181 protein-coding genes, 8 pseudogenes and 1 riboswitch (1 of these 190 cut by a window edge) are annotated in these 230,686 nt (G+C 75.0%); of the genes and pseudogenes, 103 read left to right on the forward strand and 86 right to left on the reverse strand.

Translation table 11 applies throughout. The annotated features are described in order from the left end of the window. The 8 genes from cysD to GTY84_RS29995 all read right to left on the reverse strand — a co-directional run. Positions 1 to 796 (reverse strand): sulfate adenylyltransferase subunit CysD (cysD, locus tag GTY84_RS29960; protein ID WP_161229551.1); only part of this gene is annotated, 796 nt, incomplete at its 3' end. Further along, entirely contained in the window at positions 793 to 1,359 is a 567-nt protein-coding gene (gene cysC, locus GTY84_RS29965) for an adenylyl-sulfate kinase (RefSeq protein ID WP_161229552.1), read from the reverse strand. The genes cysC and cysD, both read right to left, overlap by 4 nt. A gap of 2 nt (positions 1,360 to 1,361) precedes the next feature. Next, positions 1,362 to 2,072: a phosphoadenylyl-sulfate reductase gene (locus GTY84_RS29970; RefSeq protein ID WP_161229553.1), complete on the reverse strand. Its 711-nt coding sequence runs from the start codon at positions 2,070 to 2,072 to the stop codon at positions 1,362 to 1,364. After that, positions 2,069 to 2,248 carry a hypothetical protein gene (locus GTY84_RS29975; protein WP_161229554.1) on the reverse strand — a complete coding sequence of 60 codons (180 nt, stop codon included), beginning with the start codon at positions 2,246 to 2,248 and terminating at the stop codon, positions 2,069 to 2,071. The genes GTY84_RS29970 and GTY84_RS29975 overlap by 4 nt, the downstream gene beginning before the upstream one ends. Continuing rightward, the gene (locus tag GTY84_RS29980) at positions 2,245 to 3,942 is read right to left on the reverse strand and encodes a nitrite/sulfite reductase (RefSeq protein WP_161229555.1); all 1,698 of its coding nucleotides are present in this window, start codon (positions 3,940 to 3,942) and stop codon (positions 2,245 to 2,247) included. The genes GTY84_RS29975 and GTY84_RS29980 overlap by 4 nt, the downstream gene beginning before the upstream one ends. Before the next feature lie 349 nt (positions 3,943 to 4,291). Continuing rightward, positions 4,292 to 4,864, reverse strand: coding sequence for a GNAT family N-acetyltransferase (locus tag GTY84_RS29985; RefSeq protein WP_161229556.1), 573 nt, complete (start codon positions 4,862 to 4,864; stop codon positions 4,292 to 4,294). A 72-nt stretch (positions 4,865 to 4,936) separates the two neighbouring features. After that, entirely contained in the window at positions 4,937 to 6,247 is a 1,311-nt protein-coding gene (locus tag GTY84_RS29990; RefSeq protein WP_161229557.1) for a hypothetical protein, read from the reverse strand. Between the two features lie 429 nt (positions 6,248 to 6,676). Further along, the gene (locus tag GTY84_RS29995; protein ID WP_161229558.1) at positions 6,677 to 8,146 is read right to left on the reverse strand and encodes a GAF domain-containing protein; all 1,470 of its coding nucleotides are present in this window, start codon (positions 8,144 to 8,146) and stop codon (positions 6,677 to 6,679) included. Positions 8,147 to 8,624: 478 nt separating this feature from the next. On the opposite strand from GTY84_RS29995, the gene GTY84_RS34340 reads away from it, so the two are divergent. The 3 genes from GTY84_RS34340 to GTY84_RS30010 all read left to right on the forward strand — a co-directional run bounded on the left by GTY84_RS34340 (position 8,625) and on the right by GTY84_RS30010 (position 11,439). Continuing rightward, positions 8,625 to 9,167: a hypothetical protein gene (locus GTY84_RS34340; protein WP_237532869.1), complete on the forward strand. Its 543-nt coding sequence runs from the start codon at positions 8,625 to 8,627 to the stop codon at positions 9,165 to 9,167. Positions 9,168 to 9,176: 9 nt separating this feature from the next. Continuing rightward, the gene (locus GTY84_RS30005) at positions 9,177 to 10,316 is read left to right on the forward strand and encodes a YihY/virulence factor BrkB family protein (protein WP_161229559.1); all 1,140 of its coding nucleotides are present in this window, start codon (positions 9,177 to 9,179) and stop codon (positions 10,314 to 10,316) included. 313 nt (positions 10,317 to 10,629) lie between these two features. Then, a complete protein-coding gene (locus GTY84_RS30010) occupies positions 10,630 to 11,439 on the forward strand; it encodes a hypothetical protein (RefSeq protein WP_161229560.1) in 810 nt (269 codons plus the stop codon). A 21-nt stretch (positions 11,440 to 11,460) separates the two neighbouring features. Here the strand turns inward: GTY84_RS30010 and GTY84_RS30015 are convergent, their stop codons facing one another. Then, a complete protein-coding gene (locus tag GTY84_RS30015; RefSeq protein WP_161229561.1) occupies positions 11,461 to 12,528 on the reverse strand; it encodes a DUF5954 family protein in 1,068 nt (355 codons plus the stop codon). A 120-nt stretch (positions 12,529 to 12,648) separates the two neighbouring features. On the opposite strand from GTY84_RS30015, the gene GTY84_RS30020 reads away from it, so the two are divergent. Next, positions 12,649 to 13,209 carry a hypothetical protein gene (locus tag GTY84_RS30020; protein ID WP_237532794.1) on the forward strand — a complete coding sequence of 187 codons (561 nt, stop codon included), beginning with the start codon at positions 12,649 to 12,651 and terminating at the stop codon, positions 13,207 to 13,209. A gap of 54 nt (positions 13,210 to 13,263) precedes the next feature. On the opposite strand, the gene GTY84_RS30025 is transcribed toward GTY84_RS30020, so the two are convergent. Continuing rightward, positions 13,264 to 15,594, reverse strand: coding sequence for a tetratricopeptide repeat protein (locus tag GTY84_RS30025; RefSeq protein WP_345943565.1), 2,331 nt, complete (start codon positions 15,592 to 15,594; stop codon positions 13,264 to 13,266). Positions 15,595 to 15,893: 299 nt separating this feature from the next. Here GTY84_RS30025 and GTY84_RS30030 point away from each other — a divergent pair, with 299 nt between their 5' ends. From GTY84_RS30030 to GTY84_RS30040, 3 genes are all read left to right on the forward strand, one after another. Then, positions 15,894 to 16,388 carry a hypothetical protein gene (locus tag GTY84_RS30030; RefSeq protein ID WP_161229563.1) on the forward strand — a complete coding sequence of 165 codons (495 nt, stop codon included), beginning with the start codon at positions 15,894 to 15,896 and terminating at the stop codon, positions 16,386 to 16,388. A gap of 71 nt (positions 16,389 to 16,459) precedes the next feature. Continuing rightward, positions 16,460 to 16,999, forward strand: a complete 540-nt coding sequence (locus GTY84_RS30035; protein ID WP_161229564.1) for a hypothetical protein — start codon at positions 16,460 to 16,462, stop codon at positions 16,997 to 16,999. Further along, positions 16,996 to 19,803 carry a ribosome-inactivating family protein gene (locus tag GTY84_RS30040; protein ID WP_161229565.1) on the forward strand — a complete coding sequence of 936 codons (2,808 nt, stop codon included), beginning with the start codon at positions 16,996 to 16,998 and terminating at the stop codon, positions 19,801 to 19,803. Before GTY84_RS30035 ends, GTY84_RS30040 begins: the two co-directional genes overlap by 4 nt. An 82-nt stretch (positions 19,804 to 19,885) precedes the next feature. Here the strand turns inward: GTY84_RS30040 and GTY84_RS30045 are convergent, their stop codons facing one another. The 5 genes from GTY84_RS30045 to GTY84_RS30065 form a co-directional block, all read right to left on the reverse strand. Continuing rightward, the gene (locus GTY84_RS30045; protein WP_345943566.1) at positions 19,886 to 20,125 is read right to left on the reverse strand and encodes a DUF397 domain-containing protein; all 240 of its coding nucleotides are present in this window, start codon (positions 20,123 to 20,125) and stop codon (positions 19,886 to 19,888) included. Between the two features lie 94 nt (positions 20,126 to 20,219). Next, positions 20,220 to 20,405, reverse strand: a complete 186-nt coding sequence (locus GTY84_RS30050) for a DUF397 domain-containing protein (protein WP_161229566.1) — start codon at positions 20,403 to 20,405, stop codon at positions 20,220 to 20,222. Positions 20,406 to 20,417: 12 nt separating this feature from the next. Further along, positions 20,418 to 21,272, reverse strand: a complete 855-nt coding sequence (locus tag GTY84_RS30055; RefSeq protein ID WP_345943567.1) for a helix-turn-helix transcriptional regulator — start codon at positions 21,270 to 21,272, stop codon at positions 20,418 to 20,420. A 7-nt stretch (positions 21,273 to 21,279) separates the two neighbouring features. After that, positions 21,280 to 21,804, reverse strand: a complete 525-nt coding sequence (locus tag GTY84_RS30060) for a DUF6879 family protein (RefSeq protein ID WP_161229567.1) — start codon at positions 21,802 to 21,804, stop codon at positions 21,280 to 21,282. Then, positions 21,764 to 22,183: a hypothetical protein gene (locus tag GTY84_RS30065; protein WP_161229568.1), complete on the reverse strand. Its 420-nt coding sequence runs from the start codon at positions 22,181 to 22,183 to the stop codon at positions 21,764 to 21,766. Before GTY84_RS30065 ends, GTY84_RS30060 begins: the two co-directional genes overlap by 41 nt. 266 nt (positions 22,184 to 22,449) lie before the next feature. Between GTY84_RS30065 and GTY84_RS30070 the strand changes: the two genes are divergently transcribed. The 4 genes from GTY84_RS30070 to GTY84_RS30085 all read left to right on the forward strand — a co-directional run bounded on the left by GTY84_RS30070 (position 22,450) and on the right by GTY84_RS30085 (position 24,943). Beyond that, positions 22,450 to 22,734 (forward strand): hypothetical protein, encoded by a 285-nt coding sequence (locus GTY84_RS30070; protein ID WP_161229569.1) that lies wholly within the window; start codon positions 22,450 to 22,452, stop codon positions 22,732 to 22,734. A 123-nt stretch (positions 22,735 to 22,857) separates the two neighbouring features. Beyond that, positions 22,858 to 23,772 carry a radical SAM/SPASM domain-containing protein gene (locus GTY84_RS30075; protein WP_161229570.1) on the forward strand — a complete coding sequence of 305 codons (915 nt, stop codon included), beginning with the start codon at positions 22,858 to 22,860 and terminating at the stop codon, positions 23,770 to 23,772. Positions 23,773 to 23,779: 7 nt separating this feature from the next. Beyond that, positions 23,780 to 24,583, forward strand: coding sequence for a hypothetical protein (locus GTY84_RS30080; protein WP_161229571.1), 804 nt, complete (start codon positions 23,780 to 23,782; stop codon positions 24,581 to 24,583). 111 nt (positions 24,584 to 24,694) lie between these two features. Then, entirely contained in the window at positions 24,695 to 24,943 is a 249-nt protein-coding gene (locus GTY84_RS30085) for a hypothetical protein (RefSeq protein ID WP_237532795.1), read from the forward strand. Between the two features lie 141 nt (positions 24,944 to 25,084). Here GTY84_RS30085 and GTY84_RS30090 read toward each other — a convergent pair whose 3' ends face one another. Further along, a complete protein-coding gene (locus GTY84_RS30090) occupies positions 25,085 to 25,324 on the reverse strand; it encodes a DUF397 domain-containing protein (RefSeq protein ID WP_161229572.1) in 240 nt (79 codons plus the stop codon). Further along, on the reverse strand, positions 25,321 to 26,139 hold the full coding sequence (locus GTY84_RS30095; RefSeq protein WP_161229797.1) for a helix-turn-helix transcriptional regulator: 819 nt from the start codon (positions 26,137 to 26,139) through the stop codon (positions 25,321 to 25,323). Before GTY84_RS30095 ends, GTY84_RS30090 begins: the two co-directional genes overlap by 4 nt. A 175-nt stretch (positions 26,140 to 26,314) precedes the next feature. On the opposite strand from GTY84_RS30095, the gene GTY84_RS30100 reads away from it, so the two are divergent. Continuing rightward, positions 26,315 to 26,779 carry an ATP-binding protein gene (locus GTY84_RS30100; protein WP_345943568.1) on the forward strand — a complete coding sequence of 155 codons (465 nt, stop codon included), beginning with the start codon at positions 26,315 to 26,317 and terminating at the stop codon, positions 26,777 to 26,779. Positions 26,780 to 26,918: 139 nt separating this feature from the next. Here GTY84_RS30100 and GTY84_RS30105 read toward each other — a convergent pair whose 3' ends face one another. Together GTY84_RS30105 and mmuM are read right to left on the reverse strand one after the other, a co-directional pair. Continuing rightward, the gene (locus GTY84_RS30105; protein ID WP_202552452.1) at positions 26,919 to 27,809 is read right to left on the reverse strand and encodes a glycoside hydrolase family 19 protein; all 891 of its coding nucleotides are present in this window, start codon (positions 27,807 to 27,809) and stop codon (positions 26,919 to 26,921) included. Positions 27,810 to 28,060: 251 nt separating this feature from the next. After that, positions 28,061 to 28,999, reverse strand: coding sequence for a homocysteine S-methyltransferase (mmuM, locus tag GTY84_RS30110; protein ID WP_161229575.1), 939 nt, complete (start codon positions 28,997 to 28,999; stop codon positions 28,061 to 28,063). A 97-nt stretch (positions 29,000 to 29,096) separates the two neighbouring features. Here mmuM and GTY84_RS30115 point away from each other — a divergent pair, with 97 nt between their 5' ends. Beyond that, the gene (locus GTY84_RS30115) at positions 29,097 to 29,690 is read left to right on the forward strand and encodes a hypothetical protein (protein ID WP_161229576.1); all 594 of its coding nucleotides are present in this window, start codon (positions 29,097 to 29,099) and stop codon (positions 29,688 to 29,690) included. A gap of 302 nt (positions 29,691 to 29,992) precedes the next feature. Further along, on the forward strand, positions 29,993 to 31,312 hold the full coding sequence (locus tag GTY84_RS30120; protein ID WP_161229577.1) for a radical SAM protein: 1,320 nt from the start codon (positions 29,993 to 29,995) through the stop codon (positions 31,310 to 31,312). On the opposite strand, the gene GTY84_RS35080 is transcribed toward GTY84_RS30120, so the two are convergent. The 4 genes from GTY84_RS35080 to GTY84_RS30140 form a co-directional block, all read right to left on the reverse strand. Beyond that, on the reverse strand, positions 31,272 to 32,282 hold the full coding sequence (locus tag GTY84_RS35080) for an FHA domain-containing protein (protein ID WP_345943569.1): 1,011 nt from the start codon (positions 32,280 to 32,282) through the stop codon (positions 31,272 to 31,274). The genes GTY84_RS30120 and GTY84_RS35080 overlap by 41 nt on opposite strands. Then, positions 32,279 to 34,351 carry an AAA family ATPase gene (locus tag GTY84_RS30130; protein WP_237532797.1) on the reverse strand — a complete coding sequence of 691 codons (2,073 nt, stop codon included), beginning with the start codon at positions 34,349 to 34,351 and terminating at the stop codon, positions 32,279 to 32,281. Before GTY84_RS30130 ends, GTY84_RS35080 begins: the two co-directional genes overlap by 4 nt. 35 nt (positions 34,352 to 34,386) lie before the next feature. Beyond that, a complete protein-coding gene (locus GTY84_RS30135; protein WP_161229578.1) occupies positions 34,387 to 36,075 on the reverse strand; it encodes a hypothetical protein in 1,689 nt (562 codons plus the stop codon). Between the two features lie 387 nt (positions 36,076 to 36,462). Next, positions 36,463 to 38,742, reverse strand: coding sequence for a protein kinase (locus tag GTY84_RS30140; protein ID WP_161229579.1), 2,280 nt, complete (start codon positions 38,740 to 38,742; stop codon positions 36,463 to 36,465). Positions 38,743 to 38,930: 188 nt separating this feature from the next. Here GTY84_RS30140 and GTY84_RS30145 point away from each other — a divergent pair, with 188 nt between their 5' ends. Next, positions 38,931 to 40,073 carry an Appr-1-p processing protein gene (locus GTY84_RS30145; protein WP_161229580.1) on the forward strand — a complete coding sequence of 381 codons (1,143 nt, stop codon included), beginning with the start codon at positions 38,931 to 38,933 and terminating at the stop codon, positions 40,071 to 40,073. Here the strand turns inward: GTY84_RS30145 and GTY84_RS34345 are convergent. Further along, positions 40,048 to 40,983: a 4Fe-4S cluster-binding domain-containing protein gene (locus GTY84_RS34345; RefSeq protein ID WP_237532799.1), complete on the reverse strand. Its 936-nt coding sequence runs from the start codon at positions 40,981 to 40,983 to the stop codon at positions 40,048 to 40,050. The genes GTY84_RS30145 and GTY84_RS34345 overlap by 26 nt on opposite strands. A gap of 242 nt (positions 40,984 to 41,225) precedes the next feature. Between GTY84_RS34345 and GTY84_RS30160 the strand changes: the two genes are divergently transcribed. The 3 genes from GTY84_RS30160 to GTY84_RS30170 are packed head-to-tail and all read left to right on the forward strand — an operon-like array spanning position 41,226 to position 44,285. Beyond that, positions 41,226 to 41,912: a hypothetical protein gene (locus tag GTY84_RS30160; RefSeq protein ID WP_161229581.1), complete on the forward strand. Its 687-nt coding sequence runs from the start codon at positions 41,226 to 41,228 to the stop codon at positions 41,910 to 41,912. A 35-nt stretch (positions 41,913 to 41,947) separates the two neighbouring features. After that, positions 41,948 to 42,706 carry a hypothetical protein gene (locus GTY84_RS30165; protein ID WP_161229582.1) on the forward strand — a complete coding sequence of 253 codons (759 nt, stop codon included), beginning with the start codon at positions 41,948 to 41,950 and terminating at the stop codon, positions 42,704 to 42,706. Further along, the gene (locus tag GTY84_RS30170; protein ID WP_161229583.1) at positions 42,684 to 44,285 is read left to right on the forward strand and encodes a hypothetical protein; all 1,602 of its coding nucleotides are present in this window, start codon (positions 42,684 to 42,686) and stop codon (positions 44,283 to 44,285) included. Before GTY84_RS30165 ends, GTY84_RS30170 begins: the two co-directional genes overlap by 23 nt. Positions 44,286 to 44,456: 171 nt before the next feature. Here the strand turns inward: GTY84_RS30170 and GTY84_RS30175 are convergent, their stop codons facing one another. From GTY84_RS30175 to GTY84_RS30190, 4 genes are all read right to left on the reverse strand, one after another. After that, positions 44,457 to 44,834: a nuclear transport factor 2 family protein gene (locus tag GTY84_RS30175; RefSeq protein ID WP_161229584.1), complete on the reverse strand. Its 378-nt coding sequence runs from the start codon at positions 44,832 to 44,834 to the stop codon at positions 44,457 to 44,459. Positions 44,835 to 44,927: 93 nt separating this feature from the next. Beyond that, positions 44,928 to 45,596 (reverse strand): RES family NAD+ phosphorylase, encoded by a 669-nt coding sequence (locus GTY84_RS30180; RefSeq protein WP_161229585.1) that lies wholly within the window; start codon positions 45,594 to 45,596, stop codon positions 44,928 to 44,930. Beyond that, on the reverse strand, positions 45,596 to 46,399 hold the full coding sequence (locus GTY84_RS30185; RefSeq protein ID WP_161229586.1) for a hypothetical protein: 804 nt from the start codon (positions 46,397 to 46,399) through the stop codon (positions 45,596 to 45,598). Before GTY84_RS30185 ends, GTY84_RS30180 begins: the two co-directional genes overlap by 1 nt. Further along, entirely contained in the window at positions 46,396 to 50,343 is a 3,948-nt protein-coding gene (locus GTY84_RS30190; protein WP_161229587.1) for a CHAT domain-containing protein, read from the reverse strand. The genes GTY84_RS30185 and GTY84_RS30190 overlap by 4 nt, the downstream gene beginning before the upstream one ends. A 1,319-nt stretch (positions 50,344 to 51,662) precedes the next feature. Here GTY84_RS30190 and GTY84_RS30195 point away from each other — a divergent pair. Beyond that, positions 51,663 to 52,508, forward strand: a complete 846-nt coding sequence (locus tag GTY84_RS30195) for an HAD family phosphatase (protein ID WP_345943570.1) — start codon at positions 51,663 to 51,665, stop codon at positions 52,506 to 52,508. Between the two features lie 25 nt (positions 52,509 to 52,533). Here the strand turns inward: GTY84_RS30195 and dhaL are convergent, their stop codons facing one another. From dhaL to GTY84_RS30210, 3 genes are all read right to left on the reverse strand, one after another. Further along, positions 52,534 to 53,229 (reverse strand): dihydroxyacetone kinase subunit DhaL, encoded by a 696-nt coding sequence (gene dhaL, locus GTY84_RS30200; protein ID WP_161229801.1) that lies wholly within the window; start codon positions 53,227 to 53,229, stop codon positions 52,534 to 52,536. A gap of 48 nt (positions 53,230 to 53,277) precedes the next feature. Next, positions 53,278 to 54,276, reverse strand: a complete 999-nt coding sequence (locus tag GTY84_RS30205) for a dihydroxyacetone kinase subunit DhaK (protein WP_161229588.1) — start codon at positions 54,274 to 54,276, stop codon at positions 53,278 to 53,280. 907 nt (positions 54,277 to 55,183) lie between these two features. Beyond that, complete coding sequence (locus GTY84_RS30210) at positions 55,184 to 55,855, reverse strand: formylglycine-generating enzyme family protein (protein WP_161229589.1); 672 nt, start codon at positions 55,853 to 55,855, stop codon at positions 55,184 to 55,186. Positions 55,856 to 56,449: 594 nt separating this feature from the next. On the opposite strand from GTY84_RS30210, the gene rsgA reads away from it, so the two are divergent. The 3 genes and pseudogenes from rsgA (at position 56,450) to GTY84_RS30225 (ending at position 58,863) form a co-directional block, all read left to right on the forward strand. Further along, positions 56,450 to 57,556 carry a ribosome small subunit-dependent GTPase A gene (rsgA, locus tag GTY84_RS30215; protein ID WP_161229590.1) on the forward strand — a complete coding sequence of 369 codons (1,107 nt, stop codon included), beginning with the start codon at positions 56,450 to 56,452 and terminating at the stop codon, positions 57,554 to 57,556. 175 nt (positions 57,557 to 57,731) lie between these two features. After that, positions 57,732 to 58,130: pseudogene (locus GTY84_RS30220) on the forward strand (Ada metal-binding domain-containing protein); the annotation flags it as partial. 127 nt (positions 58,131 to 58,257) lie between these two features. Beyond that, the gene (locus GTY84_RS30225) at positions 58,258 to 58,863 is read left to right on the forward strand and encodes a methylated-DNA--[protein]-cysteine S-methyltransferase (protein ID WP_161229591.1); all 606 of its coding nucleotides are present in this window, start codon (positions 58,258 to 58,260) and stop codon (positions 58,861 to 58,863) included. Positions 58,864 to 59,243: 380 nt separating this feature from the next. On the opposite strand, the gene GTY84_RS30230 is transcribed toward GTY84_RS30225, so the two are convergent. Beyond that, a complete protein-coding gene (locus tag GTY84_RS30230; RefSeq protein WP_161229592.1) occupies positions 59,244 to 59,726 on the reverse strand; it encodes a DUF456 domain-containing protein in 483 nt (160 codons plus the stop codon). A 637-nt stretch (positions 59,727 to 60,363) separates the two neighbouring features. On the opposite strand from GTY84_RS30230, the gene GTY84_RS30235 reads away from it, so the two are divergent. Both GTY84_RS30235 and GTY84_RS30240 read left to right on the forward strand, forming a co-directional pair. Further along, positions 60,364 to 61,176 carry an alpha/beta hydrolase gene (locus GTY84_RS30235; RefSeq protein ID WP_345943571.1) on the forward strand — a complete coding sequence of 271 codons (813 nt, stop codon included), beginning with the start codon at positions 60,364 to 60,366 and terminating at the stop codon, positions 61,174 to 61,176. A gap of 289 nt (positions 61,177 to 61,465) precedes the next feature. Further along, positions 61,466 to 61,879, forward strand: a complete 414-nt coding sequence (locus GTY84_RS30240; protein ID WP_161229594.1) for a hypothetical protein — start codon at positions 61,466 to 61,468, stop codon at positions 61,877 to 61,879. Between the two features lie 46 nt (positions 61,880 to 61,925). On the opposite strand, the gene GTY84_RS30245 is transcribed toward GTY84_RS30240, so the two are convergent. After that, entirely contained in the window at positions 61,926 to 64,775 is a 2,850-nt protein-coding gene (locus GTY84_RS30245) for an NACHT domain-containing protein (protein WP_237532801.1), read from the reverse strand. 2,523 nt (positions 64,776 to 67,298) lie between these two features. Between GTY84_RS30245 and GTY84_RS30250 the strand changes: the two genes are divergently transcribed. The 3 genes from GTY84_RS30250 (at position 67,299) to GTY84_RS30260 (ending at position 70,571) form a co-directional block, all read left to right on the forward strand. Further along, the gene (locus tag GTY84_RS30250; protein ID WP_345943572.1) at positions 67,299 to 68,252 is read left to right on the forward strand and encodes a protein phosphatase 2C domain-containing protein; all 954 of its coding nucleotides are present in this window, start codon (positions 67,299 to 67,301) and stop codon (positions 68,250 to 68,252) included. 28 nt (positions 68,253 to 68,280) lie between these two features. Next, positions 68,281 to 70,023, forward strand: a complete 1,743-nt coding sequence (locus GTY84_RS30255; protein WP_161229596.1) for a pyruvate dehydrogenase — start codon at positions 68,281 to 68,283, stop codon at positions 70,021 to 70,023. Positions 70,024 to 70,151: 128 nt separating this feature from the next. Beyond that, positions 70,152 to 70,571 (forward strand): ATP-binding protein, encoded by a 420-nt coding sequence (locus GTY84_RS30260; RefSeq protein WP_161229803.1) that lies wholly within the window; start codon positions 70,152 to 70,154, stop codon positions 70,569 to 70,571. Between the two features lie 262 nt (positions 70,572 to 70,833). Here GTY84_RS30260 and GTY84_RS30265 read toward each other — a convergent pair whose 3' ends face one another. Then, positions 70,834 to 71,895: a DUF2637 domain-containing protein gene (locus GTY84_RS30265; RefSeq protein ID WP_161229597.1), complete on the reverse strand. Its 1,062-nt coding sequence runs from the start codon at positions 71,893 to 71,895 to the stop codon at positions 70,834 to 70,836. 1,275 nt (positions 71,896 to 73,170) lie between these two features. Between GTY84_RS30265 and GTY84_RS30270 the strand changes: the two are divergent. Beyond that, positions 73,171 to 73,791 (forward strand): annotated as a pseudogene (locus tag GTY84_RS30270) (GntR family transcriptional regulator); the annotation flags it as partial. A 296-nt stretch (positions 73,792 to 74,087) separates the two neighbouring features. Here the strand turns inward: GTY84_RS30270 and secD are convergent. The 4 genes from secD to GTY84_RS30290 form a co-directional block, all read right to left on the reverse strand. Then, positions 74,088 to 76,619, reverse strand: coding sequence for a protein translocase subunit SecD (secD, locus tag GTY84_RS30275; protein WP_161229598.1), 2,532 nt, complete (start codon positions 76,617 to 76,619; stop codon positions 74,088 to 74,090). Positions 76,620 to 76,694: 75 nt separating this feature from the next. After that, entirely contained in the window at positions 76,695 to 77,102 is a 408-nt protein-coding gene (locus tag GTY84_RS30280) for a hypothetical protein (RefSeq protein ID WP_161229599.1), read from the reverse strand. Between the two features lie 85 nt (positions 77,103 to 77,187). After that, the gene (locus tag GTY84_RS30285; protein WP_202552130.1) at positions 77,188 to 77,958 is read right to left on the reverse strand and encodes a response regulator transcription factor; all 771 of its coding nucleotides are present in this window, start codon (positions 77,956 to 77,958) and stop codon (positions 77,188 to 77,190) included. Between the two features lie 2 nt (positions 77,959 to 77,960). Then, positions 77,961 to 78,923 carry a HAMP domain-containing sensor histidine kinase gene (locus GTY84_RS30290; protein ID WP_161229600.1) on the reverse strand — a complete coding sequence of 321 codons (963 nt, stop codon included), beginning with the start codon at positions 78,921 to 78,923 and terminating at the stop codon, positions 77,961 to 77,963. An 807-nt stretch (positions 78,924 to 79,730) separates the two neighbouring features. Here GTY84_RS30290 and GTY84_RS30295 point away from each other — a divergent pair. The 4 genes from GTY84_RS30295 to GTY84_RS30310 all read left to right on the forward strand — a co-directional run bounded on the left by GTY84_RS30295 (position 79,731) and on the right by GTY84_RS30310 (position 82,078). Then, positions 79,731 to 80,051 (forward strand): TraR/DksA C4-type zinc finger protein, encoded by a 321-nt coding sequence (locus tag GTY84_RS30295; protein WP_161229601.1) that lies wholly within the window; start codon positions 79,731 to 79,733, stop codon positions 80,049 to 80,051. A 45-nt stretch (positions 80,052 to 80,096) separates the two neighbouring features. Then, entirely contained in the window at positions 80,097 to 80,468 is a 372-nt protein-coding gene (locus tag GTY84_RS30300) for a TraR/DksA C4-type zinc finger protein (protein WP_161229602.1), read from the forward strand. Continuing rightward, a complete protein-coding gene (locus GTY84_RS30305; protein WP_161229603.1) occupies positions 80,465 to 81,298 on the forward strand; it encodes a rod shape-determining protein in 834 nt (277 codons plus the stop codon). The genes GTY84_RS30300 and GTY84_RS30305 overlap by 4 nt, the downstream gene beginning before the upstream one ends. Positions 81,299 to 81,442: 144 nt before the next feature. Further along, positions 81,443 to 82,078: a hypothetical protein gene (locus tag GTY84_RS30310; protein ID WP_161229604.1), complete on the forward strand. Its 636-nt coding sequence runs from the start codon at positions 81,443 to 81,445 to the stop codon at positions 82,076 to 82,078. Between the two features lie 239 nt (positions 82,079 to 82,317). Here the strand turns inward: GTY84_RS30310 and GTY84_RS30315 are convergent, their stop codons facing one another. Further along, positions 82,318 to 83,103, reverse strand: coding sequence for a hypothetical protein (locus tag GTY84_RS30315; RefSeq protein ID WP_161229605.1), 786 nt, complete (start codon positions 83,101 to 83,103; stop codon positions 82,318 to 82,320). 162 nt (positions 83,104 to 83,265) lie between these two features. Next, positions 83,266 to 84,957: a PucR family transcriptional regulator ligand-binding domain-containing protein gene (locus GTY84_RS30320; protein ID WP_161229606.1), complete on the reverse strand. Its 1,692-nt coding sequence runs from the start codon at positions 84,955 to 84,957 to the stop codon at positions 83,266 to 83,268. A 461-nt stretch (positions 84,958 to 85,418) separates the two neighbouring features. On the opposite strand from GTY84_RS30320, the gene GTY84_RS30325 reads away from it, so the two are divergent. The 4 genes from GTY84_RS30325 to GTY84_RS30340 all read left to right on the forward strand — a co-directional run bounded on the left by GTY84_RS30325 (position 85,419) and on the right by GTY84_RS30340 (position 91,004). Beyond that, a complete protein-coding gene (locus GTY84_RS30325; protein ID WP_161229607.1) occupies positions 85,419 to 86,309 on the forward strand; it encodes an FAD binding domain-containing protein in 891 nt (296 codons plus the stop codon). Continuing rightward, a complete protein-coding gene (locus tag GTY84_RS30330) occupies positions 86,309 to 87,085 on the forward strand; it encodes a (2Fe-2S)-binding protein (RefSeq protein WP_161229608.1) in 777 nt (258 codons plus the stop codon). Before GTY84_RS30325 ends, GTY84_RS30330 begins: the two co-directional genes overlap by 1 nt. Continuing rightward, a complete protein-coding gene (locus tag GTY84_RS30335; protein WP_161229609.1) occupies positions 87,082 to 89,547 on the forward strand; it encodes a molybdopterin cofactor-binding domain-containing protein in 2,466 nt (821 codons plus the stop codon). The genes GTY84_RS30330 and GTY84_RS30335 overlap by 4 nt, the downstream gene beginning before the upstream one ends. Before the next feature lie 167 nt (positions 89,548 to 89,714). Further along, complete coding sequence (locus GTY84_RS30340; RefSeq protein ID WP_161229610.1) at positions 89,715 to 91,004, forward strand: XdhC/CoxI family protein; 1,290 nt, start codon at positions 89,715 to 89,717, stop codon at positions 91,002 to 91,004. 554 nt (positions 91,005 to 91,558) lie between these two features. Here the strand turns inward: GTY84_RS30340 and GTY84_RS30350 are convergent. Continuing rightward, positions 91,559 to 92,077, reverse strand: a complete 519-nt coding sequence (locus GTY84_RS30350; RefSeq protein ID WP_161229612.1) for a hypothetical protein — start codon at positions 92,075 to 92,077, stop codon at positions 91,559 to 91,561. 625 nt (positions 92,078 to 92,702) lie between these two features. On the opposite strand from GTY84_RS30350, the gene GTY84_RS30355 reads away from it, so the two are divergent. The 9 genes from GTY84_RS30355 to GTY84_RS30390 all read left to right on the forward strand — a co-directional run bounded on the left by GTY84_RS30355 (position 92,703) and on the right by GTY84_RS30390 (position 101,329). Next, the gene (locus tag GTY84_RS30355; protein ID WP_161229613.1) at positions 92,703 to 92,906 is read left to right on the forward strand and encodes a hypothetical protein; all 204 of its coding nucleotides are present in this window, start codon (positions 92,703 to 92,705) and stop codon (positions 92,904 to 92,906) included. 297 nt (positions 92,907 to 93,203) lie between these two features. Then, positions 93,204 to 93,377, forward strand: a complete 174-nt coding sequence (locus GTY84_RS33230) for a hypothetical protein (RefSeq protein ID WP_202552153.1) — start codon at positions 93,204 to 93,206, stop codon at positions 93,375 to 93,377. A 56-nt stretch (positions 93,378 to 93,433) separates the two neighbouring features. Further along, on the forward strand, positions 93,434 to 93,637 hold the full coding sequence (locus tag GTY84_RS30360) for a hypothetical protein (protein WP_161229614.1): 204 nt from the start codon (positions 93,434 to 93,436) through the stop codon (positions 93,635 to 93,637). 63 nt (positions 93,638 to 93,700) lie between these two features. Continuing rightward, entirely contained in the window at positions 93,701 to 93,895 is a 195-nt protein-coding gene (locus tag GTY84_RS30365; protein WP_202552155.1) for a hypothetical protein, read from the forward strand. A gap of 571 nt (positions 93,896 to 94,466) precedes the next feature. Then, positions 94,467 to 96,425 carry an alpha/beta fold hydrolase gene (locus GTY84_RS30370; protein ID WP_237532803.1) on the forward strand — a complete coding sequence of 653 codons (1,959 nt, stop codon included), beginning with the start codon at positions 94,467 to 94,469 and terminating at the stop codon, positions 96,423 to 96,425. Then, the gene (locus GTY84_RS30375) at positions 96,422 to 97,030 is read left to right on the forward strand and encodes a hypothetical protein (protein WP_161229616.1); all 609 of its coding nucleotides are present in this window, start codon (positions 96,422 to 96,424) and stop codon (positions 97,028 to 97,030) included. The genes GTY84_RS30370 and GTY84_RS30375 overlap by 4 nt, the downstream gene beginning before the upstream one ends. Then, on the forward strand, positions 97,027 to 97,830 hold the full coding sequence (locus tag GTY84_RS30380) for a class I SAM-dependent methyltransferase (protein ID WP_161229617.1): 804 nt from the start codon (positions 97,027 to 97,029) through the stop codon (positions 97,828 to 97,830). Before GTY84_RS30375 ends, GTY84_RS30380 begins: the two co-directional genes overlap by 4 nt. After that, the gene (locus GTY84_RS30385; protein ID WP_161229618.1) at positions 97,827 to 99,863 is read left to right on the forward strand and encodes an ABC transporter ATP-binding protein; all 2,037 of its coding nucleotides are present in this window, start codon (positions 97,827 to 97,829) and stop codon (positions 99,861 to 99,863) included. Before GTY84_RS30380 ends, GTY84_RS30385 begins: the two co-directional genes overlap by 4 nt. Then, positions 99,860 to 101,329, forward strand: a complete 1,470-nt coding sequence (locus tag GTY84_RS30390; RefSeq protein ID WP_345943573.1) for an NAD(P)/FAD-dependent oxidoreductase — start codon at positions 99,860 to 99,862, stop codon at positions 101,327 to 101,329. Before GTY84_RS30385 ends, GTY84_RS30390 begins: the two co-directional genes overlap by 4 nt. Before the next feature lie 128 nt (positions 101,330 to 101,457). Here GTY84_RS30390 and GTY84_RS30395 read toward each other — a convergent pair whose 3' ends face one another. Next, positions 101,458 to 102,471 carry a LuxR family transcriptional regulator gene (locus tag GTY84_RS30395; protein ID WP_161229619.1) on the reverse strand — a complete coding sequence of 338 codons (1,014 nt, stop codon included), beginning with the start codon at positions 102,469 to 102,471 and terminating at the stop codon, positions 101,458 to 101,460. 252 nt (positions 102,472 to 102,723) lie between these two features. On the opposite strand from GTY84_RS30395, the gene GTY84_RS30400 reads away from it, so the two are divergent. After that, on the forward strand, positions 102,724 to 103,488 hold the full coding sequence (locus GTY84_RS30400) for a hypothetical protein (protein WP_237532804.1): 765 nt from the start codon (positions 102,724 to 102,726) through the stop codon (positions 103,486 to 103,488). On the opposite strand, the gene GTY84_RS30405 is transcribed toward GTY84_RS30400, so the two are convergent. Then, on the reverse strand, positions 103,479 to 104,264 hold the full coding sequence (locus GTY84_RS30405) for a polysaccharide deacetylase family protein (RefSeq protein WP_161229620.1): 786 nt from the start codon (positions 104,262 to 104,264) through the stop codon (positions 103,479 to 103,481). The two genes, GTY84_RS30400 and GTY84_RS30405, sit on opposite strands and share 10 nt — an antisense overlap. Positions 104,265 to 104,695: 431 nt before the next feature. On the opposite strand from GTY84_RS30405, the gene GTY84_RS30410 reads away from it, so the two are divergent. From GTY84_RS30410 to GTY84_RS30420, 3 genes are all read left to right on the forward strand, one after another. Further along, positions 104,696 to 104,926 (forward strand): hypothetical protein, encoded by a 231-nt coding sequence (locus tag GTY84_RS30410; protein ID WP_161229621.1) that lies wholly within the window; start codon positions 104,696 to 104,698, stop codon positions 104,924 to 104,926. Further along, positions 104,923 to 105,993 (forward strand): glycosyltransferase, encoded by a 1,071-nt coding sequence (locus GTY84_RS30415; RefSeq protein WP_161229622.1) that lies wholly within the window; start codon positions 104,923 to 104,925, stop codon positions 105,991 to 105,993. Before GTY84_RS30410 ends, GTY84_RS30415 begins: the two co-directional genes overlap by 4 nt. A gap of 460 nt (positions 105,994 to 106,453) precedes the next feature. Beyond that, entirely contained in the window at positions 106,454 to 107,668 is a 1,215-nt protein-coding gene (locus GTY84_RS30420; protein WP_161229623.1) for a glycosyltransferase, read from the forward strand. Between the two features lie 199 nt (positions 107,669 to 107,867). On the opposite strand, the gene GTY84_RS34355 is transcribed toward GTY84_RS30420, so the two are convergent. Next, on the reverse strand, positions 107,868 to 108,203 hold the full coding sequence (locus GTY84_RS34355; RefSeq protein ID WP_161229624.1) for a DUF3040 domain-containing protein: 336 nt from the start codon (positions 108,201 to 108,203) through the stop codon (positions 107,868 to 107,870). A gap of 742 nt (positions 108,204 to 108,945) precedes the next feature. Further along, positions 108,946 to 109,674, reverse strand: coding sequence for an MgtC/SapB family protein (locus tag GTY84_RS30430; RefSeq protein WP_161229625.1), 729 nt, complete (start codon positions 109,672 to 109,674; stop codon positions 108,946 to 108,948). A 792-nt stretch (positions 109,675 to 110,466) separates the two neighbouring features. Between GTY84_RS30430 and GTY84_RS30435 the strand changes: the two genes are divergently transcribed. Next, positions 110,467 to 111,573 carry a winged helix DNA-binding domain-containing protein gene (locus tag GTY84_RS30435; protein WP_161229626.1) on the forward strand — a complete coding sequence of 369 codons (1,107 nt, stop codon included), beginning with the start codon at positions 110,467 to 110,469 and terminating at the stop codon, positions 111,571 to 111,573. A 952-nt stretch (positions 111,574 to 112,525) separates the two neighbouring features. Here GTY84_RS30435 and GTY84_RS30445 read toward each other — a convergent pair. Next, positions 112,526 to 115,366, reverse strand: coding sequence for an AAA family ATPase (locus tag GTY84_RS30445; RefSeq protein WP_345943574.1), 2,841 nt, complete (start codon positions 115,364 to 115,366; stop codon positions 112,526 to 112,528). 1,005 nt (positions 115,367 to 116,371) lie between these two features. Beyond that, positions 116,372 to 117,211 carry a LuxR family transcriptional regulator gene (locus GTY84_RS30450; protein ID WP_161229628.1) on the reverse strand — a complete coding sequence of 280 codons (840 nt, stop codon included), beginning with the start codon at positions 117,209 to 117,211 and terminating at the stop codon, positions 116,372 to 116,374. A 120-nt stretch (positions 117,212 to 117,331) separates the two neighbouring features. Between GTY84_RS30450 and GTY84_RS30455 the strand changes: the two genes are divergently transcribed. Together GTY84_RS30455 and GTY84_RS30460 are read left to right on the forward strand one after the other, a co-directional pair. After that, on the forward strand, positions 117,332 to 119,005 hold the full coding sequence (locus GTY84_RS30455; protein ID WP_161229629.1) for an AMP-binding protein: 1,674 nt from the start codon (positions 117,332 to 117,334) through the stop codon (positions 119,003 to 119,005). Next, positions 119,002 to 120,612, forward strand: coding sequence for an AMP-binding protein (locus GTY84_RS30460; RefSeq protein WP_161229630.1), 1,611 nt, complete (start codon positions 119,002 to 119,004; stop codon positions 120,610 to 120,612). Before GTY84_RS30455 ends, GTY84_RS30460 begins: the two co-directional genes overlap by 4 nt. 207 nt (positions 120,613 to 120,819) lie before the next feature. Here the strand turns inward: GTY84_RS30460 and GTY84_RS30465 are convergent, their stop codons facing one another. Then, the gene (locus tag GTY84_RS30465; RefSeq protein ID WP_161229631.1) at positions 120,820 to 121,677 is read right to left on the reverse strand and encodes a TIM barrel protein; all 858 of its coding nucleotides are present in this window, start codon (positions 121,675 to 121,677) and stop codon (positions 120,820 to 120,822) included. Positions 121,678 to 121,813: 136 nt separating this feature from the next. On the opposite strand from GTY84_RS30465, the gene GTY84_RS30470 reads away from it, so the two are divergent. From GTY84_RS30470 to GTY84_RS30495, 6 genes are all read left to right on the forward strand, one after another. Continuing rightward, the gene (locus GTY84_RS30470) at positions 121,814 to 122,065 is read left to right on the forward strand and encodes a thiamine-binding protein (RefSeq protein WP_161229632.1); all 252 of its coding nucleotides are present in this window, start codon (positions 121,814 to 121,816) and stop codon (positions 122,063 to 122,065) included. Then, a complete protein-coding gene (locus GTY84_RS30475) occupies positions 122,062 to 122,430 on the forward strand; it encodes a helix-turn-helix domain-containing protein (protein WP_161229633.1) in 369 nt (122 codons plus the stop codon). The genes GTY84_RS30470 and GTY84_RS30475 overlap by 4 nt, the downstream gene beginning before the upstream one ends. Positions 122,431 to 123,047: 617 nt before the next feature. Then, entirely contained in the window at positions 123,048 to 123,563 is a 516-nt protein-coding gene (uraD, locus tag GTY84_RS30480; RefSeq protein WP_161229634.1) for a 2-oxo-4-hydroxy-4-carboxy-5-ureidoimidazoline decarboxylase, read from the forward strand. Continuing rightward, positions 123,560 to 123,979: a hydroxyisourate hydrolase gene (locus GTY84_RS30485; RefSeq protein ID WP_161229635.1), complete on the forward strand. Its 420-nt coding sequence runs from the start codon at positions 123,560 to 123,562 to the stop codon at positions 123,977 to 123,979. The genes uraD and GTY84_RS30485 overlap by 4 nt, the downstream gene beginning before the upstream one ends. Before the next feature lie 146 nt (positions 123,980 to 124,125). Then, the gene (pucL, locus tag GTY84_RS30490) at positions 124,126 to 125,073 is read left to right on the forward strand and encodes a factor-independent urate hydroxylase (RefSeq protein ID WP_161229636.1); all 948 of its coding nucleotides are present in this window, start codon (positions 124,126 to 124,128) and stop codon (positions 125,071 to 125,073) included. A gap of 258 nt (positions 125,074 to 125,331) precedes the next feature. After that, positions 125,332 to 126,759 carry an 8-oxoguanine deaminase gene (locus GTY84_RS30495; RefSeq protein WP_161229637.1) on the forward strand — a complete coding sequence of 476 codons (1,428 nt, stop codon included), beginning with the start codon at positions 125,332 to 125,334 and terminating at the stop codon, positions 126,757 to 126,759. Between the two features lie 402 nt (positions 126,760 to 127,161). On the opposite strand, the gene GTY84_RS30500 is transcribed toward GTY84_RS30495, so the two are convergent. From GTY84_RS30500 to GTY84_RS30520, 5 genes are all read right to left on the reverse strand, one after another. After that, positions 127,162 to 127,584 carry an acyl-CoA thioesterase gene (locus tag GTY84_RS30500; protein WP_161229638.1) on the reverse strand — a complete coding sequence of 141 codons (423 nt, stop codon included), beginning with the start codon at positions 127,582 to 127,584 and terminating at the stop codon, positions 127,162 to 127,164. A 56-nt stretch (positions 127,585 to 127,640) separates the two neighbouring features. Beyond that, positions 127,641 to 128,327, reverse strand: a complete 687-nt coding sequence (locus GTY84_RS30505) for a hypothetical protein (RefSeq protein WP_161229639.1) — start codon at positions 128,325 to 128,327, stop codon at positions 127,641 to 127,643. 27 nt (positions 128,328 to 128,354) lie between these two features. Beyond that, positions 128,355 to 128,954: a histidine phosphatase family protein gene (locus GTY84_RS30510; protein ID WP_161229640.1), complete on the reverse strand. Its 600-nt coding sequence runs from the start codon at positions 128,952 to 128,954 to the stop codon at positions 128,355 to 128,357. A gap of 253 nt (positions 128,955 to 129,207) precedes the next feature. Then, positions 129,208 to 129,777 (reverse strand): AAA family ATPase, encoded by a 570-nt coding sequence (locus GTY84_RS30515; RefSeq protein ID WP_161229641.1) that lies wholly within the window; start codon positions 129,775 to 129,777, stop codon positions 129,208 to 129,210. A gap of 207 nt (positions 129,778 to 129,984) precedes the next feature. Next, complete coding sequence (locus GTY84_RS30520; protein ID WP_161229642.1) at positions 129,985 to 130,632, reverse strand: PASTA domain-containing protein; 648 nt, start codon at positions 130,630 to 130,632, stop codon at positions 129,985 to 129,987. A gap of 1,250 nt (positions 130,633 to 131,882) precedes the next feature. On the opposite strand from GTY84_RS30520, the gene GTY84_RS30525 reads away from it, so the two are divergent. From GTY84_RS30525 to GTY84_RS34805, 6 genes are all read left to right on the forward strand, one after another. After that, the gene (locus GTY84_RS30525) at positions 131,883 to 132,200 is read left to right on the forward strand and encodes a hypothetical protein (RefSeq protein WP_237532805.1); all 318 of its coding nucleotides are present in this window, start codon (positions 131,883 to 131,885) and stop codon (positions 132,198 to 132,200) included. Beyond that, positions 132,197 to 132,562: a hypothetical protein gene (locus GTY84_RS30530; RefSeq protein ID WP_161229644.1), complete on the forward strand. Its 366-nt coding sequence runs from the start codon at positions 132,197 to 132,199 to the stop codon at positions 132,560 to 132,562. The genes GTY84_RS30525 and GTY84_RS30530 overlap by 4 nt, the downstream gene beginning before the upstream one ends. Positions 132,563 to 132,676: 114 nt before the next feature. Further along, a complete protein-coding gene (locus GTY84_RS30535) occupies positions 132,677 to 133,084 on the forward strand; it encodes a hypothetical protein (protein ID WP_161229645.1) in 408 nt (135 codons plus the stop codon). 499 nt (positions 133,085 to 133,583) lie between these two features. Then, positions 133,584 to 133,805, forward strand: coding sequence for a DUF6087 family protein (locus GTY84_RS30540; protein ID WP_345943575.1), 222 nt, complete (start codon positions 133,584 to 133,586; stop codon positions 133,803 to 133,805). 489 nt (positions 133,806 to 134,294) lie between these two features. Further along, positions 134,295 to 135,083, forward strand: a complete 789-nt coding sequence (locus GTY84_RS30545) for a sulfite exporter TauE/SafE family protein (protein WP_161229647.1) — start codon at positions 134,295 to 134,297, stop codon at positions 135,081 to 135,083. Between the two features lie 250 nt (positions 135,084 to 135,333). After that, positions 135,334 to 135,714 carry a jacalin-like lectin gene (locus GTY84_RS34805; protein WP_161229648.1) on the forward strand — a complete coding sequence of 127 codons (381 nt, stop codon included), beginning with the start codon at positions 135,334 to 135,336 and terminating at the stop codon, positions 135,712 to 135,714. A gap of 259 nt (positions 135,715 to 135,973) precedes the next feature. Here the strand turns inward: GTY84_RS34805 and GTY84_RS30555 are convergent, their stop codons facing one another. After that, positions 135,974 to 137,182 carry a pyridoxal phosphate-dependent aminotransferase gene (locus GTY84_RS30555; protein ID WP_161229649.1) on the reverse strand — a complete coding sequence of 403 codons (1,209 nt, stop codon included), beginning with the start codon at positions 137,180 to 137,182 and terminating at the stop codon, positions 135,974 to 135,976. Positions 137,183 to 137,251: 69 nt separating this feature from the next. On the opposite strand from GTY84_RS30555, the gene GTY84_RS30560 reads away from it, so the two are divergent. After that, positions 137,252 to 137,926, forward strand: coding sequence for a helix-turn-helix domain-containing protein (locus GTY84_RS30560; protein WP_161229650.1), 675 nt, complete (start codon positions 137,252 to 137,254; stop codon positions 137,924 to 137,926). Between the two features lie 212 nt (positions 137,927 to 138,138). Here the strand turns inward: GTY84_RS30560 and GTY84_RS30565 are convergent, their stop codons facing one another. From GTY84_RS30565 to GTY84_RS30575, 3 genes are all read right to left on the reverse strand, one after another. Beyond that, positions 138,139 to 138,939 carry a hypothetical protein gene (locus GTY84_RS30565; protein WP_161229651.1) on the reverse strand — a complete coding sequence of 267 codons (801 nt, stop codon included), beginning with the start codon at positions 138,937 to 138,939 and terminating at the stop codon, positions 138,139 to 138,141. Then, a complete protein-coding gene (locus tag GTY84_RS30570) occupies positions 138,939 to 140,210 on the reverse strand; it encodes a VWA domain-containing protein (RefSeq protein ID WP_161229652.1) in 1,272 nt (423 codons plus the stop codon). Before GTY84_RS30570 ends, GTY84_RS30565 begins: the two co-directional genes overlap by 1 nt. A 743-nt stretch (positions 140,211 to 140,953) precedes the next feature. Further along, positions 140,954 to 142,468, reverse strand: a complete 1,515-nt coding sequence (locus GTY84_RS30575; protein WP_161229653.1) for an IucA/IucC family siderophore biosynthesis protein — start codon at positions 142,466 to 142,468, stop codon at positions 140,954 to 140,956. A 284-nt stretch (positions 142,469 to 142,752) separates the two neighbouring features. On the opposite strand from GTY84_RS30575, the gene GTY84_RS30580 reads away from it, so the two are divergent. The 4 genes from GTY84_RS30580 to GTY84_RS30595 all read left to right on the forward strand — a co-directional run bounded on the left by GTY84_RS30580 (position 142,753) and on the right by GTY84_RS30595 (position 147,926). After that, a complete protein-coding gene (locus GTY84_RS30580; protein ID WP_161229654.1) occupies positions 142,753 to 144,324 on the forward strand; it encodes an IucA/IucC family protein in 1,572 nt (523 codons plus the stop codon). 442 nt (positions 144,325 to 144,766) lie between these two features. Further along, on the forward strand, positions 144,767 to 146,065 hold the full coding sequence (gene cbiE / locus GTY84_RS30585; protein WP_161229655.1) for a precorrin-6y C5,15-methyltransferase (decarboxylating) subunit CbiE: 1,299 nt from the start codon (positions 144,767 to 144,769) through the stop codon (positions 146,063 to 146,065). Then, positions 146,062 to 146,811, forward strand: coding sequence for a precorrin-4 C(11)-methyltransferase (gene cobM / locus GTY84_RS30590; RefSeq protein ID WP_161229656.1), 750 nt, complete (start codon positions 146,062 to 146,064; stop codon positions 146,809 to 146,811). Before cbiE ends, cobM begins: the two co-directional genes overlap by 4 nt. A 368-nt stretch (positions 146,812 to 147,179) precedes the next feature. Then, positions 147,180 to 147,926, forward strand: a complete 747-nt coding sequence (locus GTY84_RS30595) for a cobalt-precorrin-6A reductase (RefSeq protein ID WP_161229657.1) — start codon at positions 147,180 to 147,182, stop codon at positions 147,924 to 147,926. A gap of 290 nt (positions 147,927 to 148,216) precedes the next feature. Here the strand turns inward: GTY84_RS30595 and GTY84_RS30600 are convergent, their stop codons facing one another. From GTY84_RS30600 to GTY84_RS30610, 3 genes are all read right to left on the reverse strand, one after another. Next, the gene (locus GTY84_RS30600; RefSeq protein WP_161229658.1) at positions 148,217 to 149,713 is read right to left on the reverse strand and encodes a precorrin-2 C(20)-methyltransferase; all 1,497 of its coding nucleotides are present in this window, start codon (positions 149,711 to 149,713) and stop codon (positions 148,217 to 148,219) included. Further along, positions 149,710 to 150,342 (reverse strand): precorrin-8X methylmutase, encoded by a 633-nt coding sequence (locus GTY84_RS30605; RefSeq protein ID WP_161229659.1) that lies wholly within the window; start codon positions 150,340 to 150,342, stop codon positions 149,710 to 149,712. Before GTY84_RS30605 ends, GTY84_RS30600 begins: the two co-directional genes overlap by 4 nt. A 256-nt stretch (positions 150,343 to 150,598) precedes the next feature. Then, positions 150,599 to 152,050 (reverse strand): cobalamin biosynthesis protein CobG, encoded by a 1,452-nt coding sequence (locus GTY84_RS30610; protein ID WP_237532809.1) that lies wholly within the window; start codon positions 152,048 to 152,050, stop codon positions 150,599 to 150,601. Positions 152,051 to 152,179: 129 nt separating this feature from the next. Further along, a riboswitch (cobalamin riboswitch) is annotated at positions 152,180 to 152,254 on the forward strand. A gap of 52 nt (positions 152,255 to 152,306) precedes the next feature. Between GTY84_RS30610 and cobN the strand changes: the two genes are divergently transcribed. Then, positions 152,307 to 155,933, forward strand: coding sequence for a cobaltochelatase subunit CobN (gene cobN / locus GTY84_RS30615; RefSeq protein WP_161229661.1), 3,627 nt, complete (start codon positions 152,307 to 152,309; stop codon positions 155,931 to 155,933). Between the two features lie 623 nt (positions 155,934 to 156,556). Here the strand turns inward: cobN and GTY84_RS30620 are convergent. From GTY84_RS30620 to GTY84_RS30645, 6 genes are all read right to left on the reverse strand, one after another. Continuing rightward, the gene (locus tag GTY84_RS30620; RefSeq protein WP_161229662.1) at positions 156,557 to 157,399 is read right to left on the reverse strand and encodes an SMP-30/gluconolactonase/LRE family protein; all 843 of its coding nucleotides are present in this window, start codon (positions 157,397 to 157,399) and stop codon (positions 156,557 to 156,559) included. Further along, positions 157,396 to 158,892, reverse strand: coding sequence for a bifunctional 3-(3-hydroxy-phenyl)propionate/3-hydroxycinnamic acid hydroxylase (locus tag GTY84_RS30625; RefSeq protein ID WP_161229663.1), 1,497 nt, complete (start codon positions 158,890 to 158,892; stop codon positions 157,396 to 157,398). The genes GTY84_RS30620 and GTY84_RS30625 overlap by 4 nt, the downstream gene beginning before the upstream one ends. Before the next feature lie 168 nt (positions 158,893 to 159,060). Further along, on the reverse strand, positions 159,061 to 159,987 hold the full coding sequence (locus tag GTY84_RS30630) for a VOC family protein (RefSeq protein WP_161229664.1): 927 nt from the start codon (positions 159,985 to 159,987) through the stop codon (positions 159,061 to 159,063). Between the two features lie 16 nt (positions 159,988 to 160,003). Then, positions 160,004 to 160,837, reverse strand: a complete 834-nt coding sequence (locus GTY84_RS30635; protein WP_161229665.1) for a fumarylacetoacetate hydrolase family protein — start codon at positions 160,835 to 160,837, stop codon at positions 160,004 to 160,006. A gap of 359 nt (positions 160,838 to 161,196) precedes the next feature. Continuing rightward, positions 161,197 to 163,455, reverse strand: coding sequence for a SpoIIE family protein phosphatase (locus tag GTY84_RS30640; protein WP_161229666.1), 2,259 nt, complete (start codon positions 163,453 to 163,455; stop codon positions 161,197 to 161,199). Between the two features lie 866 nt (positions 163,456 to 164,321). Then, positions 164,322 to 165,014 carry a GntR family transcriptional regulator gene (locus tag GTY84_RS30645; protein WP_161229667.1) on the reverse strand — a complete coding sequence of 231 codons (693 nt, stop codon included), beginning with the start codon at positions 165,012 to 165,014 and terminating at the stop codon, positions 164,322 to 164,324. 435 nt (positions 165,015 to 165,449) lie between these two features. Between GTY84_RS30645 and GTY84_RS30650 the strand changes: the two genes are divergently transcribed. The 9 genes from GTY84_RS30650 (at position 165,450) to fabG (ending at position 177,711) form a co-directional block, all read left to right on the forward strand. Beyond that, positions 165,450 to 166,727 carry a substrate-binding domain-containing protein gene (locus tag GTY84_RS30650; RefSeq protein WP_161229668.1) on the forward strand — a complete coding sequence of 426 codons (1,278 nt, stop codon included), beginning with the start codon at positions 165,450 to 165,452 and terminating at the stop codon, positions 166,725 to 166,727. Continuing rightward, positions 166,637 to 168,193 carry a sugar ABC transporter ATP-binding protein gene (locus tag GTY84_RS30655; protein ID WP_202552221.1) on the forward strand — a complete coding sequence of 519 codons (1,557 nt, stop codon included), beginning with the start codon at positions 166,637 to 166,639 and terminating at the stop codon, positions 168,191 to 168,193. Before GTY84_RS30650 ends, GTY84_RS30655 begins: the two co-directional genes overlap by 91 nt. Before the next feature lie 117 nt (positions 168,194 to 168,310). Next, the gene (locus GTY84_RS30660; RefSeq protein ID WP_161229669.1) at positions 168,311 to 169,267 is read left to right on the forward strand and encodes an ABC transporter permease; all 957 of its coding nucleotides are present in this window, start codon (positions 168,311 to 168,313) and stop codon (positions 169,265 to 169,267) included. Between the two features lie 31 nt (positions 169,268 to 169,298). Next, the gene (locus GTY84_RS30665) at positions 169,299 to 170,261 is read left to right on the forward strand and encodes an amidohydrolase family protein (protein WP_161229670.1); all 963 of its coding nucleotides are present in this window, start codon (positions 169,299 to 169,301) and stop codon (positions 170,259 to 170,261) included. 63 nt (positions 170,262 to 170,324) lie between these two features. After that, complete coding sequence (locus tag GTY84_RS30670) at positions 170,325 to 171,788, forward strand: aldehyde dehydrogenase family protein (protein ID WP_161229671.1); 1,464 nt, start codon at positions 170,325 to 170,327, stop codon at positions 171,786 to 171,788. After that, complete coding sequence (locus GTY84_RS30675) at positions 171,785 to 172,537, forward strand: SDR family oxidoreductase (protein ID WP_161229672.1); 753 nt, start codon at positions 171,785 to 171,787, stop codon at positions 172,535 to 172,537. Before GTY84_RS30670 ends, GTY84_RS30675 begins: the two co-directional genes overlap by 4 nt. Positions 172,538 to 173,273: 736 nt before the next feature. After that, complete coding sequence (locus GTY84_RS30680; RefSeq protein WP_345943576.1) at positions 173,274 to 175,277, forward strand: acetoacetate--CoA ligase; 2,004 nt, start codon at positions 173,274 to 173,276, stop codon at positions 175,275 to 175,277. Between the two features lie 289 nt (positions 175,278 to 175,566). Then, on the forward strand, positions 175,567 to 176,754 hold the full coding sequence (locus GTY84_RS30685) for an acetyl-CoA C-acyltransferase (protein ID WP_161229673.1): 1,188 nt from the start codon (positions 175,567 to 175,569) through the stop codon (positions 176,752 to 176,754). 165 nt (positions 176,755 to 176,919) lie between these two features. Then, the gene (gene fabG / locus GTY84_RS30690) at positions 176,920 to 177,711 is read left to right on the forward strand and encodes a 3-oxoacyl-ACP reductase FabG (protein ID WP_161229674.1); all 792 of its coding nucleotides are present in this window, start codon (positions 176,920 to 176,922) and stop codon (positions 177,709 to 177,711) included. A gap of 124 nt (positions 177,712 to 177,835) precedes the next feature. Here the strand turns inward: fabG and GTY84_RS34370 are convergent, their stop codons facing one another. Continuing rightward, positions 177,836 to 178,309 carry a thioesterase family protein gene (locus GTY84_RS34370; protein ID WP_345943577.1) on the reverse strand — a complete coding sequence of 158 codons (474 nt, stop codon included), beginning with the start codon at positions 178,307 to 178,309 and terminating at the stop codon, positions 177,836 to 177,838. 44 nt (positions 178,310 to 178,353) lie between these two features. Next, the gene (hisD, locus tag GTY84_RS30700) at positions 178,354 to 179,673 is read right to left on the reverse strand and encodes a histidinol dehydrogenase (protein ID WP_161229675.1); all 1,320 of its coding nucleotides are present in this window, start codon (positions 179,671 to 179,673) and stop codon (positions 178,354 to 178,356) included. Between the two features lie 79 nt (positions 179,674 to 179,752). On the opposite strand from hisD, the gene GTY84_RS30705 reads away from it, so the two are divergent. Beyond that, positions 179,753 to 180,748: a LacI family DNA-binding transcriptional regulator gene (locus tag GTY84_RS30705; RefSeq protein WP_161229676.1), complete on the forward strand. Its 996-nt coding sequence runs from the start codon at positions 179,753 to 179,755 to the stop codon at positions 180,746 to 180,748. A gap of 727 nt (positions 180,749 to 181,475) precedes the next feature. Then, on the forward strand, positions 181,476 to 182,390 hold the full coding sequence (locus tag GTY84_RS30710; protein ID WP_161229812.1) for a HipA family kinase: 915 nt from the start codon (positions 181,476 to 181,478) through the stop codon (positions 182,388 to 182,390). Between the two features lie 113 nt (positions 182,391 to 182,503). Here GTY84_RS30710 and aceB read toward each other — a convergent pair whose 3' ends face one another. Beyond that, positions 182,504 to 184,126, reverse strand: coding sequence for a malate synthase A (gene aceB, locus GTY84_RS30715; protein WP_161229677.1), 1,623 nt, complete (start codon positions 184,124 to 184,126; stop codon positions 182,504 to 182,506). A 548-nt stretch (positions 184,127 to 184,674) separates the two neighbouring features. Further along, on the reverse strand, positions 184,675 to 185,274 hold the full coding sequence (locus tag GTY84_RS30720; RefSeq protein WP_161229678.1) for a nucleotidyltransferase family protein: 600 nt from the start codon (positions 185,272 to 185,274) through the stop codon (positions 184,675 to 184,677). 199 nt (positions 185,275 to 185,473) lie between these two features. Between GTY84_RS30720 and GTY84_RS30725 the strand changes: the two genes are divergently transcribed. Beyond that, entirely contained in the window at positions 185,474 to 185,788 is a 315-nt protein-coding gene (locus GTY84_RS30725) for a DUF5955 family protein (protein WP_161229679.1), read from the forward strand. A 287-nt stretch (positions 185,789 to 186,075) separates the two neighbouring features. Here GTY84_RS30725 and GTY84_RS30730 read toward each other — a convergent pair whose 3' ends face one another. Beyond that, positions 186,076 to 186,879, reverse strand: a complete 804-nt coding sequence (locus GTY84_RS30730) for an IclR family transcriptional regulator (protein WP_161229680.1) — start codon at positions 186,877 to 186,879, stop codon at positions 186,076 to 186,078. Positions 186,880 to 187,203: 324 nt separating this feature from the next. On the opposite strand from GTY84_RS30730, the gene allB reads away from it, so the two are divergent. The 4 genes from allB to GTY84_RS30750 all read left to right on the forward strand — a co-directional run bounded on the left by allB (position 187,204) and on the right by GTY84_RS30750 (position 193,034). Then, the gene (gene allB / locus GTY84_RS30735) at positions 187,204 to 188,613 is read left to right on the forward strand and encodes an allantoinase AllB (RefSeq protein ID WP_161229681.1); all 1,410 of its coding nucleotides are present in this window, start codon (positions 187,204 to 187,206) and stop codon (positions 188,611 to 188,613) included. Positions 188,614 to 188,618: 5 nt separating this feature from the next. Continuing rightward, complete coding sequence (gene alc, locus GTY84_RS30740; RefSeq protein WP_161229813.1) at positions 188,619 to 189,854, forward strand: allantoicase; 1,236 nt, start codon at positions 188,619 to 188,621, stop codon at positions 189,852 to 189,854. Between the two features lie 146 nt (positions 189,855 to 190,000). Beyond that, on the forward strand, positions 190,001 to 190,609 hold the full coding sequence (locus GTY84_RS30745) for a dihydrofolate reductase family protein (RefSeq protein ID WP_161229682.1): 609 nt from the start codon (positions 190,001 to 190,003) through the stop codon (positions 190,607 to 190,609). A gap of 2,005 nt (positions 190,610 to 192,614) precedes the next feature. Next, positions 192,615 to 193,034, forward strand: a complete 420-nt coding sequence (locus GTY84_RS30750) for a ribonuclease domain-containing protein (RefSeq protein WP_161229683.1) — start codon at positions 192,615 to 192,617, stop codon at positions 193,032 to 193,034. Positions 193,035 to 193,114: 80 nt separating this feature from the next. On the opposite strand, the gene GTY84_RS30755 is transcribed toward GTY84_RS30750, so the two are convergent. Beyond that, complete coding sequence (locus tag GTY84_RS30755; RefSeq protein ID WP_161229684.1) at positions 193,115 to 193,315, reverse strand: hypothetical protein; 201 nt, start codon at positions 193,313 to 193,315, stop codon at positions 193,115 to 193,117. A gap of 178 nt (positions 193,316 to 193,493) precedes the next feature. Between GTY84_RS30755 and GTY84_RS30760 the strand changes: the two genes are divergently transcribed. Both GTY84_RS30760 and GTY84_RS30765 read left to right on the forward strand, forming a co-directional pair. Beyond that, entirely contained in the window at positions 193,494 to 194,792 is a 1,299-nt protein-coding gene (locus GTY84_RS30760; RefSeq protein WP_345943578.1) for a histidine kinase, read from the forward strand. 779 nt (positions 194,793 to 195,571) lie between these two features. Then, positions 195,572 to 196,270, forward strand: a complete 699-nt coding sequence (locus GTY84_RS30765) for a response regulator transcription factor (protein ID WP_161229686.1) — start codon at positions 195,572 to 195,574, stop codon at positions 196,268 to 196,270. Between the two features lie 156 nt (positions 196,271 to 196,426). On the opposite strand, the gene GTY84_RS34380 is transcribed toward GTY84_RS30765, so the two are convergent. The 3 genes from GTY84_RS34380 to GTY84_RS30780 all read right to left on the reverse strand — a co-directional run bounded on the left by GTY84_RS34380 (position 196,427) and on the right by GTY84_RS30780 (position 199,164). Then, positions 196,427 to 196,900, reverse strand: coding sequence for a hypothetical protein (locus GTY84_RS34380; RefSeq protein ID WP_237532812.1), 474 nt, complete (start codon positions 196,898 to 196,900; stop codon positions 196,427 to 196,429). Continuing rightward, positions 196,887 to 197,462 (reverse strand): RNA polymerase sigma factor, encoded by a 576-nt coding sequence (locus GTY84_RS30775; RefSeq protein WP_161229687.1) that lies wholly within the window; start codon positions 197,460 to 197,462, stop codon positions 196,887 to 196,889. Before GTY84_RS30775 ends, GTY84_RS34380 begins: the two co-directional genes overlap by 14 nt. 676 nt (positions 197,463 to 198,138) lie before the next feature. Then, complete coding sequence (locus GTY84_RS30780; protein ID WP_161229688.1) at positions 198,139 to 199,164, reverse strand: Gfo/Idh/MocA family oxidoreductase; 1,026 nt, start codon at positions 199,162 to 199,164, stop codon at positions 198,139 to 198,141. A gap of 117 nt (positions 199,165 to 199,281) precedes the next feature. Here GTY84_RS30780 and GTY84_RS30785 point away from each other — a divergent pair, with 117 nt between their 5' ends. The 9 genes and pseudogenes from GTY84_RS30785 to GTY84_RS34385 form a co-directional block, all read left to right on the forward strand. Beyond that, positions 199,282 to 200,031 carry a GntR family transcriptional regulator gene (locus tag GTY84_RS30785; protein ID WP_161229815.1) on the forward strand — a complete coding sequence of 250 codons (750 nt, stop codon included), beginning with the start codon at positions 199,282 to 199,284 and terminating at the stop codon, positions 200,029 to 200,031. 316 nt (positions 200,032 to 200,347) lie between these two features. Then, complete coding sequence (locus GTY84_RS30790) at positions 200,348 to 201,352, forward strand: sugar ABC transporter substrate-binding protein (protein WP_161229689.1); 1,005 nt, start codon at positions 200,348 to 200,350, stop codon at positions 201,350 to 201,352. Further along, positions 201,349 to 202,395 (forward strand): ABC transporter permease, encoded by a 1,047-nt coding sequence (locus GTY84_RS30795; RefSeq protein WP_161229690.1) that lies wholly within the window; start codon positions 201,349 to 201,351, stop codon positions 202,393 to 202,395. Before GTY84_RS30790 ends, GTY84_RS30795 begins: the two co-directional genes overlap by 4 nt. Continuing rightward, positions 202,392 to 203,189: an ATP-binding cassette domain-containing protein gene (locus GTY84_RS30800; protein ID WP_161229691.1), complete on the forward strand. Its 798-nt coding sequence runs from the start codon at positions 202,392 to 202,394 to the stop codon at positions 203,187 to 203,189. Before GTY84_RS30795 ends, GTY84_RS30800 begins: the two co-directional genes overlap by 4 nt. 268 nt (positions 203,190 to 203,457) lie before the next feature. Further along, positions 203,458 to 204,606, forward strand: coding sequence for an ROK family glucokinase (locus tag GTY84_RS30805; RefSeq protein WP_161229692.1), 1,149 nt, complete (start codon positions 203,458 to 203,460; stop codon positions 204,604 to 204,606). Next, on the forward strand, positions 204,603 to 205,283 hold the full coding sequence (locus GTY84_RS30810; RefSeq protein WP_345943579.1) for a sugar kinase: 681 nt from the start codon (positions 204,603 to 204,605) through the stop codon (positions 205,281 to 205,283). Before GTY84_RS30805 ends, GTY84_RS30810 begins: the two co-directional genes overlap by 4 nt. Positions 205,284 to 205,807: 524 nt before the next feature. After that, positions 205,808 to 208,783 (forward strand): DEAD/DEAH box helicase, encoded by a 2,976-nt coding sequence (locus tag GTY84_RS30815; RefSeq protein ID WP_345943580.1) that lies wholly within the window; start codon positions 205,808 to 205,810, stop codon positions 208,781 to 208,783. A 2,042-nt stretch (positions 208,784 to 210,825) separates the two neighbouring features. Next, positions 210,826 to 212,460 carry an SWIM zinc finger family protein gene (locus GTY84_RS30820; protein WP_345943581.1) on the forward strand — a complete coding sequence of 545 codons (1,635 nt, stop codon included), beginning with the start codon at positions 210,826 to 210,828 and terminating at the stop codon, positions 212,458 to 212,460. A gap of 269 nt (positions 212,461 to 212,729) precedes the next feature. Beyond that, positions 212,730 to 212,873: pseudogene (locus tag GTY84_RS34385) on the forward strand (IS5/IS1182 family transposase); the annotation flags it as partial. 785 nt (positions 212,874 to 213,658) lie between these two features. Here the strand turns inward: GTY84_RS34385 and GTY84_RS35085 are convergent. Next, positions 213,659 to 213,802: pseudogene (locus GTY84_RS35085) on the reverse strand (transposase); the annotation flags it as partial. Further along, positions 213,802 to 213,974, reverse strand: a pseudogene (locus GTY84_RS34390) (transposase); the annotation flags it as partial. The pseudogenes GTY84_RS34390 and GTY84_RS35085, both read right to left, overlap by 1 nt. A gap of 92 nt (positions 213,975 to 214,066) precedes the next feature. Between GTY84_RS34390 and GTY84_RS30835 the strand changes: the two are divergent. Next, entirely contained in the window at positions 214,067 to 214,354 is a 288-nt protein-coding gene (locus GTY84_RS30835) for a hypothetical protein (protein ID WP_161229696.1), read from the forward strand. Positions 214,355 to 214,491: 137 nt separating this feature from the next. On the opposite strand, the gene GTY84_RS30840 is transcribed toward GTY84_RS30835, so the two are convergent. Beyond that, complete coding sequence (locus GTY84_RS30840) at positions 214,492 to 214,692, reverse strand: hypothetical protein (protein ID WP_161229697.1); 201 nt, start codon at positions 214,690 to 214,692, stop codon at positions 214,492 to 214,494. 110 nt (positions 214,693 to 214,802) lie between these two features. On the opposite strand from GTY84_RS30840, the pseudogene GTY84_RS30845 reads away from it, so the two are divergent. From GTY84_RS30845 to GTY84_RS30855, 3 genes and pseudogenes are all read left to right on the forward strand, one after another. Further along, positions 214,803 to 215,574, forward strand: a pseudogene (locus GTY84_RS30845) (transposase). A 370-nt stretch (positions 215,575 to 215,944) separates the two neighbouring features. Next, the gene (locus GTY84_RS30850; RefSeq protein WP_161229698.1) at positions 215,945 to 216,271 is read left to right on the forward strand and encodes a hypothetical protein; all 327 of its coding nucleotides are present in this window, start codon (positions 215,945 to 215,947) and stop codon (positions 216,269 to 216,271) included. Between the two features lie 19 nt (positions 216,272 to 216,290). Then, positions 216,291 to 217,151: pseudogene (locus GTY84_RS30855) on the forward strand (IS5 family transposase). Between the two features lie 136 nt (positions 217,152 to 217,287). On the opposite strand, the gene GTY84_RS30860 reads toward GTY84_RS30855, so the two are convergent. The 3 genes and pseudogenes from GTY84_RS30860 to GTY84_RS30870 all read right to left on the reverse strand — a co-directional run bounded on the left by GTY84_RS30860 (position 217,288) and on the right by GTY84_RS30870 (position 221,683). After that, positions 217,288 to 218,511: a serine hydrolase domain-containing protein gene (locus GTY84_RS30860; RefSeq protein WP_161229699.1), complete on the reverse strand. Its 1,224-nt coding sequence runs from the start codon at positions 218,509 to 218,511 to the stop codon at positions 217,288 to 217,290. A 497-nt stretch (positions 218,512 to 219,008) separates the two neighbouring features. Beyond that, positions 219,009 to 219,843, reverse strand: a pseudogene (locus tag GTY84_RS30865) (IS5 family transposase). A 193-nt stretch (positions 219,844 to 220,036) separates the two neighbouring features. Beyond that, positions 220,037 to 221,683, reverse strand: coding sequence for an NAD(P)/FAD-dependent oxidoreductase (locus GTY84_RS30870; protein WP_161229700.1), 1,647 nt, complete (start codon positions 221,681 to 221,683; stop codon positions 220,037 to 220,039). A 902-nt stretch (positions 221,684 to 222,585) separates the two neighbouring features. Here GTY84_RS30870 and GTY84_RS30875 point away from each other — a divergent pair. Continuing rightward, positions 222,586 to 223,155: a hypothetical protein gene (locus GTY84_RS30875; RefSeq protein WP_202552280.1), complete on the forward strand. Its 570-nt coding sequence runs from the start codon at positions 222,586 to 222,588 to the stop codon at positions 223,153 to 223,155. Between the two features lie 252 nt (positions 223,156 to 223,407). Here GTY84_RS30875 and GTY84_RS30880 read toward each other — a convergent pair whose 3' ends face one another. Further along, positions 223,408 to 223,797 carry a DUF302 domain-containing protein gene (locus GTY84_RS30880; RefSeq protein ID WP_161229701.1) on the reverse strand — a complete coding sequence of 130 codons (390 nt, stop codon included), beginning with the start codon at positions 223,795 to 223,797 and terminating at the stop codon, positions 223,408 to 223,410. A gap of 328 nt (positions 223,798 to 224,125) precedes the next feature. Continuing rightward, positions 224,126 to 224,707, reverse strand: a complete 582-nt coding sequence (locus GTY84_RS30885) for a TetR/AcrR family transcriptional regulator (protein ID WP_161229702.1) — start codon at positions 224,705 to 224,707, stop codon at positions 224,126 to 224,128. A 169-nt stretch (positions 224,708 to 224,876) separates the two neighbouring features. Here GTY84_RS30885 and GTY84_RS30890 point away from each other — a divergent pair, with 169 nt between their 5' ends. Further along, a complete protein-coding gene (locus tag GTY84_RS30890) occupies positions 224,877 to 227,429 on the forward strand; it encodes an MMPL family transporter (protein ID WP_237532817.1) in 2,553 nt (850 codons plus the stop codon). Between the two features lie 259 nt (positions 227,430 to 227,688). Here GTY84_RS30890 and GTY84_RS30895 read toward each other — a convergent pair whose 3' ends face one another. From GTY84_RS30895 to GTY84_RS30905, 3 genes are all read right to left on the reverse strand, one after another. Beyond that, complete coding sequence (locus GTY84_RS30895) at positions 227,689 to 228,606, reverse strand: siderophore-interacting protein (protein WP_161229704.1); 918 nt, start codon at positions 228,604 to 228,606, stop codon at positions 227,689 to 227,691. Positions 228,607 to 228,693: 87 nt separating this feature from the next. Next, the gene (locus GTY84_RS30900; protein ID WP_161229705.1) at positions 228,694 to 229,719 is read right to left on the reverse strand and encodes an ABC transporter substrate-binding protein; all 1,026 of its coding nucleotides are present in this window, start codon (positions 229,717 to 229,719) and stop codon (positions 228,694 to 228,696) included. Between the two features lie 78 nt (positions 229,720 to 229,797). Then, positions 229,798 to 230,686: the 3' portion of an ABC transporter ATP-binding protein gene (locus tag GTY84_RS30905; protein ID WP_161229706.1), read on the reverse strand. The gene runs 44 nt beyond the window's last position; 889 of the gene's 933 nt are visible here — the last part of the coding sequence; its start codon lies beyond the right edge, outside the window — the gene reads right to left on this strand; it ends in the stop codon at positions 229,798 to 229,800.

A 230,686-nucleotide genomic window follows, 5' to 3' on the forward strand; every position in this document is an offset into this window, starting at 1 on the left:
AGGACATGTCGCCGACGGTGCGGTAGCGGACGCGGCGCTTCTCGGTGTGCTCGCCGTCGCGGGGGCCGCCCCAGCCGCCGGCGGTGAGCCACATGCCGGAGCGGGTGAAGACCTCGCGTTCGTGGGCGTAGTAGATGGCGGGCAGTTCGATGTCCTCGCGGGCGATGTACTGCCAGACGTCNAGTTCGGTCCAGTTGGAGAGGGGGAAGACGCGGACGTGTTCGCCGGGGGCGTGGCGGCCGTTGTAGAGGTTCCAGAGTTCGGGGCGCTGGCGGCGGGGGTCCCACTGGGAGAACTCGTCGCGCAGGGAGAAGACGCGTTCCTTGGCGCGGGCCTTCTCCTCGTCGCGGCGTCCGCCGCCGAAGACGGCGTCGAAGCGTTCGGCCTGGATCCTCTCGGTGAGGGGGAGGGTCTGGAGGGGGTTGCGGGTGCCGTCGGGGCGTTCGCGCAGGACACCGCGGTCGATGTAGTCCTGGACGGAGGCGACGTGCAGGCGCAGTTGGTGGCGTTCGGCGGTGCGGTCGCGGTAGGCGAGGACCTCGGGGAAGTTGTGGCCGGTGTCGACGTGCAGCAGGGAGAAGGGGACCGGGGCGGGGGCGAACGCCTTCAGCGCGAGGTGCAGCATCAGGATGGAGTCCTTGCCGCCGGAGAACAGGATCACCGGCCGCTCGAACTCACCCGCCACCTCACGGAAGATGTGCACCGCCTCGGACTCCAGCGCGTCCAGGTGGGAGAGGCCGTACGGGCTGTCCGTACCGCCCTCGCCCCCCTTGACCGCGGCGACGGTCGTTGTCATGCCAGTCCCCTTTCGCTGAGCAGGGCGTGGACCGCCGCGGCGGACTCCTGGACGGTCTGGTGCTGCGACTCGATGCGCAGATCCGGCGAGACGGGCTCCTCGTAGGGGTCGTCGACCCCGGTGAGGCCGGTCAGTTCACCGGCGGCCTGCCTGGCGTAGAGGCCCTTCACATCGCGTACGGAGCACACGTCGAGCGGGGTGGCGACGTGCACCTGGAGGTACGCGGTGCCGTTGGCCTCGTGCCGCTTGCGGACGGCGTCCCGGCTGTCCGCGTAGGGCGCGATCACCGGCACCAGCGTCAGCACACCGTGGCTCGCGAGCAGTTCGGCGACGAAGCCGATGCGCTGCACGTTGGTGTGCCGGTCCTCGCGGCTGAACCCGAGCCCCGCGGAAAGGAATTCGCGGATCTCGTCGCCGTCGAGCACCTCGACGCGGTGGCCGTCCCCGCGGAGCCGGGCGGCCAGCTCGTGCGCGATGGTGGTCTTGCCGGCGCTCGGCAGACCCGTGAGCCAGACGGTGGCTCCGGTCGTCACGTTCTTCTCCTGGGTCTCGGTGGTCGTCATGGTCAGCCGTGCAGTCCGCACTCGGTCTTGGAGCGGCCCGACCAGCGGCCGGAACGGGCGTCCTCGCCCTCCAGTACCCGGCGGGTGCAGGGGGCGCAGCCGACGGAGGCGTAGCCGTCCATCAGCAGGGGGTTGGTGAGGACCCCGTGCTCGGCCACGTACGCCTCCACGTCCTGCTGGGACCAGCGGGCGATGGGCGCGATCTTCACCTTGCGGCGCTTCTCGTCCCAGCCGACCACCGGGGTGCCGGCCCGGGTGGGGGACTCGTCGCGGCGCAGGCCGGTGGCCCAGGCCCGGTACCCCTCCAGCCCCTCCTCCAGCGGCTTGACCTTGCGCAGTGCGCAGCACAGGTCGGGATCGCGGTCGTGCAGCTTCGGCCCGTACTCGGCGTCCTGCTCGGCGACGGTCTGCCGCGGGGTGAGGGTGATGACGTTGACGTCCATCACGGCCTCGACGGCGTCGCGGGTGCCGATGGTCTCGGGGAAGTGGTAGCCGGTGTCCAGGAACACGACGTCCACGCCGGGCAGGACCCGGGAGGCGAGGTGGGCGACGACGGCGTCCTCCATCGAGGAGGTGACGCAGAAGCGGCTGCCGAAGGTGTCGGCGGCCCACCTCAGGATGTCCAGCGCGTCGGCGTCCTCCAGTTCGCGGCCCGCCCGCTCGGCCAGTTCCCGCAGGCCCTCAACGCCGGTGCCGTCCTGAGTGACCGTCATATCTCCTCCTCTCCGGTGGAGTCGGACCGGAGTCCCTGGGCGAGCAGCCCGAGGAACTTCAGCTGGAACGCGCGGCCGCAGCCCGCGCACTCCCAGGCCCCGCGGCCCTCCTCACCGGGACGCAGGTCCTCCTCGCCGCAGTAGGGGCAGTAGAAGGGGGCGGCACGCTCGCTCACGACAGGGACTCCTCCGAGGCGCGGGCGGTCCAGGTGGCGAAGCGCTCGCCGTCCTCGCGCTCGGCGAGGTACCGCTTGAGGACGCGCTCGATGTAGTCGGGCAGGTCGTCGGAGGTGACCTTGAGGCCGCGCACCTTGCGGCCGAAGGACGGCTCCAGGCCGAGGGCGCCGCCCAGGTGCACCTGGTAGCCGCCGACCTGGTTGCCCTCGGCGTCGGTCATGAGCTGGCCCTTGAGGCCGATGTCGCCGGTCTGGATGCGTGCGCAGGCGTTCGGGCAGCCGTTGATGTTGATGGTGAGCGGCTCGTCGAACTCCGGGAGGCGGCGCTCCAGTTCGTCGATCAGGTCGCTGCCGCGCTGCTTGGTCTCGCCGATGGCGAGCTTGCAGAACTGGATGCCGGTGCAGGCCATCGTGCCGCGCCGGAAGGACGAGGGGGCGACCCGCAGGTCGAGCGACTCCAGGCCCTCGACCAGGGAGTCGACCCGGTCGCCCGGCACGTCCAGGATGATCATCTTCTGCTCGACGGTGGTCGAGACCCGGCCCGAGCCGTGCGCCTCGGCCAGCTCCGCGACCTTGGTCAGCAGGGAGCCGTCCATGCGGCCGACGCGCGGGGCGAAGCCGACGTAGAAGCGGCCGTCCTTCTGCCGGTGCACGCCGATGTGGTCGCGCCACTGCTGGGCGGGCATCTCGGGTGCCGGACCGTCGATCAGCTTGCGGCCGAGGTAGTCGTCCTCCAGGACCTGGCGGAACTTCTCCGCGCCCCAGTCCGAGACGAGGAACTTCAGCCGCGCGCGGTTGCGCAGCCGGCGGTAGCCGTGGTCGCGGAAGATCGAGGTGACGCCCTCCCAGACGTCCGGCACCTCGGGCTCGGGCACCCAAGCACCCAGCCGCACGCCGAACTTGGGGTTGGTCGACAGTCCGCCGCCGACCCACAGGTCGAAGCCCGGGCCGTGCTCGGGGTGGACCACGCCGACGAAGGCGATGTCGTTGATCTCGTGCGCCACGTCGAGCAGCGGCGAACCGGAGACGGCGGTCTTGTACTTGCGCGGCAGGTTGGAGAAGGCCGGGTTGCCGATGTAGCGGCGGGCGATCTCGTCGAGCGCGGCGGAACCGTCGATGATCTCGTCCTCGGCCACTCCCGCGACCGGCGAGCCGAGCATGCCGCGCGGGCAGTCGCCGCACGCCTCGGTGGTGGACAGGCCGACGGCCTCCAGCCGCTCCCAGACCGCCGGGACGTCCTCGATGCGGATCCAGTGGAACTGGATGTTCTGCCGGTCGGTGATGTCGGCGGTGCCGCGGGCGTAGGTCTCGGAGACCTCGCCGATGGCGCGGAGTTGTTCGGTGGTGAGTCGTCCGCCGGTGACGCGGACGCGCATCATGAAGAACTCGTCCTCCAGCTCCTCCGGCTCCAGCAGCCCGGTGCGTCCGCCGTCGATCCCGGGGCGGCGCTGGGTGTACAGGCCCCACCAGCGGAAACGCCCGCGCAGATCGTTCGGGTCGATCGAGTCGAAGCCCCGCTTGGAGTAGATCGTCTCAATGCGTGTCCGCACATTGAGACTGTCGTCGTCCTTCTTGAACTGCTCGACGCCGTTGAGCGGGGTGAAGTGCCCCGCGGCCCACTGGCCTTCACCGCGGTGACGGCTCACCTTGCGGCGGGGAGTCGTGGCAGCAGGCTTCGGCGGAGTGGCGGCCATGGGGTACACGTCCTTCGGGACAGGCGGGAATGCGGCTCTGACCTGCGCTCACGGCGCATGGGCATACGGGCGCGTCGTTGCGCGGGAAAGAGGCGAAATGCGAGGGGATCCGGTGGTGCTGGGCGCTTCGGGAGTGCTCTCAGCAGGCCGGACAGATGGCGCTGGACATACGGCCGAGGTCGACGTGCCGCCGACTCACCAAGGCAATTCCAGTTCCGAACATGGCGGAAGCGTCGCACGGCGATCTGGACCCAGTCCAGCTTAATCCGCGATGTGGACGTCCATGTCTCGCCCTGTAAGACAACAGTGCTGTGCGTCACACGTCCGAAAACGGACGTGTCGGTGCAGGTCAGGAGAGGAACGCCCCCGGCCATGGCCCCGGAGTGGCAACCTCCGTTTCCTCCTCGACCTTGGTGTCGAAGAGACGGAAGCCCCTGCGCTGGTAGTTGTCCATCGCGAACTCGCCGTCCTTGCTGCAGGTGTGCAGCCAGACCCGCTTGGTCCCGGCCACCCCGGGCCAGCGCTCCGCGAGGTCCCAGGCGCGGGCGGTTCCGTACGAGAGGAGGTGGCCCCCGATGCCCCGGCCGCGGAAGGCGTGGATCAGACCGAAGTACTCGATCTCCACGACGCCGTCGTCGCCCGCCACCAACTCCACGTAACCGGCCGGGGTTCCGCTCTCGTACGCCACCCAGGTCTCGACGCCGGGGCGCTCCAGGTGCTCGCGCCAGCGCGGGTGGCTCCACACCAGCCGGTCGGTCCACCGGATGTCGGCGCCGACGGAGGCGTACAGGAAGCGGCTGAACTCGGGGGAGGGCACCTCGGAGCGGACGACGCGGACGTCGCCCTCCGGGGCGGCGGCCGGCAGCAGGTCCGTCGGCGCGGTCTGCTCCAGGGACCAGGTGGTCACGGCGATGTTGGTCATGGCGGTCAGAAAACCATCCGCCCCGGAGGTCTGTCGAACGGCGCCGGACGATCCCGCTCCGGCGCCGCGGCGTCAGTCGTCGAGGGCCCGGTCCAGCTCGGCCAGGGGCAGGGCGAACAGCGTCCGGCCCGACTGGGACCAGACCTCGCCCGTCTGCGCCCAGTACGCCAGTGATCCGGCCTCACCGCTCCAGCACAGGTGCGACCGGTCCGATCCGCACCGCGCGGTCCGCGCCCCCTCGGTGTCCTGCCGCCAGAGCATCCCGCGCCCGCCGTGCTCCCCGGCCGCGCGGCCCAGGTACCAGTCGGAGCGCTCGGCGCCCTCCGGGCGGTGCGCCAGGATGCCCCCGACGTCGGCCGCGCCCGTCTCGTACGCCTCGGCGGCGTCGACGTGCCCGGCGTGGTCGGCGGCGGGGAGCCCGGCGCGGTCCGGGTCGGCGCTCAGCGGGTAGCGCCAGAGCCGGGTCGGGCGGTCGGCGCCCGCGGGCACCCGCTCGCTCGCGACCAGGGTGCCGGGGGCGGTGCCCCGGTCCACCGCGAGCGCGGCGGGGCGTGCGGCCCCGGCGGTGTCGGACAGCCGGTAGGTGGCGACGGCGGGCAGCACGTACCGCTGGCCGTGCGCGGCCCAGCCGCCGGGCACCCGGCCGACGGTGTCCGCGTCGGTGGTGGCGCGCTGGACCCGGTCCACGTCGTACACGTACAGCGCGTCGCGGTCACCGCTGCCGGTGGTGACGATCAGCTTGTCGCCGTACCAGACCATGCCGCTGACGGGGGAGGACAGTGCCCGGTAGTCCCGCCCGCCGTCGACCGGGACGGCGAGCAGCGCGGAGGTGTAGGTGAGCCGGGCCGGGTCGTCGGCGTCGATGAACGAGACGCGGGCGGCGCCTCCCCGGGAGCTGCCGTCGTCCTGGCTCCAGGCGGCCAGCAGGACCCGGTGGTCGCGCCAGCGGCCCTTCGCCCCGGCATCGCCGGAGGTGGTGACCGCGCCGGGCAGCCAGCCCCGGGTGCCGTCCTCGTCCCAGCAGTAGACCCGGGTGGCCGACGGGCTGACCGGCAGGTTGCCCCGGTCGGCGGCGGAGCAGTCGTCGGTCCCGAGCAGCACCCGGTCGGTGGAGCCGAGCAGGGTGTCGGCGTCCACCGGCCCGCCCATCGCGGACGAGAGCCGGTCGAGCCACTGCCCCGGCACGGGCTGCTCGGTGAGGCGGAGGTCGAGGGTGCGGTCGGCGGCGCTCAGCGGCCTGAGCCCGCCGGGTGCGTCGGCCACCTCCGCCTGCGAGGTGCTGATCAGCGTGGCGGCACCGGTCAGGGCGAGGGCCGCCCCGGTCAGGGCCGCGCGCAGGGCTCTGCCGCGCCGGCGTCGGCGGTGTCTGCCGCGCTGTCTCATCGCACCTCCAGTGGCACCCCGTCAACGGCGCCCGGCGGTGCTCGCGTTGGCCGGGGCGCCGCCCCGGGCGGTCCGCAGTGGATGGTACGGCAGAAGGGTGCGCGGGTGGACGCCGACGCCGCGATTACGGGAAACCCCCCTCGTTCAGAGGGCTGGCGGGGCGGACGGAAGGGACGCGGGGGACAGACCGGACGGGTGCGGCGCCTGGGGTGCGTGGGGCACAGGAGGCGAGGGAGGTGCGCCGGAGGCGAGGAGCGGGCCCGGGGAGGCGGAGGGGCGGGGGCTGCCGGGGGTGTCGGGGGTGTCGGCCGTGCTCGGTGGGAGCGGGTTGCCAGGGACGCCGGCCGCGCTCGGCGGGCTCGGGGCGTCCGGGGCCCGGGGGCGTCGCCCTCTCCGCCCCGGCCGCCGTTCCCGCCCCGGCCGGGGGCATCAGGGTGCCCGGAGGTCCGGGGTGCCGGCCGCTCCCGCGGGGTGTGCTGCGCCTGGTGGGGTGGCCACCGCCCCGTTCGTCGGGCCGTTCGTTCCCGCCGCTCCCGCCGCTCCCGCCGTTCCGCACGTGCCCGCCGGTTCCGTCGCCCACTCCGTGGTCCCCGCCGGTTCCGTCGCCCCCTCCGCGGTCCGGCGGGTGGCGCGGTGGGCGCGGACGGTGGGGGAGACGGCGTGGGGGAGGAGGTCGCCGGGGTCGTCGGGGAGCCGCACCTCGACCTCCGTGGCATCGCAGAAACGATACGGCCGATGTTCGAGGTACGTCCCCAGATAGCGCCGCACCCGGGACATCTCCGCCCGTACGGTGACCGTGCGGGCCGGGTCGTCGAAGAGGTCCCCGGCCAGCCCCGCCGCGCTCCGCCCGTCCCGGTGCACGGCCAGGAGGTACAGCAGCTCCGCGTGCCGGGGGCTGAGTTCCCTGGTCCAGGAGCCCGCCCCGCACTGCACGCGCAGCGACCGGCGGCGCGGGTGGGAGAGGTCCAGCACGATCCGGCCCGGGCCGTGCGGGCCGGGCTCCGAGGCGGTCCGCAACAGCCAGCCGTCGCCCAGCGGCTCCAGGGTGCACGCCCCCAGCGTCGGCAGCCACCGCGCGCCCGCGGCCGGGGACTTGGGCAGGGCCACGCGCTCCGTGTACGGCATCCCGGTGATCGCCGCGGTCCAGCCGTCCGCGTCGACGACCACGGCGCGGCCGTCGAGCCGTGCCAGCACCGGGGCGGCCGTGGCCCGCAGCCGTTCCAGGGACCGCAGGTGCCGCTCGCGCAGCCGGGCCTCGGCGAGCTTGGCCACCGCGTCGACCCACGCGAGGGTGGCGGGGTGCATCGTCTCCAGCGGTCCGCTGATGTCGACGACGCCGAGGAGCCGGCCGTTGCGCGGGTCCGTGACGGGTGCCCCGGCGCAGGTCCAGGTGGTGTGCGAGCGGACGAAGTGCTCGGCGGCGAAGACCTGGACGGGGCACCGGGTGACGGCCGGGGTGCCGACGCCGTTGGTGCCGACGACGTCCTCCCGCCAGTCGGCGCCCGGCTCGAAGCCGAGGCCGTCGGCCCTGCGCAGCACCTTGGCGCTGCCCTCGCGCCAGAGCACGCGGCCCTCGTCGTCGGCGACGACCATGATGTGGTGGGCGGTGTCGGCCACCGAGAGCAGGCCCTCGCGCAGGACGGGCAGCACATGGCGCAGAGGGGAGGTCTCCCGTCTGCGCTCCAGTTCCTCGCGGGAGAGCAGCCCGGACCGGACGTCGTGGTCGGGGTCGACCCCGCCGCGCAGCATCCGCTCCCAGGACCGCTCGATCACGGGGCGGGGCGGGGCCGGTCCGTCGCGGCCGGCGAGCCTGGCGGAGCGGATCTCGTTCAGCATCCGCGCCGTGCGCGCGGTGTCCCCGGCGGCGAACGTCGTTGCGCCCAGCGGCGAAAGTGCCACAGATCCTCCCGGATGTCCGTCCCCCTCATACTGCCCTCTCGCGGGGTGGGAGGGGGACCCGTCCGGACACACTCGGCGACAAGTTTGCAACCCCCTGCAACCCTGGCGGCTCTCCCGGCGACTGTCCGAAACTTGTCCCACGCCGCCCCGAGCGGCGGACACGGCCCGTGAGGGCCGGTGGCGGGGGTGGTGCCGTGTCGGCGCAGCACCACCCCCGCACAACGCGTCGACGCCGCCCGAGCGGGCGGCCCGTTCCGCGCGGTGCCTGCGCGCGGCGCGCGGGCGGGGCGGTCGCACGTTCTGGCCGAGTTCCGTCCCCCCCGCCCGTGGTCGCGCCCGCGGGGGTCACGGGCCCCGACGCCAACGGGGTGGCCCTCGGCGCCCGGCGGTCACGGCGCCATTCCCTCCCGTTGGCCCGGCCCAGGCCGCCCTGTGTGCGGGCGCCGAGGCCCCACCCGCCCCAGGCGCGCGCCACCCCGTGGCACCACTGGCCCTGCCAGGGCCACCGGGCCCCTACGGCCCCTACGGCCCCTACGGCCCCTACGGCCCCTACGGCCCCTACGGCCCCTACGGCCCCTACGGCCCCTACGGCCCCTACGGCCCCTACGGCCCCTACGGCCCCTACGGCCCCTACGGCCCCTACGGCCCCTACGGCCCCTACGGCCCCGGCGCCGAGGAGCGCCCCGGCCTTGGCCGTCACGGGCCGCGGCTCGCGGTCGGCCCGCTCGGCCCATTCCCGTACCTGTTCCCCTACCTGTTCCGACCCGCAGGCGCGCCCCCGGCCGGCGAGTTCGGCCCGTGCGTGTGGCAGTGGGCCGGGCGGCGGATGCCGTTCGGCGGCCTCCGCCGCCCGGCCCGGTCGGTGGAGTACAGGTCGCGGCCGGTGGGCGGAGGGGGCCGGTTCGTCACGGTACGGGTGCTGCCTGCCATGACGGCGAACCAACCGCGCGGCCCGGAGCGGGGGGTTCCGGGCGGGGCCGGGGAGGTCCGCCGGATGAGTGCGGGGTCCAGCGGCGGATAACGTTGGGGCGTGCAGCCAGCGAGTGACACCCCCGAACGGCCCTCCGGCCGGCTCCACCGTGCCCGGGCCATGTACCGGAACGTCTCCAAACGCAGGACCGCCTGGCTGCTGCTCAAGGACACGGTGAACTCCTGCATGGAGTACCGCATTCTGGGCCTCGCCGCCGAGGCGGCGTTCTTCACCCTGCTGTCGGTGCCGCCGCTGCTGCTCAGCCTCCTGGGGCTGCTCGGCTATGTCGACCTGTGGATCGGCGCCGACACCACGGCGAGCCTGCGCGACAACATCCTGGACGCCTCCCGCACGGTCCTGTCCGAGCGGGGCGTCGAGCAGATCACCAAGCCGATACTCGACGACGTGATGAAGGGCGGCCGTCCCGACGTCATCTCCATCGGCTTCCTGTTCGCCCTGTGGTCGGGCTCCCGCGCGGTGAACGTCTTCATCGACACCATCACCGTGATGTACGGCCTCGACGGGGTGCGGGGGATCGTCCGGACCAGGCTGCTGGCGTTCCTGCTGTTCCTGGTGGCGCTGCTGATCGGGTCCGTGGCGCTGCCGCTGATGGTGGCGGGCCCGGACGCGGTGGTCCGGGTCGTGCCGTGGTCGACGACGGTGGTGCAGGTGCTCTACTGGCCGGTCGTCATCGTGCTGTCGGTGGCTTTCCTGACCACGCTCTACCACGTCTCGGTGCCGGTGCGTTCGCCGTGGCTGGAGGACGTGCCGGGCGCGCTGGTCGCCCTGGCGATGTGGGTGCTCGGGAGCTTCCTGCTGCGCATCTACCTGACCAGTACGGTCGAGGGGCCGACCATCTACGGCTCCCTGGCGGCGCCCGTCGCCGTGCTGTTGTGGATCGGTGTGTCCGCCTTCGCGGTCCTGGTGGGCGCGGCCGTGAACGCCGCCATCGACCGGGTCTGGCCGGCCACGGCCACGGCCGCCGCCCGCGAGACGAACGAGCGGCTGCGGCAGGCGCAGGTCGCCGAGTACGTGGCCCGCGCCGCCGCGAGCGGGGAGTCGGACCCCGACATGCCGTCCGAGTTCCCCGAGCGCTGGTCCCGCTTCCTGCCCCCGGAGGACGTCACGGCCCGGCTGCGCGGCCACCCGAAGCAGCCGCCCCGGGACCCGGGCAAGCCGGGCGGCCCCGAGGCGTCGTAGCGACACGTCCCGGCGGGGCGGTCGAATGGGTTCCGGCGACCGCCCCGGGAGCGCGGGGGCCGCGCCGTGCCGAACGGCGGCGCGGCACGTCTGGGACCGTTCGCACCACTGGCGGCGCGGCACGGCCGTAACCGTTCGCGCCGCGCCCCGCCCACGAAGGGGCCGCCGCCGGGGACGCGCGAGGCCGCGTCGCGTCGAACACGAGGTGTACGCCAACGGCCTGCAGAAGCAGGTGTTCGACGTGGTCCGCTGACCGGGGGAAGCGTGTCCCGAACGGCACCCCGCCGCCGGGGTCGTGCGACAGGATGGCGGTATGACTCACGGTCGTACGGCCCGCCGCTCGCGGGCACTGCCGCTGCTTCTGCTCGCACCCCTGCTGATGGCCGCCTGCGGCACCGGGAAGGGGGACGTCCCGGTGGGGGCGGTCGTGAGCCCGGCCGCCGGTGACACATCCGCCGGTGACACGTCCGCCGGCGACACGTCCGCCGGTGGCGGGGCCTCCCGGACCGACGGGGACGGTGCCCCGGTCGCCGGGTCCGACGCGAACGGTGCCTCCGTCGCCCGGACCGACGGGAACGGCGCCCCGGCAGCCGGGGTGGCCGAGCGTGCCGAGGCGCTGGGGGTGGCGCCCGATCTGGTGTACACCACCGCGGTGCCCGGCTTCACCCTGGTCCGGCAGTCCGTCGGGGTGATCGGGGACGACGGGTTCTCGGCCACCTACGCCCATTCCCGGTCGGGCGCCACGATCCTGCTCACCGTCGAACGGCTCCCGTTCACCGACGCCGACTGCGCCGAGCGGTCCCCGGGTGACTTCTCCGGCGCCCCCGGTGCGGCTGCCTACTGCGAGCGCGAGGGCGCCGGCCTGTACTACCGCACCGCCGGCGAACGCCACGAGTACGTGCGCACCGAGGGCGACCACCGCATCCGCGTCACCGCCGAGCGGGACGCCGTCCGCCGGGAGGTCCTGCGGGCCGCCGCCCGCGGCGCGCACCGGCCGGACGCCGCCGAGGCGGCGGAGCTGCTGCCGCCGCCCCGGCCCGGGGCCACCGTGCCCGTGGAGCGGGGCGACCTGCCGCCCGTGGGCGACGGCGCCCCCGACAACCACGTGGACGCGGGCGGCTGACCGAGCCCCCGGGGGACTGCCTCAGCGTCCCTCGCCCGCGGCGCCGCTCCCGGCCCGCGGGTCCTGCTCGGCCTCATGGTGGACGACGCCGTCCTCGTCCATCGTCGGGTGCATCTTCATCGGCCCGTAGTCGTCGACGTCCGAGGGACGCGGCGGCTCCGGACCGTCCGGTCCGATCCGCATCAGCCGCTCCACCCGGCAGATGCGGAACACCCGGTCCTGCACCCGCGCCTCGTCGGCCCGGCCCCGCGCCCGGTACTCCTCGGCGGCCCGGCCGTACACCGCCTTCCTGGCCTCGCCGTACTCGTAGAGCATGGCCCAGATCTCGGCCATGCCTGCGTACAGGGCGCGCCGGGCGTCGTGCGGGGAGGTGTGCAGGCCCCCGGCGGGCCGCCAGACGCCGCCCGGCCCGCGCTCGACCGAGCCGAAGGTCGTCGGCAGCAGCACGACCTCCGGGTGGGTGACGGCGGCCCGCTCGGAGTCGGCGCACATGGCCGCCGGGAACCGGTTCCCCCTGTACGTGAACTCCCGCAGCCCCGCCTGGGTCGCGTAGGCCATGACGCCGGGCGCCCGGTCCGGGTCGAGGACGAAGCCCGGGTCGGGGGAGGGGCTGGACGGGGTGCGCGGTTCCCAGGACGGGTCCAGGGGCTCCGGGTCGGTGGGCCGGGGCGGCTCCAGCCCCCGTTCGCCGCTGCGCGCGAACTCGTCGCCGCGCACCACCCGGTAGCGGATGCCCAGGGCCTCCACCTCGTCGACCGGTTCGCGCTCCATCACCGAGACGACGGAGAGCAGTTCGCGCCGCACCGCCCGGTCGTCGGTGTCGTCCTTCGCCATGAACCACAGGTGGGAGTGGAGCCCGTCCCGGGCCATCTGCGGGGTCCCGTCGACCACCGGTTTGAGCAGCCGCCACTCGGGACCGGCCGCCGGGTCCTGCGCGGCGACCCCGAACACGGGCCCGCGCAGGGAGAATCCGGGGTAGCGCACGGATGCCTCCACGGCGTCGGCCTCGCGCACCCAGTCGGTCGGGTCGTCGCGGCGGACCAGCTCGGCGTGGAGCGTTCGAATACGTTGCTGCCAGTCATGGGACATGCACACATTGTGGCGCGCCGTCATATGCCCACGGGCGCAATCCGGCCCAACGGGCGCGAAGGCGACGCCACTTGCCGGATCGGGGCAGGACGGCGGCATGAACGCGGTACGGACAGCGGCATGAGCGGCGGGATGAGCGGCGGGATGAACGGCGGCATGAGCGGCGGTACGGGCCGAGGCGTCAACGGCCGTACGGACAGCGGCACGATCGGTGGCGCGGACCGGGGCTTCGCCCTGCCCCGGGGCGCGACCGGCTTCTCCGGGCCGAGGGAGGAGCCGATTCCGGTGACCGGCCCGCGGTCGTTCCGGGCCGCCCTGTACGCCGCCGCACGGGCCGCCGGCGGCCGGGTGGGCGCTTTCGAGCACCAGGAGTACCCCCGGACCTTCCACACCGCCTCGGTCGTGGGCCGCGACGGCGAGACCGTCGTCCTGTGCCACGCGCACCTCCCCTGGGTGGCGTTCGCCCGCGAGCGCCGGAACCGGTACGCGGAGGAGTTCCTCCCGCCCCCGCCGTGGGCCGCCGCCTTCACGGAGGCGGGCCTCACGGTGCTGGGCGGCGACCTGCTCGCCCTGCCGCTCGCCCGGGTGGACACCTCTGGATGGGGACGGTACGAGTGGCGCCGGGTCCGCCTCCACGGCGTCCACACACTGGGCGGCGTGCTGTTCAACGCCTGGGACTGACGCCCCCGGGGGACTCCCCGGCGCCGGGGGCCGGGCCCCGGGGGCCCGCCGGGCTCATTCCGCGGGGAGCGGCGCGTCGAGCAGCCGGAGTTCCGCCGCGGCGTCGGCCTGCCGGGGGCTGCGGTGCTCGGTGAGCCGACGCAGCGCGGCGCGCAGGGCCGCACGGGCCTCCGGGAGGCGGCCGAGGCGGCGGAGCACCGTTCCCAGTTCGAGGTGGACGGGTCCGCTCCAGGCCGGCATGTCGGCCGCCTCGAAGGCGGCGAGGGCCTCCCGCAGCGGCTCCTCGGCCTCGTGCCACCGGCCGAGCGCGGCCAGGTCGTTGCCGAGGTGCTGGAGGGTGGACGCGCGGTAGAGGGTGAGCACGTCGGGGGAGAGACCGGGAACGCCCTCGCGGCAGATCCCGGTGCTGCGGCGGTGGATGACCAGGGCCTCCTCGGCCCGGCCCCGGTGGCGCAGGGTCCCGCCGAGGGCGTTGAGGGCGGACAGCTCGGCGAGCCTGCCCTGCGGCGTGGTGTTGCCGCTGTGGCAGGCGATGGACCTCCGGAACCCCGCCACGGCCTCCTCCGTCCGGCCGAGGTGGCGCAGCGCGCTGGCCTCGTACCCCAGCGCCCAGCCCGTCTGGAGCGCGTCGCCGCACTCGCGGGCGGCCCGGTGGGCGGCGCGCGCTGCCTCCAGCGCGGCGCGGTGGTCGTGGACGCACAGGTTGTGGGCCCAGGCGAGGTAGTTGAGGTGGGTGGCCTCCTCCCGGCGGTCGCCCAGGGAACGGGCCGCGTCGGCGGCCCGCCGGAACACCTCCACCCACTGCTCCCAGTGCTGTGTGCGGTCGGAGAACCAGTGCATGGCCTCGGCCGTGTCGATCACCGTCCGGTGCCATCCGGCGTCCTGGGCGTGGCCGAGGCAGGCGAGCCACTGCGCCCGCTCCTCCTCCAGCCAGGCCCGCGCCTCGTCCAGGCCGACGGGGGCGGTGGCGGGGTCGGGGTCGGGGGCGCCGTCCGCGTTCCCGTGCCGCAGGGCGTCGAAGCGGAGCCCGGCCGCCGTCGCGCGGGCCAGCGTCCAGCGCGCGGCCCGGTCCCGGGCGGACCCGACGGTTTCGGGTCCGTCCTCCTCGGCCACCAACTCGGCGGCGAACAGCCCGAGGAGGTCGTGGAAGCGGTAGCGCTCGGCCGTGGCGTCGGCCTGGAGGAGCCCGCGGTCGGCCAGCTCCTCCAGCCGCAGCTCCGCCTCGCGCACCGTCGTCCCGGCCAGCAGGGCGGCGGTCCGGGGACCGAAGTCCGGCTTGGCGGCCAGCGCGGAGCGGCGCAGCAGGGTCCGGGAGGCGGGGTCGAGCTGCCGGTAGGACAGGGCGAAGGCGGCCCTCACCTGGAGGTCCCCCGCCCGGAGCAGGTCCAGTCGGCGTTCCTCGCGGGCCAGTTGGCCGGCGAGCCGGTCCAGGCGCTCCCGGGGCCGGCCGGCCAGCCGCTGCCCGGCGATCCGGATGGCCAGCGGAAGGTGTCCGCACAGGTCGGCCAGATCGCGCGCCGCCTGGGCCTCCCGGCCGACCCGCTCGGGGCCGATGATCCGGGTCAGCAGTTCCACGGACTCCTCGCGGCGCAGCAGGGGGAGGTCGATCCGGTGTGTCGCCTCCAGGCCGGTGAGGGCGCTCCGGCTGGTGACGAGGGTGAGCGTGGCGCCGGTCCCGGGCAGCAGGGGGCGCAGTTGTTCCTCGTCGGCGGCGTTGTCCAGCACCAGCAGCAGGCGGCGTTCCGCGAGGACGGAGCGGAGCATCCCGGAGCGCTCCTGCGTGCCGCGGGGGACGGCGTGGGCGTCGACGCCCAGCGCCCGCAGGAGGGTGGCCAGCGCCTCCCGTGGCCCGGTCGGGGCCGCGTCCATGCCCCGCAGGTCGAGGAAGAGCTGTCCGCCGGGGAAGAGCGGGGCGAGGGCGTGGGCGGCGTGGATGCCGAACGCCGTCTTGCCGAGGCCGGGCTGGCCGGATACGACGACCACGTGCGGGTGAGCGGTGTCCGTGTCCCGGGCCAGGCCGAGCACGGCGGCCAGGGCCCGTTCCCGGGCGGTGAAGTCGTGGGCGTCGCGCGGCAGCGGCAGCGGCAGCGCCACGGGCAGGGAGGCGGGGGGCCCGGGGACGGTGGCCGGACGGTCGCGGGCCCGGCCCCGGGCGGCGGCGGCCTCCAGTGCCCGGGCCTCCTCGGGGCCCAACGCAAGCCCCCGGGCGAGCAGTTCGACGGTGCGCCGGTGCGGTCCCCGGGTACGGCCCCGTTCCATGTCGGCCAGCGCGCGCACGCTCACCTCCGCGGTGTGGGCGAGCCGTTCCTGGCTGAACCCGGCGCGCAGCCGCAGCCCGCGCAGGAGTTCGCCGAACGTGTGTGACACGGGTGCTTCGCTGCTCACGGACCGGCCCCTTCTCTGCTGTGCCGCGGCCGGCACCACCGGCAGAAGTATCCCGGAAACCCGAACCTGCCGGTGATTCCGCCTGGTTCGGGCCGCGCCGCGTTGGTGGACTTGCCGGAGGACCGCCCGGACCGCGGGCCGGGAAGCGGACGGCCGCGCGCCGTCGGAAGCCTTCCCCGCCGGCCGTCCGCGGTCCGTTCGTTCACCGAGGACAGCGGAAGGCAGGTACGTCATGGACGGGGGGTCGCGTCATGCGCTTCTCCAGGCGTGAGGGGGGCCGTTGGAGGCGGGCCGCCTCCATGGCACTGGCGGTCGTCTGCTCGGCCGGGGCGGTGCTGGGGACCCAGTTCCTGGTGTCCGCCGCCCAGGGGCGGGAGACACCGCGGGTGGAGGAGGCCGGTCCGGCCGGTCTGGGGGAGTGGGAAGGGGCGTTCATGCTCTACGAGCCCGTCTGGACCACCGCGCACATCGTCCAGAAGGGCCTGAACATCCCGGAGGCGGACACCGGCCTGGTCGTCTCCTACGTCGGCCCGGCCGCACGCAACCCCGGAGAGCAGGGCGACTGGATCGGCATCTACGAACACGGGCGGCTCGACAAGGCCCACCGCAAGGACTGGGACTGGGTCTGCCCGAACGAGCACGCCCGCTGCATGTCGTTCGGCTCCGCCATCGTGCCCGCGGGCAACGACGGCCTGGAGTCGGGCAAGAAGTACACCGTCGCCTACTGGCTCGACAACGCGAGCGAGTCGAGCGGGACCCCGGCCGTCACCGTCGACTACGTCGTGCCCTGGTGACCCGCGCCCCGGGCGGCTTTGAGCGCCGTCCCCCAGCCCCGTCCGACCTTTCCGGAAGAGGAACCCCACCCATGAGCTTCCCCACGCGTCGCGAGAGACGACGACGCGGACTCCTGCCCACCGCGGCCACCGTCCTCTGCTCCGCGCTGGCCGTCACCGGCACCCAGCTCCTGCTGCCGCAGGCGGCGGAGGGCGCGGGCACCGCGTCGGTCCGGCGCGGCCTCGCGGCGGGTTCCCACCCGAGCGACGGCTTCGACATCATCGACGCGACCTGGACCACGGCGCACATCATCGAGAAGGGCATCCTGCACGCCAAGGACACCGGCCTGGTGGTGACCTACCTGGCACCCGCCGGCCGCAATCCGGGCCAGCGGGGAGACTGGGTCGGCATCTACGAGCAGGGGCAGCTCGACACCCAGCACCGCAGGGACTGGGACTGGGTCTGCCCGAACGAGCACGCGCGCTGCATGGCCTACGGCGCCGCCGCGATCCCCGCCGGGGACGACGGGCTCCAGTCCGGCAGGACCTACACCGTCGCCTACTGGGCCGACGGTGCCAACGAGTCGAGCGGGGCCCCGGCCGCGACCATCGACTACGTGGTGCCGTGGTGACCCCGCAGGCCCGGGCGCGCGGCCGGCGCCCGCGCGGCGCCGTACCCCGCCGCCTCCTCGCGCTCCTCCTCGCCCTCCTGGCCACCGTCACGGTCCTCGGCACGCCCGCCGGGGCGCAGGACGAGGAGGACGACGTGGCCGACGTCTACCTGCATCTCGTGCGGGAGATCGAGGAGGCGGCCCGGGGCGCGGAGCACCCGGCCCCGAACGGGCAGTGGGCGACGAACGCGACGACCTCCCGGTCGGCCCCGGCGCGGGCCATGCCCTACGACCTCGCGCGTCCGGCCCCGTTCACCCGTGACGGCTACGCCCTGGTCAGCCTCGACCGGCTGCGCAGCAGCGCCAACATGCCGTCGGTCAGCCTGGTCATCGACCTCGGCAGCATGTACGTGATGGGCTTCTACCAGTTCGGGCTCGGTACCTACCGGTTCTTCCACTTCGACGAGTTCGACCCGGCCGTCCTGCCCGCGGGGTTCTTCGGCGCGGTCCACAACCAGGTCCAGGCGCACAATCTGCACTACGAGAGCCGGTACGCCGCGATGGGCGGCCAGAACGTCTGGCAGCGGACCATCGCCGGGCACGATCTGCACACCGCCGTCCAGCAGCTCGCCTACGCCACGCCCACCGCCGCGAGCATGAACGCCCTGGGCACCCACCTCGTCAACCTGATCATGCCGTTGGCGGAGGGATCGCGGTTCAACAACATCAGGGGCGCGTTCCACACGGCGCTGGTGGAGGGCGTGGGCTGGTACGCGGCCGACTACGAGCCGTACATCACCAACTGGTCCCCCATGTCGAGGATCATCCGCGAAGGCTTCTCCTACACCGTGGACATCGACGGCCGGCCCCTCACCCAGTACCTCAGCGTGCTGAGGGCCAACATCAACATCCTCCACCGACCCGAGGGCAGCGGGCCCGCCCAGATGTGCTCGGGCAGCGGGGCCTCCGACTGCGTCACGTCCCTCGCCTCCGGGAACCGTCTCGGCCCCCGGTCCGGCCTGCCGGACTGGACCGGGGCCGGCTACCGGGGCGGCCGGGCGCTGCCCGGACACCAGGAGTACACCGCGGACCAGGCATGCCGGATCGGCCCGGAGGAACTCGCCGCGACGTACGGGGTGGAGCCCGACGACGGCGTGGACGACTCCGGCGGACTGCAACGCGCGATCGACGACATCCGCGGCCGGTGCGGCGGGGCCAACTTCGACCGGCTGTCGCTGATCACCCTGCCCGCCGGGCAGCTCGACGTCACCCGGCAGATCGCCGTGGACGCCGACTACCTGGTGATCCGCGGACAGGGCAGCGACCCGGCCCGCGGCCAGGTCACCCGCATCGTGTTCCGCCCCGGCGCCGACACCCGCTACGACACGCTGACCAGGGACGGAAGCCGCTGGGACCCGGACGCGATGACCTACGAGTCGGGCGCCGACACCGCCAAGGGCGGATGGATCTGGCCGGGCCGCGGGCTGTTCCGCGTCCAGACCCGCGAGGTCGCCCCGCGCTACGCCGACGAGTGGGCCGCCGCCCCGGCCAACCGCAAGGACCTCTACGAGGGTTCGGTCAACCAGCACTGGGCGTCGGGCGTGAAGGTGCGCGGAGCGGCCGGTGACCCGGCCCACGCCGCCAGGGAGGGCGGCCGGGTGATCCACCTGGACGCCAAGGCCGACATGGCACGGTTCCCGGTCGGCGGCCACCTCTGGGTGGGCGCCGCGAACAGCCGCGCCTTCTACGCGCTCCAGGAGGCCACGGACGAGACGCGCTACGAGAACCTGCACATGCGCCAGCAGGTCTTCCGCATCAGCGCGGTGGACGCCGGCAACCGCACGGTCACCATCGACAAGCCCTTGGAGTTCGACCTCCCCGTCGACTCCACCTCCGACGGCTCCGCGCCGATCGGCGGCAGTGTCTACACCAGCAAGGTGACCCCGCTGCGGATGGTGGTGGGCGTCGGCTTCGAGAACTTCGCCTTCACCCAGGAGATGCCGGGCCTGGACCGCGCGCAGGCGAAGAACAACTACGGGAACATGGCGCCCGAGTCCGCGATGAACGGCCTCGTCTTCAAGTGGGCCGCGGACTCCTGGGCCCGCGGTGTGCGCGCGGAGATGACGGGCTCGCACCCGATCGTCACCGAGGTCGCCAAGAACCTGCAGTTCGAGCAGAACCACCTGGACGGCGCCTGGAACAAGGGCAAGGGCGGCAACGGCTACTTCCGCGGCAGCCGCGTCTGGGACTCCCTGTACGCCTACAACACCACTCGCAACCTGCGCCACTTCACCCTCCAGTGGTCCTCCTCGGGCAACGTCGTGTACGCCAACGACTTCGACTCGGACCTGAACCTCCACGGCGGCTGGGAGCGTCGCAACCTGTTCGAGAAGAACACCGTGCGGGTGCCGTACGAGCACTACTCGGGGAACTGCACGGCCCGTTGCGGCGGTGAGGGCGGCGAGATCGAGGCCGGCACCTGGTACCCGATCTGGTGGGCTGCCGGGGAGAAGGCGTCGAAGTGGGCCGGTTCCTCCGGGCCGCAGAACGTCTTCCACGACAACGTCCTCACCAAGCAGCTCGTCCCCGGCGGGCCCTACGTGGAGTACCTGCCGTACAGCAGGTCGGGGAGCGGCACCCAGCCGGTCCACCAGTTCGGCTCCGCCGCGCAGGATCCGGGCCGCTTCCGGCACCTCACCCGGAACGGCGCCCCGCTCGACGACTGGAACGGCAACGAGACGGAGAACTACACCAGCGGTGACGCGGGAGTGGACACCTCCCACACCGCGCCGGGTGCCTCGGTGTTCCTGAGGAACCCCGGGTAGCGGGCACGGCCCGGGACCGCCTCGCGGCGGGATCGCGAAAGGGGGCTCTTCGGAGCCCCCTTGGTGCCGTTGTGCGGGTGGTTCAGTGGTGGGTGAGGAAGGCGGTCCAGGCGTGGGGGGCGAGGGTGATGTGGGGGGCGGCGTCGGGGTTCTTGGAGTCGCGGATGTGCACGGCGGAGGGGTGGGCGGCTACCTCTACGCACGCGCCGCCTTCGCTGCCGCCGTGGCTGGACTTGAACCACTGGAGGTTGGTGCCGCTCAAGCTTCCCAGGAGATGATCCAGCAGGTCCCTCGAATCCTCGGTGTTGAGGCCTGTGTCCACGGCAGCGCATACTTCTGGGCATCAGCAACCGGTAGCTGAGGTGGCTCGGCCCCTCCCGGCCTGGGGGCCGGATCCCACAAGTGATGATGTAGTGCTACTGAGACGCCTGCTTCGTCGCCTTGATGAATCGGCTCCAGGAGGCCGGATTGAGACTCAGGCGAGCCCCTTCCTGGCGTTTGGTGTCCCTCACCATCACCCTCTGTGAATCGTTGTCGGCCACCTCCACGCAACTGTCGGACTTGGTGTAGGTGCTGGTGCGCCAGTTGGGCTCGATTGTCAAGTTGATCGTCCCCTAGCCGGTCGCCATGCGGGCAAAGTGCTGGATTGCGGCCAGTATCAGGGCCCTGGCGGTCTGCCCGTACACCGCAGCCCGCCTGTGAGACTCGAACACCCTCATGTAGATGTCGATCTCCCGTGGCTGAGTCACGACCATTTCTGCGGAGAACGTCTCCAACATGACGCGCTTGTCGTCAAACATCACGAAGCCGTGCCCGATCCACGTGTTGAGCAGCGCAGAACGAGGGACGATGCCCAGGCTGAGCCGCGGGAGCGCCAGAACGGCCAATAGCCGGTCGAGCTGGGCTCTCATCACCCCGGAGCCACCGTGGTTCGAGTAGAGGGCCTGCTCGCCAAGGAGGACGTTGAAGATCCGATCGCCCTGATACAGGTACTGCTGTCGTTCGAGCCGCTTCGCCACGGCGGCTTCCATGTCCCCTGGGGTGTCGTACAGGCGTGACACCTCATCGAAGATGGCCTTGGCGTACTCGGCGGTCTGGAGCGTGCCCCAGACGACGTTCGGTTCCCAGATGCGGAAGACCTTGGTCTTCCTGTAGAGCGGTATGGACTGCTTCTGGCGTCCTTCAGCCCCGGTCTGGAGCAGTCGCCGCCACTCCAACCACAGCTCGTCAATGTGGCGGACCGTCGCGATGAGGTCGTGGACTTCGGCTTCGTGCCCAGTCTTCTGGCACCAGACACGGATGTCGGCCTCGGAAGCGTTCTGCTTGCCGTTCTCGATGCGAGAGACCTTGGATTCCTGCCAACCGGTCGCAGCGGCGAAGGCCCGGCCGCTACTGAATCCCGCGTCCTTGCGGAATCCACGCAGCCGGGCTCCCAACGCCTCTCGCGTCTCTTGTGCTTGGTTGCTCACGGAAGGATCAAGGCTTGTACTCGGAGTGGGGAACGGCGGAGGCCCAGAGCAGATCCCGCACACGGACGCCTTCGGCGACGACAGCAGGGGTGTCGATCAGCTCGTTCCCGATGAACCGTCCTGAGTCGTTGAAGTGCCCCACAGCGATGATCGAGTCATCGAACAGCCACCAGTCATTTCCGCCTACGGGGAAGGCCAACCCCTCGGGCAACCGGTGCCGTGGATACCACCTGACGGACTCGCCGGCCTCCTCGTTGACGTGAGCTGTGACGTACTCCCACTGGATGTACGGAGTGTGCGGTTCGGTGACGACTCGCACCCGACGCATGGACTTGCCCGCGCCGGTGACGCGCCTTACGAGCTGCGTCCACGGCTCCATGTACGAGTGGTCCAGGGGCTCGCCTCGAAGCCAGCTCGCGTAGGGGCCGTCCTCTACCGGGACTGAGTAGTCGTCCCTCAGCTCCAGATGGAAGGCGCCGTGCTCACAGCTGTCAAACAGCTGGTTGCGCTCGGCGCTGGAGATCAGCTCCACGCGGTTCCTCCAGTAGCGCGGTGATCGCGGCCCTGGGGACCTCGACCACGGTCTCGTAGTCCGGGATTTCCATCTGTGCCAGTGCCTCGGTGTCGGTCACCTCCTGGCCCTGCACAACGTACGTACCTCCAGGAGTGAGGACCATAAGGGGGTCCTCAAGGCGCTTGAACTCCCGGGAGGGAAGCCCGTCTTTCGTCAGGTGTTCGAACAGCTCGGTGGGCACCTCCACGGCCGTCTCGCCCTCGCGGATGGTGAGCTGCATCAGCAGGTCATTCGCGAAGATCTTCCAGCCCTGGACGAGGTACGTGTCCCGATCCGTGGCGTAGAGAGTCGGGCACTCTCCCCCTTGGGAGTTCTTACCAAGGAACCGTAGCTTCATGGCTGCTCTCCTGTCCGCTGCCTTGCGCTGGATTGCGCGGCCTTCCAAGCGTCGAGCAGAGGTTCTATGCCGTCAATCTTCCCACCGCAAACTGGTGCAATCTTCTTGGGACTTGGGCGCTGGCCCCTCTACGTTCACCTTCGGACCCAACCCGCTGAGGCGGCACCGAGGGGAGAATCGTGGTGGCCAGCATGACCGAGGCACGTGACGCGGCTGGGATCGACAGCTTGGCGCTCGACGTTGACACGTTCGGGGACACCATCACTGTGGTTCAGTTCATGGAGCTGAGCACGTCGACCCGATCAGACATCGACGCCAGGACCAACGAACTCGTCAGCCACCTGCGTGAGCTGCTGGCCGAGGACATGTGGGAGGGCGACGAGGAGACGAGCAAGCTGTTCGGCAAGGCGTACAGGCATCTGATGCTGTCCAAGCGGCCCACCCCGGAGACGTCCGCCTACGACGCCTTCACCTTCATGCGAAAGACGGCGACTCACGCTGATGCACTGCTGAGGGTCTATGCGGCGAAGAACGGGACTGGCCCACAGTGAGAGCCGTCCTTCGATACGTGCTCGCCCTGGAGGACAAGGTCCAGGACGGCCCGAGCGCCACCAGGGCGAGCCCTGCAACACACATCACCTCGAAATCGGAAGAGACGAACGAGAGGTAAGCGAATGACCGCCATTGCAGAGGTGCCAGTCACCAAGAGCACGGGCACGTGCGGCCTGATGTGGCTGGACCTCACCCGGATGTGTCAGCTCAAGTGCCGCCACTGCCACAACCATTCCGGGTCGGACGGGACGCACGGCACCATGACCGCCGAGGACTGGACGCGGGTCCTCAACGAGACCGCAGCGGCCGGCATTCCCCGGGTCCAGTTCACCGGGGGCGAGGTCACCATGCACCCCGACGCGCCGTCCCTGATCGAGCACGCGCTGAAGCTCGGCCTGGACGTCGAGGTGTACAGCAACATGGTTCACCTGAGCGAGGACTGGTGGAAGCTGCTTCGGCGGAAGGGTGTCAGCCTGGCCACGTCGTACTACGGCTCGGAGGACGCGCACAACGCAGTCACCGGGCGGAACAGTCACGCCCGCACCCGCGCGAACATCGTGAAGGCGGTGACGAACGAGATCCCGATCCGCGTCTCCGTGATCGCCTCCGGCCCCTCTGACACCGGCGACGAGACCCGGCGGGAGCTTCGGGCCCTGGGCGTCCGTACCATTCACGTCGACCACGTCAGGCCCTTCGGACGCGCGGCGAACGGACAGGAGCAGTGCACGGACGGTCTCTGCGGGCGGTGCGGGGACGGGCGGGCGTCCGTCGCTCCGGATGGCAAGGTGTCGCCGTGCGTGTTCTCGACCTGGATGGGCGTGGGGAACGTTCAGGATGCGCCGCTCGGCGCTATCCTCGGCGGCCCGGAGATGGCACAGGCCAACGCGACCATCCGACAGGGGCGGGATCTCAGCATCTCGTACAGTTGCGGCCCCGACAGTCCCTGCGGCCCGGACAACGACAGCGGTGGCGGTGGCGGCGACGAAAGCGAGTGCTCGCCGGGCTTCCCCGGTAGTTCGTGCTCCCCGAGGAACTGAAAGGCACATGGACACCAACCGCCCCGAATCCGCAATCCGACCTCTCATCCGGGAGCACACGGGCCCGGTGATCGCGATCCGTCGGACCGAACACGGCAACAGCTCAGATCTGACCGCCATCGTCGAGTGCGAGAACGGCCCTTTCTTCATCAAGGCTGTCCGCAATCGGCCCGGCGGTCGGCGGGACTCCCTCGTCAGGGAGCGGATGATCGATGCCGCCCTTGTCCACATCGCACCGCCCCTGTTGTGGGATGTGGACGCCGAAGACTGGTTGGTCCTGGGCTACGAAGTGGTCGACGGCCGGTCGGCCGACTTCGCGCCCGACTCGCCGGATCTCCCCCTGGTGGTCGACACCCTCGCGCGGATTGGTCGCGTGCCCCTTCCGGCGTTCGCCCGAGACTGGACGGAGAGCCGGTGGGACCGGTTCGCCGTGGACGGTTCGGAAGCCGAGCTGTTCCGGGGTGACTCGCTTCTCTACACGGACATCAACCCGCACAACCTGCTCGTACAGGGACGGCGCGCCTGGGCCGTGGATTGGGCGTGGCCGACCAAGGGGGCCGGGTTCATCGATCCTGCGCTTCTGGTTCTCCAGCTCATCGCGGCCGGTCACACCCCGGCGAGCGCAGAGAAGTGGGCGGCCCAGTTGCCCGCGTGGCACAGGGCGGTTTCGGGGGAAATCAACGCCTTCGCCGCCGCCAACCTGCGGATGTACGGCGCGTTTGCCGAGCGGAAGCCGGATGAGGACTGGCTGAAGTCCATGGTCGCCGCATGCGAGGCGTGGACCGGCTATCGGGGCATCACCGCCACGTGAATCAAGCTCGAACTGCCGAAGGGACGCCCGCCGTGTCCCAGAAGCCGGACGACCCCCCACACTGAACCTGGGTTCTAGCGGTTGTCGCAACACCCCAGCTCAAGGGGTGCGATGGACTTCGAGATCCGAGGGGACCGGACTCCGCAGGGTCCCGGGAAGCTGTCACGGGAGCGGGAGGCATACTCCTGGCTCGTGCAGCAGGGTTACAGCAACACCGCGGCGTGCCGGATCGTCGGCGTTGACCGCAGGACGGGCAACAAGTGCCGCAACGGCCGCAGTGCCGACCGGCGGCAGAAGGCGGCACCACCGATCCATGTGGTGGTGCCGCCTTCCGGGACGGTGTCCCGTCGAGCGGTGTAGCAGCGATCTCTGCATAGCCCCTTGAACCACCAGATCGTCTCGCAGGCCGTGGTCATCGCCACCGGAATCACTGAGGACGGCGGCGCCGACGACGCGAAAGGGGGCTCTTCGGAGCCCCCTTGGTGCCGTTGTGCGGGTGGTTCAGTGGTGGGTGAGGAAGGTGGTCCAGGCGTGGGGGGTGACGGTGATGTGGGGGGCGGTGTCGGGGTTCTTGGAGTCGCGGATGTGCACGGCGGAGGGGTGGGCGGCTACCTCTACGCACGCGCCGCCCTCATCGTTGCTGTACGTGGACTTGTGCCAGTTGTAGGCAACTTCCAGGCAGGCACCACCTTCGCCGTTGCTGTAGCTGGATTTGAACCACTGGAGGTTGGTGCCGGTCATGCCTCTCCCAGGAGATGGTCTAGCAGGTCCCTCGTATCCTCGGTGTTGAGGGCCTGTGTCCGCAGCATCGCATACTTCTGGGCGAGGATTCCCACCTCATCCGGACTGGCTACCAGGATGCTTCCGCGCTGTGTTTCGCTATAGGCGAGCCGCTGGTGCTCTGGGGTTTCCAGGAGGATGAAGGGGCCTTCCAGGCCAGCGTGTGAGGTGCGGCCCAACGGCATGATCTGCAACGAGATGCCGGGCAGTTCAGCGTACTTCCTCAGGTGTTGGAGTTGCTCCCTGTACACATCCCGCCCACCGAGGCGGTCACGGAGGGCCGCTTCCCAGATCACGAAGCTGGTTGTCGGTGGAACCTTGCGTTGCAGGATCTCCCGCCTCGCGATACGAGCGGCTACGAACGCCTCGATCTCGTCCTCGCTGTAGACCGGAATGCGGCTGCGATAGACCGCACGTGCGTGCGCCTCGGTCTGCAACAAGCCCGGCACCAGCAGGCTCTCGTACCAGGAGATGGTGATGGCCTCGCGCTCGCAGTCGAGGTACTCCTCCGCCCAGAGCGGGATGAGGTCGATCTCCGGCATCCTGCTGAGGGCAGTGGACAGCGCCCCCTTCGTGTCCAGCAGCTCGTCCAGCTGCTCCGCCAGGTCGGACTTGAGGGGGCGGCGGCCCTGTTCGATGGAGGCGATCTGCTGCTCGCCGACGACGAAGCGCTCCCCGAGCGCCTTCTGGGTGAGTCCGGCGTTCTGCCGGTACAGGGCGAGCAGCGCGCCCACCATCTTCATCGCGGAGGCGTTCCTCCGTGCCGCGGTTGCCATGAGATCGAACTCCCCGTCGACGTGCCTGCGTTCACTTTCCCGCAGCCGTACAGCGCCCCTGTACGGACGTGCGCTCTGTTCCATGATGGGCACAGAGCGTGACTCTGGTCTCGTGAACTGCGAAAATCAACCCCCGTCTCTCCGTGAACACTTCTACCTCCGCAGCCGGCGGTCCGTGCCCGCCGCCCGGAGGTTCGCCCGTGCGGCGCTGACGGACTGGGACGTGCGCGAACGTGTCGACGAGGCGCTGCTCTGCGTCAGCGAACTCGTCACCAACGCCCTGCTGCACGGAGTGCCGCCCGGCCGGGGCCTGCTGCTGCGGCTGCTGCTGGGCGACGGCGTGCTCCGCGTGGAGGTGCACGACAGCGGCGACGGCGTACCGGCGATGCCGGTGATCAACCTGCGGGAGCCGGTGGAGGGCGGCCGGGGCCTGTTCCTGGTGTCGCTGGTGTCGGACGCCTGGGGGGTGGCGGAGCGGCGCCCCGGAAAGATCGTGTGGTGCGAGTTCGCCCTGGTGGAGGCGCGGGCGGCCCCCGGCGCCGTGCCCACGCTCGCCGCTCCCGCGACCGTGCCCCCGCTCGCGGCCCCGTCCGCTGCGGACGGCGCCTGCGAGGTGGTGTGGACGGGGTCCGATCGTTGATCCCGTGACGGGTCGTGGAGGGCCGGCGGAGGTGGTGCGGGAGCCGACCGCGCTCCTGCTGCCGGGACCGGGACCGGGGGTCGGCCCGGCCCCGGCTCCAAGGAACCGGGGGCCGGCCGGGATTCGGTCCCGGCCCGCGTCAGCAGGTGAGCCCGGACCCCGGCGCCGTGCCGACGATCGCGGTGATCCGCTCGTACCGGGCGACCCTCGACGCCACCGACTCCGGGTTGCCGCCGTCGCACTCCAGCGCTCCGTTGAGGGAGCGGATGGTCTGGCCGAAGCCCGCGCCGCCGACCATCGCCTCGTGCGAGGTCATCGTGCCGGGGCCGTTCTGGGTGTTCCAGTACCAGAGGGCGGTCTGCCAGGCCACCGAGGGGTCGCGCTCCACCATCCACGGGTCGTTCAGCAGATCGAGGCCGAGCGCGTCACCGGCGGCCTTGTAGTTGAAGTTCCAGCTGAACATGATCGGGCCGCGGCCGTAGTACGCCTTCTGTCCCGCCGGGCAGCCGTAGGGCTGGCTGTAGTCGCACTTGCGCCAGTAGTTGTCCTCGTTGATCTCCTTGACGTACCGCAGTCCGACCGACTCGAAGTCCGCGTGCGTCAGGAAGGCGGCGGCCTCCCGCGCACGGGTCTGCGGCGTGCCCGTGTTGGCGAAGCGCGGGTAGGCGTGGAGCGCGTCGATCAGCCCCTGGTACGTGTAGAAGGGGTTCCGCTCCGGGAAGACGGCGTCGAACTGCGCCTCGCTGATGACGAAGTCCGACACCCCTCCGGCGCAGGCGCCCCGGTCGGCCCAGACGCCGGTGGCGCCCGGATTCTCGTTCTGCGTCCACCACTTGGCGCTCCAGTTGCGCCCGTGGTGGGAGACGGTGCCTCCGGACGGGTAGGCGGTGGTGGCGCTCCACGGCGCCGCGCAGGCGGGCGTGTCCCCGGCCGCCGCGGCGGGGGCGGCGGTGGAGACCCCGGCGGGGAGGAAGGCCGCCGTGGCGACGACGGCGCCCAGTACGGTCAGGAACCTCTTGATGCGTTTCAGCGCTGCTCACTCCTTCGGCGCGGCGCGCCGAGCACCTCGGCGGGCCCACATGACGTGCCGTCACTCAATCCCTATTGGTCTGGACCTGTCAAGGTCTGGTCCGGGTCGTGGGCGGGCTTCGGGTGTGGACGCCTTCCGTCCGCCTCCTTGTGCCACGGAGCGGCCCCGGCGACCTCGCTGCCCCCGCCTGCGGCGCGGCCTTCGCTCAGGGCTCCCGTCGCGGACCGGTCGGCATACGACGAGTCGTCACCTCAATGACCGGGCCCGGCCCGGTGGCCGTTCCCCTCCGCGATCCGGCGGACGGCGTCCGGGCCCACCCGGCAGCAGCCGCCCAGGAGCCGGGCGCCCGCCGCCCGCCAGGCGCGCACCCGCTCCGGGGTGAAGGAGGACCGCCCGGTCCAGGCGCCGGCAGCCGCGTCCCAGGTCTCCCCGCTGTTGGGGTAGGCGACGACGGGCTTGCCGGTGACCCGGGCGGCGGTGGCCACGGCGCCCTCCGCGTCCTCGGGTGCGCAGCAGTTGACGCCGACGGCGATGATCTCCTCGGCGTCGGCGGCCAGGGCGTACGCCTCGTCGAGCGGCTGCCCGGCGCGGGTGCGGTCACCCGCGACGGTGTACGAGAGCCAGGCGGGGACGCCGAGCCCGCGCACCGCGTGCAGCAGGGCGGCGGCCTCGTCGGTGTCGGGGACGGTCTCCAGGGCCAGCACGTCGGGGCCGGCGGCGGCCAGCGCCTCCAGCCGGGGGCGGTGGAAGCGTTCCAGCTCCGCCGGGGTGAGCCCGTAGCGGCCCCGGTACTCGGAGCCGTCGGCGAGCAGCGCGCCGTAGGGGCCGACGGACGCGGCGACCCACAGCGGGCGGTCGGCCCCGGCCCGCCGGGCCGCCTCGCGGGCGAGGTCCACGCCGAGCGCGAGCAGCCGGGCGGCCTCCTCCCGGCCCGCGCCCCGGCGGGCGAAGCCCTCGAAGGTGGCCTGGTAGGTGGCGGTGATCGCCACGTCGGCGCCCGCCCGGTAGTAGGCGAGGTGCGCGGCGACGACCGCCTCCGGGTCCTCGGCGAGCAGCCGCGCGGACCAGAGTCCGTCGCCCAGGTCGTGCCCGGCCGACTCCAGCTGGTTGGAGAGGCCGCCGTCGAGCACGAGCGGCCCGGCGGCCAGGGCCCCGGCGAAGGAGGGCCGGTGCGGGATGTCACGGGACATGCCCCCGACGCTAACCCGGACCGGGGTCCGGGGCCGGGCGGGACCGGTGGGTGCACGGCGGGGTACGGGACGCGGCGGGGCCCCTAGAGTCATGATCATGTCGAACGAGCAGTCGAACCCCCAGCCGCCGCCGGAAGGCCGGCCCCCGCCCTACGGGCCCCCGCCGAGATCCCCCGGACAGGCCCCCCACGGGGCCCCGGGACCGCACACCGCCCCCTACGGGACCCCCTACGGGGGTGTCCCGCCCACCGGTCACCAGCCGCCGTACGGCGGCATGTACCCGCCGGCGCCGTATCCCCCGTACGGGCCGTACACCATGCCCGGCACCGTGCGGGCCGCGCAGATCGTCATCTGGTCGATGGGCGGTCTGGTGCTGATGGCCATCCTGGCCGGGGGCTACGACGCGGGGCCCCGGGTGGCGGGCGCGCTGTTCGGCACCAACCTGATGGGCTGGGCGCTGTGCGTGCTCGCCTTCTTCTACCCGTCCCACGGCGACGGGGTGCGGATCACCTCCATGGTGCTGGCCGGTGTGCAGATCGTGATGTCGGTGGCCGGGCTGACCGGCCGTCTGGCGGGCGTCAACCTCGCGCTGCTCGGCTCCGTCGCCCTGCTCGTCCTGCTGAACCAGGGCACCGCCAAGCGCTGGTTCCTGCGCCCGCGCGGACCCCTCCCGCCGTACCGCCGCCCCTGAGTGGCGGGAGGGCCGGACGCCCCGCGTGGTCCGCGCGACGCGCGACCGGTGCGCGCCCGGCACGCGCGGGGCGGGGCGCGGGGTGACGGGAGAGGACGGGGAGGCCCGGGAGGGGTACGGGACGCTGCGGCGGGGCGGACGGGAGACCCCCGCCCCGTCCCCGCCCCGTCCCCGCCCCGTCCCCGGACGCGACCCGCCGGAGGCGACCCGCCGGGCGCGCCGGAGGGGCCCCGGCCGGACCGGTCCGGCGGCGGGGGCATACCGTGAGAAGCCGAGCGAGTCAGCCGTGAGGAGACAACGGGATGGGCAGCCGCACCGCGCTGGTCGAGGATCTGATGGAGCGCTTTCCGCACGTACCGCGGGAGGCGGTCATCAAGGAGGACCTGCTCCGCGGCGGGGTGGCCTTCGACCCGTCGGCCCTGAGCGACAACGAGGGCGGCGAGGTCAAGCCGAAGTCCTACTTCATCTTCTCCTTCGACCACGGCACCCTGCCGGAGCTGGGCGAGGCCGCGCTGCGCCGCCCGCCGGAGGAGATCATCCTCACCGGCGGCCCCTACGAGCTGCGCCGCACCGTGGTCTCCGTACGGGTGAACCCCGCCTCGCCCTACCGGGTCGCCGCCGACGAGCACGGCATGCTCGGCCTCTACCTCGACGGCAAGCGGATCTCCGACGTGGGCGTGCCGCCGATGCCCGAGTACTACCGGCACACCCTGTCCAACGGGAAGTCGGTGATGGAGGTCGCCCCCACCATCCAGTGGGGCTACCTGATCTACCTGACGGTCTTCCGCGTCTGCCAGTACTTCGGCGCCAAGGAGGAGTGCCAGTACTGCGACATCAATCACAACTGGCGCCAGCACAAGGCCGCGGGCCGCCCCTACACCGGCGTCAAGGACGTCGACGAGGTGCTGGAGGCCCTGGAGATCATCGACCGGTACGACACCCAGAAGGCGTCCACCGCCTACACCCTCACCGGCGGCGCCATCACCAAGACCGTCGGCGGACGCGACGAGGCCGACTTCTACGGCCGCTACGCCAAGGCCATCGAGGAGCACTTCCCCGGCCGCTGGATCGGCAAGGTCGTCGCCCAGGCGCTGCCCAAGGACGACGTGCAGCGCTTCAAGGACTACGGGGTGCAGATCTACCACCCCAACTTCGAGGTGTGGGACCGGCGCCTGTTCGAGCTGTACTGCCCCGGCAAGGAGCGCTACGTCGGCCGCGACGAGTGGCACCGGCGCATCCTCGACTCCGCCGAGATCTTCGGCGCCCGCAACGTGATCCCGAACTTCGTGGCCGGTGTGGAGATGGCCGAGCCGTTCGGCTTCACCAGCGTCGACGAGGCGATCGAGTCCACCACCGAGGGGCTGCGCTTCTTCATGTCGCACGGCATCACGCCCCGGTTCACCACCTGGTGCCCCGAGCCGACCACCCCGCTCGGCAAGGCCAACCCCCAGGGCGCGCCGCTGGAGTACCACATCCGGCTGCTCCAGGCGTACCGGCAGACCATGGACGACTTCGGGCTCGCCTCGCCCCCCGGCTACGGTGAGCCGGGCGCCGGGCGCGCGGTCTTCTCCGTCAGCTCCTTCATGGACAGCCTGCCTGCGGACGAGACCGCGGAGGTCTGACCGTCCGGCCGCCGCCCGGCCCCGGTCCGCCCGGGGCGCGGGCGGTGAGGCTCACCCAGGGGCCCAGCCAGACGGTGTCGCCGTCGTGGAGGGGCTCCGGACGGCCCGGCACCAGCACCCGGTCGTTGACGCGCACGCCGTTGGTGGCGCCCTGCGGGACCTCCGTGACCGTGGCGGAGCCGTCCTCGGCGTGGGCGACGCTGGCGTGCCGCCCGGACACGCTGGTCTCCCCGGCGAGCAGCGCGGCGGCCTCCGGCGCCCACTCCGCGTCCCGCCCGAGCCGCAGCTCCCCGCCGGGCACCACGTCCAGGTGGTGCCCGGCGCCCCGGAACACCAGGCGGAGGGCGGCGCCCGCGCCGGGCTCCGGGGCGGCGGTGACGGGGGAGAGGCACGCCGGGCAGGTGAGGACCGCCCGGGGGAGCGGGGCGCGGCACCGGGGGCAGCGCGTGAGCGGCGCGGGGTCCGGCCGGAGCGGCGGGCCCGGATGCGCGGGCGGCCGTGCGGCGGGGGCCGCGGGGCCGGGGCGCAGGGGGGTGGCCGAGGCGAAGCGGACGAGACCGTCGTCCTCGTCGTCCTCGTACTCCCCGTCGTACTCCTCCTCATGTTCCTCGTCGGGACCGTGTCCGTGGGCGTCCGGACCGCCGGCGCCCGGGCCATGGGTCTTCGGACCGCCGGCGTGCGGGGCCGCGCCGTGGACGTCCGGGCCCTGGACGTCCGGGCCCTGGGCGTGCGGGGCCGGACCCCGGGCGTCCGGGGGCCACGTGGGGGCGTTCCGGCCGTGGCCGTGGCCGTGCCCGGGTGCGGGGGAGTCGCCGTGGTCCGCGCGGCCGTCGGCCGGGTCGGGGCCGTCGGGGCCGTCGGGGCCCGCGTCCCGGTCCGGGTGACCGTCCGCGTCCCGGTCCGCGTCCCCGTCCGGGGGTCGGTGCGGGTCCGTGTCCGGGCCGGGGCGGGCGTCGTCGGAGCGGGTCACGGCGCTTCGCTCCCCGGGGCCGTGCCCGGCGCGAAGCCCACCTCGATCTCCACCCGGCCCGACGCGTCCTGGGTGACGTCGGAGACCACCGCCACCGCGCCCGGCGGCAGGTGCGGCGCCCCGAACAGCGCCCGCGCCAGCGGGTTGACGAGGTGCGTCTCCAGGACCATCCCGATGCCCCGGCCGCCCTTCCACGGGTCCTTCGTGCAGTGCCCGAGCAGCACCTCGCGGGCCTCCTCCGTCAGCTCCAGGGAGATCCCGTGCCCCTCGGCCAACTGCCGCTGGATGTTGCCCACCTGGAGGTCGAAGATCCGCTCGGCGATCTCGGTGGAGATGAAGCCGAAGACCACCACGTTCCCGCCGAGCCGGTTCATCAGCTCCGGACGCCCCACGACCCGCTCGAAGTGCTCCTTGATGTTCCGCAGGACCTTCTCCTGCAACTCCGGATACGGCGTGTCCGGGAACACCAGCGGCTGCCACTCCTGGGTCCGCGGATCGGTGCGCTGCACCCCGAGGTTGGAGGTGAAGATCAGCACGCACTCGCTGAAGTACGTGGTGACACCCTGGCCGTCGGTGAGCCGCCCGTCCTCCAGGACCTGGAGGAACTTGTCCAGCACGCCCTTGTCGGCCTTCTCGATCTCGTCGAAGAGGATCACCCGGAACGGGTTCTCCCGCACGGCCGTGGTGAGTTCGCCGCCCGCCTCGTACCCCACGTAGCCCGGCGGGGCCCCCACCAGCCGGTCGGCGGAGTGCGACGCCGAGAACTCGCTCATGTCGAAGCGCAGGTACGCCTGGTCGCTGTCGAACAGCACCGACGCCACGGCCTTCGCCAGCTCCGTCTTGCCGGTGCCCGTCGGCCCGGCGAAGAACAGCACGCCGCGCGGCCGGTGCCCCGGGCTGGTGGCCTGCGCGCCGGACAGGCCCAGCGCGGCCCGCTTCAGGATGTCCAGCGTCATCGCCACGGCCGCCTCCTGGCCGAGCACCCGGCGCGGGATGGAGAGCGGGTTGGCCGGGTCCTCCCCGTCGACGATCCGCTGCCGCACCTCGTCCCGGCTCCACGGGTTCTTCTCCACCCCGAGCCGGTAGACGCGGACGGCGTCCGGCATGGCCTCGAACGGGATGCGCCGGGCCAGTGCCAGCCGCAGGCTCTCCCGCATCGCCGTCAGGCTCATCCCCGTGGCGGTGCGGGCGAAGGCGGTGACGGCCTCCGCCGCCTCCCGCTCCGGCGTCCGCCGCGCGGAGGGCACCGCCCGCACGTAGCGGCGCCGCAGCACCCGTGCCATGCGGTGCCGCTCGTCGGCGTCCGGCTCGGGCACCGCGACGGTGCGGATGCGCTCACTGCCGGTCAACATCCAGGTGGGCAGGTCGCGTTCGCCGTCGGCGAGCCAGATCACCGGGTTGAACAGGGCGGGCTGTGCCTCCCCGCCGGGGACCGGCGGCGCCTGCACCGGCTTCGCCTCGGCGGCGAGCTGGAGGCAGGACAGGAAGAAGTCGCGCTCCTCGGGCGTCAGCCGGGCCACGTCCCCGACCAGCCGCGAGGCGTGGTCGACCACCAGGGCCACCCGCAGCGGCGGCAGCGTCCGGTCCGGGCGGACCGCGCCCCGCCGCTCCTCCCAGCCGGACGTGATGTCCCGCAGCTGCCGCACGGTGTGGGCGATCTGCGAGGCGTTGGTGCCCGGGAAGGTCATCGTCTCCAGCAGGGTCAGCACCGCTTCCCGCACCGACTCCTCGGCCTGCATCACCTGCACGCCCCGCACCTGGTCGCAGAGGAGCAGCGCCTGGTACCCGAGCGGCAGCAGCCGGTTCCACAGCACCTCCAGCAGCTCCAGCGGATGGTCGCGGTCGCGGATGCGGACCAGGTGCAGGTCCCGGAAGTTGCCGTGCAGGACGTACTGCGCGTGCACGCTCAGCGTGCCCGCCAGCTCCTCCATGAACAGGGGGAAGCGCGCCGCCGGTCCGGGGCCGTGCTCCCCGCCGTGCTCCTCCTCCCGCACCCGCTCCACGCCCGCTCCGTGCCCCGGGCGGCGGACCGTCTCCGAACCTGCCGTGCGCTGCTTGTCCAGCTCCATGTGTCCCTCCCCGCGCGGTGGTCCCCGCGGCGCTCTCAGCGGCGGTCGTCGCCCACGGTGCGGTGCCTGGGGGCGGGTGCGGGCTCGCGCCGGGGGGAACGCCGCTCCTCGTCGGCGCGCGCGCCGTCCGTACCGCGCTCCGCCGCCAGGTCCAGCCCGTCCAGCACCACCGCGCCGTCCTCGCCGGGCAGGCCCGGCCGGGCCCCCTCGGCCTGTTCGATCCGGAAGTCCATGCCGATCCCCAGCTCCGCGGCCAGGGCCGTGATCTCACCGAGCCGCTGCCGGGTCTCGGCGCACCGCAGGTCGTCCAGCTCCCGCTGCCCGGGGCCGCGTTCGCCCGGACCGCCCCGGTACATGGTGGCCACCCGCAGGGCCCCGCCGGTCACGCTCATCCGCAGCCAGTGCCCGGGGCCCCAGCCGTCCGGCGTCCAGTCCACCCGCAGCTCCTGGCCCTCCGGCCGGGTGGCGTCGGCCGGGCCGCCGTACCGCTCGGACAGCTCCGCGATCACCCGGGCGCACTGCGTCCGGAGGTACAGCGCCTCCAGCAGGGACAGCCGCTCGGAGACCCGCCGCTCGACCAGACGCCGCTCCCCGGCGTCCAGCCGCCCGCCCCGCTCCAGCACCCGGACCAGCGGCTCCACCGCGTCCGGCGCCCCGGGCAGCGGCTCCGTGCCCTCGGGCGCCCGCAGCGACAGGAACTCCAGCTGGGCCGCGGCCCACTCCTCGTCGGCGCGCCGCCCGCGCGCCGTCCGGTTGGCGTCCTGTACGAGCTTGCGCGCCTCGTTGAGGTGCCGCCGGCAGCGGTGGGGGTTGCTCCCGGCGTGCTGCGCGGCCCGGCTCACCGAGGCCGCCGCCAGCTCCGCGGTGGCGTGGGCCGCCCCCGGGTCCAGCGCGGCCAGGATGCCGGCACCCAGCCGCCGTACGGCCTCCGCGTCGGCGTCCGTCCCGGGCGCCGCCCTGGGCACCTCCTCCGGCCCGGCGCCGTCCCGCTCCGCCTCGGCGGTACGGGCCGCCAGGTGGCGGCGCAGCATGGTCTCCCGGTGGCCGTCCAGCAGGCGCCGCCACTCCGCGTCGTCGTCGCCCGACTCCTCCAGCACCGACGTCAGCCGCTCCACCTCCCAGGCGGTCTGCCGCTCCTCGGCCCGCGCGAGCGCCGCCTCCAGCCGGGCCAGCCGGGCCCGCGCCCCGGCCAGGTCCAGGCCGACCGGGTCCAGCGGAGGGGGCAGGTCGGGGCGCGGCGGGCCCCCGCCGCCGGGCAGGGTGCCGCCGGTCCGGGCGCACCGGGCGAGCAGCGCCCCGCGCCGGGCGTTGGCCCGCGCCACCGCGTAGGCCGCCGCCTGCCACTGCTCGGCCGCGGCGGCGGAGACCTCCTCCCGCCGCTCCAGGCAGCGCTGCTCCTCGGCGGCCCGGACCGCGGCCGTGGCCAGCACCCGGGTGGTGAGCATCGCGGCCCGGCCCACGAACAGGGCTCCGCTGAGGGCGCCGAGGGCGCCGAGCACGGCGTCGCCCGCCTGGTGCAGGGCGTGTCCCGCGGCGTCGGAGAGATGGGCGGACGCCTGGCCGGCGGCGTCGGACACGTGCGAGGACGCCTGGCCCAGGGCGTCGCCGAGCTGGACGCCCCCGGCGTGGGGCGCCTGGTACACGTCGGCCGCCGACAGCGGCGCCGGGTAGCCCACGGCGGGCATCACCAGATCGAAGGTCGGCAACGCCATTCCTGCGCTCATGTTCCGTACTCCTCGTGCTCTCCGCCTCCGCCGGGGTCCTCCCCTGCCGGGCGTTCTCCTGCCGGGCGTCCCTTGCGGGGCGTTCTTCCGCCGGGGCCCCTCGCGGGTGCCTCCGGCGCGGTGCCGTTGCCGGTGCTGCCGAGCGGGGCCTCCCGGGTACTTCCCGGGCGCCTCCCGGCCTCCCGGCGGGCGCCGGTGGGCCGGGCCGGTCCGTGGGCGCCGGTCCCGCGGTCCGGCGGGGTCTCCCGGCCGCCCCACCGTCGGTCCACCTGGTCCACTGGGTCCGGGCCGCCTCCGGGCCCCGTCCACCGGGCTGCCTCCGGGCCCCGTTCCGCCGGGCCGCCTCCGGGCCGCCTCCGCCTCGGCCGGGTCGCCGTTCACGGCCGTTCAGACCTGCCGGGGTGCGATCCGTCGTGCTCTCACCCCCGCCAGGCGGGCCGCCCTCGCCCGTCGCTCCCGGCGCCAGACGTAGCAGCGGCGCCCGCTCCAGCCGGTCACCGCCGCCATCCCGGCCAGCGGCCACACCCACGGGGCGTACGTCAGCGCCACGAACCCCAGCAGCACCAGCCCCACCAGCACGGCCGCGCCCAGCAGCAGGGTGAGCCGCCGCGACAGCGTCAGCCGGGCGGGCCGCTCGGAGGAGCGGATCAGCAGCCCGGCCAGCGACCGGCGCGGATGGTAGGCCGGGGGGCCGATGTACACGGCGGTCAGCAGCTCCGCCGCGAACACCGCCGCCGCGGCCGGGGTGATCTGCATCCAGGCGGCGACCACGGACTCCTGAGAGGCCCGGTCCAGCACATCGGCCAGGGCGATGACGAAGCACCAGGGCGCGATGACCACGGTGGCCCCGACCAGGGCCCAGGAGAGGGTGGGCGGCAGGTCCATCCGCCGCAGCACCGCGATCACTCCGTCCGTGTCCTCGTCCATCAACCGCTCGATCTCCTCCTCCGTCGCCCTGCGGTGCCGCGCGTCGGCCTCCGTGACCGCCTGTTCGACCAGCAGCGACGCCACCAGCAGGCGCAGCGGGTCGTCCCGCCCGGCCAGCAGCAGCCGCTCGAACCAGGGCACGGGGGCGGCCAGCGCGGCGGCCGTCCGCCCGGTCTCCGCGGCCAGCGCCCGCGCCGCCCGATCCGGTTCGCGGGCCAGCACCAGCAGCCGCGCCCGCACGGCCGTGGTCGTCCGCAGCGCCCTGCGCACCCGGTCGAGGCGGGCGATGCCCGGGGAGCGGCGCACCTCGTCGACCAGATGCGTCCAGCGCGAGCAGAGCGCCGTCCAGCGCTCGCGCACCTCGTCCAGGCCCTCGCCGCGCGGACGCCGGGCCAGCTCGGTCAGGATCGCGGGCGTCCGCCACAGGTGCTCCACGAGACGGGACGCCTCCACATCGCCGCGCCGCACCGCCGCGCCCAGCTCCCGGACGCCCTCCGGACTCAGCGGTATCCGCCACAGCGACGCGTCCCGGTAGGGGCCGAGCCAGGTGATCAGCCGGACCACGGCCGCCGGGTCCGGAACCTCCGCAAGGCCCGCGCGCAGCTCCGCGAGTTCCTCCAGCTCTCCGGCGCTGTGCCGGCCCGCCGCCCCGAACTGGCCCAGCCACTCGGACAGTCCGGCCCGGCCCCCGGCGTCCGCCAGCAGCCGGGCCGCCTTCACCGGGTAGTGGTCCAGGGCCTGGGCCAGGTGCTCCGGCTCGGTGAACCGCTCGTCGAGGAAGCTGAACGGGGTGATCCCCGCAGGCTCCTCCGGCGCCCGCCCGCCCATCAGCCGGCGGCCGACCTCCGGGGACCGCCCCTCCAGCCACGCGCCGACCTCCCCGGCCCCCCAGCGCTCCTCCGGGCGGCGGGTCAGCAGCCCCTCGCAGAGCCGCCGCAGCCGGCTGTCCCGGACACCGCTCACGTCCGGGTCGTGGGTGGCGATCTCCGCGAGCACGGCGGCGTCGCTGAAGAAGTCCACCGGGTGCTCGCCCAGGGCCAGTTCGGCCAGGATCATGCCCACCGACCACCAGTCGGCCTCCGGGGACACGGTCTGGAGCAGCGGACCGGCCTCGGGCGCAAGATAGCGGGGCTTGCCCCGCCAGGGCCGCACCGGGCCGTCGTCCTCGTCCGGACGGTACTGGGCGGCGCCGAAGTCGACCAGGACCAGCCGCAGTTCGTCCCCGCGCAGGCTCTCGACCATCACGTTGTCCGGGGTGATGTCCCGGTGCACCAGCTCGTGCCGGTGCAGCACCGACACCGCCTCGTGCAACTGCCGCGCCACCTCGCGCACCGCCGCCGCCGGCATCCGGCCCGGATTCGCGTCCAGATGGGCCCGCAGGTCCGTCTCGCCGTGGGAACGGAACACCTGATAGGGGTGACCGTCGGCGAGCCCCGACTCCAGCAGCCGCTCCAGGTGCCCGCTCCCGGTCCCGGCCACCTCCAGCACCGGCGCCACCGCAGGGTCCGGTGCGTGCAGCCGGTGGTAGTACTTCAGCACCAGCGGCACCTCCGACGCCCCCGGCTCCGCCCGCCGCACCCGCAGCACCGCGGCCCGGCCCGGCCGCTCGGCCGCCCGGACCACCCTCACCAGTACGAACCGGTCCGCCAGCGCGGGCGGCACGTCGTCGAGCACCGGGCGGGTCTCGACCGTCCGCGCGTCGGTGAAACCGCCGTCCGAGGGGGAGATGAAATCCGTCATCGTCCGGCCTTCCGTGGAGCGGACTTACGGGACGGGGGCGTCGAGGGGGAAAGAGGGAGCCCGACAATACCCAAGGCATTCCCGGGACATGGGGAGTTCCGGAGAACTCCGCAGGGAGCCGCCGACACCCCGCCGGAGCGATTCCCGGACGGCTCTCCCCGCAGGTGCCCCGCATTACCATGCTGCCCATGCGCTCCCTGCCCCCGCACACCGAACTCGTCGAGGAACTGCGCGGACTCCGGCGGCCGGGCCTGCCCCGGCTGCGCCACTGCACCCGGGACGCGCTGCGCCGGACCGCCGAGGCGGCCGGACTGTGCGCCGGGGAGGACGACGAACTGGAGGGCGTCGAAAGGCTGCTGGCCGCCGCAGTGCGCCGCCTCGCGGGCGGCGGACCGCTCCGCGACGAGCGGGACGGCGATCCGCTGGCCCGCGCCGCCGCCCACACCTTCGGCCTCTTCACGGACCGCCGGGGGGTGCCCGCCGCCGACCGGAGGAAGGCCGCCGCCGCCGTCTACGGGGTGAGCACCGAACGGTTCCGCCGCAGCCACGAGAGCGAGATCTTCGCCGAACTGGCCTCCGCCGCCCTCGCCGTGGCCCGGGAGGCGGCCGACCCGGACGGCACCGGTGAACCGGCGCCCGACGGACGGCGCCCGCCCGTGACGGACTCCGGCGCCCCGCCGCCCGATCCGCCCTCCGGGCCCCCGGTCCCCCCGCACGTGGCCGCCCGCATCAGCGTGCGCACCTGCCCCATCGAACTCGTCCGGGACGCCGACATCCTGGTCTCCCCGGAGAACGTCTACCTGGAGATGTCCAAGATCTTCCGGCCCACCGTCTCGGCCGCGCTGCGCCGCTCGGCGGCCGTGCGCAACGCCGCCGGGGAGATCGTCGACGACGTCCTGCCCCGCGAACTGCGCACCTGGCTGCGCGCCCACGGCCGCCCCGGGCTGCCGGTGCGCCCCGGGACGGTCGTCCCCACCTCCCCGGGCGCCCTCGGCGCGCACGGCGTGCGGCGCATCCACCACGCCGCCGTCTCCACCCCCGTGGGAGACGGCGACCGCTACCACGTCGCGCCCGCCGTACTGGCCGAGGCCGTCCAGGCGTCCTTCGCCCTGGCCCGGTCCGAACGGGCCGCGCTGTCCCTGCCCATGACCACCCTCTGCTTCCCCCTGCTGGGCGCCGGCCGGGGCGGGCTGCCCGTCGTGACCGCGGCCCGCTGGCTGCTGTGGGCCGTCCGGCGGGAGCTGCGCGAGGACACCACCTGGTCGGTGATCATCGTGACGACCCGGCCGCAGCACACCGACGCCGTCAGGGCCGCCAACTCGCATCCCTGAGTGACACCCCCGCCCCGCGCAACGCCCGCTCCGTGGCGACCAGTTCTCCCCGCAGCGGCACCCCGTACAGCCGCAGCGCGGTCCTCCCGCCGGGCCCCGGCACCGTCACCGGCTGCAACCGGCGGCCCGTCGCCGCCCGGCGCAGATGGGGGGCGTAGCGGACGGCGCCCAGCGGGGTCAGCGGCCGGAGCCGCTGGTTGGCGGAGCCCCGCCAGGCCAGCGGTGTCGGCTCCGCCACCCGGAACCGTCCGGTCACTAGGGCGTCGGCGTGCTCCAGGGCCGTCAATTGACGCTCCGTCAGTTCATGCGGTTCGTAACCCGTGTACACCAGCAGGTCCGCCCGGGAGCCGGAACCGCCCGGCCCGGAGACCGCCCGCGACGGTTCGTCCCCCGCCGGTGTCCCGCCTTTGTCCGGTGTCCCGGCCGCCTCCGGTGAGGGGGTTGGCGCGGACGCGGACGCGGATAACCGGGTCGGTGCCGTCGTGGGCCCCGGCCCCGGCACCCGGGCCGGGACCGGATCGCCCACGCGGCCCGGCTCCGTCGCCCGGCCCGCCGCCCACGCGCCCTCGCGGGGGGCGGCCCGGGGTTCGGCATCCCCCGCGCCGCCCGCCCCGTGTGCCCACGCGTCGCGCAGCCCGGCCGCCCCGGAGAGCAGGGCCGCGAGCGCCTCGGGCTGCTGGAGCGGCTCACCGCCGCTGACCGTCAGCCCCAGCGCGCCCGCCGCCAGCGCGGCGCTCCACAGCTCCAGCACATCGGCGACGGACCGGGCTCCGCCGCCCCGCCCGTCCCAGGTGTGACGGGACATGCACCCCGGGCAGGCCAGCGTGCAGCCCTGGAACCAGACACCGAGGCGCGGGCCCGGCCCGAGCGTCTCCAACGGGTAGTGCGTCCCGCTGATCCGGACCTCCATGACGGCTCCCCCCCGTTCGGTGCTGACGGGGAGTATGTCGGCCCGCGGATGCCGCCCGCAATCGCTTCGGACGCAATTCCCGGGCGGATACCGGGCGGAATCCGGTTGTCTTCCGGAGGCCCTTCGGAAGAAGGAAATCCCCTCCCGATTCACCCACTCCGCGGCCTTCCCTTTCCGCTACTCTCTCCGTCACCGCGCCGTGATACACGCGGAGCAGCGCGGTGGAATGGGGGTTGACTCCGATGATCACCTCAAGCCGTACGGGCGGTGCCGTCCGCCGATTACGGACCGGCTTCGTCTCCACGCAACTGGCCCGCGCCCACGGCAGACGGGACGCCGCCGGGCTCCTCGACGTACTGGGCGAGGCCCCGGACGCGGGGGACCCCTCCGGCACGGCCGGGCTGCCCCCGTACGTGCTGGGGGTACGGGCCCGCGCCGAGCACGACACCACGCGGCTGCGCGCCCGGATGCTGCACGGCAACCGCGCGCTGACCGTCCGCATCCACGCCGAATCCGTACGGGTCGTCACCCAGTACACCGTGCGCGGGGAGCCGGCCCCGGCCGCACTCGCCCGCTACGCCGGGACGGTCGCCGACTGGCGCAACGCGGCCGCCGTCTGCCGCTCCCGCGCCCAGGGCGTCATCGACGCCGCCAACCACCTGCTCACCTGCTACTGGGATGCCGTCTGGGCCGAGGCCCGGCGCTCCCACGAGCTGCCCGACCGGCGCCCCACGGGCTGGCTGCCGGGCCGCACCCGGCTCGACACCACCTGGCACCGCGTCGACGACGGCCTGCTCTCCGACCGCTGGTACGGGGGCCGCGGACCGGCCGGTGAACCGGACCCGGCGGCCGTCGCCCAGGCCCTCGCCATCCTCGACAGCCAGCACACCCGCGGCGGCGCGGGACGGACGACGGGCGGCCGGGGATGAACTCCCCCCATTCCGTGCACCCAAGGAAGGTCACTGTGCGCACCTCGGCAATTCCCGGCCCCCGCGGCCCACGCGCGGGGCGGCTGCTCGCCCTCATATCCACGGCCGCCGTGCTCGCCGGACTGGCCGCCTGCTCCGAACAGCCCAAGGCGTTCGACACCCCGTGCGGAGTCGTCATCGACGGCTCGGGATCGGGTGACGCGACGAAGGACGGCTTCAACGCCGAGGCCAAGCTCAAGAGCGAACTGCTGCCGTTCCTCAAGGAACAGGAGTGCTCCACCGTCGACTTCGCGCCCATCACCTACACGTCCCAGATCTCCTCCTGCAAGGTGGGCCGGATCGACCTGGACCCCGCGCACGACGCGACCACGGACCAGGAGGCCCAGCGGCGCAAGGCCCGGCTGCGGGCCTCCGAGGAGGCGATGAAGGAGCTGCGGTGCGCCCGCAAGGAACGCCCCGGCTCCGACGTGTGGGGCGCCCTGGACCGCATCGGCTCCGCCATGCCCTCCGGCGGCCCCGCCGCCAAGCTCCTGGTCATCAGCGACTTCGACCAGTCCGACCCCGAGTTCCGGCTCGGCCGGACGGACCTGACCGGCGAGGCCACGCGGAAGAAGGCCATCGACTCCCTGGTGGAGGGCCGCGGACTGCCCGCCGTCAAGGGCATGACCGTCTACACCGTCGGCTTCGGCATGAAGTACGGCGACCGGCCCAGCGCCTACCGGGACTTCAAGGCGTTCTGGACCGACGCGCTCGAAGGGAGGGCCAAGGCCGATGTCGACAACCGGTACGAATGAGCCCCGCCGCCAGCGGCGGAACCGGCTGAACCTGCCGTCCCCCCGGCGCGGCGACCGGGGCCAGGGGGCTCCGCGCCCCGCCGCCCCGCCCGCCGCCGCCCCGCCCGCACCGGCGACGGCGGACCGGAACCGGGGCCGACTGATCAGGACCGCGCGCCGGACGGGCAAGCGGGCCGCCAAACGGCGCGCCTTCGACCCCTGGACGCTCCAGAACGGGGACCGCCCGCCCTACCTCGCCCAGCTCGCCGCCGAACGCGACAGCGTCGTCGGGGGCATCAACGCCGGGGCCCTCCAGACCGAGGCCCGGGAGCGGCTCGCCGACGACCGGGCGGGGGTGGAGATCACCACGCACGAGGCCGAGACCGCCGTCCTGGACGAGCGGCTGCGGGAGACGGACGGGCAGATCCTCACCGCCCGGCGGCAACTGGACCTCCTCGCCCGCCGCACCAACCGCTGGAACCGCTTCCGGGACGTGATCCGCGTCCGGCTGGAGTCCCAGTGGGCGCGGCTGACCTTCCCCGCGGCCACGGGACCGGCCACGGGACCGGCCGGGGCGCGCGGCGACGCCGGACCCGGCGGCGGACCACCCGCCGTCCCCGCCCAGGTGCCGCGCACCGTCCCCGACGAGGAGGAGGCCGACGGCCTCCAGACGGTGCCCCGCACCGGCGAGGCCCCCCGCTCCGCCGACGGGACCGGCGCCGGGCCGGCCGCCCCCGGTACCGACCCGCACACCGCGGCCGGGCAGGACCCGCCCTCCGGCAGCGGTGCCTGGGAGGGACTGACCAAACGGCCGGGCATCCCCTCCTGGATGTCCTGGGCCATGCTGGCGGTGCTCATCCTGGTCGAGGCGCCCATCTACTGGGCCGCGTTCCAGCCCTTCCACGGGGTCGGCACCATGAGCGCCGACGCCCAGACCATCACCCTGGCCGGGGCCGCCGCCGTCGTCATGGTGTTCCTGCCCCACCTCGCCGGACGGCTGCTGCGCTGGCGGGCCGGGACCGGCGCCATCCGGCTCGCCTGGCTGCCCGCCCTCACCCTGCTCGGGGTCTGGGTGGCGCTGACGGTCCTGTTCGGCGTCCTGCGCACCAAGTTCGTCACCCAGGGCGAGGAGGTCTCCGAGGGCGGCGGCGACGGCTTCGCCGGAGCGGACTCCGGCCCGGCCACCACCCTCCTGGACCGGCTGGACCTGACGGCGCACACGGTCACCGCGATGTTCTGCGCCCTGCTGATCCTCTCCGGCGGGATCGGCTTCCTGCTCGGCCTGTTCCGGGAGCACCCCTACCTCGACTCCTACCGGACGGCCGTGGAGCGGCGGGAACGCCTCGTCCGGCGGCGGACCCTGAGCATCGCCGCGACCGAACGGGCACGTGCCGTGCGCAGCACCGCCGACGCGCGGCGCGAGGACCGCCGACACGCCACGGAGGAGCGCGTGCGCGCCGTCCAGGCCCTGTACGACGAGGCCGCGGCGGCCTATCTCAACAGTCTGGCCGAGGAGTCGAGGGACCCGGCCATGACCGAGGCGGCCATGAAGCTGACCGACCGGTGGCCGCTGCTCCCGGCCCGGGGGCGGAACGGATAGGCCCCGCCGCCCGGCACCGCGTCGGCGGTGCCGGGCCCGGGCGCCCCGCCGCGCGGACACGCGGCGGGACTCCGGACGGAGACCGCGCGCCGGGCCGCGTGCCGGGGGGACACGGGACGGCCGACGGCGTGGCCGCGGGCTCCGGGGCCGGAGGGGACGGGGTCCGGCGGCTCAGGTGCCCGACAGTCCGATCCCGTCCGCGAAGACGATGATCTGGTCGATGAGGTTCCGCCGCAGATGCACGACATCCGTTCCGGTCAGGCGCGGACCGCCGTCCGGGGTGGTGAACGCCCACTGGTAGCGCGCCCACTCGCCCGGAACGTCCACCGCCGAGCAGCGCACCATCGTCCCGGCGCCCGCCGGATGGTGCCGGAGGTCCACCACGAACCGTTCCACCGCCTCGATCCCCTCACTGCGGCCCAGTGGCCCCCAGAGGACCACGTCCGAGGTCAGCGCCTGCGCGAGCAGCGAGGGGACGTAGCCGTCGTCCGAGGCGTTGAACGCCGAGACGAACGTGTCGACGGCGGAGCGTGCGATCTCTTCCTGCATGCACCCAGTAGTACCAGCCGCCGCGCGGGCCGCGCCCGGTGGACCGCCCCGCCCCGGGCGCCGACGGACGCGGCACGGGGGGCGGGCGGCGGTTCAGTCCCCGGGCTCGGAGACCACCGCGTGCAGCGGCGCCAGCAGCCGGTTGACCTCCCGCAGACCGGCGGCCGAGTCCAGCCGGTGGCACTCCTGCGGCCGGGGGTCCAAAACCCCTCCGGCGCGGTCCCCGAACAACTGGAGCGCCCTGCGCGGCAGGCAGCGCTTCGACCCCCAGCACAGTCCCTGCGCCGACGGACTGTGTTCCCGTATCAGCCGGACCCAGTAGCGGGTCTGCGCGTAGTCCATGCTGGTGACCAGCCAGTCGTCCTGCCACACCGCGGCGAGCCCCTCGGCGGTGGTGAGGTCCACCAGCCGCACCTCCTCGACCGTGCGCACCGCCGAGAGGACGTAGCGGGACGCCTGCGCCCACGGGATCTGGCGCACGATCACCGGTCCGCCACCACCCGGCCGGGTGCCGTACTCGACCGACCGCAGCAGCACCTCGGCGAGGGCGGTCACCGGGTCCAGGGCCGCGTACAGGTACGGGTACGGGTCCTTCTCCGTGGAGTCGAAGCGGCTGCCCTTGAAGAACTCGTGCGCCGGGACGGGGTTGAACTCGCCCACGGCGTACTGGTCCACATGGCACCGCCAGAGCAGCGACCCGGAGGGCAGGCCGGTGAACAGCGGCTCCATGGGAGCGCCCTGGGGAGGAACGTAGCCGCCCATCAGCCCGCCTCCACCAGTTCCGCCGCGGCGCGCACCAGTTCGTCGTCCGGCAGCCTCCCGAGGAGGTCCGCCGGGACCCCGGCCAGCCAGGCGTTGCCGCCCAGCCACCAGTCGGCGGCGCCCCACGGGTCGCGGTCGGCGCGGAGCAGTTCGTTGATGCGCCGGACGACGGGGAGCGGCTCGGCGGTGCCGGGACGGAACTGGAAGCGGGGGTAACGGGGTCCGCCACCCGGGGCGTTGAGGCGCAGCACGCCGGGTGGCGGGGCGCCGGGCGCGGGGCCGTCGGCGGGGACGGCGGGGCCGGGAGGCGTGGCGCGGCCGGGGGAGGGCGCGTCGGTGGCGCCGTCGCCGGGCGCCGTCCCGTCGGCCGGTGTGCCGCCGTCGGGGGCGCGGCCGAGGAGGCGGTCGTGCTCCTCCCCGGACAGGGACGGCACGGCGAGCAGCCGTTCCCGGGCCCGCCGCCGCAACTCGCCCGGCTCCGGCGGGGGTTCGCGGAGTATGTCGATCAGCTCCGTGACCCCAGCCGTCCGGGCCATCTCCTCGGCCGACGGCAGCGTCGGCCCCCCGATCGCGTACCGCCGGGTGCCCAGGTGGGCGCAGACGGGGTGCCCGGGGGGCAGTACGGACAGCGCCCGGGTCAGCCGGCGCAGGGCTCGGGCGACGCCCTGGGCCCGGCCGGCGGCGGCCTCGCCGTGCAGCAGGCGCAGGACCGAGACGACCTCCTCCCGGGTGCCGTCGTCGAGTTCGCCGCGCAGCAACTCGGCGTTCTCCCTCAGGGAGGTGATCAGATCGGCGGGGTTCACGGGGTTGCCTCCAATGCGGTGGGAAGCGGTCCGGCGGGGGCCGGATTGCCCTGGTGGACGAAGGCGGCCCAGGCCTCGGGCCGGTCCCGGAAGTGCCGGGCGGGCGGGCGGCCGGACAGGGCCCGCAGCCCGGCCACCGGTCCCCGCCGCTCCGGGGGCGCGAGCATCCAGCGCTGCGCGGCCCGCAGCGCGTCCGGCGGGGCGAGCCCGGCGGCGAGCCGGTCGTGCAGCACCAGCATCAGGATCTCCGAGCCCCGGTCCGGTACCCGCCAGCGGGATCCGATGGCGTCCGCGGCCAGCCGGTGGACCAGGACCGAGGCGACGGTGAGCGCCTCGTCGTGGTCGCGGGTGGTGAGGTCGGTCTCGCACGCGCTGCACACCACCAGCGGCCCGGCGGCGCGGTCCGCCTCGGCCGCCGGACGGTCCAGCAGCGCGCTGAGCGTCAGATCGGCACCGTCCGCCCCGTCCGGCCCGGGGGCGGCCAGCCGCAGCGCGGAGGCGGCCGGGTCGGGCCCGGCCAGGCCGTGGCAGGCCAGGTGCACCAGGGAGGCCGCGGGTCCGCCCCCGCGGTCGAGCAGGGCCAGCACCGCCTCCGGGGTGGGCGGCGTCCCCTCGTCCTCGGTGAGCACCTCGGCGTGCGGGTAGTGCGTGTCCCGCAGGATCTCGACCTCCTCCTCCGCCCAGGTGAGGTCGTACCCGTGGAAGACGAGGACCGGCCGCCCGGCAGGGGGCATCCGCCGCCGCGCCGCGGCCCGGAGGAACTCCCGCCCCGACGCCGCGTGCGTGACGACGGCCACCTCGCAGAGCCGTACGGGCGCGGACCCGCCGGACGGCACCAGCGGCCCGACCTCGGCGGCCTGCCAGGGGACGACGCCCAGCTCGCCGCAGGGCACGAGGACGAGCCGTACGGGCGCGCAGCCGGACCCGCCGTGAGCGGGGGGAGCGAGGGCCTCGTGGCGGGCGGCGGGCCCGGTGCCGGGGTGCGGGGCGGGGCGGATGCCGGGGGAGGGCCGCGCACCAGGGGGGAGGGGCGCCCCGGCGGAACCGGCGTCCGGTTCCCCGTCGGCGGGACGGCCGGTCCCGCCGGCCGGACGGTCGGGACCACCGGGGCAGGCGCGGAGCCCGGACTCGCACAACGCCCTGCCCCACAAGCCCAGTTCGCCGAGCGCGGGGGCGAGGACCCCGCCCGCCCAGTCGCACAGCGCGTCGAGCGCTTCGGACCAGGCGCGCTCGGCGCCGTGCCGCTCCCGGTCGGACACCCCGGCGCCCGCGGCCTCCAGCCGCTGCCAGGCCGCGCCCGCCGCCAGGTACTCCGCGACCGGACCCCGGCCCGCCGCGGAGAGCGACGGCGAGACCAGGGCCCGCACTGGCCCCTCGGGGGTGACGAGCAGCAGCGCGCCGTCCCGGGTGCCGGACCCCGGCACCAGATGGATCAGCGCGTCCGCCCGGGACCGGACCAGCCCGGCGCGCAGCGCCGACACGGTGCGCTCCGCGGGTTCGTCGGCCGGGCGCTCCCGGCCGCGCAGCAGCGCCAGCGACCGCCGCCGTACGTCGCCCGGCAGGGCGGGACCGCCCCCGGAGGCGTCGGAGAGCAGCTCGGCCAGCGCGGAGGCGCGCGGCCCGCCCGCCCCGTCGGGGCCGTCGGGGGCCGTCCGCCCGGCGGGGGAGCGGTGCCCGGGGCCTGCGCGCCCGGCGGTGGAGCGGGTGGCGGCACGCCACCGCTCCGCCAGGTCGTGCGCGTCCAGCGCCTCCAGCCGCTCCGCCACCCCGACGGACACCGCCGCCGCCCGCAGCACCAGGGAGCGCCCGGCCTCCACACAGCCGACCGCCTCCCCGGCGTCACCGGCCTCCAGCGCCCACAGGGCGGCCGTACAGCCCAGGTCCGCCTCCTGCCGGGCCATCCGCAGCCCGTGCCGGACGCCCGACTGGAGCAGCACGTCGTCCGTCGTGGCGCGCAGCGCGTCCCGGGCGGCGGCCACCGCGTCCCGCAGGTCGGCCGCGCCCGCCGGGGTGCCCGGCGCGGTCGCGGCGCGCGCGGCCAGCCGCCGGGCCAGGGTGGCGTGCACGGACGCCTCACCGGGGGAGTCGGCGGGCAGCGCGGACCGCGCCCGCACCAGTTCCTCGACGGCCTGGTCCAGCGCCTCGGGGTCGCCGGTCAGCCCGTGCAGGGTGTCCAGCGCGTGGGCGATGCCGAGGCGCACCCGCGCCTCGAAGTCGAAGGTGGCGCCCGGCCGTTCGAGGGCGGTCCGGCTGCGCGCGATGCCGGCCGTGATGCGGTCCGGGTCCTGCTCCACCAGGGCGATCATCGACAGCAACGGCGCCCAGGACGCGTCCATCATGGTCTGCAGGGCGGGGATCTCCACGTCGGTGTCGAGGACCTGCTCGAAGTGGTGCATGGCGGTGCGCAGGTCCAGCAGCGCCTGGGTGTGCAGAGCCAGGGCCAGCGAGGCGGTGCCCAGCGCGTACGAGATCAGGACCCGCAGCCAGGGCCCGCCGTCGGGGACCGCGTCGTCCAGGTCGTGGAGGTCCAGCAGGACGGACTCGATGCCGTCCGGGTCCTGGTCGTCCATGGCCCGCTGGAGGGCGATCAGCAGCCGCACGACATGGGTGTTGACCTGGAGCGAGACCTTGTCCGGGGAGCCGTCGGAGAGGAGGGCCCGGTCGAGGTCGCCCAGGACGGACTCGGCGAGTTCCACGTCCTGGAGGCTGCCCCCGGTCATGGACGCGGCGATGAGGGTGCCCGCCACCACGGGCAGCAGCCACTCGGCCGACTGCCGCTGGTCGAACTCCCCGGCACCGAAGGCCTCGTGGAGGAGCGCCAGGGCGCTGTTCATGCCCGTCAGGTCGCCGGTGCGGGTGGCCTGGTTCAGATGGGTCAGGGCGGCGGTCATGCGGCCGGACAGCGGGGGCGGTTCCGGGGAGGCGAGGTCCGGGGCGGCCGGGTCGGGGCGGCCGGTCAGGGTGCTGATGAGGCGGGGGACCTCGCCGGGTTCGAGGGTGCCGGGGGTCATCGCCTCGGTGAAGGCGAGGAGTTCCCAGAGGGCGTCCAGACCGGCGCCGGTTGCGGCCCCGGTTCCGGCCCCGGTTCCGGTGGCCGTGGCGTTCGGGCCGGTGCCGTCGGTGCCGTCGGTGCCGTCGGTCGTGCCGTCCCCGTCCTCCGGGCCGGAGGGGAGGACGCCGCCGGGAAGCGACGAGGCCAGCGCGGGGGCGACGGAGCCGATCAGATGGCCCAGCAGGGAGGGGGCGTCGGGGTTGTTCCGCAGGACGCGCTGCGCCAGGGTCAGCAGGGTCCGCATGTCGTTGCGTTCGGCCGCGTGCATGGTGGCGGCGAAGAGGTCCAGCATCTCCCGGTTGGCGGTGGTCAGTTCGCCCTCGGGGTCTTCCTGGAGCAGACGCACCAGGAAGACGGTGTCCTCCACGATTCCCGTGCCGCCCTGGTCCCTGGGCCTGCCGACCTCGCCGGCCCACTCGACGTCGCGCAGCCGCACCCCTTGCGCGTCCGCCACGCCCAGCGTCCGCATCCGCTCCTGGAGCCACACCAGCCGTGAGGCCAGCAGCCTGAGGAGGTTGCGGCGCGCGGTGGCCCGGTCCTCGCGGCCGAGCAGCTCCGACTGCCGGGCGCGGTCGAGGAGTTCGCGCGCCCGGCCGAGATCGGGGTCCTCGTGCTCGCCGCCGCCGTAGGGCTCCTTGCCGTCCGGGTTGAGGACGTACCGGATGCCCAGCAGCACCCCGAGCCGGGCCTTCAGCAGTTCCCGGAGGGACGCCTGCGCCTCGTCACCGGCGAACCCGTCGGCCAGGGAGCCGAGTTCCCCGACCAGTTCGTCCAACTCGGCGCCGCGCGGCCCGGTGTACTGTGCCGAACCGGGCGGAACGGTGCAGTCCGCGATCCGGTCGAGAACGGCACGGGCCCGATCCGGCGGCGAGTTCCGCGAGGTGTCCGTCATCCGCATCCCCTCCCGAGTGCCCCGCCGTCATGATGCCCCTTTCCGCCACGGGACAGGGCCGGTTGACGCGAGTCGGCACCCCGGGGACGGGACGCGACCGGAGTACGCCCGGTTCCCGGACGGAACGCGACCGGTTCACCGCCCGGACCGGGCGTTCACCGGTCGTGCCGAGCCTTCTCCGGTGGCGGTGGCGGTGGCGGTGGCGGTGGCGGTGGCGGTGGGGGCCTCGCCCGGCGGGGCGTGGGGGCTCGCCTGGTTCCCCGGTTCCGCCCCTTCCCGGGCCGGCTCCGGGGCTCCACGGCCGCCCCTTGGGCCGGAGGGGCGGGGCGCGGTGCGGAGGCGGTGCCTCGCCGTTGTCGTCCGCGGTGCGGTGGCCGGGCGGGCGGCCCGATCCGGTGGGTGAGGGGTGTCGTGGTCCCGTGCGGGGTGGCGCGCGGGATGCCCGGAGGGCCGGGCCGCCGGGTGGCCGGGTGGGGGGCGGCGGGGTCGACGGGCGGCCGGGTGGACGGTGACTCGCGGCGGCGGGTCGCCCCGACGCCGGGCGGGGGAGCGGGCGGTCCGGCCGGGGGCCGGGCGGGGGCCGGGTGGTGGGGGATCAGGGCGGGTGTGACGCCCCGCCCTGATCCCCCGCCCGCCAGTCGGGGCCCGGAGGCGGCATCGGTCCGGCCGGAGGGGCGCGACGCGTCCCCCGCCCCTCCCCCGCTGTCCGCCAACCGCCATCCGCCGCTCGCCGCCCGTCACCGCCGCCCGCCACCGCCACCCCGCATTCCGCCACCCCCCGCTCGCCCATCGCGCTCCGCCACCCCGTGTCCGCCACCCCCCGTCGGCCATCGGCCGCCCGCCGGTGCCCGCCGCCGTCCCCGCCCCGGCGTGTCGCAATTGCGCATTCCTTTCGAGTGCGGGCGCGTCCGGGTGGCCGTGGGCTCCATTCGGGGGCGTCCCCCCGTCCGGCCGCCGGACACGCCCCGCGCACGGGACCGTGTGGCGTGCCTGGTGAATATGCCCCAACTTGTCTACTGGGGCGTGCCTCTGACTGGGCATCAGTTGACACGTGTCCGTGCGGTCGCGGCATCCCCATACACCCGCCCCTTCCTCCGGTCGAGCGCTCTAAGTAGTGATTGCCTCACGCTGCGCAACGGAAATACCGTGGCTGGCGCAGCGCATTCCATTTGCGGCTAAAGCCCGGAATGAAGGCAGTTGTGCCTATCGGGTGCCGGCGGGGACGGTGACGGTCCCGGCGTGTCCGGCACGAGCAGCCGCAGCCCCTCGAACCGCGGTCCCGCCATGGGCGCGACCGCCCGTTCCCCCAGGAGGTCACCGTGTCCGCAACGGCACACCCACTTCTCGACTGGTCGCCCGAGGCCGTCGTCTTCGACTGCGACGGCACCCTGATGGACAGCGAGCGGCACTGGCAGGACGCGCGCAACCGGGCGTTCCGCGAGTTCGGCCTCCGGCCGCCCCGGGGGTTCGCCGACCGGGCCAAGGGCGTCCACTACCTCGACTGCGGGCGCATGATGGCGCAGGAGACGAACAAGCCCGATCTGGCCCCCGACCTCGCGGAGGCGCTGCTGCGCCACTTCCTGGCGCTCGTCGCCGAGGAGCCGCTGACCATGCCGGGCGCGGTGGAGTTCGTCCGTGCCCTCTCCGGCCGTCTGCCGCTCGCGGTGGCCAGCAACTGTCCGCTGGTGGTGGTCGAGGAGAGCCTCGGCAGGGCCGGGCTGCGCGGCCATTTCGAACACGTCGTGGTGCCCTCCGAGGTCCCCGGGGAGGCCGCCGGGAGCCCGGACGAGGTGGGGGGCCCCGGGACCGCCGAGGGTGCCGACGGGAGGCCCGAGGGCCCCGACGCCGCCGACGGGGCGCCCGGCGGCGGCGCGGGCGGAAGCCCGGGGGAGGAGGACGGCGCGGGCCCCGTCCGGCCCAAACCGTGGCCGGACGTCTACGCGACGGCGGCCCGGCTCTGCGGGGTGCGCCCCGAGGCGGCGCTCGCCGTCGAGGACTCCCTCACCGGAGTGGAGTCGGCGCGGCGGGCCGGGCTCAGGGTGCTCGGCGTCGGCCCGCTCGCCGACGAGAACGACGCCGGGCGGGCCGATCTCTGGGTGACCGCGCTGCACGCCGAGCAGCTCCTGACGTGGGTCAGGGACCGGGTTCCGCCCCCGGCTCCGTAGCCGCGCGGGGGCCGGCGCCGTACGCTCACCGCGCGGCCTGGACGGGGCTCTCCCCGGGGCGGTCGCCGTCCAGGTGGGGCTCTATGTCCCGGACCACGTCCGAGGCGGAGGCGAAGAGCAGCGCGACACCGACCGCGCCGGGGTCGGGGATGCCCTCGGCGCGTTCCCCCAGGTAGCTGGAGCGGCCCATGCTCGCCCGCAGCCGTGCCGTCTCGCGCACGCCCCGCCAGGCCGCGCGGGCCGCGTCGGCCAGGGCCGGGCCGGTCCCGGAGGTGCCGGAGGCGGTGCGGAGCGCTTCGGCGGCCGGGGCGAGGGCGTCTACCAGGGTCTTGTCACCCGGGGAGGCGTCCCCGACCCGCCGTATGGCGGCCAGTCCGTCGGTGACCCCGACGGCGAGCGCCGTGGCGGTCGCGCCGGAGGGTGCCACCGCGGTGGCCAGCGACTGGAGCAGTAGCCCGAACAGGGGGCCGCTGGTGCCGCCGACCTCGTCGAGGAAGGCCGTGGCGGCGGCGTCCAGGGCGGCGGAGTCGTCCGGTTCGGTGAGGGCGCCCAGGCGGGCGAGGGCCGCCGAGGTGCCGAGGACCAGATTGGTGCCGAAGTCGCCGTCACCGACCTGCTGGTCCAGTGAGGTGAGCTGCGGTTCGGTTGCGCGGGCCGAGTCGGCGAAGCGGCGTATCCACAGTTCGCCGGAGAAGGCGTCGGGGAGTGTGCTGGTCATCAGGGCTCCCGGAGGTCGGTGGCCGGGGCCGCCCCGCTGTCGGGGGGCGGCTCACCAGCGCAGCGCGGCGGTGTGCACGGGCGCGTCGTAGTAGGGGAGGTCCGACGGGTCGACGACGAGCAGGGTGAGGGAGAAGCCGCGCATGTCGAGAGCGGTCACGTAGTCGCCGACGAGGGTGCGGGCGGGGGAGAGGCCGTGTCGGCCGAGCGCCCGGTGGAGCTCGCGGTGGATGGCGTACAGCTCCAGCGGCGTCACGGCGCCGAGTCCGTTGACGAGGGTGAGGAGGGTGCTGCCGGGCTCCGGTTCGAGCGCGGCGACCAGTTCGGTGGACATGCGGTCGACCAGCGCGTCGAGGGGGCCCTGCCGCGCGGTCGCGCGGGCGCGTTCGCCGTGGATGCCGACGCCGTACTCGATCTCGTCGGCGCCGAGCCGGAAGGCGGGTTCGCCCAGGGTGGGGGCGGTGTGGGCGGCGGAGGCCACGGCGAGGGTACGGCAGCGGGCGGAGAGGCGTTCGCCCAGTTCCCGCAGTTCGTCCAGGCCGAGTCCGGCGTCGGCGGCGGCGCCGAGCAGCTTCTCGATCAGGACGGTGCCGCCCGTGCCGCGCCGGCCGGCCGCGATGCCGTCCGCGTCCGAGGCCAGGTCGTCGTTGACCAGGACGCGGGCGCAGGGGATGCCGTCGCGGGCCAGGCGTTCCGCTGCGATGCCGAAGTTGATGCGGTCGCCGGTGTAGTTCTTCACGATGTGCAGCACGCCACCCGGTCGGGCCGCCGCCCGGGAGCCCTCGTAGACCTGCCGGTTGTGCGGTGAGGCGAACACCCGGCCGGGACAGGCGGCGTCGAGCATGCCGCGCCCCACGTAGCCGGTGTGCATGGGCTCGTGCCCGGCGCCACCGCCGGAGACGAGCGCGACCCGCCGGGTGGGCGCCGTGTCGCGGGCGAGGAGGTAACCGTGCCGCGGATCGAACGTGATCAGGTCGTCATGGACGAGAGCGAAGCCCTCAAGGGCGTCGGACACCAGTGCGTCACTGCTGTTCTCGAAATACCGGGCCATGTCCGGGTCCTCCGTGGTCGAAGGCCGCCGAGTGGGTGGGACGCTCGCCACCGGCCGTCTCTCGCCGGAATGAAGTCCATGCTGCGGCCACACCGGTGGGGCGGCAAGTCATGGACGGCGGCGGATGGTGGTGCGCCACGCGCACGACGGAGCCGCCCGGGGGCGCGCGCGGGCGCGTTCACCACCCCGTTTGGAACGTCAGTACGAATATGGGGGGCGGGGGCTCGGAGCCCCGTCGCCCGGGGATTCGGGGGACACGGCCAGGCCGGAGGCCCCCGTCGGGGTCACCCGGGGCCGGCGGGGCCCTTGAGGGAGCCTGAGCCCCGCGTGCGGGGGTACGCGATCCCCGCGCGCACCGCTATGCGAACAGGGGAGCCCGTCCTGCGCGTGGGGGCGACTTGGCCCGGAGGCTCTCCTTGGTGGCCTGCGGGGCGGTTCCGCCTGCGCGGGTGCTACGTCCGGAGGGCCGGGCTCGCCGAGTCCTCTCCGGGCCCCGCGTGCGCGGGGACTACCGGGTCGGTGTACGGCGCCATCACTATCGTCCGGGACCACCCCCGCGTGCGCGGGGATTACGAGTACGAGACGGCCACCGCCCGCATCGCCGAGGAACCACCCCCGCGTGCGCGGGGACTACTGGCGCGGTGCTTCGCCGCTCACCGGGGAGACGGGACCACCCCCGCGTGCGCGGGGACTACAGGGCGTGAGCTGGGGTTTTGATCTGGTGGAGGGCGAATCTTACCCGCTTTGCTTGAGTCCGGCCCTTCGTGCATGCCGGGCATCCCGGTCCTGAGGTCCATGAGCCCGGTGGCAGAGTACGGCGGGGCGGGGCGGGACGTGGCCAACCGGGTCGCGGGTGAAGCGTGTTCGCCGGGCCGCCCCCGTGCGGGAAACGCGTCGGGGCGACCCGTCACCCGTAGGAGCGGGCGAGGCGGAAGCCCACGTCGTCGACCTGGAACGTCGGATGGCTTCGGCGTCGCGCCGAGGCCCGGCAGCTCCAGTGTTCGTCGAACCAGCCGCCGCCCCGGAGTACCCGGTAGGAACCGTAGACCTCGGCGTCGTAGACGTCCCAGCACCAGTCCCAGACGTTGCCGATCATGTCGTGGAGGCCCCACGGGTTGGGCCGCTTGCCGCCCACGGGGTGGATGCTCTCCCGTGAGTTGCCGCGGTACCAGGCGATCTCGTCGAGCGGCGCGTAGTGCGGCCCGGTCGTGCCCGCGCGGCAGGCGTGCTCCCACTCGGCCTCCGTCGGCAGCCGGTACCCGTCGGCGGACCCGTCCCATTCGGCCCCGTCGCCGTCGGCGCGGAGGCGATAGGCCGGTGTGAACCCCTCCTGCCGGGACAGGGCGTTGCAGAACCGCACCGCGTCCCACCAGGAGACGGACTCGACGGGGAAGCGTTCCCCCTGGGCGGCACTCGGCCGTTCTCCCGTGACCCGCGCGTACAGCCCCTGGGTGACCGGGTGGGCCGCGAGCCGGTAGGGCGCGAGCCCGATCGACCAACTCCGGTTCGACCGCCGGTCGGTGAGCGTCACACGTCCCGACGGGATGGCGACCATCTCGTTCCCCGCGATACCGTCCATGATCACGGCATCCTATGGTCACGCCTCCGGTGAGGAGTCCGGAACGGGATCCCGCCGGCGGGGGCGATCAGGCCGCCACCTCCGCCCAACAGCGGCTCCTCCGAGTGGAGTTGGCACATTCTTCGGTACCGCGCGCCGTCGCGGGGACACGAGGCGTGTTGACCCGGGGCGGAACCCGGGTGCGGCCCGGTGCGAGGGCGGCGCCCCGGCCTGAGGCGTCGCCTCGGGTCGGGCGGGGTCGAGCGGCGCCGATGCCGTGGGCGGACCGGTGTCGGCCGACGGCCGATCGCGGACCGTGGCCGTGAGGGGACGGGGCGCCCACCGCGCCGATCCGGACAGCCGGCGGGCCCGGGGAAATGTGGTGGCGCGGGGCCGCGGGGGGCCCTAGGCTGTGCCGTGTTGGTGAAGCGCTCGGTGAGCGCCGTCCGTTCGAGTCGAGGATTTGGGAGGTGTGACCGATGGCTGTCTCCGTGACGGGTCCTGCCCGCTTCCAGCTGTCCGTACCGTTCACCTCCGTGGCCTCCGGCTGACCTCACTCCTTCTCCGCGCGTCGGTGAACGCGCGTTGCCGGGGCCGCCCTTCGAAGGGTTTCCCTTGAACCACTCCTCTCTTCCGTCCTCCTCGCACCCGCTCACCCAGTACGGCTGGGACGCGGGCTGGGAGGCCGCCTTCGCCCCGTACGCCGCCCAGGGCCTGGTCCCGGGCCGGGTCGTCCGGGTCGACCGGGGGCTGTGCGATGTCGTCACCCCCTTTGGCACCCTCCGCGCCGACACCGAGTTCGTCGTCCCCCGCGACCCCATGAAGGTCGTGTGCACCGGGGACTGGGCCGCCGTCGACCCCGAGGGCGCCGACCCCCTCTATGTGCGGGCCCTGTTGCCGCGCCGCACCGCCTTCGTGCGGTCCACCTCGTCCAAGCGGTCCGAGGCGCAGATCCTCGCGGCCAACGTCGACCACGCCGTCGTCGCCGTACCGCTCTCCGCCGAGCTCGACCTCGCCAGGGTCGAACGGTTCCTCGCGCTCGCCTGGGAGTCCGGGGCGCGGCCCGTCGTCGTCCTCACCAAGGCCGACCTCGTGCCCGACCCCGTCACCCTCGCCCATGCCGTCCAGGACGTGGAGACGAGCGCGCCCGGCGTACCCGTGCTGGCCGTCAGCGCGGAGCGGGGGGAGGGGATCGACACCCTCACCGCGGTCATCGGCGGCGCGACCGCCGTGCTGCTCGGACCGTCCGGCGCGGGCAAGTCCACCCTCGCCAACGCGCTCGTCGGCCGGGACGTGATGGAGGTCCGGGCCATCCGCGACGTCGACGGCAAGGGACGGCACACCACGACCACCCGCAACCTGCTCACCCTGCCCGGTGGGGGCGCCCTGATCGACACCCCGGGGCTGCGCGGCGTCGGACTGTGGGACGCGGGCGAGGGGGTCGGGCAGGTCTTCTCCGAGATCGAGGAACTGGCACGGGACTGCCGGTTCCACGACTGCGCCCACGAGAGCGAGCCCGGCTGCGCGGTGCTCGCCGCCCTCGACGAGGGCGGGCTGCCGTACCGCCGGCTGGACAGCTACCGCAAGCTGGTCCGCGAGAACCAGCGGATCGTCGCCAGGACCGACGCCCGGGTCCGCGCCGAACTGCGCAGGGAGTGGAAGCGGCGGGGCGCGGAGGGGAGGGCCGCGATGGAGATCAAGCGGGGCGCGCGCCCCCGCTGACGCCCCGGTTCCCCGGCGTCAGCGGGTGCCCCTCGCCCGCCCGGCCCGTCGCCCGCCGCCCGGTCATGGACCGGGCGGCGGGCGCTCGCCACCGCCGGACACCGCCCGCTCGGGCCCGGGACGCGGTGTCCGGAATCCGTCGACCCCCGCACCCCCCGTGCCCCAGACTGGGCATGTGGAGGAACGAACGCCGAAGGACCCCGAGGGCATCCGCCACGAGGCCGTGCGCAGTCGCGACGCAGGCCTCGACGGCGCGTTCGTCTTCGCCGTCGGGACCACCGGCGTCTACTGCCGCCCCGGCTGCCCCGCGGTCCCCCCGCACCGCCGCAACGTGCGGTTCTTCCCGACCGCCGCCGCCGCGCAGCGCTCGGGCTTCCGCGCCCGTCGCCGCTGGCGTCCCGACGCGGTGCCCGGCTTCGCCGAGTGGAACGTCCGCGCCGACGCCGTCGGACGGGCCGTGCGGCTGATCGGCGACGGGGTCGTCGACCGCCAGGGCGTCGCCGGACTCGCCGGACGGCTCGGACACAGCGCCCGCCGGGTCCGCCGCCGGCTCACCGCCGAACCCGGCGCGGGCCACGTCGCCCTCGTCTTCGGCGACCCCGACGCGGCACCCCCGACGAGACGGTGTCCGACGACTGGCGCCCCTGGCGCACGTATGCCATGAACCACCTGCGCGCAGCAGGAGAGCGGGAGCAGTACTCATGAACACGACCGGGACCGGCACCGAGGCCGCCGCCACCGACACGGCCACCACCGGCGACGTCACCAGCGGGACCACCACCGGCAGGACCACCAGTGGCGAGGCCCTCACCTACTGGACCGGGACCGACAGCCCCGTCGGCCGGCTCCTCCTCACCGCGGACCCCGACGGGGCGATCACCTCGCTGTCCGTGCCCGGGCAGAAGGGCGGGCGCGATGTCGGGGACGGGTGGCTGCGCGACACCGGACCCTTCCGGGAGGCCGAGGCGCAGCTCGCCGCGTACTTCGCCGGGGAGCTGACGGAGTTCCGGCTGCCGCTGCGCGCCCGGGGCACCGCCTTCCGCGAGCGCGTGTGGGAGGCCCTGGACGCCGTCCCCTACGGGTCGACCACGACGTACGGCGCCATCGCCGCGCGCATCGGGGCGTCCCGGGCCGCGGTCCGGGCCGTCGGCGGCGCGATCGGCGCCAACCCGCTGCTCATCCTCCGGCCCTGCCACCGAGTGATCGGCGCCGACGGCTCCATGACGGGGTACGCGGGCGGCCTGGAGCGCAAGACGCGGCTGCTCGCCCTGGAGGGCGCCGGACCCGACGGCCCGCGCGTCGGCTGACCCGCGGGCGCCGGCGCATGGACGGGGTCCGGGCCCTGCCGGTCGGGTACGGCCCGGACCCCGTCCCGGGCGGCCCGGTGCGGGCCGCGTTCCCGGCGACGGTGCCGGCTCCGCCCTGGCGGCACGCCTCAGGGACCCGCTCCCTACGGGGCCCACCGGTGGCGGCACCCCTGGCGGCACCTCGGAAGGCCCCTCGTCGGCGTGCCTTGGGGCCTGCCCGGCGATTGCCGTCGGCGCCCGTGGGGCGGCCGTGCGGCGTCAGGCGCGTGCTCCCGGCGCTCAGGCCCCGGGCCTTCGGACCGGACGTACTCGGGGCCGGGGTCGGTGCGGCGGGAGTGCGTGCATGGCGTCGTGAGGCGGGCTGAATCGTCGGACAGGTCTTAGCCCGCCAGGACGGCGCCCAGCCACGCCCCGGCGACCAGCAGGCAGGCGAACAGCTCCGTCAGCACGCCGGAACCGCCCGAGCGCATCGCCGTGCGCACGGACGCCGCGGCCTCGCCGTGGCGGCCGAGACGCAGTCGTTCGGCCAGGTAGACGCCGCCGAGGTAGCCGGGGATCGCGCCCAGCACCGGCAGCAGGACGAATCCGGCCAGCGCGCCGGCGCCCCCGTACGCCGCGAGCCGCCGGTCGGCGGCGTCCGCGCGCCGTCTGCGGGGCGGCAGCGCCCAGCGCACCGCGCGGGCCAGCAGCAGGACGACCGTGGCGCCCACCAGCACCAGCCACGACAGGGTGCGCGGCTCCTTGAGGGCCCACCACAGCACTCCCGCCCACACCAGCCACGGCCCGGGGACGCCGGGCAGCAGCACACCGCACAGCCCGAGCAGGATCACCAGGCCGGACAGCATGAGGTCCCACACGCCCATCCGTCCAGGGTGCCGGACCCGCACCGAACGCGCAGTTCGTCATGGCTTGCCCCGGGGGGCGCCGTCACGGCTCGGGGCCTCGCCCGTGTCGTCGGGGGACACGGCCCGGTCGTCACCGGGGCGGGCGCCGCCCCGCCGTCCTCCGGGACCGGGACCGCCGGGGCCCCGGCGGGTCCGCGACGGCCCTGCTCTTCCTCGGGCATCCGATGCCGGGTGACACACCACATGACACTCCAGGGCACTTTGGCCGTCATGCTGGTCTCGGTGCGCCGGGCGGACACCCCGGTCCGGTTCCTGGTGCTGATCGGCGGCGTCGTGGGAGCGACAGCGTCCCTCGTCTGCGAGGCGGCCTCCCGGCTGTTCACGATCCGCGGAGACACTCACGTCGACCCGCCCACCGCGGCGAACCTCGTCGTCGCGCTGGCGCTCGACCTCACCCTCGCCGCCTGGCTCCCGTCCCGCCCGGTCACGGGCGGGGCCCCGGCCGTGACCGGGCGCCGCGGTGACGGTGCGGGGAAGGTGTGGGCCCGCCGGTCCTCCGGCTCCGGTCCGGGGCCGTTCCGGACCCGGCCGGTCCGCCGGACGCCGGGCCGGCTGCGGCATGATCGGGTCCAGCCGATCCTTCCAGGGGGCCGATGTGGAGTGGTCCGAACGCGTGGTGGTGCGCGACGGTGTCCGGCTGGTCTGCCGGGACCGGGGCGGGCCGGGGCAGCCCCTCGTACTGCTCCACGGCCTGGCCGGTCACGCGGGGGAGTGGGACGCCCTGGCGCGGAGCCTGGACCCCCGGTACCGGGTCGTCGCCGTCGACCAGCGGGGGCACGGCGCCAGCGAACGCCACCCCCGGGACGTCTCCCGGGCCGCCCATGTCGCCGACGTCGTCGCCGTGGCCGAGCGGCTGTCGCTGCGACGGCCCGTCCTGGTCGGCCAGTCGCTGGGCGGACACACGGCCATGCTCACCGCCGCCGCGCATCCCGGGCTCGTCCGCGCGCTCGTGCTCGTCGAGGCGGGCCCCGGCGGCACGAACCCGAACGGCCCCGCGGACGTCGGCGGATGGCTCGACTCCTGGCCGACACCGTTCCCCTCGCCCGGGGCGGCGGCCGCCTTCCTCGGCGACGGACCGGTGGGCGCGGGCTGGGCGGCCGGCCTCGAAGAACGCGAGGACGGGTGGTGGCCCCGCTTCGACCGGGACGTCATGGTCGACTCGCTGGCGGAGAACGCCCGGCGCTCCTTCCGGACCGAATGGGCACGGATCGTGTGCCCCACCCTGGTCGTCCTGGCCCAGTCCGGCCTCATCCCCGCGCCGGAAACCGACGAGATGCTCCGCCGGGGGCCCGTCACCCTGGCCATGAGCATCCCCGGCACCGGTCACGACCTGCACCTGGAGCGGCCCGATGTCCTGAGCACCGCGCTCACGGCCTTCCTTGATGACATCGACCGGGGCCGTGCCTGACGCGTGGTTCCGGCGGGGCTCGCCGGGCCGGAGGGCGAGTGCGGCGGGGCGGAGTCCCACCGGGTGGCACGGCGAGTCCGCCGAGGCGGACGGCGACGACGCGGAACGCCGGAGCCGGTCGCAGCGGTGTCCGAAGCGGTCCCGGGGGGCGTGGTGCCGCGGTGGGAGACCGCCGAACCGACGGCGTTCCGCGCCCTGTCCGAGCGATGGTCCCCGTGGGGACGGACGCCCGGCGGGTGTTGCCCTTACGCTTGCCTCGGCGGACCCGCGCCGGACTTGGGAGGCTGTCATGGTACCCATCGCACCGGAACTGCTCATGGCGTTGGCGGGGGGTGCGTTCGGGGCGGCGGGTGAGCAGATCTGGACGTCCCTGCGCTCGCTGGTCCGACGGCGGCCCCCGGAGGACGGGGCGTCGCCCGCGGACCCGGGGACGGATGAATCGCCCGGCAGCGATGCCGAGTTGGCGGAGCTGGAGAGGGAGCCGGGAAGCGTCGAGCGCGGCCGTCGGCTGGCCGCGGTGCTGACGCTGCGCGCGGAGCGGGACCCGGAGTTCGCGCGGGCCCTGCGGGAGTGGCGGCGGGCCGCCGACGCGTGCGAACGCGGGGCCGGTGCCGGCGAGGTGCACAACTCGGTATCCGGCGGCAGGCAGCAGAACGTGATCCAGACGGGGGAGGTCAACGGCTCGATCCATCTGGGTGGTTGAGCGGGAGCGGCACGGTCCGGGAGGGCCCGGCCACGGTGGCGCGCGGTCAGTCGGTGCCCGTCCGTGCGCCCTGCCGCCAGCGCGGTCCCGCGAAGCGCGTGAGGGCCGCGGCCAGCGGAGGATCGATGGCGGTGGTCAGGCCCAGCGGGAAGACCATGGCCCAACCGCCGTCGAGCCGGAAGCGCGGGCCGACCCGCGGCGCGTCCGGTGTCGGACGGACCTGCAGCGCGTAGAAGTGGGCGTCCTGGCCGTGTGCCACGACACGCCGTACGGCGATGTCCTCCACATGGCGCCACGCGTGGCGGCTCCGCCGCCGGCCGACCGAGGACCGGACGCCCTCCGCGGTGAGTTCCAGCTCCATGCGCCGGGCGGGCAGCAGCAGACCGACGACGGTGACCAGGACGCCCAGGGCGGGCCAGAGCAGCAGCGCGGCCCATGTCCCGGCCTCCTGCAACCGGCCGGTGACGGACATCCGGATGGCCATGACCGCGGTGAACGTGCCGATCAGCGTCCAGTGGAACATCGGCAGTCGCCGGGACCGGCCCTGGACCCGGAAGACGCCCGGCGAGTCCTCCACGGAGAAGGCCGGGGGCCCGAACAGCAGGACGCCTCCGGGCCCGTCGCCGGAGCGCGCGGGGGGACGTGCGGGCGGATGGAGAAGGGGCTGCCGCGCCGGTGGCCGGGGCGGGGACGGCCGGGTGGAGGCGGGGGGCGGCGCGCCGTGCGGCCGCGGACGCGCGCCCGCGGCCAGGTGCTCCTGCAACCGGCGGTGGCGGAAGCGGTAGCTTCCGCCCGCCCGCTGCAGCAGGCCCGCGGCGCGCGCGTCCTCCAGGAAGCGCATCAGCGGCCAGGGCACCCGCCCCACGAGGGCGAGCGACGTCCGGGCCAGGAGCCAGCGGCTCCACGGGCTCAGCAGGAACAGGGTCACGGAGGCCCCGATCCAGGTGGTGATTCCGGGCCCGATCCCGTTGGAAGTCCCCTGCCCGGTCCGCCAGAACAGGGTCGTGCCGAGGCCGATCATCGGTGCCACCACGGTGACGGTGGTGACCAGCGCGCGCCGTTCGTCCCGCAGCAGCCCGGCGGGCGTGGCGGCGTCCACGACGTCGGCGGGCGCGGCCAGGACGATCATCGTCACGGCCGGGAGGACCACCCCCACCGAGAACAGCAGCAGGGCATGGTCGTGCCCGCCCAGGAAGTACATCGCGAGGAGCCCCACGACGAGCGCGGGACCGGCGAGCAGGACCACGAGACGCAGCGCAGGCCCCACTCTGGAGTGCCGTTCGACGGAACGGAGGGCCGCGAGGAAACGGAAGGGATCGGCCGTGCGCCGGGGCTCGCCCAGTGGGTGCCCGTACCAGTGCTGCGTCATGGTGCGGCCCACCAGCGCGTATGTGACGCCGCCGAGCAGGGGGGCGGTCACGCTCAGCTCGCTCCGGAAGGGGCCGGGGGCCAGGCCCGGCGTCGCGGCGGAGACGGCGAAGGAGACCAGGACGCCGACGCCGAGGAGCGCCGGCAGGGCGAGCGCCCGGACCAGGGGCGTCGACGACAGCCGCCACCACGCCAGTTCGCCCTCCCCGCGCCGGGTCATCAGCCGCGCCAGGTACGACAGCCAACCGCGCGCCCGGTCCGGGTTCCACGTCCTCGGCCGGTAGCGCCGGTCCGGGTGCGACGGCAGCGCCGGGAACGCGGCGTGCACGATCCGGTCGAGGAGGTGGGTCTCGACCTCCTCCGGGCTGCGGAACGCGCCCGGCGACACCAGCTCCGCCGGGTCGGCGGGCCGACGCGCGTAGGCCTCGCGGGTCAGCCACACCATCAGCGGGCTGGTCAGGGCCCGCGCGGCCGGGAAGCGGTCCGGCCGGCGGCGCAGGGCGAGCACCAGCGGACGCCAGTCGTCCGACCGGCCGGAGTTCTCCGCCACCTCGGCCAGGTAGTCGGCGGCCTCCAGCGGGGGCAGCGGCCGCGACTCGACCGTCGTGGCGCCGGGCAGGCCGTGTCCCTCCACCAGCAGCAGCCGGTACTCCTCGGTCCGGGAGACCAGGACGGCGCCGCTGCCCCGGAGCAGCGGACCGCCGCTCGCGTGGGCGATACCGCCCAGACCGCTCGCCAGCGCCGCGCAGACCTCCGCGCGCCGGTGGTGCGGGAGTTCGTCCAGCCCGTCCAGCACGGGCAGCACGCGGCGCTGCCGCACCAGCAGTCGGGCGGGGTGCTCGCCGTCCACGAACGGCAGACCCGGGTGGTCCCGTCGCAGCCGCTCCTCCAGCCAGTCGTCGAGGGTGGCCCGCCTGGTGTCCCAGGACTCCAGGGAGAGCATGAGCGGGATGGGCGAGCCGGGCCGGTCGGGCGCCGGTTCCGGGCTCTCCCCGAGTCGCCGGGCCAGGAGTTCCAGGGCGAGCAGGACGGTGAACACGGTCTTGCCGGAACCGGCCGAACCGAGCACCACCAGACGGCGGTTCTCCAGGTGCAGCAGGGCGTCGGCCATAGTCCGTCCGCCGCCGGTGTCGGCCCAGACGGGCCCCGGCGGCGGGGCCGCCGACGAGGGCGTCCGTTCGCTCCAGGTTCGCCACTGCACGGGCATCGGCCACGGATCGTTCATGTGCCAGGCGTCGGCCTCGGCCCGCCACTGGTAGAGCAGACTCGCCGCCAGCCGGCGCTCGGCCTCGGCGAGCGGGGACACACCGGGCGGCGCCGCGACCCGGACGCTGAGGTTCAGGTCGCCGTGGAGCACGCCGACCTGGACGAGGTACTCGATGGTGCTGTCCACGACGGTGTTGCTGATGAAGGGCTGCTCCTGGCCGCCCGGCTGCGCCCGCATGGTCATCCGCCCCGCCCCCGTGCCCGGATCGAACTCCACTGTAATGACTGGGAAGTTGGCGCGCATCCGTACGGACTGCGGCATTGGCGCACGTCCTTGTCCTCCGCGCCCCGGGGCCGCCGTCCGCCGGGCGTCCGCCGTGCCGTCCGTGCGATTTTCCGAATGCCCCGTCTTCCCGTGGCGCCCGGGGTGACAATCGGGGCCATGAGCCAGCAGGGGGGAAGGTCCACCGGTTCCGACGACGACTGGTGGGCGCGGTTGTACGACGACTCCGCCGACGACACGGGCCCCTCCCGGGCCCCCGACTCCCTGGACGACCGCTTCACGTCGGCCGCGGACACGGTCCGGGGCACGGGCACGGGGGCGGCGCAGGACGCCGGGGCGCCGGGGACCGCCGGGGGCGGGGACGCCGACGCGGACGGCGCACGTCCCGGCGCGGGCGCGGCCCGGGGCGCGGGGCCGGACGCGCGGCCGAGCGGTGCGGGTGCCGCGCGGAGGGGAGCGGGTCCGTGGGTACGCGGAGCGGCGTCGCCGGTGCCGGGGTCCGGGGACGGCGCGGACCGGGGGACGACGGGCGCGGCGGGGCGGGCGGACGAGGCGGACGGGTCGGAACGGCGGCGCGAGGGGCCGAGTGAGGGGCCGGGTGAGGGGGTTCCGGACCCCGGAGCGGAGGCACGGGAGCCCGGCGGCGACGCACCCGGCGCGAGTGGCGGTGCGCCGCGGTCGGCGCGTGCGTGGTGGGAGACGGAGGAGGCGCCCCGGCCACGCCCGGACGGTGGCGGTGCGCCGCCCTCGGCCCCGGGCGGGGAGGCGTCCCCGGGCGGCGGCGCGGGGGAGGAGGCCGCCGCGCCCACGGCCTCGGCAGCGGCGGCGCCTCCGCCGCGCCCGCTGTGGCCGTGGGACGAGGAGGAGACGGTCGGCGGCTGGTCGTTCCCGCCCGGGACGCTCTCCGCCGACCCCGACGCGGGGGCTCCGGAGGACGGCCCCACGTCCCGCTCTGAGGGGGAGCGGGCCCCGGAAACGGGGCCGGAAGCGGCCGGGCCGCGGTCGGAACCACCGGGCGCGGGAACAGCGCCCGATGCTCCGGGGACCGGTGCCAACGCCTCTCGCGCGGAGCCGACGACGGACTCCGCCGACCCGGCGGCGCCTGATGCGACGGCCCGGGGCGGGACCCCCTCGGCGGGCGGGGGCGAGGGTGGGGCGCCGGGTGCCGGGCGGTGGTTCCGTGCGGCGGTGCCCCCGACTGCCTCGGAAGCGGTGGCTCCGGGTGATGGAGCCCCCGTGGGTGAGGGTGGGGCGCGGGGCGGTGAGCCGTGGTTCCGTGCGGAGGTGCCGCCGTCGCCGGAGGTGGCCGCTCCGGCTGACGGATCTCCGGCGGGCGGGGGCGAGGGTGGGGTGCCGGGTGCCGAGCGGTGGTTCCGTGGGGCGGTGTCCCCGTCGTCTGACGCGGCGGTTGCGGGTGACGGAGCCCCCGTGGGCCAAGGCGGGGCGCCGGGCGGTGAGCCCTGGTTCCCTGCGGCGGCGTCTCCCGTTCGCGATCCGAGGGCCCCGGCCGGCGGGCCCGGCTCCGGGCGGGACACCGGAGCCGACCCCGGCACCCCCGCGCCCGGACCTTCCACGTCCGGCGGTGCCACGCCCGCGCTCGACGATGCGCCGGACGGAGCCGTTTCCCGGGCACCCGGGCCGCAGTACGGACCGGAGGACGGAGCCGCTCCCCGAGCTCCCGCGCCGCGGCCCCGTTCCGTGTCCCGTGCGCCCTGGGAGCCGCCGTCGGGTCTTCCCGCCGTCCCGGTCACCTTCTCGGGCGCGGGCCGGCGCACGGACACGGAGCCCGGCGGGCCGGATGCGGGTCGGCCGGACGGCGGCCGGGACCAGGACCGGGGCGGTCAGGACCAGGACCGGGGCGGCCGGGGCAGTACCGGGGCGGCCGGTGCCGCGGACACCACCGCGATACGGCCGCGCGCCCCTTGGGAGCCGCCATCGGGCGTCCCCGGAGCCCCGGTGACCTTCTCCGGCGGAGGCGCCGACCCGCGCTGCGCGCCCCCCGCGCCGCCGAGGGCCGATCCCCCGGCCCGGAAGGGTTCCCCGTCAGGGGCCTCGGGGTCTTCCCGGACCGCCCCCGAGGAGCCGCCTCCGCCCAACGACGGTGTCGGCGTCGGTGACGGCGTCGGCAACGGTGCCGCTGCCGACAACGGCCCCGTCACGGTCCCCCCGTTGCCCGTACGGGAGGCGCCCGGGGCACCGGACCCGTCCCGGAAGGGTGTTCCCGAGGGCCCGGCTCCGTCCGCCCATCCCGCGGGCGATGCCCCGCCCCCGCCCCTACGGGAGACCCCCCACGGGGTGACGGAGCCCCCCGGTGAGCCGACCGCGCCCCCGGAGGAGAACTCCGACGGCGACCCCACGTCCCTCGAACGCCTCCCCGAGGACCCGGCCCCCTCCCGGCAGGGTGGCGTCCCCCGGGCGGCGGCCCCCCGCCCCGCCCCCGGCGACGGGCCCCCGGCCGCTCCCGTCGGCTTCGGCGCCCCGGGAGACGTTCCCCCGCCCCCGCCGGCGCCCTCGCCCGTTCCCGCGTACGCCGCCGGGAGAGCGGACCGCCGGGAAGAGGGCGTGCCCGCGTACGTCGGGTTCAGGCCGCCCACGTACGAGGCCGATCCCACCGCCCTGCCCCCCGCCGATCCGGAGGACCTCGGCGGGCTGGTGCCCGACACCGTGCTCGACGGCGCCCGGTACGGGACGTGCACGCTGCGGGCCGTCTCGGTGCGCGGGGACTCCGCCCGGTACCGGGGCGACCCGCGCCGCGACGCCCTGCTCACCGCCCGCTTCGGCACCGGGGACGACGCGCTGCTGCTGGTCGCGATGGCGACCGGCGCCCGCGCCGCGGCCGGGGCGCACCGCGCGGCGGCCGAGGCGTGCCTGCTGATCGCCGAGGCCGTCGGCCGCAGCCACCCGCGGCTCTCGGCGGACCTGCGCGCCGGGCACCGCGGCGATCTCCGGGCCGGGCTGCACCGGCTGACCGACCGCGGCCTCGGCCGGCTCCGCGCCCGAGCCGTCGAACAGGGGCTCGCACCCGAGGAGTACACCGCCGGGCTGCGCTGCCTGCTGCTCCCCGCCGACCCCGGCTGCCGCACCCGGGTCTTCTTCGGGGTCGGCCCCGGCGGGCTGCTCCGGCTCCGGGACGGCGTCTGGCACGACCTGGAGCCCCGCCCCGGCGGCAGCGGCGGTGCCCCGGGCCCGGTGTCCCCGGGTCGCGGCCGCAGGGACCGGCCCACCGGGGAACCGGGCGTCCCCGCGCCCCCGGCCCCGGACGGCCCGGCCCCCGCCGGACCGCCCCGCGCGCCCTTCCGCTTCCGGGACTGCCTGGGCCGACCGGGTGATGTGCTGCTGCTCTGCACCAAGGGCCTCGCCGAGCCGCTGCTGGGCGAACCGGAGCTGGGCGCACTCCTCGCCCGCAGGTGGTCCGCCCCCGGGCCGCCGGGCCTGCCCGGGTTCCTCGCCGACACCGGGGTCCGGGTCAAGGGCCACGCGGACGACCGCACCGCCGCCGCCCTCTGGGAGGCGTGAGGCCGCCGGGTGTGCCATAGCTGGACGCATGGCCAAACAGAACGTCGCGGAGCAGTTCGTCGACATCCTCGCCCGCGCCGGAGTCGAACGGCTCTACGGCGTGGTCGGGGACAGCCTCAACCCGGTGGTGGACGCCGTGCGCCGGCACTCCGGCATCGACTGGGTGCACGTGCGGCACGAGGAGACCGCCGCCTTCGCCGCCGGGGCTGAGGCGCAGATCACCGGGAAGCTCGCGGCCTGCGCCGGCTCCTGCGGCCCCGGCAACCTGCACCTCATCAACGGCCTCTACGACGCGCACCGCTCCATGGCCCCGGTGCTCGCCCTCGCCTCGCAGATCCCGTCCAGCGAGATCGGCCTCGGGTACTTCCAGGAGACGCACCCCGACCAGCTGTTCCGCGAGTGCAGCCACTACAGCGAGCTGATCTCCAACGCCCGGCAGATGCCCCGGCTGCTGCGGACCGCGATCCAGCACGCCGTCGGCCGGGGCGGCGTCAGCGTCGTCTCCCTGCCCGGGGACATCGCCGACGAGCCCGCCCCGGAGAAGACCACCGACACCGCCCTGGTCACCTCGCGGCCCACCGTCCGCCCCGGCGACGCGGACCTCGACCGGCTGGTCCGGATGATCGACGAGGCCGGGAAGGTCACCCTGTTCTGCGGCAGCGGCACCGCCGGGGCGCACGCCGAGGTGATGGAGTTCGCCGGACGGATCAAGTCCCCCGTGGCGCACGCCCTGCGCGGCAAGGAATGGATCCAGTACGACAACCCCTACGACGTGGGGATGAGCGGGCTGCTCGGCTACGGCGCCGCCTACGAGGCCACCCACGAGTGCGATCTGCTCCTCCTGATCGGCACCGACTTCCCGTACAACGCCTTCCTGCCCGACGACGTGCGGATCGCCCAGATCGACGTGCGGCCGGAGAACCTGGGCCGGCGCTCCCGGCTGGACCACGCCGTGTGGGGCGACGCCCGGGAGACCCTGCGCTGTCTGATCCCCCGGGTACGGGAGAAGACGAACCGCCGCTTCCTGGACCGGATGCTGAAGAAGCACGCGGACGCCCTGGAGGGGGTCGTCTCCGCCTACACCCGCAAGGTCGACAAGCACGTCCCGATCCATCCGGAGTACGTGGCCGCCGTGCTCGACGACATGGCCGACGGCGACGCCGTGTTCACCGTCGACACCGGCATGTGCAACGTGTGGGCCGCCCGCTATCTCTCGCCCAACGGCCGCCGCCGCATCATCGGTTCCTTCTCGCACGGCTCGATGGCCAACGCGCTGCCCATGGCGATCGGCGCCCAGTTCACCGACCGCCACCGGCAGGTGGTCTCCCTGTCCGGGGACGGCGGGTTCACCATGCTCATGGGCGACTTCCTCACCCTCGTCCAGCACGACCTCCCGGTGAAGATCGTCCTCTTCAACAACTCCACGCTCGGCATGGTCGAACTGGAGATGCTGGTCGCCGGGCTGCCCTCGCACGGGGTGACCAACGTCAACCCCGACTTCGCCGCCGTGGCCGAGGCCTGCGGCGTCTTCGGCGTACGGGTGGAGAAGCCCAAGGAGCTGCCGAAGGCGCTCAAGGCCGCGTTCAGGCACCGGGGTCCGGCCCTCGTCGACGTCGTCACCGATCCCAACGCGCTGTCCATCCCGCCGAAGATCCGGGCCGAGATGGTGACCGGATTCGCCCTGTCCGCCTCGAAGATGGTGCTGGACGGCGGTGTCGGCCGGATGCTCCAGATGGCCCGTTCCAACCTCCGCAACGTCCCGCGCCCCTGAGCCCCGCCCCGCGCTCCCCGGCGATCGAGCCACACCTCCACCGGTCCTTGACGATTCGGCACGACTGACGGGACCCCGAACGGGCAAGGCTTCCCCCGTGAAGGTGTTCGAGGAGAAGGGGCGAAGACATCAGCACGCGTACGGGGGACACGGAGCGGCAGGCGGCGCCGCAGCTCAGCCGCAGACTGGGGCGCGCCGATCCGCGCGCGGTACCGGATGCCCGCAGGGCGCTGCGTGAGCTGTTACGCCACTGGGGCAGGCCCGGCCGGTCCGAGATCGCGGAGCTGCTCACCAGCGAGCTGGTCACCAACGCCCTGGCGCACACCGACGAGGACGCGGTCCTGACGGCCACCGTCGGCCGGCACGGCCTGCGGGTCGAAGTGCGGGACGCCGCCCGGCGGTTGCCCCGGCGGCGGACGCCGGAACCGGACCGGGACACCAACGGCCGGGGGCTGCTGCTGGTCGACTGCCTCGCCGACGCCTGGGGGGTGCGGCCCTGCGAGCCGGGCAAGTCGGTCTGGTTCGAACTGGGCGCCGACGCCGCGTGAGCCCGTACCGGGATGCCGCGAGGGGCCGGGCGGCGGAGCCGTGAGGCGGCGGGGAGCCGAGGCGTCCGGGGCCCGTGAGTACGGGACCGGAGACGTACGGGCGGGGACGATGCCGGGGCGGACGGGGCGTCAGGGGCCGGTAGGGCACCGGCGGGCGGCGTCGGTCGGCCGGAACGCCGGAGGGGCGTGACGGCTCGTCGCTCGTCACGCCCCTCCGGCGGGCGGCCCCCCTGCGGCCGCCGTCAAGCGGTCCGCGGCCGTCCTAACCGAACTGCTGCTCCAGGTCCTTGAGCTTGCGCTCCAGGGAGTCCAGACGCGGCAGGGCCTGGGTGTCGTCCTCGGCGGTCAGGTCGACGGTCGTGGCGTCAGCCGCGCCCCGCGGGGACGGAACGGGCTGCACCGGCTGGAGGGAGTGGCGCTGGAGTGCGGGCAACTGCTCCGGGGACCCTATGGCAGGCTCCGCGGTGGCACCGGCGGTCTCCCGCTCCACCTGCACCTCCACGGCGGGGTGACGGCGGCCGGGAAAGCCCCGGGGGCCGTGTCCGCGGCTGATCGCCTTCAACTGGGCGCGCTCCAGGCGCTCCTGCTCGCGCCGCCGCTGACGGCTGTCCTCCTTGCGGCGCCGGTCGTCGCGGACCTCCTCGACCGCCTCGTCCAGGCTGCGCACGCCTTCGAGCAGCATCAGGGACCATGCGCGGTACGTCTCGCGGGGGGCCCGCAGCCAGCGCACGATGCGGATCTGCGGCAGCGGGCGCGGCACGAGGCCCTGCTCGCGCAGCGCGGCCCGGCGGGTCTGCTTCAGCGCGCGGTCGAAGAGGACAGCGGCCGAGAGGGACATGCCGGCGAAGAAGTGCGGGGCGCCCGCGTGCCCGGCGCCGCGGGGCGCGTGGACCCAGTTGAACCACGCAGCCGCGCAGGCGAAGGCCCACACGAGTATGCGGGAGCCGAGCGCCGCGTCACCGTGGCTGGCCTCGCGCACGGCGAGCACGGAGCAGAACATCGCGGCTCCGTCCAGACCGAACGGCACGAGGTACTGCCAGCCGTCGCTCAGCCCGAGGTTCTGCTCACCGAAGCCGACGAGACCGTGGAAGGACAGGGCCGCGGCGACGGCGGCGCAGCAGAAGAGCAGGCCGTAGGAGACGATGCCGTAGATGGCCTCCTTGCGCCGGCGGCGCTCCTCGGCACGCTCCCACGAGTCGTCCGCGCCAGGCTCCTTGGCCGAGGATCGCTTGCCGCGCGTGAGCACCGCGACCGCAGCCACCATGCCGAGGAGCAGCACGACGCCCGGAAGCAGCCAATTCAGCGATATGTCGGTCAATTTCATCTGGGGTCCCTTGCATTGGGATAGGGCGTAACGCCCGCCATGGTGGCCCAAACCCGGCAGCCCTCAGGGGGTTTCGGGGCAAGAGGCCGCTAAGGGAGTGCGAGGGGGCGCCCAGGGCGACGATCTGCTCGAACTGCCGCATGAGGGGCGGGAGTTGAGTTCTATTAAGACTACCTGTACGGGGGGTTCTGCGGAAAGTTGCCGCGTCGCGTGTGGGAGTTGTGAAACGACCTTGGCGATCCTAGAGGATGCGGGGAGCGCCCGCGTCCGTGGGGTCGTCAGATCGCCGCGGGGAGAGGCGTTCCGGCCCGTCCGGCCGCACGGGTCCCCGGGCTGGTCACGCGGGTGCCGCGAGGGTGCGGGGCGGGCCGAGGGCGGTCCGGCCGCAACGGGGCCGAATCCGGTCGGCGGCGGTGCGAAGGCCCCGGCCGCCGCGCGGTCCCCGCCCCTCGGCGCCCGGCTCCGGCGGGCCCTCCGCGGCCCCGGTCCCGGAGCCCCTTGTCCGCGCGTCCGCTCCGGTGCCCCCGGGACGGGCGGCGTCCCGGTCGAGCGGGGCGGGGGAGCCCGGCGACGGCTCGGTCGGGGTCGGGAGCGGGCGCGCGGACCGTCGATTTCCGGCCGGTCGGGCGGCCCGATCGGGGCGGGACGGCGTCCGGGGGAGGTGAACCCGCGGCGTCCTGCGCCTATCGTGCTTGACGGACGGGTGACAACCGGCCGTAATGACCCCAAGTACCGACACGTCCCGCAGGAGGACCCGTGAGGCCGAGCACGCAGGGCTCCCGCACGGACACGGCGCCGCCCGCGCCGATCCGCACCGCAGCGACGGCGCGGGTGCCGGCCCAGCCGGCCGCCGCCGACCGCGACCGCCGCCCCGCCGTGACGGAGAGGGAGGCGGCCGGGTGGCCGGCCGCGGGGAGCGGCGACGCCGCGCGGGGGCCCGCCGCGGGCCCGGCCCCCGTGGGCGCGACCGCCGGGCGCGGGGCCGGGGGAGCCTCCGGGAGCCCCGCCCCGGCCGCACCGCTCGCCGGGGCCCCCCTCCCGGGCGGCTTCCCCGTCCCGGGTGCTCCGGCCCCGGGTGCTCCGGCCCCCTACGGACGCGGCCCCCATGGGGCAGGCCCCGGTGACCCCGGGGCCCCCGGACCCGCTCCGGCCGGCCCGGCCGAGAGGGTCCCGTTCACCGGGGAACGCACCCGGCACGGACGTGCCCCCCACGGCCCCGCCCCCGAGGGCCCCGCAGCGGGGGAGCGTCTCGGGCGGACCCGGCCCCGTACCCCACTGCGGCGCTCCTCGGTGCGCGAGCAGGTGCTGGACGCCCTGCGCGCCGCGCTGGTCACCGGGGAGCTGCGGCCCGGCGAGATCCACTCGGCGCCCACCCTGGGGGAGCGCTTCGGGGTGTCCGCCACCCCCGTGCGCGAGGCCATGCAGCAGCTCGCCCTGGAGGGCGCCGTCGAGGTCGTGCCCAACCGCGGGTTCCGCGTCGTCCGGCGGGGCGCCCGGGAGCTGGCCGAGCTGGCGGAGGTCCGGGCGCTGATCGAGGTCCCGGTGCTGCTCCGGCTGGCCCGCACGGTGCCCGCCGAGCGCTGGGCGCGGCTGAGGCCGCTCGCCGAGGCGACCGTCCGCGCCGCCGCCTCCGGCTGCCCGGCGGCGTACGCGGAGTCCGACCGGGACTTCCACCGTGCCGTGCTCGCCCTCACCGGTAACGACGAACTGGTGCGCATCGCCGCCGACCTGCACCGCCGCGCCCAGTGGCCGCCCGCCGGCGACCCGGTCGTCCGGGCGCGGGCCGATCTGGTGGCCGACGCCCGCGAGCACACGGCGCTCCTGGACGCCCTGATCACCGGTGACCCGGAGGCGGTGCGGGTCCTGGCCTCGGGCCACTTCGGCACGGCCTCCTGACCGCCCGCGAGGGACCCCCGGCTGGGCACCGCCCGACGCCGGGCGTCGCACCGGGCCGCACACGGTACCGGGGGACGGGCACCGCTCCGGACCGGGGTTACTGCTCCGGCCCGGAGTACCGTGCCACTCCCTGCCGCGCCGTCCGCGTCTCCGCCTCCGCCCCGCCGGGCAGGCTTCCGCGCGCGCGAACCACCCGTGCCGGGGCACCGCCGGTTCGCGGTGCCCCGGCACGGGTCCGGTGCGGGGTGCCGGGCGCGGGGAGCCGTCGGCCCCCGCGCCCTACGACGGCACGGTGGTTACGGCACCTCCTGGTGCTCGGGCTGCGGCTTCGGCAGGCGGGAGGAGGGGGCGGGGCCGGACTTCGCGGCGGCGCGGGCCTTCTTGCGCTTGTCCAGGTCGACGTCGCCGCCCCGCTTGTACAGCTCGATCGCGAGCGGGGAGGCCGTGAAGACCGACGAGTAGGTACCGACGACCACACCGATCAGCAGGGCCAGCGCGAAGTCGGTGAGCGCGTCCGTCGCCATGACGGCCAGGGCCGCCAGGATCAGCATGGCGCCCATGCCGGTGTTCACCGTGCGGGGCAGGGTCTGCAGGATCGAGTCGTTGGTGAGCCGGTCGAACGGGGTCTTCTTGTCCCGTCCCATCAGCTCCCGGATGCGGTCGAAGAGCACCACCGAGTCGTTGACCGAGTAGCCGATCACGGTCAGCAGCGCGGCCAGGAAGATGCCGTCGATGGGCTTGCCGAGCCAGGCGAACACACCGACCAGGATCACCACGTCGTGCGCGAGCGCGCTGACCGCCGCGGTGCCGAACAGCAGCCGGAAGCGGATGGCGAGGTACAGCAACTGGGCGCCGAGGGCCAGGGCGAGCGCGATCAGGGCGTCCCGGCGCAGCTCGTCGCCCATGCTCGGGCCGATCAGCTCGTCCCGGATCTTCTCCGCCCCGCCGCCCAGCCCGGCCACCGTCTTGGTGACCTGGTCGGCCTCGGCGTCCGTGAGCTCCTCGGTGCGCACCGTCAGGTCGGCGTCGCCGGAGGACTGGACGACCGCGCGCGGGAAGCCCGCGTCGGCCAGCGCGGTGCGGGCCCTGTCCGGGTCGACGGGGGCGGACGTGGAGTACTCGATGAGCCGTCCGCCGGTGAACTCGATGCCGAACTCCAGGCCGCGCACCAGGATTCCGGAGCCGCACAGCACCAGCACCGCGGCGGAGGCCGCCAGCCAGCGGCGCGGGTGGCGCATCAGGAACGGGTTGCGGCGCAGCAGCCGGTCGCGGACCGGGCCCGTGGTGGAGATGCCGGTGATGTGCGGGCGGCGGAAGACCGCGGGTCGGCTCGCGGCGAACTCGGCCATCACCCGCGTGATCACCAGGGCGCTGACCATGGACGCCAGCACACCGATGCCCAGGGTGACACCGAAGCCCTTGACCGGGCCGGAGGCCAGGAAGAACAGCAGGGCGGCGGCGATCAGGGTGGTGATGTTGGAGTCCGCGATGGCGCTGAGGGCGTTGCGGAAACCGGTGGTCAGCGCGGCGCGCGGGCTCGGGCGGGACCGTGCCGCGTGCTCCTCCCGGGCCCGTTCGAAGACCAGCACGTTGGCGTCCACCGCCATGCCGATCGCCAGTACGAAACCGGCCAGGCCCGGCAGGGTCAGCGTCGCCCCGATCGCGGCGAGGGCGGCGTAGGAGATCAGGCCGTAGCAGGCCAGGGCGATGGTGGACAGCAGGCCCATGAGGCGGTAGACGACGATGATGAACAGCGCGGTCAGGGCGGTGCCGATGACGGCGGCCCAGGCGGCGGCCGTGATGGCCTCGTCGCCCAGGGTCGCGCCGATGGTGCGCTGCTCGACCGTCTCGACCGGCACCGGCAGGGCGCCGCCCTTGATCAGCAGGGCCAGCTCGCGGGCCTCGGCGGCGTCGAAGGAGCCGGTGATCTGCGTCGAGCCGCCCCGGATGCCGGCCTTGCAGCCCACCGACGGGTCGACCTGCGGCGCGGAGATGATCTTGTTGTCGAGCACGATGGCGACGCGGCGCTGGGGGTCCCCGGCCGGGAAGCAGGCGGCCTCACCGGTGATGTCGCCCCACCGGTCGCTGCCCTTGTCCTTGAAGTCGACGGTGACGACCCAGCCGGCGCCGTTCTGCTGGTCGAAGCGGGCGTCGGCGCCCTTGACGTCCTGGCCGTTGAGCGAGGCGGCCTTCAGCCGCAGCGCCTGGCCGGTCTCGTCCGACAGCACGCGCTCGCCGGACTCCTCGTCCTTGGCCCCGTCCTTCGCGGCGTCGTCCTTCGCGGCGTCGTCCTTCTTCGCGGCGCCGTCCGCGGCGTCGTCCTTCTTCGCCCCGTCCCCGGCGGCCCCGTCCTTCGCGGTTTCGTCCTTCTCGGCGTCGTCCTTCTTGGCCTCGTCCCCGGGCTCACCGGCCGGGTCCTTCGCCGCGTCCTCGGGGGACTCCGCCGCCCCGAGCACCGTGTGGACGGTGAGCTGGGCGGTGCGGCCGAGCACGTCCGCCGCCTGCTTCGGGTCCTGCACGCCCGGCAGCTCGACGACGATGCGGTTCTCGCCGGAGCGGACGATGGTCGGCTCGGACACGCCGAGCGCGTCGATGCGGCCGCGCAGCACCTCCACGGTGCGGTCGGTCGCCTCCCGGTCGGCCTTGGCGGCCTTGGTGGAGCGGGTCTCCAGCACGATCTGCGTACCGCCGCGCAGATCGAGACCGAGCCGTACCGGCACGGTCAGGGCGATGGCCACCGACACGCCGATCACGGCCAGGGCGATCAACGCGCGTACGCGTGACACCCCGCCCGACGAACGGCGGGAACGGGAACGGGAACGTTTCACGTGGGGCCTCCAACAGGCACGCCGCGGCGGCGGCCTGGCCGGCCGCGACGGAGGAAGAGCGGATGGGGGGATGTCTCAGATGCCGTTGGAGGCGGGCGGCGCCCGGCCGCGGTCATGGCTCGCGCGGCCGGGGGAGACGGGAACGGTGCCCGGGGGCCGTTCCTGGGTGCGCTCCCGGGAGGTGCCGGTGGCGACCGCGGTACGGGTGAGCGTCGCGAAGTGGTCGGCGGGGGCCAGCCGCTCGCCGGTGTGGTCGTGGCGGGGCCGGAACTGGGCGGCGCAGGCCGTGGCGCAGCCGTCCTCCGCGTGGAAGTCGCCGTCCGGGAGCGGCTGGGTCGCCGAGACGGGCGCCTGCGCCCGCGCGGAGAGACCGGCCAGCGCGCTCTCGGGCCAGGTGGGCACGAACGCCAGCAGCGCGGCCAGCAGCAGGACGACCGCCACCGGCAGCGGACGGCGGGGGGCGGAGCGTGGTGCGGGACGCAAGCGCCTCTCCCCTTCCAGGGTCACGGGTGCCGGACGGGTGCCGGGGCGTGGGCGGGCGGCCCCGGAGGGGCCCGCCCGGAGCGGGTCAGGGCTCGATCAGCCCGGCGCGGATGGCGTAGCGGGTCAGTTCCAGCCGGTCCCGCAGGCCGAGTTTCTGGAGCAGGTTAGCGCGGTGCCGCTGAACGGTCTTGATGCTGATGAAGAGGATCTCACCGATCTCCTTCGATGAATGACCCTCCGCGACCAGCTTGAGGACCTCCTCCTCGCGCGGCGTGAGGATGTGGTCGGCGCTCTCCTCGCCGTGCCGCACCCGGTCCAGGTAGTTCCGGATCAGCGCCGTCACCGCGCCCGGGTACAGGAACGGCTCGTCGCGCATCGCGGCCCGGCACGCCGCCACCAGGTCCCGGTCGGCCACGGACTTCAGCACGTAGCCGCACGCCCCCGACTTCAGCGCCTGGAACAGGTACTGCTCGTTGTCGTGCATCGTCAGCATCAGGATGCGCAGGCCGGGCTTGAGCGCGGACAGCTCCCGGGCCGCCTGGAGGCCCGTCAGCCGGGGCATGGCGATGTCCAGCACCGCAAGGTCGACGGTGTGGGCGCGGGCCATGTCGATGGCCTCCGCGCCGTCACCGGCCTCCGCGACGACCTGGAGGTCCGGTTCCCGGTCCAGGATCAGCCGCACCCCGCGCCGCACCAGGGCGTGGTCGTCGGCGAGCAGGATGCGGATCTTCGCCGGAGCGGCGGGCTCCGCCGGTCCGCCCGGCGCGGACGCGGGGTCCCGGGGGCCCCCTTCCGGGGACGGCGCGGAGGGGTCGGACGGTGCCGACGGCTCTTCGGACAGGGGTGAATCGGACATGGTCAGGGCTGCTTCCTGGGAACGGGTGCGGTGAGGCTGATCCGGGTGCCGGAGCCGGGGGCCGACACGATGTCGAGGGAGCCGCCGATCAGCAGGGCCCGTTCCCGCATGCCGCGGATGCCGGCCCCCTCGCAGGCCGCCTCGATGCCCCGGCCGTCGTCGCGGATGCCGAGCACCACCGCGCCCTCCGCGCGGCTGAGGCTCACCTCCAGGCGCTCCGCGTCCGCGTGCCGGGCCGCGTTGGTCAGGCTCTCCTGCGCCACCCGGTAGAGCACGAGCTCCGTCTCGTGGTCCAGGGCGGGCAGATCGGGGGCGAAGCGGCGCGTCACCCGGAGCCCGGTGTGGGTGGCGAAGTCCTGGGTGAGCGAGGTCAGCGCGCTGATCAGACCGAGGTCGTCCAGCACCCCCGGGCGCAGCCTGCGCACCAGGCGGCGCACCTCGTCCAGGCTCTCCCGGGTGATCTCCTGCGCCTGGTGCAGTTCCCCGCGCAGCGGCTCGTCGGCGTCGTCGGCGGCCCGCCCCAGCACCAGCAGGATCGCGGTCATGCTCTGGCCGACCTCGTCGTGCAGTTCCTGCGCGATGCGCCGGCGCTCCGCCTCCTGGGCGAGCAGGACCCGGGCACTGCTGGTGGCCCGCTCGTTCTCCAGCCGGTCGAGCATGGCGTTGAAGGTGCTGATCAGCTCCGTCACCTCGCCGCCGCCCGAGGGGCGCGGCACGGACAGCCGCTGGCCGGGGCGGAGCAGGTCGACCGTGGTCATCAGCTTCGTCAGCCGGTCCAGCGGGGACAGGCCCCAGCGCAGCAGGGCGCCGTTGGCCACCAGCATGACGGCCATGCCGCCCACCAGAATCACGGCCTCGGTCAGCAGCACCGGGACGGAGACGGTCACCGGCGCCCAGAGCAGCAGCGCCGTGGCAAAGCCCAGCACCACCGCGTTGAGCCCGAAGATCCGCCAGAACAGGGACACCGGGGGTTACTCCTCCTTCTGCGACGCACCGTACGCGTCTACTGTCGGTCATCGCGCACCCCGGGTGGGAGCTGCGGCCCTTGGTCACGACCGAGCCGCGGTCCACCCTGCCCGCCCCGGAGCGCCGGGTCGATGGGGCACGGCCCCCATTTCCCGGGTGCCGCGCACCCACACCCCGCACGCGCGCGGGAGGGCGCGTGCGGGGAGCGGGCGCGCGGGGCGCGCGGGCCTGGGGCCACCCCCACTCTCCCAGCTCCCGCCGTCCGTCCGCGGACCCGCCCCGGGACCCGTGCGGGGCGGTGTGGATGCCGCGCCCCGGGGCAAATGGGCTCCGCGCCCGATGGGAAAGCCCCCGCCGACGGGCCAGAGTGGGAAGCGACCGGGCCGCAGCGCCGTACTCCCGGCTCCGGCCCGGTCAACCCTCATCCACGTCTTCACACTTCCGCACCACCGAGTTCCACCGGACGGGCGCCCCACGTCGGCACCCGTCCGAACGCCGTACCCCGGCGCCGGCCCGGACCTTCCGTCCCGGACCGGCCGCCGGGCACCACAACCCGACACCCGACCCGAACGCCGCACGCCCGACACGGGCCCGGACCGCCGCATCCCGGCACCGGGCCGGTCCGTCGTGCCCGCGGCGTCCGGCCGCGTGCCCGGCACCGGTCCCCGCCCCCGCACTCCGGGCGACGGGGTCCGGTCCGTCGTGCATCCGGCCCCGGGCCGGACCGCCGCAGACCCGGCGGCCGGGCCGGCCACGACCGTGTCCCCGACCCCCGCCCGCCGTACTCCCGAGAAGAAGGACTCACCATGTCGCTCGACGCCTCCCGCATCGAACCCCGCCCCGAGCGGCTGACCGCCCACGAGGCACGCCAGCGCCTGGAGCACGCCCGCAACACCCGCATGACCCAGCTCCAGGCCCTCGGCGAGAGCTCCCAGGACGACCAGCTCATGTCCGCCCAGAAGGACGCCATCGAGCGGGTCCTCAAGGAGATCGACGAGGCCTTCGCCCGCGTCGAGAACGGCACCTACGGCACCTGCCTCGGCTGCTCCAAGCCCGTCCCGGACGAGCGGCTGGAGATCCTGCCGTACACCCGCCACTGCGTCGCCTGCCAGCGCCGCGCCGCCTGACCGCACTCCGTCCAGCCTTCGTCTCCGCCCTGCCCGAGGGGTGAAGTGGTGAACCAGCAGATCATCGGCGACCCCGGTACCCGGCTGTCGCCCGAGGACCTCGCCGCGCTCCGGGAGAACCTCCGCGAGCAGCGCCTCTTCCGCGAGGAACAGCTCCGGCGGATCACGGCCCGGCCCACCGGCGACGGCCCCGAGCCGGGCCGGGGGACCGCCGAGCGGACCGAGGTGGCGGTGAGGCTCGCGGCCTCCGCGCGCATGGTCCTGGCGGACGTGGAGGCGGCCCTCGACCGCATGGACGAGGGCACCTACGGCTCCTGCCACCTGTGCCGCGGACCCGTCGCGCGCGAGCGGCTGTTGATCGTGCCGCAGGCCCGCTACTGCGCCCGCTGCCAGCAGGTGCGGGAGGCGGGACGATGACCGTGATCCGCCGGCCCCGGAACCCGCGTGCCGCACGGCACCGGGCCTGGCCCCTGTGCCGGCACTGCAGCGGCGTCGCCCTCGACATGGGCAGCGCCCGCACCCGGGTCTGGGTCGCCGGACGGGGGGTCATCGTCGACGTGCCGACGGTGACCTTCCCCGGCGCCGGAGCCGTCTACCCCATCCAGCGGGGCTCCATCGTCGACACCCAGGGCACCGCCCGGATGCTCGACCGGCTGCTCGGCCACCGGCTGCCCCGCTTCGTCCGGCCCCTGGTCGTGGTGACCGCGCCCGTCCTCGACGGGCTCGCCTACCGCACCGCGGCGCGAACCGCCGTGGAGGTGCTGCGCCCCCGGGGCGTCCTCACCGTGCCCAGCGCGCGGGCGGTCGCGCTGGCCGCGGGCGCGGACCTGACCCGTCCGCTGCTCGTGGTGGACATCGGCGCCCACCTCACCGAGGCGGTGCTGCTCGTCGACGGCGCCGTCTTCGACGCCCGCCGCACCGCCCTGGGCACCGGCGACATCGACGGCGCCACCCCGTCGGCCCGGATCGGCGACGCCGTCGTCGACATGGTGACCTCCATGCTCCGCCAGGACCGCACCTCCCTGACCCTGGACGCCCTCGCCCGGGGGCCGCTGCTGGCCGGGGGCGGCGCCCTGCGGCCCGAGATCATCTGCCGGCTCACCGACCGGCTGCACGCCCCGCTGCGGGCCGTGCCCGCCCCGCACACGGCCGCGGTGCGCGGCGCGGCGAAGCTGCTGGAGGCGGTGCACGCGCATCCGCAGGACGCGGACCCGGACCTCGACCCGCCGGGCCCGCACCCCCACTGACCACGGCTTCGGCCCTTCCCGCCGGAGCCGGCCGCGGCGGCCACGCGCCCGTCCCCGCCCCGCGGCCGGCCCGGCACCCCCGTCCCGCCCCGACCGCACGTCCCGGCTGCCCGGACCCCGGCCGGACCCTGGAAGGAGGACCCCGTGGCCGCTGAGCCCCCGCCACCCCAGCCGCCTCCCGGACCCGCTCCCCGGCGCCTCCCGCACCCGCTGCTGTGGCGGTGGCGGCGCAACCCCCTGCGCCGCCCCGCCGACCTCGCGCAGGGCTGGGTCGCGCTCGGCCTGGTGCTCGCCGTGCTGACGGCGGCGCCGGTCGCGGTGTTCGCCGCCGGGGACACCGCCTACCGGCACTACCGGGCGACCGCCGCCCACCAGGAACGCACCGGGGAGCACGTCCCCGCCGTCCTCGTCCACGCCGCGCCGCGCCATCCGGAGCCCGGCTCGGACGAGGCCAGGGAGACCCGCTACCCGGTCGACGTCCGATTCACCGCTCCCGACGGCACCGGGCGCACCGGCAGGACGCACGTCGAGCCCGGGCTCCCGGCCGAGAGCACGGTCCTGGTCTGGGTCGACGCCGAGGGCCGGATCACCGACCCGCCGCTGTCCGCCGCGGAGATCCGCAGCCGCACCATGGGCTGGGCCGTCCTCGCCTTCCTCGCCGTGGTCCTCACCGGAGCCGCCGCCTACGGCCTCGCCGCCCGCTGGCTGCACCGCCGCAACCTGGCCGCGTGGAGCACGGCGTGGACGACCACGGCACCGCGCTGGTCGCCGTCGCCCTGACGGGCGGGCAGGCCGCGCGCCCGGAGGGAGCCCGTGCGCCGGCCGCCGCGACCGGCGCGCGCGCCGCGACTCGGGCCGCCCGTCCCGGGGGACCGAGGGGCCCGTCCCCCGGGAGTGGTGGGCCCGTGCCCGGAGGGGCCGGTGGGCCCGTCCCCGGGCTCGGTGGGCCCGTACCCGGAGGGACCGGTGGACCCGTGGACCCGTGGACCCGCGCCGGGGTCGGTGTGCCCGTCGCGCGGTCAGGCCGTCGCCGCGTCCGGCGGGGTGAGCTGGTGGGCCAGCCACGTCGGCACCCCGCCGAGCAGCCGGAACAGGCGTCCCGCCTCCTCCCGCAGCCGGGACGCCTCCGGCTCCGCCTCGGTCTCCGCCAGTGACGCCAGCGCGGGCGCCGTACCGACCAGATAGCCCAGCTCCTCGTTGAGACGCAGCGACTCCGCGAACCCGTGCCGGGCCTCCGCCGTCTCGCCGTCCCGCAGGGCGAGCCCCGCCAGATGGCGCCAGGTGAAGGACTGGAGCAGGGCGTCCGAGTGCGCCGCCGCCCCCGCGTGGGCCCGCCGGTACGCGGCACGGGCGGCCTGCGGGGACCGGGTCAGGTTCTCCGCGAGCAGCCCCCGCCGGAAGTCCAGCAGCGCCCGGCCCCGCCCGCCCGGCACGATCAGGGCCGCCGCCCGGCCGAGCGCGGAGCGCGCCTCGTCGGCCCGGTCGCGCACGCCGTGCAGCGTGGCGGCGTAGGCGAGGTGGCCGCGTTCGCAGGCCGCCGCCCCCCGCTCGTCGTCGCTGTGCGCCATCGCCTCGGCGGTGCGCAGCGCGTCCTCCGCGTCCGCCCACCCCTGCTCCGTGTACAGACACCGCTCGACCAGGAGGGCCGCCCGCTGGAGGGCCGCGGCCGCCGTCGCGACGGGCTGGAGCAGCTCCGCCGCGTCGGCCCAGCAGGCGCGCGAACGCAGCCGCCACACGGCTCTCTGGAGCGGATCGTCACCTTCGGTCGTTCCCCAACCAGATCCAGCCATGGCGGAATACGCCACGTCGCCCTCCCCTAGCACGCCGTCGAGCCCCGAGTGGTGGCGGCATCTCAGCACGGATCGCGGGGCCCGGCCAAGAGGGTGGGTGAAATTTTTCACAAAGTCGTGGGACTTCCGGCCGCAAAGGCCACGTTCCCGGACGGGGCCCGCGACTGCCGCCGGACGTCAGCTCATCCGGAGGGCCAGGAAGAAATCGAGCTTGTCCTCCAGCCGCGACAGATCACGCCCCGTCAACTGCTCGATTCGCCCGACGCGGTAGCGCAGCGTGTTGACGTGCAGGTGGAGCCGGGTGGCGCAGCGGGTCCAGGAGCCGTCGCAGTCCAGGAACGCCTCCAGGGTCGGGATCAGCTCGGCGCGGTGGCGCCGGTCGTAGTCCCGCAGCGGATCCAGCAGCCGCGCGGTGAAGGCCCGCCGCACGTCGTCCGGGACGAAGGGGAGCAGCAGGACGTGCGAGGCCAGCTCCTCGTGCCCGGCCGCGCAGACCCGCCCCGGGCGGGCCGCGGCGACCCGGCGCGCGTGCCGGGCCTCCTCCAGCGCGCCCCGCAGTCCCTCCGCCGAGTGCACCGCCGCGCTGACGCCCAGGGTGATCCGGCCGTCCTGGCCCAGCCCGGCCGACAGCGGCTCCCGCACCGCCTCCAGCAGCACCCCGGCCGGAACCCCGGCCACGGTGCCGTCGGGGTCGCCGGTGACCCCCGGCAGCGGTACCAGCGCGACGGCCTCGTCGCCCGCGTGGGCCACGGCGATGCGGTCGGAGTGCTCGGGACCGGTCGCCGCCGGGTCGACCAGGATCTCCTCCAGCAGGCTCTGGGCGACACCCCCGGCTCCGGTCCCGCCGCCGTCCCACTCGACCCGGGCCACCACCACCTGCCAGTGCGGTGCCGCGCCGAGCCCCGGCAGCAGCACCGGCGCCGCCACCCGCAGCCGCGCCGCGACCTCGGCGGGCGCCGCGCCCGTCTGCACCAGCTCCAGCACCTCCCGCGCCAGCCGCCGCCGCACCGTGCGCGCCGCGTCCCGCCGGTCCCGCTCCACCGCGATGAGCTGGGTGACGCCGTACAGCAGGTCGAGCCGCTCCTCGGGCCACTCCCCGGCGTCCGCCTCCACGGCCAGCAGCCAGTCGGAGAGCAGCGTCGCGCGCACGTCCCGCGCCGCCTCCGTGTCCCGCGCCGCCTCCGCGTCCCGGGCCCCGGAACGCACGGGGAAGACGCTGTACACGGTGCCCTCCGCCGTCACCCGGTGCGGGGCCCGGCGTCCCGCGCGGGTCGCCGCCAGGTGCTCCGCCGCCAGCGCCGCGGCCACCCCGGGGGGCAGCGGGCCGCCGCCCGCCGCCGGGCCCGCCACCAGCCGCCCGGCGGGCGACAGCACCCAGGCCCGCAGATCCAGGTCGGAGCCGAGCAGGTCCAGCACCACGTCGGGCCCGCCGCCCGCCGGGCCCGCCGTCATCATCCGCCGGTGCCGGTCCACGACGGCCGCGAGGTCCCCGGCCCGCTCCCCGGACACCTGCCGCACCACGTGCTCGGTGATCGTCGCGAACGCCACCGACTCGTGCACCGCGAACAGTGGCAGCCGGTGCCGCGCGCACGCCGCCACCAGATCCTCCGGCACCTGCCCCAGCTCGGCCTCCCCGGCCGCCAGAGCGGCCACCCCGGCCTGCGCCAGCAGGCGGACGAACGGCTCGGAGTCGGCGGCGTCCCTGCGCCAGGCCAGACCGGAGAGCACCAGCTCCCCGCCCGACAGATAGCGGCTGGGATCCCGCAGATCGGTGGTCATCACGCCCCGTACGGAGCGGTCCAGCTCGTCCCCGCCCCCGAGCAGCCTGAGGCCCAGCGCATCGGTGTCCAGCAGTGCGCGCAGCCGCATTTCTCGTCGCCGCCGTTCCTTGTGTCGAAGTGCTCCGGGGCACCCGGCCGTGACGCCTGTTCCCGGAGAAAAGCGAGGAGGCCACGGGGACCTCCGTTCATACGAATCTACAAGATGCCTGCCCTGGCCAGCCAAACCCTTCGGGGGATCTGCGACTGACAGCCGCTGAGCGGGAAGGGTCTACTGAGCGCACTCGCCGCGCACACCGGTCCCGGCGGGCCGCACCGGCGCCCCTGCCCTGCCCGGCCCGCCCGTTCCGCCCCGTCCGCACGACGCCCGTCCCGCCCGTCCGGCCCGCCCGTTCCGCTCCGTCCGCACGACGCCCGCCCCGCCCCGTTCCGCTCGGTCCCGCGAGTCCCGTCCGCACGACGTCCGGTACGCCCCGCCCGTCCGGTACGCCCCGCCCGTCCGTACGCCCCCACGCGTCCGTACGCCCCACGACGACCTGGAGAGAGCCGTCCATGGACTTCCTTCGTCCCGCGAGCTGGGAGGAGGCGCTCGCCGCCAAGGCCGAGCACCCCGACGCCGTACCGATCGCGGGCGGCACCGACGTCATGGTCGAGATCAACTTCGACCACCGCAGACCCGCGTACCTGATGGACCTCAACCGGGTCGCGGACCTCGCCGAATGGGAGGTCGGCGCGGAGAGCGTGCGGCTCGGCGCCGCCGTTCCGTACACCCGGATCATCGAGGAGCTGCGCACCGAGCTGCCGGGCCTCGCGCTCGCCTCGCACACCGTCGCCTCCCCGCAGATCCGCAACCGCGGCGGCGTCGGCGGCAACCTCGGCACCGCCTCCCCGGCCGGCGACGCCCACCCCGCGCTGCTCGCGGCCGGCGCCGAGGTGGAGGCCGGGTCCGTGCGCGGCACCCGCATGATCCCCATCGACGCCTTCTACACCGGCGTCAAACGCAACGCCCTGGAGCCCGACGAGCTGATCCGCGCCGTCCATGTGCGCCGGGCGGACGGACCGCAGCAGTTCTCCAAGGTCGGCACCCGCAACGCCATGGTCATCGCCGTCTGCGCCTTCGGCGTCGCCCTCCACCCCGTCACCCGCACCGTCCGCACCGGCATCGGCTCCGCCGCCCCCACCCCCGTGCGGGCCGGGGCCGCCGAGGAGTTCCTCGGCGCCGCCCTCGACGAGGACGGCCTCTGGGACGGCCGCGGGCCCCTCGCCCCCTCCGCCGTCCGGCGGTTCGCCGAGCTGTGCGCCGCCGCCTGCGCCCCGATCGATGACGTCCGCGGCACCGCCGCCTACCGCCGGCACGCGGTCGGCGTCATGGCCCGCCGCACACTCACCTGGGCCTGGGAGTCGTACCGCGGCGCCCGTCCCACCACCGAGGGAGCCCTCTGATGCGCGTCCGCCTCACCGTCAACGGGCGGCCCCAGGAGGCCGACGACGTCTGGGAGGGGGAGTCCCTGCTCCACGTCCTGCGCGAGCGGTTCGGCCTGCCCGGCTCCAAGAACGCCTGCGAGCAGGGCGAATGCGGATCCTGCACGGTCCGTCTGGACGGCGTCCCGGTCTGCGCCTGCCTGGTCGCCGCGGGCCAGGCCCAGGACCGCGACGTCGTCACCGTCGAGGGGCTCGCCGCCCTCGCCGAGGCCCGCTCCCGCGCCGCCGACGGGGGGTCCGGGGCGGGGGAGCCCCTCGGGGACGGGGCCGTTCACGGGAAGGCCGACGGCGGGAAGGCCGCCGGGACCTCGCTGGACGAGGCCCGCGGGTGGCGGGCCGGGGGGCCGGACCGCACGGCACCCGGCGGCACGGGGCCCGGCGGCACGGCACCCGGCGGCACGGGGCCGGACGGGGGAGGGCGGCCGGAGGGCCGGGGCCCGGACGGCGGCGGGTCCGGCGGCACGGCACCCGGCGACCCCGGCCCGTACCCCGCCGGGGGCGGCCGGCTCGCCCCCGTCCAGCAGGCGTTCCTCGACGCCGGAGCCGTCCAGTGCGGCTTCTGCACCCCCGGACTGCTGGTCGCCGCCGACGAGATGCTGGAACGCCACCCCGACCCGACCGACGCCGACATCCGCGAGGCGCTCTCCGGCAACCTCTGCCGCTGCACCGGCTACGAGAAGATCATGGACGCGGTCCGCCTCGCCGCCGCCCGCCAGTCGGAGAGGACCCGGCCATGACCCCCCACGGCACCCCGGCCACCCCGCAGGACACCCCCGCCGCCTCCCCGGGCACCCCCGCCGCCCACGGCACGTCCCTCCCCGCCCGCGGCACCCCCGCCACGGCCGCCCCGGGCCGGGTCACCCCGGGCGGCGTCGGCGAGTCCGTCCTCCGCCCGGACGGCGTCCTCAAGGTCACCGGCGAGTTCGCCTACGCCTCCGACCTCTGGCACGAGGACATGCTCTGGGGCCAGATCCTGCGCTCCACCAGCGCCCATGCCGAGATCCTCGCCATCGACGTCTCCGCGGCCCTCGCCCTCCCCGGCGTGCACGCCGTCATGACCCACGACGACCTGCCCACCGCCGTGCGCCACTACGGCCTGGAGATCCGCGACACCCCCGTCCTCGCCCACGGCAGGGTCCGCCACCACGGCGAACCCGTCGCCATCGTCGCCGCCGACCACCCCGAGACCGCCCGCCGCGCCGCCGCCAGGATCAGGGTGGAGTACCGGGAGCTGCCCGTCGTCACCGACGAGGCCACCGCCACCGCCCCCGGCGCCCCCCTCGTCCACGAGCACCGCGACGACCACCACGCCCCCCACGTCCCGCATCCCAACATCGTCCACCGCCAGCCCGTCGTGCGCGGCGACGCCGACGCCGCCGCCCGGCGCGCCGACGTGATCGTCACCGGCGACTACCACTTCGCCATGCAGGACCAGGCGTTCCTCGGCCCCGAGTCCGGCCTCGCCGTCCCCGGCGACGACGGTGGCGTCGACCTCCACATCGCCACCCAGTGGCTGCACTCCGACCGCCGCCAGATCGCCCCCGTCCTCGGCCTGCCCGAGGAGAAGGTGCGCATGACCCTGGCCGGGGTCGGCGGCGCCTTCGGCGGACGCGAGGACCTGTCCATGCAGATCCACGCCTGTCTGCTCGCCCTGCGCACCGGGCGGCCCGTCAAGATGGTCTACAACCGCTTCGAGTCCTTCTTCGGCCACGTCCACCGCCACCCCGCCCGGCTCCACTACGAGCACGGAGCCACCCGCGACGGCCGGCTCACCCACATGAGGTGCCGGATCGTGCTGGACGGCGGCGCCTACGCCTCCGCCTCCCCGGCCGTCGTCGGCAACGCCGCCTCCCTCTCCGCCGGGCCCTACGCCGTCGACCACGTCGACATCGAGGCCGTCGCCCTCTACACCAACAACCCGCCCTGCGGCGCCATGCGCGGCTTCGGCGCCGTCCAGGCGTGCTTCGCCTACGAGGCCCAGATGGACCGGCTCGCCGCCGAACTCGGCATGGACCCGGTCGAGTTCCGCCGCCTCAACGCCATGGAACAGGGCACCCTCATGCCCACCGGCCAGCCCGTCGACTCCCCGGCACCCGTCGCCGAACTCCTGCGCCGCGTCAAGGAGATGCCCCTGCCGCCGGAACGCCAGTGGGAGTCCACCGACGGCACCGACATCCGCCACCTGCCCGGCGGGCTGTCCAACACCACCCACGGCGAGGGAATCGTGCGCGGCGTCGGCTATGCCGTCGGCATCAAGAACGTCGGCTTCTCCGAGGGCTTCGACGACTACTCCACCGCCCGCGTCCGCCTGGAGGTCGTCGGCGGCGAACCCGTCGCCTCCGTGCACACCGCCATGGCGGAGGTCGGCCAGGGCGGCGTCACCGTCCAGGGCCAGATCGCCCGGACCGAACTCGGCGTCTCCCGGGTCACCGTCCAGCCCGCCGACACCCGTGTGGGCAGCGCCGGTTCGACCTCCGCCTCCCGGCAGACCTACGTCACCGGCGGCGCCGTCCGGCACGTCTGCGGGCTCGTCCGAGAGAAGGTCCTGGAGCTGGGGCGCCGCCGCTTCGGCGACGCCCACCCGGCCTGGGCCACCGACCGGCTCCGCCTGGAGGACGGCCGGGTCGTCACCGACGGCGGCGAGGTCCTCGCCCTCCTCGCGGACGTCCTGGGTGACCTCGCCGTCGAGGCCGAGGACGAGTGGCGGCACCGGCCGACCCAGCCCTTCGACCGGCGCACCGGACAGGGCCGCGGCCACGTCCAGTACTCCTTCGCCGCCCACCGCGCCGTCGTCGAGGTCGACACCGAACTGGGCCTCGTCAAGGTCGTCGAACTCGCCTGCGCCCAGGACGTCGGCAAGGCCCTGAACCCGCTCTCCGTCGTCGGCCAGATCCAGGGCGGCACCGTCCAGGGCCTCGGCATGGCCGTCATGGAGGAGATCGTCGTCGACCCGGCCACCGCGAAGGTCCGCAACCCCTCCTTCACGGACTACCTGATCCCCACCATCCTCGACACCCCGCCCCTCCCCGTCGACCTCCTCGAACTCGCCGACCACCACGCCCCGTACGGGCTGCGCGGCGCCGGCGAGGCCCCCACCCTGTCCTCCACCCCCGCGGTCCTCGCCGCCGTCCGCGCCGCCACGGGGCTGGCGCTGAACCGGACACCGGTACGGCCGCAGCATCTGACCGGGACGGGGTGAGCCCGGGGTGGCAGCGGTGGAGGCGGCCGGGGCCCGGGGCCACGCAACCCGCCACTGGGCCCGGAGGGACGGCGCCCGTCCGGTCCGTTCCGATCGGACGCCGGCTCGACGTGCACCGGGCGCCCCACCGGGAACCCGGACCCCGACCGCCGCGAGGAGGCCGACACATGCTGGACATCGCCGCAGAACTGCACCGGTGGGCCGAACGGGGCCGCGACTTCGCCGTGGCCACCGTCGTGGCCGTCAGCGGCAGCGCGCCCCGCGGTCCCGGCGCCGCCCTCGCGGTGGACACCGACGGCGAGGTGATCGGCTCCGTCTCCGGCGGCTGTGTGGAGGGCGCCGTGTACGAACTGTGCCGACAGACGCTCCGGGACGGCACCACCGTCCTCGAACGCTTCCGCCACAGTGACGACGACCCCTTCGCCGTGGGCCTGACCTGCGGCGGCGTCATCGACGTCCTGGTCACCCCGGTACGCGCCACCGACCCGGCACGGCCGACCGTGACCGCCGCCCTCGCCGCCGCCGCGCGGGGCGAGGCGGTGGCCCTGGCCCGGGTCGTGGAGGGACCCGCCGCGCTGATGGGGCGCGCGCTGGCCGTACGGGCGGGCTCGGCGGAGGGCCGGGGCGACGGGCCGGCTCGCGGGGCGGCGGGGAGCGGTCCGCCGGGTGGCCCGGGGCGCGGTGCGGGCGGCGGTCCCCCCGGCCCCCGCCACGGCGGACTCGGCGGCCGGCCCGAGCTGGACCGGACCGTCGCCGCGGAGGCCCGCGCCTTCCTGGACGCCGGCCGCACCGGCACCCTGCACATCGGAGAGCAGGGCTCTCGTTGCGGAGCACCGCTCACCCTCCTGGTCGAGTCCTCGGTACCCGCCCCCCGTCTGATCGTCTTCGGCGCGGTCGACTTCGCCTCGGCCCTGGTCCGCGTCGGCCGCTTCCTCGGCCACCACGTCACGGTCTGCGACGCCCGCCCCGTCTTCGCGACCCGGGCCCGTTTCCCCGACGCCGACGAGGTCGTCGTCGCATGGCCCCACGAGTACCTCGCCCGGACCGCCGTCGACGCCCGTACCGTCCTGTGCGTCCTCACCCACGACGCCAGGTTCGACGTCCCCCTGCTGCGCCTCGCGCTGCGCCTGCCGGTGGCGTACGTCGGGGCGATGGGCTCGCGCCGCACGCATCTGGACCGCACGGCCCGGCTGCGCGAGGCCGGCGTCGGCGAACGGGAACTGGCCCGCCTCAGATCCCCCATCGGCCTCGACCTGGGCGCCCGCACCCCCGAGGAGACGGCCCTGTCCATCGCCGCCGAGATCGTCGCCGCCCGCAACGGCGGCAACGGCACGCCCCTGACCGGTGCCTGCACCCCCATCCACCACGACGGGGGGACGGCGAGCGGGAGCGGGGCTCGGGACGGGGGCGGGTCCGAGGTGGGGGCCGGGGCCGGGCACGGCCACCCGCCGGGGTGATCCCGCCCGCCGGGGTGATCCCGTCCTCCGCGGCGGACCTTCCCGCGGGTGCCCGTGGCGTGCTGACGCTCGCGGAGGACCGTGGAGGAGACCGGGGCGGGCGCCCCGGCTGATCCGTCGGTCCGACCCCGAGACGTACGCCGTGGGGCTCATCCTCCGCGGCCGGCAGACCATCGTCCAGAACCGGCGCGAGGCACCGCTCGGGGCGGGCGACCTGGTGGTGTACTCCACCTCCCCCCCTACGCGGCGATCGTGCGGGCCGAGCGGGAGGCGGCGGCCTCCGTCGTCGTGCAGGTGCCCCGCGCCATGATCCCCCGTGTCACCGGACCGTGTGGACCGGATCATGGCCGCCCGGTTGCCGGGACGCGAGGGCATCGGCGGCCTGCTCGCCGACGTTCTCACCCACACGGTCAGATCGACTACTGAGGGCCCGGTACGCACGGGGTTCGCCGCAAGGCTGACCCGGGATGTCAGAGGGCGGCCCGGCTTCCGGGCCGCTCCGTCGCCTCCGGAGAGCGGGGCCGCGGGGCGGGGCGACGGGAAACGGCCGGGCCCTACTGATCCAGCGCTCCGATCCCGGGCAACCCGAGATGGGCGCGCACCAGGCCGGCGGCGGGACCGTCCTCGTGGAGCGGGTACTTCGGCTGGAAGACGTCCATGGGTCCTTGGACGTCCGCCAGCCCGTGCCAGGCGAGTTGGTCCGCCCGGAGTTCGTCCACCAGCTGACCGACCGCCTTCCGGACCTCCGCGGGCCACGGTGTCTCCTCAAGCCGCGCGACGAACTCACGGTTCGCCTCCGGCATCTCCCTGCAAGCCGACCTGATCTCCGGAAGGTCGGCCGAACTCACCAACTGGGAATCCCAGACCGGGTTGTACTTGGCCATGCACTTCCCAAGGGCCCTGTTGTACGGAGAAACGATCTCCGTGTACTTCTCGGCACCCTGTTCGCGGGTGAGAGCCTTCGGTGCCTCCGCGCTCGAACCACTGGGCGCCGGTTCCGCGGCCTTCTCCGACGAACAGGCGGCGAGGCCGGTCACCATCAGCAGCGCCACCCCCGCACGAGAGATCCTCACGAACCCTTCCCCTCCCCTTGCTGATCAGGGGTGACCATACTCCCGCCCCGGCCGGGGCGGGGCGCTGCCGTGGGGGCGGGCAGGGACGACGGGGCGGACCGGAGACCTCATGCGGCCCGGCCCGGCCCGAGCCGTCCCGCCCCGCCCCTGGCTTCCGGCACCATCCCGTGGTGGACAACCCGTCCGGCCCGATCCGGCCGGGCGGCCTCGCGAGGTCGTGCCTCCCGGGCGGCGGAACGTGCCTCCGGGGCGGCGGAACACCGCAGGTCGACCGAGCCCCCCGCTCCGGCGCCCCCCGTTGGCGGGCGAACCGGCCGAATGCCGACATCCCCGCCTCCGCGTCCCGTTCACCGCCGCATTCCGCAATGTCCTTCCAACGCGCCGCGTTTCAGGCTGGGTTACCGGAACCGCTCCGCTCCGGATACCCCCGTGCCCGTAACCGCAGGATGTTGCCTCGGAGTCCGCATCCTCATGCCAGTGGCGTGATCTTCCCTTTCCGTCGAGGTCTCGGCATCGTGTGGAGCGCATCGCAGAACGCCTGTTCACGCGGGGTGTCGGGGCCCGGGTGCGCTCGCGCGCGCCTGGATGAGGGCGCCCCGGTGGCGGCCCGCCATGAAGGAGAGTCATGCCCGAATTGAGACAGCCCGGTTGGACCAGGGGCATCGCCCCGCTCGACGAGAGCGCCGGTGGCCAGATGTTCGGGGACGCGTCCCCGGTCGCCGCGACCCCGGCCGTCGTGACCGTCGCGGGTGCCGTGGTGATCGCCTTCGCGGCCGGCGTGGCCGCCCGCGAGTTCGCCTGCGGAAGCAACACCCGGCTCCCGATGTAGGCGACGGCACCCCGTCGTCCCACCGCGGCTCGGGGAGACGTCCGGTGCGCGTGCCCGGTGTCCGCCCGCCCTCACGGGGGCGGGCGGCCCGTGCGGACCCGCCCCCGCCGGAACCGTGTTCCGTCCGGGGGTGCGCATGCCGGTCGCCGGACCCACGGCGGTGCCGCGACGCGAACGCCGCCCCGGTGACCGGCATGCGCACGGCCGGCGCCGCCCGGCCCGCCGCACCGGGGGCCGGGCCGTCGGTGTCGCCCACCGGCGCCGTTCCACCATCCCCCAACCAGCAAGGAGAAGCCCTTGAGTACGCCTTCGGTTCCGGCCGCCCTGTCGGAGACCGGTGCCCTGACCGAGTCCGACCCCGGTCGGACGCCGCTCGACAGCGTTCCGGTCGCCTCCGTCTCGTTCACCATGACGGCCGGCGTCAGCTTCGCGGTCTGCCTCACCGGCAGCACCACGCGGCTCCCGCAGTAGGTACCGACGGGCGCCCGGCACGGGTCGCCCGAACCCATCACCAGTAGGAGAGTTCCATGAGCATGTCCCTGGCTCCGGCCGTCCTGACCGAGACCGGTGTCCTGACCGAGTCCGACCCCGGTGTGGCGCTGCCGACCCTCACGCCGGTCGCGGCCACCCCGGTCGTCGCCATCACCGCCCTGGGCGTCGCGGGCGCCGGGTTCGTGGCCGGCTACATGGCCGGTCGTGCGGCCGGGAGCGACACCAGACTCCCGATGTAGTCGCGGGTCCCCCGGGATCCGACCGTTTCGTCCCATCACTCCAGTGAGGAGAATCCTGTGAACATGTCCTCGACACCGGCCGCCCTGCGCGCCGCCGGGAGTCTGTCCGAGTCCGACGCGGGCCGGGCGCTGTCGGCCTTCGCGCCGGTCGCCGCGACCCCCGCGGTAGTGGCCGGGGCGGCCATCGGTGTCGCCCTGGTGAACGCGTTCGTCGCCGGTTACAACTACAGCGGCAGCAACACCAAGCTCCCGATGTGAGCCCCTCGGGCCGTCCCCGTCCCCGGTGGGGGAGCCCCGTGAACACGGCGGCGTCCCGAGGCCCGGTGGGCCGCTCCGGCGCCACCGTCGCCGGACGGTAGGCCCGTCGCCCCCGGCCGCGGAGGGGAGCCACGGCCACCGTGCCGGGGCCGGCCGGGAGCGACGGCGCGTGGGTGACATGGGGACGAGCGCCTCCAGGGCGGTCGCCCGTCCGTGCCACCACCACGCCCGGGACTCCCGGCCCGGCCCCGACCCGGCCCCGGCGCGGACGGACCCCGCACGACCCGCACGGCAAGGGCCTCGTCGGGGCCCGGCCCGTCAGGACCCGTCGCGCACGAACCACGTACGACCCCGGACAGCACCCCGCACGGCCCGCGCGGCGCGTGGGACTCCGGACGGGCCCGGAAGCCGCCCGCCACTCTCTCCGCACCCCGGCCCTCCGCACCCCCCGACCCTCCGAACCCCTCACCCTCCGACACCCCCGTCCGGCCCCGTCCCCCCGTCCGCCCTCCGACGCCCGCCCCCCACCGGCGGCCCCACCCCGCTCGTCCCAGCACGGAAGGCCCCGTCCATGCCCTCACGCCCCACCCGACCGAGTGGACCCCGCAGACAGCGGCCGACGCTGCGCGCCGTCCTGTCCGCCCTGCAAGGCCCCGTCGCCCTCTCCCGCGAGCAGGCCATGGGCGCCTCCGAGCGGCTCGCCGCGGCGACCTCCCTGCTGTCCAGCGTCGAGCACCTCGCGCGCCGCCGGGAGCACCAGTCGAGCCGGCTGAACGAATGGGCCATCTCCCGCGACGCGTACGCCCGTTACGGCAGGCCCTTCCGCAAGCTGCTGGACCTGGCCTCCGACGAGCGGAGCAACCGGGCGCTGCACGCCGGGCGGGTGGCCGCGAGCGCGGCCCTCATGCTGCCCGGCAACGGCCGGTGGCGTGGGGCCGCCACCCTCTACCTCGGCGTCAGCGGGGCGTTGCTCTACCCGGGCGAGCGCTACGGCACCGACGGGTCCGACCAGGCGTCCACCATGGTGCAGACGGTGACCGGGCTGGCCAGGCTGGCCCCCTCGTCCCGCACCCAGGACGCCCTGATCTGGTACGTCGCGCTCCAGGGGAACCTGTCCTACCTGATCTCCGGCTGGGTCAAGCTGCTCGGTCCCGAATGGCGGTCTGGGGCCGCGCTGGCGGGCGTGATGCGGACCAGGACGTACGGACACGAGGGGGTCTGGAAGCTGACCCGGCGCTATCCGCGCTCGGCGCGCGCCGTCGTCTACGGTGTGCTGGGCCTGGAGTGCCTGTTCCCGGTGCTCTACCTGAAGGGCGGCCGGCTGACCCGCCCGGTGCTGAGCGGAGCCGTCCTCTTCCACGTGGCCAACGGCTACGTCATGGGCCTCGGCAGATTCCTTCCGGCCTTCGCCGCGATGCACCCGATGGTCGCCTACACCAGCGCGCCGCGCAGCCACCCCGCCGTGGCGGGCCGCGACGACACGATGCCCGCCGCGGTCGCCCTGCTGGCGGCGGGCGGCGCGGCCGTGCTGGGGACGGTCGCGCTGGCCCGGCGGCTGCGCGTCACCGACGCCCCGTACGGCGGCACCGTCGTCACCACCCGGCACGGCAACGAACTGAGCGTGCAGAGCACCCTCGACGGCCGGAGCACGGACCCGGTGGTGGTCTTCGTCCACGGACTGGGCGCCTGTCCCGCGTACTTCGCCTGGATCGTCCGCGCCCTCGGCGGCGGGGAGCGGCAGTGGCTGCTGTACAACAGGGCCGGCTACGGCGCCAGCCGGCGCCGCGCGGTCGGGGGGTACACGCTGGAGGAGTCCGTCGACGACCTGGTCGACCTGGTGGACGCGGCGGTCCCCGAGGGGCGCCAGGTGGTGCTGATGGGCCACTCCCTGGGCGGCGAGATCTCCCGCCGTGCGGCGGTCAGGCTGGGCTCCCGGGTGAACTCCGTCGTGTACGTGGACAGTTCGCACCCCGGGCAGCTCAACCGGTCGGCGCAGCAGGGCGCGACCGCGCCGCGGATCGGCGAGGGCCTGCGCAGCATGGCCATCAGCCTGCGGCTGGGGTTCGGGGCGCTGATGCAGACGCCCGAGTCGGTCGTCAACCTGCCCGAACCGGTGCGGGACAAGGTCAGGACGGAATTCGCGGACTCCCGCGTGTGGACCGCCGCGGTGCGCGAGTGGAAGGGCGTCGAGCAGGACTTCCCCTCCTTCACCGGGCCGCTCGACGCCCTGGACACCCACGCCCTGGTGCTCTCCGCCCAGCGGACCGTGGACCGCGACCCCCAGCACCTGCTGATGCACCAGGACCTCGCCGACGCCCACAGCGAGGACCGGACCGTCCGGAACGTCGTCATCGAGGGCGCCGACCACGACGGCATCCTCACGGACCCCCAGTACGCCGCCGAGACGCTCCGCCACCTGCTGGCCTTCCTGGCCGACACCGCCGGGCGGGAGCCGGGTGCCCGGCCCGGACCCCCGACCGGGCCGCGGCCGTCCGGCCGGAGCGCGGCGTCCGAGGAGGAGAACCGATGAGCACTCCCCGTCTCCCGCGCGCCACGGGCTCGCTGCTGACCCGCGCCTTCGGCGGCACGGACGGCAAGGTCCGCCTCGTGGCAGGCCTGACCTTCCTCGGTGTCGTCTGCAGCCAGCACCCGAACCCGGTCTTCGACCGGGTCCAGCGGCTCGACCCGCTCTCCAGCGTCTTCCCCAACTGGCGCTTCTTCGCCCCGACCCCGGCCCAGCACGACTTCCAGTTCTACTACCGCACCCTCGACGAGGCGGGCGAGACCTCCGACTGGACCGCGCTGGAGGTCATCCAGGGCCGCCGCGCCCGCCAGTTCCTCTGGTTCCCCGAACGGCGCAGCGAGAAGGCGGTGTACGACCTGGGCAGCGAGATCCTGCGGGTCCTCGACCGCGGGTTCGAGGTGGCCGTGACCCTGCCCTCCTTCCGCATCCTGCGCAGGTTCTTCCGCGAGGAGATCGGGCGGTCCGGCACCCCGGACGTCAAGGGCTTCCAGTTCGCCCTGATCCGGAGCTCGGGCTACGACGAGGCCGAGGAGCCCGAGATCATCTTCCTCTCCCCCTACACCCCGATGCGCGAGACCGCGGCACCGGCACGAGAAAGCGAGACCGTATGAGCACCGCCGCCCCCTCCGTGGCCACCGATCCCGAGGTCCAGGACATCGGCTACGGAAGGGCGTTCGCCGACTTCTACGACCGCCTGCTGCCCCCCGACGGCTCCGCCGAGCGCACCGCCGAGGTCCTCGCCTCGTGGCACCCCGGCGGGGGCACCCTCGAACTCGGCGTGGGAACAGGACGCATCGCCGTCCCGCTCGCCCGGCTCACCGGTGAGGTCGTCGGCGTGGACTCCTCCCCGGAGATGCTCCAGCGCCTGTGCGAGACCGTCGAGGCCACCGGCGCCCCGGTCACCCCGGTGCACGGCGACATCCGCACCTACGCCGACGACTCCCGGTACGGCCTGGTCTACTGCATCTGCGCGACCCTCTCCCTGGTCTGCGACCCGGAGGAGCAGCGGGCGGCCGTCGCGCGCGCCGCCCGGCTCCTGGCACCCGGTGGCACCCTCGTGGTGGAGACCCACAACCCCGGCTTCGTGACCGCCCTGCACGAGGGGCTCGCCCGCACCTCCTTCTTCATCCCCTACCCCGAACCGGGCACCGGCGTGCAGACCTACTCCACCCTGATCCCCGGCGGCCTCTGGCACGCCTCGCACCTGGTGCACGAGGGCGGCCGGGTGAGCATCGGCACCGAGATCACCCGGCTCACCACGGCCGAGGACGTCGACTCCTACGCCGCCGACGCCGGTCTCGTCCTGGTGTCCCGGCAGGGCGACTGGGCGGGCGGCCCGTTCCTGCCCGAGGCGAGCGGCGTGCACATCAGCCGCTATCGCCGCGCCGACTCCGCTGAGGAGCGGTCATGACCCGCGCCGGAGCGCCCGCCGAGGGCCCCGCCGGCGGCGCCGTGCGGAACCTGACGCGCGGTCAGTGGCGGCTGCTGCTCGGGGGCACCGGCCTCGGACTGCTGGGCGTGGTGTGCACCCTGGCGCAGCCGGTGCTGCTGGCCGACCTGATCAGGACCGCCGGGGAGCACCGTCCGGTGGTCTGGGTCGTCGTGGCGCTGGTCGTGCTGTTCCTGCTGGACGCCGTGTTCTCCGCGGCCCAGGGCTGCCTCATCGGCAGGGCGGGGGAGAACATCGTCCGCGACGCCCGGGTCCTGCTCTCGGGCAAGGTGCTCCGGGCCGACCTCGCGCACCTCGACTCCCGGCGCCAGGGCGACCTGCACACCCGGCTGGTCGCGGACACCTCCCTGATGAAGATCGCGCTCACCCAGAGCCTCGCCCAGATCGTCCTCAACGGACTGATCGTGGTCGGCGCCGTGGTGATGATGGCGTTCACCGACATCTGGCTGCTGCTGGTCGCCGTGGGATGCCTCGGCGTCGCCGGGACCGGGTCGGTGTGGCTGGCCCGCGCGCTGCGCCGGGCCGCCCTGGCCAACCGGGAGGACACCGGCGATTTCGGCGCCGACCTGCAGCGCGTGCTCGCCGCCCTGACGACGGTGAAGGCCGCCAACGCCGAGGGCCGCGAGCAGCGCCGCCTGGCGGAGTCCGCCGACCGCGCCCGCGCCTCCGGCAACCGGGTCACCGTGCTGAACGCCCTGTTCACACCCGCCCTGAACGTCGGTCTCCAGGCGTCGCTCGCCGCCGTGATGGGCATCGGCATGGCCCGCGTCGTCGGCGGCTCCATCAGCCTGGCCGACTTCTCGGCGTTCACGATGTACCTGTTCTACCTGGTGTCGCCGCTGGTCCTGGTCTTCCTCTCGATCGGCACCTACCTCCAGGGCCGGGCGGCCGTCCAGCGCGTGGACGAACTCGACACCCTGCCGCAGGAGGACGACCACCCGGACGGCACCGCGGACCCCGTCGGCTCCGCCGACAGCCCCGCCGACACTCCGGCCGGGGGCCCCGAGGGAGATCCGGCCGCCCCTCGGGCCCCGCAGGGCGGCCACCCCGCGGTGGAGTTCCGCGACGTCTCCTTCGGCTACGGCGACCGGCCGGTGCTGGAAGGCGTGTCGTTCACCGTCCCCGCCCACGGGCTCACCGCCCTGGTGGGCGCCTCCGGCGCGGGCAAGACCACCGTCTTCCAGCTCATCGAGCGGTTCTACCGGCCCGGGGGCGGCGCGGTCCTCCTCGACGGCAGGGACATCGCCCGCCTCCCGTCCGCCGAGATCCGCGGCCGGGTCGGCTACGTCCAGCAGGACAACGCCGCGATGCGCGGAACCCTCCGCGAGAACATCGTGTACGCCGCGCCCGACGCCACCGAGGCGGAGATCGCCGAGGCCGTCGAACTCGCCGGTCTCACCGAGGTGGTGGCCGAGCTGCCGGACGGCCTCGACACCCTGCTCGGCGACCAGGGCACCGGACTCTCCGGCGGACAGCGGCAACGGCTCTGCGTGGCCAGGGCCTTGCTCCAGAAGCCCGCCGTGATCCTGCTCGACGAGGCCACCGCGCACCTGGACTCCGACGCCGAGTCGGCGCTGCGCGACAGCCTGCGGGGCATCGCCGGGCGGTGCGCCGTCGTCGCCATCGCCCACCGGATCTCCACGGTGGCGGAGGCCGACCGGATCGTGGTCCTGGACGAGGGCCGGGTGCGCGCCGTGGGCACGCACACCGAACTCCTCGACAACGACGCCCTCTACCGGCGGCTGGCCACCGCCCAGTTCGCCGACGGCCCCGTCGGCGGACACCCCGCGCCGGACGCGGCCCCGGATGAGGGCCCGGCGGCCCCGGCGGCCCCGGCGGCCCCGGCGGCCCCGGCGGCCCCGGCGGCCCCGGCGGCCCCGGCGGGCCCGGAGGCGGGCCCGGAGGCGGGCCCGGACGCGGACCCGGCGGCGGTGCCGGACTCCGGCCCGGTCCCCGGCCCCGAGCCCGTCCCGGCCGCGGGGTCCGTCCGGTGAGCACGGTGGACGCGGCGGTCGTGGGCAGCGGGCCGAACGGGCTGGCCGCCGCGGTCACCCTGGCCCGCGCCGGACTGCGCGTCGCCGTGTACGAGGCCGCCGACACGATCGGCGGGGGACTGCGCGGCGCCGCCCTGTTCGACTCCGAGGTGGTGCACGACATCTGCGCGGCCGTCCACCCCATGGCGGTGGCCTCGCCGTTCTTCCGGGAGTTCGGCCTCGCCGAACGCGGCGTGCGGATGCTGCGGCCCGACGTCAGCTACGCCCATCCGCTGGAAGGCGGCCGGGCGGCCCTCGCCCACCACGACCTGGACGCCACCTGCGCGGGCCTGGGCCCGGACGGGCCGCGCTGGCGGCGGCTGATGGAACCGCTGCTGAGGCACAGCGACGCCATGGTCGACCTGCTGCTGTCCGATCTGCGCGGCCTCCGGGGGCTGCGCGCCGCACCCGCAGTACTGAGCCGGGTCCTCGTCCACGGGACCCGGCTCGGCCCCCGCACCTTCCGCGGCGAGGAGGCGCCCGCGCTGCTCGCCGGGGCCGCCGCGCACGTCGTCGGCCCGCTGCCCTCACTGCCCGGCGCCGGGGTCGGGCTGCTGCTGGCCCAGTTGGCCCACGGCCCCGGCTGGCCGCTGCCGCGCGGCGGCAGCCGCCGCATCGCCGAGGCCATGGCCGACGACATCCGGGCCCACGGAGGGGAACTGCACACCGGACGGGAGATCACCGACCTGCGGGAACTGGCCGGGGCGCGGGCCGTCCTGCTGGACACCGCGCCGACCGCGCTGCCCGACCTCGCCGGGGGCGCCCTGCCGTCCGGCTACGCCCGGTGGCTGTCCCGGTACCGGTACGGTCCGGCCGCGGGCAAGGCGGACTTCCTGGTCTCCGGACCGATCCCCTGGGCGGCCCCGGGGACCGGCCGCGCGGGCACCGTGCACCTGGGCGGCACGGCCCCCGAGATCTTCCGCCAGGAGACCGCCAACGCCCGGGGCAGGGACGGCGATTCACCGTTCGTCCTGGTCGTCGACCCGGCCGTGACCGACCCGGGGCGCGAGGTGGCCGGGCGCCGCCCGGTGTGGGCGTACGCCCATCTGCCGCACGGCAGCTCCCGCGACCCGCTGCCCGTGATCCGCGCGGCCATTGAGCGGTACGCGCCGGGCTTCACCGACACCATCGTCGCCCAACGCGGGCTGTCCGGAAGGGACTACGCCGCCTACAACCCCAACTACGTCGGCGGCGACATCGCGACCGGGGCGATCGGCCTGCGGCAGACCGTGTTCCGGCCCGTCCCCCGGTGGGACCCTTACCGGACCCCGCTGGCCGGCGTCTACCTCTGCTCCGCGGCCACCCCGCCCGGGCCGGGGGTGCACGGCATGTGCGGCCTGCTCGCGGCCCGTTCGGTGCTGCGCCGCGAGTTCGGCCGGCCACTGCCCGCGCTCGGCCCGGTCGGCGCGGAAGCCCCGGCCGCATGACGGCCCGGACGCCGCAGGGGAGCGTCCGGGCCACGGCTCCGGCACCGACCGGCACCGGAGCCCCGGCGGCCCCGGTCCGGCCGGTGCCGTCCGGCCCCGGCCCCGGCGCGCTGGTGGCGGCGCCGGGGTCACACCCAGCCGCGCTCGCGGGCCAGCAGCGCGGCCTGGGCCCGGCTGCACGCGCCCAACAGGGCCAGCAGGTCCGAGACATGGCGCCGGTAGGTGCGCAGCGACATGCCCGCCTCCCGGGCGCCCGCCTCGTCCTTGGTGGCGGTGCACATCAGGAGCAGCACCGTGCGCTGGGTCCCGGTGAGGCTGTCCGTGCCCGGCTTCGCGGCGGGGTGGTCGGTGAGGTCCGTCGCCGCCGCACACAGCCGTTCGAAGAGGGTGACGAGACTGCTCACCGGGCCGCTCTCCTCGATGCACAGCACGCCCCGGCCGATGTCGTGCGCGTCCACGGGGACCAGCGCCGTGCGCCGGTCGTAGACGAGCATCAGTTCCGAGAGCCCGTCCGCGACCCTGACCTCCGCGCCGTCGGAGCGCAGCCGCCGGAGATGGTCCGCGCCGGTCGCGGAGGTCGGCGCCTCCGTCCCCACGAGGACCCGCACCCGGACACCGCGCCGCAGGCAGCGCAGACCGAGGGAGAGGGTGTGGGTGGTGCTCAGCGGAGCCAGGGCCCGGTTGGGCACGGCCGCCAGGATCTCGGCGTCCGCGTGGAAGGCCGCCCGGTCGATCCGGGCGAGGGTCTGCCCCAGGTCCTCCAGCCGGTCCAGGGCGACCGCGGCCCCCGCGTGGACGGCACCGCCGCCCGCGAAGGAGGGGGCGGGCGCGTCGCGCCGCAGGGAGCGCAGGATCGGCCGCGGGTCGGCGAGACGACGCAACGTCCGGTAGGCGGAGTCCAGTTGCTCCTCCGTCAGCCGCGCCACGACCACCCCGGGGTCGGTGGCCCAGGTCCGCGCCTCGCTCCCGTGCAGCAGCCCCCGGTCGCGCAGCCGCGCCGCGGCCCGGTCGACGCCCTCCCCGTCCATCGGTGAGACGGTCCGCGCGTCACGGACGGCGGCGCCCGGATTCCGCAGGAAAAATCGGTACACCGCCTCCTCGGTGCTGCTCAGACCGAGTGGCGACATCGTGTGGGTCCCCATGACCCTCCCCTTGTACGAGTCCGGCGGGACGACGGAGCACAAGTTTGCCCGGGGAGACGGTGCGCGAGGTCTCAACGCGGTCTCACGACCGGCTGGTACCAGGGACGTTCCTCTGACGTGAGCACTTGAATGATAGGACGCGGATCGCTGTGACGGGAGGTCGTGCACCGAAGTGATACTGGAGGTCCGATGGCCGAGGCCCCCGCGGCCGCGCCGCCGGTACGAGCCACGCCCGATTCCCCGCGGGAGGTGATGGCAAGCCGCGAACTGGCCAATCTCACCGGCCCGCTCGGCAGCGGCAAGTCCCGGCTCGCCGCCGGGCTGCGGCCCGCGACCCTCCTGGACCTCGCCCGGCCCGGCGCGGTGGAGCGGCTGCCGGCCGCGCCGGCCGAGGACACCGCGGGCCCGCTGGTCGTGGACGGCGCCGACGCCGGCCCCGTCCTGTCCGCGCTGGAGCCGCTGCGGCTGCGGCCCCGGGCGCCGGCCCACCGCAAGGAGTCGCCGGCCGCCGAGCCCGCCGCCCGCCGCCGCAGCCGTCTCGCCGAGGGGGTCACGGCCCTGGCCGACGACGACGCCGTCCGCGAGACCATGTTCCCCGTCAGCGTGACCCGGGACGTGATTCACTCAGCCGCCCCGGACGACGCCGACGCCATCGGCGCCCTGATGCACCGGCGGGCCCGGCACGGCGGGCCGGACGTCCGCTGGACCGGGCGCATGGTGGAGCGCTGGCTCGTCGACGACCCCGCCGGCTTCCAGCTCGTCCGGGACGACCGGAGGCCGGATCATCGGCCTGATGAACACCCAGCACGTCACCGAACGCACCATGAGGGGTGTGGAACCGCTGCTCCGGCACGGGCTGGACCTGGTGGGCGGCGGGCTCACTGGGGAGCGGAGCGCTCGGTGAGGGGCGCGGCGGACACCGGGACGGCGGGAGCGGAGGAGCGGCGGGCGCCGGGACGACGGGAGCGGAGGACGGCGGGGCCCGTCGGCGGCCCGGGCCGGGTGCCTCAGCGGTAGACCTCGCCCGGCCGGGCCCTGCCGGGGGCCAGGAGCTGCGGCACCGTCACGAAGGTGTAGCCGCGGGCGGTGAGGGCGTCGATGATGCCGGGCACGGCGGGCACGGTGCCGTCGTAGATGTCGTGCAGCAGGATGATCCCGTCCCGTGACGCCTGGTCGAGGACGCGCTCGGTGATCAGGCCGGGGTCGGTGGTCCGGTAGTCCTTGGCGGTCACCGTCCACAGCACCTCGGACAGGCCCAGGTCCCGGGAGACGGCGTGGACGGTGTCGTCGGTGCGGCCCTGGGGCGGGCGCATCAGCGTGGGGCGGCGGCCGGTCAGGCGCACGATCGCCTTGTTGGTGCGCTCCAGTTCCTCGCGTATCTCCTCCGGTGCGGCGTCGGTGAGTATCCGGTGGGTCCAGGTGTGGCTCGCCACCTCGTGGCCCTCGGCCGCCATCCGCCGCACCAGCTCGGGACGGGTGTCGATGTGCCGCGCGCCGAGCAGGAAGAAGGTCGCGGGGACCCGCTTCTCCGCGAGGACGTCCAGGAGCCGGGCGGAGTTGCCGCTCGGTCCGGCGTCGAAGGTCAGGGCTATGCACTTGGCCTGCCGGCAGTCCGCGGCGCCGAAGGGCGCCGGGTCCCGGGTGCCCGCGGAGTCGCGGACGGCGCCGGGAGAGGTGGTTTCCAGCCGGGTGCAACCGCTCAGCGCGAGGGCCAGGGCGGTGGCCGCGGCGGCCACCACGGTCCCGGGCAACCTCGTCCGAGCTTCTTTCCTCTTCTTGGTCAGCGAAAGCATGCGGGGACTGTACGTTGAGCGTATAGACGACTTTCAGTCACCCCCCTCAACGGGGTCGAGTGAAAGGGATGCCAGGTGGGCGGCCTGTCGGCGGTCGGAGGGGATCGGTCCGGGGCGCGCATCCGGCCAGTGTTCGTACGGGGCCGGGAACCACCGTCGGGGGCGACGCGGACGTGGCTCGCCGGAGCGGAACGGGTTGCCGGGTTTGAGGCCCCGGCGGTGCGGCACCCGCAGGAATCGAGCCGGGGCGCGTGCGGAGCCCCGACGCCGGCCAGTCCGGCCCCGAGTCCCCGCCCGAGCCCCGGTCCCTGCCCGCACCCCCGCCGCCCGCACCCCGGATCGCCAGATCCGCAGAGCCCCCAGGTCCGCAGAGCCCCGGCTCGTGGCGCCGGAACCCACGGCCCCCGGGCCGCCCGGGACGGAGCACCTCCATGCGCATGCGCATCCTCGGTACCGACCTCCTGACCACGATCCACGACGGCACGGGCCGCTCCGACGGCACCGGCCGGTCCGGCACCGGCCGACCCACCGGTGGTCGATCGGCCCGTGTGCTGCGCGATCCCCGCTCCGGCGCCGGGCCGCTGCCTTCCGCCCGCCCGGCCGGGCCCGTGGAGGGCGGGCCGGACCGGGCACGGGGCCGCCGGGAGCGGGGGCCCGCGTGACCGGGACAGGGGGCATCGGATACGCCGTCGTCATCCCCACCCTCGTGCGCGACACCCTGGTCGACTGCCTGGCCGCGCTCGCCGCCGCGCACGGACCCGTCCCGGACGAGATCGTCATCGTCGACGACCGGCCGCCCGAGTGGGACACCGCCGTGCCCGGCGACCACCGGGGCGGCGCCGCACCCGGACCGGGAGCGGCGGCGGACGCCCTGGACCACCCGCTGAGCGTCCTCGGTGACCTCTGGGACCGCACCCTGGTGCTGCGCAGCGGCGGACGGGGACCCGCCGGCGCCCGCAACGCCGGCTTCCGGGCGGTCACCGCGCCGTGGACCGCCTTCCTCGACGACGACGTCCAGGTCGGCCCGTACTGGTACGACCAGTTGGCGCGGGACCTCGCCGAGGCGGACCCCGACACCGCCGGGGTCCGGGGCGTGATCGCCGTGCCGCTGCCCGGGGGGCGCCGGCCCACCGACCGGGAACGCGGCCTCGCCGGGCTCGCCCGTGCTCCCTGGAGCGCCGCCGACATGGTCTACCGCACCGAGGCGCTCGAACGGGTCGACGGCTTCGACGAACGCTTCACCCGCGCCTTCCGGGAGGACGCCGACCTCGCCCTGCGCGTCCTGGGCGCGGGCTGGCGCATCCGGCGGGGCCGCCGCACCACCCGCCACCCGGTGCGCCCCGCCTCCCGCTGGGTCTCCCTCGCCGAGCAGCGGGCCCACGCGGACGACGCACTGATGCGCCGTCTGCACGGGCCCGACTGGTGGGCGAAGGCGGTCGCCCCCCGGAGCCGGATCCGCCGCCACGCCGCCGTCACCGCCGCCGGGGCGCTCGCCCTCGTCCTCGCGGTGGCGGGCCGCCGCCGGGCCGCCGCCGCGGCGGGGCTCTGCTGGGCCTCCGGCACCGCCGCGTTCGCCCGGGAGCGCGTCGCCCCCGGGCCGCGCACCCCGGGCGAGGTCACCACGGTGGTCCTGACCAGCGTCGCCATCCCGCCGCTCGCCACCTGGCACCGGCTGCGGGGCGAGTGGCGCCACCGTGCCGCCCGCGCCTGGCGGGAGGTGGCGCCGTGACCCCGGCCGGGGGCCCGTTCCCGCCCCGGGGCACGGCCCCGGACCGCCGCCGTCCGCGCGGAACGCCCGGCGCCGCGGGAGCGGCCGACGCCCTCCACGCGGGTGCCCCGAAAGCCCACGGTCCTCGGGGGGACGCCGCCGCGGCCCCTGCCGTGCCCGGCCCACCGGGGGGATCATCCCCCCGGCGCGGCGGGCGGGGGCCGTCCCCGCGCGACCGCCCGCCCGCGCCCGGCCGCAAAGCCCCCGCCGCACCGCACCCGGTGCCCACTCCGCCCGTCGGTCCCCGTGCCGGAGCGGTCCCCGACCGCGCCGTCGCACCGACCGCACCCGCTGGGGGCCTCCCCGACGCCGCGCCGCCCGCGCGGCCTGCCGTCGGCGAGGCCCCCGCGACCGCCCCGTCCCGCTACGGGCTGACCCGCTTCCCGGACGACCGGGAGCGGCTGCCGAAGGAGGTGACCCGATGAGGATCGCCATGGTGTCCGAGCACGCGAGCCCCCTCGCCGCGCTCGGCGGGGTCGACGCCGCCGGACAGAACGTCCATGTGGCCCGCCTCACCGAGCAGTTGGCCAAACGCGGCCACGACGTCACGGTCTACACCCGCCGTGACTCGCTGGACCTGCCCGACCGGGTGCCGCTGCCCGGCGGCGCCGTCGTCGAGCATGTGCCCGCGGGTCCGGCCGAGCCCGTGCCCCGGGACGAACTGTCCCCCTACATACCGACGTTCGGCGCCGCCCTGGCCCGCGCGTGGAGCCGCCGGCGGCCCGACGTGGTGCACGCGCACTACTGGATGTCCGGCATGGCGGCCCAGATCGCCACCGGACCGCAGGAGTTGCCGCTCGTGCAGACCTTCCACGCCCTCGGCAGCGTCAAGCGGCGCCACCAGGGCAAGCGGGACACCAGCCCGGCCGAACGCGTCGCCGTGGAGCGGCGGCTCGCCCGCGCCTGCCGTGTCCTGGCCACCTGCACCGACGAGGTCCTCGAACTCGGCGACCTGGGCGTGCCGACCCGCCGGATCTCGGTGGTCTCCTGCGGCGTCGACGCCGGGCAGTTCCGCCCCGGCGCCCTGGGCACCGGCGTTCCCCCGCGCGGCCGACGGTACCGGCTGCTCGCCTGCGGACGGCTCGTCGCCCGCAAGGGGTTCGACCACGCCGTCCGCGCCCTCGCGGGGATCCCCGACGCCGAACTCCTCATCGCGGGCGGCCCCCCGGCCGAGCGGCTCGGCACCGACCGGGAGGCCCGGCGCCTGACCGCCCTGGCCCGCCGCCTCGGGGTCGGCGACCGGGTCACCCTGCTCGGCTCGGTGGCACCGGACGACATGCCGGCCCTGCTGGGCAGCGCCGACGTGGTGCTGTGCACACCGGTCTACGAGCCGTTCGGCATGGTGCCGCTGGAGGCCATGGCGTGCGCCGTGCCGGTGCTGGCCACCGATGTCGGCGGCCATCGCGACTCCGTCGCCGACGGCGTCACCGGCCGCCTCGTCCCCCCGAGGAACCCGGACGCCGTCGCCGCCGCGGCCCGCGAGCTGCTCGCCGACGCGGAACTGCGCGACCGCTACGGCAGGGCGGGCCGCGACCGCGTCCTCAAGCACTACACCTGGCACGACGTGGTCGAGGGCACCGAGCGGGTCTACCGCCTCGCCCTCGCGGAGCACGCCCAGGTACAGGAGGGGGCCTGATCCGGTGGCCCCCAGGTCCTCGGAAGCGCCCTCGGACCACCGAGTGGAGCGGGCCGCCCGGCCGGACCGGTCGGGCGGCCTACCCCGACGCGGCCCCCTGCCGCAAGGCAGGGGGCCGCGTCGGCAGGGGGCCGCGTCGGGGTACGGCGTGCGGCCCGGCTCCGGTACGGCGCACGCCCCGGTCAGCGCCCCGGCCGGGTCAGCGTCGGGGGCGCACCGGGGGGTCGGAGCGCTGGTCCCGGCGCCGGGCCAGCCGGAGCGCCGCGAACAGCGTCAGCGGCCCCACGGCGGCGAAGGCCCAGAGGACGCCCGACGCCGCGGTGACGGCGCCGGTGACCAGCAGGACGACCGACAGGGCGAGGAGCAGCAGCACCGTCAGGGTGTGCGGACGGTACGCCGCCAGCCGTGCCGGGTCGGGAAGACGGCTCAGGCGCAGGGTGCGCAGCCGCCGGTCGAGTCGGCGGTCGTGGCGCAGGGCCCGTTCCATCTCGTCGAGGATGCGCTGCTCGTGCTCGGGCAGCCGGCCGGTGGTCACGATGGTTCCTCCCGGTCGAGGACCGATGCGCACCGAGTGCCACGCCTGCGCCGCCCCAATCGGCCGACACCGACCCGCACCGTCACGCCTGCCCCAGCTCCCTGCGCCTGCCCCAGCTCCCTGCGCCTGTGCCCGCCCTGCGCCCGTGCCCGCCTGCCTCGCGTCTGTGCTCGCCCGCCCCCGTGCGCCGGTGCTCACCCGCCCCGGTCCCGGTCCGCACGTCGGCACCGGCTCCTCCGTCCGGCTCCGGCTCGGCTTCGGCCCAGGCTTCTCCGGCCTGGCTTCCCGACTCCGGCAGGCAATCACCGCCGGCCCCGACTCCTCACCGCGGCCTTCGGACATTCTTTGTTCGACTCCGGCCTCGGCTTCTCCTTCCGGTTCTCCTTCCGGCTTCCTGTCTGGCTCGGGCCTCGGCTTCGGGACGGCCCGTCCGGTCTGGGGCTCGGCTTCTCCGGTCCGGCTTCCTGTCCTCCGGCCTCACTGCGGGACCGGGCTCCTCGCCCCTGCCTCCGGCTCCGGCTCGGGCCTCGGCTCTGGTTCCCGGACGGCCCGTCCCGCCTCCGGCGTCCGCCTCGGGCCTCGGCTCCGGCTCCGGGACGGCCAGTCCGGCTCCGGTCCCTCTTGTCTCCAGACCCTCCGGCCTGGATGCCCCCCTCCGGCCCCGCCGCCCGTCCATGCACCGGGCCCCGGGTCCGACCCGACCGCGCCCCCGGCCCCGTCCCGGACGGACGGTGCGGGAGGGCTACTCCGTCGCCTCCACGTTCACATCGGCGTCCAGCACCCCCTCCATCAGGAACAGGTCGGAGGTCAGGGCCACCGGGTCCTCGGTGCCCTCCAGTCGCAGCAGTACCCTGGCCGCCGGGTCCGTGCGCCCCGGGAGCTGCTCGGCGGTCACCCGCAGGATGCGGAAGCCGCGCCCGGTGCACACCTCCATCAGCCGCGGCAGCAGCGCCCGCCCCGCGACGTACGTCAGACGCAGTTCGACGGTGCGCGCCGCCGCGTCCTTGACCAGGCGGGACACCAGCGGCGGATACCCGCGCACCACGACGAAGTGCAGCGCCGTGGTGGCCAGGGCAAGGACGGGCAGCCCGCCCCCGCACGCCATGCCGACCGCGCAGGTCAGCCAGATCGTCGCGGCGGTCGTCAACCCCCGCACCGCATCACGCCGTACGAAGATCAGACCACCGCCGATGAAGCCGATGCCGGAGACGACCTGCGCCGCCACCCGGGACGGGTCGAGGGCGACGTGGTCCATGCCCAGCACACTGGCGAAGCCGTGCTGGGAGATCTCCATCATCAGCGCGCTGGCCACCCCGACCAGGGTGTGCGTCCGCAGCCCGGCGCTCTTCTGCTGCGCCTCCCGCTCCAGCCCGATCAGGCTGGACAGCAGCAGGGCCAGCCCCAGTTCGGCGAGCTGGCGCACTCCCTGGCCCTCACCGATGTCCCACAGCGACACCGCAAGTTCCCGCATCCGGCACCTCCCTGGCCCGTTCTACACCTCGCCGCCCGCTCCGGCGGCGGTTCCGCGCGGACACGGACCGCACGTGTCGGTTCGCGCCGCGTCACCACGGGGGCCCTCGTGCCCCGAGGCACCGTCGCCCCGGAGGGCCGGGCGCCGAGGTGCCGGGCACGGCGGATCAAGTCCCCCTCCGGCCACGGCCGAAGCGCGGGCCGCCCGCTCCGGCCGTGGGGACGTCGGCCACCGGCCTCGGCGCCGTTGGCCCCGTGCACGGTGACCCGGGGCGCGCGGGCTCCGGGCACCGCGACCCGAGCGCGGAGGCCGCCGAGCGCCGAGCACCCGAGGCCGGGCTTCGGGCGCGGAGGCGCCGAGGCCGCGCTTCGGGCGGTGGCCCGGACACTGCGGCCGAGGCGCCGCGCCCCGAGCAGGGGCCCCGGACCCGAGGAACCCCCGGGCGCGACGCCCCCGTTCGCGCGGGCGCCGGTCGCAGGAGGGCCGATGCCTTCGGCCCCGGGGTTCCCGGCTCCCGCGCCGACCCGGACCGGAGCCCACCGGTCCCCGTGGCCCCGTGGCCCCGTGGCCCCGTGGCCCCGTGGCCACTCGCCCCACATACCCGCCCGGGTCCGGGCCACGCTCGCGGGAGCCCTCGAACCCGACTCCTCCGGAGCCCCGTTGCGCCGCCGTGCCGGGTGCGGCGGCGCCCCGCGGACGCCCGTCGGGCGGAGGACGGAACCGGTCCTCGCCCCGCGGACGCCCGTCGGGCGGAGGGCGGAATCCGTCCTCCATGGGCGTTACCGTGCCCGCATGACCTCCAAGGCATCCCCGACGGCCCCCGCGCTCGGCACCCGGGCGCTCAACCGAGCGACCCTCGCCCGGCAGGCGCTGCTGTGCCGCGCGCCGATGTCCGCCGAGGCCGCCGTCGGCCATCTGGTCGGGCTCCAGGCGCAGAACGTGAAGCCGCCCTATTACGCGCTCGCCGCCCGCCTCGACGGGTTCGCCCCCGACGACCTGGCCCGGCCGATGGCCGACCGCCGGGTCGCCCGCATCGTCACCCTGCGCTCCACCGTCCACACCCACACCGCCGACGACTGCCTCACCCTGCGCCCGCTGGTGCAGGCCGCCCGCGATCGCGAACTGCGCAACTTCCGGGCCGGGTTGACCGGGGTCGACCTCGACACCCTCGCCGTCCTGGCCCGGGAGCTGGTCGAGGAGGAGCCGCGCACCATGGGGCAGCTCCGGGAGGCCCTGGGCGCCCGGTGGCCCGAGGCCGACCCGGCCTCCCTGGCGGTCGCCGCCCGCTGCCGGCTGCCCCTCGTCCAGGTCACCCCGCGCGGGGTGTGGGGCAGGAGCGGTCAGGTCGCGCTCACCACCGCCGAGCACTGGTTCGGACGCCCGTCCGAGCCGGCCCCGGCGCCGGACGCCACCGTGCTGCGCTACCTCGCCGCCTTCGGGCCGGCGTCCGTGAAGGACCTGCAGAGGTGGTCCGGGCTGACCCGGACGCGGGAGGTCTTCGAGCGGCTGCGTCCCCGGCTCCTCACCTTCCGGGACCCCGGCGGCACCGAGCTGTTCGACCTCCCCGACGCGCCCCGCCCGGACCCGGAGACCCCGGCGCCGCCACGCTTCCTCCCGGAGTTCGACAACCTGCTGCTCTCCCACGCCGACCGCACCCGCGTCGTGCCGCCCCGCCACAAGGGCCGCACCTGGAAGGGCAACCAGGCGTACCGCACCCTCCTGGTGGACGGCTTCCTCGCCGGGCTGTGGGTGCTGACGGACGACGCCCTCGTGGTCGAGACCTTCGAGCCGCCGACCGGCGGACAGCGGGCGGAGATCACCGCCGAGGGGGAGCGGATGCTGGCGGTCATGCATCCGGGGGAGAGCCGCGGTGTCCGCTTCGGGATGGTACGCGGCTGACCCGGCCCCCGCGTGTCGGAGGGGCCGGGCCGGAGGGGTTGGAAAGGGGGCGCTGCGGGCCGCTCGTGGAGGCCCGCAACGCCCCCCGGCATCTCACCTGAGGGGTGCTCAGGACATCCGGGGTGCGCGAGGGAGGCACCGGCCGGGCGCGGGACGTGGACCGGTGCGGGAGGACCGCGGGGAAGCGGGCGGGCCGCCGGAGAAGAAGGGGCGGGCCGCCGGGCCGGAGGGGGGCGGCTACGGAAGCGGGAGCCGGGCCGCGGAAGAGATGGTCCCTGCCAGGACGCCCCCGGTGACCGGGGGTCCGCCGCTGTCGCCCTGGCAGGTGTCCATGCCGCCGGCACGGGTCGGTGCGCCGGTACGGGCCGGGGCGGCGGCCGGTCTGGCGCGGGTGAACCCGGACATGAGTCTCCTCAGGGCTTGCCGGTGGGGGATTCGCCCGGGTGTGGGGGGTGTGCACGGGGGTCTCGGGACAGACCCCCGTATGCCCGGGCGAGCGGCACACCCCTACGGTAGGGCCGCCGCCACCGCCCCCCAATGAGGGAACCCCCTAGTCCCCCGCCACAGGGAAAACCCTCGGTCCCCCGGGAGCGGGCCCCCACCCCCGAGCCATCGACCGGAACCCTGCCCTGACCTGCGGAAACGTTCGGCGCGTGGGCCCGGAGGGAAGGAAGCCGCCTCGCCTTCCCGGCCCGTAGGGGGAGTCCCGGGTAGGGATGGCCCCGGGGGAGCGCCGCCTCCGCACGAGCGGGGGAGGGGCCACCGTCGGGACGGTGCGGTCGGCCGTGCGGCGGCGACCATCGGCAGGGGCGGTGGCCATGGGCCGTGCGGCGGGGCCGGGCGACCCTTGGGGGCGGCGCGGCGGTCGGCCGCGGGCGGGAATCCCGGGGCCCGTGCGCGTGGTGACCGCCGCCCGGGGCGGCCGTGCCGGCGGGCCGTGGCGACGGAGCCGTCAGTCGTGTTGGCGGGTGGCGGCCAGGCGGACGATGTCGACCCGGGAACGGATGCCCAGCTTGCGGTAGACCCGGGTGAGGGTCGCCTCCACCGTCTTGACGCTGATGAACAGCCGGGCCGCTATCTCCCGGTTGGTGGCGCCCTCCATGACCAGCCCGGCCACCTGGCGCTCCATCGCGGCCAGTTCGGTCAGACAGGCCGGCGCGGGGGCCTTCGCCGGTGCGGTCGGCGGCGCGGCGCGGTCCGCGACCGCCGCCTCGACCTGCCGCAGCCACGGCAGCGCGCGACATCGCCGGAACAGCCGCGCCGCCTCCTCGTACGCCTCCTGTCCCGGACCGGGCTCCGCGGCCCGCAGCCGCGCCAGCGCGAACGCGGCCCGCGCCTCCTCCAGCCCGTACCCCAGCGCGCCCAGCCGGTCCCGGGCCGCCGCCAGTTCGGTCACCGCCGCCCCGTGCCGCCCCCGCGCCGCCCGTACCTGCGCCTCGGCGCGGTCCAGCACGGCCAGGACCGCCGAGCGGCCCAGCCGCAGCGCGTGCGCCCGGGTCACGTCGATGACCTCCTGCGCCTCGGCGGGCTCCCCGGTCCGCACCAGCGCCTCCGCGAGATCGCCCTGCCAGCGGCCGCGCGCCGGGTCGGTGATGCCCGCCCCGGCCTCCAGCGCCTGCACCCGGCGGAACGCCCGCACGGCGGCGGCGTCGTCGCCCGCGACCAGACGGGCGTGGCCCAGCGCCGCCACGGCGCGCGAGAGGTACACGGCGTCGCCGTCCTCCTCCGCCCGCCGCACCGCCTCCCCGGCCAGCACCAGCGCCCGGTCCACGTCGCCGCCCGCGGCCTCGGCCAGCGCCGCCTGCATGGCGCCCGCGCCCTCCCCGATCCCCGCGTCCCGGGCCAGCGTCAGGCTCTCCCGGGCCAGTTCCAGCGCGCGGGCGCAGTGCCCGGAGTGCAGTTCCGTCTCGGCCAGCAGCCGGACGAAGTGCACCTCGCTCTCGGCCATGCCCCGCCGCCGGGCCTCGCGCAGCAGATCGGTCGCGGCGCTGCGGGCCTCGGCCAGCCGGTCGCCCATCACCAGCCAGCGGAACCGGGCCGAACGCGCCCCGTTGTGGTGGCAGGCCACCCACGGGTCCTGCGGCTCCTGCAACGCCCGTCGAATGGTCTCCGGGGCGTCCGGGTGCCCCATCAGGGTCTCGGCCTGGGCGCGCAGGGCCAGCGCCATCAGCTCGGTGCGCCGGTCCCGCGCCCGCGCGGCCAGCTCGGCCGCGTGCGCCGCCTCGTCGCGGCCCTGCGCGAAGTCGCCCTGCACGACCAGGCCGCGCCAGGCGAGCTGGTAGTGGACCAGGGCGAGCAGCCGGGGATCCTCACCGGCGTCGGCGAGGGCCTGCGGGAAGACCGCGTCGACCTCGCCGATGGCCTGACCGGCCGCCTCGATCACCACCATCCAGGCCCGTACCCGTTCGCCGGGCGCGGTGGACCGGGCCAGCACCTCGCGGGCGATGTCCCGGGCGAGGTCGGCCTCACCGGCGAGGATCGCGTCCTCGGCGGCCACCACCCGGCGCCCGTCCGGGCCGGGGCCGCCGTCCGCCGGGGTGTGCCGGGCGGCGAGCAGGCCCAGCGCGGCGGCCACCGCGGGCGCGCCCCGGTCCCGGGCCAGGGCGGCGGCCCCGGCGAGCCGCGCGGCGACGCCCGGGTCGGTGCCGGTGGTGGCCAGGGCCAGGTGCCGGGCGCGCTCTATCGGGTCGGACGCCGCCGTGGACAGCGCCGCGTGCACCGCCCGCCGCTCCGGCGCGGGTGCCTCGGCGTACAGCGCGGCGGAGATCAGGGGGTGCGCGAAGCGCAGGGTGGGGCCCTCCGGATCGGTGGTCAGCAGGCCCAGCTCCACGGCCCGCGCCGTCTCGGCCTCGGCCTGCTCCCGGCCGGCCGCGCGGAGCAGGGCCGGGGTGGGGCGGGCGCCCGCGCTCGCCACCAGGAGGGTGCGGCGGGTCTCCTCGGAGAGCATGTCCAGCCGGCTGAGCACCAGGTCGCGCAGCGAGGTCGGCACCGGCAGGGGCTCGCCGGGGCGGGGTGCGGCGGGGCTCTCCGCCAGGGCGCGGCCCAGTTCCAGGGCGAAGAGGGGGTTGCCGCCGCTGGTGCGGTGGATGTCCCGGACCGTGGAGCGGGGCAGTCCGGTGTAGCCGCGCCGGTCGAGCAGGGCGGACACCTGGGCGCGGTTCAGCGGCCCCAGCCGTACCGCGAGGGTGTCCGGCGGGGAGGCCCGCAGGTGCCGGTGGTACTCGGCGTCCCGTGACTCCGGCCCCTCGGTCCGTACGGCGCACAGCAGCCGTACGCGGGTGTCGCCGAGACGGCGGGCGGCGAAGCCGAGCAGCTCGGCGCTGGCCGGGTCCAGCCACTGCAGGTCGTCGGCGACGACCAGGACCGGGCCCTCCGCGGCGAGCGCGCGCAGCGTGGCCAGCACGGCGAGCCGCAGGGCGAGCCCGTCCCGTTGCAGGGTGGACTCGCCGCGCCCGGTCAGCGCCGACTCCAGCGCGGTGCGCTGCGCGGCGGGGAGCGCGTCCGCCACGTCGTCCAGGACGGTGCCGAGGAGGTCGGCGAGGGCGAGGAAGGGGAGATGGGACTCGGTCTCGGTGGCCGAGCAGCGCAGCACGGCGCGGGCGTCGCGGGCGTGCTCGGCGGCCAGGGCGCGCAGCACGGTCGACTTGCCGATCCCGGCGGGGCCGTGGAGCAGGACGCTGCCGCCGCGGTCGAGCTGCTCCCGAGCGGAGCCGCAGGGCTCCTCACGGCCGATGAGCAGGTCGGTGACCAGGTCGGAAGGGCCCCCGGCGGGCTCCTGGACGTCCCCTCCCACGTGCACCGCTCCCTCCGCCGTCGTGTTCGGGCCAATACTAGGCAGCGGCCCATCCCCTCAAGCAGACCCGGAGAACGTGACCCGAATAACAACCCGGCAAAACCGAACACCCCGCCACCTCCCGCGACCGCGCCCACGGCTACCGGTCCCGGCCCCGGAACCCGCCCCACGGTCCCGTAGGGGACCGCCCCTGGCGCGCGGGCGCACCCTCGGGTCCCGTAGGGGCGTCCCCTCCGGGTGGCCCCCTCCGTACACGCGGGAGGGACCCCGCCGGGCGGGCACGCGGTCCGTACCCGTGGGGGCGTCCGCGCCGGGCGGGCACTCCCTCCCTCCGCACCCGCAGGGGATGACCCCACCGGGGCGGAGCCACCCCGCCGTCCCGTGGGCCCCGCGCCCGGCAGACGCGCACCTCCCGCCCCGTGGGGACGCGCGGCACAGGTCGCCGCGCCCGCTCCGCGGGAGACGGCCCCGCCCCGTGCGGGCCGCCGCCCAGGTGCGCCACCCAGGGGCGCCACCTCCGTCGCGCGCCCTCCGCACAGGCCCCGTAGGACGTCCGCCCCCGGCCGGGCCCGTAGGGCCCGCGCCCGGGACCGTCGCGGTCCCGTGAGGATCGCGTGCCCCCACGGCCGCCCTGCGCGGGCCCCGCTCCGGCGCACCCACCTCGTACGGGCTCCGTCCGCACCGGCCCCGTGGGAGGTCTGCGGCAGTGCGCGTCACCGAGCGCAACGTCCCTCGTAGGGGGCCTTCTCCTGCCCGTAGGGGCGGTCCCTTTCTGGAGCCTAGGCAGGTTCCGTCCGGCCACGCGTACCGGCTTCCCGCCCGCAAGGGGCGCGCTGAACGGGTCGTTCCGCCCGCCGCTCCGCAGGAGACGCCCCGCCCCGTGCGGGGCCGCCCACCCGGGGGCGTGCCCTTCGGCGCACGTCTCCGGGCCCGTAGGGCCCCGGCAGGGCGCCGCGCCCTCCGGCACGCGCACCGCTGCCCGCCCCCGGAGGCCCGGGCCCCGGGCTACGGGAGCCAGCCGCCCCGGCGGGCCGCCGCCACCGCCTCGCCGCGGGTCCTGGCGCCCAGCTTCCGCATGGCGGAGCGGAGGTAGCTCTTGACCGTCTCCGTCCCGAGCCCCAGCCGCTCCGCGGCGATCGCGTTGGTGTCCCCGGCGGCGACGCGGACCAGGACGTCGATCTCGCGGGGGGCCGGCAGGGCGGGGTGACCGGGGGCCGGGCCCGCCGTCAGCAGTCCGCAGGCGCGCAGCAGCTCGTCCCGCGCCGCCGGGTCGTCGATCCGCGGCGCCAGGGCCCGCAGGGCGGCGTGGGCCTCCCGCACCCGCTCCCAGACCGCCGTGTCCGCCCCGCAGGGCCCCGGCCCCCGCTCCGGCCGCGCCGCGGCCAGCAGCTCCGCCGCCTCGTCCCGCACGACCAGCGCCTGCTCCACGTCCCGCGCCGCCTCCACCGCCGCGCTCAGGATCCGGTCGCCCAGCGGCTCGGCCGTCCGCAGCGCCCCGTACAGCACCCCGCGCACCCGGCGCCGCACCACCACGGGCACGGCCAGCACCGAGCGCAGGCCCTCGGCGGCGACGGGCAGGTCGTACTCGTGGCTGATCCGCCGGGAGGCGGAGTAGTCGGCGACGGCGCACGGCCGGGTGAGCGCCACGGCCTTGCCGCCCAGCCCGTTGCCGGAGGTCACCGCGAGGGCGCTCAGCGCGCCGGTCGAGGTGCCGCTCAGTTCGCTGATGCGGATCTGCCGCCGGCCGGGCTCCACCACCCCGCCGAAGGCGACCGGCAGCCCGGTCGTCCGCCGCAGCCGCGCCAGTGCGCCGCGGATCTCCGCCGTGTCGGCCGCCGTCGCCACGCGTTCCGCCCTCTTCCCGCTCCGTCCGGGGCACACCCCCCGTTCGGGGGTAGTGAGACCTTCGTCACGGACTACACGATGACAGAGCCGCGCGGCAAGGCCCGGCACCGAGGAGGACAGATGACGACGGCGACACAGCTCTTCCGCGACGCGCGGGATTTCCTGCTGGAGCACCGCGAGGACTACACCGCGGCCTACGAGGGCTTCACCTGGCCCCGCCCCCCGTACTTCAACTGGGCCGTGGACTGGTTCGACGTCATCGCGGCGGGCAACGAGCGCACCGCCCTGCACATCGTCGAGGAGGACGGCTCCGAGACGCGGGTCTCCTTCGCGCAGATGTCCGAGCGGTCCGACCGGGTGGCGAACCGGCTGCGCGAGTGGGGCGTCGGTGCCGAGGACCGGGTCCTGGTCATGCTCGGCAACCAGGTGGAGCTGTGGGAGACCGCCCTCGCGGCGATGAAGCTGCGCGCCGTCGTCATCCCGGCCACCACCCTGCTCGGCGCCGCCGACCTGCGCGACCGGGTGGAGCGCGGCCGGGTCCGCCATGTGATCGCCCGCGCCGAGGACACCGCCACCTTCGCCGAGGTGCCCGGCGACTTCACCAGGATCGCGGTCGGCGGCGCCCCGGTGGACGGCTGGCTGCCCTACGAGGAGGTGTACACGGCGGCCGCGCGGTTCGCCCCCGACGGCGCCACCCGTGCCGACGACCCGCTGATGCTCTACTTCACCTCGGGCACAACCGCCCGCCCCAAGCTGGTCGAGCACACCCACGCCTCGTACCCCGTGGGCCATCTGGCGACCATGTACTGGATCGGGCTGAAGCCGGGCGACGTGCACCTGAACATCTCCTCGCCGGGCTGGGCCAAGCACGCCTGGTCCAACCTGTTCGCGCCGTGGAACGCGGAGGCGACGGTCTTCATCCACAACTACACCCGCTTCGACCCGTCCCGGCTGATGGCCGAGATGGACAGCGCGGGCGTCACCACCTTCTGCGCCCCGCCCACCGTCTGGCGGATGCTGATCCAGGCCGACCTGTCCCGGCTGGCCACCCCGCCCCGGGAGATCGTCGCCGCGGGGGAACCGCTCAACCCCGAGGTCATCGAACAGATCCGGCGCGCCTGGGGGGTGACCGTCCGGGACGGCTTCGGGCAGACCGAGACGGCCGTGCAGATCTCCAACAGCCCCGGCCAGGCGCTCAAGTCCGGTTCCATGGGCCGCCCCAGCCCCGGCTTCCGGGTCGAACTCCTGGACCCGGTCAGCGGGGCCGCGGGCGTCGACGAGGGGGAGATCGCCCTCGACCTCTCCGACCGCCCGGTCGGCCTGATGACCGGCTACCACGGCGACGCCGACCGCACCGCCGAGGCCATGGCGGGCGGCTACTACCGCACCGGCGACATCGGCTCCCGCGACGCCGACGGCTATCTGACGTACGTCGGACGGGCCGACGACGTGTTCAAGGCGTCCGACTACAAGATCTCCCCGTTCGAGCTGGAGAGCGCCCTGCTGGAGCACGAGGCCGTCGCGGAGGCCGCCGTCGTCCCGGCGCCGGACCCGCTGCGCCTGGCCGTGCCGAAGGCGTACGTGGTGCTGGCGGCGGGCTGGGAGCCGGGCCCGGACACCGCGAAGGTCCTGTTCGAGCACTCCCGCGCCGCCCTCGCCCCCTACAAGCGCGTCCGGCGCCTGGAGTTCGGGGACCTGCCCAAGACCGTCTCCGGCAAGATCCGCCGCATCGAGCTGCGCGAGGCGACCGCCGCCGGTTCGGGGACCGAGTACCGCGAGGAGGACTTCCGGTGACCGCCCGGCCGTCCTACGCCCACGGGACCAGCACCCACCCGCTCCTCGGCGACACCATCGGCGCCAACCTGGACCGTGCCGTCGCGGCCCACCCCGGCCGCGAGGCCCTCGTCGATGTGCCCTCCGGACGCCGCTGGACCTACGCCGAGTTCGGCGCCGCCGTCGACGAGGTGGCGCGCGGACTGCTCGCCAAGGGCCTCGTCAAGGGCGACCGGGTCGGCATCTGGGCGGTCAACTGCCCCGAGTGGGTCCTCGTCCAGTACGCCACCGCCCGCATCGGCGTCATCATGGTCAACGTCAACCCGGCCTACCGGGCGCACGAGGTGGAGTACGTCCTCCGGCAGTCCGGGATCAGCCTGCTGGTCGCCTCGCTCGCCCACCGGAGCAGCGACTACCGGGCCATCGTCGAGGAGGTCCGCGGACGCTGCCCGGCGCTGCGCGAGACCGTCTACATCGGCGACCCGTCCTGGGACGCGCTGACCGCCGGGGCCGCCGCGGTGCCGCCGGAGCGGACGGCCGCGGCGGCCGCCGAACTGAGCTGCGACGACCCGGTCAACATCCAGTACACCTCCGGCACCACCGGCTTCCCCAAGGGGGCCACCCTCTCCCACCACAACATCCTCAACAACGGCTACTGGGTGGGTCGTACGATCGGCTACACGGAGGAGGACCGGATCTGCCTGCCCGTCCCCTTCTACCACTGCTTCGGCATGGTGATGGGGAACCTGGGCGCCACCTCCCACGGGGCCTGCATCGTCATACCCGCCCCCTCCTTCGACCCGGCGGCCACGCTGGAGGCGGTGCGGCGGGAGCGCTGCACCTCCCTGTACGGGGTGCCGACGATGTTCATCGCCGAGCTGGACCTGCCGGACTTCGCCTCCTACGATCTCTCCTCGCTGCGCACCGGGATCATGGCGGGCTCGCCCTGCCCGGTGGAGGTGATGAAGCGGGTGGTCTCGGAGATGCACATGGCGGAGGTCTCCATCTGCTACGGCATGACCGAGACCTCCCCGGTCTCCCTCCAGACCCGGATCGACGACGACCTGGAGCACCGCACGGGCACCGTCGGCCGCGTCCTGCCGCACATCGAGGTCAAGGTGGTCGACCCGGCCACCGGCGTCACCGTCGGCCGGGGCGCCACCGGTGAACTGCGCACCCGCGGCTACGGCGTGATGCTCGGCTACTGGGACGAGCCCGGGCGGACCGCCGAGGCCGTCGACCCCGGCCGCTGGATGCACACCGGCGACCTGGCGGTGATGCGCGAGGACGGCTACGTGGAGATCGTCGGCCGTATCAAGGACATGATCATCCGGGGCGGGGAGAACATCTACCCGCGCGAGATCGAGGAGTTCCTCCACGGCCATCCGAAGATCGCCGACATCCAGGTGGTCGGCGTGCCGAACGAGCGGTACGGAGAGGCGGTCCTCGCCTGCGTCATCCCGCGCGACCCCGCCGACCCACTCACCCTGGAGGAGGTGCGGGCCTACTGCGCGGGGCGGCTCGCGCACTACAAGGTGCCGAGCGAGGTGGCCAACCTCGACTCCTTCCCGATGACCGTCTCCGGGAAGGTCCGCAAGGTCGAACTGCGCGAGAACCACGGGGCGTAGCGCCGGGGCCGGCCGGCCCGCGACCGGCGCCGGGCGGGGGTGCCCGGACCCCGGGGACGTGCCCCGGGGTGCCGTGTCCGTGTGGGCCGGTCGTGGTCCGGCGGCGGTCCCGCCGGGAGGAACCGCCGCCGCGCGGACCGGAGTCGTCCCGGTGTGGGGTGCGGGGTGCGGGGTGCGGGGTGCGGGGTGCGGGGTGCCGGGCGGGGGTCAGCGGGCGGCACGGGCCTCGCGGGGGAGCCAGTCGAAGGCGTCGGCGCCGCGCCGTCCGCCCGGCAGGTACTCCAGTCCGACCCGGCCTCCGTATCCGGCCCCGCGCAGCCGGGCGAGCAGCTCCGCCAGGGGCAGTGTCCCGGTGCCCGGGACGCCCCGGCCGGGGTGGTCGGCGATCTGCACATGGCCGGTCCGCCCGGCGTACCGGTCGATCACCCGCTCCAGGTCCTCACCGTTCACGGCGAGGTGGTAGAGGTCCATCAGGAAGGCGGCGTTGCCCAGTCCGGTGGCCTCGTTGACCCGGTCCGCGACCGCCACCGCGGCCTCGGCGGAGACCAGCGGGTAGTGCGGGGAGTCGGTGGAGTTGAGCGCCTCGACGAGCAGGGCCGCCCCGATCCGGGCGGCGGCCCGCGCGGCCGACACCAGGTTCTCCAGCGCCAGTTCGTCCTGCGCGGCCGGGTCCACGCCCGGGATCCGGTTCCCGTAAAGGGCGTTGAGCGCGGTGCAGCCCAGCGATCCGGCGAAATCCGCGACGACGTCGACGTTGGCGCGGAAGCGGTCCGACTCCGCGCCCGGCACCGACAGGGCGCCGCGGTCCGGACCGGGCAGCATCCCGGCGTAGAAGTTCAGGCCGACGAGCCGGACCCCGGCGGCCTCGATGGCCGTGCGCAGGGCGTCGAGCCGGGAGCGCGGGGGAGTGGGCGTGTCGGGCCAGGGCCACCACAGCTCGACCTCGGTGAACCCGGCCGCGGCGGCGGCCGCCGGGCGTTCCAGGAGCGGGAGTTCGGTGAAGAGGATCGACAGGTTGACGTCGAACCGGTGGCCGGCGGCTCGGCTGGGATCGAATCCCGGCATGTGGCCACGCTCCCTTCCGTCCTGGACGCTTCCGCATGGTGGCGTACGCGTTCTGCTCCACGGAAGGATATCGCCGGGATTCCGGGCTTCTCGGAAGGGGGCGGCGGAAACGGTCACCGGACGTTAGGTTGACCGGGTGCGATTGAGAGTGGAGTTCACGACCGAACCCTTCGACCTCGACGAGGTGCCCGCGCACGCGGCCGTCGCCCGCCGGGTGGTGGAGGGCGCCGGGCTGGACACGGTCGACGTCGGTCCGTTCGGCAACACGGTCGAGGGCGGCGCCGACGCGGTGCTGGCCACCGTGGACGCGCTGCTGCGCAGCACCCTGGCGGCGGGCGCCACCCGGATCTCCTTCCAGGTCAATGTGGCCGGGGAGGAAGGGCGGTGACCGGCACCGGACGGGACTCGTTCCTCGCGGCCGTCAAGCCCCTCGTCGACGCCGTCGGCGGCGAACTGCTCCCTCCGGGCGCGGCGGGCGCCGAGGACGTGCTGCTCTCCTGGGAGGGCGCCGACGTGGCCGCCGTGCGCCTGCCCCGGCTGGCCGACTCGCTCGGCCGGATACTGACCGCGATGGAGCGCCGGCACGGCAGGCCCCTCGCGGAACTGGACCGCAAGGCCAAGCAGGAGGTCGTACGGACCCTGGAGGCGCGCGGCGCGTTCACCGTGCGGCACGGCGTGGAGATCGTCGCCGGGGCTCTCGGGGTCAGCCGCTTCACCGTCTACAACTACCTCAACCGGGAGAAGGGGATCTGATCCCCGGCGCGGTCGGCGCGGTCGGCGTGCCCGGCGCGGTTCGGCGTGGGCTCGGCCCGGTTCCGCGCGGGGCGGCGCCCGGGCGGTGGGGCGCCGGGCGGCGGGTGGCCCGGCCGGTGGCGGGGGCGTCGTGGCCTCGCGGTGGCGCTTCCGCGCGCTCACCGCGGCTGTGCCAAGGGGCGCGGTGACGCGACGGCGACCCGGTGGCGGCGCCGGATTCATCAGGGTGCGGGCGTTTGGGAGAGGCCGCTGACGGAGTTCGCGTCCGCCGCCACCGCGTCCGCTGCCGCCGCGTCCGCCGCCACCGCCGCCGACGGCGGCGGTCGGGCCGAGGGCGAGGGTGCCCGGCTCCCGGCGGTGACGGTGACCCGGTCCGGTCGCGGCCCGTCCGCCGCTCCGCCGGGGTGCCGCCCCGAACTCCGCCCGAGGACAACGGCGTTGCGCCGCGCCTCGACGCGTTCCTCCCGTGTCCTCGCCCGTGGCCCCATGGGTGAGCCCACCCCCGTCGCCGGGCGGTGGCCGGTCCCGTACCGAATACTCAACAAACTGTTGACGGTCCGCCCCGTGGGGCGTTAGCTGGCGGAACGCCCCTTCAGCCCGAGGCCACGGAGGCTGCCGTGACGTCACTTCCCGCGCCGGGCCCGGCCCGCATCAACGCCCTGGAGGAGTCCGCGGCGCTCGCCGTGCTCCACGAGGTGTGCGCCGCCCCGGCCTGGGCCCGGCGCCTGCTCGCCGCACGGCCCTTCACCACCGCCGAGGACCTGTACGCGGCGTCCGACGCGGCCACGGCCGGGCTCACCGCGGAGGATCTCGCCGCGGCGCTGGCGGCGCACCCGCCGATCGGCAGCCCCCCGCCGGGCGATCCGGTCTCCGTCCGCGAACAGTCCGGCATGTCCGGTGTCCCCGGCGCTCTCCGGGAGGAGATGCTCGCGCTCAACCGCGCCTACCGGGAGAAGTTCGGCCATGTCCTCCTCGTCTGTGCCGCCGGCCGGACCGGCACCGAGCTGCGGGACGCGGCCAGGGAGCGGATCGGCAATCCGCCCGAACGGGAGCGCGAGGTCGTCCGCCGCGAACTGGGCCGGATCAACCGCCTCCGCCTGGGGCGGCTCGTCGGACCGGACGCTCCCGCATGAGCGGCGCCACCGCCTCCGTCTCCACGCACGTCCTGGACACCGGCACCGGCCGCCCCGCCCGGGGCGTCGCCGTCCGGCTCTCCGTCCGCGCCGGGCGCACGGACGAATGGCGGGGCCTCGGCGGCGGCACCACCGGCCCGGACGGGCGCTGCGCGGCCCTGCCCGCCGTGCCGGAGGGCACCACTCATGCACGGCTCGACTTCGCCGTGGAGCCGTACGCCGAACGGGACGGCGCGGACCGGGCCGGGGTGCGGGGGACCGCCGCCCCGGTCCCGGACGCCCTCGCGGAGCGGGCCGGCGCGGCGGGGGCGTTCTTCCCGGAGGTGGCGGTCGTCTTCGCGGTCGTCCCCGGCGAGCACTACCACGTGCCGCTGCTGCTCAGCCCGTTCGGCTACTCCGTGTACCGGGGGAGCTGAACCCTTCCTCCGGAGCCCGCCCGGGGCCCGGGGTCCCGCGCGGGCGGGCGCGGGCGTCCGCGCACCGGGCCGGGGCGCGCACCGCCTCCGACCGCGACACCACCCGAGAGGCCCGAGAGGCCCGAGAGAAAGGCCCTGGCAGGCACATGGCCGTCGACCCCCGCACCGCCCGTCCCGTGACGCTGGGCCAGAACCAGTACGGCAAGGCGGAGAACCGCGTCGTCCGGATCACCCGGGACGGCGCCACCCACCACATCAAGGACCTGAACGTCTCCGTCGCCCTCTCCGGCGACCTGGACGACGTCCACCACTCCGGCTCCAACGCCCACGTCCTGCCCACCGACACCGTCAAGAACACCGTGTTCGTCTTCGCCAAGGAGCACGGCATCGCGTCCGCCGAGCAGTTCGGCATCCACCTCGCCCGGCACTTCGTCACCTCGCGGGAGCCGGTGCACCGCGCCCGCGTCCGCGTCGAGGAGTACGCCTGGGAGCGCGTCACCGCCTCCGGGACGGGGCCCGGCTCCCCGGACGGCGCCGGGACGGGGCACTCCTTCGTCCGCGGCGGCCAGGAGGTCCGCACCGCGCAGATCACCTACGACGGCGGCACCTGGGAGGTCGTCTCCGGACTGAGGGACCTGACGGTGCTGAACTCGACCCACTCCGAGTTCCGGGGCTTCGCCAGGGACGGGTACACCACCCTCCAGGAGGCCCACGACCGCGTCCTCGCCACCTCGGTCTCCGGCCGCTGGCGGTTCAGCTGGAGCCACGACACCCAGGAGGCGCCCGACTGGGAGAGTTCCTACGAGCAGGTCAGGACGCACCTCCTCCGGGCCTTCGCCGAGACCTACTCGCTCTCGCTCCAGCAGACCCTCTACCAGATGGGCGCGCGGATCATCGAGCACCGGGCCGAGATCGACGAGGTCCGCTTCTCCCTGCCCAACAGCCACCACATACTGGTCGACCTGGAGCCCTTCGGGCTCGGGAACGACAACGAGGTGTACTTCGCCACCGACCGGCCCTACGGGCTGATCGAGGGCACCGTGCTCCGCGCCGGGTGCGAGGCCCGCATCCCCGCCGACCTCACCACCCTCTGACCCGCGCGGGGTTTCCCTCTCCGCCCGTGCCCGCCGGGTCCCTCACCTCTCCCGGACCCTACGATCTCCCTCCGCACCCGCCGGGTCGCTCCCGGCCCCGCGGCGGGTGCGGACCCTCCCGCCGAACGGCCCTCCGCCGCACCGCCCTCCGGGCAGCCGGGGCCCGGAGGTCCCGGAACCGGCCCCGGCCGGGGGCGCCGCCGTGCGCCACGGGTGCCCGCACCGCCGACGGACCGCACCGAAGGACAAGGAGCCAGCATGGCCGCATCACCGTCGGCCGAGCGCGTCGTCATCGAGAACTGCGCCGTCGCCACCGTGGACGCGCACGACACCGAGTACGCCTGCGGCCATCTGGTCGTCGCCGGGGACCGGATCGAGTCCGTCGGCCCCGGAGCGGCCCCCGAGGGGCTGACGGGCGTCGTGCGCCGCATCGACGCGACCGGGCACCTGGCCACCCCCGGCCTGGTCAACACCCACCACCACTTCTACCAGTGGATCACCCGGGGCCTGGCCACCGACCACCACCTCTTCGACTGGCTCGTCGCCCTCTACCCCGTCTGGGCCCGCATCGACGAGCCCATGGTCCACGCCGCCGCGCAGGGCTCCCTCGCCATGATGGCCCGGGGCGGCGTCACCACCGCCGTGGACCACCACTACGTCCACCCGCGCGGCGCGGGCGACCTGTCCGGCGCCGTCATCCGCGCCGCCCGCGAGACCGGCGTCCGGCTCACCCTCGCCCGCGGCTCGATGGACCGCGGCGAGTCCGACGGCGGACTGCCCCCGGACTTCGCCGTGGAGAGCCTCGACGACGCCCTGGCCGCCACCGCCGCCACCGTCGCCGAACACCACGACGCCTCCTTCGGCGCCCTCGTCCGGATCGCCGTCGCCCCCTGCTCCCCGTTCTCCGTGTCCACCGAACTGATGCACCGGTCGGCCGAGTTGGCCCGCGAACTCGGCGTACGGCTGCACACCCACGGCTCGGAGACCGCCGAGGAGGAGGCGTACTGCCACGCGCGCTTCGGCATGGGTCCCACCGACTACTTCGAGTCCACCGGCTGGCTCGGTGAGGACGTGTGGATGGCCCACTGCGTCCACATGAACGACGCCGACATCGCCGCCTTCGCCCGGACCGGCACCGGCGTCGCCCACTGCCCGTCGTCCAACGCCCGCCTGGCCGCGGGGATCGCCCGCGTCCCCGACCTGCTCGCCGCGGGGGTCCCCGTCGGCCTCGGTGTCGACGGCACCGCCTCCAACGAGTCCGGCGAACTCCACACCGAACTGCGCAACGCCCTGCTCATCAACCGGCTCGGCGTCCACCGGCAGGCCGCCCTGACCGCCCGGAACGCGCTGCGCCTGGGCACCCACGGCGGGGCACGGGTCCTCGGCCGGGCCGCCGAGACCGGCTCCCTGGAGAGCGGCAAGCTCGCCGACCTGGTGCTCTGGCGGATGGACACCCTCGCCCACGCCTCCATCGCGGACCCGGTCGCGGCCCTCGTCCTCGGCGCCGCCGCCCCGGTCACCGCCTCGTTCGTCGGGGGACGGCAGATCGTCGGGAACGGACGGCTGCTCACCCTGGACGAGGACGCCGTCGCCCGCACCACCCGGGACGAGGCCCGACGGCTCGCCCGTCTCGCCGCCGGGGGGCTGAGGCGGACGCCGGGGGCGCCGGACCCGCGGACGGGGTGACGCCCGGGGGCGCCGGGGCGCCGGGCGGGCGGGGCGAGGTGGCGCGCGTGGGGCGGGGGCGCCGGGACCGGCTCCCGGGCGGATGCCGGTCCCGGCACCCCGATGCCCGGCAGATACGGCCACGGGCGGACGCGCGAGCGGGACGGTCTGTGGACGGAGGGGCGGGGTGCCCAGCTCGCGTGCGGCGGCAGGACGCCGTGAGGGACGGGTGGGCGGGTTGACGGAAGCGGGCGGAGGCTCCGCCACCGGTGCGCTCGCGCCCACCGGCCCGCCCCACGGTGTGGACGTCCCACGGTGTGGAAGTACCCCACGGGGCGGAGGCGCCGACTGAGCAGATGTGCCCCACGGGGCGGAGGTGTCCCACAGGGAGGAGTCGCTCCGCCCGGCGGAGGGCTCCCGTGGCTACTGCCCGAACGCAGCCGGGTCCGACGCCAGTTCGGCCAGCCGCTTCCCGGGTTCGGTCAGCAGCTTGCGGGCCCCGAGGTCCATGAGACCGCCCACGGCCTCGATCTCGGCCGCGACCGTGCCGTCGGCCTTGCGGATGACCTGCCCGATCCGGAAAGTCTTGCCCTCGCCCCATTCGAAGACGCAGGTCACCTCGACCTCGTCACCGGCGACCAGTTCGCTCCGGAAACGGATGGTCGTCTCCAGGGCGACGGGCCCCACACCCCGGGCGACCAGATCGGCCTGCCGGATCCCGGCCGACTGCAGGAGCGCCCAGCGGGCATGCTCGGCGTAGTTCAGATAGACGGCCTGGTTCAGGTGCCCCTGGGTGTCCGTCTCGTACCCGCGGACGGTCACCGGAACGGAAAACGGCTCGCTCACCGGTTGCTGCCTCTCTCGTCGACGCGCTGGTCTCCCGATCCTGTCACGGTGGTCCGTCACACCTTGCGCGGGGAGGCCAGCAGCCAACACACCCGCGTACGCGGCTCGGTGTGCTCCCCGACGTGCCAGCCGGCCGCCTCCAGCGTCACCGCGCAGGCCCGCCGGGCGTCGGGGTCGGCCTCGTACACGGCGACGGCCTCGGGCTGCGGCGTCGCCCGCACCCGGTAGCCGTCACCGTCCGCGCCGGCCGCGGGCCGGTGCCCGGCCGCCTCCAGGGCGAGTGCGGCGGCCCGCACCAGATGGGCACGCTCCCAGTCGCAGGGCAGCTCCGGGGAACCGTCGGCGCGGGTCATCCGGCGCAGCTCCAGCAGGCCCTGCCAGGCGCCGCGCACCTCGCGCAGCCGGGCGGCCGCACCGGCGTCCGGCGGCCGCTCCTCACCGCCGACCCGGGCGGCGAACACGCCGTCGGAGCCGGAGCCGGAGCCGGAGGTCCGGGCGGAGGCGGTGCCCGGGGCACCGGCGGGAGGCGCGGACCCGGCCGGGGCGTCCGCCCCGTCGTCCGCCTCGCGCAGGCGGTGCCCCGCCGGGGTCAGGAAGCAGTCGTGCGGCGGACGGGGATGACGGAAGGCGAGCCCTCGCTCCACCAGCGCCGCGAGCTGCGCCTTCGTGCCCCGCAGCCGCCCGGTGCCGGGCTCGGCGGCGTCGATCACCCGCCTCTGGGCGGCGGTCGGCGGTCGTGTCACGGACTCCCCCTTCCCTCGCCCGCGAGCCTACGACGGGGGTCGGACATTCCAGGCGGCGATCACCGGCCGCCCGTGCTCCGTACCCAGCCGGCACAGAGCCCCGGTGCCCAATTGGAACATCGCGCCGTGCGACGGGGGCAGCCCAAGGTGGCGTGCGGTCAGCACGCGCAGGAAGTGCCCGTGGGAGACCAGCACCACGCACCCCTCGGTATCGGCGAAGGCGGCGTCCACGGTGGCCAGCACCCGGTCGGCCCGCTCACCGACCTGCTCGGGGCTCTCCCCGGGATGCTCGGGCGGCCCGGCGGGGACACCGTCCGTGAACAGGAACCAGTCCGGCCAGGAGCGCTGGATGGCGAACGTGGTCACGCCCTCGTGGCCGCCGTAGTCCCACTCGTGCAGGTCCGGCTCGATCCGCGCGTCGCGCAGTCCGATCAGCTCCGCCGTCTCCCGGGTCCGCTGGGAGGGGCTGACGAGGGCGGCCCCGATCCGGTGCGACCGGATGAACGGCACGAGGGCACGGGCCTGTTCCCGCCCGGTCCCGGTCAGTGGCACATCCGTCAGCCCGGTGTGCCGCCCGGACCGCGACCACTCGGTCTCCCCGTGCCGCACCAGAAAGAGATCACCCATGCTCCCCAGGCTACGGCCGCGCACCAGGAAGCGGGGGCAGGCCGACGACGGGCCGCGCCGGACCCTGCCGGTCCCGTACCGGACGCGCCGGGGCACGGACGCGTCCCCTCGCACGCCGGCGTTCCCCGGGCCCGCCCACCGCTCCGCCGGGCCGGGGGAGAGGAGCCGGCGGCCGCAGGGACCCCCGGGGTCCCCGGGCCCCGGACCTCGACCGCGGTCGTGTGCGAGCGGCGGCCGGTCCGGTGGGGCTTCGTCACCCGTGGGGTGGTGGCGCCGGGCGGGCGTGGGCCTCGTTCTTCCCGGTGTCGAGTGCCTCCGCGATCCGTCGTGCGGTCCGGGCGGGGGTGAGTTGCGTGGTGTCCACGACCTCGGCCTCGGCGTGCAGCCATGTGCGGGCCGCCTCCGCGTAGGGTTCGAGGTGCCGGAGCCGGAACGGGGAGTTCGGGCCGAGGACGGTGTCGCCCGCGATGCGCCGACGGAGGGTCTCCTGGTCGGCGTGGAGGACGAAGTGCCGGACGGGGATGCCGTACTGGGCGATGCCCGCGCCGATCTCACGCCAGTACCGTTCGACCAGGACCGTCATGGGCACCACCAGGGTGCCGCCGGTGTAGTCGAGGACGCGGCGGGCGGTCTCGACCACGAGCGGCCGCCAGGGCGGCCAGTGCTGGAAGTTGTCCGTGGCGGGCAGCCCCGGTGTGATGTCCATGAGTGTCTCGCCGACCTTCTCGGCGTCGAACACCCGGGAATCCGGGATCAGTTGCTGCACGAGCAGACTTGTCGTCGTCTTGCCCGCGCCGTGGGTGCCGTTGAGCCATACGATCACGGGACCCCAGGCTACGCCGTCCCGCGGGGGAGGGAGTCGCCCGGCGCGGGGGCGGCATGCGGCAGGGCCGTGCGACGGGGCCGGTGCGTGCGTGAGGCGGCCCGCCGCGCGTCGTCGCCCCCGGACGGGCGGTCCGACGGGACGGACCGGGCCCGGTCCGCCACGGGGCGCCGACGGCGGCCGGATGGGGTGGACGAAACCGCCGGGTCAGGGGCAGGACTCGCCGAACTTGACCGCCGTGAGCGCCACCGGCTGTCCGTTCGCCGCGACCCCGGCGGCCGGGCTCTGCGTGCAGACCCGCCAGTTGGACTCCACCAGCACCATCCTGCCCCGTTCCGACGCGTCGTCGACCGTGAGGGACGCGCTCGAGCCGAGTGCGTGCCGGGCCGCCTTGACCGACTTCCCCCTGAAGTCCGGCATCCTCCCGTCGTCGGTGGACGGTGCCCTCTCCTCCTTGGCCGGGCACTCCTCGCGGAGCTTCACCGCGCCGAAGTCGAGGCGGGTGTCGGACGGTGCGCGGGTGCCGGCCGCCGGGGTCTGGCTGCACACCTTCCAATTGCGGTCGAAGGCCTGCATGCGCCCCCGGCCGAGGGCGTCGTGCGATCCGAGCGCGAGGAAGCCCGTCTCCTGGGCCTTGTCCTGGGCCGACTGCAGCCCCATGCCCACGACGTCCGGCACCGTGAGGTCTTCCCCGGCGTGTCCGTCTTCCTTCGGCGGCGCGCTCCCGGCCGGGTCGGCCGGTGCCGACGTGCCGCCGGAGCCGCCCGGCGCCGAGCTGTCCGCGGGCTCGCACGCCGTCGTTCCGGCGAGAACGGCGGTGCAGAGCAGGGCGGTTGTGACGATGTGGGTGCGCAAGATCCTGGTTCTCCCCGAGTGCGGCGGCCGAGACGACTCACGGTAGGGCAGAAGCGCGGGAGCGGGGAGTGAGGCGTCTCGTTCCGTCCCTCGCGGTGCCCCGCGCGGCCGGGGCGGCTTGCAGTACGAGACGTGCGCCGTCTGCGACCCGCACGGCAGGGATGTCCTGATCAGGGCAGCCGCGAGGACGGCGAGAAGATCGTTCCGACCATGGGCGCCACGACCAAGACCTTCGCGCCTGGCGGTACGACGGTCAGACGGCCCAGATGACCGGTGCCGAGGCCGTGTTCGCGAAAATCGACACGGACGGAAGCGGCGAGATCCGGCTGCGCGAACTGGGGGACTACGGCCTGGCCGATGACGGCACCCTCGACGGGACGAGGCTCGCCGGCTTCGTCCGAGCAGCTGACACCGACGGCGACCGGCGGATCGGTCTCGCCGAGCTCAAGTCACACTTCGCCCGACTCACCACCCCGCCCCCTGGGGTCGCCGGACGGTGTGTCCACTTCGCAGAGGACAACTCGGTCCCGTCGGCACGAGTGTGTCGACCCGGCTGGGAACGGGTACGGCGGCAGTGTGACCATCAGGGGTTGTGGACTCCTGAAACTCATGCGACGGCTGCGGGCCATAGCGTAGGCCCTGCTCACTGGCGGGCGATGTCCGACCAGTTCATGGCCCGGATCGCGGGTCGGTTCGGGCGAGTGGAACCCCGGGCGGCCGCCCGCGCCCACCACCTGCTCGGAGCTGTCAAGTACCGAACGGAAGAACTGCCGGCAGTCGGCCGAACGGGCCGGTTCTTCCCGACCCGGGCCGGTGCAGCACCTGCTGCGCTCCACCCGCCGGGACGCTGGTGCGGTCCGCGACGACCTGCGCGCCAACGCCGTCGGTGGCCGGCCACCGCGGGAGCCGGGCACCGACGGTGTCGGCGGCGTGGTGGAAGCGCCGGGTGAGGCCGGCGGTGTGCGCCTCGTGGACCGGGAACTCCTGCCGTCTGCGGAGCAGGGCCTTCAGTGCGACGGCGGGGCCGGTGAAGTGGGCGTGCGTGCCCCCGCCCGAGTACGAGGTTGCCGGATTCCGGAAGGCAGCCGCTCCGGCCCTCTGCCGTGCCCTGCACCTGAGGTGCCGCGCCCGGACTGCCATGATGCTGACCGGGGGCGGCCTTGGCGTTGGGAGCCGCATGACGTGAGAAGAGCGTGGCGCGAATGCCCGGGATCCGGACCGATGCGTTGGACACGGCCGGGGGAGTGTTCATGACGGTCTTGGCACTGGGCTGCATGTGGTTGGGCGGGCGGGCCGTGCTCCGTCCGCACCGGCCGCCGCAGCCGATCGGGGGCCCCGTATGGGTGGCCCGCACCTGGGGCCTCGCCTATGTGGCGCTGGGCATCGGTATGGCCGGCAGGATGACGACCATGCTGGCCGGCAAGGAGCCGGCCTGGCCGATGGCCATGCTCCAATGGGCTGCCGGACCGCTCCTGATCTTCTCGGTGACCGCGGCGGGCGTGTTCCGGTGGCGAGCGCGCCGTCGGGCCGGTGGTGCCGTCGGAGGACGGCACGGACGGCACAAGTGAAGCGGCCCGTGTCCTGGAGCGAGGCGGCACTCGTGAGCGCCGCCTGCTGGACGGTCAGCGGGCTGGGATACGGAGTACTCGCCGCCCTCGACGAGCCGCAGCTGTCCCCTGCACCCCTGATCGGCATGGGCCTGGCCCAATGGTTCTTCGCGTACCACCGCTGTTGGCGTGCCGCTGTCGCGGCCTGCCTCGCGGGGTTCCTCGTGCTGTTCGGGCTCGTGGACATCCTGCGGCCGGGCCTGGGCCGGTACGTGGCGGATGCCCTGGCCACGGGGGCCGCGTCGACGGTTGCCCTGACCGTCTTCACCCTGGTCGATCGTGCGAGGGGACGCCGCCACGGCGCAGCAGGCCGCCCCCGGTGACTCGGCTCCATCCACCAGCTTGACTTCCTGCCCCCTGAGATGTCGTTGAGAGCCCGGACGTGCGAGCCGTCCACGGCGCAGTCGTCCAGGTCCAGGAGATCCGCGCGGCGCAGCGTGCACGACAACCTGTCGCAGGCCGAGCTCGCCCAGACCGAAGAGCGGATCGCCGAGATCCAGCAGCGCCGGGCCGCCGCGGCTGCCGCGAACTGGGCGAGGGGGCCGGTGCGCCCGAGCACGCACCGGCCCTGTCACCCACTCGCCGAGAGGCTGTCTCACCTGGTGCTCCAGTTCCCCGACCGTGCTTGTATCGATGCGCTGGGCCCGGATCGCCCCGGTACGGCCGTCCTCGCCGCGGGGCAGGCCGGGGAACGTCTCGTAGATGACGCGCTCGTGTCCGGCGGCGAACTTCCGGGCGGCCTCGGTGTCATTGGTGGCCAGGGTCGGTGGAATGCTCGGCCCGCGCTCGGCGAGACGCCGGAGCCGAGCGGGCTTGAAGTCCGCCGCCGTGACCGCCGACGGTGATTCACGTACAGGGCGCCGTGCACGTGCTGGAGAATGCCGCCGAGCCGTGGCGGGCCTCTGCGGCGGCGAACTCGCGCCGCTGGAGGGGAAGGTGCAGGTACCGGGCGGTGTACAGGGTGGGGCGGCGGCAGTGGACCGCTGCCACTTCCCGGTGTCCGGCACCGGCCCTCACGAGAACTGCATGGGGCGGAACGTGGTGGAAGTGCCACGTTCGGTATGCGTGAGAGCAGCGGCGGCCCGCAGACCCTCAGCAATGCGCCCGGCCCCCTTTCCGGGAGACCGTCCGCCCGGCCACCCCTCCGGCACGGACCAGGACCGCCGGCAGGCCGCACCGGACACCCGCCCGTACACACTCGGAGCCCCCGGAAGGCACGTCCTGGACGGAGAATCCTCCTCATGCCTCCGCCCCCGGAGCACGAGCAGGACCTGCGACCATGAAGGCATGGGCAAGCACCGCCGACCCGGGCCACCGAACCAGCCATCGCGCGCCGTTCCCCCTGTGACGGCCGACGATCCCCTTGCCGTCTGCAACAAGCGGCGCCGGCCCCCGACGGGCACCTACCGGCGCCACCGGCCCGCGCAGGGCGGGGCCGCTCGTCTGCGGCCCCAGGAGCCACGCACCCTGGAGCCGTGGGACGGCTTCATGTACGAGGCCACGGGCACCGCCCCCGACCTGGCCGCTGCCCGGAAGCGGATGTCGAGCATTGCGGACACCGGGTGAGCCAGGGCGATCACGCACTGCCTGCCTGCCCGTCAGGACGTCGCGGGCGAGCCGAGTCAAGTGGCTGAACTGCGGCGGACGAGTTCGTGGCCATCGATGCTCCTGTGAGGGGACACCACCGAGCGGCGGGCGGACGACGCAGGGTTCGTGCAGAGCGCGATCTGGCGGACACCCGCCCCGGAACCGCTCACGCACTGCTCGGCGATCGCCCGAGCCCCCCGGCCGCGGCAGATCTCAGCCGCGCTCTGCGGGACGCGGCACGCGGAGGACTGCATCCTGGCACCGGCCGGCGCTCGGCGACATCCCACTCCGGTGCCGCCGCCGTCGAACAGCTCCCGTCCGGCCAGGCGTTTCGCCAGCGTGGCCGGTACACGGCCGACGAGTCGGCACCGGTCGGGCGGCAGCGGCCCGGAGCAACCCGCCAGAGTGGCCGCCGCGCCCAAGGGCCAGCGGAGGCCCCAGGACCCAACCGAAGGGAACACCCCGCCCATGCCGGGAAGCCTCGACACCCTCACCCTTGTCCTGCTCGCCCTCTTCGGGCTTCTCGGCGGCATAGGCATCACCGCTGTCGGGCCGGGGGGCGTGCTTCCCACGATCGGCATGTTCCTGCTCACCGGGCTCTCCCCGTCCACCGTCGCCGGCACCGCCATCACCACCCACGTTGCGACCGGCGTCCTCGGCACCGCCGCATACGCACGCTCCGGACAGCTCAGTGACGGGCCGACCCGCCGTACCGCGCTGCTCCTGGCCGCCGCAGCCGTCGTCGGAACCCCGCTCGGTGTCCTGCTCAACACCCTGGTGACCGGGCGGGAATTCGGGCTCCTGCTGGCCTGCGCCGTCACGGTCACCGGCGCCCTGGTCTGGATCCGGGACCGCCGGCAGCACCGGGCACATACCAGTCCCGTCTCCTTGTCCGGCGAGCACACCAGCACGGTCGTGGCCGTGATCGTCGGCCTCACGGTGTCGGTCTGCGCAGGCCTGTTCGGCCTGGGCGGCCCGATGCTCAGCGTGCCGCTCCTCATCCTGTGCGGGCTGCCCGTCCTGTCGGCCCTCGCCGCGGCCCAGGCGCAGTCCGTGGTGATCGCAGCCGTCGGCACCATTGGCTTCGCACTGCACGGATCGGTCGACTGGACTCTCGCCGTCGTGGTTGGCCTGCCGGAGCTGGCCGGCGTACTCATCGGCTGGCGCATCGCCCACGCGGTACCGGAACGCCGCCTGAAGTTCATCCTGGTGGGAGCCCTGCTGGCCCTGGCGCCGTACCTCGCCCTCCACGGCTGAGCCGACACACGTCCCGCCGCCCGACACCGCGCCCTGCCGGCCCGGGTCCCGTGGTGAACTCACTGCGTGTCGGTCTGGAACCAATCAATCCAGTGACCTGAGCCGGGGATACGTAGTCCTGGACGAGGCGGCGCCACAGGGTGTCCATCGTGCACCCCGACAACCACACCCGCCGGCCGCACGTCCACGGCACCACCTCTTCCTCGCCGTCGCCGAGGGTGGGACGCCGGCCGGGTATCCGGTCCACGAAGTGCGCCGGTTGCCCGACCGTCGGGAGCGTCCACCACCTGCAACGGCAGTACGGCGCGCTTTTGCCCGCGTTCTCCGCACAGGGAGCCGAACTGGAACTCTCGAAACCGGAGCGAAGCACGGGGGCGACGGAGGTACGGAGCAGCGGATCGATTTGCAGGCGGGCGAGCACATCGTCCGAGTCTTCGGGCGCAGCGACAAAGTTGTCGACCAGATCGGCTTCGAAACGAACCTCAGCGTTTATGGGCCGTTCGGGGGATCGGGCGGAGACCCCTTCGAGTTCAAGCTGCCGATCGGAGCGTTCGTCGCGGGATTCCACGGGAGTGCCGCGAAACTCCTCGACGCCCTCGGCGTCCTGTACTACCAGGATGCGTCGCAGTAGCAACTCAACGCCTCCCGTGCCGAGCGGTCCAGGCGGACATTGACGACTACGGCACCGTCGTCGGCGGAGACCGCAACTGAAGCCCCGCACACCACCTCGATCTCATCCCCGGACCTCCGGACCCTCCCCCCGGCCGTCCCCCGTCCCCCGCTCGCCCCGCCGCTCCACTCGGCCGGGCGTAGTACGCCGGTGCGGGCCCGGCCGGGCCGGTGAACGGAGGGGCGGCAGGAGCGGGTACCGGAGGGGAGCGACGGGGACCCTACTGCCGGTAGCCGGCCAGGAAGCGGCCGATACGGCCGATGGCGGCCTCCAGGTCGTCGGCGTAGGGGAGGGTGAGGATGCGGAAGTGGTCGGGGGAGGGCCAGTTGAAGCCGGTGCCCTGGACGACCTGGATCTTCTCGCGGAGCAGCAGGTCGAGGACGAACCTCTCGTCGTCGTGGATGGGGTACACCGCCGGGTCGATGCGGGGGAACGCGTACAGCGCGCCCTTGGGCTTCACGCAGGAGACGCCGGGGATCTCGTTGAGCTTCTCCCAGGCCACGTCCCGCTGTTCGCGCAGCCTGCCGCCGGGCGCCGTCAACTCGCGGATGGACTGGCGTCCGCCCAGCGCGGCCTGGATCGCGTACTGCGCGGGGGCGTTGGCGCACAGCCGCATGGAGGCCAGCATGGTCAGGCCCTCCAGGTAGTCCCGGGCGTGCTGCCGGGGCCCGGTCACCACCAGCCAGCCCGAGCGGAAGCCCGCGACCCGGTACGTCTTGGACAGGCCGCAGAAGGTCAGCACCACGAGGTCGGGCGCGAGGGCCGCCGCCGAGTGGTGGACCGCGTCGTCGTAGAGGATCTGGTCGTAGATCTCGTCCGCGAAGACCATGAGTCCGTGGCGGCGGGCGAGGTCGAGGATGCCCTCCACGATCTCCTTCGGGTAGACCGCGCCCGTGGGGTTGTTGGGGTTGATGATGACGACCGCCTTGGTGCGGTCGGTGATCTTCGACTCCATGTCGGCCAGGTCCGGGTACCACTCGGCCCCCTCGTCGCACAGGTAGTGCACCGCCCTGCCGCCCGCGAGGGTCGTCACCGCCGTCCAGAGGGGGAAGTCGGGGGCGGGAATGAGGACTTCGTCGCCGTCCTCCAGCAGGGCCTGTACGGCCATGGAGACCAGTTCCGAGACCCCGTTGCCGAGGAAGACGTCGTCCACGTCGACCGCCAGACCGAGGGTCTGGTAGCGCTGGGCGACGGCGCGGCGGGCGGAGAGGATGCCGCGCGAGTCCGTGTAGCCGTGCGCCCGCGGCAGCATGCGGATCATGTCCTGGAGGATCTCGGGCGGCGCCTCGAAGCCGAAAAGGGCCGGATTGCCGGTGTTCAGGCGCAGCACGCTGTGCCCGGCCTCCTCCAGCGCGTTCGCGTGCTCGATCACCGGGCCGCGGATCTCGTAGCAGACCTCGCTGAGCTTGTTCGACTGCCGGAACTCCATGCGCGGCTTCCCCTCCGGAAACTGGTGTTGCTTGGTTTTACCAAGTGTGAGCTTGGAAAGTCCAACAACATGTCTAGACTGCGTCGCATGTCACCACGCCCTCGCCGCAGCTACGACCAGTACTGTTCCGCCGCCCGCGCGCTCGACACGGTCGGCGACCGGTGGACCCTGCTGATCGTCCGGGAGCTGCTCGCCGGCCCCCGGCGCTACACCGACCTGCACGCCGATCTGCCCGGCGTCAGCACCGATGTGCTCGCCTCGCGGCTCAGGGACATGGAGCGCGACGGGCTGGCGACCCGTCGCCGGCTGCCGCCGCCCGGCGCGGCCACCGTCTACGAACTCACCGCGCGGGGCCGCGGCCTGCTGCCCGTGCTGGAGGCGCTCGGCGCCTGGGGCGCGGACGACCTGACGGAGCGGCGGCCCACCGACGCCGTGCGCGCCCACTGGTTCGCGCTGCCGCTGCTGCGCGCCCTGCGCCGGGCGGGGGTGGAGGAGGGGCTCGTCGAAGTCCGGCTGGCCGAGGGGCACTTCCATCTGTATGCCGGTGGCGCCGCCGGGGAGGGCCCGGTGTACGGCGACGGGCCCGCTCCCGGGGAGCCCGACGCGCGGCTGGCACTGGACGCGGACACCTGCGCCGCTCTGGGGCGCGGTGAACCGGGGCTGGTGGAGGCGGTGCGCGACGGCCGCGTCGTGGTTGGCGGGGAGGGCCCGGCGGCGAAGGCACTGCGGGAGGCGGCGGGCTGAAGACCCCGTGCCGGGGCGGCCGTTGGCCTTTGCGGCCCGGGGGCGGCCCCGGGGCGGTCCGGATGCGGTCCGGGGGCGGCCCGGGGTGGCGCTGGTGCTGCCCCGGTCGGCTCCGGAGTGGTCCCGGCGCGGTCCTGAGGCGGCTCCGCCCGGTCCCGGAGACGCCGGAGGGCCCGCCGGGGGCGGGCCCTCCTTCCTCGTGCGCGGTACCGTCAGGCGCCCGGCGGCACCCGGGACGGCCTGCCCGACCCGCGGGTCAGGGCGTACCCCCCGATGCCCGCCAGCGCGGCCAGCACGGCTCCGATCCCGGTCCACACCCAGCGGTCGGACCACCAGCCGGACGACCAGCCGTCCTCGGGCTCGATCGCGGACAGCACCGCGTTGCGCTCCGGGTCCTCGCCCCGGTCGCCGGACTTCATGGAGACGCCCGGCACCAGCGGTTCGGACAGCGAACCGTCGACCGCCGCCGGGCCGCCGACGTCCTTGGACTCGACACGCAGTCCGGTGCCGACCGGCATGCCCAGGTCCGAGGTCGGCAGACCGACCGCCGTCAGCCGGACGTAGTACGTGCCCGGCAGCGGGTCGTTGGCCCACGGCTCGGCCCAGGCGCGGACCGTGCGCAGCACGCAGGCCAGCTCCACGGAGGACGTGCCCGGGGCCGCCGTGCGGGTCTGCGCGCCCCACTGGCAGGCCTGGCGGCGGCGCAGCCCGTCGTAGACGTCGACGCGCCAGGTCTGGGCGGCGTGCGCCTGAGGAAGTTCCACGGTGGCCCGGACCGTGGGGCGCTGCTCGGCGTCGGCCGGGAAGGACCAGTACAGGTAGTCACCGGCGGAGGCGCTCGCCGTGATCTCCTGTTCCTGCTCGATCTCGGTGGCCGTGCGGAAGGACGTGCCGCCCTTGGCGGACCTCGCCTCCTTGGCCGCCGAGGGGCCGGGGGAGCTGTCGGCCGCCGCAGGGGCAGCGGCCAGACCGAGGGCGAGCAGTGCCGCGCCCATCACCTTCGCACACCGCATCAGTTGGTCCTCCAGACCGCGAACCGCCAGCGTGAGAGCCAGCCCCACAGCAGGCCGGCGAGGAACCCGACGAGGACGAGCGTGCCGAGCAGCCACCAGCCGCGCCCGAGGCCGAAGGCGGCCACGTCGGAGGAGCCGTTGGGCCCGTCCACCACGTCCACGGTCAGCTCCAGCGGCAGACCGGGCGTGGCCTTGACGCCAGCGGCGGCGGAGAAGGAGTTGGCGACCTGGAGGCACACGGCCTCCGCGGCCGGCTTGGCATCCGCGTCGTCGGCCTCGGGCCGGGGGTAGCGCAGCCCCGTGGAGAGCACGTCGGTGCGGCCGTTGTCCGCCGCCTCGCCGCGTACGATCTCGCGTCCGTGCACCGTGACGGCCCGCAGCAGGAGCCCGTACGAGGGGATCACGGCGCGGTCGGCGGCCACGCTCACCGAGGCGCGCAGCTCCTGGCCGGGGAGCACGTCCACCCGGTACCAGCGCTGCCGCCCGAACTCCTCGCGGTCGGTGTACAGACCGGGTGCCAGTGTCGGCGCCTCGGCACAGGCGTCCGCGCCCGCCGCGGGCGCCGGGGTCACCACCGGGTCCGCCGCGCGGTCGACCAACTCGTTCACCTTGTCGGTGAGTTCGTCGACGTGCTCGACCGAGGTGTAGGTGCCGCCGGTCGCCTCGGCGATGCAGCTCAACTGCCTCCGCAGCTTGGCGTTGGGGACCAGGCCCAGGGTGTCGATGGTGAGCCCGATGCCCTTGGCGGCTATCTCGCGGGCCACTTCGCACGGGTCGAGCGGCGCGCAGGTGTCCTCGCCGTCGCTGATCAGCACGATGCGCTTGGAACCGCCGCCGCCGTCGAGGTCGTCGGCGGCCTTCAGCAGGGCAGGGCCGATCGGGGTCCAGCCGGTGGGCGACAGTGTCGCGACCGCCGTCTTGGCCTCGGTGCGGTCCAGCGGGCCGACCGGGTAGAGCTGCGAGGTGTCCTTGCAGCCCGTCCGGCGGTCGTCGCCCGGGTAGTCGGCGCCCAGGGTGCGGATGCCGAGCTGCACCTCCTCGGGCGTCGCGTCGAGCACCTCGTTGAAGGCCTGCTTCGCCGCCGCCATCCGGGTGCCGCCGTCGATGTCCCTGGTCCGCATCGAGCCGCTGACGTCGAGCAGGAGGTTCACCTTCGGGGCGTCGTCGCCCGTGGGTTCCCCGGCGACCGCCCCCGCCGGGAGGGCGATCCCGGCCGTCAGCGCGGCGAGCAGAGCGCAGACGCCCGCCGCCAGCCGTTTACTTGTGATCATCGGCGGATCCTATTGACCAAAGGTGTCCAGCTCCAAAACGGCTGGTGGCCATGACCGACCCCGTGGCAGACGCACCGTCAGCCCTCCGGAGCGGTCTCGCGGGCGCGTCCTGACCGGCTCCTCCGGCCCGTTCGCATCGGCCCTTCCGGGACCGTTCGCATCGGCCCGGTACGACGCTCCCGGGCGGTCCGGCGCGACGTTCCGTGGGCATCCGGCTCGACGCTTCGGAGGGGGCCCGGCGCCATGTGCCACCGACTGCCTGCGCGTGCGTCCCGGCGGCCCTGCGCGACGGCCCCGGACCGCCCGGCGTGAACGTCCCGGACGGTTCGTCATGACGGTCGTGATCCACCCGTCATGACGGTCGTGATCCACCCGTCATGACGGTCGTGATCCACCCGTCACGACGGTCGTGATCCACCCGTCATGACGGTCGTGATCCACCCGTCACGACGGCGGCGAACGGGCCGCGGGACCTCCCCGTCCGATCCCCCACCACCTCCGGCCTCCCTCGCCCGATCCCTCTTCGCCCGATCCCTCTTCGTCCGGTCCGCCCCGTCCGCTCCTCCTCGTCCGGTCCGTCCCGTCCGGGTCGGCCGGACCGATCCCCGTGGGCCGGACCGGGAAGGCGCGCACGACGTTGTGCAAGCGGCTCGCGCGACGCCGACGAACCGGACCCCGTGAACCCCCGGACCGCTCCCGAACCAGCCCCGAAGCCCCCGAGCCGTCCCGCGTCCCGTCGGGCGTCATCCCCGCAGCGGGTTCGGCATCCCGGTCCACAGGTCGCCCCGCCCGTCCGGCGTCAGCCGCATCAGCGTCAGGGCCTTCACCGGCAGCGGCTCTTCCCGCAGCGCGGCCAGGTCCTCGCCGGGCGGAAGGTCCGGCACCGCCCGCTCCAGTGCCGCCCGCAGTGCCGCGCCGGACCCGGCGGTGGCCGCCAGGGCGCCCCCGACCAGGGAACCGAAGAGCTTGCGGCGCAGCGCCACCGGATCGTCCGTCAGGATGCGCGCCGGGAGACCGGTGTGCGGCACACCGTGGCGGGCCAGCCGCGCCGGGCTGACCCGGATGTCGGCCAGGTCCCGGTAGACCAGGCGCTGCGGCTCGCCCGACGGGGAGAGGACGACCAGCAGATTCTGGCCGTGCGCCTCCAGCGCCACCCCCAGCTCCAGCAGCCGCAGCCCCGCGGTGAGCGTCAGCCGGGTGAGGCCCGCCAGCCACTCCGGGTCCGAGGGCAGCCCGGTGCCCGCCAGGGCCGCCACCGGGACGGCCCGCTCGCCCGGTCCCGCGTACGCGCTCGGCGACTCGCGCAGCACGGCGGCCAGGTCGGGGGAGTGCGGGGTGGCCGCGCCCAGGGTGCGGGTGAAGCGGAGCAGTCCCCCCGAGCGCGCCGCCAGTGTCTCCCCGAACGCCGACAGGGCCGCCGACGCCGCGACCGAGGAGACCGAGATGTCCCGCACCGAGGAGGTGAGCCGCGTGCCGAGCGCGGTCTTCACATGCGGGCCGCCGGGCACGGCGAGCGTCCGCAGCGACATCAACGGACGTGCGGGGAGCGCCGTTTCGCCCTGGATCTTCAGCACATGCGCCGCCTGCCACGGGTGCACGGGCAGCAGCAGCCGCCCCCCGTCCCGCAGGTCGTCCGGCCACGCGCCCGACACCAGGCACTCCTCCGCCGGGACCGGCACCAGCCCCAGCCCCACCACCGGCCCGTGCTCGGGGCCGTAGGCGAGCTGCTCGGCCACCGAGAAGCCGGGCCGGGCGCGGCAGGCGGGGTGGTACGGATGCCCGTCCACCACCCGCCGCTCCCAGTCCCAGTCGGTCACCGGCCACTCGTCCGGGTGAATCCGGGTGGCGGTCCCCTCCGGCTGTGCCGCCCGGGACAGGGCCAACGACGCCACGCTGTGACCGAGTTCACCGGCCAGGGCGATGCCCCGGGGCACGGCCAGGTCCGTCATCAGCCGCGCCGGGTCGCCGTACGGCACGCCGTCCAGGCGGACCCGGGCGACGTACGCGGCGGTGCGGTACGGGTCGGCGGCCGGGCCGCTCAGCCGGCGGCCGTCGCGCATCCGCAGCACCAGCCCGTCCCGCACCGGCTCGCGGGCGGCGATCCACGGCAGCGGCTCCCAGGCGAGCGCCCGCCACAGCCTGGTCAGCACGGCGGCCCGGGCCCCGGGCAGTTCGGCCGTGTACCGGGGGACGAGAGCGGGCCGTACGGCGGCCAGTTCCTCGGCGGTCTCGGTCTCGGCGGTGGGCGGACGGGGCACGGGCGGGCTCCTCGGCGGCGGAAGGGACGGCCCGGCGGACCGGCGCGGCCCCTGGGGTACGGGTCCGGGTGGTCCTCGGGACGGTGGTCGGGGCGGGTCGGGGTGCGGGACGGGACGGTGGGGGGACGGTCAGGGGCGACCCGTACGGGGCGGGGCGCGGCACCCCCCGAGGGGAGGGACACCACGCTCCGTACGGGCCGGGTCGGGGCACCGGCCCGCGACGGGCCGGGGGGACACGGGAGACATACTGATCGTCGCCACCTCAGACAGACCGTAGGGAACGAGTGCAACGCGTGGATCTCCTGCCCCCCACCACCGGCGCCGACGCCGCCCCCCGGGACGGCGTGGCGGCCCGCGCCGACGCCCTCGCCGCCGTACCGCTGCTCAACTGCCTGCTGCGGGAGCTGGCCGAGGCGCTGCCCGCGCCCCCCGGCGGGCGCACGGTGCACCGGCTGCCCAGCGGGCGGCTGCTGCGGGTGCGCGACGGACGGCGCCCCGCCGAACCGGAGGTGCGCACGGCGGACGGCTGGCACCGCGTCGGCCACGACGGGCTGGTGGCGCTCGCCGCCGACGAACTGCTCCGGCACACCGGCCGGGCCAACCCCGAACTGCCCGCCGAGATGACCGACAGCCGCGACGCGGTCGCCGCCCTGCTGGCGGCCCGCGCCCGCGCCACCCCGCCCGAGGACCCCTATCTGCGCTCCGAGCAGTCCCTCCTCACCGGCCACACCCACCACCCGGCTCCCAAGGCGCGCGGCGGCGGCCCGCACGCCGACTGGCTGCCGTACGCGCCCGAGGCGCACACCCGCTTCCCGCTGGCCCTGCTCGCCGTCCGCGCCGACACCCTCGTCGAGGAGGGCGACACCGCCGCCCTCGACGCCCTCGGCCACGCTCCGCCCGGCTACCGGCTGCTGCCCGCCCACCCCTGGCAGCTCGCCCTCGCCGCGGACGCCCTCGCCCCCGCCTTCGCGGACGGGCGGCTGCTGCGGCTGGGCACCAGCGCCTTCACCGTCGGGCCGACGGCGGCGATCCGCACCGTCCATGTGCCCGCCCCTCCGGCCGGGGACGACCTGTTCCTGAAATTCAGCCTCGACGTGCGCATCACCAACGACGTCCGCCGCCTCTGGCGCCACGACCTGCTCGCCCTGCGCCGCACCGACACGGCGGTCACCGAGGCCTTCGCCGCGATCGGGCCCCCGGCCGCCTGGCTCGGCGACCGGGGCTACCGCACCGCCGACTTCGCCTTCGAGGAACTCGCCGTCGTCGTCCGCGACGGGCTGCGCCCCCATCTCACGCCCGGCGCGACGCCGTTGCTGGCCGCCGCCCTGGTCGAGGGCTTCCCGGGCAGCCCCCTGGCGCGGACGGCGGACCCGGCGGCCTGGTGGCGCGCGTACCTCGCCGTCGTCGTCCCGCCGGTGCTCACCGCCTTCGCGGACGACGGGGTGGTGCTGGAGGCCCACCTCCAGAACACGCTGGTCGCGGTGGACGGCTCGGGCACCCCCGTCCAGGCCCTCTTCCGCGACGCGGAGGGCGTCAAGCTGCTGCCCGACACCCCGCGCGCGGCCGGCTGGGAGCGGCTCGTGTACTGCCTGGTCGTCAATCACCTCGCGGAGACGGCCGCCGCCCTGGCCGAGCACCACCCCGGCCTCGATCCCTGGCCGGCGGTGCGGGCCGCGTTCGCCCGCCACGACCTCCCGGAGATCCCCGCCCTGCTGGACGCGCCCACCCTGCCCGCCAAGACCAACCTCCTGCTGCGCTGGACCGGCGCGGACGGTGCGGCGGCCCGGTACCGGCCACTGGCCAACCCGCTGCGGGGGGTGGGGGAGGCGCGAGGGGCAGGGGACCGGGGGCGATGAGACGGGCGCCCCTGACAGGGGGCGGTACGGAGACGACGGGTGGGGAGGGAGCGGCGGGACGGGTCGGGGTGCCCCTGATCCCACCCCGACCGGCCCCCTGGCCCCACCCCGATCGATACCCGGGACCCTGGGCCTACCTCATCGGGTCGGGTCGCCCCTGATCCCACCCCGACCGGCTCCTGGGCCCACTTCGCCCGGCTCCCGCGCCCACTTCGCCGGGTCGGGGGTGTCCCTGATCCCACCCCGACCCGGCCCCGGCCTCACCCCGGCCGATCCCCGGGCCCACCCGGACCGCCCCCCGGCCCCGCCCCACGCTGCCGTGCCCCGGCCGTGCCCCCGGCCACGGCGGCCCCCCTACGGGTCCCCCCGAGTGACTCCGCGCAGGTGGGCGCCCCGTAGAGTGCGGCACCGACGCGTGCACCCGACCCCGAGGTACCGACCCGTGACCACCGACCGTCCCGAACCGGCGGACGCGACCGCCCCCGCCGTCACCGTCGTCGGGATCGGCGCCGACGGCTGGGACGGGCTCACGGAGACCGCCCGGCAGGCCCTGCGCGACGCCCGGGTCGTGCTCGGCGGCCCCCGCCACCTGGGCCTGCTGCCACCGGAGTGCGACGCGGACCGGGTGCCCTGGCCCTCGCCGCTGCGCCCCGCCCTGCCCGCCCTCCTCGCCGCGCACGCCGGCCGCGGCCTCGCCGTCCTGGCCAGCGGCGACCCCTTCTTCCACGGCATCGGACGCGCCCTCGGCGAGGAACTCGGCGCCGCCGCGCTGCGCGTCCTGCCGCACCCCTCCTCCGTCTCCCACGCCTGCGCCCGACTCGGCTGGCCGCGGGAGGACACCGAGGTCGTCTCCCTCGTCGGCCGCCCCGCCGCCCGGCTCGCCGCCGCCCTGCACCACGGCCGCCGCCTCCTGGTGCTCAGCACCGGTGCCGCCACCCCCGCCGAGGTGGCCGAGCTGCTGCGCGACCGCGGCTTCGGCCCGAGCGGCATGCGGGTCCTGGAGCGGCTCGGCGGACCGGAGGAACGCGTCACCCCCGAGGCCACCGCCGACGACTGGCCGCCGGACGCCCCAGCAGCCGCCCTCAACCTCGTCGCCGTCGACTGCCGCCGTGCCCCCGACGCGCTGCGCCTCGGCGCCGTACCCGGGCTCCCGGACGAGGCGTACGAGCACGACGGGCAGCTCACCAAGCGGCACGTCCGCGCCGTCACCCTGGCCGCGCTCGCCCCCGCCCCCGGCGAACTGCTCTGGGACGTCGGCGGCGGCTCCGGCTCCATCGCCGTCGAGTGGATGCGCGTCCACCCGTCATGCCGGGCGGTCACGGTCGAGCGCGACGCCGTCCGGGCCGGGCGCATCGCCCGGAACGCGGACCGCCTCGGCGTGCCCGCCCTGACCGTGGTGACCGGCGCCGCGCCCGGGGCCCTGGCCGGACTCCCGCGCCCGGACGCCGTGTTCATCGGCGGCGGCCTCACCGCTCCCGGGCTCCTGGACGCCTGCTGGCAGGCGCTTTCCCCCGGGGGCCGGCTCGTCGCCAACACCGTGACCCTGGAGTCGGAGGCGCTGCTCGCCGACGCCCGCCGCCGCCACGGCGGCGAACTGGTGCGCCTGGCCGTGGCGCACGCGGTGCCCGTCGGCGGCTTCACCGGATGGCGGCAGGCCATGCCCGTCACCCAGTGGGCCGTACGGAAACCCCTCGACCCGTCCCCCTCCCCGCCCTCGCGCCCGTCCGGAGCTGAGAGATGACCGTCCACTTCATCGGCGCCGGTCCCGGCGCCGCCGACCTGATCACGCTGCGCGGCGCCCGGCTGCTCGCCGAGTGCCGGGTCTGCCTGTACGCGGGCAGCCTGGTGCCGCCCGAGCTGCTGGCCGAATGCCCGCCGGACGCACGGCTGGTGGACACCGCCGGCCTGACCCTGGACGAGATCACCGGCGAACTGGTCCGGGCGCACGCGGCGGGGCTCGACGTGGCGCGGCTGCACTCCGGCGACCCCTCGGTGTTCAGCGCCGTCGCCGAGCAGATGCGGCGGCTGGACGCCGCGGGGGTGCCGTACGAGGTCGTTCCGGGCGTCCCCGCCTTCGCCGCCGCGGCCGCCGCCCTGAAACGGGAGCTGACGGTGCCGACCGTCGGGCAGACGGTCATCCTGACCCGGATCGCCCAGCGCGCCACGCCCATGCCCGAGGGCGAGGACCTCGCCACCCTCGGCCGCAGCGGCGCGCTCCTCGTCCTGCACCTGGCCGCCGGGTACGCCGACCGGGTCGTCGAGGAACTGCTGCCGCACTACGGCGCCGACTGCCCCGCCGCCGTGGTCGCCTTCGCCTCCCGCCCCGGGGAGGTCGTCATCCGCGGCACGCTGGACGAGATCGCGGACAGGCTGAAGGAGGCGGGGATCCGGCGCACCGCGGTCATCCTGGTCGGCCGCACCCTGGGCGCGGAGCAGTTCCGCGACAGCCATCTCTACTCGGCCGAGCGCGACCGCCACACCTGCTGAGACGGGCGCGTGCACGGGGTGTTCCGGAGCCCCGCCCGGCAACCCGCCCCGTGCGAAGGGGCGGTGAGGGCACGGGAGCCGGATCTTCTCACGGGACGTGCGGCGGGGCCGGGGTCCGAGCGCGGGGGTGTGCCCGTGACGGGGGACGGCGTCCGTGACGGGGAGACCCTGCCACCTGGCGGTACCGGCACCGGGGCTCAGTCCCGCCGGTCCGGGGCCCGGGGCTCCGTCCAGCCGGTCCCGGCACCGGACCCCGCCCCGAACCGCCGCCCACGCGACGCCCCGTGGCCACCCCGCGGGTACCCGAAAGGCCACCCCCACCCGAAGGAGGCGGAGATGAGGAACCGGACGAAGGGAGCCGGCCGGCCGTGCGCGTACTGATCCTCGGCGGCACCACCGAGGCCCGCCGACTGGCCGAACTGCTCGCCGCCGAGGCGCCGTTGGGCATGCGGGTGACCACCTCCCTGGCCGGGCGGGTGACCGCCCCCCGGCTGCCGCCCGGCGAGGTCCGGGTCGGCGGTTTCGGCGGCGCCGACGGGCTGGCCGCCTGGCTGCGCGCACACCGGGTCGACGCGCTGGTCGACGCCACCCACCCGTTCGCCGGCACCATCAGCTTCAACGCCGCCCGCGCCGCCGCCACCGCCGGGGTGCCCCTGCTGGCGCTGCGCCGCCCCGGCTGGACGCCGGTCGAGGGCGACGACTGGCACGAGGCCGGTTCCCTGGACGAGGCCGCCGGGCTGCTGCCCGCACTCGGCCGCCGGGTCTTCCTCACCACCGGTCGGACCGGCCTGGCGGCCTTCGCGGGGCTGGACGGCCACTGGTTCCTGGTCCGTTCCGTCGACGCCCCCGTACCCCCGCACCCGGCGCACATGGGCGTGCTGCTGGACCGCGGCCCGTTCACCCTGGACGGGGAGCGCGAGGTGCTGCGCCGTCACCGGGTGGACGTGCTGGTCACCAAGGACAGCGGGGGAGCGGCCACCGCGCCCAAGCTGACGGCCGCCCGGGAGGCGGGCCTGCCGGTGGTCGTCGTCCGCCGCCCCCCGGTCCCCGCCGGGGTCCCCACCGTGACCGGGCCCGGCGCGGCGGCCGACTGGCTCCGCGAACGGCACGGCTGACGGCGGCGCGCGGGCGGGAGGCCGTGACCGCCCCGGCCCTCGCGCAGCCCACCCCCGCGAGGGGCCGGGGCGCCCCGGCGGGCGCGGCGGGACATCACGGCCCCCCAGGGCGTCCGCCCCCGTACACCGCCCCCGTACACCGCCCCCGTACACCGCCCCCGTGCACCGGCCCCAGGGCGTCAGCCTCCGTACACCGGCCCGGCGCACCGCCCCCGTGCACGGGCCCCAGGGCGTCGGCCGCCGTGCACCGGCAGGTGCACCCGCCCCCGCGCCCCGGCCCGGGGTCGCGCCTACTCCTCCGGGTACCGCCGGGGCGTCCAGACGACCTCCTCGCCGTCGCCGCGCCGCACCACCCGGGTCTGGGAGGACCCGACCAGCAGGATGGTGCGCATGTCGACCTCGCCCGGGTCCAGTTCGTCCAGCCGCACGATCCGCACCCGCTCCCCGGCGCCGCCCACGTCCCGGGCGACCACGACCGGGGTCTCCGGCGAGCGGTGCTCCAGCAGCAGCTCCTTGGCCCGGCCCACCTGCCAGGTCCGGCTCCGCGAACCGGGGTTGTACAGGGCCAGCACCAGATCCGCGGCGGCGGCGGCCCGCAGCCGTCCGGCGATCACCTCCCACGGCTTGAGCCGGTCGGAGAGGGAGATCGTCGCGTAGTCGTGGCCCAGCGGGGCGCCCGCGCGGGCGGCGGCGGCGTTGGCGGCCGTCACCCCCGGCAGCACCCGTACCGGGACCCCCGCGTACTCCGGCGCCGAGGCGGCCTCCAGCACGGCGGTCGCCATGGCGAAGACCCCGGGGTCACCGCCCGAGACCACGGCCACCCGCCGTCCTCGCAGGGCGAGTCCGAGCGCGAACTCGGCGCGTTCGGCCTCCACCCGGTTGTCCGTGCCGTGCCGGTGCTGTCCCGCCCGCACCGGCACCCGGTCCAGATAGGTGGTGTAGCCGACCAGATCGTCGGCGCCGGCCAGCGCTCCCCGGGTCTCCGGGGTCAGCCAGAGCGGCCCGGCGGGCCCGGTGCCCACCACCAGGACCTCGCCCACGGCCCCCGGCGCCGGCTCCGGCGGCTCCGCGCCCACCTGGCTGGGCAGCACCGCCACCGAGAAGTACGGCACCGACTCCGGTTCCACGTCCGCCAGTCCGGCCAGCCGCTCCCCGGCCATGGTGGCCCGCTCCACGTACCGGGTGCGGGCCAGCCGCCCCGAATCCTCCAGTGCCCGGCGGACCTTGGGGAAGGTGCGGCCCAGCTTCATCACCACCGCGGTGTCGGTGGCCGCCAGCCGGGCGGTCAGCTCCTCCTCGGGCAGGGTGCCCGGCAGGATCGTCAGCACCTCCTCGCCCTCCGCGAGCGGTGTGCCCAGCCGGGCCGCGGCGGCCGACACCGAGGTGACCCCGGGGATCACCTCGGTCTCGTACCGGTCCGCGAGCCGCTTGTGCATGTGCATGTAGGAGCCGTAGAACATCGGGTCGCCCTCGGCGAGGACGGCGACCGTGCGGCCCGCGTCCAGGTGCGCCGCGAGCCGGGCCGCGGCCTCGGCGTAGAAGTCGTCGATGGCGCCCCGGTAGCCGCCGGGGTGGTCGGTCGCCTCGGTCGTGACCGGGTAGACGAGCCGCTCCTCGATGTGGTCGGCGCGCAGGTGCCGTTCCGCGATGGAGCGGGCGATGGACCGCCCGTGCCGGGCGCTGTGGTAGGCGACCACGTCGGCCGCCGCGATCACCTCGACGGCGCGCACGGTCATCAGGGACGGGTCTCCGGGGCCGAGCCCCACTCCGTACAGCTTGCCGCTCATTCTTCCTCGCTCGCGACGGCGTTGAGCGCGGCGGCGGCGATGGCGCTGCCGCCGCGCCGGCCCCGGACGATCAGGTGGTCCAGGCCCGAGGGGTGTGCGGCCAGGGCGTCCTTGGACTCGACCGCGCCGACGAAGCCGACGGGCACGCCGATGACGGCGGCCGGCCGGGGCGCGCCCTCCTCGATCATCTCCAGCAGCCGGAACAGCGCGGTCGGCGCGTTGCCGACGGCCACGACGGCGCCGTCGAGCCGGTCCCGCCACAGCTCCAGGGCGGCGGCGGTGCGGGTGGTGCCGAGCCGTTCGGCCAGGGCGGGCACGGAGGGGTCGCCCAGGGTGCACAGCACCTCGTTGTCGGCGGGCAGCCGCTTGCGGGTCACCCCGCTGGCCACCATCCGCACGTCGCACAGGATCGGTGCCCCGGCGCGCAGGGCCGCGCGGGCCCGGGCCACCACACCGTCGGTGCAGGAGATGTCGCGGACGAGGTCGACCATGCCGCAGGCGTGGATCATCCGGACCGCGGCCGGGCGGACGTCGGCGGGCAGCGCCGAGAGGTCCGCCTCCGCGCGGATCGTGGCGAAGGAACGGCGGTATATCGCCGCGCCGTCCTTCTCGTAGTCGTACGTGGTCACGGTGTCTTCTCGCTGCTCTCGGTCGTCTGACGGTCGGTGGGTCGTCGTGCGGTCACGGGGTGCGGGGCCGCCCGTGCCGCCGGGCACCGGGGGTGCGCGGGCGGACGGGGGCGTCGGCCGGCCCCGGGGCGGGCCGGGGCGGGTGCCAGGGGCGGCGCGTCCCGCCGCCCCTGGCACCCGCCGGACGGGTCGGCGGCCCGGTGCCGTAACGGGGCGGCGCGGGCGGCGGTGTGCCGCGGGCGTCGGGACGCGCAGGTCACGGGGCGAGGTCCGCCAGCGCGGCGGCGAGGCCGGAGGGGCCGGAGAGAGCGACGGTGGGCGACGGCCCGTCCCCGGCGGCGGTCAGCAGATAGCCGCCGTCCGGGACGGCCACCAGGTCCAGATGGGGGCCGCGCGGACGCCCGCACCGGCGCTCGCAGCCCGACCAGTACAGCGGGAGCGGCGTCCGGGGCGCTAGGACGTCGGGAGCCGGGGCGCCGGGAACGGGAGCGTCGGGAGCCGGGCCGCCCGGAACGGGAGCGTCGGGAGTGGGGGCGCCCGAGGCCGGGCCCGCGGGAAGGGCGGCGTCCGGGGCCGGGCCCGCGGTGTCGGAGGCCCCCGGAGCCGGGCCGTCGGACCCGGGGGCCGGGCCGGTGAGGGCGCGGGCCGCGTCGGCCCGCACGTCCGCGTGCGACCGGGCGCATCCCGGCCGTCCGACGCACGCCCCCACCAGGGGCCAGGGCGAGGCGGGATCGGTGACGAGGCCGGTGGCCGCGAGGTCCGCGAGAGCCGTCGCGCGCCCGGCCGCGTCCAGCCCGGCGGCGGGCACGACGACGCTCCGCCACGGCGTCAGCCGCAGCTCCCCGCCGGCGCCCCGGGCCGCCGCGCGGATCAGCTCCCGCCACTGGACCGCCGTGATCCGGCCGAACCGGGCGTGCGCGCAGAGCGCCGTCCCGGCCGCCCCCGGCGCGGGCTCCGGCGCGCGCCCCGTGGCCGCCGGCACCCGGGCCCAGGCGATGCCCGCGCCGGCCAGACGCTCCCCGACGGCGTTGAGCAGCGCCTCGGGGGCGGTGCCCAGTTCGGCCACCCGCCAGGCCCGCGCCCCCGCCGCCGCCAGGAACTCCTCGGCCGCCAGCAGCGCCGCGCGGGGCGCGTCACCGGCGGCCAGGCGCAGCACCTCGCGGGACGCCCCGACACCCAGCAGCGCGGCACCGCCCGCGGCGGCCCGCACCGTCACATCGGCGCCGAGCCCCGCGACATCTCCCCGCCCGTCGTCCAGCGCGAACAGGAACCGGCCGGACAGCTCCCGGGCCGCCGGGCTCGCGCAGAGCGCCGCGTCCAGCTCCGTCAGCCAGGGGCGCACCTCGCGCTCCCCGCCCCCGTCCAGGCCGGACAGCGGCGAGGCCACGACGTTGCGCACCCGCTCGTGACCGGGCGCGGGCAACAGCCCCGCCGCGTCCAGCAGTCCGGCCAGTTCCGGGCCGCGCCCGGCGTCCAGACCTCGCACCTGCACATTGCCGCGCGAAGTGAGATGAAGATCTCCGTCGCCCCACCGTGCCACCGCGGCCAGCGCTTCCGCCTGCTCCACGGTGACCACGCCGCCCGGGACCCGCACCCTGGCCAACGCGCCGTCGTCGGCGGTGTGCAGGCGCAACGACCCCGGGCAGGCGTCGCCGCGGTCCCGGTGGACGGCCGCGACCTGGGGCGGAGGAGTGAGGGGGGTCGGCATGGCGGCGAGCATACCGACCGCCGATCCCGCCGGCTCCGCTGCCTTTCCCCCGCCCCACGGACGGCGAAGGGCGCTTACTATGCTCCCTGGCGGGCCATCCAGCCCGCCATCGCCAGGACGGCGACATGGGAGGAAGCCCGGTGCGAATCCGGCGCGGTCCCGCCACTGTGAGCCCGGCCGACAGGCCGGGCGAGTCAGGAACTCCCGCCGTCTCCCACCGCCCGGGGCGAGGATCCCGAGGAAGGCCAGACGACGCATGCCGCAATTCCCCGGGGAGCGTTCCGAGACCCCCCGCGTCCTGCTCCTGTCGACGTCCGACACCGACCTGCTGAGCGCCCGCGCCGCCGACGGCCCCGTCGCCTACCGCTTCGCCAACCCCGCCCGCCTCCCGCTCGACGACCTGCCCGCCCTCCTCGACGGCGTCGGCCTGGTCGTCGTCCGGCTCCTCGGCGGACTGCGCGCCTGGGAGGAGGGGCTCGACCTGCTCCTCGCCGACGGCCGCCCCGTCGTCGTCCTCAGCGGCGAACAGGCCCCCGACGCCCAGCTCATGGCCGCCTCCACGGTCCCCGTCGGCCTCGCCGCCGAGGCCCACGCCTACCTCGCCCACGGCGGCCCCGCCAACCTGGCCCAGCTCGCCCGCTTCCTCTCCGACACCGTCCTGCTCACCGGCCACGGCTTCGAGGCCCCCGCGCCCGCCCCCACCTGGGGCCCGCTGGAGCGCACCCCCGGCCCGGAGACCGACGGCCCCACCGTCGCGGTGCTCTACTACCGCGCCCACCATATGAGCGGCAACACCGCCTTCGTGCACGCCCTCTGCGACGCCGTCGAGGCCGCGGGGGCCAGGGCCCTGCCGCTCCACGTGGCCTCGCTGCGCTCGCCCGAACCCGCTCTGGTCGACGCGCTGCGCGAGGCCGACGCCATCGTCACCACCGTCCTCGCCGCCGGCGGCACGCGGCCCGCCGAGGCCTCGGCGGGCGGCGACGACGAGTCCTGGGACGCGGGCGCCCTCACCGCCCTGGACGTGCCGATCCTCCAGGCCCTGTGCCTCACCGGCTCCCGCGACGACTGGAGCGACAACGACGAGGGCGTCTCCCCGCTCGACGCCGCCAGCCAGATCGCCGTCCCCGAGTTCGACGGCCGCCTCATCACCGTGCCGTTCTCCTTCAAGGAGATCGACGCCGACGGGCTGCCCGTCTACGTCGCCGACCCCGAACGCGCCGCCCGCGTCGCCGGGACCGCCGTCCGCCACGCCCGGCTCCGGCACATCCCGGCCGCCGAGAAGCGGCTCGCCCTCGTGCTGTCCGCCTACCCCACCAAGCACTCCCGCATCGGCAACGCCGTCGGACTCGACACTCCCGCGAGCGCCGTCGCCCTGCTGCGACGGCTGCTCGCCGAGGGCTACGACTTCGGGGACGCCGCGATACCCGGGCTGGAATCCGGCGACGGCGACGAACTGATCCGCGCGCTGATCGACGCGGGCGGCCACGACCAGGACTGGCTCACCGAGGAGCAGCTCGCCCGCAACCCGGTCCGCATCCCCGCCGCCGACTACCGCCGCTGGTACGCCGCCCTCCCCGCCACCCTGCGCGAGGCCGTCGAGCGGCACTGGGGGCCGCCGCCCGGCGAGATGTTCGTCGACCGCAGCCGCGACCCCGACGGCGACATCGTCCTGGCCGCCCTGCGCTTCGGGAACCTCCTCGTCCTCATCCAGCCGCCGCGCGGCTTCGGCGAGAACCCGATCGCCATCTACCACGACCCCGACCTGCCGCCCTCGCACCACTACCTCGCCGCCTACCGCTGGATCGCCGCCCCGCGCTCCGAGGGCGGCTTCGGCGCCGACGCCATGGTCCACCTGGGCAAGCACGGCAACCTGGAGTGGCTGCCCGGCAAGAACGCCGGGCTCTCCGCCGCCTGCGGCCCCGACGCCGCCCTCGGCGACCTGCCCCTCGTCTACCCCTTCCTGGTCAACGACCCCGGCGAGGGGACCCAGGCCAAGCGCCGGGTCCACGCCACGCTCGTCGACCACCTCGTCCCGCCCATGGCCCGGGCCGACTCCTACGGCGACATCGCGCGCCTGGAGCAACTCCTCGACGAGTACGCCCAGATCTCCGCCATGGACCCTGCCAAGCTGCCCGCCATCCGCGCCCAGATCTGGACCCTCATCCGGGCCGCCCGCCTCGACCACGACCTCGGTCTGGAGGACCGGCCCGACGACGACGGCTTCGACGACTTCCTGCTGCACGTCGACGGCTGGCTCTGCGAGGTCAAGGACGCCCAGATCCGCGACGGCCTGCACGTCCTCGGCAGCCCGCCCGAAGGCGCGGACCGCGTCAACCTCGTCCTCGCCGTCCTGCGCGCCCGCCAGATCTGGGGCGGCACCACCGCCCTGCCCGGCCTGCGCGAAGCCCTCGGCCTCGACGAGGCCCGCGCCACCCGCACCACCGCCGACGAGGCCGAGGCCCGCGCCCGCGCCCTCGTCCAGGCGATGGAGGACGCCGGCTGGGACCCGGCCGCCGTCCCCGCGGAACACGGCGAACAGGTCGCCGCCGTACTGGAGTTCGCCGCCCGCGAGGTCGTCCCCCGACTCGCCGGGACCACCGCCGAACTCGACCACGCCGTGCACGCCCTGAACGGCGGCTTCGTCCCCGCCGGACCCTCCGGCTCCCCGCTGCGGGGCCTGGTCAACGTGCTGCCGACCGGCCGCAACTTCTACTCCGTCGACCCCAAGGCCGTCCCCTCCCGGCTCGCCTGGGAGACGGGGCAGGCGCTCGCCGACTCCCTCCTGGAGCGCTACCGCGCCGACAACGGGGAGTGGCCCACCTCCGTCGGCCTGTCCCTGTGGGGCACCAGCGCCATGCGCACCGCGGGCGACGACGTGGCCGAGGCCCTCGCCCTGCTCGGCGTCCGCCCCGTCTGGGACGACGCCTCCCGCCGCGTCACCGGTCTCGAGCCCGTCCCGGCGGCCGAACTCGGCCGCCCCCGCATCGACGTCACCCTGCGCATCTCGGGCTTCTTCCGCGACGCCTTCCCGCACACCGTCGGCCTCCTCGACGACGCCGTGCGCATGGCGGCGGGCCTGGACGAACCCGACGAGGCCAACCACGTCCGCGCCCACGTCCGCGCCGACCTGGCCGAGCACGGCGACGAACGCCGGGCCACCACCCGTATCTTCGGCTCCCGCCCCGGCACCTACGGCGCCGGACTGCTCCAGCTCATCGACTCCCGCGACTGGCGCACCGACGCCGACCTCGCGGAGGTCTACACCGTGTGGGGCGGCTACGCCTACGGCCGCGAACTCGACGGCCGCCCGGCCCGCGCGGAGATGGAGACCGCGTACCGGCGCATCGCCGTCGCCGCCAAGAACACCGACACCCGCGAGCACGACATCGCGGACTCCGACGACTACTTCCAGTACCACGGCGGCATGGTCGCCACCGTCCGCGCCCTGCGCGGCACCGCCCCCGAGGCGTACATCGGGGACTCCACCCGCCCCGAGACCGTCCGCACCCGCACCCTGGTCGAGGAGACCTCCCGGGTCTTCCGCGCCCGGGTGGTCAACCCCAAGTGGATCGAGGCGATGCGCCGCCACGGCTACAAGGGCGCCTTCGAACTCGCCGCCACCGTGGACTACCTGTTCGGCTACGACGCCACCACCGGCGTGGTCGCCGACTGGATGTACGACAAGCTCACCGAGACGTACGTCCTCGACCCCACCAACCGCGAGTTCCTCCAGCAGGCCAACCCCTGGGCCCTGCACGGCATCGCCGAACGCCTCCTGGAAGCCGAGTCCCGGGGCCTCTGGCAGCACCCCGACCCCGCCCTCCTGGAGGCACTCCGCCAGGCGTACCTGGAGACCGAGGGCGATCTGGAGCAGCAGGACTGATCCCTCAGGACCGGGAGGGGCGCTCCCGGTCCTGAGGAGCGTCCACGCCTCCGGTCCGGCCCGTCACCCCGGCCCGGGGGCGCGCCGACGGCTCTCTGCCATGATCACGGAGGGCCCCCGTCCGACCCCGGCGCCCGCGGAGCGCGACCAGGCGAAGGGGCGGCACGGCCGGGAGCCGGTCGCCGCTTCGGCCGGGACGTCGGCGCCGGTCCGGGAGGACGGGGAGCGGGAGTTCACCGCGGAGGGGCTTCGTGCCGGTCCGCCGGACTGGTGGGCGTCTCCTCCACCTGTTGGACGCGGCGGCCGGGGCGGGACGGTGACTCCCTCCCCTGCCGCCGGTGCCGGGGCTTGGGCGCGGCCGGGGTCCGACGGGGACGACCCCGCCGAGGGTGTCGACGCGTGTCTGCGCGCTGTCCCGGCGGACGGGGCGGAGGGCCGCCCGGACGCATGGGCGGTCGTCCGCCGCCGTCTCACGTCCGCCGCGCGGCGCCTGCCCGGGAACCGGGGACTGCTCTTCACCCCGGTCGCGGAGGCCGGCGCCGGTCACGCCCGAGCCCCTCGGCGGCCGGCCCGCGAGGGGCTCGGCCGCCGAGGGGCCGTCGTCGACCGGGCGGGCCTCCGGGTCAGGTCGTGCGGTGCGCCTCGGACGGGTCGATCAGTACCACGCTGGTGCTGACGCGCCTGTCCGCGAGGGCCTCGCCCAGCGGGCGTCCGCCGGTGTCGGCGAGGGTGACGAGCAGCCGCCCGGCTCCGTCGGCGCAGCAGGCGATGGGGAACCCCTGCCCGGTGTCGACCCGGGCGAGGAGCCGGCCGTCCCGGACCAGGGCGACGGCGTGGCCCGAGGTGGTGGCCACCCAGATCCCGTCCGGGGTGGCCCAGATCCCGTCCGGTCGCGCCGAGGCGCCGACCAGCGCGGCGATGTCGGCGTACTCGCGCCGGTCGCCCAGGCGGCCGTCGGCCCCGACGGTGAAGGCCGTCAGCCGCTGGGCGGTCGTCTCGGCGACGACCAGGGTCCTCCCGTCGTCGATCAGGGCGAGACCGTTGGGGAACTCGATGCCCTCGGCGGCGACGTCGGCCGAGCCGTCCGCCGCGATCCGCAGCAGCCGGCCGGGCCGGGGCGGCTCGCCCGCGTGCGCGGCGAAGCCGACGTCGTCGACGTAGAGGTTGCCGTGCCGGTCGCCGACGAGGTCGCCGAGCGGGCCGGTGGCGAGTCCGTCCAGGTCCGCGTGGGTGGCGAAGCGTTCCCCCGTCCAGACCCCGATCCGCTTCTCGTGCATCATCGCGGCGACGAGCCTGCCGTCCGGGAGGAACCACAGCCCGTTCGGCACCGACTCGACGTCGGTCGCGGTCCAGGAGCCGCTCCGGTCGCTCCAGAGCCTCCCGCCCTGGGTGTCGGAGAGCCAGAGGGCGCCGTCGTGCCAGCGCGGCCCCTCGCCCCAGGTCATGCCGGTGGCGTAGGTCCTCATGCCGTCGCCTCCCCGGTCAGCACGGCGTGGGCCAGTTCCCCGGTCGCCCGCGCCAGCGCGGCCGTGTCCCCGGCCAGCGCGTAGGCGTACCGGTCCGGGCGGACGATCGCCGCGACGGCCGAGTTCTCCGCGAGCCACGCGTCGACGGCGGGGCCGGGGTCGCCGACGACCGCCGCGCCGAGCCGCCGCCAGGTGTCCGCCACCTCCGGGGCGACCGCCGACAGCACCGAGGAGGGGCCGACGACGGTGAAGTTGTACCCGGTGACGTCGTCCGACCAGGCCCGCTCCCCGCTCCCGGCCCGGGGCTGGGGGCTCAGCCGCGCGACCGCCCCCTCCGGGCGCTCGACCAGGCCCGGCCCCAGCGGCGGCCGGAAGCGCTCGATCACCTTCGAGCCCCCCGGCTCCGCCTGGACCGCCCCCGTGCCGAACGCCTCGATGAGGTTGGACTGCCGGGCCGACTCCACGATGAACGGACGGACATGCGGGCCGCGTTCGCTCTCGTAGGTGTCGAGGAGGGCGTCGGTGCTGGTGCCGCGGACGACGGAGGCGAGCTTCCACGCCAGGTTGGCCGCGTCGCGCAGCCCCGAGCACATGCCCTGTCCCAGCATGGGCGGCATCTCGTGCGCCGCGTCCCCGGCGAGCAGCAGCCTGCCCGAGCGCCAGCCCCTGACCAGCCGGGCGTGCCACTCGTAGGTGTCGGTGCGCATGATGCGGTAGCTGCCCGGCTCCAGCCAGCGGCTCAGCAGCTCGTAGACGGACTGGGGCCGTTCCAGCTCAGCGGCGTCGTCCTGGTCGAGGAGCATGAACTCGAACCGGAGCATGGGCGGGAAGATCGGCACATAGGTCACCGGCCGCCGCCCCTCGCACAGGATGAAGCCGGTGGACGTGGGCAGGGTGTCCGGGTGCTCGAACGGGTGGACGTCGATGATCAGCGAGCGCTGGGTGCCGTCCAGGTCCTCCACCTCCGCGCCCATCGCCCGGCGGAGGAAGGAGTTGGCGCCGTCCGCGCCGACCGCGTAGGCGGCCCGCACGGTGGCGCGGCGGCCGGTCGCTCCGTCCAGGACCTCCAGCCGGGCGGTGTCCTCGTCCTGGTCGACCGCCTTGACCGTCCAGCCGAACCAGAGGTCCACGTTCGGATCGGCGGCCAGCAGACCGCGCAGCCGGGACTCGAAGTCGGGCTGGTGGAACTGGTAGTCGGTGCGCCAGCCCTGGTCCGACTCCTCCTCCGGCATGGCCAGTGAGAGGAACGGCTCGCCGTCCGGGCCGTGCAGTGTCCAGCCCGACTGGCGCAGGAACCGCGGCTCGATGTCGGCGGCACCGAGAGTCTGCAGGATGCGCATGGTCTCGTCGTCGAGATGGGTCGCCCGGGGGTGCTGGCAGGCGATGCGGTTCGGGTCGATGGCGGCTACCCGGAGCCCCTTCAAGCTCAGCAGTCGTGCCAGGGCGAGCCCGACCGGGCCGCAGCCGATGACGGCGACGTCGTAGGTGTCCATGTTGCGCTCTCTCATGGTGTCGGCCGGCCGGGGCGCGTCCCGCGCCGCGGGGTGTCCGGCCAGGTCTGGTGAGGGTCGTCCGCCGCCGCGGGGTGGACGGCTCGCGTCCACGGCGGCGGGCGGGGCGGGCGGGACGGGCGTCGGCGGCGCACCGCCACCGGGGGCCGGTCAGCCCTTCTCGGTGTGCGCGCCGGTCATCAGGGACGCCAGGTCCTCGGGGTGGATGAAGGACGGCGGGGGCGGGGGACCCCAGGAGTAGAGGGAGTCGACGCCCTCGAAGGAGCGGGGGGTCCAGAGCTGGTCGTCGACGATGCAGTCCATGTCGGCGTAGTACTCGGAGAAGTTGCCGGCCGGGTCCTTGAGGTACCAGAAGAAGTTGGACCCGATGTGGTGCCGTCCGAGGCCCCACACATGGCGCTCGGGGTGCTCGGCGAGCATGCCGGTCGCGCCCCGGCCGACCTCGTCCACGTCGGCCACCTGCCAGGAGGTGTGGTGCAGGAAGTTGAGCGGGGCCTGCTGCACCAGGACGTTGTGGTGGTCGGTGGAGCACCGCAGGAACGCGGCCGTGCCCGGCACCACGTCGCTCACCCGGAACCCGATGCCCTCGGTGAAGAACCGCTGGGTGGACTCCTGCTCCACGGACCCGATGACCACATGGCCGAGCGCGAGCGGCCGGACCGGGCCGGTCCGCGACAGCACCGGCGCCCGGGTGCCGGGCCGCTCGATCCGGCCCGGCCCGTTGTACGGGGTCGGCGGATGCGGCTCGATCACCAGCCGCTCGGCGACCACGACCTCGACGAGGATGTCGGCGACCGGTTCCCGGGTCCGCAGGGTCGTGCCGGCCAACTGGGACGGGAGGCCCAGCCGCGTCAGCCGGGCGGCGATCCGGGCGAGGTCGTCGGGGTCGTCGGCGGCCACGGACATCGCCAGCAGCCGGCGGACGGGGGAGTGCGCGAGGAAGAACTGCTCGCCGCCGTGGACGGTGGCGAACCTCCCGGGCGCGACCTGGCGGAGCCCGAAGTCGGCGTAGTAGCCGGCGGTCCCGGCCACGTCCGGCACTCCGACGGTGAGTGACTGCAGCCTGTGCAATGCCATGCCCTGCTCCTTGCCCTCAGCCCGCCACGCAGGTCTGGTGGAGTTGCCCGATGCCTTCCACCCGTGTGACGACGTCGTCCCCCGGGCGGAGGTAGCGCCGGGGCGTGCGCGCGTGTCCGACGCCGGCCGGGGTGCCGGTGAAGATCAGGTCCCCGGGCAGCAGCGGGCAGACCGCCGAGAGCCGGGCGATCAGCTCGGGCACCGGGAACACCATGGCCGAGGTGCGGGACTTCTGCACGCTCTCGCCGTTGATCAGGCACTCGACGGCCAGGTCGTCGGGGTCGTCGAACTCGTCCACCGTCACCAGCACCGGCCCGGTCGGGGAGAAGCCGGGGAACGACTTGCCGAGCGAGAACTGGGGGACGGGGCCCGCGCCCTGCACCACCCGCTCCGAGTAGTCCTGGCCGACGGTCAGCCCGGCCACGTGGTCCCAGGCGTCCTGGGCGGAGACCCGGTCGGCGCGGCGGCCGATCACCACCACCAGCTCGGCCTCCCAGTCGACGAACTCGCTGGGCAGCGTCAGCTCGGTGTCCGGTCCGGTGATCGAGGTCATGAACTTGGTGAAGGTCGGCGGGGACTCGGGGAGCGTCAGACCGGCCTCGGCCGCGTGGTCACGGTAGTTGAGCCCGATGGCGAACACCTGGCGAGGCTCGGGGACCGGCGCCTCGGCCGGTCCCTCCGGCGCCGGGGGACCCGTGCGGACCCCGGCGGCCCAGTCCGTGAACTCCGTCCAGCGCTCGAACACCGCGAGCGGGTCGGCCGGGAACCGGCCGGCGCTGGCCCGTTCGACATCGATCACTGCGCCCCCGGTCACCAGGCACATCCTGCCCGACCGCGTCGTCGTCTTCATGGTTCGTGGTCCTGCCTCTTGGGTGAACGGCGATGACCAGAGTGAACTCCGCAACTCTCGCAAAGTCAATGAAATTTCGAGATTTTCCGGCGACCGCGATACGAGGAGGTGTCCATGCCGGGACGGCCGCCACCCGCGACCCGGGGCCGGGACGGTGCGCCGCCGCTGCCGCGCGGAGGTTCCGGAGGGGGCACCCGGCCCGGTGCGGGAGTGCGGCGGGCCCGGCGGGCGGCACCCGGCCCCGTACGCAGGGAGCGCGCCACCGCGGAACGGCGGGCGCGTGACCGTGGAGGCCGCCGGAACCGGCCACCGGAGCCGCCGACGGCCGGTCGCCGGGGGCACCGGGGCGCGGCCGGCGGCTACCGGGACCCGGGCGGCGGTCCCGTCGGGGGCAGGGCCTGCTCGCACCAGATGGTCTTGCCCTCCCCGGCCTGGCGGGTGCCCCAGCGCTGGGTGAGCCGCGCGACCAGCATCAGTCCGCGCCCGCCCTCGTCGAGGGCGGTGGCCCGGCGCAGGTGCGGGGCGGTGCCGCTGGTGTCGGAGACCTCGCAGATGACCGTCCGGTCGTGGATGAGCCGCAGTTGGAGGGGAGGCAGCCCGTACCGGATGGCGTTGGTGATCAGCTCGCTCACCACCAGCTCGGTCACGAAGCCGATCTCGTCCAGGCCCCACGCCGCCAGCCTGCGGGCGACGCGGGCCCGGACCCGGGCCACCTCGGCCGGGTCGGCGCCGATGTCCCAGGTGGCGACCCGCGCCCGGTCCAGGCTGTGCGGACGCACCAGCAGCAGCGCGGCGTCATCGGCCGGGGGCTCCGGCAGCAGCGCCCGGACCACGTCGTCGCACAGGGTCTCCAGCGACTCGCCGGGGACGGCCAGTATCCGGCGCAGCTCCTCCGTCCCCGCGTCCAGGTCCCGGCTGCGGGACTCCACCAGGCCGTCGGTGTAGAAGGCGAGCAGGCTGCCCTCCGGCACGTCCACCTCCGCCGTCTCGAACGGCACGCCCCCGACGCCGAGCGGCGGCCCGACGGGCACGTCGAGGAGACCGGTGTGACCGTCCGGGGAGACGACGACCGGCACCGGATGCCCGGCGCAGGCCAGGGCGCACCGCCCCGCCACCGGGTCGTACACCGCGTACAGGCAGGTGGCCCCGAGGGCGGCCTCGCCCTCCAGGCCCAGGCGGTCGTCGGTGTCCGTGTCCGACTCCGAGGGCGGGCGGCTGACCAGGTCGTCCAGCCGGGTGAGCAGTTCCTCGGGGGTGGGGTCGACGTCGGCCAGGGTGCGCACCGCCGTACGCAGCCTGCCCATCGTGGCCGCGGCGTGGATGCCGTGTCCGACCACGTCCCCGACGACCAGCGCCACCCGGGCGCCGGAGAGCGCGATCACGTCGAACCAGTCGCCGCCCACGCCGGCGCGGGGCGTCGCGGGGAGGTACCGGGAGGCGGCCGACACCGCCGACTGCTCGGGCAGCCGCTGCGGCAGCAGACTGCTCTGCAGGGTGCGGGCGATCTCGTACTGGCTCTCCAGCGCGGCGGCCTTCTCGATGCTCGCGGAGGCCAGTTGGGCGAGCTGGACGAGGATCGCCTCGTCGTCGGCCGTGAACTCGCCGCCGTCCTCCTTGTCGGAGAGCTGGACCAGCCCCAGGCTGCGGCCGTCGGAGGTGATCAGCGGCACGGCCAGCCAGCCGCGCATCGGGGGGTGGCGGCTGGCGTACTCCCCGAATCCCCGCCAGGCCGGGTGGGCCTCCAGCTCGTCCTGGGTCATCCGCATCGGCCGGTTCTCCCGGCACACCAGGACGTAGATCCCCTTGCCGACCGGCGGTGCGTCGAAGGAGCGGTACGCGGCGTACTTGTCCGACAGGGAGACCGCGTTGATCGCCTGGCCCCAGCGGAGGTCCCTGGTCATGCTGGTGATCGACTGGTGGGTGCCCACCAGCCTCCTGGCCTCCTCGGTGACCGTCTGGAGGGCGTGGTCCAGCGAGGGCGTGGCGTTGATGCGCAGACTGGCCCGGGCCAGGTCCCGCAACTGCTGGGACCGCTGGCGTTCGACGGCCGCGGTGGCCGCGGTCCGCGCGTGCAGCCGGTCGCTCTCGGCCGCGTCCAGGCGCAGCCCGATCTCGCTCATGACCGACTCGCCCAACTGCTCCAGCGCGTGCCGCTGCCCCGGGTCCCAGGACCGCGGCCCGGTGTCGAGGACGCACAGCGCCCCCACGGGCAGGCCGCCGAGGAGCAGGGGCACCCCCAGGTAGGCGCGCATTCCGGTGTCGGCGACCGCGCCGTCGGCCCGGCCCCCGGAGGTGTCCCGGAGGTCGTCGATGACCAGTGGCCTGCCCGACGCCACCACCTCGGAGCAGAAGGCCCAGTCGAGCCCGCGCTGCTCGCCGCTCCGCGGTACGGCCGCGCCGGTCCCGCCCCGGACGAACTGCCGGTCGATCCCGGCCAGGCTGATCAGTGCCATGCCGGTGCCCAGCAGCCGGGCGGCCAGTTCCGCGGAGCGGGTGAAGGCGGCGCCGGTCCGGTCGTCGATCGCGCGGACGGCGTCCACCGCGGCCAGCCGCGAGGGACCGTGCAGCACCGTGGCGGGGCTCGGCGTGACGCCGTTCCCCCCATGGAACTCCGTCATGATCCCTCCGTGCCTGCCTCGGGGGCGCGCCCCGTCACCGGGCTCTCCGTCCCGGGGCGGGACTTCGGCCCCACCGGGCCTTCGGGGCCCTTGTGCCGGGACCGCCGTGCCGGCCGGAGACCTCGCGTGCGGGGATGCCGCCCGCGCTCCACGGCCCACGGCGATCTCGGCGCGTCCCTCACGGGCGGTCGATTTCGCCTCGGCTTCCAAGCTACGCCCGATGGCTCCGGCGGCAAACCGCGCGGGGAGCGCGGGCGGAGTGCCCACGAGGGCGCGGCCGCCGGGGGCGACCCGGTGGGCGGGGCCGGGTGGGACGGTGCGCCCGTTCGGGGAGGCGGGGGTGGTGCCTGCGGTGTGCCGATGGGGCGGGCCTCCCCGGGGGCCAGGGGCGGGTCCCCTCGCGCGCGGGGAGCGCGGCCGGACGCGAAGTTCCCGGTCGCGTCGGACACGCAGCGGGAGCCGAAAGCTGGGATCCGGAGGTCGGAAGCCGGAAGCCGGGACCCGAGTGCGGGGAGGCGGGAGCCGGGGAGCGGGGACCCGGAAGCCGGGACCCGAATGCGGTGAGCCGGAAGCCGGGAGCCGAAGGGGCGGGGGGACCGCCGCCGAGCCGTCGTTCCGCGCACGGCCCCGGGGCGGTGGCGCGGCGGGGCCGTGCGCGGCGGCAGAACCGCGTGGTGACCGGGTCCGGCCGGGCCGACGGTGGTCGGGCCCGGGGCGGTCTGCTCCGGCCGGGCGGTCCGCGGCGAGCGCCGGGCTCCGTCCGGCGACGCGTGCCGTGGCCCGCCCGGCGGACGGCACCGGAGGGAGCCGGACGGGAACGGAGGAGACCGGAGGGGGCCGGACGGGACCGGAGGGGGTCGGACGGACTACGGGGCCGTGCCGCCGTCCGTCTCCTGGCGGTGGCCCTCCAGCAGCAGGAGGCTGGTGAGTTCGATGTGCTCGGTGAGGGCCTCGACCGTGCCCGGCACGTCGCGGGCGATGGCGCGGTCGCAGAGGAGCCGGTGCTCCGCCGCCACGTCGCGGTGGCTGTGCCCGGTGGCCGTCGCGGGGGCCCAGCAGCGGTAGACCTCCGCCGACTCCCGCAGTTGCGTGGCGACGGCCTGGAGCCGCCGGTTGGGGCACCCCGCCAGGAGCGTCCCGTGGAAGCGGGCGTGGGCGCTCAGCCAGCGCTCGTTGATCTCCCCCGTGCTGTCGGTGTAGGAGGTGCGGGCCAGGTTGTGGTGGGCCGCGAGCAGGTCCGACTCCCACTCGATGCTGCCGTGGGCCATCGACTCCCGGACGACGTGCGTCTCGATGACCACACGGGCCTCGGTCAGGTCGCGGAGGTGCTCCGGGGAGACGGCCACCACCCGGAAGCCCTGCTGGGGCGCGAACGTGGCCAGGCCCTGGCCCACCAGCCGCGGCAGCGCCTCCCGCAGGACGCCGCTGCTGACGCCGTAGCGCTCCTTGAGGACCTCCACCCGCAGCCGCGATCCGGGTTCGTGCCGGCCGTTCAGGATGTCCGCGCGCAGTTGCTGGTAGGCGTCCTCGGCGCGGGTCGTGCTTCGAGGTGTGGTCATGTCGTGGATCCTACCGGTCCCCGCCAGTTGAGTTAAATGTTGAGATTTCGTTGACTCGTCGAGAGTGGTGGGGTTCACTCGGGCCACAACGCATCCGGGGCCGGGAGCGGAGGCGTCACGACAGTGACGGCACGGTCGGCCCCGGCCGTGCCCGGGCACCGGGAACCCGTGGCGGACGCCGCACCCACCGGCGCCCGGGCCGGACCCGGCCGCCGCCGTCCTCCCGGACGTGCGGGGATCCCGCGAGCGGGCGCGCCGGGCGGCGGTGACCGCGGGCCGGTCGCGCGCCGCACGGGCCGGGAACCGGAACGCCCTCCCGGCGCGGGACGCCCTCCGCGCAACCAGCACCCCTCGCCCACGACGCGGCCCGCGGACACCCCCTGCTCTCCGGAACGCCCCGCGAGCAGTCGATCACGCACAGTACAGGGAACTCGTATGAACACATCACGCACCGGCAGCACGGCGCCACCCCCGCGGAGAAGCGGGCGGCGGCTCGCCGGAGCCCTGCTCGCGGGCGCCGTCCTCCTCGGCGCCGCGGGCTGCGGCTCCCCGGAGGCCGCCTCCGGGTCCGGGGAGCGGAAGGCCGGGTCGCCGGCCGGGACCACCGCCCGGACGGCGCTGGCCGGCCTCATGAAGCCGGTCGACTCCCTGCCGAAGCCCGGTCCGCCGGTCGACACCCGCGCGGCGGCGGGCAAGACGGTCTTCTACGTCCCCATCGCGCTCAAGGTCGGCCACTTCCCGCTCGTGCAGAAGAACCTGACCACCGCCTTCGAGCGGGTCGGGGTCCGGCTGCACAGCTGCGACGGCCAGGGCACGCCGTCCGGAATCAGCGCCTGCCTGGACCAGGCGGTCGCCCAGAAGCCGGCGGCGGTCATCACGGACTACGTCCCCTACGAACTCGTTCCGACCACGTTCGAGAAGGTGCGCGCCAGCGGCATCCCCGTGTACGTCGCCGGTACGGCGGCCCCGGAGGGCGTCCGGCAGTCGGCGGCCTTCGCCTTCGGCGACCCCGACGCCCACGGCTTCACCATCATGGACGGCCTGGCGGACGCCGTGATCGCCGACTCGGACGGCGCGGCCCGCGTCCTCTTCCTCAAGGTCATGGACAGCGCCAGCACCCGGCGGGCCGCCGACCGGGCGGTCGAGCACTTCCGGAAGGCGTGCCCCGACTGCCGGGTGGCCGTCAAGGAGGTCGGCCTCAGCACCATGAAGGACGTGCCCTCGCTGGTGAGCAGCGCGCTCCTGACCGATCCGTCGATCACCCACGTCGTCCCGGAGTACGACACCTATCTGTCCGCCGTGGTCACCGGGCTCCAGTCGGTCGGACGGACCCGCGACGTGAAGATCGCCACCACCGGCGCCACCCTGGCCACGGTGCAGCAGCTGAAGTCGGACGACCGGCTGCTCGCCGTCGTCGGCGTCAATCCGCCGTACCTCGGCTGGACGATGGCCGACGCCACGCTGCGCATGCTCGCCGGCGAGCAGCCGCCCGCGACCTACCCCGTACTGGCCCGGGCGTTCACCAAGGACACCGTCGACGGCCTGGCCCTCAACCCGAAGGACGAGGCGAGCGGGCGGTGGTTCGGTGACCCGGCCGCCTACCAGGACATCTTCACCGGACTGTGGGGCGCGCGGCGACCGCGGCGCCCGCACCGCTCGAACTCATCGGGCTCTCCAAGTCCTTCGGGCGGGTCAAGGCCCTGCGCGACGTGAACCTCACGGTCCGGCGCGGCGAGGTGCACGGCCTCGTCGGCCAGAACGGCTCGGGGAAGTCCACCCTGGTCAAGCTGCTGGCCGGCTACCACGTGCCGGACCGGGGCAGCCGGTTGAGGGCCGACGGGCACACCATCGGGTCACCGGCCAAGCAGCGCCATCTCCGCGAGGCCGGAATCGCCATCGTCCACCAGGACTTCGGCCTGGTGAACGAGAAGTCCGTCGCGGAGAACATCGCGATAGGGAGCTTCCTGGCCGCGCGGTGGACCCGCCGCGTGGACTGGCGGGCCGAGGAGCGGCTGGCCGCCGACCTGCTGGCCCGGCTCCAGGCGACGTCGATCGACCCCCGCGCGCCCGTCGCCGAACTCGGCCCGGCGGAACGCTCGATCGTCGCCATCGCCCGCGCGCTGCGCAACCAGCGCGAGGGCCGCGGCGTCATCGTCCTGGACGAGTCGACCCGGGCCCTGCCCAAGGACGGGCTGGAGGACTTCTACCGCACCCTGCGGGGCGTGGTCGCCCTGGGCGGGGCGGCCCTGATGATCTCGCACAACCTCGAAGAGGTCATGCAGGTCACCGACCGGGTCACCGTGCTGCGGGACGGCGCGGTCGTCGACGGCACCCTGACGACCGCGGACACCACCGAGCAGGAGATCGCCCGGCGGATGCTCGGCCGGACGGTGGAGCAGCGCGTCCACCGCAGGAAGGCCCCGGCGCCGCCCGGCGAGCCGGTTACCGTCCGTGGCCTGACCGGCAGGGTGGTCAACGGCGTCGACCTGGAGGTCCGCCCCGGTGAGGTCCTCGGCGTCACCGGGGTGGCGGGCGCGGGCTGGGACGAGCTGCCCTATCTGCTGACGGGTGCCCGCAGGGCACGGGCCGGAAGGGTCCGGATCGGGGCGGACGGCCTCGACCTGACCGCGGCCGGCAGCGCGCGCTGCATCGCGGCCGGAATCGCCCTGGTGCCGGAGCACCGGATCGACGACGGTCTCGCGCTGACGCTCCCGGTCGGCGAGAACATCACCCTGCCCCGGGTACGGCGCCGGGGGTCGGCCTGGCGCATCGGCCGGGACTGGCAGCGCGCCGAGACCGCCGCGGTGCTCGCGGACCTCGACGTCCGGCCCCGCCGCGCCGATGTGCCTGTCGGGCAGCTCAGCGGCGGCAACCAGCAGAAGGTGATGCTGGGGAAGTGGCTCGCGGGCCGCCCCCGGCTGCTGGTGCTGCACGAGCCCAGCCAGGCGGTCGACGTCGGCGCCCGGGAGGACATCCTGGGCGCGATCTCGGGGACCGCCGAACGCGGCGTCGCCGTCGTCGTCGCCTCCATCCAGCCCGCGGACCTGGCCGCCGTGTGCGACCGCGTCCTGGTGTTCCGCGACGGCCGGATCCGCGCCGAGATCACCGCACCCACCGAGGAGGCCGTGGTCGATGCCGTCTACTCCGGCCGGCTCGCGCTCTCCGTTCGGAAGGACTGACCGACCATGCCCCCGCTCAACGAACCGGCCGGCACCACGGCCGCACCCTCCAGGACCCGCGCGGCGGGGCACGGGGCATCCGCCCCCGCACCGCCCGGGCCCCCGACCCGGACCGCCGTGCGCGATGTCAACTGGCGCCGCTTCTCCAGCCGTTACGCGATCGTCGGCATCTGGGTCCTCATGTGCGGCCTGTACGCCGTGCTGCTGCCGGGCACCTTCCTCCAGGTCTCGACGTTCCGGAGCGTCTTCGCCTCCCAGCAGGCGCTGGTGTTCCTGACCCTCGCGGCGATGATGACCTTCGTGGTGGGCGAGTTCGACCTCTCCATCGCCTCCGCGCTCGGCCTCTCGGCCACCCTCGTGCCGGTCCTCTCCGTCCTGCACGGCTGGAACCTCGCCCTGGCGTGCGTCGCCGCCGTGCTGTGCTCCTCCCTCATGGGCCTGATCAACGGGCTCCTGGTGGTGAAGGTCGGGGTGCAGGCGCTCATCGTCACCCTCGGCAGCTCGACCCTCATGCTCGGCATCGCGTCACTGGTCTCGCACCAGACCACGGTGTCGGGCCTGTCCCGGGAGTTCGGCCGGATCGCGCTGTACGAGATCGCCGGGCTGCCGGTGAGCTTCTACTACGGGCTCGTCCTGGCCCTGGCCGTCGGATACGTCCTCGCCTTCACCCCGCTGGGCCGGCACATGACCTTCGTCGGCGCGAACCGGGAGGTGGCACGGCTGGCGGGAGTGGCGGTGAACCGCATCAGGATCGGGGCGTTCACCGTCGGCAGCACCCTGGCCGGACTGGGCGGCGTACTGCTGGTCGCCTCGGTCGGAGGCTTCGACTCGACCGCCTCCCCGGCCTATCTGCTGCCCGCCTTCGCCTCGACCTTCCTGGGCACCGCCGTCATCCGGCCCGGACGCTTCAACCCCATCGGGACGCTCGTGGCCATCTACTTCCTGGCGACCGGCATCCTCGGCCTGCAGATGCTGGGGTACACCGGCTGGATCGAGAACGTCTTCTACGGCGCCGCCCTCATCATCGCCGTCTCGGTCGCCACCGTAGTGCGCCGCCGCACCGCGTCCACCTGACCTTCCCGGCACGAACCCCAAGGAGACCGCGTTGACCTACATCGCGCTCGAAGAGGCCTTTGCGATACCGGAGCTGGCGTCGCGTCAGCCCGCGTCCGAGATGCGGATCCGGGTCACCGACACGTACGCCCGGATGTGCGCGGCCCGGCTGGTCGACTTCGAGGAGCACCGCCTCCCCGAGATGGACGCCCACGGCATCGACATCCAGGTCCTGTCACTGACCGTCCCCGGCATCCAGGCGGACACGGACACCGGGGCCGCCGTCGGCAACGCCGTGTTCGCCAACGACTTCCTCGCCGAGGTGGTGGGACGCCGTCCCGACCGGTTCCTCGGCTTCGCCGCGCTGCCCATGCAGGACCCAGACGCCGCCGTGGCCGAACTCCGGCGCTCGGTCGAGCGGCTCGGCTTCCGCGGCGCCCTCGTCAACGACCACACCCAGGGCCGGTACCTGGACGACCCCGCGTACGAGGAGTTCTGGAGCGCGCTGGAGGAACTCGGCGTGCCCCTGTACCTCCACCCCGGCTCGCTGCCCACCCAGGAGTGGGACGTGCTGCGCGGGCGGCCGGAGATGTACGGCGCCAGTTGGAGCTGGCAGGCCGAGACGGGCGGCCACGCCATGCGCCTGGTCTACTCCGGGGTGTTCGACCGGCATCCGGACGCCACCCTGATCCTCGGCCACCTCGGCGAGTTCCTGCCGTTCCAGCGCTCCCGGCTCGACTCGCGCTACCGCACGCTGGAGGTCGAGAAGCCGCTGGAGCGGATGCCGTCGGAGTACATCGGCAGCAACATCCTCCTCACCACGAGCGGGGTACTGGCACCCGAGGCCGTCGAGGCCGCCGTACTGACCGTCGGCGCCGACGCGGTGATGTTCTCGATCGACTACCCGTACGAGGAGACCGCCGCGGCGGTGGCCTCGGTCGAGAACGCCCGCCTCTCGGCGGAGGACAAGGAGAAGATCGCCCATCTCAACGCCCGGCGTGTGCTGGGTATCTGACGGGCCGACCGCAGGCGGGCGCCGGTCCGTGCGCCCGCCGAAGCTTCAGAGAGGCGGAAACCGATGGAACTCCACGAACACCCCTGGGCGAGCGGCAGTGACCTCGAACCGTTCGCGGTGCACGACCCGGCCGACGGCGGCGAGATCGTCCGCGTCCGGCCCCACAGCACGGCGGAGATCGACGCGGCGGTCGCCGCGGCGGCCCGGGCGCAGGCCGTCTGGGCCGCCCGGCCGCCGATGGAACGGGCCGCCGCGCTGCGCGCCGTGGCCGACCACCTGCGCGCGCACGTCGACGAACTGACCCGGCTGGAGACCCGCGAGAACGGCAAACCCCTCGACCAGGCCCGGGGGGACGTGTTCGCGTGCATCGGCCTGTTCGACTTCTTCGCGGGCGCGATCAGCGCCGAGCACGGGCAGGCACGGTCGACCCCGTTCTCGCTCGACACCACCGCCCTGGTGCCCTACGGGGTGGTGGGCGCGATCATCCCGTTCAACTGGCCGCCGATCCACACGGCGGGCAAGCTGGCTCCGGCGCTCGCGGTCGGGAACGCCGTGGTCCTCAAGCCGGGCGAGCAGGCGCCGCTGACCCCGACCAGGATCTGCGCGCTCGTCGCCGAGGTGCTGCCCGACGAGGTCGTCGCCGTGGTGCACGGGGGCGTGGAGCAGGGGCGGCACCTGGCCGGCCACCCCGGCATCGGCAAGGTCGCGTTCACCGGATCGCCCGGCGCGGGCCGGGACGTCATCAGGGCCGCCGCCGCGCGGCACACCCCCACCCTGATGGAACTGGGCGGCAAGAACTGCCTGATCGTGTGCGAGGACGCCGATCTGCCCTCCGCCGTCGCCTGGGCCGTCGAGGGGGCGTTCTTCAACCAGGGGGAGGCGTGCACCGCGGCGTCCTGGATCCTGGTGCACAGCTCCGTGCACGCGGAGTTCATGGCGGCGTTCAACGCCGCGACGAGCAGTCTGGTGGTCGGGCCCGGATCCCTGCCGGGAACCCACGTCGGCCCGCTGATCACGGCGGCCCATCGGCAGCGGGTCCTGGACCACATCGCGGCCGGCACGGCCGAGGGCGCGGAGATCACCGCGCGGGCCCCGCTCCCCGACGATCCCGCGTACGCGGGCGGCTACTGGGTGGCGCCGACCGTGTTCGACGGGGTGACGCGCGACATGCGCGTCGCGCGGGAGGAGATCTTCGGGCCGGTCACCGCGGTGCTCCGCTTCGAGGACGACGAGGAGGCCGTCGACATCGCGAACGACACCGAGTTCGGGCTGATCGCCGGGGTGTTCTCGCGGGACGTCTCCCGGGCGATGGCGATCTGCTCCCGGCTGGAGGTCGGCATGACCCTGGTCAACAACTACAACCGAGCCCTGATCGGCAGCCCGTTCGGCGGCGTCAAGGCGAGCGGATACGGCCGTGAGCACACGCTGCGGACCCTCGACGAGTACGGGTACACGAGACTGCTGCGCATCCCCAGCGGCGGTGTCCCGGTGCCGCGCTGGCAGGCCGTCGAGGGGCTGGCCGGATGAGCGCCGGGGGTTCGCACTCCGGCAGGGTCGCGGTCGTCACGGGCGGCGCCCGGGGTTTCGGCCGGGCGATCGCGGGTGAACTGGCCCGGCGCGGGGCGGAGATCGCCGTGGTGGACCTCGCCGACGCGTCCGAGACGGTGGCCGGGATCGAGGCGGCGGGCGGCCGGGCGCGCGCGTACCGGGCCGACGTCTCCGACCCGGCCTCTGTGGAGGCCGCCGGGCGGCGGATCCTGGACCACCACGGCCGTGCCGACATCCTGGTGAACAACGCCGGGATCATCGTGGTCCGGGACTTCTTCGACACCGACTTCGAGACGTGGAAGCGGGTCCAGTCCGTCAACCTCGACTCGCAGTTCCTCATGGCCAGGACCTTCGCCGGGGTCATGCGGGACAACGGCTGGGGCCGCATCGTGAACCTGGCGTCGAACACGCTGGGGCTCGCGGCGTCGCACCTCACCTCGTACATCGCGAGCAAGGGCGGCGTCGTCGGCCTCACCCGCGGCCTCGCCAGCGATCTCGCCCCCTACGGGATCACCGTCAACGCCGTCGCGCCCACCGCCTCGCGCACTCCGGGCGGCGTGCAGAGCATCACGGAGGAGAACCTGCGGCTGTCGGCCGAGATGCAGGCCATCAAGCGGGTGGGGGTCGCGGCGGACATCGTCGGCACCGTCTGCTTCCTCACCGGGGACGACTCCTCCTTCGTCACGGGGCAGACCATCGTGGCGGACGGCGGCTGGGTGAGGCTCTGACACCGGCCCGGCGGGCCCGCGTCGTGCCTGTCCCGCCGCACGGCGCCGCACGACATCGTGCCCCGTGCGGGCCGAGGCGGTGGTGTCGGGCGCGCCGGGGGAGGGGCCGTGCCGCGCCCGCCCGTGCCGCGCCCTCCCGTGCCGCTCCCGACGCACCGGAGGGTGCCCGGCGGGTCCTTCTCAACAGGGGGCATCCTCTCGGCAAGTAAGTGAAATATCGAGATTTCATTGACTTGTCGAGATGACTGGGGTTCACTCGGCGAAGGAGGGACGGGCGGGGCGCCGGACGGAGACGGCGGGCCAGGGGAGGCGGCACGGTACGGGGGGATGTCCGGCCGCCGGGGAGGCCCCCGCGGCCGTCGCGGGCACCGCCCGCGCCCGGCCCTCCGCCTCCCCGTCCCGTCCGGCCGCGAGGACGGCCGGCGTCGTGGGCGGCGCCCACGGTGCCCGGCCGTGAGCCGGAGGGATCGTGCGATCGGCACCCGCGGACCGGCTGAGCCGGAGCGGCCGGTCCCGGACCGGCGCGGTCCCGGCGGCCGTCCGCCCTCCCGGGCCCCCGCCCCGTTCGCCGACGGGGCCGCCGGACCGGATCACCGGGTCCCGGCAGGCAAGACGCTGACACAGAAGGTGAGCACATGAGGACGTACACCGTCGGTACGACGCGGGGCGGGGCGCCCGCCGCCCGGGCGGGCGCAACGGCCGGGATGCCCGGTGCGGCGGGCCCGGGGAGCGCCCGGTGACCGCGGGGCATCCGGTGGCCGGGGGGCCCGCGGACTGGACCCCCTCCGCGCGGACCGTCGAACGCGCCCGGATCACCGACTTCGCCCGGTTCGCCGGGCGGCGGACGGGCCGGGACGTGACCGGCGGCTACCACCCGCTGTGGGAGTGGTCGACGCAGGACGCCGACGGCTTCTGGGCCGCGCTGTGGGACTACTTCGGGCTGCCGGAACGCCCGGCGGGCGCGCCGGCCCTGGCGGACGGGACCATGCCGGGCAGCGTGTGGTTCCCCGGCAGCACCCTCAACTACACCGCCGAGGTGTTCCGGGACCGGGCGGACGCGGACGTCGCCGTCGTCGCGGTGGCCGAGGACACCGAACCCGTCGAGGTCACCTGGGGCGAACTGCGCCGCCAGGTGGCCTCGTTGGCGGAGGCGCTGACCCGGCTCGGCGTCCGCTCCGGCGACCGGGTGGTGGGCTATCTGCCCAACGGCGTCGAGGCCGTCACGGCGTTCCTGGCCACGGCCGGTCTGGGAGCGGTCTGGGCGGTCTGCGGACTGGACTACGTCGCCTCGGCTGCCGCGGCGCGGTTCGCCCAGCTCGAACCGACCGTGCTGATCACCGCGACCACGTCCCGGTACGGCGGGCGGCCGGTCGACCGGTCCGCCGACGTCCGGGCCCTGCGCGAGGCGCTGCCGACCCTGGCCGCGACCGTCGCCGTGGGCGACCCGGCCCCTGTCCCCGGCGCGGTCGCCTGGTCGTCCCTCGTCACCGGGGACGCCCCGCTCGCCCCCGTCGAGGTGCCGTTCGACCATCCGCTGTGGGTCCTGTTCTCGTCCGGCACGACCGGGCCGCCCAAGGGGATCGTGCACGGACACGGCGGCATCGTGCTCGAACACCTCAAGCACTCGGCCCTCCACCTGGACCTGCGCGCGGGCGACCGCGTCCTCTGGTACACCACGCCGAGCTGGATGATGTGGAACTTCCTGGTGGGCAACCTGCTGCTGGGCGCCACGATCGTCTGCTACGACGGCAGCCCCACCCACCCCGGCGCCGACGCGCTCTGGCGGCTGGCCGAGCGGCTCGACGTCTCCGTCCTGGGCACCAGCCCCGGCTACCTGGCGACCTGCCGCAAGGCCGGCGTCGGCCTCGCCGGGGACGGGAAGGGGACGCCGGCGCGACTGGGCGTCACCGGCTCGGCCTTCCCGGCCGACCTCCAGCGCTGGGTCGCCGGTGAACTGGGGCCCGGCGTACAGGTGGTGACCACCAGCGGCGGCACCGACGTCGCCACCGCCTTCCTCGGCGCGGCACCCAACACCCCCGTCCGGGCCGGTGAACTGTCCGCCCCCTGCCTCGGCGTGGCGGTGGACGCGTTCGGTCCGGACGGACGGCCGCTCCGGGGCGAGGTCGGCGAACTGGTCGTGCTCCGGCCGATGCCCTCGATGCCGGTGGGGTTCTGGAACGACCCGGACGGTTCCCGGTACCGGGCCGCCTACTTCGGCATGTTCCCGGGCGTGTGGCGGCACGGCGACTGGATCACCGTCACCGACCGGGGTTCGGTGGTCCTCCACGGCCGGTCCGACGCGACCCTGAACCGCCGCGGCGTGCGCATGGGCAGCGGTGACATCTACGGTCCGGTGGAGGAACTCGACGAGATCACCGAGGCCCTCGTCGTCGGGGTCGAGTTCGACGACGGCGACTACTGGATGCCGCTGTTCGTCACCACCGCGGACGGAACCGGCCTCGACGACGCGCTGCGGGACCGGATCCGGAGCGCCATCCGGCGCCGGGCCTCGTCCCGGCACGTCCCGGACGAGATCGTCGCCGCCCCCGGCATCCCGCACACCCGCACCGGCAAGAAGCTCGAAGTCCCCGTCAAACGCCTGCTGCGCGGCGACGACCCGGCCGCCGTGCTCGACCCGGGCAGCACCGACCGGCCCGAACTCATCGCCTGGTACGCCGCGTTCGGCGCCGCCCACCGCGAGCGGCGTGCCGCCGCGCACGACACGGGGACGCGACGCTGAGCACTCCGGCGCCCTTCCGGCCCCCGGCGGTCCCGGCTCCCGGCCCGCCCCCGGCGGTCCCGGTTCTCCGGGCGCCCCGGGGGTCCCGCCGCCGGACGGACCGGCCGGGGGAGTGCGCACCTCCCCGGCCCCGGCGGCCCGCCCCCGGCGCAGCGCCGCCGCTCCGGCGGGTCGGCCGCCGGGCACACCACCGAGGGCCCGGCGGGACGCGCCGCCGTGCCCGCCGCACACCCGAGGGCCCCACGCGGGCCGGTCACACCCAGGTGACCGCGAACAGAGGAGAAGAAGCATGAGGGAAGCAGTGGTCGTGTCGACCGCCCGCACGCCGATCGGCAAGGCGTACCGGGGCTCGTTCAACGACACCCAGGGGCAGCGGCTCGCCGCCCACGCGATCGGCGGCGCCCTGGAACGGGCCGGTGTCAGCGGCGAGGAGGTCGACGACATCGTCCTCGGCTGCGCGATGCAGGAGGGGTCGACCGGCGGGAACGTCGCCCGTCAGGCGGCCCTGCGCGCGGGGCTGCCGCCCACGGTCCCCGGTATGACCCTGGACCGGCAGTGCTCCTCCGGACTGATGGCGATAGCCACCGCCGCCCACCAGATCACCGCCGACGGCATGACGGTCACCGTCGGCGGCGGAGTGGAGTCGATCTCCCTGGTGCAGAACGCCCACCGGAACACGTACCGCGCCCACGACCCCTGGCTGACCGAGCACGGGCGCTCCATCTACATCCCCATGCTGGACACCGCCGAGAACGTCGCCCTCCGCTACGGCGTCGACCGCGAGGCACAGGACCGGTTCGCCCTGGAGTCCCAGCGGCGCACGGCCCGCGCCCAGGAGGCCGGACTGTTCGACGCCGAGATCGCACCCTTCTCGGGCAGCCGGCTGGTGCCGGGCGAGGACCCGGACGCGTCCGTGAGCGTCCCGTTCACCCTGGCCGCCGACGAGGGGAACCGCCCCTCCACCACCCTCGCCGGACTCGGCGGTCTGCGCACGGTGTTCGACGGCGACACCTCCTCGGTCACCGCCGGGAACTCCTCGCAGCTCTCCGACGGCGCGTCCGCCGCCGTCCTCATGGAAGCGGGGGAGGCCGCCCGGCGCGGGGTCGAACCGCTCGGGGTGTACCGGGGCGTCGCGGTCGCCGGATGCGAACCGGACGAGATGGGCATCGGCCCGGTCCTCGCCGTCCCGCGGCTGCTCGCCCGGCACGGGCTCACCGTGGACGACATCGACCTGTGGGAACTGAACGAGGCGTTCGCCTCCCAGGCCGTGTACTGCCGGGACCGGCTCGGCATCGACCCCGACAAGTACAACGTCAACGGCGGCGCCATCGCCATCGGCCACCCCTACGGCATGACCGGCGCCCGGCTGGTCGGGCACGCGCTCCTGGAGGGGCGCCGCCGGAAGGCCCGGTACGTGGTGGTGACCATGTGCGTCGGCGGCGGCATGGGCGCCGCCGGCCTGTTCGAGATCTGCTGACGGGACGGGTCCCCGTCCGCGACCTTGTGCCGTCCTGCCGTCCCGCCGCCGTTCGCCCGGGACCGCCGCCGGCCGCGCGAACCGGCTCCCGCCGGGCGGCCCGCCCACCGTGCCGGGAAGCGCCCGGCCGGACCGGAACACCACTGAGCGAAGGAAGGTTCCACCATGCCCCAGTCCCACCACCGCGAGTCCCACGACCGGGAGCCCCGCGGCCGCGTCGCGGTCGTCACCGGAGCCGGTCGCGGCATCGGCGCGGCCACCGCCCGGCGCCTGGCACGGGACGGCCTCGCCGTCGCCGTGGTCGACCTGGACGCGGGGGAGGCGCGGCGGACGGCCGACGCCATCACCGCGGACGGGGGCCGTGCAACCGCCCTGGGCGCCGACGTGACCGACGCGGAACTGGTCGAGGCCGCGGTCGCGCGGATCACCGGGGAACTCGGCGCGCCGACCGTCCTGGTCAACAACGCCGGCATCATCCGTGACGACCTGCTCTTCAGGATGTCCGAGGCGGACTGGGACGCGGTGGTCGGCGTCCACCTCAAGGGCGCCTTCCTCATGACCAGGGCCGTGCAGAAGCACATGGTCGAGGCCGGCTTCGGCCGGATCGTGAACCTGTCGTCGACCTCCGCGCTGGGCAACCGCGGGCAGGCCAACTACGCGGCCGCCAAGGCGGGCGTCCAGGGGTTCACCAAGACCCTCGCGATCGAGCTGGGCAGGTTCGGCGTCACCGCCAACGCGGTCGCTCCCGGCCTCGTCGCGACCGACATGACCCGGGCCACCGCGCGGCGGCTCGGCATGTCCTGGGACGACTTCGTCGCGCGGTCCGTCGAGGACATCCCGGTGGGGCGCCCGGGCGCGCCCGAGGACATCGCCAACGCGGTCTCGTTCTTCGTCGGCGAGGCCGCGGGCTATGTCTCCGGCCAGGTGCTGTACGTCGCGGGCGGCCCGACCGTCTGACACCGGGACACCGGGGGCGGTCGGGACCGCTCGCGGCCCCGTCGCGCCCTGCCGTGAGGCGCTGCCCGCTCCCGGCCGGGCAGCCTCCGGCATCATCTCATCGGGTTCAGCGGCGGTCCGTGCCTCAGAGCAGCAGGGACAGCGCTTCGCCGACAGCGCCCGGAACGGGCACGGGGCGGCGGGTCACGGTGTCCACGTACACGTGGACGAACCGGCCGAGGGCATGGGCCTCCTCCCCGACGCTGCCGTCGGCCGCCTCGCGGAAGACCGCGAGGCGGTACACGACGCTGGTGCGGCCGTGGCGCTCCAGCCCGAGGCCGATGTGCACCACGTCGGGAAAGGAGAGCTCGCGCAGGTAGCGGCAGGACGTCTCGGCGACCACGCCGAAGGCGGGCAGCTTGCGGATGTCCAAGCGGGTGGCCTCGATGAGCCAGCCGTTGACCGCGTCGTCGAACCAGTTGTAGTAGACGACGTTGTTGACGTGCTGGTACACGTCGTTGTCGGCCCAGCGGGTCTCCAGGCGGCGCAGCACGCGGAAGTCCCCGGGCACGGGGGTGGTCTCCGCGGCTCTCCCGGCGGGTGGTGTCTGGATGGTCACGACGGATTCCTTCGGTGCGGTGGTGGCAGACGGACGGTCCGGTCTCAGCCCCGGGTGGCCGGGTAGGCGTCGGGAGCCCAGGTCAGGGGGTCCCGCCCGTACTTGGCGGCGCGGACGTCGCCGGAACGGGCGTGGCCCTCGAACGATTCCACGCGCGCCGCCCTGCCGCACAGCCGGCCGAGTTCGGCGCTGGACGGCCTGCTCGTCACTTCCTGGTAGGTGACCGTCTTCAGGTACTTTCCGACCCACAGCCCGCCGGTGTGGCGCGCGGCGCCCCGAGTGGGCAGGGTGTGGTTGGTGCCGATCACCTTGTCGCCGTACGAGACACAGGTTCCTTCCCCGAGGAAGAGCGCCCCGTAGTTCCGCATCTCCTCCAGCGCGCGGCGCGGCTCCGCGGTCAGCACTTCCACGTGCTCGCTGGCGAAGGAGTCGGCGACCCGGAATGCCTCCTCGAGGGTCTCCGTGACGATGACCTGGCCGTGGTCCCGCCAGGCCGGGCCGGCGAAGTCCCGGGTGGGCATGGACGGCAGCAGGCGCTCGATGTGCGCGAGCGCCTCGCGGGCCACCCGCTCGCTGGAACTGACCAGCACCGCGGGCGAGTCCGGACCGTGCTCGGCCTGGCTGAGCAGGTCCACGGCCACGACGAACGGGTCCGCGTACGCGTCGGCGATGACCAGGATCTCGGTCGGTCCGGCGAACAGGTCAATGCCCACCCGCCCGAACAACTGCCTCTTGGCCTCGGCGACGTAGGCATTGCCCGGACCGGTGAGAAGGTCGACCGCGGCGATGGTCCGCGTGCCGAGCGCCATCGCCGCCACGGCCTGGACCCCGCCCAGCACATAGATCTCGTCGGCTCCGGCCAGATGCATCGCGGCGATGGTGGCGGAGGGGATCTCGCCCCGGATCGGCGGAGTGCAGGCGGCAACCCGAGGGACGGCGGCGGCCTTGGCCGTCACCACGGTCATATGGGCCGATGCCACCAGCGGGTAGCGGCCGCCGGGGACGTACGCTCCCGCCGCGCCGACCGGGATGCTGCGCTGGCCGAGGAACACGCCGGGCATCGTCTCGGCCTCGAAGTCCAGGATCGACTCACGCTGGCGGGTGGCGAAGTCGCGGACGTTGCCTTGGACGGTCCTGATGTCCGAGATGACCTGTGGGTCGACTCCGGAAACGATCCTCTCGATCTCCTCGTCGCCCAGCAGAAAGCTCGCGGGCGACCACTTGTCGAACTTCTCGGAATACTCGCGCACCGCGTCGTCGCCACGCGCGGCGATGTCGGCGATGACGTCCGCGACGACATCGCCCACGGTTCCGGCATCGGTGGCAGATCTCTGCGGCGCTGCCTGTTTGAGATGGATCGCCATGATGAGTTCCTTTCGTGGTGTGGCATCGACTATTTTGCGCATACGTATGTCCGTCAATGCCCGGAAGGAAGAGCAGCCGATGGTGAACAGTCACGACGTGGCCCGGGAGGCCGGCGTCTCGCAGTCGACCGTGTCCCGTGCTCTGCGAGACAGTCACCGGATCTCGGCGGAGACCAAGGCCCGGGTGCGAGCCACGGCGGAGCGGCTGGGATATGTGGCGAGTCAGCGGGGCCATCAGCTCGCCACCGGGCGCACCCGCCGGGTGGGGGTGCTGGCCACCGAACTGGCCAACCCCTTCTACCTCTCCCTGCTCGACCCACTGCACGACGCACTGCGCGCGCACGGCTACCGAATGGCCCTCCTGACGGACCCGCCGCAGTCGCCGGTGGCCTTCGACGAGCTGGTCGACGGCTCACTGGACGGTGTGGTGCTCACCAACTGCCGTCTGCGGTCGGATCTCCCACGCGCCGTGGCCGCCCGGGGGGTCTCCGTCGTGACGCTCAACCGTGAGGTGGAGCCGGCGGCAGTGGACTCGTGCGCGGTGGACAACGTGAAGGGGGCCATGTCGGTCGCCGAAGCCATCCTGGCCGCTGGGCACACGAGGATCGCCCACATCGCGGGCCCGGCGAACACCAGTACCGGACGGGACCGTGCGGCGGGGTTCCGCCGGGCACTCGCCGGGGCCGGTATCCGCGTCGACCGTGCCTTCGTCCGCCACGGTGAGTTCACGTTCGAGGCCGGCCACGAGGCGATGGTGTCGCTGTTTCGGCACCCCGACCCGCCGACGGCGGTGTTCTGCGGCAACGACGTGATCGCGGTGGGCGCGTGCAATGCCGTGTCCGGGCTCGGCCTGAGGATTCCGGAGGACGTCTCGGTGGTCGGGTTCGACGACATCTCCGTGGCGTCCTGGGAGATCCTCGGGCTCACCACCGTGCGGTGCGATCTGTCCGGAATGGCCACGAGGGCGGCGGAACTGCTGGTGTCCCGGATCGAGGACCCGAAGCAGCCACGCCGACGAGTGGTCCTGGACCCCGAACTGGTGATCCGCAAGTCCCTCGGTCGACGCGGCAGCTGAGACACCGACGGTACTGACTTCGGACCGTCAGGGTGATTCCTCTGGAAGCCTCCGACGCGGCCGGGGTGTTGGCCGCCTCCGCGGTGTGCGAGGCCTTCGGGTTGGCCGGACTGGCCGGACGGGACCCTGGCCGGGCGTGGATCGAGCGGTTCGCGGTACCGTCGGTCGCCGTGCGGCCCGGAGGCATTGGCGCAGGACCGGAGCCAGGAGTCGGCTGCGTACGGCCGAGCGGAGGAGCGGATGCGGACCGCAGCGAGCCCGGCCACTCCGATCGGCCGGAAGTCCCGCGCCTCCCCCGGCCTCTCGGCCCCGCGAGGTCGGTGCACCGGCTCGGCACCTCCCCGGTCCTCGCCGGAGTCGTCGCCCTCCCGCCATGTGCCGAGGGGTGGAAGCCGGGCGGTGGCCGGTGGTGCCGAAGTACGTTCCCGCCCGTTCCGGCGCACCCGATCCCCGGTCGTGCCGGAAGCCGGGTGGTCGGTCGTGCCGGGGCACGTCGGCCCGGACGCTCCTCGCCGGTGATCACCCTCGGTTACCATGTTCACTTCGTGTCGGAAGCCGGTGGCGAGGGCGTGGCGCCGCCTGCGGTCCGCTGGGGGCCGGGGAGGCCGGCTCTCCGGCGCTACCTCCGGGTTCCGTCCAGCGGTTGACCGGTGATGTCCGTCCCTGCGTTCTGGAGAAGCCGTCCGTGGACCGTGGGGCCGAGGAGAGGAGACGGGTGGCCCGGGAAGTGCTGGAAGAGGTCGTGGCGACCCGTTACGTCACGCCCCTGCGGTCGGGCGGTTCGGTCCCCGCGGTCGTCGAGGCGGACGATCTCGGGACGTACGTCGTCAAGTTCACCGGCTCCGCCCAGGGCCGCAAGGCGCTGGTGGCGGAGGTGATCGTGGGGGAGCTGGCGCGGGCGCTCGGGCTGCGGGTGCCCCGGCTGGTGCTGGCGCACTTCGATCCGGCGCTCGGCGCGCACGAGCCGCACCAGGAGGTGCGGGAACTGCTCGACGCGAGCCCTGGGCTCAACCTCGGCATGGACTACCTCTCGGGCGCCGCCGACTTCACCCCGGAGGTCGCCGAGACCTTCCCCGTGGACCCCGCCGAGGCGGGCCGGATCGTCTGGCTGGACGCCCTCACGGCCAACGTCGACCGCACCGTGCACAGCTCCAACCTGATGGTCTGGCCCACCCGGGGCACCGTCGCCCCGCTGCTGTGGCTCATCGACCACGGCGCGGCCCTGGTCTTCCACCACCGCTGGGACACCTCGGCCCCGGAGAAGGCGTACGACTTCCGGCACCACGCCCTCGGCCACTTCGCCCCCGACGTCCGGGCCGCCGACGCGGAACTGGCGCCGAAGGTGACCGAGGAACTGCTGCGGGACGTGGCCGGACGGGTGCCCGACGGCTGGTTCACCCTGGAGGCGGGCTTCGTGACCCCCGGCCAGGTCCGCGACGCCTACGTCCGCTATCTGCACGCGCGGGTGCGGGCCTCCGGGGCGTGGCTGCCCACCGACTTCCCGAGCCGCGAACAGGTCGCCGCCGAGAACGCCGCCCGCGCGGCCCGCACCCGCCGGGGCCGCCCCGTTTGGCTCAAGCAGGTCCCCGACCTGCACGGCAAACCGGCCGCCGAACAGGACTGGTCGGCCCACCTGGGCTGACGGGGGCCGCCGGACGGCCGGGGGTCCTGGTCGCCCGGAGGGCCCGGAAGGGGCGGCCCGGCGGCCGGGGACGGGCGGGGGCCCCGGCGGTTCCCGGGGCCGCCCCGCGTCGCTCAGCCCCTGAGCCGCTCGTACGCCGGCAGGGTCAGGAAGTCGGCGTAGTCCTCGTCGAGGGCGACCGTCAGCAGCAGGTCGTGGGCCCGCTGCCAGTCCCCGGCGGCGAACGCCTCGTCCCCGGTCTCCGCGCGGATGGCGTCCAGTTCCCGGGCGGCGATCTCGCGGACCATCCCGGCCGTGGCCGTCTCACCGGTGTCGAGGACGACACCCGCGTTGACCCACTGCCAGATCTGGGAGCGGGAGATCTCGGCCGTGGCCGCGTCCTCCATCAGGTTGAAGATGGCCACCGCGCCCATGCCGCGCAGCCACGCCTCGATGTAACGGATGCCGACCTGCACGGCGTTGACCAGACCCGGGTACGTCGGGACGGCGTCCAGGGAGTCGACGGCGAGCAGGTCGGCGGCGCTCACGTCGACGTCCTCGCGGAGCCGGTCCTTCTGGTGGGGCCGTTCGCCGAGGACCTTGTCGAAGGACTCCATGGCGATCGGGACGAGGTCGGGGTGCGCGACCCAGGAGCCGTCGAAGCCGTCCCCGGCCTCGCGGTCCTTGTCGGCCCGGACCTTCTCGAAGGCCACCTTGTTGACCTCGGGGTCCCGGCGGGAGGGGATGAACGCCGCCATGCCGCCGATCGCGTGCGCGCCGCGCTTGTGGCAGGTGCGGACGAGGAGTTCCGTGTACGCGCGCATGAACGGGGCCGTCATGGTGACCGCGTTGCGGTCCGGCAGGACGAACCTGGCGCCGCCGTCACGGAAGTTCTTGATGATGGAGAACAGGTAGTCCCAGCGGCCCGCGTTCAGGCCCGAGGCGTGGTCGCGCAGTTCGTAGAGGATCTCGTCCATCTCGTACGCGGCCGTGATCGTCTCGATCAGGACGGTCGCGCGGACGGTGCCCTGCGGGATGCCCAGGTGGTCCTGCGCGAAGACGAACACGTCGTTCCAGAGGCGGGCCTCCAGGTGGGACTCGGTCTTCGGGAGGTAGAAGTACGGGCCCTTGCCCAGCTCCAGCAGGCGCTTGGCGTTGTGGAAGAAGTACAGGCCGAAGTCGACCAGGGCGCCGGGGACGGGGCGGCCGTCGGCCGTCAGGTGCCGCTCGTCCAGGTGCCAGCCGCGCGGGCGCATCACGGCGGTGGCCAGCTCGTCGTCGGGGCGCAGGGCGTAAGACTTGCCGGTGCGCCCGTCGGTGAAGTCGATGGTCCGGTTGAAGGCGGCCGTCATGTTGAGCTGGCCGAGGACGACGTTCTCCCAGGTCGGGGCCGAGGCGTCCTCGAAGTCGGCGAGCCAGATCCGGGCGCCCGAGTTCAGCGCGTTGACGGTCATCTTGCGGTCGGTGGGGCCGGTGATCTCGACCCGGCGGTCCTCCAGCGCGGGCGGGGCGGGGGCCACCCGCCAGGAGTCGTCGGCGCGGATCGCGGCGGTCTCCGGGAGGAAGTCGAGGGTTCCGGCGCGGGCGATCTCCGCGCGGCGCTCCACGCGGCGGGCCAGCAGTTCGTCGCGGCGGGGCGTGAACCGCCGGTGCAGTTCGGCCACGAAGGCGAGCGCGGCGTCGGTCAGGACCTCGTCCTGCCGGGGCAGGGGCTCGGCGTCGACGATGGCCAGCGGGGAGGGCGCTGGTGCGGACATGAGCGGTCACTTCCTTCAGCGGTGGCACCGGGTGCCGATGGGACATATCGGATGGAAGTGCCCGGCGTGCGGCCGGACTCTTCTGTTGAATGGATAGTAGTTTCCTCATTGTGGAACTTCAATGTCGGGGTGGCGCCGGGATCGCCCGCGTCGGGGCATGGCGGCGCGCGACGGGGCGGGTCGTGCCCCGTCGGCCCGTCCGGCTGCGTGCCTCGCTTCCGGCGGGTGGCGCGCCTCGCGTCCGGTGGAGCGCCCTTCGCCCGGGGGGCGCGCTCCCCGAACCGGCGGTGACGTCCCCGCCGGGCGACGCCCGCCCCCGCCCGGCGGCGGTCTCCGCTTCGGATGGCGCCCGTGCCCGCCCGAACGGCCGCCACCCGCCCGCCGGTCGTCGTACGGGGGCGTCCGCCCGGATCCGCGCGGACACCTGCCCGCACGGAAGAACCCGCCCCGCACCGAGTGCGCCGACCCCGCCGACCGGCGCGGCCCGGCCGGGCGCGCGCCGAAGCCGGGAACCGGCCGCCGCCGGCCCGCCGGCTCCCGCCCCGTCCTCAGTCCAGGCGCTCCAGATCGGCCTCCGTGTCGATGTCGAACGGCCGGGCCACGTCCCCGCACTCCACAAGGGTGATCCCCGCCCCGTGCGCCCGCAGATAGGCGCGCGCCCCCCGGTCCCCGGTGGCGGTCGCCGCCACCCCCGCCCAGTGGTCCGCGCCCAGCAGGACGGGATGCCCGCGCTCCCCGGCGTACGCCGCCGCGGCGAGCGTCGTCCGGTCCCGGTGGGCGGCGAGCACCCGGGCCATCGCCCCCGCGCCGATGCCCGGCTGGTCCACCAGGGCGACCAGCGCCCCCTCCACCCCCGTCCCGGGCAGCGAGGCGAGCCCGGCGCGCAGTGAGGAGCCCATGCCCCGCTCCCAGCCGGGGTTGTCCACGAGGACGCATCCGCCGAGCGCCGCCCGCGCCCTCACCTCCTCGGCGTGCGCCCCCAGGACGATGTGCACGCGGGCGCATCCCGCCCCGCGCAGCGCGTCGGCGGCGTGCTCGACGAGGGGGCGCCCGTGGTGCCGGAGCAGGGCCTTCGGCCGTCCGCCGAGTCGGTGCCCGCCCCCGGCGGCGAGGAGCAGTCCGGCCACCAGGCCAGTGGTCTCGTTCATGGCTCCTGCATACCTGAGCGCCCGTCAAGCGCCCGGCGTACGCCGGTACACGAGGGACTGAATTTCGGTCCCCATGGTGGCGCCCCTGGCACTGAGTGGCGTTTACTTGCCCGCACCTCCGGGTGCCCGACCAGCTACCGAAGGTGCTCAGCACGTTCACCACTTAAGGGGCGCACGACGGAGTGCGATGGGGAGGGCTGTGTTGCGGAGCTTGGGGCAGAGACATGTGGCGCTCGGTGACGAGGACGTGAGGGTGGCCGCGCTGCGCGGTGCCGTGGCGCGCTTGCGCAGACGGCTCGCGGTGCATCCGGCCGAGTTCTCGGACCGGGCCATCGCCGAGGAGGAGTTGGCGGACCTGGCCGCGCTGACGGCGCGCGGAGTGCCGGACGTACGGCTGCTGCACCGCTCGTTGCTGCTGGTGGCCGGGGCGATCGGCTCCGTCAGCGCGCTGTCGTCGGAGCTGACGGAGGTGCGTCTCGCGGTGGAGCTGTTCGAGGGGCCGCGGGGGCGGTGAGCCGCGGGCGCGGCGCGCCCCGGCCGATGCGGTGCCGCGGGGGGCGGCGCGCGTCCGGCCGGTGGTGTGCGCCGTGTGCGCGGGGCGCCCCCGGGCGGCCCGGGAAACCGTGGAAACGGGTGCGCGTCCCCGCTGGGGGCGCGCACCGCCGTGTGGGGGCGCGCGTCGCCCCGGGCGGGTGTGCGGGTCCGTGCGACGTGCGCGCCCGCCGTGACACTTTCCGGCCCCACCGTGACCCTTTCCGTCCCGGGCGGGTCGCGGTCCCGGCGGCTTCCGGTGGCGCGGCCTCAGACCGCCGGGTTCGCCTGGGAGTTCAGCAGGGACTCCGACAGTTCCTCCGCCACCTGCTGGAGCAGGGGCACGATCCGGTCGGTCGCGGCCACGGTGACCCGTCCGGCCGGACCGGAGATCGAGATGGCGGCTGCGGTGGGGGAGTTGGGAACGGGGACGGCCAGGCAGCGCACCCCGATCTCCTGCTCGTTGTCGTCGATGGCGTAGCCCTGGCGGCGCACTTCCTCCAGGGCCGCGAGGAAGCCGTCCGGAGTGGTGATCGTCTTCTCGGTCGCGGCCGGCATGCCGGTGCGGTGCAGCAGGGCGCGCACCTCGTCCGCCGGGAAGTCCGCGAGCAGGGCCTTGCCGACGCCCGTGGAGTGCGGCAGGACGCGCCGCCCGACCTCGGTGAACATCCGCATCGAGTGCTTGGACGGCACCTGGGCCACATAGACGATCTCGTCGCCGTCCAGCAGGGCCATGTTCGCCGTCTCGCCGGTCTCCTCCACCAGCCGGGCCAGATGGGGGCGCGCCCAGGTGCCGAGCAGCCGGGAGGCGGACTCCCCGAGCCGGATCAGGCGCGGCCCGAGCGCGTACCGCCGGTTCGGCTGCTGGCGCACGTATCCGCAGGCCACCAGGGTGCGCATCAGCCGGTGGATGGTGGGCAGCGGCAGGCCGCTGCTGGCGGACAGCTCGCTGAGGCCGACCTCGCCGCCCGTGTCCGCCATCCGTTCGAGCAGGTCGAAGGCGCGCTCCAGGGACTGGACGCCGCCTGTGGCGGCCCTGGCGGAGTCGGTGCTGCTGGCCCTGGACGTCGGCACGGCGCGTTCCTTTCGAGGCTGGCGGAAAGGCTGAGCCTACCCGCGGCCGGTCGACCCCCCGCTCGCACAGGGGCGCATTCTGCTTCCCGAAAGCATAATTCCGCTCTGAGGAAATGACTACCGAGGCGGCATCGGCTCCGGCCGGAGTGCGCCCCCTTGACGGTGCGATGAAGGGGCGGGAAGACTTCTTCAACAGAACGTTGAAACCCGTGGTGCGGCAGGGAGTGACGAGCACGACGGCCCCCTGTTCTCGCGCCGCCGACCAGACGGCCGGCCGACCGGTGGACCCGCCGGCCGGCGGACCGTCGGCGAGGAGGGGGACCGGTGACCGGAGCCGATCTGGTGCTGCGCTCGACCCGCGTCGTCACCCCCGACGGCACGCGCGCCGCGTCCGTCGCCGTGACCGGCGGGACCATCTCGGCCGTCCTCGCCCACGACGCCCCCGTACCGCGGGGCGCCCGGCTGGAGGACGTCGGGGACCTCGCCGTGCTGCCCGGACTGGTCGACACCCACGTCCATGTGAACGAACCGGGCCGTACCGAGTGGGAGGGCTTTCGGACCGCCACCCGCGCGGCGGCGGCCGGCGGCATCACCACGCTCGTCGACATGCCCCTGAACTCCCTCCCGCCCACCACGACCGTCCGGCACCTGCGGACCAAGCGGACCGCCGCCGCGGGCGCCGTCCACGTCGACGTGGGCTTCTGGGGCGGCGCCCTCCCGGACAACGCCGCGGACCTGCGTCCGCTGCACGAGGCCGGGGTGTTCGGCTTCAAGTCCTTCCTGTCGCCGTCCGGCGTCGACGAGTTCCCCCACCTCGACCGGGCCGGGCTCGACCGGACGATGGCCCGGATCGCCGCCTTCGACGGCCTGCTGATCGTGCACGCGGAGGACCCCGGCCGCCTCGCCGCGGCGCCCCGGCCGGACGGCCCCTCGTACGCGCGCTTCCTGGCCAGCCGCCCCCGGGAGGCCGAGGCCACCGCCGTCGCGGCCCTGATCGACGCGGCCCGGCGGCACGGCACCCGCGTCCACCTCCTCCACCTCTCCTCCGGCGACGCCCTGCCGCCGATCGCACGGGCCCGGGCGGAGGGCGTCCGCCTCACCGTGGAGACCTGCCCGCACTACCTCACCCTCACCGCCGAGGAGGTCCCCGACGGAGCCGCCGAGTTCAAGTGCTGCCCGCCCATCCGCGAGGCCGCCAACCGCGAACCGCTCTGGCGGGCCCTGGCCGACGGCACCATCGACTGCGTGGTCACCGACCACTCACCGGCCACCGCCGACCTGAAGACCGGTGACTTCGCCACCGCCTGGGGCGGCGTCTCCGGACTCCAGCTCAGCCTCTCCGCCGTCTGGACCGAGGCCCGGCGGCGCGGACACACCCTGGACGACGTCGTCCGCTGGATGTCGGCGCACACCGCCCGGCTCGCCGGGCTCGACGCCCGCAAGGGCGCCATCGCCCCCGGCCGCGACGCCGACTTCGCCGTCCTCGACCCCGACGGCACGTTCACCGTCGACCCGGCCCGCCTCCACCACCGCAACCCGGTCACCGCCTACGCGGGCCGCACCCTCTCCGGCGTGGTCCGGTCCACCTGGCTGCGGGGCCGGCGGGTCATGGCGGACGGCGTCCCCGGCGCGCCCCGGGGACGGCTCCTGACCCGGCCCCTGCCCCGGCGCGGTCCGGCCGACCGCCGGGACCCTCCGCGCGGCGCGGCCCGTCCTTCCGAAAGGAGCCCGTGATCACCGTGACGGCCCAGCAGGACCCCCCGCCGTACCGCTTCACCGGAGCGGCGGCCCCCTACGCGGGCGGCGACCCGTACGCCGACCACCGCGCCGCCGACCTCCCCTTCACCCGGTACACCGACCTCGCCGACCGGCGGCTCGGCGCCGGGGTCGTCGCCGCCAACGACGAGTTCTTCGCCCCGCGCGAGAACCTGCTGGTGCCCGGGCCCGCCGAGTTCCACCCCGGGGACTTCGGCCACAAGGGGAAGGTCATGGACGGCTGGGAGACCCGCCGCCGCCGGGGCGCCTCGGCCGGGCGGCCCGGACCGGAGGAGGACGAGCACGACTGGGCGTTGGTCCGCCTGGGCGCGCCCGGGGTGATCCACGGCGTGGTCGTCGACACCGCGCACTTCCGCGGCAACCACCCGCGGGCCGTCTCCGTCGAGGCCACCGCCGTGCCCGGCTCGCCCTCGCCCGGCGAACTGCTCGCCGCCGACGTGCGGTGGACCGCGCTGGTCCCGCGCACCGAGGTCGGCGGGCACGCCGCCAACGGCTTCGCGGTCGCCGACCGGCGGCGCTTCACCCATGTGCGGCTGCGGCAGTACCCCGACGGGGGAATCGCCCGCCTGCGCGTGCACGGCGAGGTCGTCCCGGACCCCGCGTGGCTGGCGGCGCTCGGCGGCTTCGACGTGGTCGCCCTGGAGCACGGGGGCCGGGTCGAGGACGCCTCGGACCGCTTCTACTCCCCGCCCGGCAACACCATCATGCCGGGCCGCTCCCGGCGGATGGACGACGGCTGGGAGACCCGGCGCCGCCGCGACCGGGGCCACGACTGGATCACCTACCGGCTGGCCGAGCGCGCCCGCCTCACCGCCCTGGAGATCGACACGGCCTGTCTGAAGGGCAACGCGGCGGGCTGGGCGTCGGTGTCGGTCAGGGACGACGGCGACGCGGGGGACGGCGGCGGGCACCAGGGGGAGGACGGCGGGCACGCGCGCGAGGACGGCGGGCGCGCGGGCGAGGGGGCGGGGGACCACCCGGGTGCGAGGAGCGGTGGCGCGTGGCGGGAGGTCCTGCCCCGCACCCGTCTCCAGCCCGACACCAACCACCGCTTCGCGCTCCCGGCGGCCGTCGTCGGCACCCACGCCCGGCTGGACGTCTACCCCGACGGCGGAATCTCCCGGCTCCGCCTCTTCGGCACCCTGACCGATGACGGCGCCGCCCGCCTCCGGGCCCGCCACCAGCGGCCGCACGGCTGACGGCTACACCGGGGCCGTCCCGGGGCGGGCGCGGCGGCCCCCGGACGGGCGGGGGCCGCCGCGCCCGCCGGGTTTCACGCGGCAGCGGGGCCGGTACCGGTGAGCGCGGACCCCTCCGCACGCCACCGCACGAAAGGCGCAACGCCATGGGCAAGCTCGTCGTGACCACCTTCCTCACCCTCGACGGCGTCTACCAGGGGCCGGGCGGCCCCGAGGAGGACCCCAGGGACGGCTTCACCCAGGGCGGCTGGAGCGTCCCGTACGGGGACGAGGACTTCGGGCGGTTCGTCACCGACGTGTTCGGCCGGGCGGGTGCCTTCCTCCTCGGCCGCCGCACCTACGACATCTTCGCCGGGTACTGGCCGCACGTGACCGACCCCGCCGACCCGATCGCCGCCCGGCTGAACGGGCTGCCCAAGTACGTCGTCTCCAGCACCCTGGCCGACCCGCGGTGGACGGGCACCACCGTGCTCGGCGGCGACCTCGCCGGGGAGGTCACCGCCCTCACGGCCCGCACCGACGGCGAGGTCCAGGTGCACGGCAGCGGCGCCCTCGCCCGGTCCCTGCTGGACCTCGGCCTCGTCGACACCGTCCACCTGCTGACCTTCCCGGTCGTGCTCGGCGCCGGGCGGCGGCTGTTCCCCGAGGGCACCGCGCCGACCGCCTTCCGGCACACCGGCGGCGGTGTCACGGGCGCGGGGGTCTCCATCCGGACGTACGAGGTGGCCGGACGCCCGGAGTACGGCTCGTACTGACCCGCCGCCCCCGCGCGGGGCGACGCGGCGCCACGAAGGCCGCGGGGCGCGGAGTGCCGGGCCCGGAGTGCTGGACGCGGAGTGCCGGGCCCGGAGTCCGCCTCCGTCCCGGTCCGCCGTCCCGTTCGCTCCCCGGCGGTGGAGCCGGGCGTGCCCGCGACGGTCCCGGTCCGGCCCCCGCCGGACCGTCCGGGCACGGACGCGCGACCGACACGAGGGGCTCGGGGCCCCGTGGAGCCGCCTTCCCGCCCGGCCGCTGATGGCCCCGTACGGCGCCGACGCCGGGCACGGAGCCACTGACCGGCTTCGGTCCGGGCGGTGACCGGCCGCTGCGGCTCCTCCAGCCGCGCGGGGGCGCCCCAGAGGGGGGCGAGCTCGTTGCGGGCTTCCCCCTGAGCAGGATCTGCGGCCTGCTCGAACTGCCCGGCCGCCTCGCGCAGTTCCTCCGCGGCCGCCCGCCCGGCATCCGGGCCTTCGGGAGCGGCCGGGGCCGCGGCGAGCGGTGCGAGCGCGGCGGTGGGCTGCCCGGCCAGGACTGCGCGGACGGCCTGGCGGATCGCGTCTAGGGGGAACCCCTGCCCGGCAGGCGGCCCTTGCCGATGGTGCGCCGCGCGGGGATCCCGGCGTGGGGGAACTCCTCCTCCGCGGGCTCGGCCAGTGCGGGTCGGATCTGCCGCACCGTCTGCGGAGGCCGATCTGCGGCGCACCGGTAACAGTGGAGAAGACCGGGAGGGCATCCTGGACCAGCGGCCCGACATCGCTACGGCCGTCGCTCCGCAACTGCCCCACCACGTCCGCGCTGTATCGCCTTCCACCCCGAGAGCAGCCGAGGCGCCCGCGTCCTGCCCCTGATCCGGGCGGCCGAGCCCCGCCCTGCGTGGTCCCCGCGCACGCGGAGTTGCCGAAGAGGTACCGGAAAGGGCTTCGCCACCCTGCGCGCGGCCATGCACCCGTGCCGCCACCACCGACAGGGCGCAACTAGCCTGACCCCGCCCACACATGACGGGACGAGCAGCACCGCCCATGGGCGCGGGTCAGCACCCGTATGATCCACGGGACCCGAAACCACGAGCGGAGGGCGGCCCGTTATGCCTCAAAGGTCGAAGTCAGGTAAAGCGAGTAAAATCCGCCCTCGGCCAGAGTAAAATCTCTGGTCAACTCCTGTGATCCCCGCGCACGCGGGGGTGGTCCCGACCAGTGCCACCACTCGGTCCGGTAGTTGATGTGATCCCCGCGCACGCGGGGGTGGTCCCCCTCCCGCGAGGGAGGGAGCGCCTTGTGCGAGGGTGCCGAGTGATCCCCGCGCGCGCGGGGGTGGTCCCCGCCTCGGCGGTTACCACCCGTCCGCGGTGACGTGATCCCCGCGCAAGCGGGGGTGGTCCCCAGAGGGTGAAGACGCTGCCGAAGCCGGTTGCGTGATCCCCGCGCACGCGGGGGTGGTCCTCGGTCGAAGGGCGACCAGGGCCCCGAGTCGTGGTGATCCCCGCGCACGCGGGGGTGGTCCCCGGGCCCGATTCGGCTCAGGAATCGGGCCCGAGTGATCCCTGCGCACGCGGGGGTGGTCCCGGCTGGCCCGGGCCACCGGCTGGCCGCCGTTCGTGTTCCCCGCGCACGCGGGGGTGGTCCTCCCTCCGGGCTGTGGCGCAGGCCCTGCTGGAGTACCGCAGCAGCGTCCTCGGGCGCCTTGGGGCCGGTAGGCGTGTTGGGAGGGCCGGAGACCTCCGTCCTGCCCAGCGACGGCGCTCGGGCCCGGAAGACGGTGAGTGGCTGTTCCGCTGCCTGGTTCGCCGCCGGGGAAAGGAGGACGGGGTCCATCTCCCCGACCATGGCTGCGGCAGCGGGGTTCCTGTTCGTCAACACCGAGCACGGGAGGGCCGCTTCACGGGGACGGACGCCCCGACCCGGCCCGGCTTCCGGATGCCGTCCCGAACCCGCGTCCCGTCGCCGCCGCCGTCGGGCCGGGGGGTGTGCGGGGCGGCCGGTCCACGCACGTCATGATGAGCGCATGCGATTCCGACTCCCCTCACGGGCCGCGCGGTCCGGCGTCCTGGCGGCGCTCGTCCCCGCCCTGCTCGTGGGCGGCTGCTCCGTCTCCCCGGACCCCGACGGGACCGCCGCGCGCCCCGCGGAGACCGGCGCCGTCGGCCGTGTCTGCTACGGCGACCTGCCCGCCCAGGCGCACGACACCCTGCGCCTGATCGAGCGGGGCGGCCCCTACCCGTACTCCCAGGACGGGACCGTCTTCCGGAACCGGGAGGGCGTCCTGCCCGGCCACGCCGTGGGCTACTACCACGAGTACACGGTGCGCACCCCCGGTTCCCGCACCCGCGGAGCGCGCCGCGTCGTCACCGGCGACGGGCACCGGGAGGAGTACTACACCGCCGACCACTACACCTCGTTCGCCCGCGTCGACCGGAGCTGCTGAGGCCGGGCTCCGGACGCGGTGCCGGGGGCCGCGTCCGGGGCGGGGCGTGTTTGGGGCGGGGCCCGGCGAGGGGCCCGCCGTCACTCCGGCGGACGGCTCTCGGCGGCCACGAACAGCGCGAGGGCCAGCACGATCAGGGCCGCGCTCGCGTAGATCTCGTAGCCCTCCAGGAAGCCCAGGCGGTGCACGAGCCCCCAGTTCCAGTCGGTGAACCGGCTCACCAGGCCCGCCACTCCCTGCACCAGGGCGAGGGCTCCGACGATCTCCAGCAGTCTCTTCATGCCCCGACCCTCGCCCCCCGGTCCCCGCCCGCGCATCGGCCACGGGGCCGGTCCCGTCCGACCGAAGCAGCCGATGACCGCGGTCCCCGCCGCCGAAAGTATCCGGACCCCCGACTTCGGTCTCCATCTCCCCGCCACGGCGCCGGTGGCTCCCCGGGCCTGCGTAGATTTGCGAACCGTGAGCGAAGACAGGCCGGCGCGGATCACCCCGGCGTTCCCAGGGCGCCGCTGGCTGCTGCCGTCGGCGCTGGTCGAGCAACTCGACCCGGAGCCGTCCGGGCGGCGCCCGCGCCGCACCGCCCGTGACTGGCTCGTCGACTTCAGCTGCTTCCTGCTCGCCGTGCTGCTCGGCGTGCTGAACCTGGAGACGTTGCGCCGGGAGCCCGGCCTCGGGCAGGGCCTGAGCGCCGCCGACCAGGTGATCGGCGCCCTCGCCTGCGCCGCCGTCTGGCTGCGGCGCCGCTGGCCGGTCGGGCTCGCGGTGGTGATGGTGCCCGTCGGGCTCGTCTCCGTCGTCGCCGCCGGGACCACCCTCGTCGCCGTCTTCACGGTGGCCGTGCACCGGCCCTTCCGCTACGTGGCCTGGATCGCGGGCACCGTCATCGCCGTGCAGCCCCTCTTCTACCTGTGGCGCCCCGACCCCGACCTGCCCTACCTCGGCTCGGTCTTCTTCAGCGCACTGCTGATCACCGCCGTCGCGGGCTGGGGCATGCTGGCCCGCTCCAAGCGGCAACTGCTGCTCAGCCTGCGGGACCGGGCCCGGCGCGCCGAGACCGAGGCCCGGCTGCGGGCCGAACAGGCCCAGCGGCTCGCCCGGGAGGCCATCGCCCGGGAGATGCACGACGTGCTCGCCCACCGGCTGACCCTGCTCAGCGTGCACGCGGGCGCCCTGGAATTCCGGCCCGACGCCTCCCGGGAGGAGGTGGCGCGGGCGGCGGGCGTCATCCGGGAGAGCGCGCACGAGGCCCTCCAGGACCTGCGCGAGATCATCGGCGTCCTGCGGGCCGGCGACCCCGACGACGCCGGACGTCCCCAGCCGACCCTGGACGCCCTCGGCACGCTGGTCGACGAGTGCCGGGAGGCGGGCATGCGGGTCGCCTCCGCCGGGCGGGTCACCGAACCCGGCGCCCTCCCCGCCTCCGTGGGCCGCACCGTCTACCGCATCGCCCAGGAGGCGCTCACCAACGCCCGCAAGCACGCCCCCGGCACCGAGGTCACCGTGACGGTCACCGGAGCGCCGGGCGAGGGGCTGGACGTGACGGTGCGCAACACGCCGCCGACGGGCGCGGTCCCCGCCGTCCCCGGCTCCGGGCAGGGCCTCATCGGCCTGACCGAACGCGCCACCCTGGCCGGGGGCACCCTCCGCCACGGCCCCACCCCCGACGGCGGCTTCGAGGTCGCGGCGCACCTGCCCTGGACGGACCGACGGGCCGACGGACCGACGGGACGCGGGACGGGGCGGGGGAACGGGACGTGAGTGAGGGGTGGTGGCGGCCGGGAGCGGGCCCGGGGCGGGGCGGGGCGGAGGGGCGTTGCGGTACGGCGTGGCGGCGGGGGAGGGGCGGCGGGGGCGTCCCACGGTCCGCCGTGGCCCGCGGGCCACGTTCCGCCGGGACGGCCCGGCCGACCCGCCCCCCTCGCGCCTGTCCGCCCCCTCGCGCCTGTCCGCCCGGCCGACGTGTCCGTCCGCCCGACGTGACCGTCCTTCCGGTCCTTCCGCTCGGTGCGCCCGGTCCTCTCCGCCCGCTCGGGGCACCGTTGCCCGACCGGCCGACTGACCGGCGGCCCCGGCCTCGTCACGGCCCGGCGCACAGCCCGCACTTGGGCCGGTGCTCGCGCGCGTGGTGGCCCGCGGTGCCCCGGCGCCCTGGTGCCCGGCGTGCGCCGGCCTGCCGCTCCCGCGCCGTCGCGCCGACCGCACGGCCCGGTCCGGGGGCGTTGCCGGGCCCGCGCGGTCGGTCCGGGGGCGGTCGGTCCACCCGATCCGCCGGGCCACGTACCTGACCGGCCATCGGCCATCCGGCCCGCTCGGCTCTCTCCGACCTCGGCCGATCCTGACCCCGGTGCCCGGTGCCCGGTGCCCGGTGCCCGGTGCCCGGTGCCCGGTGCCCGGTTCGGCACCGTCCCGTCCACCGGGCCGCCTCGCGGTGCCGACCGTTCCCGTCGACCGGAGCGCCGCCCCCGTCCCGCCGAGCGGGCCGGCCGTCCCGGCCATCCCGCCAACCGCCCTCCGCCCGCCGTGATTACGGTGGGGCCATGAACGCGATCAGACTCCTGCTCGTCGACGACGACCCCCTCGTGCGGGCCGGGCTGTCCTTCATGCTGGGCGGTGCCGACGACATCGAGGTGGTCGGGGAGGCCGCCGACGGCCACGAGGTCGGGGCGCTCGTCGACCGCACCCGGCCCGACGTGGTCCTCATGGACATCCGCATGCCGGCGGTGGACGGACTGACCGCAACCGAACGGCTGCGGGGGCGTGCGGACGCGCCGCAGGTGATCGTGCTCACCACCTTCCACGCCGACGAGCAGGTGCTGCGCGCCCTGCGTGCCGGAGCCGCCGGGTTCGTCCTCAAGGACACCCCGCCCGCCGAGATCATCGAGGCGGTGCGCCGGGTCGCGGCCGGGGACCCCGTGCTGTCGCCCGCCGTGACCCGACGGCTGATGGAGCGGGTGGCCGGGAGCGCGGCCGACACCCGCCGCGAGCGCGCCCGTGAGCGCATCACCGCGCTCAACGAGCGCGAGCGCGAGGTCGCGGTTGCGGTCGGCCGGGGACTCGCCAACGCCGGGATCGCGGGCGAGCTGTTCATGAGCGTCGCCACGGTGAAGACCCATGTCTCCCGCGTCCTGGCCAAGCTCGGCCTGGACAACCGCGTCCAGATCGCCCTCCTCGTCCACGACGCCGGTCTCCTCGACGGCACCCCGCACGACGAGGGCCCGCACGGCACCGCCCGCTGACGACGAGGACGTACGGCGGGCGCTCCCGGGGGCGGGACGGACCGGCACGGGGACCCGCCCCGGGCCGACCGGGCCCGCCCCCGGACCGCCCCGCCTCCCATCCCCGGGCCGGCCGGGCCCGCCCCGCTTCGGCGGGCCCCTGCCGCGCGTCCCGGGTCAGACCCCCGCCCGTTCCTCCCCGGACGGTGGTGCCGCCGCTCCCGCCCGCTCCAGTCCGCAGCTCCCGTCCGCGCAGGACCGGCGCAGACGACCGGCCGAGACGGTCTCGACGAGGCCGAGGGCCCAGCACATCGGGCAGCCGCGCAGCGCGACCACGCCGACCGGCACGAGCAGCAGGCTCACCGGGCCGACGGCGGGCAGCAGCGCCAGCCCGCCGGCGAGCGCGCCGAACCCGAGGGCGCCACGGGCCAGATGACGCGGCACCGAGGCACTTCCGAAGCCGCCGGACGCCGGACGCCCGGCGCGGAACCGCCCGGCGCGGAACCGCCCGGCGCGGGACCGCCGCTCGCGGGACCCGGCGGCGCGGGCCGGGGCGGGACGGAACGTGGCGGTCCGGAACGTGGCGGTGCGGGACCCGGACGTACCGGGCCGGGCGGTGCCGTCCGCCGGGCCGCGTTCAGATGCCGTCACCGGTTCCTCCCCTCCCGGCGGGCTCCTCGCCCAGCGTCTCCCGCACCGTCCGCCGCGCCCGGTGCAGCCGGGACTTCATCGCGGCGGTGCTGAGCCCGAGCCGGTCCGCGACCGTCCGGCCGGGCAGGCCCTGGACGTCCCGCATGACCAGCACGCGCCGCTGGTCGTCGGGGAGGGCGGCGACGGCGTCGGCGACCCGTTCCGCCTCCAGCCGCAGCAGGACGTCCTCCTCGGCGGAGGGCGCGGTGCCTCCGGCGGCACCGGGCTCCGCGGACGGCCCGCGCGGGCGCAGCGCCCGGGCCCGGCGCAGGCACTCGTTGCGGACGATCCGGAACATCCACGAGGCCAGCGCCCCGGAGGCGCGCAGCATGCCGATCTTCCGGTAGAGGATGATCAACGCCTCCTGCGCGGCGTCCTCGGCGTCCTGCGGGGTGGCGCACAGCGAGCGCGCGAACCGGTGGACATGCGGGTAGGAGCCGTGGACGAGGGTGGCCAGCGCCTCGGAGTCGCCGCCCTGCGCCGCGGTGACCAGGGGCGCGTCGGGCCAGGTGCGGTCAGCCACGCCGCCGCCCCCGGCGGCGCAGCAGGGTGACGGCGCACGCGCACAGCAGCAGCGCGGCCGCCACCGCGGTGATGACGGCGGTGGTGGTGCTCATGGGTCCTCCCCAGGGGACACGGGACGGACGCGGTTCGTCCGTTCCCCCATGAGAGGCATCGGGACATGGAAAGGATTCGGCCCACTCGCCACGGTCCTCCCGTTCGCCGTTCGCCGTTCGCCGCCCCCCCGTCGTCACCGTCCGCTGCCGCTGCCGCCGTCCCGTTCGCCGTCACCGTCCCCCCGTCCGCCGCCGTCCCGCCCTCCGCAGACCTCCCGGCCCGCCGGACAGCGCCGTAGGACACGGCCCGGGGCGCGGACCGCTCCGGCAGGGAGCCGGACGCGCCGGACACCGACCGCCGGACCGTGCCCCCGGATGCCGCGAGGTGTCACCGGACAACCGCGAGGCACCCACGGGCGCCGCAGGGCACCCACGGGCGCCGCAGGGCACCCACGGGCGCCGCAGGGCACCCACGGGCGTCGCGAAGCCTCCCGGGCCGCGGGACCGGACGCCCCGCCGTACACCGTCGCGGGACACCACCCCGCCCGCACGACCGGGCCCGCCGTGACCGTACGACCGGGCCCGCCGCGCCCGCCCCGGGGCTCCGCCCGGCCCACGCCCGGCGCCCATGCGCCCCGGCGCTCAGCCGCGTAACGCCGCTCCCGCCGCCCCCGGCACCTCCGCCAGCCGTACCGGCCTGCGTTCGCGCCGCGACACCTCGCACGCCTCCGCGATCCGGAGGGCCTGGAGCGCCGCGTGTCCGTCGCACGGGTTGTCCCGCTCGCCCCGCACCAGCTCCACGAACGCGGTCAGCTCCGCCTCGTACGCCGGGCCGAAGCGCTCCAGGAACCCCGTCCACGGCTTGTCCGCCGCCGGGGGCCCGGTCGGTTCGGTCGACGCGATCGGCGTGCGGTCGTCCAGACCCACGACGATCTGGTCCAGCTCCCCGGCCAGCTCCATGCGGACGTCGTACCCCGCCCCGTGCAGCCGGGTCGCGGTGACCGTCGCCAGCGTGCCGTCGTCCAGGGTCAGCAGCGCCGCCCCGGTGTCCACGTCGTCCGATTCCCGGAACATCCCCGGCCCGCCGTCGGACCCGGCGGCGTACACGTCGGTGACCTCCCGCCCCGTGATCCAGCGCAGGACGTCGAAGTCGTGGATCAGGGTGTCCCGGAAGAGGCCGCCGGACTGGGCCAGGTAGGCGGGCGGCGGCGGTGCCTGGTCGCTGGTGACCGCGCGCACGGTGTGCAGCCGGCCGAGCCGCCCCGACCGCACCGCCTCCCGCGCCCCCGCGTAGCCGCTGTCGAAGCGCCGCTGGAAGCCCATCTGCAGGATCGTGCCGGCGGCGGCCACCTCGCCGAGGGCGTGCAGCGTGCCCGCCAGGTCGGCCGCGACGGGCTTCTCGCAGAACACCGGCAGCCCCGAGCGCGCCGCCCGCCCGATCAGCTCGGCGTGGGCCGAGGTGGCCGTCGTGATCACCACCGCGTCGACGCCCCAGTGGAAGATCTCGTCCACGCCCGGTGCCGCCGTCTCGCCCAGGCGGTGCGCCAGCTCCTGCGCGCGCGCCCGGTCGGCGTCGGTCAGGATCAGGGACCCGACGTCGCGGTGACGGCTGAGCGTGTTGGCGTGGACGGTGCCGATCCGGCCCGTACCGATGACCCCGATGCGCATGGAAACAAAGTGGGCTCACAGCCCGGCCGCTGTCAATGTGTATGTCCGGACAACCGGACTGCACGACTTCCCGTCAACAGGGCGTGGGGCTACGCTCGGCGGGTGCCGAAACCAACCGTGGACCCGACGGACGCGCTCGACCTCCGAGTGGACCGCAGCAGTCCGGTCCCGCTGTACTTCCAGCTCGCGCAGCAGCTGGAGGCGGCGATCGAACACGGCGCCCTGACCCCCGGCAGTCTCCTGGGCAACGAGATCGACCTGGCCGCGCGGCTCGGCCTGTCCCGCCCCACCGTCCGCCAGGCGATCCAGTCCCTCGTCGACAAGGGCCTCCTGGTGCGCCGCCGGGGCGTCGGCACCCAGGTGGTGCACAGCCAGGTCAAGCGCCCGCTGGAGCTGAGCAGCCTCTACGACGACCTGGCCGCCGCCGGCCGCCGCCCCTCCACGAACGTGCTGGTCAACACCGTCGTCGACGCCACCGTCGAGGTCGCCGCTGCCCTGGGGGTCCCCGAGGGCGGCGATGTGCACCGCCTGGAACGGCTGCGCCTGGCGCACGGCGAACCGGTCGCCTACCTCTGCAACCACCTGCCCCCCGGCCTCCTCGACCTGGACACCGGGCAACTGCGCGCCACCGGCCTCTACCGCCTGCTGCGCGGCGCCGGGATCACCCTGCACAGCGCCCGCCAGTCCATCGGCGCCCGCGCCGCCGCCCCGGCCGAGGCCGAGCGGCTGGACGAACCGGAGGGCGCCCCCCTGCTCACCATGCGGCGCACCACCTACGACGACACCGGACGCGCCGTCGAGTTCGGCACGCACCTGTACCGGCCCTCCCGCTACTCCTTCGAGTTCCAGCTCCTCGTACGGCCCTGACCCGCCCGTCCGCCAGAGCCCGGTCCCGCCCCGCCCCGGCTCCCGGCCCCGGTCTCCGGCTCCTGGCTCCCGGGTCCGGGTCCGGCCCCCGGGCCTCGGTCCCGGACGGCGGCCCCGCGCACCGTGGAGGTTCGTCTCAATGTCCGGACAATATGACCCGTCGGCGCTCCCCTGGGCGGAACCACGGGTTCCGGTAGCGGAGAATGGAGCGTTCGGGATTTCCCGCGACCGGCTCCGCCCGGCACCGGGACCCCACGGCGACCGGGTCCCGGCACCCGGCGGAACAGCACGGCACGGCAAGAAGGGGCGCGGCCTCGTGGCACGTTTTCGGACATGGGTGGGCATCGCACTGGCAGGGGCGCTGACGCTGTCCCTGGCCGGGTGCAGCAGCACCGGCGGCAAGCGCGCCGAGGACGCCCGCAGGGCGGCGGCTGCCCAGGGACGGGCGGCGGTGGACACCCCCCGCTGGACCTTCGCCATGATCACCCACTCGGGCGACGGCGACACCTTCTGGGACATCGTCCAGAGCGGCGCCGAACAGGCGGCCGTCAAGGACAACATCAACTTCCTGTACTCCCACGACGACGAGGCCCAGCAGCAGGCCCAGCTCGTCGACGCGGCCGTCGACAAGAAGGTCGACGGGATCGTCGTCACCCTCGCCAAGCCCGACGCGATGAGGTCCGCCCTCGACCGCGCCCGGAAGGCCGGCATCCCCGTGATCACCGTGAACTCCGGCTCCGAGGAGTCCAGGGAGTTCGGCGCCCTCACGCACATCGGCCAGGACGAGACCATCGCCGGCGAGGCGGTCGGCGAGGAACTCAACGCCCGGGGCCGCGAGCGGGCCCTGTGCATCCTGCACGAACAGGGCAACGTCGGCCACGAGCAGCGCTGCGACGGAGTCGAGAAGACCTTCGACGGCACCCTCCAGCGGCTCTACGTCAACGGCACCAACATGCCCGACACCCAGTCCGCCATCGAGGCCAAGCTCCAGAGCGACCGGGCCGTCGACGCCGTCGTCACCCTCGGCGCGCCCTACGCCGACACCGCCGTCAAGGCCCGCGAGGGCGCGGGCAGCAAGGCCGAGATCGACACCTTCGACCTCAACGCCAAGGTCGTCGCCGGGCTCCGGTCCGGCGCCCTGGGCTTCGCCGTCGACCAGCAGCCCTACCTCCAGGGCTACGAGGCCGTCGACCTGCTCTGGCTGTACAAGTACAACGCGGACGTCCTCGGCGGCGGCCGCCCGGTCCTCACCGGCCCCCAGATCATCACCAAGGACGACGCCGCCGCCCTCGCCGACCACACGGAGCGGGGCACCCGATGAGCGCCCCCGCGCCGGTGCGGGACACCGGGGGGCGGACCGCGCCCCACACCGCCCCGCTGCGCAGGCTGCTGGGCCGCCCCGAGCTGGGCTCGGTCGTCGGCGCCCTCGCCGTCTTCGCCTTCTTCGTGGCCTTCGCCGACGGCTTCCTGCGCCCCGCCAGTCTCGCCACCGTCCTCTACGCCGCCTCCACCATCGGCATCATGGCGGTGCCCGTGGCGCTGCTGATGATCGGCGGCGAGTTCGACCTGTCCGCGGGCGTCCTGGTGACCTCGTCGGCGCTGGTCTCCTCGATGTCCAGCTATCAGATGACCGCCAACGTCTGGGTCGGCGTCGCCGTCTCGCTGCTGGTCACCCTCGCCATCGGAGCCTTCAACGGCCTGATGCTCACCCGCACCGGGCTGCCCAGCTTCATCATCACGCTCGGCACCTTCCTGATGCTGACCGGTGTGAACCTGGGCCTCACCAAGCTCATCGGCGGCACCGTCTCCACCAAGTCCATCGCCGACATGGAGGGCTTCCCCGCCGCCCGCGACGTGTTCGCCTCCACGCTCACCGTCGGCGGCGTCGGCTTCAAGGTCACCATCCTCTGGTGGCTCGCCCTGGTCGCCGTCGCGAGCTGGATCCTGCTGCGCACCCGCGCCGGCAACTGGATCTTCGCCGTCGGCGGCAACAAGGAGGCCGCCCGCGCGGTCGGCGTCCCGGTCACCCGCACCAAGGTCGGCCTCTACATGGGCGTCGGCCTCGGCGCCTGGATCTCCGGTCAGCACCTGCTCTTCTCCTACGACGTCGTCCAGTCCGGCGAGGGCGTCGGCAACGAGCTGATCTACATCATCGCCGCCGTCATCGGCGGCTGCCTGATCACCGGCGGCTACGGCAGCGCCGTCGGCTCGGCGGTCGGCGCCCTCATCTTCGGCATGACCAGCAAGGGCATCGTCTTCGCCGAGTGGAACCCCGACTGGTTCAAGTTCTTCCTCGGAGCGATGCTGCTCCTCGCGGCCCTGCTCAACGCCTGGGTCCGCAAGCGGGCGGAGGCCACCGCATGACGCAGCGCACCGACGGCCGTACGGCCCTCGTGGAGCTGACCGACGTCAGCAAGCACTACGGCCACGTCCGCGCCCTGGAGGGGGTGTCCCTCACCGTCCACGCCGGGGAGATCACCTGTGTCCTGGGCGACAACGGCGCGGGCAAGTCCACCCTCATCAAGATCATCGCGGGGCTGCACCGGCACGACGGCGGCACCCTCGCCCTCGACGGGGAGGAGATCCGCCTCGGCTCCCCGCGCGAGGCCCTGGACCGGGGCATCGCCACCGTGTACCAGGACCTCGCCGTGGTCCCGCTCATGCCGGTCTGGCGGAACTTCTTCCTCGGCTCCGAGCCGCGCCGGGGCGCCGGCCCGTTCCGGCGGCTCGACGTCGACCGCATGCGCCGCACCACCCACGCGGAACTGCTGCGCATGGGCATCGACCTGCGCGACGTCGACCAGCCCATCGGCACCCTCTCCGGCGGCGAACGCCAGTGCGTGGCCATCGCCCGCGCGGTGCACTTCGGCGCGAAGGTCCTCGTCCTCGACGAACCCACGGCCGCGCTCGGCGTCAAGCAGTCCGGCGTCGTCCTGAAGTACGTCTCCGCCGCCCGCGACCAGGGCCTGGGCGTCGTCCTGATCACCCACAACCCGCACCACGCCCATCTGGTGGGCGACCGCTTCGTCCTGCTGAAGCGCGGCACCATGGTCGGCAACCACGAACGCGACGACATCACCCTGGACGAACTGACCCGCCAGATGGCGGGCGGATCGGAACTGGACGCCCTGCGCCACGAGCTCCAGCGGGAGGACTGAGGCCGCGGCGGGACGACCGGCGGTGCCGTCCGGGACGACCGGCGGTGCCGTCCGGGACGACCGGCGGTGCCGTCCGGGAGGACCTTCCCGGGAGGGCCGGCCGAACCGCCCGGGAGGGCCGGAACACCGGGGTGCGCGGGAAACCGGGCACCCCGTACCGGCGTGCCCGCGGCCCCGCCCGCCGGGTCCGCTCCGGGCGGCCGTCCACCCCGCCCCGGCAGGGGAAGCGTTCGGCCGAGGACACCTCCGTGCGGCACAATCGCACCCGATGAGCACCTATCGCGACCTCACCGCCCCCATCGGTTCCCGCCGCGCCCCGGTCCTGCGCACCGTGGGCACCAGGGAACGCCGCTCACACCTCTCCGCCCCCCGGGTGCCGACCGTCGGCATCGACATCGGCGGGACCAAGGTCATGGCGGGCGTCGTGGACGCCGACGGCAACATCCTGGAGAAGCTGCGCGCGGAGACCCCGGACAAGTCCAAGAGCCCCCGGGTCGTCGAGGACACCATCGTCGAGCTGGTGCTCGACCTCTCCGACCGGCACGACGTGCACGCCGTCGGCATCGGCGCGGCCGGCTGGGTCGACGCCGACCGCAACCGCGTCCTGTTCGCCCCCCACCTCTCCTGGCGCAACGAGCCGCTGCGCGACCGCCTCGCGGGCCGCCTCGCCGTCCCCGTGCTCGTGGACAACGACGCCAACGCCGCCGCCTGGGCCGAGTGGCGCTTCGGCGCCGGACGCGACGAGGACCACCTCGTCATGATCACCCTGGGCACCGGCATCGGCGGCGCGATCCTGGAGGACGGCCGGGTCAAGCGCGGCAAGTACGGGGTCGCGGGGGAGTTCGGCCACATGCAGGTCGTCCCCGGCGGACACCGCTGCCCCTGCGGCAACCGGGGCTGCTGGGAGCAGTACAGCTCCGGCAACGCCCTGGTGCGGGAGGCCCGCGAGCTGGCCGCCGCCGACTCCCCGGTGGCGTACGGGATCATCGAGCACGTCAAGGGGAACACCGGCGACATCACCGGCCCGATGATCACCGAGCTGGCCCGGGGCGGCGACGCCATGTGCGTCGAACTGCTCCAGGACATCGGCCAGTGGCTCGGCGTCGGCATCGCCAACCTCGCCGCGGCCCTCGACCCCTCCTGCTTCGTGATCGGCGGCGGCGTCAGCGCGGCCGACGACCTGCTGATCGGCCCCGCGCGGGACGCCTTCAGACGCCAGCTCACCGGGCGCGGCTACCGCCCCGAGGCCCGGATCGTCCGCGCCCGGCTCGGCCCCGAGGCCGGCATGGTCGGCGCCGCCGACCTGGCCCGGCTGGTCGCCCGCCGCTTCCGCCGCGCCAAACGGCGCCGGGTGGAACGCCACGAGCGCTACGAACGGTACGCGGAGGCCCGCGACACGGCCCGGGAGTCGCTGTGACGGGCTCCCCGGGCCGCCGGGGGGCGCTGCCGCAGCAGTCGGGGACCGCGCCCCGGGACGAGGACCCGCACGGGCCCCCGGACGGCGCGGACGCCACCGGCACCCGGGACGCCCACGACACGCCCGGCGCGCCCCGGGCGGAGCGCCCGCCGGAGGACCGGCGGCACATGATCCGCCGCCGCGCGCTCACCCTGCTGACCATCGTGCTGCTGATCGGCGTCCCGGCCGGCTATCTGGTGATCTCCGCCAACCAGAGCCGCAGCAGCGGGCGGGACAAGGAGGCGAAGTACGCCGCCACCGGCCTGACCGAGGGCTGGCCGTCGAAGCTCCAGCGGCGCATCTACGAGGTGCCGGTCCCGGTGCCGTCCGAAGAGGTCGCCCACTACGAGACGAACAACTGGCGCACCAGCCGCCTCTACGTCCAGTTCGAGACGACCGCGGCGGGGCTGGACGCCTTCCTCGCCGGGGTGGGCGTCGGACGGGACGCCCTGGAGGAGGGCGTGATCGCCGTCAACGACCGCGCCCGGCAGGTCGCCGGGTGGGAGTTCGACGGGACGGGCGACTGGTGGGGGCTGACCCATGTCCAGGAGAACCCGCGGCCCACCCAGGACATCGTCGTGAACATGGCCGACCCGGACTATCCGATGGTCTACGTGGTCTCCCACACGGTGCCGTGAGCGGGACGCGGCGGCGCGGCGCGGCCGGGTGACGCGGCGCGGCGGTGCGATGCGGTGGTGGTGCTGCGCGGCCGTGGGGCGCGGTGACCGTCGGCGCGGTGCGGGCGGTGCGGGCGGTGCGGTGGTGCCGGCGTCCGGCGGCGGTGGGGCCCACCGGGTGGTGACGCCGGACACCGGGTGGTGGCACCCGCGCCCCGGGCGACGGGGACGGTGGCGGGGATGACGGGGCGGCCCGGGCGGTGGTCCGGGGCGGGCCCGGCGGCGTATCCGGGCAGGCTCTCCTCCGGAGAGTCCGGGATGTCGTCCCGGTACCGACGGCGCCGGCAGATCCGGCACCCCCCTGACGGTCCCGGCACGCCTGACGCTCCCGGCGCGCCAGGCGCTCCCCGGACGGCCCGGTCGCCCCGGCCGTCTCCAGGCCCCGAAGCGTCCGCTCGCGCCCACCGTCCGCAGAGGACGTCGGGGCCGATTGTCGGACCCCGCCCGTAGAGTCGGAGACGACTGATCCGACGGAGGGCCGGGAGGTGACACAACGTATGCGGGACATGGCGGTGGCCGAGACGAACGCCGACGGCCGGGCGGCGGGCGCGGCGGCCGGGCGCGGCCACGGGCACCGTCCCGCGCGCGCGGCGGAGCGGGCGGCGGGCGGCCCCCCGGCCGCGGCGGAGGCCGTGCCGCCCGGGCTCGCCGCCGTGTTCCTGCCCGCCCCGCTCCCGCGCGACGGCCGGATCGCCTTCTGGGACCCGGCGGGCGCCCCCGGCCCGCCCGCCGGGGACGGGGAGATCACCGTCGTCCGCCCGCACGGCTCGTCCGTACGGCGCCGGACCACCCCCGCGCTGTCCCTGCCGGTCGCCGAGGCACTGCCCCTGCTGGTGCGCGCCCGCCGCGATCCGGCCGCGCACCCGGCCACCGCCTGCTGGGGGGCCGCCGCGCTGCACGCCCTGCGGCTGACGGCGCGCGGGCGGCTGCTGCCCGGCCTGACGCCCGACGGCGACGACGCCTGGCGCGCCGGGCCCCTGGACCCGGAGGACCTGGCGCATCTGCGCGCGGTCGCCGCCGCCCTGCCCCCGGAGGGCCACGCCGTGCCGCTGGACGGCCCCGGGCCGATCCGGCTGCCGGAGCCGGAGGCGCTGATGCGGTCCTTCCTCGACGCCGTCGCGGACACCCTGCCCCGCACTCCCGCCGCCCCCCACGCCTGCGGGCGCCCCTTCGCCGGGCCCGGGGCCCACCGCCTGCCCGGCGCGCGGGACTGGGCCGCGGAGGTCGCCGCCGGCATGGACGCGGGCGTGCGGATCTCGCTCCGCCTCGACCTCTCCGCGTACGACGTCTTCGACGGGGAGGCCGAGCGCCGGGACGCGGCGGGCGGGGGCGCCGCCGCGCGCGGCGCCGGGGCGGCCGTCGTCCAGGTGCACAGCCTCGCCGACCCCACGCTGGTGGCCGACGCCGCCGACCTCTGGTCGGGCGCCGCCGACGCCGCCTTCGGCCCCCGCGCCCGGGTGGACACCGCCCTCGCGGTGCGCCGGGCCGCCCGGACCTGGCCGCCGCTGGACCGGCTCACCGAGCAGGACGTGCCCGACGTGCTGAGCCTGTCCGCACCGGAGGTCGTCGACCTGCTCGGCGTGGCGGCCACCCGCCTCGCCGCGGCCGGCGTCGCCGTGCACTGGCCCCGGGACCTGGCCCAGGACCTCACCGCGGCCGCCGTCGTCCGCCCCGCCCCCGGTTCCGCCACCGACGGCACCGGCTTCTTCGAGAGCGCCGACCTGCTGCGCTTCCGCTGGCAGCTGGCGCTCGGCGGCGACCCGCTCACCGAGGCCGAGATGGACACCCTGGCCGAGGCCCACCGGCCGGTCGTGCGGCTGCGCGACCGGTGGGTCCTGGTCGACCCCGAGCTGGTCCGCCGGGCCCGCAGGCGCGACCTCGGCCTGCTCGATCCGGTCGACGCCCTGGCCGTCGCCCTCACCGGCAGCGCCGAGGCCGACGGCGAGACGGTCGAGGTGGTGCCCGAGGGCGCCCTGGCAGCCCTGCGCGACCGGCTGACGGCGGGCATCCGGCCCGCCGAGCCGCCCCCCGGCCTGCGCGCGACGCTGCGCGACTACCAGTTGCGCGGGCTGGCCTGGCTGGAGCTGATGACCTCCCTCGGCCTCGGCGGCTGCCTCGCCGACGACATGGGGCTCGGCAAGACGGTCACCGTCATCGCGCTGCACCTGAAGCGGGCGCGGACCGAGCCGACCCTCGTGGTCTGCCCCGCCTCGCTGCTGGGCAACTGGCAGCGGGAGATCACCCGCTTCGCCCCCGGCGTGCCCGTCCGCCGCTTCCACGGCGCCGACCGCTCCCTGGACGGCCCGGAGGGCGGCTTCGTCCTCACCACCTACGGCACCATGCGGTCCGCCGCGCCCGACCTGGCCGAACGGGGCTGGGGCATGGTCGTCGCCGACGAGGCGCAGCACGTCAAGAACCCCCACTCCGCCACCGCCAGGGCCCTGCGCACCATCCCGTCGCCCGCGCGGGTCGCGCTCAGCGGCACCCCGGTCGAGAACAACCTCTCCGAGCTGTGGGCCCTGCTCGACTGGACGACCCCCGGTCTGCTCGGCCCCCTCAGGTCCTTCCGCGCCCGGCACGCCCGCGCCGTGGAGAACGGCGAGGACGGGGAGGCCGTGGAGCGGCTCGCCCGGCTGATCCGCCCTTTCCTGCTGCGCCGCCGGAAGTCCGACCCCGGCATCGTGCCCGAGCTGCCGCCGAAGACCGAGACGGACCACTCGGTCCCGCTCACCCGCGAGCAGGCGGCGCTGTACGAGGCGGTGGTCCGCGAGTCGATGCTCGCCATCGAGGCGGCCGGGGGAATCGCCCGCCGGGGGCTGGTGCTGAAGCTCCTCACGTCGCTCAAGCAGATCTGCGACCACCCCGCGCTGTTCCTCAAGGAGGCGGACGGCGGGGGAGGGGCGGCCGGGGCCGCGGGGGACCGCATGGCCGCCCGCTCGGGCAAACTCGCCCTGCTGGACGAGCTGTTGGACACCGTGCTCGCGGAGGACGGCTCGGTCCTGGTCTTCACCCAGTACGTCGGCATGGCCCGGCTGATCACCGCGCACCTGGCGGCCCGCGCGGTCCCCGTCGACCTGCTGCACGGGGGTACGCCGGTGGCGGAGCGGGAGCGCATGGTGGACCGCTTCCAGAGCGGGGCGACCCCCGTGCTGGTCCTGTCCCTCAAGGCCGCGGGAACCGGCCTCAACCTCACCCGCGCGGGCCATGTCGTGCACGTCGACCGCTGGTGGAACCCGGCCGTCGAGGAGCAGGCGACCGACCGCGCCTACCGCATCGGCCAGACCCAGCCGGTCCAGGTCCACCGCCTCATCACCGAGGGCACGGTGGAGGACCGCATCGCGGAGATGCTTGAAGCCAAGCGGGCCCTGGCCGACGCGGTCCTCGGCACCGGCGAGTCCGCGCTCACCGAGCTGACCGACCGCGAGCTGACCGATCTGGTGTCCCTGCGGAGGCCGTCATGACCCCCCGCCCGGCCGACGCCGCCCGTGCGGCCCTGCGCGCGGCGCGGGGGGAGGCGCCGCCACCGGCAGGGGGCGGGGCGCCGTCCCCCTCCGCTCCGCCGCCGTCCCCTCCGGTCGCTCCGGTGGACCCTGACGCGTCGGCGCCGGCCGGCACCGGGGAGTGGGACGGGCCGATGACACCCGCAGGGGCGGGGGCACCGGCCGGGCCGGAGGCGGCGGAAGCGCCCGGGGCGCCGTCCGGGTCCGTGCGTCCCGACGCGTGGCGTCCGGCCGACGCGGCCCGCGCGGCCCTGCGCCGTGCCCGCGGTGCCCAGCGGATGCCCGGCCCCGACGAGGGCGCCGACATCGGCGCCGAGCCGTCCGGCGATGGGGCGTCGGCGGTTCCGGGTGCCCGGTCCCCGGCCGGCCGCAAGGACGCCCCGGACGCCGCACCCGGCCCGGAGGGGGCGCGGCCCGGCGCGGACCGGGCCCGGGGGACCGGTGGCAAGGGGCCCGTCCGCGGGACCGGTGCCGAGCGCGGCGTCGCGGTCGGCGCGGAGGTCCCGCTGTCCCCGGCCGTGGACGACGGCGGGTCCGGAGCCTCGGACACGGAGGGCGGGCCGGGGGCCGGGGTGGCGATGCGGAGGGTCACCGACGGGCCGGAGCCGGCTCCGGCGTCCTTTTCGGACGCGGCTGCCGCTGCCGCTGCCGCTGCAGTGGTGGGCGGTGCGGGGTCGCGCCCAGTGCCCGGTGCGGAGGCCGAAGCCGCCGGGGCCGGTGGGGCGGACGGCCGCACCGCCGCACCTGCCCCGGTCGTCGGGGCACGGGGCGGCCGCCCCGGGGACGTGGCACGCGAGGCGTTGCGGGAGGCCCGGCGGAAGGCGTCGGCGGAGAAGGACGCGGCGGAAGCGGGGCGGGGGCGGCGTTCCCGCCGTACGGCCGCCGGACCCGGACACCGGGGCGGTGCTCCCCACGGCGACGCGCGGGCCCGCGAGGTGCGCGAGGCGCTGGCGGACGCCTTCCGGCTGCCCTGGGACAAGGAGGCCGCCTCGGCCAACGGCGCCGCCGCGGTGGCGGCTTCGGCCGGAACAGCGACTCCGCTGGGGGAGGGCTCCGGGTCCGAGGGCTGCGCCGCCGGGGATCCCGGCCCCGAGGGGGCGGCTCAGAGCCCTGCGGTCCGCCCGCCCCGGGGGCGGAATCCGGACGATGCCCCGAGCCCGCCGGTGTCCGAGCCGTGGCGCGGTCCGGACGCTGGGCGCTATGCGACCGGTTCGGAGCGTACGTCGGCCAACAGGCTGCTCAAGGGGGCTGGTTCGAAGCGAGCAGAAGATCCGGGACCGGCCGCGGCCGGCCGGCCCGCGCCGGACGACGCAGCAGTGCTGCGCCGGGCGGACGGTCCACGGCTTCTCGACGGGCCCGGGTCGGAGCCTGCTTCCGGCTCAGGCTCCGGCTCCGGGGAACGGGGCGCGGGGGGTTCCGGGCGGAGGCGGGAGCCCCGGCCCGGGCCAGGGGAGGCGTCCGGCGGCGACCAGGGGGCCGGATCCGAGCCGGTGTCTCCTGTCTCCGAGTCCGGCTTCGTGCACCGGGCCGAGGACCGGACCGGCGACGAGTCCGGGGTTGTGTCCGGGGGCGCACACGGGTCGGGTTCTGGACGCAGGTCTTCCGGCTCCGAGCCCGGGTGCGGAACCAGGGCCAGGAGCGGGGCAGGAGCTGAGTCCGGACCAGGTCCCGGGGGCGGGCCCGGCGGTGACGACCGATCTGCCTCCGGGCTCGGATCTCCTCACTCCGAGCCCGGCTTCGCGTCCCGGGAGAAGCGCCGGACCGGCGACGAGTCCGGGGCTGCGTCCGGGGGCGATCACGCCTCCGGTTCCGATCCCGGGCCTTCCGGTTCCGAGCCCGGGTTCCCGTTGTGGGCCGGGGGCCGGACCGAGGCTGGGAGCGGGTCGGAGTTTGGGGTTGAGCCCGGTTCCGACGAGCATGGGGCTGGTTCCGAGCCCGGGGGCTCGCCCTGGGACGAGGGCGGGCCCGGCGACGACCCCGGACCGGAGTCCGCAGCCGAACCCGTGGGCGGACACGGGTCCGAAACCGAGCCGAAGCCGGCGGCCCGGAGGCCGGGGCCGAGGCATGATCCAGCGGCCGGAGCCGGAGCCGGAGCCGGAGCCGGGGCTCAGGCCGGGGCCGCGTACCGGTCCCGCCTCCGGGCGTCCGGCGTCGCAGATCCCGGAACCCGCCGCCCGCACGAGGCGTCCCGGGCGGCCGATCCCGCGCCCCGGCCCGAGTCCTTGGTGGCCGATGCCGCCTCCCGGCCCGAGCCCCGTGCGGCTGGTACGGCGTCCGCGACCCGGTCCCGTGCCGCCGGTGGAGCGGCCCCGCCCCGCGCGGAGGAGCCGACCGCACCGGCGGCCCCCCGCGCGCCCCGTTCCATGGCGGCCCCGGACCGGGACGGCGACCTGCGCCGCACCTTCCCCGCCTTCCCGCCCCGTGAGGCGGCGGGGGAGGAGGGCTTCGCCGCGACGTGGTGGGGCGCGGCGTGGGTGCGGGCGCTGGAGGACGGCGCGCTCGACCCCCAGCGGCTCGCTCGGGGCCGGGGATACGCCGAGCGGGGACACGTCGACGCCATCACGGTGACCCCCGGCCACGTCCTGGCGTACGTCCAGGGCGCCCGGCCCCGCCCGTACCGCGTCCAGGTCCGGCTGCGGACGCTCGACGACACCGACTGGGACCGGTTCCTGGACGCCGCCACCGAGCGGCCGGGCCATATCGCCGCCCTGCTCGACAAGGAGCTGCCGCACTCCCTCGCCGACTGCGGGGTCCCGCTCCTCCCCGGCCCCGGCGACCTCGCCCCGCAGTGCAACTGCCCCGACTCCGGCCACCCCTGCAAGCACGCCGCCGCCCTCTGCTACCAGACGGCACGCCTCCTCGACGCCGACCCGTTCGTCCTGCTGCTACTGCGCGGCCGGGGCGAGCGCGGGCTGCTCGACACCCTGTCCCGCCGCAGTGCCGCCCGCGCCGCACGGGACGCGTCGGACAGGTCGGCGCGACCGCCCGGCGTCCGGGCCGCCGACGCGCTGGCCGGGCGTCCGCTCGCGCCGCTGCCGCCCCCGCTGCCCGCGCCTCCGCACCCCGAGCAGCCGCCCGCCTTCCCGGCGTCCCCGGACGGCCCGGACCCGTTCGCGCTGGACCAGTTGGCCACGGACGCCGCCGCCCGCGCGCACGCGCTGTTGACCACGGGCCGCGACCCGGTAGGCGGGCTGACGTTGTGGCAGGACGCCGTCCGCCTCGCCGCCGCCCGCCCCGGGTCGGGGCTCACGGCGGGCAGCCGCGCGCTCTACGCCGACCTGGCCCGCGCCACCGGCCGCGGCACCCCTGAGCTGGCCCGCGCGGTGGCCGCCTGGCGGCAGGGCGGCCCGGACGGCCTCACCACCCTGGAGGACCCCTGGGACCCCCCGGCCGGCCGTTTCGACCGTGCCCGCCCCCTGCTGCTCGCCGCCGGGCACCCCGTCTTCCGCCCCTGGCGCAACCACCTCACCCATCCCCGGGGCCACCTCCAGCTCCGCCTGGGCCGCACGGGCCTGTGGTACGCCTACGAGTCCGAGCCGGGCCGCGACGACTGGTGGCCCAGGGGCGCTCCCGACCTCGACCCGGCCGACGCCCTGACCGGCCCCGGCGGCCCGGCCGAGTACCCCGGGGATACCTGACCCGGGAGCGCGCCGACGTGCAGCGGGCGAGCGCCACCGCGCAGGGCCCGGCGGAAAGCCGCCTTGCGGATGGGGAGGGCCGGTACTGGGGTCCGTCTTCGAAGACCATCAGATGGTGGATCGTGGTGGCTGTACTACGCCGCCATGAACTCACCGACCAGGAAAGGCAGTTGCATGCCCAGCTGACACTCGACGGCGTGTTCACCCGGCCCCTGCGGCAGATCCAGACCCGCTCGGACGCAGCCGGGGACATCGACCGGCTCGTCCAGATCGACTCCACCATCGTCCGCGCCCACCGGCACGCCGCCGCCATCGGCCGAAATGGGGGGCTCCGCCGACCGGACGAACCGGAGGATCACGCCCTCGGCCGATCCTGCGGAGGACCGACCACAAGGATCCGCCTCGCCTGCGACGGCAAGGGCCGCCCCCCTCGCCGTACTGGTGACCCTGGGGCAGCGGCACGACAGCATCTGCGTCGAACGCTGCTTCAACCGGCTCAAAGGCTTCCGCGGCATCGCCACCCGATACGAGAAGACCGCCACCTCTTGCGAAGCGGCGGTCACACTCGCATCATTTCCGCTCCGGGCAAGATCCGTTTGGAGACAGACCCTGGTCGGAATTACAGGTACAGGGTGTATCCGGTACCGGACTTGTACGTTGACCCGACGGTGGAGCAGTAGGCGTAGCTCCAACTGTAGTTACTGGCTGAGGCTCCTTGGACCCATTGGCCGTTCTTGCATTGCGCCACAGCAATGTACGGGCCGCCGGAACAGGACACCCCGTATGTGGTGCCGTCCGTCCATGGCGACTTGCAGGCCAGAGCGCCTGCCGAGGCCGATCCGCTCGTCATGGCCACGCCCGAAACGGTCAAGGCGGCAACTCCGAATGCAGCAGCAAGTTTGCGCTTCAATTCTCCCCCTGACACTTACCGGTGAACCCGACCTTGCACTGGGGATGCTGCCTGAAACCCTGAGGAGATCACCAGGTCGCATCAAGCCAGAAGGAACCCCAATTAAGGGTCCGTCTCCAAAGATCAGCAGACGCGACAGCGTCGAACGCTGCTTCAACCGGCTCAAAGGCTTCCGCGGCGTCGCCACCCGATACGAGAAGACCGCCACCTCCTGCGAAGCGGCGGTCGCACTCGCATCGTCTCTGCTCTGGGCAAGATCCGTTTGAAGGCAGACCTCAAGCTTTTTCTTTATGGTCTGAGGCGATTTCGTTCGGTGGTGCTTTCGGGTCGTTTCATGTTCTTGCCCACGTCGTAGCGGGTGGCGGGCCGCCGGTTTTTCGATCCAAGTGGTCTTCCAGAGGCGGGAGTTGATGGTTTCGGTGCACGGGCCGGCCGGGGATGAACTGGTCCGAGGAGCGTCCGCTGCGGCCGTAGACGTGACCGAACAGACGGTCCGCGCTGGTCGGCGCGTTTGGGCGGGACCAGTTGCTGACGTCGAGCGCGAGGACAGGCGCCCGTCGGCGGCCTGCGGCATCGGCAGTCCCGCCAGCACCTGCCGCAGCCGCCTCCGCGTCCGGTGAACGCCCGGGTGAGCGGCCTGGTTCGAGACCCATTTCGACCTCGGACCATAGTGAAGAACAAGCCTATGATCGAGACGTGGATGGTGAGCTGAGGTTCCGCAAAGCACTGATGCAGGCCGACCGCGGTGATGGCGAGGCCGCGAAGGCTACCTTGCGTGACCTGGTGGACCACCTTGAGGCTTCTTCGCTGAAAGTGCGAACTCTGGCCGTTCTCGGTGACTTGCTGGCCTCTGACGGTGACCACACCGCGGCTCGACACGTACTACGCGAGGCCGTCGGTTTGGCCGAGTCACTGGACGAAGCCGATGACCTGGTGTGCTACGAGGTAAACCGGGCCCGCAACGTTTTGGAACGTCTCGCCTGACATACGGCACCTCACATGGAGAAGCCTCGACCACTTCGACACCGGTGGTTGGAGAACAAGCCAAGGGTTGCCCCGCAACTGCTACCGGCGGCTCGGCGGCCCGGCGGCTCGGCGGCCCGGCGGCCCGGCGGGACGGCCTATGGCCGGACGCACCGCGCCGACTGGCCGTACTTCATGCCGCTGGAGAAGAGCTGCCCATCGTGGTTACGCCCCATGAACTTGATGCCATTGGTGCGCCGCTCCACGAGGGTCAACTGGAGGCTCCGGGTGCCGCGCTTGGTCGAGAAATCGAGGAGATCGTCGGGCTGGAGGTCTTCGGCAAGGACATCAATCGTCATGGTGGGGAGCGTACGACTCGACCATGACACGGACCGGTGAGGGATGACTTCAGTCGCCCGGGAAGACCGGTCACAGGTGGGATGATCTTGGTGTGGCTGGTGTGGCTGGTGTGGCTGGTGTGATCGCGGCGTCGGAGCCGTCCTGGACAGTCCCCGTTCACCGGACTCGGCCCGCGCGCCTTCGGAAAGCTGGTAATGGTGCTGCGGCGTGGAGGTGCGGACATGGTCCGCAAGGGCCGGCCGTGGAGCCTTCCTCTCGGTGTCCGGGGCGTTGTTGGGCGCAGCGCACGCGCGCTCGAACCTGACCATGCGACAAGCTCGCCCCGTTGTTCGGGGTGTCGAAGTCGGTGGCGGATCGGATCACCGACCACCTCGGGCCGATGCTCGCTCTCCGGCCCCGCAAGCGGTTCGCGGAGGACGCCGTACTCATCGTGGACGGCACTCCGGTGCCCACCCGCGACCACACCATCGCCGAGCGGTCGAAGGACTGTTCGGTACTCCACCAACCACCAGGTCGTCATCGACGCCGGCATCCACCTGGTCGTCGTAGTCGGCCGGCCGCTCGCCGGCAACCGCAAGGACCGCAAAGCGTGGGAGGAATCCGGTGCCAGGGCCGCCGTCGGCAACATCGTCACGATTGCCGACGGCTGCCCGGGCACCGGACTCGTCACCCCCGCCGCCGGCAGTGCGGCCAGACCGAACTCCCGGACTGGAAAGAGGAACACGACAAGTCCCACAAACAGGTCCGCGCCCGCGTCGAGCACGTCTTCGCCCGCGTGAAGACCTGGAAGATCCTCCGCGACAGCCACCTCAAAGGCGACGGCATCCACCACGCCATGCTCGGCATCGTCCCGGAAGCACAACCTCACCCTCGCCGGATAGGTGCGTGGACCACCGGCGACCGACCATGCCGAGATGGCTCGGAGATCATTTACGGGACAGCCCTGGTGAACCCAGCCAGCGATCCGCACAACCGATGCCCCTGGAGGCGTGATTGACGGGCCGTCCGGGGTGCCGTCATCCGGATCCACCGGTTCGCCCCCGTGGAGAATTGGTCTGAACCAAATTCCGGCACGGGTCTTGCCGAGCCCCGCGCGATTGGGCGAGATTTAAGCGGCGATCAACCACTCGCATGCCGGGTTCGTCGTAGCTTGTAGTGCTTCGGCCTGTCGTGCACGCGATGGGAGATCGGTTCCACGCTCCACACGCACCTGCTTTTCGGCCATGCGTAGTCAACGGACCAAGGAGCCCCATGTTCACGAAGTCCCCGTCCAGGAAGCGCAGTGTGATCGGTGCCGCGGCCGTCGCGGCGGCCGCGGCGGGCATGATGCTGGCGACCGCCCCCGCCGCCCAGGCGGCGCCGGGCAACTGCACCATCTCCTCGGGCAGCAGTCTCTCCAGCCTCTGCACCACCGGAACCGGCCAGCACCGCATCCACGCCGTGCTGAACCCCCTCGACCCGAGACTTCCGCAGCGCATCGTCCTCGGCAACTGGGCCCCGGTCGGCCAGCCTTCGGTCGCCTCCAACCCATGGGGATCGGGCTACGTCGCCAGCGTCTGGGTGGACCGCATCGACTAGGCAGTTTCGCTTGGATCAGTTGGTCGTTGGTCCGGGTGTGCCGTTGACTGATGCGCAGTGGGCGCGGATCGACCCGTTGCTCCCGGACCGGACGCCGAAGCGGGGTGGCCGCTGGCGGGACCATCGTGAGGTGATCGACGCGATCGCCTTCAAGTTCCAGACCGGTACCCAGTGGGTGCACCTGCCGGAGGGGTACGGCAACTGACGAGGTCTCTGCAGCTGGCTGCGGACGTGGGCCGTCGACGCCACGTGGGAGCGGGTGTTCACTGCCCTGGCGGCTCAGGCCGACGCGGACGAGGACCTCGGCTGGGCCGTCTCTGTCGACTCCACGATCGTGCGGACCCACCAGCACGCGGCCGGGGCCCGTAAAATGGGGCCCGGCCGACGAATCCGGCGACCACGCCATCGGCCGCTCCCGCGGCGGACTGGCCACAAAGATCCATCTCGCGGCCGACGGCGATGCCGGCCCCCGCGTTCGTCCTCACCGCCGGTCAGGCCGGTGATGCACCCGCCTTCACCGATGTCATGGCCCGCCGCCTGCGCGTTCCCCGCCGGCGAGGCCGACCCCGCACCAGGCCGGACCTGGTCCTGGCCGACAAGGCGTACTCCTCCCGCGCGATCCGCGAGCACTTGCGCAAGCGCGGCATCCGGGCAGTGATCCCCGTCCCCGCGGACCAGCGCGGGCACCGGCTGCGTCGGGGCAGCCGCGGCGGCAGGCCACCTGCCTTCGACCGCGAGACCTACGAGCAGCGCAACACCGTCGAACGGTGCATCAACCGTCTGAATCAGTGGCGGGGCATCTCCACCCGCTACGAGAAGACCGCCACCATCTACCTGGCCGGTCCACATCGCGGGCATCTTCCTCTGGTCCGCCCGATGATCCAAACGAAACTGCCTAGCAGCCAGAAGCTCTGCTGCGTCTCCGCCGCGGCAGCTCAACGCCAGCAGGCAGAAGCGGTTTCCTGCCCCGAGACGTCGGCCGCCCGGGTCGGAGGCTTCGGCGGCATCATCCGGGATCAGCCGAGGAAGGCCGGGAGGGCGAAGCGGCGGGCCAGCTTTTCGCCGTCGTCTTTCGCACTTTCGGCGTTCAGTGAGTAGACGACCGTGCGTGACAGCTGACGGTCGCCCGCGATGACCGTGTGGTAACCGGGGCGGGAGCCTGTCTTCGCCCAGATGATGGTGCCGCCGCCGAGGGCGAGACGCTGGAAGCCCATGCCGAACTGGCGGTCGCCGTCGTACGCGACCTGGCCCGCGGGCAGGCTGAGCATGGCGTCCAGGAGCGGGGCGGGCAGCAGGGCGCCGGAGAAGAGCCCGGTCAGCAGACGTTCCAGGTCGGCGGTGGTCGAGATCATGTCGCCGGCTGCGCGGCGGTCCACCATGTTCCACTCCGTCACGTCGACGCGGTGGCCGTCGACCTGTGCGTACGCTCGGTTGTGGACGCCGTGCACGAACGGGTCGCCGGGGCTGGGGAAGCCGGTGTCCCGCATGCCCAGGGGGCGCAGTACGCGGATCTGCGCCTGGTGGGCGTACGTGTCCTTGGCAACGCTCTCGATGAGGAGGCCCAGGACCGTGTAGTGGATGTTGGCGTAGCGCTGGACCGTGCCGGGGGCCGACAGGGAGCCGCCGGCCAGGGAGGCCGCCACGACCTGGCGGGGGGTGAGGGTGCGGAAGCGGTTGGCGTACAGCTCCTCGTCGGTCTCGCCGAGGCTCGCACCGTCGCGCAGGCCGCTGGTGTAGTCGAGGAGCTGGCGGACGGTGGGGATCCGGTCGGCGGGGAAGCCGGCGGGGAAGAGGCCGGGCAGGTAGCGGTCGGCGCGGGCGTCGAGTGCGACCTTGCCGTCCGCGACCAGGCTGAGGACAGTGGCGGCTGTGACGATCTTGGTGACGGAGCCGGCACGGAAGCGGGCGTCGGGCCGCGCGGGGGCCTGGGTGACGCGGTCGCGGATGCCGGCCGAGCCGGCCCAGGTCTCGGTGCCGCCGACCCTGATGAGGGCGGCCGAGACGTCGTCGTCCGGTACCCCTTCCAGGGCCTGCTGGAGCGCCTGGACGCCGGAGCTGGGGGTGGGGGCACCGGCGGCCGTGACGTGGGTGGGGGGTGTCGGGGCGGCGGCCAGCGCGGTCCCGCTGAGCGGGGTGAGGGTGGCGGCGACGAGGAGGGCGGCAATGGCGATGCGGCGGCCGGCTTCACGGGGTGACTCCTGAGAGGTGGGGTGTCGTGCGCCGTTCGGGACGGGGACCATCCTCGTGAACGGGGCCGCTCTGGCGGATCGTCTGCCCGGGGGAGAGCACACCCCGAGATCCGTGCGGGAGCCAGCCGCGGAACCCCTACGGGACAGAGGGGAGTGTGGCAGGGTTGCCCGGCTTGATACCCGGGATCTCCCGACGCAGCGGACCATGGCTGCGTTCAGCGTCGTCACGACCGTACCCGATCCGGAGTTGTGCGAGGACTTGAGCTCCTGGAGGACCGCGCCGGCACGCCCTGGCCAACGTCGCGGTGACCTGGATCGACCACCCCCAGATGCCCGCCGACCTTCGCGACATCCTCGCCGACGCCCGGCCCGTGCCCGTCGGCGCGTGGCGTCACGATGTCCGGGCGGGAAGCGTGACGGTCCCCGCCCGGACAACCCGGCACGCTACTTGTCGGCTCGATCCGCGCCCACTGCGCATCAGTCAACGGCACACCCGGACCAACGACCAACTGATCCAAACGAAGCTGCCTAGGTTCTGTCGTCAAATGTCACGCCCGCATCAGGAGTGATGCGAGCGTGACGGCTGCTTCGTAGGACTCGGCGGTCTTGTCGTACCGGGTGGCGATGCCGCGCCACTGCTTCAAGCGGTTGAAGCACCGTTCTACGACGTTGCGGTGCTTGTAGACCTCGCGGTCGAAGGCCGGCGGGCGGCCGCCTCGGCGGCCGCGTCGGGACCGGTTGCGGACCTGGTCGGCCCGCTCGGGAATCGTGTGGGCGATGCCGCGGCGGCGGAGCCAGGTGCGGATCGCCTTCGAGCTGTAGCCCTTGTCGCCCAGGACGTGGTCGGGCCGGACCCGGGGCCGCCCGGGTCCGATCCGGGGCACCCGGATCGCCTCCATCACGGCGGTGAACCGGGTGCAGTCGTTGGTGTTGCCGCCCGTCACGACGAAAGCGAGCGGACGGCCCCGCCCGTCCCGTCGCAGGCCAGGTGGATCTTGCTGGTCAGACCGCCTCGGGGCCGACCGAGGGCCGGGTTGGGGAGCCCCCTTTTCGGGCCCCGGCCGCGTGCTGGTGCGCGCGGACGACCGTGGAGTCGACCGACACCAGCCACTCGACGTCGCCGGCCGCGTCCGCTTTCGCCTGGGCGGCCCGCAGCATCCGGTCGAACGTGCCGTCCGCCGCCCACCTGCGAAATCGCGTGTGCAGCGTGGCCCACGGCCCGTACCGCTCGGGCACGTCCCGCCAGGCCGTCCCGGTGCGGAACTTCCACACGATCCCGTTCAGGACCCTGCGGTCGTCCAGCCGCTTGCGTCCCCGCAACGACTCGGGCAGCAGCGGCCGGACGAACTCCCACTCGGCATCAGACAGTTCATGGCGACGTATCACGACACCATGATCCACCAGGCAAGATCATTTGAAGACACCGCCTGGCCGCGCCGGGCCCCGGAGAACCTGGGCGAGAGCCGGGTCGGCCCCCTTCCCGGGGGCCGGCGCGGCTCGTGCGGCGGGGCGGGCCCGGGCGGCCACGCGCCGGGCGGTGCTCCCCGCCCGGCGCGCACGGTGGCGCACGGGAGGTCTACTCGATGCGGAATCCCGGGTATCCGGCCGCCGCGACGTCCGCGCACTTGCGGCGGTAGGCCCCGGCCCCGCCGGTGTAGGAGAGCATGCGGCGGGGCTTGCCGGGGATGTTGGCCCCCATGTACCAGGACGCCGTGCGGGTGAGCAGCATGGCGTTCGCCGTCTCCTCGTGGTGGTCTACCCATGCCTGCTCGGCTTCCGCGGTGGGTTCGATGAGCGAGGCCCCGGTGCCGCGCAGATGGCCGATGGCGTCCGAGATCCACTCCGTCTGCTGCTGGAGACAGGTCGTCATGTTGCACAGCGCCGCGGCCGGGGCGAGGGGCGCCCCGGCGGTGAGGAGGTTCGGGTAGCCGTGGACGGCGAGCCCCATCGTCGTACGGATGTCGTGGCCCCATTCCTCCCGCAGGCTGCGCCCGTCCCGTCCGCGCAGGTCGATGCGGGTCAGGGCGCCGGTGCCGGCGTCGAACCCGATGGCCATGATGATCACGTCGACGTCGTGCACCGATCCGTCGGCCAGTTCGATCCCCTCGGGGACGAAGCGGGTGATGGGGTTGTCGGCCACGCCCACGAGTTCCACGTTGTCGCGGTGGTAGGTCTCCAGGTAGCCGTTCTCCAGGGGGACCCTGCGCTCGCCGAATCCGTAGTCCCCGGGCACCAGCAGGTCGATCAGCCGCTCGTCCCGCAGGCGTCCGCGCATCTTCTCGCGGACGAACTCCGAGACCTCCTCGTTGACGTCGGCCTCGAAGAAGGTCTCGCCGAATCCCGCCAGCCAGAGCTTGAGGGACCCGTCCTGGTAGACCTCCTCCAGGATGTCCCGCCGCTGCCGAGGGGTGCACTCGGCCCAGGTGTGGGTGAAGTCGTACTCGAAGCCGGTGAAGGTCTCGGGCAGCGTGCCGCGCAGTTCCTCGAAGCGGTCCTTGTACGCCGCCACCTCGGACGGGCCGTAGGAGGGGTTCTTCATGGGCAGGACGTACTGCGGGGTGCGGGCGAAGACGGTGAGCCGGTCCACCTGGTCGGCGATGGTCTGGACGACCTGGATGCCCGTCGCTCCGGTGCCGATCACCGCGACCTTCCTGCCCCGCAGTTCCACCCCCTCGCGCGGCCAGCGCGCGGTGTGCACGACGGGACCGTGGAAGGTCTCCTGCCCCGGGAACCAGTCGTCGAGCGGTGCGGAGAGCATGCCCGCGCAGCTCACCAGGAACTGGGTGTCGACCGTGTCGCCCCGGTCGGTGCGCACGGTCCAGCGGCCCCGGTCCTCGTCGAAGTGGGCGCTGGTCACGGTGGTGGAGAGGGATATGTGGGGGCGCAGGTCCAAGGTGTCGGCGACATAGTGCATCCACCGCTCGACCTCGCCCTGGTCGGGGAACCGCCTGCTCCAACTCCAGTCCTTGTAGAGGGATTCGGAGAACAGGTACTGGTAGATGTACGCCTCGCTGTCGAAGCGCGCCCCGGGGTACCGGTTCCAACACCAGGTCCCGCCGACGTCGTCGGCGCTGTCGAAGGCCCTGACCCGCAGCCCCTGTCGGCGGAGCTGGTGCAGTTGGTACAGGCCGGCCACACCGGCGCCGACGACGACGGCGTCCAGCTCGACGGGTTGCCCGTCCTCGGCGGGTGCGGCGGTGGAAGGACTCTGCGCGTGCTTCATGTCGACCTCCGGGAGAGTGCTGCGGGAGAGATGGGGAGGGGAAGACGGACGGAACCGGCGATGTGACGACCTGTCAGTTGCGTAGGTGACGCCGCGGTGTCCCGCGGGTGCCGGTCCGGACGGACGGGGCGGGCGGTCTCCACGGGTGATCCGTGGCCGCGGGGATGGCGGGGTTCCTGGAATGACCCGCCGGGAAGGGGAGTTCCCCCGGGGACGCCACCCCGGGCCGCGTCCGTCCGCGCGGTCCGCGGAGGGCCGGGGCGGGGGAGACGGGGCAGGTTCCAGGGGTGGGAAGCGCCGGAGTCCTGCCGGAGAGCGGCGTCGAGCGGGCCCCCGGCGCCGAGGAGGCGGATGGCGGACCCTCGGCGGGCGGACGTCCTCCGGGCGGACGCCGCCGCGCGGTGAACCCCGGATCCGGGGCTCGCCGGAGGGTCCGCGGACTCAACGGGGCGGCGCTCGCCGAGGGCGAGTCGGTACAGCCGGGTGCGGTCGGCGCCGGAACCTCCGGAGCGCGGCGGATTCGTACCAATAGGACCCCTGTTGTTCACCTGCTGGAGTGCGGCACGTGCCGACCAGGGACATTCGGCTACAGCCGACGGCCGTTGTCGAGACGACGTCCGGCCAAGGGTGATGTGTCCGAATCACCGCGCGGCCGGTTCGACGGAGGGGCGGATTCGGGCCGCTCCGCAGCACCGGCGGACGGAGTGCGGGCACGGCGCGGACCGGGCGGACCGGGCCCGACGCCTCCCGGGCGGGCCCCGTTCCGGCGGGCCGTCACGAAGCGCCGGCCGTTCGGAGCCGGGTGCCCCGCCGCCGGATCTGCTCCCGTCGGGGCGTCCGGATCCGGGAGACCGGCCGATATCCCCTCGCGCGGGACCGGTGCGGGCGGGCACCCTGCTCCCATGGACCAGGCGGAAGTGGATCAGGCGGAGGTGCTCCTCATCGGCGGCCGGGCCGGGGCCGGCAAGACGACCGTGGGATGGGAGGTCTCCGCGCTGCTGCGGGCCGCGGCGGTCGCTCACGCGGTCGTCGACGGCGACTTCATGGGCCAGGTGCATCCGGCGCCGGAGGGGGACCCGGACCGCTCGGAACTCACCGAGTGCAATCTCACCGCGGTCTGGGGCAACTTCGCGCGGCGCGGCCACCGTCGGCTGGTCTACACGAACACGCTCAGCGTGCTGCCCGAGACGGCCGGCATGTTCCGGCGGGCCATGGGAGCGGAGGTGCGTGTCGTGCGCGTCCTCCTCACCGCGTCCGACGCGACCGTCCACGAGCGGCTGACGCGCCGCGAACTCGGCTCGGAGCTGGAAGCGGAACTGGAGGGCAGCGCCCGCAAGGCGCGGCTGCTGGACCGGCGCGTTCCCGAGGGGACGGTGCGGGTGGCGACGGACGGGAGGGCCGTCGCCGACATCGCGCGCGAGGTCGTGGCCGCCACCGGATGGGCCGGGCGGTGTCCCACCCCTGGGCCCTGACCCGCCTCCGTATGCCGCTCCAGGGGCGAGTCTCCGTCGTCGGGCACCGGCGTGCGCGGACCGGGGCCCTTCCGGCGGCCGTGGGGCGCGTCGGGGAGTCCGCCCGTCGGCGGGGGAGCAACGCGGCGGTGACGGGGCGGCACCCGGCGCCCCACGACGGGCGGGGTGGCGACCGACGGGGCGGCGAGGCGGCCCGGAGGCACCGGCGGAAGGCTGACGCCCGGATCCGTGCCCCGTACCGGCCTTCCGGGCTCAGCCCGTCAGTGAGGCCAGGGCCCTGGTCAGCCGCTCGGCGGCCTCGCCCGCGACCGGGTCCAGCTCCGCGCGTCCGGTGACCTGGACCAGCAGGGCCGGGTCCATCGCCTCCACGACGACGCCCTCGGGCACGGCGCGCACCGTGACGTTGCAGGGCAGGAGGAGCCCGATCTGCCGCTCGACGCCCAGCGCGCGGTGGGCCAGGGCGGGATTGCAGGCGCCGAGGATGAGGTAGTCCTCCATCTCCTCGCCGAGCTTCTCCTTCATCGTGGCCCGCACGTCGATCTCGGTCAGGACGCCGAAGCCCTCCTCGGCGAGCGCCGCGCGGACCCTCTCCACCGTCTCCGTGAACGGGGTGTCGAGCGTGACGGTGATCCCGAACTCCATGTCTGCACTCCAGGTCGAACGATCGTGGACGTCGTGCGTCCGGACGGCACCGACGCCGGTCGGCGCACGGCGGACACCATGGGCAACATACCCCGGCGGGTATCTGTTCCCGAGGATGCCGCGCCGGGCCCGCCCGCTTGATCGGCACCGGCGGCCCCGCCGTCGCGGCGGACCCCGCGGCGGGGCGGACCCCGCGGCGGGGCGGACCCCGCGGCGGGGCGGACCCCGCGGCGGGGCGGACCCCGCGGCGGGGCGGGCCGCGCGGGATCACGGGGCCGGTGCCGCCCGCCGCTCTCGTCCGACGGCCGGCGCCACGCGCTCCCGGAGGTCAGCGGTCGTGCGCCAGCAGCCGGTGCACGGCCTCCGTCGCGAAGTCGGACACGGTGTCCAGCCCGTCGCCCTGGTCGATCCTGCGGATGCAGGCGTCGACGACGGCCTGGAGCACGGCGACGGTCAGCTCCGGCTGGGGCCGCCCCAGGTCGGTGACGATCCGGGCGAGGATCTCGTGCAGGGAGGTGTGCAGCTCCCGCACGCGTTCCCGCGCCGACGGGGAGAGCGTGGCCCGGGAGAGGGAGGCGCGCCAGCCGTGGGTGCCGCGCGCGGCCTGCTCCAGGTTGGCCCTGACGTAGCCGGCCGCCCGCTCCTGCGGCGAGGTCCCGGCCGCGGCGGCGCGCTCCACGGCCTCGATCCAGACGGGGAACTCGCGGGTCACGACGAGTTCGAGCAGGTCCTCGATGGAGTCGAAGTAGCGGTAGATGCTGTTGCGGGCCATCCCGGCCCGCGCGGCGACCGCGCCCGCGGTGAGGCCCTCCACGCCGTCTTCCCTCAGCACGGCCTCCGCCGCGTCGATGAGCTGGGCGAGCCGCTGGGCCCGGTGCTCACGGACGCTGCCTGCCTCGATCCTGGGCATGCTCTCCGCTCCGCCTCCGACGCCATGTCGTCCCGGCCCAATCTATCCCCTGTCCGCGGGGCGTCCGGGACCCCGTGCTAGCTTGACCCGCACTTGGAGACACCCCTGTCTCCAACATCTGTCCGTCCTCTCCTGCCGAAGGTCACCGATGCCGCCGATCCCCTCCCGCATGCTCCGACGTCTCCTGGCGTCGAGGAGGAGCGCCGCCGCGGTGGTGGCCCTCTGGGTACTGGTCGCGGGCCTCCTCGCCGGACTCGCCCCCGCTCTGGACTCCGTCGAGGACAACGCCTCCGCCAACCTCCCGCCCGCCGCCTCGGACTCCATGAAGGCCCGCGACCTCATCCGGGCCGAGCTCCCGGGGCAGGACGTGACACCGGCGGTCATCGTGGTGCACGGGCGGGGCGAGCGGGCCGAGGCGGAGGCCGGCGCGGCCGTGGCACGCATCACCGGGGCCCTGTCGGGGCCCGGCCGGCCCGACCGGGTCGTCGAGGTCGTCTCCGCGGCGACCGCGCCCGGAGGCGGGGCGGACCTGGTCTCGCGGGACCGCCGGACCCAGATGATCATCGCCCCCCTGTCCGGAAGCCCCACGGACGAGTCCTTCCGGGAGGCCGTCGACGCGGTGCGGACCCTGGCGGCCGACCGCGCGGGACCGACCGAGGTCGCCGTGACCGGCCCCGCCGGGATCGCCGCGGACACCGTGAAGGTCTTCGGCGGCGGGGACAAGGTCCTGCTCCTGGGCACCGTCCTGCTCGTCCTGCTCACGCTCCTGGTCATCTACCGGTCGCCCCTGATGGCCCTCGTCCCGCTCCTCGCCGTCGGCGTGGCGATGCGCGTGTCGGAGGCGGCCGGGGCGCTCCTCGCGGACGCCGGGATCATCACGGTCAGCTCCCAGACCGCCTCGATCATGACCGTGCTGCTGTTCGGCGTGGGAACGGACTACGCGCTGATCATCACCGCCCGCTACCGCGAGGCGCTCCTCGACGAGCCGGACCGTCCGCGCGCGATGCGGACCGCGGTGCGCCGCACCGCCGAGTCCGTCCTCGCCAGCGCCTCCACCGTGGTGCTGGCCATGTTCGCCCTGCTGGCGGCCGTCTCCCCGGCGCTGCGCGGCTTCGGCCCCTACCTCGCCCTCGGCGTGGCGGTCATGGCGGCGGTCGCCTTCACCTTCGTCCCGGCCCTGATCCTCCTGCTGGGCGGGGGCGTCTTCTGGCCGGGCGGCGTGGACCGGGCCGCCGCCCGGGGCCGCGGCGCGGGACTCTGGCACCGGGTCGCCGCCCTGGTCGGCCGGGCGCCGGTACGCGTCGTCTCGGCCGTCCTCGTCCTGCTCGTGGTGATGAGCGCCGGCCTGCTCGGCTACCGGGAGAGCTACAACACCCTCAGCGGCTTCCGGACCGCCACCGAGTCCGCGCAGGGACAGCGGCTCATCCAGGCGCAGTTCGGGCCCGGCGAGACCGCACCGGCCACCGTCGTCGTCCGTTCCGGCGGCGACCTGCGCTCCGGGACCGCCGCCGGTGCCGTCGCCGACGCGCTGGCCGGCACCGACGACGTCGGCCGGGTCGGCGCACCGCGCTTCGGCGACGGGGGCAGGACCGCCTTCTACGACGTCGTCCTCGACCTCGACCCGTACGGCTCCGAGGCACTGGACACGGTCGACCCGCTCGGCCGGGCCGCGCGGACCGCCGCCCACGACGCGGGCGTGGCGGACGCCACGGTGCTCGTCGGCGGGGAGACGGCGCGGACCGCGGACATCCGCTCGGCCCTCGACCGCGACACCACCCTCGTGGCGCTCCTGATCCTCGCCGTCGTCACCGCGGTCCTCGGACTCCTGCTGCGCTCGCTCCTCGCCCCGCTCTACCTGGTCGCGACGCTCGTCCTGTCCTTCCTGGCCACCCTGGGCGCCACCACCTTCTTCACCCTGACCGTCCTCGGCGACGAGGGGATCGGCAACAGGGTCACCGCGTACATCTTCGTCTTCCTCGTCGCGCTCGGCGTCGACTACAACATCTTCATCATGAGCCGGTTCAAGCAGGAGCTGCGCACCCTGCCCCCGGCGCGGGCCATCGGCGCCGCCGTCACGCGCACCGGCGGCGTCGTCTCCTCCGCGGGGCTCATCCTCGCGGCGACGTTCGCCGTCCTCATGACCCAACCGATCCGCGAGCTCTTCCAGTTCGGCTTCGCCATGGCCTTCGGTATCCTCCTGGACACCTTCGTCATCCGGCCCCTCCTGGTCCCCGCCGTGGTCCGTCTCCTCGGCGACCGCGCCCTGTGGCCCACGCGCCCCGGGACACCGCCCCCGCCCGCCGACGCCGCTCCGCCCGCGTCGGACGCACCGGCTCCACCGGCCGCCGGACCCGCCGGGGCCACCGCCGTCGCCGTCGCCGTCGCCACCGGTGCCACCACCGGACTCCTGCTGCGCCTCTTCACCTGGGTCGCCGTCGTGGAGGCGTGCACCTGGGCGGGCCTGCTGGCCGGGATGTACGTCAAGTACGTCCCCGAAACCACCGAACTCGGCGTCCGGATCTTCGGCGCGCTCCACGGCGCCGCCTTCGTCGCCTACGTGCTCCTGACCGTCCTGGTGGCGGTCCGGCTCAAGTGGCGGCTGGGCCGGACGACGATCCTCGCCCTGCTGGCCGCCGTACCGCCCTTCATGACCGTGGCCTTCGAGGCGTGGGCCCGCCGCACCGGCCGCCTCCCGGGCCCGGCGGCCGCCCCGCCCCGATAGCCGGGCACGGGGCCGATGACGGATCGTGCCCGCCGGGGGCGTGCGGTGCCACCCCCGGAGCGGGCCGTCCCCCGGTGACGGGCCGTGCGCGGGTGCGCCACGGCACGGCCCGCCACCGGGAGGCCCCGGACCGGGAGACCCCTACCGGGAGGACCGCCGCGGTGCGGACCGCGGAGGTCCCGCCTCCGGGGCCGGGCCGTGTTCCGGGACGGTCCCGGAGGTCCCGCCACCGGGCAGGCGGAGGCCGGGGCCCGGCGCCTCAGAGCCCGGCCGCCTCGTACAGGCCGTCCATCTCGTCGGCGATCTCCTCGGGGTCGCGGCCCTCCGCGGTCCGCACCGCGCGCGCCTTCGACGCGAACTCCGGCCCGAGTTCCTCGTACCGCGCCCGCCAGGCCTCCGCGCGCTCCTGCCAGTACGCCACGCACTTGTAGTGGTGCGCCGGGAGCCCCCGCTCGTGCCGCAGGTAGCGCCGCACCGCGCGGTTCAGCCGCCCCTCGGTCGCGACCCACACATAGGTGTCGTGGCCCGGGGCCAGTTCGCGCAGGGCGTCGAGGAGGCGGCTCTCACCGACACCGTTGCCGCTGCCGTCCAGCCAGAGGTAGTCGACGCCCCCGACACCGGCGCGGACACGGTGGGCGGGGCCGCGGACCTCGACGAGGAGGGTGGTGCGCACCTCGTCGGCGGTCAGCTCCGCGAGCCGCAGCGCGGCGGGCAGCCCCGGTTCGTCGGCGACGAGGAGCTGCCGGGTGAGGGCGCCGGGCCGCTCGTAGAGGCCGCAGGGCGGATTGACGCCGACGGCGTCCCCCGGCCGGGCCCGCCGGGCCCAGGCCGCGGCCACCCCGCCGTCGTGCACGACGAAGTCCACGGTGAGCCGGCCGGGCGCGTGGTCGCGGACGGTGTAGACGCGCATGGCGGAGGGCTCCACGCCGTCGGGGTACTCCCATCCGCGCAGGGTGGTGATCCGCGGGAGGCGGACCTCGTCGCCGGGCCGGTCGGGGAAGAACATCCGGACGTACTCGTCGCCGGTCCCGGTGGTGGGGTAGTCGCGCAGATCGCTTCCGCCGAAGCGCACCCGCACCATCCCCGGTCCGGTCCGCTCCACGCCGGTCACCTCGGCGCGGTGGATGCGCGGGACGTAGTCCGCGGGCAGGCGGGCGGCTGGCGTGTCGTCGGCCATGCTGTCTCTCCTGGTTCGGGGGCGGTGTGCGCACCGCCCCTGCGGAACGGGCGCGCCCGGCGGTCGCCCGGGGCGCGCCCGGGGGCGTCAGAAGTCGTCGAAGTCCTCGACGGCGTCGGCGATGCCGTTCACGAAGCTCGTGTAGGTCAGCGCGAAGCCGAACCGCTCGGCGAGGTTGCCGTCGATCCAGTGGCCGTCGGCGACCGCGGGCACGCGCCGCAGCAGCGGATCCGGTTCGAGGTCCTTCTCCGCCTTGTAGACGAGGAGCACGTCCGCGTCGCCCAGGGCGCTCACGGCGTTCTCGTAGCTGAGCATGTGCCCCGAGCCCGACTGGTTGGGCGGGGCGCTGCTGATCTCCTCGTTCTCGAGGATCGTGAAGCCGAGCGCGGGGAGGACCACCTGGTAGACCGACTCGTCGGAGATGACGGTGAAGTTGTCGACGGGGGCGTGGATGACCGCCGCGCTCCTGCCCTCGGCGTAGTCGCCGATCCTCGCGCGCGCGTTCTTCACCGCCTTGTCGTACCCGGCGATCGCCCGCTCGGCGCGGTCGGTGCGGCCGAGCAGGGTGAGCTGGTCGGTCATCGCGACGAACGGGTCGTCGACGGTGGCCCCCTTGACGTCGAGGCCGTCGTTGACGGCGAGGACCGGGGCTATCTCGTCGAGCTTGAAGTTCTCGCCCTCGTAGTACTTCCACCAGCCGGCGCCGACCACGATGAGGTCCGGATCGTAGGAGGCGATCTCCTCCCGGTTGAGGTCGAACGCCGAGTTCTTGAGGTGGGCGGCGTCCTTGTCGACCAGGGGCGACAGCGGGCTGTCCTGGCCGTGGGCGGTGGCCACGATCGGGTATCCGGCGAGGAGCGCCATCTCCAGCCCGCTGCGGCTGTCGAGGACGACGACGCGCCGCGGGTCGGCGGGGAGCGTCGCCGTGTAGCCCTCGTAGGCGAAGTCGATGGTCCGGGCCGGGGCGTCGCCGCCGGCCGCCTTCGCGTCCGGTCCGGAGGAGCATCCGGAGAGCAGGCCGACGGCCAGGAGGGCGCAGAGCCAGGCGGGGGCGCCGCGGCGCGCGGCCGGCCGGAGGCCCGCGCGGGCCGGGGAGGGGAGTGCAGACGGCATGGGGTTCCTTGAGGATGCTCGAAGGGCCCGCGTGCGGGACCACGTGGTGCGTGAGGCGGGGGCGCCTCGTGTTCCACGCTAGGCAGGGGACGGGACGTGCGGGGGACGCCCCGCGTCGCGTTCGGGACTCCGGGCGGACGCGGTGGCGGCACCGCGGTCGCGCCCGAGCGGGACGACCGTGGGCGTCCCCGTCACCGGGTCCGGTACGACGCGGCAGGCGAGGCCGAAGACCTCGGCGACGAGTTCCTCGGTGACGACGGACTCCGGCGGCCCCTCGGCGGCGATCCGGCCGTCCTTCATCGCGATGAGGTGGGTGCCGTAGCGGGCGGCGTGGTTGAGGTCGTGCAGGACCGCGACGAGCGTGTTGCCGGCGAGGTGCAGATCGGTGAAGAGTTCCAGCAGCTCGATCTGGTGCGCGATGTCCAGGAACGTGGTCGGCTCGTCGAGGAGCAGCAGCGGAGTCTCCTGCGCGAGCACCATCGCCACCCACACGCGCTGGCGCTGGCCGCCGGACAGTTCGTCGACGAGCTGCGCCGACAGGTCGGTGACGCCGGTCGCGGCCATGCTCTTCAGCACGGCCTCCTCGTCCGCGTCCGTCCACTGCCGGATGAAGCCCTGGTGGGGGTAGCGACCGCGGGCGACGAGATCGGCGACGGTGATGCCGTCGGGGGCGAGCGAGGTCTGCGGAAGCAGGCCGAGGCGCCGCGCGACCTCCTTGGCCCGGTACGACGTGATGGCCCTGCCGTCGAGCAGGACGGCGCCCTCGCGCGGACGGATGAGCCGGGAGAGCGCGCGCAGGAGGGTGGACTTGCCGCAGGCGTTCGGTCCGACGATCACCGTGAAGGACCGGTCGGGGATGGTGACCGAGAGCCGCTCGGAGATCAGCTTCCGGTCGTAGCCGATGCTCGCCCGCTCGACGCGCAACTGCGGTGCCGGTGCTGCCGGTGCCGGTGCCGGTGCTGTGGTC

The sequence above is a fragment of the Streptomyces sp. SID8352 genome, assembly GCF_009862265.1.
Classification (GTDB): Bacteria; Actinomycetota; Actinomycetes; order Streptomycetales; family Streptomycetaceae; genus Streptomyces.

Bases quoted from the DNA above. Each gene is read 5' to 3' on its own strand.
- GTY84_RS30365 (WP_202552155.1), top strand. From the start codon at position 93,701: ATGTCCTCGACACCGGCCGCCCTGCGCGCCGCCGGGAGTCTGTCCGAG.
- GTY84_RS30405 (WP_161229620.1), bottom strand. From the start codon at position 104,264: ATGCTTTCGCTGACCAAGAAGAGGAAAGAAGCTCGGACGAGGTTGCCC.
- GTY84_RS30805 (WP_161229692.1), top strand. From the start codon at position 203,458: ATGAGCACCTATCGCGACCTCACCGCCCCCATCGGTTCCCGCCGCGCC.
- GTY84_RS29970 (WP_161229553.1), bottom strand. From the start codon at position 2,072: ATGACGGTCACTCAGGACGGCACCGGCGTTGAGGGCCTGCGGGAACTG.
- GTY84_RS30395 (WP_161229619.1), bottom strand. From the start codon at position 102,471: ATGGGGACCCACACGATGTCGCCACTCGGTCTGAGCAGCACCGAGGAG.
- GTY84_RS30545 (WP_161229647.1), top strand. From the start codon at position 134,295: ATGCCGGGAAGCCTCGACACCCTCACCCTTGTCCTGCTCGCCCTCTTC.
- GTY84_RS30645 (WP_161229667.1), bottom strand. From the start codon at position 165,014: ATGACCACACCTCGAAGCACGACCCGCGCCGAGGACGCCTACCAGCAA.
- GTY84_RS30360 (WP_161229614.1), top strand. From the start codon at position 93,434: ATGAGCATGTCCCTGGCTCCGGCCGTCCTGACCGAGACCGGTGTCCTG.
- aceB (WP_161229677.1), bottom strand. From the start codon at position 184,126: ATGTCCGCACCAGCGCCCTCCCCGCTGGCCATCGTCGACGCCGAGCCC.
- GTY84_RS30635 (WP_161229665.1), bottom strand. From the start codon at position 160,837: ATGAAGACGACGACGCGGTCGGGCAGGATGTGCCTGGTGACCGGGGGC.
- GTY84_RS30900 (WP_161229705.1), bottom strand. From the start codon at position 229,719: ATGCCGTCTGCACTCCCCTCCCCGGCCCGCGCGGGCCTCCGGCCGGCC.
- GTY84_RS30625 (WP_161229663.1), bottom strand. From the start codon at position 158,892: ATGGACACCTACGACGTCGCCGTCATCGGCTGCGGCCCGGTCGGGCTC.
- GTY84_RS30610 (WP_237532809.1), bottom strand. From the start codon at position 152,050: ATGCCGACCCCCCTCACTCCTCCGCCCCAGGTCGCGGCCGTCCACCGG.
- cobN (WP_161229661.1), top strand. From the start codon at position 152,307: ATGCCGCAATTCCCCGGGGAGCGTTCCGAGACCCCCCGCGTCCTGCTC.
- GTY84_RS30090 (WP_161229572.1), bottom strand. From the start codon at position 25,324: ATGACCGGCACCAACCTCCAGTGGTTCAAATCCAGCTACAGCAACGGC.
- GTY84_RS30340 (WP_161229610.1), top strand. From the start codon at position 89,715: ATGCTGGACATCGCCGCAGAACTGCACCGGTGGGCCGAACGGGGCCGC.
- GTY84_RS30285 (WP_202552130.1), bottom strand. From the start codon at position 77,958: ATGTCCGATTCACCCCTGTCCGAAGAGCCGTCGGCACCGTCCGACCCC.
- GTY84_RS30115 (WP_161229576.1), top strand. From the start codon at position 29,097: ATGTCGAACGAGCAGTCGAACCCCCAGCCGCCGCCGGAAGGCCGGCCC.
- GTY84_RS30750 (WP_161229683.1), top strand. From the start codon at position 192,615: ATGCGATTCCGACTCCCCTCACGGGCCGCGCGGTCCGGCGTCCTGGCG.
- GTY84_RS29985 (WP_161229556.1), bottom strand. From the start codon at position 4,864: ATGACCAACATCGCCGTGACCACCTGGTCCCTGGAGCAGACCGCGCCG.
- GTY84_RS30160 (WP_161229581.1), top strand. From the start codon at position 41,226: ATGATCACCTCAAGCCGTACGGGCGGTGCCGTCCGCCGATTACGGACC.
- GTY84_RS30030 (WP_161229563.1), top strand. From the start codon at position 15,894: ATGGCACTGGCGGTCGTCTGCTCGGCCGGGGCGGTGCTGGGGACCCAG.
- GTY84_RS30020 (WP_237532794.1), top strand. From the start codon at position 12,649: ATGAGCGGCGGGATGAGCGGCGGGATGAACGGCGGCATGAGCGGCGGT.
- GTY84_RS30230 (WP_161229592.1), bottom strand. From the start codon at position 59,726: ATGGGCGTGTGGGACCTCATGCTGTCCGGCCTGGTGATCCTGCTCGGG.
- GTY84_RS30080 (WP_161229571.1), top strand. From the start codon at position 23,780: ATGGACACCAACCGCCCCGAATCCGCAATCCGACCTCTCATCCGGGAG.
- GTY84_RS30330 (WP_161229608.1), top strand. From the start codon at position 86,309: ATGCGCGTCCGCCTCACCGTCAACGGGCGGCCCCAGGAGGCCGACGAC.
- GTY84_RS30600 (WP_161229658.1), bottom strand. From the start codon at position 149,713: ATGAGCGGCAAGCTGTACGGAGTGGGGCTCGGCCCCGGAGACCCGTCC.
- GTY84_RS30570 (WP_161229652.1), bottom strand. From the start codon at position 140,210: ATGATCACAAGTAAACGGCTGGCGGCGGGCGTCTGCGCTCTGCTCGCC.
- GTY84_RS30380 (WP_161229617.1), top strand. From the start codon at position 97,027: ATGAGCACCGCCGCCCCCTCCGTGGCCACCGATCCCGAGGTCCAGGAC.
- GTY84_RS30085 (WP_237532795.1), top strand. From the start codon at position 24,695: ATGGACTTCGAGATCCGAGGGGACCGGACTCCGCAGGGTCCCGGGAAG.
- GTY84_RS30560 (WP_161229650.1), top strand. From the start codon at position 137,252: ATGTCTAGACTGCGTCGCATGTCACCACGCCCTCGCCGCAGCTACGAC.
- GTY84_RS30685 (WP_161229673.1), top strand. From the start codon at position 175,567: ATGAGGGAAGCAGTGGTCGTGTCGACCGCCCGCACGCCGATCGGCAAG.
- cysC (WP_161229552.1), bottom strand. From the start codon at position 1,359: ATGACGACCACCGAGACCCAGGAGAAGAACGTGACGACCGGAGCCACC.
- GTY84_RS30420 (WP_161229623.1), top strand. From the start codon at position 106,454: ATGAGGATCGCCATGGTGTCCGAGCACGCGAGCCCCCTCGCCGCGCTC.
- GTY84_RS30430 (WP_161229625.1), bottom strand. From the start codon at position 109,674: ATGCGGGAACTTGCGGTGTCGCTGTGGGACATCGGTGAGGGCCAGGGA.
- GTY84_RS29990 (WP_161229557.1), bottom strand. From the start codon at position 6,247: ATGAGACAGCGCGGCAGACACCGCCGACGCCGGCGCGGCAGAGCCCTG.
- GTY84_RS30465 (WP_161229631.1), bottom strand. From the start codon at position 121,677: ATGCCGGGATTCGATCCCAGCCGAGCCGCCGGCCACCGGTTCGACGTC.
- GTY84_RS30840 (WP_161229697.1), bottom strand. From the start codon at position 214,692: ATGACGATTGATGTCCTTGCCGAAGACCTCCAGCCCGACGATCTCCTC.
- GTY84_RS30095 (WP_161229797.1), bottom strand. From the start codon at position 26,139: ATGGCAACCGCGGCACGGAGGAACGCCTCCGCGATGAAGATGGTGGGC.
- GTY84_RS30075 (WP_161229570.1), top strand. From the start codon at position 22,858: ATGACCGCCATTGCAGAGGTGCCAGTCACCAAGAGCACGGGCACGTGC.
- GTY84_RS30035 (WP_161229564.1), top strand. From the start codon at position 16,460: ATGAGCTTCCCCACGCGTCGCGAGAGACGACGACGCGGACTCCTGCCC.
- GTY84_RS30875 (WP_202552280.1), top strand. From the start codon at position 222,586: ATGGACCAGGCGGAAGTGGATCAGGCGGAGGTGCTCCTCATCGGCGGC.
- GTY84_RS30210 (WP_161229589.1), bottom strand. From the start codon at position 55,855: ATGGACGGTATCGCGGGGAACGAGATGGTCGCCATCCCGTCGGGACGT.
- GTY84_RS30255 (WP_161229596.1), top strand. From the start codon at position 68,281: ATGGCCAAACAGAACGTCGCGGAGCAGTTCGTCGACATCCTCGCCCGC.
- GTY84_RS30065 (WP_161229568.1), bottom strand. From the start codon at position 22,183: ATGAAGCTACGGTTCCTTGGTAAGAACTCCCAAGGGGGAGAGTGCCCG.
- GTY84_RS30400 (WP_237532804.1), top strand. From the start codon at position 102,724: ATGGCAAGCCGCGAACTGGCCAATCTCACCGGCCCGCTCGGCAGCGGC.
- fabG (WP_161229674.1), top strand. From the start codon at position 176,920: ATGCCCCAGTCCCACCACCGCGAGTCCCACGACCGGGAGCCCCGCGGC.
- GTY84_RS30890 (WP_237532817.1), top strand. From the start codon at position 224,877: ATGCTCCGACGTCTCCTGGCGTCGAGGAGGAGCGCCGCCGCGGTGGTG.
- GTY84_RS30565 (WP_161229651.1), bottom strand. From the start codon at position 138,939: ATGCGGTGTGCGAAGGTGATGGGCGCGGCACTGCTCGCCCTCGGTCTG.
- GTY84_RS30720 (WP_161229678.1), bottom strand. From the start codon at position 185,274: ATGAACGAGACCACTGGCCTGGTGGCCGGACTGCTCCTCGCCGCCGGG.
- GTY84_RS30370 (WP_237532803.1), top strand. From the start codon at position 94,467: ATGCCCTCACGCCCCACCCGACCGAGTGGACCCCGCAGACAGCGGCCG.
- GTY84_RS30870 (WP_161229700.1), bottom strand. From the start codon at position 221,683: ATGAAGCACGCGCAGAGTCCTTCCACCGCCGCACCCGCCGAGGACGGG.
- GTY84_RS30895 (WP_161229704.1), bottom strand. From the start codon at position 228,606: ATGGCCGACGACACGCCAGCCGCCCGCCTGCCCGCGGACTACGTCCCG.
- GTY84_RS30305 (WP_161229603.1), top strand. From the start codon at position 80,465: ATGACCGTGATCCGCCGGCCCCGGAACCCGCGTGCCGCACGGCACCGG.
- GTY84_RS30850 (WP_161229698.1), top strand. From the start codon at position 215,945: ATGTTCACGAAGTCCCCGTCCAGGAAGCGCAGTGTGATCGGTGCCGCG.
- GTY84_RS30225 (WP_161229591.1), top strand. From the start codon at position 58,258: ATGAACACGACCGGGACCGGCACCGAGGCCGCCGCCACCGACACGGCC.
- GTY84_RS30295 (WP_161229601.1), top strand. From the start codon at position 79,731: ATGTCGCTCGACGCCTCCCGCATCGAACCCCGCCCCGAGCGGCTGACC.
- GTY84_RS30485 (WP_161229635.1), top strand. From the start codon at position 123,560: ATGAGCGGCGCCACCGCCTCCGTCTCCACGCACGTCCTGGACACCGGC.
- GTY84_RS30885 (WP_161229702.1), bottom strand. From the start codon at position 224,707: ATGCCCAGGATCGAGGCAGGCAGCGTCCGTGAGCACCGGGCCCAGCGG.
- GTY84_RS30525 (WP_237532805.1), top strand. From the start codon at position 131,883: ATGACGGTCTTGGCACTGGGCTGCATGTGGTTGGGCGGGCGGGCCGTG.
- GTY84_RS30675 (WP_161229672.1), top strand. From the start codon at position 171,785: ATGAGCGCCGGGGGTTCGCACTCCGGCAGGGTCGCGGTCGTCACGGGC.
- GTY84_RS30140 (WP_161229579.1), bottom strand. From the start codon at position 38,742: ATGACGGATTTCATCTCCCCCTCGGACGGCGGTTTCACCGACGCGCGG.
- GTY84_RS30650 (WP_161229668.1), top strand. From the start codon at position 165,450: ATGAACACATCACGCACCGGCAGCACGGCGCCACCCCCGCGGAGAAGC.
- GTY84_RS34345 (WP_237532799.1), bottom strand. From the start codon at position 40,983: ATGGAGGTCCGGATCAGCGGGACGCACTACCCGTTGGAGACGCTCGGG.
- GTY84_RS30170 (WP_161229583.1), top strand. From the start codon at position 42,684: ATGTCGACAACCGGTACGAATGAGCCCCGCCGCCAGCGGCGGAACCGG.
- GTY84_RS30410 (WP_161229621.1), top strand. From the start codon at position 104,696: ATGCGCATGCGCATCCTCGGTACCGACCTCCTGACCACGATCCACGAC.
- GTY84_RS30385 (WP_161229618.1), top strand. From the start codon at position 97,827: ATGACCCGCGCCGGAGCGCCCGCCGAGGGCCCCGCCGGCGGCGCCGTG.
- GTY84_RS30555 (WP_161229649.1), bottom strand. From the start codon at position 137,182: ATGGAGTTCCGGCAGTCGAACAAGCTCAGCGAGGTCTGCTACGAGATC.
- GTY84_RS30510 (WP_161229640.1), bottom strand. From the start codon at position 128,954: ATGGGTGATCTCTTTCTGGTGCGGCACGGGGAGACCGAGTGGTCGCGG.
- GTY84_RS30880 (WP_161229701.1), bottom strand. From the start codon at position 223,797: ATGGAGTTCGGGATCACCGTCACGCTCGACACCCCGTTCACGGAGACG.
- GTY84_RS30860 (WP_161229699.1), bottom strand. From the start codon at position 218,511: ATGGTCCCCGTCCCGAACGGCGCACGACACCCCACCTCTCAGGAGTCA.
- GTY84_RS30435 (WP_161229626.1), top strand. From the start codon at position 110,467: ATGACCTCCAAGGCATCCCCGACGGCCCCCGCGCTCGGCACCCGGGCG.
- pucL (WP_161229636.1), top strand. From the start codon at position 124,126: ATGGCCGTCGACCCCCGCACCGCCCGTCCCGTGACGCTGGGCCAGAAC.
- GTY84_RS30175 (WP_161229584.1), bottom strand. From the start codon at position 44,834: ATGCAGGAAGAGATCGCACGCTCCGCCGTCGACACGTTCGTCTCGGCG.
- GTY84_RS30145 (WP_161229580.1), top strand. From the start codon at position 38,931: ATGCGCTCCCTGCCCCCGCACACCGAACTCGTCGAGGAACTGCGCGGA.
- cobM (WP_161229656.1), top strand. From the start codon at position 146,062: ATGACCGTCCACTTCATCGGCGCCGGTCCCGGCGCCGCCGACCTGATC.
- GTY84_RS30190 (WP_161229587.1), bottom strand. From the start codon at position 50,343: ATGACGGACACCTCGCGGAACTCGCCGCCGGATCGGGCCCGTGCCGTT.
- GTY84_RS30245 (WP_237532801.1), bottom strand. From the start codon at position 64,775: ATGCCGCAGTCCGTACGGATGCGCGCCAACTTCCCAGTCATTACAGTG.
- GTY84_RS30240 (WP_161229594.1), top strand. From the start codon at position 61,466: ATGGTACCCATCGCACCGGAACTGCTCATGGCGTTGGCGGGGGGTGCG.
- GTY84_RS30130 (WP_237532797.1), bottom strand. From the start codon at position 34,351: ATGGAGCTGGACAAGCAGCGCACGGCAGGTTCGGAGACGGTCCGCCGC.
- GTY84_RS30765 (WP_161229686.1), top strand. From the start codon at position 195,572: ATGAACGCGATCAGACTCCTGCTCGTCGACGACGACCCCCTCGTGCGG.
- GTY84_RS30015 (WP_161229561.1), bottom strand. From the start codon at position 12,528: ATGTCCCATGACTGGCAGCAACGTATTCGAACGCTCCACGCCGAGCTG.
- GTY84_RS30780 (WP_161229688.1), bottom strand. From the start codon at position 199,164: ATGCGCATCGGGGTCATCGGTACGGGCCGGATCGGCACCGTCCACGCC.
- GTY84_RS30320 (WP_161229606.1), bottom strand. From the start codon at position 84,957: ATGCGGCTGCGCGCACTGCTGGACACCGATGCGCTGGGCCTCAGGCTG.
- GTY84_RS30620 (WP_161229662.1), bottom strand. From the start codon at position 157,399: ATGAGGACCTACGCCACCGGCATGACCTGGGGCGAGGGGCCGCGCTGG.
- GTY84_RS30755 (WP_161229684.1), bottom strand. From the start codon at position 193,315: ATGAAGAGACTGCTGGAGATCGTCGGAGCCCTCGCCCTGGTGCAGGGA.
- GTY84_RS30355 (WP_161229613.1), top strand. From the start codon at position 92,703: ATGCCCGAATTGAGACAGCCCGGTTGGACCAGGGGCATCGCCCCGCTC.
- GTY84_RS30495 (WP_161229637.1), top strand. From the start codon at position 125,332: ATGGCCGCATCACCGTCGGCCGAGCGCGTCGTCATCGAGAACTGCGCC.
- GTY84_RS30325 (WP_161229607.1), top strand. From the start codon at position 85,419: ATGGACTTCCTTCGTCCCGCGAGCTGGGAGGAGGCGCTCGCCGCCAAG.
- GTY84_RS30010 (WP_161229560.1), top strand. From the start codon at position 10,630: ATGACTCACGGTCGTACGGCCCGCCGCTCGCGGGCACTGCCGCTGCTT.
- GTY84_RS30265 (WP_161229597.1), bottom strand. From the start codon at position 71,895: ATGAAATTGACCGACATATCGCTGAATTGGCTGCTTCCGGGCGTCGTG.
- GTY84_RS30135 (WP_161229578.1), bottom strand. From the start codon at position 36,075: ATGAGCGCAGGAATGGCGTTGCCGACCTTCGATCTGGTGATGCCCGCC.
- hisD (WP_161229675.1), bottom strand. From the start codon at position 179,673: ATGGCGATCCATCTCAAACAGGCAGCGCCGCAGAGATCTGCCACCGAT.
- GTY84_RS30795 (WP_161229690.1), top strand. From the start codon at position 201,349: ATGAGCGCCCCCGCGCCGGTGCGGGACACCGGGGGGCGGACCGCGCCC.
- GTY84_RS30670 (WP_161229671.1), top strand. From the start codon at position 170,325: ATGGAACTCCACGAACACCCCTGGGCGAGCGGCAGTGACCTCGAACCG.
- GTY84_RS30180 (WP_161229585.1), bottom strand. From the start codon at position 45,596: ATGGGCGGCTACGTTCCTCCCCAGGGCGCTCCCATGGAGCCGCTGTTC.
- GTY84_RS30120 (WP_161229577.1), top strand. From the start codon at position 29,993: ATGGGCAGCCGCACCGCGCTGGTCGAGGATCTGATGGAGCGCTTTCCG.
- GTY84_RS30640 (WP_161229666.1), bottom strand. From the start codon at position 163,455: ATGACGGAGTTCCATGGGGGGAACGGCGTCACGCCGAGCCCCGCCACG.
- GTY84_RS30375 (WP_161229616.1), top strand. From the start codon at position 96,422: ATGAGCACTCCCCGTCTCCCGCGCGCCACGGGCTCGCTGCTGACCCGC.
- GTY84_RS30335 (WP_161229609.1), top strand. From the start codon at position 87,082: ATGACCCCCCACGGCACCCCGGCCACCCCGCAGGACACCCCCGCCGCC.
- GTY84_RS30205 (WP_161229588.1), bottom strand. From the start codon at position 54,276: ATGGCCCGGTATTTCGAGAACAGCAGTGACGCACTGGTGTCCGACGCC.
- mmuM (WP_161229575.1), bottom strand. From the start codon at position 28,999: ATGTCCCGTGACATCCCGCACCGGCCCTCCTTCGCCGGGGCCCTGGCC.
- GTY84_RS30630 (WP_161229664.1), bottom strand. From the start codon at position 159,987: ATGGCATTGCACAGGCTGCAGTCACTCACCGTCGGAGTGCCGGACGTG.
- GTY84_RS30455 (WP_161229629.1), top strand. From the start codon at position 117,332: ATGACGACGGCGACACAGCTCTTCCGCGACGCGCGGGATTTCCTGCTG.
- GTY84_RS29980 (WP_161229555.1), bottom strand. From the start codon at position 3,942: ATGGCCGCCACTCCGCCGAAGCCTGCTGCCACGACTCCCCGCCGCAAG.
- GTY84_RS30745 (WP_161229682.1), top strand. From the start codon at position 190,001: ATGGGCAAGCTCGTCGTGACCACCTTCCTCACCCTCGACGGCGTCTAC.
- GTY84_RS30705 (WP_161229676.1), top strand. From the start codon at position 179,753: ATGGTGAACAGTCACGACGTGGCCCGGGAGGCCGGCGTCTCGCAGTCG.
- GTY84_RS30800 (WP_161229691.1), top strand. From the start codon at position 202,392: ATGACGCAGCGCACCGACGGCCGTACGGCCCTCGTGGAGCTGACCGAC.